The organism is Intrasporangium zincisolvens, from assembly GCF_034724055.1.
Lineage (GTDB): Bacteria > Actinomycetota > Actinomycetes > Actinomycetales > Dermatophilaceae > Monashia > Monashia zincisolvens.
The window spans coordinates 437,449-665,307 of record NZ_JAWIIL010000002.1 but is presented as its reverse complement, the minus strand read 5'-3'; the positions used below and the strand labels follow the sequence as shown (position 1 = coordinate 665,307).

Annotated in this window: 214 protein-coding genes and 2 tRNA genes (1 of these 216 only partly in view); 60 read left to right on the top strand and 156 right to left on the bottom strand. The window is 72.9% G+C overall.

Annotated elements, in window-relative coordinates; all coding sequences use genetic code 11:
- From RY076_RS07410 to rpsB, 3 genes are all read right to left on the bottom strand, one after another.
- Positions 1–462: the 5' portion of an antibiotic biosynthesis monooxygenase gene (locus RY076_RS07410; protein WP_323096958.1), read on the bottom strand. It extends 141 nt beyond the left edge of the window; 462 of the gene's 603 nt are visible here — the first part of the coding sequence; it begins with the start codon at positions 460–462; its stop codon lies off the left edge, out of view.
- A 109-nt stretch (positions 463–571) separates the two neighbouring features.
- Positions 572–1,402: a translation elongation factor Ts gene (gene tsf, locus RY076_RS07405; protein ID WP_323096957.1), complete on the bottom strand. Its 831-nt coding sequence runs from the start codon at positions 1,400–1,402 to the stop codon at positions 572–574.
- Between the two features lie 54 nt (positions 1,403–1,456).
- Entirely contained in the window at positions 1,457–2,356 is a 900-nt protein-coding gene (gene rpsB, locus RY076_RS07400; RefSeq protein ID WP_323096956.1) for a 30S ribosomal protein S2, read from the bottom strand.
- A 264-nt stretch (positions 2,357–2,620) separates the two neighbouring features.
- On the opposite strand from rpsB, the gene RY076_RS07395 reads away from it, so the two are divergent.
- From RY076_RS07395 to RY076_RS07385, 3 genes are all read left to right on the top strand, one after another.
- Entirely contained in the window at positions 2,621–4,567 is a 1,947-nt protein-coding gene (locus RY076_RS07395; protein WP_323096955.1) for a DUF6541 family protein, read from the top strand.
- A gap of 76 nt (positions 4,568–4,643) precedes the next feature.
- Positions 4,644–5,834: a pyridoxal phosphate-dependent aminotransferase gene (locus RY076_RS07390; protein WP_323096954.1), complete on the top strand. Its 1,191-nt coding sequence runs from the start codon at positions 4,644–4,646 to the stop codon at positions 5,832–5,834.
- Positions 5,835–6,024: 190 nt separating this feature from the next.
- Positions 6,025–6,567, top strand: coding sequence for a murein hydrolase activator EnvC family protein (locus RY076_RS07385; protein WP_323096953.1), 543 nt, complete (start codon positions 6,025–6,027; stop codon positions 6,565–6,567).
- 19 nt (positions 6,568–6,586) lie between these two features.
- Here RY076_RS07385 and RY076_RS07380 read toward each other — a convergent pair whose 3' ends face one another.
- From RY076_RS07380 to rplS, 9 genes are all read right to left on the bottom strand, one after another.
- Complete coding sequence (locus tag RY076_RS07380) at positions 6,587–7,486, bottom strand: tyrosine recombinase XerC (protein WP_323097198.1); 900 nt, start codon at positions 7,484–7,486, stop codon at positions 6,587–6,589.
- 317 nt (positions 7,487–7,803) lie between these two features.
- Positions 7,804–9,111: a DNA-processing protein DprA gene (gene dprA, locus RY076_RS07375; RefSeq protein WP_323096952.1), complete on the bottom strand. Its 1,308-nt coding sequence runs from the start codon at positions 9,109–9,111 to the stop codon at positions 7,804–7,806.
- Positions 9,108–10,667 carry a YifB family Mg chelatase-like AAA ATPase gene (locus tag RY076_RS07370; RefSeq protein WP_323096951.1) on the bottom strand — a complete coding sequence of 520 codons (1,560 nt, stop codon included), beginning with the start codon at positions 10,665–10,667 and terminating at the stop codon, positions 9,108–9,110. The genes dprA and RY076_RS07370 overlap by 4 nt, the downstream gene beginning before the upstream one ends.
- Positions 10,667–11,032, bottom strand: coding sequence for a YraN family protein (locus tag RY076_RS07365; RefSeq protein WP_323096950.1), 366 nt, complete (start codon positions 11,030–11,032; stop codon positions 10,667–10,669). The genes RY076_RS07370 and RY076_RS07365 overlap by 1 nt, the downstream gene beginning before the upstream one ends.
- Positions 11,033–11,168: 136 nt before the next feature.
- On the bottom strand, positions 11,169–11,489 hold the full coding sequence (locus RY076_RS07360; protein ID WP_076259797.1) for a DUF2469 domain-containing protein: 321 nt from the start codon (positions 11,487–11,489) through the stop codon (positions 11,169–11,171).
- A complete protein-coding gene (locus tag RY076_RS07355; protein ID WP_323096949.1) occupies positions 11,486–12,286 on the bottom strand; it encodes a ribonuclease HII in 801 nt (266 codons plus the stop codon). The genes RY076_RS07360 and RY076_RS07355 overlap by 4 nt, the downstream gene beginning before the upstream one ends.
- A gap of 76 nt (positions 12,287–12,362) precedes the next feature.
- Positions 12,363–13,238 (bottom strand): signal peptidase I, encoded by an 876-nt coding sequence (gene lepB / locus RY076_RS07350; protein ID WP_323096947.1) that lies wholly within the window; start codon positions 13,236–13,238, stop codon positions 12,363–12,365.
- Entirely contained in the window at positions 13,238–13,960 is a 723-nt protein-coding gene (lepB, locus tag RY076_RS07345) for a signal peptidase I (RefSeq protein ID WP_323096945.1), read from the bottom strand. The genes lepB (RY076_RS07350) and lepB (RY076_RS07345) overlap by 1 nt, the downstream gene beginning before the upstream one ends.
- A 58-nt stretch (positions 13,961–14,018) precedes the next feature.
- Entirely contained in the window at positions 14,019–14,393 is a 375-nt protein-coding gene (rplS, locus tag RY076_RS07340; protein WP_323096944.1) for a 50S ribosomal protein L19, read from the bottom strand.
- Between the two features lie 210 nt (positions 14,394–14,603).
- Here rplS and RY076_RS07335 point away from each other — a divergent pair, with 210 nt between their 5' ends.
- Entirely contained in the window at positions 14,604–15,362 is a 759-nt protein-coding gene (locus tag RY076_RS07335) for an ABC transporter permease (protein WP_323096943.1), read from the top strand.
- Positions 15,363–15,503: 141 nt separating this feature from the next.
- On the opposite strand, the gene trmD is transcribed toward RY076_RS07335, so the two are convergent.
- The 13 genes from trmD to ffh all read right to left on the bottom strand — a co-directional run bounded on the left by trmD (position 15,504) and on the right by ffh (position 26,615).
- On the bottom strand, positions 15,504–16,685 hold the full coding sequence (gene trmD / locus RY076_RS07330) for a tRNA (guanosine(37)-N1)-methyltransferase TrmD (protein ID WP_323097197.1): 1,182 nt from the start codon (positions 16,683–16,685) through the stop codon (positions 15,504–15,506).
- Between the two features lie 83 nt (positions 16,686–16,768).
- Positions 16,769–17,296 carry a ribosome maturation factor RimM gene (rimM, locus tag RY076_RS07325; RefSeq protein WP_323096942.1) on the bottom strand — a complete coding sequence of 176 codons (528 nt, stop codon included), beginning with the start codon at positions 17,294–17,296 and terminating at the stop codon, positions 16,769–16,771.
- Positions 17,297–17,421: 125 nt separating this feature from the next.
- Positions 17,422–17,664 carry an RNA-binding protein gene (locus tag RY076_RS07320; protein WP_076259953.1) on the bottom strand — a complete coding sequence of 81 codons (243 nt, stop codon included), beginning with the start codon at positions 17,662–17,664 and terminating at the stop codon, positions 17,422–17,424.
- A gap of 2 nt (positions 17,665–17,666) precedes the next feature.
- On the bottom strand, positions 17,667–18,095 hold the full coding sequence (rpsP, locus tag RY076_RS07315) for a 30S ribosomal protein S16 (RefSeq protein ID WP_323096941.1): 429 nt from the start codon (positions 18,093–18,095) through the stop codon (positions 17,667–17,669).
- A gap of 192 nt (positions 18,096–18,287) precedes the next feature.
- A complete protein-coding gene (locus RY076_RS07310; RefSeq protein ID WP_323096940.1) occupies positions 18,288–19,262 on the bottom strand; it encodes a GNAT family N-acetyltransferase in 975 nt (324 codons plus the stop codon).
- The gene (locus RY076_RS07305) at positions 19,252–20,340 is read right to left on the bottom strand and encodes an amidohydrolase family protein (RefSeq protein WP_323096939.1); all 1,089 of its coding nucleotides are present in this window, start codon (positions 20,338–20,340) and stop codon (positions 19,252–19,254) included. The genes RY076_RS07310 and RY076_RS07305 overlap by 11 nt, the downstream gene beginning before the upstream one ends.
- A 36-nt stretch (positions 20,341–20,376) precedes the next feature.
- Positions 20,377–21,201, bottom strand: coding sequence for an alpha/beta fold hydrolase (locus RY076_RS07300; RefSeq protein ID WP_323096938.1), 825 nt, complete (start codon positions 21,199–21,201; stop codon positions 20,377–20,379).
- 63 nt (positions 21,202–21,264) lie between these two features.
- Positions 21,265–22,239, bottom strand: a complete 975-nt coding sequence (locus RY076_RS07295; RefSeq protein ID WP_323096937.1) for a S1C family serine protease — start codon at positions 22,237–22,239, stop codon at positions 21,265–21,267.
- 174 nt (positions 22,240–22,413) lie between these two features.
- Complete coding sequence (locus tag RY076_RS07290; protein ID WP_323096936.1) at positions 22,414–22,836, bottom strand: DUF350 domain-containing protein; 423 nt, start codon at positions 22,834–22,836, stop codon at positions 22,414–22,416.
- Between the two features lie 55 nt (positions 22,837–22,891).
- The gene (locus RY076_RS07285) at positions 22,892–24,103 is read right to left on the bottom strand and encodes a glutathionylspermidine synthase family protein (RefSeq protein WP_323096935.1); all 1,212 of its coding nucleotides are present in this window, start codon (positions 24,101–24,103) and stop codon (positions 22,892–22,894) included.
- A 4-nt stretch (positions 24,104–24,107) separates the two neighbouring features.
- Entirely contained in the window at positions 24,108–24,470 is a 363-nt protein-coding gene (locus tag RY076_RS07280; protein WP_323096933.1) for a hypothetical protein, read from the bottom strand.
- Positions 24,471–24,635: 165 nt separating this feature from the next.
- Positions 24,636–24,836: a hypothetical protein gene (locus RY076_RS07275; RefSeq protein WP_323096932.1), complete on the bottom strand. Its 201-nt coding sequence runs from the start codon at positions 24,834–24,836 to the stop codon at positions 24,636–24,638.
- A gap of 168 nt (positions 24,837–25,004) precedes the next feature.
- Positions 25,005–26,615: a signal recognition particle protein gene (gene ffh / locus RY076_RS07270; RefSeq protein ID WP_323096931.1), complete on the bottom strand. Its 1,611-nt coding sequence runs from the start codon at positions 26,613–26,615 to the stop codon at positions 25,005–25,007.
- 54 nt (positions 26,616–26,669) lie between these two features.
- Between ffh and RY076_RS07265 the strand changes: the two genes are divergently transcribed.
- A complete protein-coding gene (locus RY076_RS07265) occupies positions 26,670–27,071 on the top strand; it encodes an NUDIX hydrolase (protein ID WP_323096930.1) in 402 nt (133 codons plus the stop codon).
- 70 nt (positions 27,072–27,141) lie between these two features.
- Here the strand turns inward: RY076_RS07265 and RY076_RS07260 are convergent, their stop codons facing one another.
- From RY076_RS07260 to smc, 6 genes are all read right to left on the bottom strand, one after another.
- Positions 27,142–29,505, bottom strand: a complete 2,364-nt coding sequence (locus RY076_RS07260; protein ID WP_323096929.1) for a [protein-PII] uridylyltransferase — start codon at positions 29,503–29,505, stop codon at positions 27,142–27,144.
- Between the two features lie 93 nt (positions 29,506–29,598).
- Positions 29,599–29,937 carry a P-II family nitrogen regulator gene (locus tag RY076_RS07255; protein ID WP_323096928.1) on the bottom strand — a complete coding sequence of 113 codons (339 nt, stop codon included), beginning with the start codon at positions 29,935–29,937 and terminating at the stop codon, positions 29,599–29,601.
- Positions 29,934–31,352, bottom strand: coding sequence for an ammonium transporter (locus RY076_RS07250; RefSeq protein WP_323096927.1), 1,419 nt, complete (start codon positions 31,350–31,352; stop codon positions 29,934–29,936). Before RY076_RS07250 ends, RY076_RS07255 begins: the two co-directional genes overlap by 4 nt.
- 172 nt (positions 31,353–31,524) lie before the next feature.
- Positions 31,525–32,736 carry a signal recognition particle-docking protein FtsY gene (gene ftsY / locus RY076_RS07245; RefSeq protein WP_323096926.1) on the bottom strand — a complete coding sequence of 404 codons (1,212 nt, stop codon included), beginning with the start codon at positions 32,734–32,736 and terminating at the stop codon, positions 31,525–31,527.
- A 76-nt stretch (positions 32,737–32,812) separates the two neighbouring features.
- Positions 32,813–33,013, bottom strand: a complete 201-nt coding sequence (locus tag RY076_RS07240) for a hypothetical protein (protein WP_323096925.1) — start codon at positions 33,011–33,013, stop codon at positions 32,813–32,815.
- 142 nt (positions 33,014–33,155) lie between these two features.
- The gene (gene smc / locus RY076_RS07235; RefSeq protein ID WP_323096924.1) at positions 33,156–36,737 is read right to left on the bottom strand and encodes a chromosome segregation protein SMC; all 3,582 of its coding nucleotides are present in this window, start codon (positions 36,735–36,737) and stop codon (positions 33,156–33,158) included.
- Between the two features lie 131 nt (positions 36,738–36,868).
- On the opposite strand from smc, the gene RY076_RS07230 reads away from it, so the two are divergent.
- The gene (locus RY076_RS07230) at positions 36,869–37,525 is read left to right on the top strand and encodes an MSMEG_1061 family FMN-dependent PPOX-type flavoprotein (RefSeq protein WP_323096923.1); all 657 of its coding nucleotides are present in this window, start codon (positions 36,869–36,871) and stop codon (positions 37,523–37,525) included.
- A 61-nt stretch (positions 37,526–37,586) separates the two neighbouring features.
- Here the strand turns inward: RY076_RS07230 and RY076_RS07225 are convergent, their stop codons facing one another.
- Together RY076_RS07225 and RY076_RS07220 are read right to left on the bottom strand one after the other, a co-directional pair.
- Entirely contained in the window at positions 37,587–37,907 is a 321-nt protein-coding gene (locus RY076_RS07225; protein ID WP_323096922.1) for a chorismate mutase, read from the bottom strand.
- Between the two features lie 18 nt (positions 37,908–37,925).
- Positions 37,926–38,216, bottom strand: a complete 291-nt coding sequence (locus tag RY076_RS07220) for an acylphosphatase (protein ID WP_323096921.1) — start codon at positions 38,214–38,216, stop codon at positions 37,926–37,928.
- Between the two features lie 197 nt (positions 38,217–38,413).
- Between RY076_RS07220 and RY076_RS07215 the strand changes: the two genes are divergently transcribed.
- Positions 38,414–40,465 carry an acyltransferase family protein gene (locus RY076_RS07215; protein ID WP_323096920.1) on the top strand — a complete coding sequence of 684 codons (2,052 nt, stop codon included), beginning with the start codon at positions 38,414–38,416 and terminating at the stop codon, positions 40,463–40,465.
- 15 nt (positions 40,466–40,480) lie between these two features.
- Here the strand turns inward: RY076_RS07215 and RY076_RS07210 are convergent, their stop codons facing one another.
- The 4 genes from RY076_RS07210 to RY076_RS07195 form a co-directional block, all read right to left on the bottom strand.
- Entirely contained in the window at positions 40,481–42,229 is a 1,749-nt protein-coding gene (locus tag RY076_RS07210; RefSeq protein ID WP_323096919.1) for a DUF5671 domain-containing protein, read from the bottom strand.
- 127 nt (positions 42,230–42,356) lie between these two features.
- On the bottom strand, positions 42,357–43,220 hold the full coding sequence (locus RY076_RS07205) for an MOSC domain-containing protein (RefSeq protein WP_323096918.1): 864 nt from the start codon (positions 43,218–43,220) through the stop codon (positions 42,357–42,359).
- Positions 43,217–45,175 (bottom strand): M3 family metallopeptidase, encoded by a 1,959-nt coding sequence (locus RY076_RS07200; RefSeq protein WP_323096917.1) that lies wholly within the window; start codon positions 45,173–45,175, stop codon positions 43,217–43,219. Before RY076_RS07200 ends, RY076_RS07205 begins: the two co-directional genes overlap by 4 nt.
- A 67-nt stretch (positions 45,176–45,242) precedes the next feature.
- A complete protein-coding gene (locus RY076_RS07195; protein ID WP_323096916.1) occupies positions 45,243–46,541 on the bottom strand; it encodes a hydroxyacid-oxoacid transhydrogenase in 1,299 nt (432 codons plus the stop codon).
- A 24-nt stretch (positions 46,542–46,565) separates the two neighbouring features.
- On the opposite strand from RY076_RS07195, the gene RY076_RS07190 reads away from it, so the two are divergent.
- The 3 genes from RY076_RS07190 to RY076_RS07180 all read left to right on the top strand — a co-directional run bounded on the left by RY076_RS07190 (position 46,566) and on the right by RY076_RS07180 (position 50,070).
- Positions 46,566–47,852 carry an NAD(P)/FAD-dependent oxidoreductase gene (locus tag RY076_RS07190; protein ID WP_323096913.1) on the top strand — a complete coding sequence of 429 codons (1,287 nt, stop codon included), beginning with the start codon at positions 46,566–46,568 and terminating at the stop codon, positions 47,850–47,852.
- A gap of 63 nt (positions 47,853–47,915) precedes the next feature.
- Positions 47,916–49,673, top strand: coding sequence for a sodium:solute symporter family protein (locus tag RY076_RS07185; protein WP_323096912.1), 1,758 nt, complete (start codon positions 47,916–47,918; stop codon positions 49,671–49,673).
- 22 nt (positions 49,674–49,695) lie between these two features.
- Entirely contained in the window at positions 49,696–50,070 is a 375-nt protein-coding gene (locus RY076_RS07180) for a hypothetical protein (protein ID WP_323096911.1), read from the top strand.
- A gap of 64 nt (positions 50,071–50,134) precedes the next feature.
- Here the strand turns inward: RY076_RS07180 and mutM are convergent, their stop codons facing one another.
- The 8 genes from mutM to RY076_RS07140 form a co-directional block, all read right to left on the bottom strand.
- Positions 50,135–50,995 carry a bifunctional DNA-formamidopyrimidine glycosylase/DNA-(apurinic or apyrimidinic site) lyase gene (gene mutM, locus RY076_RS07175; protein ID WP_323096910.1) on the bottom strand — a complete coding sequence of 287 codons (861 nt, stop codon included), beginning with the start codon at positions 50,993–50,995 and terminating at the stop codon, positions 50,135–50,137.
- A gap of 31 nt (positions 50,996–51,026) precedes the next feature.
- Positions 51,027–51,833 carry a ribonuclease III gene (gene rnc / locus RY076_RS07170; protein WP_323096908.1) on the bottom strand — a complete coding sequence of 269 codons (807 nt, stop codon included), beginning with the start codon at positions 51,831–51,833 and terminating at the stop codon, positions 51,027–51,029.
- Positions 51,834–51,852: 19 nt separating this feature from the next.
- Positions 51,853–52,047, bottom strand: a complete 195-nt coding sequence (rpmF, locus tag RY076_RS07165; protein ID WP_076259839.1) for a 50S ribosomal protein L32 — start codon at positions 52,045–52,047, stop codon at positions 51,853–51,855.
- A 1-nt stretch (position 52,048) separates the two neighbouring features.
- Positions 52,049–52,624 (bottom strand): YceD family protein, encoded by a 576-nt coding sequence (locus tag RY076_RS07160; RefSeq protein WP_323096907.1) that lies wholly within the window; start codon positions 52,622–52,624, stop codon positions 52,049–52,051.
- Between the two features lie 89 nt (positions 52,625–52,713).
- Positions 52,714–53,214 carry a pantetheine-phosphate adenylyltransferase gene (gene coaD / locus RY076_RS07155; RefSeq protein WP_323096906.1) on the bottom strand — a complete coding sequence of 167 codons (501 nt, stop codon included), beginning with the start codon at positions 53,212–53,214 and terminating at the stop codon, positions 52,714–52,716.
- A 101-nt stretch (positions 53,215–53,315) separates the two neighbouring features.
- Complete coding sequence (gene rsmD / locus RY076_RS07150) at positions 53,316–53,894, bottom strand: 16S rRNA (guanine(966)-N(2))-methyltransferase RsmD (RefSeq protein ID WP_323096905.1); 579 nt, start codon at positions 53,892–53,894, stop codon at positions 53,316–53,318.
- A gap of 1 nt (position 53,895) precedes the next feature.
- A complete protein-coding gene (locus tag RY076_RS07145) occupies positions 53,896–56,139 on the bottom strand; it encodes an ATP-dependent DNA helicase RecG (RefSeq protein ID WP_323096904.1) in 2,244 nt (747 codons plus the stop codon).
- A gap of 2 nt (positions 56,140–56,141) precedes the next feature.
- Entirely contained in the window at positions 56,142–57,875 is a 1,734-nt protein-coding gene (locus RY076_RS07140; protein WP_323096903.1) for a DAK2 domain-containing protein, read from the bottom strand.
- Between the two features lie 68 nt (positions 57,876–57,943).
- Here RY076_RS07140 and RY076_RS07135 point away from each other — a divergent pair, with 68 nt between their 5' ends.
- Together RY076_RS07135 and rpmB are read left to right on the top strand one after the other, a co-directional pair.
- Positions 57,944–58,750, top strand: a complete 807-nt coding sequence (locus RY076_RS07135; RefSeq protein ID WP_413785742.1) for a fructosamine kinase family protein — start codon at positions 57,944–57,946, stop codon at positions 58,748–58,750.
- Between the two features lie 175 nt (positions 58,751–58,925).
- The gene (rpmB, locus tag RY076_RS07130) at positions 58,926–59,114 is read left to right on the top strand and encodes a 50S ribosomal protein L28 (protein WP_076259851.1); all 189 of its coding nucleotides are present in this window, start codon (positions 58,926–58,928) and stop codon (positions 59,112–59,114) included.
- A gap of 92 nt (positions 59,115–59,206) precedes the next feature.
- Here rpmB and thiL read toward each other — a convergent pair whose 3' ends face one another.
- Positions 59,207–60,181 carry a thiamine-phosphate kinase gene (gene thiL / locus RY076_RS07125; protein ID WP_413785751.1) on the bottom strand — a complete coding sequence of 325 codons (975 nt, stop codon included), beginning with the start codon at positions 60,179–60,181 and terminating at the stop codon, positions 59,207–59,209.
- 299 nt (positions 60,182–60,480) lie between these two features.
- On the opposite strand from thiL, the gene RY076_RS07120 reads away from it, so the two are divergent.
- Positions 60,481–60,714, top strand: a complete 234-nt coding sequence (locus RY076_RS07120) for an Lrp/AsnC family transcriptional regulator (protein ID WP_323096899.1) — start codon at positions 60,481–60,483, stop codon at positions 60,712–60,714.
- Positions 60,715–60,771: 57 nt separating this feature from the next.
- Entirely contained in the window at positions 60,772–61,197 is a 426-nt protein-coding gene (locus RY076_RS07115; protein ID WP_323096898.1) for a DUF3515 family protein, read from the top strand.
- Positions 61,198–61,268: 71 nt separating this feature from the next.
- Here the strand turns inward: RY076_RS07115 and RY076_RS07110 are convergent, their stop codons facing one another.
- Positions 61,269–62,408, bottom strand: coding sequence for a D-alanine--D-alanine ligase family protein (locus RY076_RS07110; protein ID WP_323096897.1), 1,140 nt, complete (start codon positions 62,406–62,408; stop codon positions 61,269–61,271).
- 49 nt (positions 62,409–62,457) lie between these two features.
- On the opposite strand from RY076_RS07110, the gene RY076_RS07105 reads away from it, so the two are divergent.
- Positions 62,458–63,543, top strand: coding sequence for a trans-sulfuration enzyme family protein (locus RY076_RS07105; RefSeq protein WP_323096896.1), 1,086 nt, complete (start codon positions 62,458–62,460; stop codon positions 63,541–63,543).
- 43 nt (positions 63,544–63,586) lie between these two features.
- Here RY076_RS07105 and RY076_RS07100 read toward each other — a convergent pair whose 3' ends face one another.
- From RY076_RS07100 to RY076_RS07090, 3 genes are all read right to left on the bottom strand, one after another.
- The gene (locus RY076_RS07100; protein WP_323096895.1) at positions 63,587–64,153 is read right to left on the bottom strand and encodes a DinB family protein; all 567 of its coding nucleotides are present in this window, start codon (positions 64,151–64,153) and stop codon (positions 63,587–63,589) included.
- An 82-nt stretch (positions 64,154–64,235) separates the two neighbouring features.
- Positions 64,236–65,231 carry an NAD(P)H-dependent glycerol-3-phosphate dehydrogenase gene (locus RY076_RS07095; protein ID WP_323096894.1) on the bottom strand — a complete coding sequence of 332 codons (996 nt, stop codon included), beginning with the start codon at positions 65,229–65,231 and terminating at the stop codon, positions 64,236–64,238.
- The gene (locus RY076_RS07090) at positions 65,228–66,025 is read right to left on the bottom strand and encodes a lysophospholipid acyltransferase family protein (protein WP_323096893.1); all 798 of its coding nucleotides are present in this window, start codon (positions 66,023–66,025) and stop codon (positions 65,228–65,230) included. The genes RY076_RS07095 and RY076_RS07090 overlap by 4 nt, the downstream gene beginning before the upstream one ends.
- Positions 66,026–66,147: 122 nt before the next feature.
- Between RY076_RS07090 and cofC the strand changes: the two genes are divergently transcribed.
- A complete protein-coding gene (cofC, locus tag RY076_RS07085) occupies positions 66,148–67,062 on the top strand; it encodes a 2-phospho-L-lactate guanylyltransferase (protein ID WP_323096892.1) in 915 nt (304 codons plus the stop codon).
- Positions 67,063–67,165: 103 nt separating this feature from the next.
- Here the strand turns inward: cofC and RY076_RS07080 are convergent, their stop codons facing one another.
- From RY076_RS07080 to leuC, 3 genes are all read right to left on the bottom strand, one after another.
- Positions 67,166–68,506, bottom strand: a complete 1,341-nt coding sequence (locus RY076_RS07080) for an HU family DNA-binding protein (RefSeq protein ID WP_323096891.1) — start codon at positions 68,504–68,506, stop codon at positions 67,166–67,168.
- A 285-nt stretch (positions 68,507–68,791) separates the two neighbouring features.
- Complete coding sequence (gene leuD / locus RY076_RS07075; protein WP_323096890.1) at positions 68,792–69,385, bottom strand: 3-isopropylmalate dehydratase small subunit; 594 nt, start codon at positions 69,383–69,385, stop codon at positions 68,792–68,794.
- Between the two features lie 3 nt (positions 69,386–69,388).
- Positions 69,389–70,828: a 3-isopropylmalate dehydratase large subunit gene (leuC, locus tag RY076_RS07070; RefSeq protein ID WP_323096889.1), complete on the bottom strand. Its 1,440-nt coding sequence runs from the start codon at positions 70,826–70,828 to the stop codon at positions 69,389–69,391.
- 142 nt (positions 70,829–70,970) lie between these two features.
- On the opposite strand from leuC, the gene RY076_RS07065 reads away from it, so the two are divergent.
- The 3 genes from RY076_RS07065 (at position 70,971) to fgd (ending at position 73,937) form a co-directional block, all read left to right on the top strand.
- On the top strand, positions 70,971–71,723 hold the full coding sequence (locus tag RY076_RS07065) for an IclR family transcriptional regulator (RefSeq protein WP_323096888.1): 753 nt from the start codon (positions 70,971–70,973) through the stop codon (positions 71,721–71,723).
- A 157-nt stretch (positions 71,724–71,880) separates the two neighbouring features.
- Positions 71,881–72,858, top strand: coding sequence for a L,D-transpeptidase family protein (locus RY076_RS07060; RefSeq protein WP_323096887.1), 978 nt, complete (start codon positions 71,881–71,883; stop codon positions 72,856–72,858).
- A 71-nt stretch (positions 72,859–72,929) separates the two neighbouring features.
- Positions 72,930–73,937, top strand: coding sequence for a glucose-6-phosphate dehydrogenase (coenzyme-F420) (gene fgd, locus RY076_RS07055; protein ID WP_323096886.1), 1,008 nt, complete (start codon positions 72,930–72,932; stop codon positions 73,935–73,937).
- Positions 73,938–73,960: 23 nt separating this feature from the next.
- Here the strand turns inward: fgd and RY076_RS07050 are convergent, their stop codons facing one another.
- Complete coding sequence (locus RY076_RS07050; RefSeq protein WP_323096885.1) at positions 73,961–74,410, bottom strand: monooxygenase family protein; 450 nt, start codon at positions 74,408–74,410, stop codon at positions 73,961–73,963.
- Positions 74,411–74,467: 57 nt separating this feature from the next.
- Here RY076_RS07050 and RY076_RS07045 point away from each other — a divergent pair, with 57 nt between their 5' ends.
- Together RY076_RS07045 and RY076_RS07040 are read left to right on the top strand one after the other, a co-directional pair.
- Positions 74,468–74,782, top strand: a complete 315-nt coding sequence (locus RY076_RS07045; RefSeq protein ID WP_323096884.1) for a hypothetical protein — start codon at positions 74,468–74,470, stop codon at positions 74,780–74,782.
- Positions 74,783–74,819: 37 nt separating this feature from the next.
- Positions 74,820–77,072, top strand: a complete 2,253-nt coding sequence (locus RY076_RS07040) for a bifunctional lysylphosphatidylglycerol flippase/synthetase MprF (RefSeq protein ID WP_323096883.1) — start codon at positions 74,820–74,822, stop codon at positions 77,070–77,072.
- Positions 77,073–77,145: 73 nt separating this feature from the next.
- On the opposite strand, the gene RY076_RS07035 is transcribed toward RY076_RS07040, so the two are convergent.
- The 9 genes from RY076_RS07035 to RY076_RS06995 all read right to left on the bottom strand — a co-directional run bounded on the left by RY076_RS07035 (position 77,146) and on the right by RY076_RS06995 (position 84,725).
- Positions 77,146–77,218: transfer RNA gene (locus RY076_RS07035), tRNA-Glu, on the bottom strand.
- Positions 77,219–77,308: 90 nt separating this feature from the next.
- Positions 77,309–77,380 (bottom strand) — tRNA-Gln (locus RY076_RS07030).
- A 60-nt stretch (positions 77,381–77,440) separates the two neighbouring features.
- Entirely contained in the window at positions 77,441–78,211 is a 771-nt protein-coding gene (locus RY076_RS07025) for an HAD family hydrolase (protein ID WP_323096882.1), read from the bottom strand.
- A complete protein-coding gene (locus RY076_RS07020; protein WP_323096881.1) occupies positions 78,208–78,870 on the bottom strand; it encodes a GNAT family N-acetyltransferase in 663 nt (220 codons plus the stop codon). The genes RY076_RS07025 and RY076_RS07020 overlap by 4 nt, the downstream gene beginning before the upstream one ends.
- A gap of 7 nt (positions 78,871–78,877) precedes the next feature.
- Entirely contained in the window at positions 78,878–80,317 is a 1,440-nt protein-coding gene (gltX, locus tag RY076_RS07015; RefSeq protein WP_413785750.1) for a glutamate--tRNA ligase, read from the bottom strand.
- A gap of 303 nt (positions 80,318–80,620) precedes the next feature.
- Positions 80,621–80,803, bottom strand: a complete 183-nt coding sequence (locus RY076_RS07010) for a hypothetical protein (RefSeq protein ID WP_323096879.1) — start codon at positions 80,801–80,803, stop codon at positions 80,621–80,623.
- Between the two features lie 27 nt (positions 80,804–80,830).
- On the bottom strand, positions 80,831–81,610 hold the full coding sequence (locus tag RY076_RS07005; protein ID WP_323096878.1) for a fumarylacetoacetate hydrolase family protein: 780 nt from the start codon (positions 81,608–81,610) through the stop codon (positions 80,831–80,833).
- A 56-nt stretch (positions 81,611–81,666) separates the two neighbouring features.
- Positions 81,667–83,202 carry a phospholipase D family protein gene (locus RY076_RS07000; protein WP_323096877.1) on the bottom strand — a complete coding sequence of 512 codons (1,536 nt, stop codon included), beginning with the start codon at positions 83,200–83,202 and terminating at the stop codon, positions 81,667–81,669.
- Between the two features lie 41 nt (positions 83,203–83,243).
- A complete protein-coding gene (locus RY076_RS06995) occupies positions 83,244–84,725 on the bottom strand; it encodes a nitroreductase family protein (RefSeq protein ID WP_323096876.1) in 1,482 nt (493 codons plus the stop codon).
- 114 nt (positions 84,726–84,839) lie between these two features.
- On the opposite strand from RY076_RS06995, the gene RY076_RS06990 reads away from it, so the two are divergent.
- Complete coding sequence (locus RY076_RS06990; protein WP_323097196.1) at positions 84,840–85,709, top strand: 3-methyladenine DNA glycosylase; 870 nt, start codon at positions 84,840–84,842, stop codon at positions 85,707–85,709.
- Here the strand turns inward: RY076_RS06990 and RY076_RS06985 are convergent.
- The 3 genes from RY076_RS06985 to RY076_RS06975 all read right to left on the bottom strand — a co-directional run bounded on the left by RY076_RS06985 (position 85,649) and on the right by RY076_RS06975 (position 87,538).
- Positions 85,649–86,341, bottom strand: coding sequence for a DUF6518 family protein (locus RY076_RS06985; RefSeq protein WP_323096874.1), 693 nt, complete (start codon positions 86,339–86,341; stop codon positions 85,649–85,651). The two genes, RY076_RS06990 and RY076_RS06985, sit on opposite strands and share 61 nt — an antisense overlap.
- The gene (locus RY076_RS06980) at positions 86,338–86,766 is read right to left on the bottom strand and encodes a VOC family protein (protein WP_323096873.1); all 429 of its coding nucleotides are present in this window, start codon (positions 86,764–86,766) and stop codon (positions 86,338–86,340) included. Before RY076_RS06980 ends, RY076_RS06985 begins: the two co-directional genes overlap by 4 nt.
- Positions 86,767–86,983: 217 nt before the next feature.
- Positions 86,984–87,538 carry a TetR/AcrR family transcriptional regulator C-terminal domain-containing protein gene (locus RY076_RS06975; protein WP_323096872.1) on the bottom strand — a complete coding sequence of 185 codons (555 nt, stop codon included), beginning with the start codon at positions 87,536–87,538 and terminating at the stop codon, positions 86,984–86,986.
- 159 nt (positions 87,539–87,697) lie between these two features.
- Here RY076_RS06975 and bioB point away from each other — a divergent pair, with 159 nt between their 5' ends.
- Genes bioB through bioD form a run of 4 tightly spaced genes read left to right on the top strand, consistent with a single transcriptional unit; the run spans position 87,698 to position 92,115 of the window.
- Positions 87,698–88,783 carry a biotin synthase BioB gene (gene bioB, locus RY076_RS06970; protein WP_323096871.1) on the top strand — a complete coding sequence of 362 codons (1,086 nt, stop codon included), beginning with the start codon at positions 87,698–87,700 and terminating at the stop codon, positions 88,781–88,783.
- 28 nt (positions 88,784–88,811) lie between these two features.
- Positions 88,812–90,185, top strand: coding sequence for an adenosylmethionine--8-amino-7-oxononanoate transaminase (locus RY076_RS06965; protein ID WP_323097195.1), 1,374 nt, complete (start codon positions 88,812–88,814; stop codon positions 90,183–90,185).
- Entirely contained in the window at positions 90,182–91,420 is a 1,239-nt protein-coding gene (locus tag RY076_RS06960; protein ID WP_323096870.1) for an 8-amino-7-oxononanoate synthase, read from the top strand. The genes RY076_RS06965 and RY076_RS06960 overlap by 4 nt, the downstream gene beginning before the upstream one ends.
- Positions 91,417–92,115 carry a dethiobiotin synthase gene (gene bioD / locus RY076_RS06955; RefSeq protein WP_323096869.1) on the top strand — a complete coding sequence of 233 codons (699 nt, stop codon included), beginning with the start codon at positions 91,417–91,419 and terminating at the stop codon, positions 92,113–92,115. Before RY076_RS06960 ends, bioD begins: the two co-directional genes overlap by 4 nt.
- A 43-nt stretch (positions 92,116–92,158) precedes the next feature.
- Here bioD and cimA read toward each other — a convergent pair whose 3' ends face one another.
- The 12 genes from cimA to RY076_RS06895 all read right to left on the bottom strand — a co-directional run bounded on the left by cimA (position 92,159) and on the right by RY076_RS06895 (position 105,004).
- Positions 92,159–93,739, bottom strand: a complete 1,581-nt coding sequence (gene cimA / locus RY076_RS06950; protein WP_323096867.1) for a citramalate synthase — start codon at positions 93,737–93,739, stop codon at positions 92,159–92,161.
- 237 nt (positions 93,740–93,976) lie between these two features.
- The gene (locus RY076_RS06945; RefSeq protein WP_323096866.1) at positions 93,977–94,807 is read right to left on the bottom strand and encodes a gamma-glutamyl-gamma-aminobutyrate hydrolase family protein; all 831 of its coding nucleotides are present in this window, start codon (positions 94,805–94,807) and stop codon (positions 93,977–93,979) included.
- On the bottom strand, positions 94,800–95,546 hold the full coding sequence (locus tag RY076_RS06940; protein WP_323096865.1) for a gamma-glutamyl-gamma-aminobutyrate hydrolase family protein: 747 nt from the start codon (positions 95,544–95,546) through the stop codon (positions 94,800–94,802). Before RY076_RS06940 ends, RY076_RS06945 begins: the two co-directional genes overlap by 8 nt.
- 30 nt (positions 95,547–95,576) lie before the next feature.
- Positions 95,577–96,344 (bottom strand): 3-oxoacyl-ACP reductase, encoded by a 768-nt coding sequence (locus tag RY076_RS06935; RefSeq protein WP_323096864.1) that lies wholly within the window; start codon positions 96,342–96,344, stop codon positions 95,577–95,579.
- A 65-nt stretch (positions 96,345–96,409) separates the two neighbouring features.
- The gene (locus RY076_RS06930; protein ID WP_323096863.1) at positions 96,410–97,783 is read right to left on the bottom strand and encodes an aldehyde dehydrogenase family protein; all 1,374 of its coding nucleotides are present in this window, start codon (positions 97,781–97,783) and stop codon (positions 96,410–96,412) included.
- A gap of 31 nt (positions 97,784–97,814) precedes the next feature.
- A complete protein-coding gene (locus RY076_RS06925; protein WP_323096862.1) occupies positions 97,815–99,182 on the bottom strand; it encodes a glutamine synthetase family protein in 1,368 nt (455 codons plus the stop codon).
- A 10-nt stretch (positions 99,183–99,192) separates the two neighbouring features.
- The gene (locus RY076_RS06920; RefSeq protein ID WP_323096861.1) at positions 99,193–99,945 is read right to left on the bottom strand and encodes a FadR/GntR family transcriptional regulator; all 753 of its coding nucleotides are present in this window, start codon (positions 99,943–99,945) and stop codon (positions 99,193–99,195) included.
- A gap of 10 nt (positions 99,946–99,955) precedes the next feature.
- On the bottom strand, positions 99,956–101,560 hold the full coding sequence (locus tag RY076_RS06915) for an amino acid permease (RefSeq protein WP_323096860.1): 1,605 nt from the start codon (positions 101,558–101,560) through the stop codon (positions 99,956–99,958).
- A 100-nt stretch (positions 101,561–101,660) separates the two neighbouring features.
- Positions 101,661–102,506, bottom strand: a complete 846-nt coding sequence (locus RY076_RS06910) for an HAD-IIB family hydrolase (RefSeq protein WP_323097194.1) — start codon at positions 102,504–102,506, stop codon at positions 101,661–101,663.
- A gap of 22 nt (positions 102,507–102,528) precedes the next feature.
- Positions 102,529–103,626, bottom strand: coding sequence for a branched-chain amino acid aminotransferase (locus RY076_RS06905; protein ID WP_323096859.1), 1,098 nt, complete (start codon positions 103,624–103,626; stop codon positions 102,529–102,531).
- Between the two features lie 116 nt (positions 103,627–103,742).
- On the bottom strand, positions 103,743–104,807 hold the full coding sequence (locus RY076_RS06900; RefSeq protein WP_323096858.1) for a 3-isopropylmalate dehydrogenase: 1,065 nt from the start codon (positions 104,805–104,807) through the stop codon (positions 103,743–103,745).
- A 116-nt stretch (positions 104,808–104,923) separates the two neighbouring features.
- Positions 104,924–105,004, bottom strand: coding sequence for a 3-isopropylmalate dehydrogenase (locus tag RY076_RS06895; RefSeq protein WP_141821957.1), 81 nt, complete (start codon positions 105,002–105,004; stop codon positions 104,924–104,926).
- Positions 105,005–105,333: 329 nt separating this feature from the next.
- On the opposite strand from RY076_RS06895, the gene RY076_RS06890 reads away from it, so the two are divergent.
- Positions 105,334–106,650 (top strand): AI-2E family transporter, encoded by a 1,317-nt coding sequence (locus RY076_RS06890; protein WP_323096857.1) that lies wholly within the window; start codon positions 105,334–105,336, stop codon positions 106,648–106,650.
- A 38-nt stretch (positions 106,651–106,688) separates the two neighbouring features.
- Here the strand turns inward: RY076_RS06890 and RY076_RS06885 are convergent, their stop codons facing one another.
- From RY076_RS06885 to serA, 3 genes are all read right to left on the bottom strand, one after another.
- On the bottom strand, positions 106,689–107,489 hold the full coding sequence (locus RY076_RS06885; RefSeq protein WP_323096856.1) for an ABC transporter permease subunit: 801 nt from the start codon (positions 107,487–107,489) through the stop codon (positions 106,689–106,691).
- The gene (locus tag RY076_RS06880; protein WP_323096855.1) at positions 107,479–108,387 is read right to left on the bottom strand and encodes an ABC transporter ATP-binding protein; all 909 of its coding nucleotides are present in this window, start codon (positions 108,385–108,387) and stop codon (positions 107,479–107,481) included. The genes RY076_RS06885 and RY076_RS06880 overlap by 11 nt, the downstream gene beginning before the upstream one ends.
- A gap of 72 nt (positions 108,388–108,459) precedes the next feature.
- Positions 108,460–110,043 carry a phosphoglycerate dehydrogenase gene (gene serA / locus RY076_RS06875; RefSeq protein ID WP_323096854.1) on the bottom strand — a complete coding sequence of 528 codons (1,584 nt, stop codon included), beginning with the start codon at positions 110,041–110,043 and terminating at the stop codon, positions 108,460–108,462.
- A gap of 279 nt (positions 110,044–110,322) precedes the next feature.
- Here serA and RY076_RS06870 point away from each other — a divergent pair, with 279 nt between their 5' ends.
- Complete coding sequence (locus RY076_RS06870; RefSeq protein ID WP_323096853.1) at positions 110,323–111,087, top strand: SDR family oxidoreductase; 765 nt, start codon at positions 110,323–110,325, stop codon at positions 111,085–111,087.
- A gap of 82 nt (positions 111,088–111,169) precedes the next feature.
- Here the strand turns inward: RY076_RS06870 and ilvC are convergent, their stop codons facing one another.
- The 3 genes from ilvC to RY076_RS06855 are packed head-to-tail and all read right to left on the bottom strand — an operon-like array spanning position 111,170 to position 114,649.
- Positions 111,170–112,243, bottom strand: a complete 1,074-nt coding sequence (gene ilvC / locus RY076_RS06865) for a ketol-acid reductoisomerase (RefSeq protein WP_323097193.1) — start codon at positions 112,241–112,243, stop codon at positions 111,170–111,172.
- 1 nt (position 112,244) lies between these two features.
- A complete protein-coding gene (ilvN, locus tag RY076_RS06860) occupies positions 112,245–112,757 on the bottom strand; it encodes an acetolactate synthase small subunit (RefSeq protein WP_323096852.1) in 513 nt (170 codons plus the stop codon).
- Between the two features lie 8 nt (positions 112,758–112,765).
- Positions 112,766–114,649, bottom strand: a complete 1,884-nt coding sequence (locus RY076_RS06855) for an acetolactate synthase large subunit (RefSeq protein ID WP_323096851.1) — start codon at positions 114,647–114,649, stop codon at positions 112,766–112,768.
- Positions 114,650–115,022: 373 nt separating this feature from the next.
- Here RY076_RS06855 and RY076_RS06850 point away from each other — a divergent pair, with 373 nt between their 5' ends.
- The 3 genes from RY076_RS06850 to RY076_RS06840 are packed head-to-tail and all read left to right on the top strand — an operon-like array spanning position 115,023 to position 117,170.
- Positions 115,023–115,721, top strand: a complete 699-nt coding sequence (locus RY076_RS06850) for a GNAT family N-acetyltransferase (RefSeq protein WP_323096850.1) — start codon at positions 115,023–115,025, stop codon at positions 115,719–115,721.
- Entirely contained in the window at positions 115,718–116,725 is a 1,008-nt protein-coding gene (locus tag RY076_RS06845; protein WP_323096849.1) for a GNAT family N-acetyltransferase, read from the top strand. The genes RY076_RS06850 and RY076_RS06845 overlap by 4 nt, the downstream gene beginning before the upstream one ends.
- Before the next feature lie 13 nt (positions 116,726–116,738).
- Complete coding sequence (locus RY076_RS06840; protein WP_323096848.1) at positions 116,739–117,170, top strand: SRPBCC family protein; 432 nt, start codon at positions 116,739–116,741, stop codon at positions 117,168–117,170.
- A 14-nt stretch (positions 117,171–117,184) separates the two neighbouring features.
- On the opposite strand, the gene RY076_RS06835 is transcribed toward RY076_RS06840, so the two are convergent.
- On the bottom strand, positions 117,185–118,018 hold the full coding sequence (locus RY076_RS06835; RefSeq protein WP_323096846.1) for a phytanoyl-CoA dioxygenase family protein: 834 nt from the start codon (positions 118,016–118,018) through the stop codon (positions 117,185–117,187).
- A 141-nt stretch (positions 118,019–118,159) separates the two neighbouring features.
- Here RY076_RS06835 and RY076_RS06830 point away from each other — a divergent pair, with 141 nt between their 5' ends.
- Positions 118,160–118,960: a helix-turn-helix transcriptional regulator gene (locus RY076_RS06830; protein ID WP_323096845.1), complete on the top strand. Its 801-nt coding sequence runs from the start codon at positions 118,160–118,162 to the stop codon at positions 118,958–118,960.
- A 33-nt stretch (positions 118,961–118,993) separates the two neighbouring features.
- Here the strand turns inward: RY076_RS06830 and ilvD are convergent, their stop codons facing one another.
- The 4 genes from ilvD to RY076_RS06810 all read right to left on the bottom strand — a co-directional run bounded on the left by ilvD (position 118,994) and on the right by RY076_RS06810 (position 124,076).
- Positions 118,994–120,694, bottom strand: coding sequence for a dihydroxy-acid dehydratase (ilvD, locus tag RY076_RS06825; protein WP_323096844.1), 1,701 nt, complete (start codon positions 120,692–120,694; stop codon positions 118,994–118,996).
- Positions 120,695–120,779: 85 nt separating this feature from the next.
- On the bottom strand, positions 120,780–121,304 hold the full coding sequence (locus tag RY076_RS06820) for a SixA phosphatase family protein (protein ID WP_323096843.1): 525 nt from the start codon (positions 121,302–121,304) through the stop codon (positions 120,780–120,782).
- A gap of 43 nt (positions 121,305–121,347) precedes the next feature.
- The gene (locus RY076_RS06815) at positions 121,348–123,411 is read right to left on the bottom strand and encodes a YhgE/Pip domain-containing protein (protein ID WP_323096842.1); all 2,064 of its coding nucleotides are present in this window, start codon (positions 123,409–123,411) and stop codon (positions 121,348–121,350) included.
- A complete protein-coding gene (locus tag RY076_RS06810) occupies positions 123,408–124,076 on the bottom strand; it encodes a P-loop NTPase family protein (protein WP_323096841.1) in 669 nt (222 codons plus the stop codon). The genes RY076_RS06815 and RY076_RS06810 overlap by 4 nt, the downstream gene beginning before the upstream one ends.
- Positions 124,077–124,134: 58 nt before the next feature.
- Here RY076_RS06810 and RY076_RS06805 point away from each other — a divergent pair, with 58 nt between their 5' ends.
- Positions 124,135–124,749, top strand: coding sequence for a TetR/AcrR family transcriptional regulator (locus RY076_RS06805; protein WP_323096840.1), 615 nt, complete (start codon positions 124,135–124,137; stop codon positions 124,747–124,749).
- A gap of 4 nt (positions 124,750–124,753) precedes the next feature.
- Here the strand turns inward: RY076_RS06805 and RY076_RS06800 are convergent, their stop codons facing one another.
- The 3 genes from RY076_RS06800 to RY076_RS06790 all read right to left on the bottom strand — a co-directional run bounded on the left by RY076_RS06800 (position 124,754) and on the right by RY076_RS06790 (position 127,200).
- Positions 124,754–125,059 (bottom strand): MoaD/ThiS family protein, encoded by a 306-nt coding sequence (locus RY076_RS06800; protein WP_323096839.1) that lies wholly within the window; start codon positions 125,057–125,059, stop codon positions 124,754–124,756.
- Positions 125,060–125,076: 17 nt separating this feature from the next.
- Positions 125,077–126,159 carry a WD40/YVTN/BNR-like repeat-containing protein gene (locus RY076_RS06795; RefSeq protein ID WP_323096838.1) on the bottom strand — a complete coding sequence of 361 codons (1,083 nt, stop codon included), beginning with the start codon at positions 126,157–126,159 and terminating at the stop codon, positions 125,077–125,079.
- Positions 126,160–126,237: 78 nt separating this feature from the next.
- Positions 126,238–127,200: a 2-hydroxyacid dehydrogenase gene (locus RY076_RS06790; RefSeq protein WP_323096837.1), complete on the bottom strand. Its 963-nt coding sequence runs from the start codon at positions 127,198–127,200 to the stop codon at positions 126,238–126,240.
- Positions 127,201–127,249: 49 nt separating this feature from the next.
- On the opposite strand from RY076_RS06790, the gene RY076_RS06785 reads away from it, so the two are divergent.
- The 3 genes from RY076_RS06785 to RY076_RS06775 all read left to right on the top strand — a co-directional run bounded on the left by RY076_RS06785 (position 127,250) and on the right by RY076_RS06775 (position 130,014).
- The gene (locus RY076_RS06785; RefSeq protein WP_323096836.1) at positions 127,250–127,951 is read left to right on the top strand and encodes an MOSC domain-containing protein; all 702 of its coding nucleotides are present in this window, start codon (positions 127,250–127,252) and stop codon (positions 127,949–127,951) included.
- Between the two features lie 54 nt (positions 127,952–128,005).
- Complete coding sequence (locus tag RY076_RS06780) at positions 128,006–129,208, top strand: PQQ-dependent sugar dehydrogenase (RefSeq protein WP_323096835.1); 1,203 nt, start codon at positions 128,006–128,008, stop codon at positions 129,206–129,208.
- A gap of 77 nt (positions 129,209–129,285) precedes the next feature.
- Entirely contained in the window at positions 129,286–130,014 is a 729-nt protein-coding gene (locus RY076_RS06775; protein ID WP_323096834.1) for a DUF937 domain-containing protein, read from the top strand.
- A 76-nt stretch (positions 130,015–130,090) separates the two neighbouring features.
- Here RY076_RS06775 and gatB read toward each other — a convergent pair whose 3' ends face one another.
- From gatB to gatC, 3 genes are all read right to left on the bottom strand, one after another.
- A complete protein-coding gene (gatB, locus tag RY076_RS06770) occupies positions 130,091–131,641 on the bottom strand; it encodes an Asp-tRNA(Asn)/Glu-tRNA(Gln) amidotransferase subunit GatB (RefSeq protein ID WP_323096833.1) in 1,551 nt (516 codons plus the stop codon).
- A 2-nt stretch (positions 131,642–131,643) separates the two neighbouring features.
- On the bottom strand, positions 131,644–133,170 hold the full coding sequence (gene gatA, locus RY076_RS06765; RefSeq protein WP_323097192.1) for an Asp-tRNA(Asn)/Glu-tRNA(Gln) amidotransferase subunit GatA: 1,527 nt from the start codon (positions 133,168–133,170) through the stop codon (positions 131,644–131,646).
- Positions 133,171–133,276: 106 nt separating this feature from the next.
- The gene (gatC, locus tag RY076_RS06760; RefSeq protein WP_323096832.1) at positions 133,277–133,573 is read right to left on the bottom strand and encodes an Asp-tRNA(Asn)/Glu-tRNA(Gln) amidotransferase subunit GatC; all 297 of its coding nucleotides are present in this window, start codon (positions 133,571–133,573) and stop codon (positions 133,277–133,279) included.
- Positions 133,574–133,720: 147 nt separating this feature from the next.
- Between gatC and RY076_RS06755 the strand changes: the two genes are divergently transcribed.
- The 3 genes from RY076_RS06755 to RY076_RS06745 all read left to right on the top strand — a co-directional run bounded on the left by RY076_RS06755 (position 133,721) and on the right by RY076_RS06745 (position 136,408).
- Positions 133,721–134,425 (top strand): superantigen-like protein SSL4, encoded by a 705-nt coding sequence (locus tag RY076_RS06755; RefSeq protein ID WP_323096831.1) that lies wholly within the window; start codon positions 133,721–133,723, stop codon positions 134,423–134,425.
- Positions 134,426–134,495: 70 nt separating this feature from the next.
- Entirely contained in the window at positions 134,496–135,740 is a 1,245-nt protein-coding gene (locus tag RY076_RS06750) for a glycosyltransferase (RefSeq protein WP_323096830.1), read from the top strand.
- Positions 135,741–135,751: 11 nt separating this feature from the next.
- Positions 135,752–136,408, top strand: coding sequence for a TetR/AcrR family transcriptional regulator (locus tag RY076_RS06745; RefSeq protein ID WP_323096828.1), 657 nt, complete (start codon positions 135,752–135,754; stop codon positions 136,406–136,408).
- Between the two features lie 48 nt (positions 136,409–136,456).
- On the opposite strand, the gene RY076_RS06740 is transcribed toward RY076_RS06745, so the two are convergent.
- From RY076_RS06740 to ligA, 8 genes are all read right to left on the bottom strand, one after another.
- Complete coding sequence (locus RY076_RS06740) at positions 136,457–137,476, bottom strand: branched-chain amino acid ABC transporter permease (RefSeq protein ID WP_323096826.1); 1,020 nt, start codon at positions 137,474–137,476, stop codon at positions 136,457–136,459.
- A complete protein-coding gene (locus tag RY076_RS06735; protein ID WP_323096825.1) occupies positions 137,473–138,342 on the bottom strand; it encodes a branched-chain amino acid ABC transporter permease in 870 nt (289 codons plus the stop codon). The genes RY076_RS06740 and RY076_RS06735 overlap by 4 nt, the downstream gene beginning before the upstream one ends.
- A gap of 132 nt (positions 138,343–138,474) precedes the next feature.
- Complete coding sequence (locus RY076_RS06730; RefSeq protein ID WP_323096824.1) at positions 138,475–139,716, bottom strand: ABC transporter substrate-binding protein; 1,242 nt, start codon at positions 139,714–139,716, stop codon at positions 138,475–138,477.
- A 149-nt stretch (positions 139,717–139,865) separates the two neighbouring features.
- A complete protein-coding gene (locus RY076_RS06725) occupies positions 139,866–140,645 on the bottom strand; it encodes an ABC transporter ATP-binding protein (protein WP_323096823.1) in 780 nt (259 codons plus the stop codon).
- Positions 140,638–141,441: an ABC transporter ATP-binding protein gene (locus RY076_RS06720; RefSeq protein WP_323096822.1), complete on the bottom strand. Its 804-nt coding sequence runs from the start codon at positions 141,439–141,441 to the stop codon at positions 140,638–140,640. Before RY076_RS06720 ends, RY076_RS06725 begins: the two co-directional genes overlap by 8 nt.
- Before the next feature lie 222 nt (positions 141,442–141,663).
- On the bottom strand, positions 141,664–142,221 hold the full coding sequence (locus RY076_RS06715; RefSeq protein WP_323096821.1) for a YciI family protein: 558 nt from the start codon (positions 142,219–142,221) through the stop codon (positions 141,664–141,666).
- A gap of 34 nt (positions 142,222–142,255) precedes the next feature.
- Entirely contained in the window at positions 142,256–143,761 is a 1,506-nt protein-coding gene (locus RY076_RS06710) for an HNH endonuclease (protein ID WP_323096820.1), read from the bottom strand.
- A 186-nt stretch (positions 143,762–143,947) separates the two neighbouring features.
- Positions 143,948–146,155: an NAD-dependent DNA ligase LigA gene (ligA, locus tag RY076_RS06705; RefSeq protein ID WP_323096819.1), complete on the bottom strand. Its 2,208-nt coding sequence runs from the start codon at positions 146,153–146,155 to the stop codon at positions 143,948–143,950.
- Between the two features lie 191 nt (positions 146,156–146,346).
- On the opposite strand from ligA, the gene RY076_RS06700 reads away from it, so the two are divergent.
- Both RY076_RS06700 and RY076_RS06695 read left to right on the top strand, forming a co-directional pair.
- Positions 146,347–147,858 (top strand): long-chain-fatty-acid--CoA ligase, encoded by a 1,512-nt coding sequence (locus RY076_RS06700; protein ID WP_323096818.1) that lies wholly within the window; start codon positions 146,347–146,349, stop codon positions 147,856–147,858.
- Between the two features lie 268 nt (positions 147,859–148,126).
- Positions 148,127–149,359 (top strand): L,D-transpeptidase, encoded by a 1,233-nt coding sequence (locus tag RY076_RS06695; RefSeq protein WP_323096817.1) that lies wholly within the window; start codon positions 148,127–148,129, stop codon positions 149,357–149,359.
- A gap of 115 nt (positions 149,360–149,474) precedes the next feature.
- Here RY076_RS06695 and RY076_RS06690 read toward each other — a convergent pair whose 3' ends face one another.
- Positions 149,475–150,467: a uroporphyrinogen decarboxylase/cobalamine-independent methonine synthase family protein gene (locus RY076_RS06690; protein ID WP_323096816.1), complete on the bottom strand. Its 993-nt coding sequence runs from the start codon at positions 150,465–150,467 to the stop codon at positions 149,475–149,477.
- Positions 150,468–150,600: 133 nt separating this feature from the next.
- Between RY076_RS06690 and RY076_RS06685 the strand changes: the two genes are divergently transcribed.
- Positions 150,601–151,488, top strand: coding sequence for a GNAT family N-acetyltransferase (locus RY076_RS06685; protein ID WP_323097191.1), 888 nt, complete (start codon positions 150,601–150,603; stop codon positions 151,486–151,488).
- On the opposite strand, the gene RY076_RS06680 is transcribed toward RY076_RS06685, so the two are convergent.
- From RY076_RS06680 to RY076_RS06670, 3 genes are read right to left on the bottom strand one after another with little or no spacing between them, the layout of a single operon-like run.
- The gene (locus RY076_RS06680; RefSeq protein ID WP_323096815.1) at positions 151,485–152,408 is read right to left on the bottom strand and encodes a GNAT family N-acetyltransferase; all 924 of its coding nucleotides are present in this window, start codon (positions 152,406–152,408) and stop codon (positions 151,485–151,487) included. The two genes, RY076_RS06685 and RY076_RS06680, sit on opposite strands and share 4 nt — an antisense overlap.
- Positions 152,409–152,413: 5 nt before the next feature.
- Positions 152,414–153,547, bottom strand: a complete 1,134-nt coding sequence (mnmA, locus tag RY076_RS06675) for a tRNA 2-thiouridine(34) synthase MnmA (RefSeq protein ID WP_323096814.1) — start codon at positions 153,545–153,547, stop codon at positions 152,414–152,416.
- Positions 153,544–154,731, bottom strand: coding sequence for a cysteine desulfurase family protein (locus RY076_RS06670; RefSeq protein ID WP_323096813.1), 1,188 nt, complete (start codon positions 154,729–154,731; stop codon positions 153,544–153,546). Before RY076_RS06670 ends, mnmA begins: the two co-directional genes overlap by 4 nt.
- A gap of 160 nt (positions 154,732–154,891) precedes the next feature.
- Here RY076_RS06670 and RY076_RS06665 point away from each other — a divergent pair, with 160 nt between their 5' ends.
- Complete coding sequence (locus RY076_RS06665) at positions 154,892–156,421, top strand: S8 family serine peptidase (RefSeq protein ID WP_323096812.1); 1,530 nt, start codon at positions 154,892–154,894, stop codon at positions 156,419–156,421.
- 107 nt (positions 156,422–156,528) lie between these two features.
- Positions 156,529–157,020, top strand: coding sequence for a hypothetical protein (locus RY076_RS06660; RefSeq protein ID WP_323096811.1), 492 nt, complete (start codon positions 156,529–156,531; stop codon positions 157,018–157,020).
- Between the two features lie 67 nt (positions 157,021–157,087).
- Here the strand turns inward: RY076_RS06660 and RY076_RS06655 are convergent, their stop codons facing one another.
- The 5 genes from RY076_RS06655 to RY076_RS06635 form a co-directional block, all read right to left on the bottom strand.
- Positions 157,088–158,044: an electron transfer flavoprotein subunit alpha/FixB family protein gene (locus RY076_RS06655; RefSeq protein ID WP_323096810.1), complete on the bottom strand. Its 957-nt coding sequence runs from the start codon at positions 158,042–158,044 to the stop codon at positions 157,088–157,090.
- 32 nt (positions 158,045–158,076) lie between these two features.
- Positions 158,077–158,859, bottom strand: coding sequence for an electron transfer flavoprotein subunit beta/FixA family protein (locus tag RY076_RS06650; protein WP_323096809.1), 783 nt, complete (start codon positions 158,857–158,859; stop codon positions 158,077–158,079).
- 180 nt (positions 158,860–159,039) lie between these two features.
- Positions 159,040–159,363, bottom strand: coding sequence for a YqfO family protein (locus RY076_RS06645; RefSeq protein ID WP_323096808.1), 324 nt, complete (start codon positions 159,361–159,363; stop codon positions 159,040–159,042).
- A 36-nt stretch (positions 159,364–159,399) separates the two neighbouring features.
- A complete protein-coding gene (locus RY076_RS06640) occupies positions 159,400–160,179 on the bottom strand; it encodes an enoyl-CoA hydratase/isomerase family protein (protein WP_323096807.1) in 780 nt (259 codons plus the stop codon).
- Between the two features lie 4 nt (positions 160,180–160,183).
- On the bottom strand, positions 160,184–160,687 hold the full coding sequence (locus RY076_RS06635) for a YbjN domain-containing protein (RefSeq protein WP_323096806.1): 504 nt from the start codon (positions 160,685–160,687) through the stop codon (positions 160,184–160,186).
- 45 nt (positions 160,688–160,732) lie between these two features.
- Here RY076_RS06635 and RY076_RS06630 point away from each other — a divergent pair, with 45 nt between their 5' ends.
- Positions 160,733–161,509 (top strand): endonuclease/exonuclease/phosphatase family protein, encoded by a 777-nt coding sequence (locus tag RY076_RS06630; RefSeq protein ID WP_323096805.1) that lies wholly within the window; start codon positions 160,733–160,735, stop codon positions 161,507–161,509.
- A gap of 71 nt (positions 161,510–161,580) precedes the next feature.
- On the top strand, positions 161,581–163,725 hold the full coding sequence (gene glgX / locus RY076_RS06625) for a glycogen debranching protein GlgX (RefSeq protein WP_323096804.1): 2,145 nt from the start codon (positions 161,581–161,583) through the stop codon (positions 163,723–163,725).
- Between the two features lie 118 nt (positions 163,726–163,843).
- On the opposite strand, the gene glgP is transcribed toward glgX, so the two are convergent.
- On the bottom strand, positions 163,844–166,432 hold the full coding sequence (glgP, locus tag RY076_RS06620) for an alpha-glucan family phosphorylase (protein ID WP_323096803.1): 2,589 nt from the start codon (positions 166,430–166,432) through the stop codon (positions 163,844–163,846).
- Positions 166,433–166,597: 165 nt separating this feature from the next.
- Between glgP and RY076_RS06615 the strand changes: the two genes are divergently transcribed.
- From RY076_RS06615 to RY076_RS06590, 6 genes are read left to right on the top strand one after another with little or no spacing between them, the layout of a single operon-like run.
- Complete coding sequence (locus tag RY076_RS06615; RefSeq protein WP_413785741.1) at positions 166,598–168,895, top strand: alpha-1,4-glucan--maltose-1-phosphate maltosyltransferase; 2,298 nt, start codon at positions 166,598–166,600, stop codon at positions 168,893–168,895.
- Positions 168,896–168,899: 4 nt separating this feature from the next.
- Complete coding sequence (gene treS, locus RY076_RS06610) at positions 168,900–170,606, top strand: maltose alpha-D-glucosyltransferase (protein ID WP_323096802.1); 1,707 nt, start codon at positions 168,900–168,902, stop codon at positions 170,604–170,606.
- On the top strand, positions 170,606–172,033 hold the full coding sequence (locus RY076_RS06605) for a maltokinase N-terminal cap-like domain-containing protein (RefSeq protein WP_323096801.1): 1,428 nt from the start codon (positions 170,606–170,608) through the stop codon (positions 172,031–172,033). The genes treS and RY076_RS06605 overlap by 1 nt, the downstream gene beginning before the upstream one ends.
- Complete coding sequence (gene glgB, locus RY076_RS06600) at positions 172,030–174,360, top strand: 1,4-alpha-glucan branching protein GlgB (protein ID WP_323096800.1); 2,331 nt, start codon at positions 172,030–172,032, stop codon at positions 174,358–174,360. Before RY076_RS06605 ends, glgB begins: the two co-directional genes overlap by 4 nt.
- Positions 174,357–176,003 (top strand): phosphoglucomutase (alpha-D-glucose-1,6-bisphosphate-dependent), encoded by a 1,647-nt coding sequence (pgm, locus tag RY076_RS06595; RefSeq protein ID WP_323096798.1) that lies wholly within the window; start codon positions 174,357–174,359, stop codon positions 176,001–176,003. The genes glgB and pgm overlap by 4 nt, the downstream gene beginning before the upstream one ends.
- Positions 176,000–176,554, top strand: a complete 555-nt coding sequence (locus RY076_RS06590; RefSeq protein ID WP_323096797.1) for a hypothetical protein — start codon at positions 176,000–176,002, stop codon at positions 176,552–176,554. Before pgm ends, RY076_RS06590 begins: the two co-directional genes overlap by 4 nt.
- Positions 176,555–176,613: 59 nt before the next feature.
- On the opposite strand, the gene RY076_RS06585 is transcribed toward RY076_RS06590, so the two are convergent.
- The 10 genes from RY076_RS06585 to RY076_RS06540 form a co-directional block, all read right to left on the bottom strand.
- The gene (locus RY076_RS06585; protein ID WP_323096796.1) at positions 176,614–177,570 is read right to left on the bottom strand and encodes a tetratricopeptide repeat protein; all 957 of its coding nucleotides are present in this window, start codon (positions 177,568–177,570) and stop codon (positions 176,614–176,616) included.
- Between the two features lie 14 nt (positions 177,571–177,584).
- The gene (locus RY076_RS06580) at positions 177,585–178,577 is read right to left on the bottom strand and encodes a hypothetical protein (RefSeq protein WP_323096795.1); all 993 of its coding nucleotides are present in this window, start codon (positions 178,575–178,577) and stop codon (positions 177,585–177,587) included.
- Positions 178,578–178,811: 234 nt separating this feature from the next.
- On the bottom strand, positions 178,812–179,768 hold the full coding sequence (locus RY076_RS06575) for an ABC transporter ATP-binding protein (RefSeq protein ID WP_323096794.1): 957 nt from the start codon (positions 179,766–179,768) through the stop codon (positions 178,812–178,814).
- Positions 179,765–182,899, bottom strand: a complete 3,135-nt coding sequence (locus RY076_RS06570; protein ID WP_323096793.1) for a hypothetical protein — start codon at positions 182,897–182,899, stop codon at positions 179,765–179,767. Before RY076_RS06570 ends, RY076_RS06575 begins: the two co-directional genes overlap by 4 nt.
- Positions 182,896–183,603 (bottom strand): ABC transporter ATP-binding protein, encoded by a 708-nt coding sequence (locus RY076_RS06565; RefSeq protein WP_323096792.1) that lies wholly within the window; start codon positions 183,601–183,603, stop codon positions 182,896–182,898. The genes RY076_RS06570 and RY076_RS06565 overlap by 4 nt, the downstream gene beginning before the upstream one ends.
- A gap of 137 nt (positions 183,604–183,740) precedes the next feature.
- On the bottom strand, positions 183,741–184,334 hold the full coding sequence (locus tag RY076_RS06560; RefSeq protein ID WP_323096791.1) for a GNAT family N-acetyltransferase: 594 nt from the start codon (positions 184,332–184,334) through the stop codon (positions 183,741–183,743).
- Positions 184,276–184,587 (bottom strand): thiamine-binding protein, encoded by a 312-nt coding sequence (locus RY076_RS06555; RefSeq protein ID WP_323096790.1) that lies wholly within the window; start codon positions 184,585–184,587, stop codon positions 184,276–184,278. The genes RY076_RS06560 and RY076_RS06555 overlap by 59 nt, the downstream gene beginning before the upstream one ends.
- A 49-nt stretch (positions 184,588–184,636) precedes the next feature.
- The gene (locus RY076_RS06550; protein ID WP_323096789.1) at positions 184,637–185,644 is read right to left on the bottom strand and encodes a GNAT family N-acetyltransferase; all 1,008 of its coding nucleotides are present in this window, start codon (positions 185,642–185,644) and stop codon (positions 184,637–184,639) included.
- Between the two features lie 80 nt (positions 185,645–185,724).
- Positions 185,725–186,693, bottom strand: coding sequence for a methylmalonyl Co-A mutase-associated GTPase MeaB (gene meaB / locus RY076_RS06545; RefSeq protein ID WP_323096788.1), 969 nt, complete (start codon positions 186,691–186,693; stop codon positions 185,725–185,727).
- A 37-nt stretch (positions 186,694–186,730) separates the two neighbouring features.
- Positions 186,731–187,936: an acetyl-CoA C-acetyltransferase gene (locus tag RY076_RS06540; protein ID WP_323096787.1), complete on the bottom strand. Its 1,206-nt coding sequence runs from the start codon at positions 187,934–187,936 to the stop codon at positions 186,731–186,733.
- A gap of 148 nt (positions 187,937–188,084) precedes the next feature.
- On the opposite strand from RY076_RS06540, the gene mce reads away from it, so the two are divergent.
- Complete coding sequence (gene mce, locus RY076_RS06535) at positions 188,085–188,528, top strand: methylmalonyl-CoA epimerase (protein WP_323096786.1); 444 nt, start codon at positions 188,085–188,087, stop codon at positions 188,526–188,528.
- 14 nt (positions 188,529–188,542) lie between these two features.
- Here mce and RY076_RS06530 read toward each other — a convergent pair whose 3' ends face one another.
- Positions 188,543–189,778, bottom strand: a complete 1,236-nt coding sequence (locus tag RY076_RS06530) for a glycoside hydrolase family 15 protein (RefSeq protein WP_323096785.1) — start codon at positions 189,776–189,778, stop codon at positions 188,543–188,545.
- Positions 189,779–189,877: 99 nt separating this feature from the next.
- Here RY076_RS06530 and RY076_RS06525 point away from each other — a divergent pair, with 99 nt between their 5' ends.
- Positions 189,878–190,726: a polysaccharide deacetylase family protein gene (locus RY076_RS06525; protein ID WP_323096784.1), complete on the top strand. Its 849-nt coding sequence runs from the start codon at positions 189,878–189,880 to the stop codon at positions 190,724–190,726.
- Here RY076_RS06525 and RY076_RS06520 read toward each other — a convergent pair.
- Positions 190,621–191,307 carry a DUF998 domain-containing protein gene (locus RY076_RS06520; RefSeq protein ID WP_323096783.1) on the bottom strand — a complete coding sequence of 229 codons (687 nt, stop codon included), beginning with the start codon at positions 191,305–191,307 and terminating at the stop codon, positions 190,621–190,623. The genes RY076_RS06525 and RY076_RS06520 overlap by 106 nt on opposite strands.
- 308 nt (positions 191,308–191,615) lie before the next feature.
- Here RY076_RS06520 and ccrA point away from each other — a divergent pair, with 308 nt between their 5' ends.
- Positions 191,616–192,956, top strand: coding sequence for a crotonyl-CoA carboxylase/reductase (ccrA, locus tag RY076_RS06515; protein ID WP_323096782.1), 1,341 nt, complete (start codon positions 191,616–191,618; stop codon positions 192,954–192,956).
- A 104-nt stretch (positions 192,957–193,060) separates the two neighbouring features.
- The gene (locus RY076_RS06510; protein WP_323096781.1) at positions 193,061–193,618 is read left to right on the top strand and encodes a DinB family protein; all 558 of its coding nucleotides are present in this window, start codon (positions 193,061–193,063) and stop codon (positions 193,616–193,618) included.
- Between the two features lie 3 nt (positions 193,619–193,621).
- Here RY076_RS06510 and RY076_RS06505 read toward each other — a convergent pair whose 3' ends face one another.
- Together RY076_RS06505 and RY076_RS06500 are read right to left on the bottom strand one after the other, a co-directional pair.
- On the bottom strand, positions 193,622–193,930 hold the full coding sequence (locus RY076_RS06505; RefSeq protein WP_323096780.1) for a hypothetical protein: 309 nt from the start codon (positions 193,928–193,930) through the stop codon (positions 193,622–193,624).
- 16 nt (positions 193,931–193,946) lie between these two features.
- A complete protein-coding gene (locus RY076_RS06500) occupies positions 193,947–195,725 on the bottom strand; it encodes a 3-hydroxyacyl-CoA dehydrogenase family protein (protein ID WP_323096779.1) in 1,779 nt (592 codons plus the stop codon).
- Between the two features lie 144 nt (positions 195,726–195,869).
- On the opposite strand from RY076_RS06500, the gene nucS reads away from it, so the two are divergent.
- The gene (gene nucS, locus RY076_RS06495) at positions 195,870–196,565 is read left to right on the top strand and encodes an endonuclease NucS (RefSeq protein WP_323096778.1); all 696 of its coding nucleotides are present in this window, start codon (positions 195,870–195,872) and stop codon (positions 196,563–196,565) included.
- Between the two features lie 4 nt (positions 196,566–196,569).
- Here nucS and RY076_RS06490 read toward each other — a convergent pair whose 3' ends face one another.
- The 6 genes from RY076_RS06490 to murA all read right to left on the bottom strand — a co-directional run bounded on the left by RY076_RS06490 (position 196,570) and on the right by murA (position 202,145).
- Entirely contained in the window at positions 196,570–197,109 is a 540-nt protein-coding gene (locus RY076_RS06490) for a GrpB family protein (RefSeq protein WP_323096777.1), read from the bottom strand.
- 37 nt (positions 197,110–197,146) lie between these two features.
- Entirely contained in the window at positions 197,147–197,836 is a 690-nt protein-coding gene (locus tag RY076_RS06485; protein WP_323096776.1) for a DNA alkylation repair protein, read from the bottom strand.
- Positions 197,836–198,183, bottom strand: a complete 348-nt coding sequence (locus RY076_RS06480; protein WP_323096775.1) for a hypothetical protein — start codon at positions 198,181–198,183, stop codon at positions 197,836–197,838. Before RY076_RS06480 ends, RY076_RS06485 begins: the two co-directional genes overlap by 1 nt.
- 18 nt (positions 198,184–198,201) lie before the next feature.
- The gene (locus tag RY076_RS06475; RefSeq protein ID WP_323097189.1) at positions 198,202–200,220 is read right to left on the bottom strand and encodes a protein meaA; all 2,019 of its coding nucleotides are present in this window, start codon (positions 200,218–200,220) and stop codon (positions 198,202–198,204) included.
- A gap of 103 nt (positions 200,221–200,323) precedes the next feature.
- On the bottom strand, positions 200,324–200,680 hold the full coding sequence (locus RY076_RS06470; RefSeq protein ID WP_323096774.1) for an STAS domain-containing protein: 357 nt from the start codon (positions 200,678–200,680) through the stop codon (positions 200,324–200,326).
- 178 nt (positions 200,681–200,858) lie between these two features.
- The gene (murA, locus tag RY076_RS06465; RefSeq protein WP_323096773.1) at positions 200,859–202,145 is read right to left on the bottom strand and encodes a UDP-N-acetylglucosamine 1-carboxyvinyltransferase; all 1,287 of its coding nucleotides are present in this window, start codon (positions 202,143–202,145) and stop codon (positions 200,859–200,861) included.
- Positions 202,146–202,210: 65 nt separating this feature from the next.
- Between murA and RY076_RS06460 the strand changes: the two genes are divergently transcribed.
- The gene (locus tag RY076_RS06460; RefSeq protein WP_323096772.1) at positions 202,211–202,852 is read left to right on the top strand and encodes a cob(I)yrinic acid a,c-diamide adenosyltransferase; all 642 of its coding nucleotides are present in this window, start codon (positions 202,211–202,213) and stop codon (positions 202,850–202,852) included.
- A gap of 214 nt (positions 202,853–203,066) precedes the next feature.
- Here the strand turns inward: RY076_RS06460 and RY076_RS06455 are convergent, their stop codons facing one another.
- Complete coding sequence (locus RY076_RS06455) at positions 203,067–203,504, bottom strand: DUF2550 domain-containing protein (protein WP_323096771.1); 438 nt, start codon at positions 203,502–203,504, stop codon at positions 203,067–203,069.
- Between the two features lie 9 nt (positions 203,505–203,513).
- Positions 203,514–203,792, bottom strand: coding sequence for a F0F1 ATP synthase subunit epsilon (locus RY076_RS06450; RefSeq protein WP_323096770.1), 279 nt, complete (start codon positions 203,790–203,792; stop codon positions 203,514–203,516).
- Between the two features lie 118 nt (positions 203,793–203,910).
- Here RY076_RS06450 and RY076_RS06445 point away from each other — a divergent pair, with 118 nt between their 5' ends.
- Entirely contained in the window at positions 203,911–204,348 is a 438-nt protein-coding gene (locus tag RY076_RS06445) for a DUF6918 family protein (RefSeq protein ID WP_323096769.1), read from the top strand.
- A gap of 133 nt (positions 204,349–204,481) precedes the next feature.
- On the opposite strand, the gene RY076_RS06440 is transcribed toward RY076_RS06445, so the two are convergent.
- The 17 genes from RY076_RS06440 to rpmE all read right to left on the bottom strand — a co-directional run bounded on the left by RY076_RS06440 (position 204,482) and on the right by rpmE (position 221,438).
- The gene (locus RY076_RS06440) at positions 204,482–205,873 is read right to left on the bottom strand and encodes an NAD(P)/FAD-dependent oxidoreductase (RefSeq protein WP_323096768.1); all 1,392 of its coding nucleotides are present in this window, start codon (positions 205,871–205,873) and stop codon (positions 204,482–204,484) included.
- Positions 205,874–206,003: 130 nt separating this feature from the next.
- Positions 206,004–207,644, bottom strand: coding sequence for a hypothetical protein (locus RY076_RS06435; protein ID WP_323096767.1), 1,641 nt, complete (start codon positions 207,642–207,644; stop codon positions 206,004–206,006).
- Positions 207,645–207,743: 99 nt separating this feature from the next.
- A complete protein-coding gene (gene atpD / locus RY076_RS06430) occupies positions 207,744–209,204 on the bottom strand; it encodes a F0F1 ATP synthase subunit beta (RefSeq protein WP_323096766.1) in 1,461 nt (486 codons plus the stop codon).
- A 29-nt stretch (positions 209,205–209,233) separates the two neighbouring features.
- The gene (locus RY076_RS06425; protein ID WP_323096765.1) at positions 209,234–210,169 is read right to left on the bottom strand and encodes a F0F1 ATP synthase subunit gamma; all 936 of its coding nucleotides are present in this window, start codon (positions 210,167–210,169) and stop codon (positions 209,234–209,236) included.
- A gap of 101 nt (positions 210,170–210,270) precedes the next feature.
- Positions 210,271–211,902, bottom strand: a complete 1,632-nt coding sequence (gene atpA, locus RY076_RS06420; RefSeq protein WP_323096764.1) for a F0F1 ATP synthase subunit alpha — start codon at positions 211,900–211,902, stop codon at positions 210,271–210,273.
- 70 nt (positions 211,903–211,972) lie between these two features.
- Positions 211,973–212,785, bottom strand: coding sequence for a F0F1 ATP synthase subunit delta (locus tag RY076_RS06415; RefSeq protein ID WP_323096763.1), 813 nt, complete (start codon positions 212,783–212,785; stop codon positions 211,973–211,975).
- A complete protein-coding gene (locus RY076_RS06410; protein WP_323096762.1) occupies positions 212,785–213,363 on the bottom strand; it encodes a F0F1 ATP synthase subunit B in 579 nt (192 codons plus the stop codon). The genes RY076_RS06415 and RY076_RS06410 overlap by 1 nt, the downstream gene beginning before the upstream one ends.
- 56 nt (positions 213,364–213,419) lie before the next feature.
- Entirely contained in the window at positions 213,420–213,629 is a 210-nt protein-coding gene (gene atpE, locus RY076_RS06405) for an ATP synthase F0 subunit C (RefSeq protein ID WP_026863922.1), read from the bottom strand.
- A gap of 125 nt (positions 213,630–213,754) precedes the next feature.
- A complete protein-coding gene (gene atpB / locus RY076_RS06400; RefSeq protein ID WP_323096761.1) occupies positions 213,755–214,537 on the bottom strand; it encodes a F0F1 ATP synthase subunit A in 783 nt (260 codons plus the stop codon).
- A gap of 175 nt (positions 214,538–214,712) precedes the next feature.
- Positions 214,713–215,003, bottom strand: coding sequence for an AtpZ/AtpI family protein (locus tag RY076_RS06395; protein WP_323096760.1), 291 nt, complete (start codon positions 215,001–215,003; stop codon positions 214,713–214,715).
- Between the two features lie 14 nt (positions 215,004–215,017).
- Entirely contained in the window at positions 215,018–215,545 is a 528-nt protein-coding gene (locus RY076_RS06390; protein ID WP_323096759.1) for a hypothetical protein, read from the bottom strand.
- Between the two features lie 145 nt (positions 215,546–215,690).
- Positions 215,691–216,788, bottom strand: coding sequence for an MraY family glycosyltransferase (locus tag RY076_RS06385; RefSeq protein ID WP_323096758.1), 1,098 nt, complete (start codon positions 216,786–216,788; stop codon positions 215,691–215,693).
- 35 nt (positions 216,789–216,823) lie between these two features.
- Entirely contained in the window at positions 216,824–218,104 is a 1,281-nt protein-coding gene (locus RY076_RS06380) for a serine hydroxymethyltransferase (RefSeq protein WP_323096757.1), read from the bottom strand.
- Between the two features lie 84 nt (positions 218,105–218,188).
- Positions 218,189–219,040, bottom strand: coding sequence for an L-threonylcarbamoyladenylate synthase (locus tag RY076_RS06375; RefSeq protein WP_323096756.1), 852 nt, complete (start codon positions 219,038–219,040; stop codon positions 218,189–218,191).
- Between the two features lie 29 nt (positions 219,041–219,069).
- The gene (locus RY076_RS06370; protein ID WP_323096755.1) at positions 219,070–220,026 is read right to left on the bottom strand and encodes a N5-glutamine methyltransferase family protein; all 957 of its coding nucleotides are present in this window, start codon (positions 220,024–220,026) and stop codon (positions 219,070–219,072) included.
- On the bottom strand, positions 220,023–221,108 hold the full coding sequence (gene prfA, locus RY076_RS06365) for a peptide chain release factor 1 (protein ID WP_323096754.1): 1,086 nt from the start codon (positions 221,106–221,108) through the stop codon (positions 220,023–220,025). Before prfA ends, RY076_RS06370 begins: the two co-directional genes overlap by 4 nt.
- Positions 221,109–221,222: 114 nt before the next feature.
- Positions 221,223–221,438, bottom strand: a complete 216-nt coding sequence (gene rpmE, locus RY076_RS06360) for a 50S ribosomal protein L31 (RefSeq protein WP_323096753.1) — start codon at positions 221,436–221,438, stop codon at positions 221,223–221,225.
- A gap of 234 nt (positions 221,439–221,672) precedes the next feature.
- Between rpmE and RY076_RS06355 the strand changes: the two genes are divergently transcribed.
- On the top strand, positions 221,673–222,668 hold the full coding sequence (locus tag RY076_RS06355; RefSeq protein WP_323096751.1) for a hypothetical protein: 996 nt from the start codon (positions 221,673–221,675) through the stop codon (positions 222,666–222,668).
- A gap of 47 nt (positions 222,669–222,715) precedes the next feature.
- On the opposite strand, the gene RY076_RS06350 is transcribed toward RY076_RS06355, so the two are convergent.
- From RY076_RS06350 to RY076_RS06335, 4 genes are read right to left on the bottom strand one after another with little or no spacing between them, the layout of a single operon-like run.
- Positions 222,716–224,809 carry a sensor histidine kinase gene (locus tag RY076_RS06350; protein ID WP_323096750.1) on the bottom strand — a complete coding sequence of 698 codons (2,094 nt, stop codon included), beginning with the start codon at positions 224,807–224,809 and terminating at the stop codon, positions 222,716–222,718.
- Positions 224,806–226,248, bottom strand: coding sequence for a glycosyltransferase family 2 protein (locus tag RY076_RS06345; RefSeq protein ID WP_323096749.1), 1,443 nt, complete (start codon positions 226,246–226,248; stop codon positions 224,806–224,808). Before RY076_RS06345 ends, RY076_RS06350 begins: the two co-directional genes overlap by 4 nt.
- Positions 226,245–227,306: a HEAT repeat domain-containing protein gene (locus RY076_RS06340; protein ID WP_323096748.1), complete on the bottom strand. Its 1,062-nt coding sequence runs from the start codon at positions 227,304–227,306 to the stop codon at positions 226,245–226,247. The genes RY076_RS06345 and RY076_RS06340 overlap by 4 nt, the downstream gene beginning before the upstream one ends.
- A gap of 10 nt (positions 227,307–227,316) precedes the next feature.
- Positions 227,317–227,736 (bottom strand): response regulator transcription factor, encoded by a 420-nt coding sequence (locus RY076_RS06335; protein WP_323096747.1) that lies wholly within the window; start codon positions 227,734–227,736, stop codon positions 227,317–227,319.
- Positions 227,737–227,859 lie beyond the last annotated feature (123 nt).

The window sequence follows — 227,859 nt, the reverse complement described above, 5'->3', positions numbered from 1 at the left end:
GGTCAGCGCCAGGCTCGTCGGGAAGAACGCGATCCAGATGACGCTCGCCTGCTTCCACCGCGGCGGCGCCGCCGGGGCGCCCTGGCCCGCCTCGTGCACCGACGACGTCGCCGGCTCGTCGAACCAGCCCTCGATGCCCGTGCGGTACTCCGTGCGCCGGTGCTCGACGAGGTCGGCCGCCGAGCGCAGCCACCGCATGCGCTCGGGCGAGCGCTCCCACGTCTGCAGGTGCTCGCGCGAGTCGAACCGGTAGAGCATGTGCCAGTCCTCGGTGCCCGAGCGCACCCACCCCGCCCCGAGGAAGCCCTCGAACCGCTCGGCCATCGACGTGCCGGCGTGCACCCACGCCTGCATGAGCAGCTCATCCTCGGGCGCGACCCGGCGGGTGATCGACACGGTCAGCGGACCGTCGTCGGCGACTGCGGTGACGACGGGCGAGGCAGGGGTGGCGGCGCTGGTCATCGGGGCTCCTCCTCCGAGTGGGCGGGAAACGCGACGATGCCGGCCGCCCCGAGGGGCGACCGGCATCGGTCGTGGCACGTGGTGCTACGCGAGAGGCGTCAGCAGGACGTCACTGACCCACGCGGAAGCGGGCGAAGGACGTCGCGGTGGCGCCGGCCTCCTCGAGGACCTTGCCGACGGACTTCTTGGCGTCCTTGGCGAACGGCTGCTCGAGCAGGACGTTCTCCTTGAAGAAGCCGTTGACGCGACCCTCGATGATGCGGGGAAGGGCAGCCTCGGGCTTGCCCTCCTCGCGGGCCGTGGCCTCGGCGACGCGACGCTCGTTCTCGACCGTCTCGGCCGCGACCTCGTCACGCGTGAGCACCGTCGGGCTGAACGCCGCGACGTGCATCGCGACGTCGCGACCGACCTGGTCGTCGCCACCCTCGATCGCCACGAGGACACCGATCTGCGCGGGCAGGTCGGGGCTCGTCTTGTGGAGGTAGGCGGCGACGTTCGCACCCTCGACGCGGGCGACGCGCTTGATCTCGATCTTCTCGCCGATCGTCGCGTTCGCGTCGTCGAGCAGCTGCTGGACGGTGCGGCCGTCGGGCGTCGAGCTCGCGAGGAGCTCCTCGGCGCTGCCGGCCTTCGAGGCGATGGCCTGCTCGAGGACCTGGTCGGCCAGGGCGATGAACTTCTCGCCCTTCGCGACGAAGTCGGTCTCGCAGAGGACCTCGACGAGGGTGCCGACGCCGTCGGTCGCCTTCGCGGTGACGAGACCGTTGGAGGCCGTACGACCCTCACGCTTCGTCACACCCTTGAGGCCCTTGACGCGCAGGACCTCGACGGCCTTGGCGCGGTCGCCGTCGGCCTCGTCGAGCGCCTTCTTGACGTCCATCATTCCGGCGCCGGTCTGCTCGCGCAGGGCCTTGATGTCAGCGGCGGTGTAGTTCGCCATGCTCTGTATCGCTCTTTTCGTCAGTGGATTCGACTGGTACGCGGACCGGCAGGCTCAGGCCTGCTCGGCCGGAGCAGCCTCGGCGGCGGGGGCCTCGGCGGGCGCGTCGACCGCGATCTCGGCGGCGACCTCGGGGGACGGGGTCTCGACCGGAGCCTCGGCAGGAGCGTCGGTGGCCTCGGTGGCAGCGGCGTCGGCGTAGAGCTCGCGCTCCCACTCGGCCAGGGGCTCCTCGGCCTGGGCGTCGCCACCGGACTTGCCGGAGGAGCGCTGGACGAGACCGTCGGCGACGGCGTCGGCGACGACGCGCGTCAGCAGCGTGACGGAGCGGATCGCGTCGTCGTTGCCCGGGATCTTGTAGTCGACCTCGTCGGGGTCGCAGTTCGTGTCGAGGATCGCGATGACCGGCAGGCCGAGCTTGCGGGCCTCGTCGACGGCGAGGTGCTCCTTCTTCGTGTCGACGATCCACACGGCCGAGGGGACCTTGGCCATGGAGCGGATGCCGCCGAGGGTCTTCTCGAGCTTGTCCTTCTCGCGCTTGAGGACGAGGAGCTCCTTCTTCGTGCGGCCCGAACCGGCCACGTCGTCGAAGTTGATCTCCTCGAGCTCCTTGAGGCGCGTGAGGCGCTTGGAGACCGTCTGGAAGTTGGTGAGCATGCCACCGAGCCAACGGTGGTTGACGTACGGCATGCCGACGCGCGTCGCCTGCTCGGCGATGGGCTCCTGGGCCTGCTTCTTCGTACCGACGAAGAGGATGGTGCCGCCGTGGGCGACGGTCTCCTTGACGAAGTCGTACGCGTTGTTGATGTACGTCAGCGACTGCTGGAGGTCGATGATGTAGATGCCGTTGCGCTCGGTCATGATGAAGCGCTTCATCTTCGGGTTCCAGCGACGGGTCTGGTGCCCGAAGTGGACGCCGCTCTCGAGGAGCTGGCGCATGGTGACGACGGCCATGCCGTGTTCTCCCTTGTGTGTTTGTTGTCAGTTGTCCGGCGGCGTCGCGTCCGGCCGGGTCTCCCCGGCCCTGGCGGGCCACGCTCCTGGCGCCTTGACCCGTCCCGCCCGACGAGGTCGGGACTGCCGTGACGTGTCCCGGGCGCGGGGCCCGGTCGAAGACGCGCGAATTCGGTCGCGCGTGCACGCACACGTGACCGCCGTCAATCGTACGGCCTGACCCGGGTTGCGGGGAAATCGCGTCGACGGGCGAGAATGGCGGCCATGCAGTACTCGACGGGCTGGGACAGCTGGTTCCAGACGATCCCGGTCTTCGTCGTCCTCACCGCCGTCCTCGTCGTGCCCGGCTGGCTCGTCGTCCGTGCCCTCGGCACGCGTGGCATGGAGGCCCTCGCGGTGGCCCCTGCGGTGTCGGTCGGCATCGTCGCGACCGCCGCCACCGTGGCCCAGCGCGTCGGCCTGCGATGGGGTCTGGGGCTGCTGCTCGCCGTCACCGTGGCGTCCGCCGGCCTCGCCTGGCTCGTCGCCGTCGTGGCCCGACGCGTGCTGCACCGGGTGCGCCGCCCCGAGCCCGAGGTCGGGGCCGCCCGCCGCGTCCTCGGCCGGCCGAACCCCGATGCCGTCGTCGCCGTCCTCATCGGCGTCGCCGTGTCGCTCGCGACGATCCTGCCCGCGATCGGCCGCCCCGACGAGCTCGTCGACAGCCCCGACGCCGTCTACCACCTCGACCGCATCCGGCTCTTCCTCGAGACCGGCAACTTCTCCATCGCCAACCCGACGTTCTACCCCAACGGCTTCCACTCCTGGATCGCCACCGGGCTGCTGCCGTGGGGCGGGCAGCAGGTGCTGCCCGGCACCAACGTCGCGACGGTCGTGCTCGCCGCGATCGTGTGGCCGCTCGGCTGCGTCGCCCTCGTGCGCCACGCGCTCGGCACCTCGCGGCTGGTCACCTACGCGTCCGGCTTCGCCTCGGCCGCGTTCATCTCCTTCCCGACGATCCTGCTCGGCTGGGGCGTGCTCTGGCCCAACCTCATGGCCAACTCCCTGACGCCCGGCGCCCTCGCGCTCATGCTGCAGGCAGCCCGGTCCCGACGCGTCGGGCAGTGGCTCGGGTTCGCCGCGGCACTGCCCGGGCTGGCGCTCGTGCAGCCCAACGCGCTCGTGGCGCTCGTCGTCTTCGCGCTCGTCTGGTTCGTCACCGCGCGGCTGCGGGCCGGCTGGCTGGGGCACACGCCGTGGTGGAAGGTCGCCCGCGACCTCGCCGTCGTCGCGATCGTCGGCGTGGCCGGGCTCGTCGCGGCGCCGACGGTGTCGGCGCGCCTGGCCTCGACGCAGTCCTACGAGTGGACCGGGCAGGTGTCGGTGTGGACCGCCCTCGTCGAGGTCGTCGGCGGCCGGCTGCAGATCACCGTCGTGCTCTGGGGGCTGCTGCTGCTCATCGCGCTCGGCATCGGGTGGATCGTGCTGCGGGCCCGCGCCGCGATCCCCGTCGTGGCCATGTGGCTCGCGGCCGTGGCGCTCTACGTCATGGCGGCGTCGTCGACGGCGTCGTGGACCGCGCTCATCACCGGCTACTGGTACAACGACAAGGTCCGGCTCGCCTCGCTCGCTGCCGTGCCCGGGGTCGTGCTCGTCGCGGCGGCGGCCCCGGCACTGCGCGCCCTCCTGCTGCGTGTGCCGGCGGTGCGCGCGCGGCCGCTCGTGGCGTCGGTCGTCGCCCTGGCGCTGCTGCCGCTGCTCACCGTCGTGTGGAACGGCTCGACCCGCAGCTCGATGCTGACCGGGTTCTTCCTGCCCGGCGAGGCCCGACGCGTCATCCTCTCCTTCGAGGCCCAGGACTCCCTGCGCCAGCTCGCCGCCGACATCCCGGCCGGACAGGGCGTCGTCGGGCGGCCCGAGAACGGCACACCGCTGATGTACGCGCTCTTCGGCACGAACACCCTCTACCGCTCGCTGCCGATCCCGACGACGGGCGACGAGATCGTCATCGGCACCGGGTTCAACGACCTCGAGCACCGGCCCGACGTCTGCGCGGCCCTGGCGCGGCACGACATCCGCTGGGCCATCGGCTCGCCGCACGTCTACTGGCTCGACCGGCCCGAGCGCAGCTCCGGCCTGGAGGACCTCGACGCCAACCGGAGCGTCGCCAAGGTGCGCACGGTCGGCGACTACACGCTGTACCGCATCACCGGGTGCGGCCTCGGCTCCTGACGCGGGGTCGAGCGCGAGCGCCGCTCGCCGCCACGTCGGGCCGGAGCGCGCCGCCGGCGCTGGGTAGTGTCGCTCCATGGGCTCGCCGCTGATCTCCCGCATGACCCCGTTCGGCACGACGATCTTCGCGGAGATGTCGGCGCTCGCCACGCGCACCGGCGCCATCAACCTCGGCCAGGGCTTCCCCGACACCGACGGCCCGCGCGAGATGCTCGAGGCCGCCAAGGCGGCCATCGACGCCGGGCGCAACCAGTACCCGCCGGGCCCCGGCGTGCCCGAGCTGCTCGAGGCCGTCGCCGCGCACCAGGAGCGGTTCTACGGCCTGCACGTCGACCCGGCGTCGGAGGTGCTCGTCACCGCCGGGGCCACCGAGGCGATCGCGGCCGTCGTGCTGGCGCTGTGCGAGCCCGGCGACGAGGTCGTCACCTTCGAGCCGTACTACGACTCCTACGCGGCGACGATCGCGCTCGCCGGGGCGACGCGTCGCACGTCGGTGCTGCGCTTCCCCGACTTCGCCGTCGACGAGGCATCGCTGCGGGCGGCGTTCTCCTCACGCACCCGGCTCGTGCTGCTCAACACGCCGCACAACCCGACCGGCAAGGTCTTCACCCGCGCCGAGCTCGAGCTCATCGCCTCGCTCGCGCGCGAGCACGACGCGTGGGTCGTCACCGACGAGGTGTACGAGCACCTCGTCTTCGACGACGCCGAGCACGTGCCGGTGGCGACGCTTCCCGGCATGGCCGAGCGGACCATCACGATCAGCTCGGCCGGCAAGACCTTCTCGGCCACCGGCTGGAAGGTCGGCTGGCTGACCGGCCCGGCCGAGGCCGTCACGGCCGCGCGCACCGTCAAGCAGTTCCTCACCTTCGTCGCCTCGGGACCGTTCCAGCCGGCCGTCGCGGTCGCCCTCGGGCTGGGCGACGAGGTGTACGCCTCGCTGCGCGAGTCGCTGCAGGCCAAGCGCGACCTGCTCTGCTCGGCGCTCGTCGAGTCCGGCCTGCAGGTGGCCCGCCCGAGCGGGACGTACTTCGTCATCGCCGACGCGGCACCGCTCGGCGCCACCGACGGGCTCGAGTTCGCGCGGCGCCTGCCCGACCTCGCCGGCGTCGTCGGCGTGCCGGTGTCGGTCTTCCACGACGACCCCGACGCTGCCCGGACCCTGATCAGGTTCGCCTTCTGCAAGAAGGACGAGGTGCTGCGCGAGGCGAGCCGCCGCCTCGCCGCTGCGGGCCACCGCTCACCGGCGACTCCCTTCTCCCCCGCCTGACCGTCCCGTCGAGTGAGCACCGAACCCCACCAGCCCCACCGAGTCCCTCCCTCGAGTGAGCACCCAACCCCACGGCTGACGCCGCCGCGCCGTCGTGCGACTGTCCACATCCCGGCCTGGCCGGGGCTGCCCGTCCACAGCGTCGCCGGCACACGTACGGCCAAGACACCGGCGCACGCACGATGGGTCCATGGCCCTCGGATCCGGACTGACCGCGCTCGTCACGAGCGCGGTGCTCGGCGTCGGCGCCGCTGCCGGCACGTCGCTTGAACCCCCGGGTCCCCCTGCACTGCAGGGCCGTTCGTCCGCATCGGGCGTTCAGGCCTCATGGGCTTGGCCGCTCGACCCCGAGCCGCACGTCGAGCGCGGCTTCGACCCGCCCGACCAGCCCTGGGGCGCGGGACACCGCGGCGTCGACCTGGCGTCGGCCGTCGGGCAGCAGGTCCGCTCCCCCGAGTCCGGGACCGTGACGTGGGCCGGCGTGCTCGCCGGGCGCGGCGTCGTCGTCGTGACGCACCCGGGCGGGTTGCGCAGCACCTTCGAACCCGTCACGGCCACCGTGCCGGTCGGTGCGGCCGTCGCACGCGGTGGCCCGGTGGGCGCCGTGACCGCCCTGCCGGGACACTGCGCACCGGCCACGTGCCTGCACTGGGGCGTGCTGCGCGGGCGGCAGTACCTCGACCCGCTCGCGTTCGTCGGCCGGGCGCCGATCGTGCTGCTCCCGCTCGGCTGACGCGGCGGCAACAGACGAGTCAGGCTCGGGGGTGGGCCTGTTCGTAGCTGCGACGGAGGCGGTCGACCGACACGTGGGTGTAGATCTGCGTCGTGGCGAGGCTCGCGTGCCCGAGGATCTCCTGCACCATGCGCAGGTCGGCCCCACCCTCGAGCAGGTGGGTGGCCGCGCTGTGCCGCAGACCGTGCGGACCGAGGTCGGGGGCGTCGGGCAGGTGCGAGAGCAGCTCGTGGACGACGGTGCGCACCTGGCGGGCGTCGACACGGCGCCCGCGACGCCCGAGGAACAGAGCGGCGCCCGCGTGCTCCCCCACGAGCCGGGACCGCACCCCGAGCCAGGCCTCCACGGCACGGCCTGCGGGTGCCCCGAAGGGGACGATGCGCTCCTTGGCACCCTTGCCCATGACCCGCACCGTGCCCTGCCCGAGGTCGAGGTCGTCGATGTCGAGGGCCGCGAGCTCTCCGACCCGGATGCCGGTGGCGTAGAGCAGCTCGAGGACGGCGCGGTCGCGGACGTGGATCGGGTCGTCGTCGTCGGCCCGGGTGGCAGCGAGGGTGAGCAGCTCGCTGGCCTCACCCTGCTTGAGCACCCCGGGCAGCGGCGACGACCGCTTGGGCGCGACGAGCCGGACGGACGGGTCGGTCGGGATGCGGCCGGTGTGCTCGGCCCACCGCAGGAAGGTCCGGGCGGCGGCGGCCCGGCGCGCGATCGTGGCCCGGGCCGCGCCGGAGTCGGCCTGCTCCCCGAGCCAGCCTCGCAGGTCGCCGATGCGCAGGTCGGCGACGTCGGTGACCCCTCGGGCCGCCGCGAAGGTCAGCAGGTGCCGGACGTCGCCGAGGTAGGCGCGACGCGTGTGGACCGAGCGCCCTCGCTCGGCGCCGAGGTGCCGGGAGAAGGCGTGGAGCACCTCGCCGTGCAGCTCCTGGACCGATGGGCCGGGCTCGGGGGGCGCACTGTCCGTCGGCGTGGAGGGCACGACGAAGCCCGCGTCGCCCGACGCGTTCGCGATCGTCACACCCGTCACTCCCGCACCATGACGTATCCGCGCGCACACCGCAAGTGACTCGCGTTCCCCTTCCTGCGCGACGGGACCGGTGGTCGTGGGGCTGGTGGGGCGCAGTGCTCACTCGACGAAGGGAGGGAGCATGCGGACGGCGGTCGGGCGCCACGGGGCGAGCCGCGTGGGGCTGGTGGGGCGCAGTGCTCATTCGACGAAGGGAGGGAGCGGGCAGGGGCTCACTCGAGCGGCAGCGTCGGGGTGGTCGACGGCAGCAGTGGCGGGGTCGAGGAGCCGGCTGTGGAGGTAGGTCTGCGGCGCGGGCTCGGGGCCTTGCGCCACGTGCCGGAGTCGGCGATGACGAGCCGGGCCTGCTCGAGCCGGGCCAGGGCGGCCCGGACGACCAGGGGCGGGCGTGCAGCGTCACGGGCGATGACGTCGAGGGGCACCGGCCGCCGGAACGGCACGGCCTCGAGCACCGCGCGGTCCTCGGCCGGCAGCCGGTCGACGACGGTGTCGGCGGCGCGGGGCTCCTCGCACGCGTCGTCGCCGATGTCGCCCACGAGGTCGATGACCTCGTCGACGCTGGTGACGAGGACGGCCTTCTGGTCGCGGATCTCCTGGTGACAGCCGGCCGACATCATCGAGGTGACCGGCCCGGGAACCGCACCGACCGGCCGGGACAGCCCCGTCGCGTGGGTGACCGTGTTGCGTGACCCGGACCGGAGGTCGGCCTCGACGACGATCGTGCCTCGGGTGAGCGCGGCGATGAGCCGGTTGCGCGAGAGGAACCGCGCCTTCATCGGCGCCGCTCCCGGTGCCGCCTCGGACACGACGAGCCCCACCTCGGCGATCCGGCGGAGCAGGGTCGCGTTGGCCGCCGGATAGGGGCGGTCGACACCGCCCGCGACCACGGCCACGGTCGTGCCGTCGACGGCGAGCGCGCCGCGGTGGGCTGCCGCGTCGATGCCGAGGGCGGCTCCGGAGACGACGGTCCACTGCCGCCGCGCCAGGCCGGCCGCGAGGTCGGTGGTCACGTGCTCGCCGTACGTCGTGGCGGCTCGCGCCCCGACGACGGCGACCGACCTCCGCGTCGTGTCGACGAGGTCGAGCCGACCGACGACCCAGACGCACCACGGTGGGACGGGGAGGTCCTCGAGGGTGTCCGGCCACTCCGGGTCGCCGGGCACGAGGACGCGGGCACCGACCTTGGCGGCGACCTCGAGGTCGCGGTCGACGTGGAGGGCGCGCACCCGCGCAGCGAACCGGGCGAGGGTTCCGTGCCCACAGCGGATGCGGTCGATCGTCTCGAGCGGGCCGACCTCCTGCAGCAGCGCGGCCACTTCGACGTCGCGTGGCTCGACGACGCGCGAGAGCGCCGCTCGGGCCCGGCGGACGTCGTCGGCGACGCGAGGACTGTCCGCGGGCGACCCCGTACCGGATGGGCCCCGTACGAGCCGGAGACCGCCACCGACCGCTCCGACGTCGGACGCTCGCGCCGTCTCGTCGGCACCGGCTCCGTGCTCGGGGCCTGTGGTGGCGCTCATGCGGCCGCCACCGCCTGCCGCCGCAGCGACAGCGCCAGCTCGACCTCGTCGCCGCCGGGCCGTTGCAGGCCGGCGAGGTCGCCGACCGTCCACGCACAGCGCAGGGTGCGGTCGTAGCCGCGCAGGCTGACGCCGCCGGACTCGAGGGCCCGGTCGAGCCGGGCCGTGACCGACGACGGGAGGCGCCAGAGGCCCTCGCGCATCATCGACCCCGGGACATCGGCGTTGAGCGCACGCCCGGGCAGGTGCGGGGCCCAGCGCGCCTGCTGCACCGCCCGCGCCTCCGCGACCCGGGCCGCGACCGCGGCGCTGCGCTCCCCCGGCGGCTGCCCGACCATCGACAGCCCCGGCGGCTGGACGTGGACCTGCAGGTCGACGCGGTCGAGCAGCGGGCCGCTGATCTTGCCGAAGTACGCGCGTCGGGCCATCGGGGTGCACGTGCAGTCGAGGCCCTTTCCCCAGCCGTGGCCGCACGGGCACGGGTTGGCCGCGAGGACCAGCTGGAACCGCGACGGGAAGACGACGTGGTCGTGGGCCCGGGCGATGGCGACGACGCCGCGCTCGAGCGGGGTGCGCAGCGCCTGGAGCACGTGCTTGTCGAACTCGGGCGTCTCGTCGAGGAACAGGACGCCGTGGTGGGCCCGGGTGATCGCACCGGGCTGGATGCGCCCGCTGCCACCGCCGATCACCGCGGCCTGCGAGGCCCCGTGGTGCGGCGCCACGAATGGCGGACGCGTGATGAGCCGTGCCGCACCGGCGTCGCCGTCGTGGAACCCGCCGACGACCGAGTGGATGGCCGTGACCTCCATCGACTCGATGCCGTCGAGCGGGGGCAGGATGCCCGGGAGCCGCTCGGCCAGCATGGTCTTGCCGGCCCCCGGCGGGCCCGCCAGCAGCAGGTGGTGGCCGCCGGCCGCGGCGATCTCGAGGGCGAGCTTGGCCTCGGCCTGTCCGACGACGTCGCGGAGGTCCTTGACCTCCTCCTCGACGGCTGTGGGCGACTCCGGCACCACCACCTCCTCGGTGGGGCGCCCCTTCCGGAGGGCGTCATAGCGCCGGACGAGCTCGGTGACCTCGGCGGCCGGGTGGACGTGGATGCCGGCGACGAGCCGCGCCTCCGCCGCGTTCGCCACGGGTACGACGACGTGCCTGGCCCCGGACTGGGCGGCGGCGTGCACGAGCGGCAGCACTCCGGGGACCGGGCGCACCGTGCCGTCGAGGCCGACCTCGCCGATGTGCACGACCGAGCGCACGACCTCAGCCGGGATCTTGCCCATGGCGGCTGCAACCGCGACGAAGATCGCGAGGTCGAACGCGGTGCCGACCTTGCGTTCCCCGGCCGGCGAGAGGTTGATGATGACCCGCCGCTGGCTGACCGGCATCTCCTCGACGAGAGAGGCGGCGGCCTTGATGCGGTTGGCGGACTGCCCGATGGCGGAGTCGCCGAGACCGCTGATGGAGAAGCCGGGCAGCCCGGCGGCGACGTGAGCCTCGACCCGGACGAGGTAGCCGCGCACACCACGCAGCCCGACCGCTCGGGTGCGCCCGAGGCCCATCAGCACACTCCCTTCAGGTGCTGCAGGCGCGGCCGCGCGCCGGTCGCCCACAGGATCGACACCACGTCGATGCGCAGCGGCCCGCCCACCGGGTGCTCCGGATGGGCGTCGCGCCACAGGACCGCCAGCCGACGCAGCCGGCGCTGCTTGCGCCAGGTCACCGCCTCGAAGGGGGCGCCGTAGGCCTCGCTCGTGCGGGTCTTGACCTCGCACACGACGAGGCAGCCTGCGTCGGCCGCGACGATGTCGATCTCACCGCGGACGCAGCGCCAGTTGCGGTCGAGGATGGTCAGGCCGTGCTCGGCGAGGTAGCGCGCGGCGAGCCGCTCGCCGTACTCGCCGAGGACGCGGGTCGGGAGGTCCATGCCGACCAGCGTCGTCGGCGCGGCGCCCGCCGGCCACGGGCGGCCGGCGGCCTGTGGACGACCGGCCGCCGCGTCGGGGGGATGTGGACGGACCGCCGGCCGACGGAGACGCGGGCGTTGCCGACGCCGGGACGCGTCAGGAGAAGTCGCCGGACTCCGGGAGCTTGATGTCGGGCTTGGGCAGCTCTTCGATGTTGACGTCCTTGAACGTCACGACGCGCACGTTCTTGACGAACCGTGCGGGCCGGTAGATGTCCCAGACCCACGCGTCGGACATCGTCACGTCGAAGAACACCTCGCCGCCGTCGGTGCGCACCTTCACGTCGACGGAGTTGGCCAGGTAGAAGCGGCGCTCGGTCTCGACGACGTGCGTGAAGAGGCCGACGACGTCGCGGTACTCCTTGTAGAGCTGCAGCTCCATCTCGGTCTCGTACTTCTCGAGGTCTTCCGAGCTCACGTGATCGCCGTTCCTGTCTGCTCGTGCGCGGCCAGCCGCACCTGCTCCTCGTCGGCCACCAGCGGCGGCAGCGACGCGTCCGTCACCTCATTCAACACCCCGGGCCCCGCCTCGGGGCCGACCCCGGGCAGACGCCACGAGCGTCGGTGCAGCTCGCACGGCCCGAGGCGCGTCAGGGCGTCCATGTGCTCGGGGGCGGCGTAGCCCTTGTTCAGTCCCCAGCCGTACTCCGGGTGGGCCTGCGCGAACCCGACCATCATCGTGTCGCGCTCGACCTTGGCCAGCACGCTGGCGGCCGCGACCGAGGAACACTTCATGTCGGCCTTGATCATCGTCGTGACCGGCGGCGTCGACGGGCCGGCGGCGTCGCCGGCGAAGGCGAGCAGGCCCACCTCGCCGGGCGCGGTGAGCCAGTCGTGGTTGCCGTCGAGGATGACGAGGTCGGGCACGACGTCCAGCGCACCGAGCGCCCGGATGCCGGCGAGCCGCAGCGCGGCCATGATGCCGATGGCGTCGATCTCGTCGGCGGTCGCGTGCCCGACGGCGTGCGCGACGGCCCACCGCTGGATCCGCGGGACGAGCCCGTGGCGCGCCTTCTCGGTGAGCAGCTTGGAGTCCTTGACGCCGATGGGGGCCGAGCGGACCGTCTCGTCGATGACGACGACGCCGACGCTGACCGGGCCGGCGAGGGCGCCCCGGCCCACCTCGTCCATTCCGGCGAGCAGCCGGTGGCCCGACCGCTGCAGGGCGCGCTCGACGCGCAGCGAGGGCTTCTTCGAGGGTGCGGGGCGAGGCATCGGGGCGGGGATCTCAGGCGGTTCTCGGGAGGTATCTCTGGGTGCGCAGGGCGGCGACGGCAGGACGGCCGACGCGTCAGCCGGCCGGCGTCGTGGCCTTGGCCGTCGACTTCGTGGGGGCCGGGTTGGTCGTCGACTTCGGCGTCGGGGTGCCTGACGGGGCCGGCACCGACCCGAAGGTGCGCTCGGGCACGCCGAGCCACGTGACGTGGTCGATCGGCCACACGACGAACAGCGCGCGCCCGACGACCTTGTCGAGGGGCACCGACCCGGTCGTGCCGGTGCCGTCGTCGTGCCAGCGGCTGTCGGAGGAGTCGGAGCGGTGGTCGCCCATGACCCAGATCTTGCCGGCCGGCACGACGATGTCGAACGGCTTGCCCTGGCTCGGGGCGTCGCCCGGCTTGACGTACGGCTCGGTGATCTCGACGCCGTTGACCTTGATCTTGCCGGTGCCGCCGTCGGCCTGGACGTGGTCGCCGGGCAGGCCGATGACGCGCTTGATGAGGTGGTTCTCGGCGTCCTCGGGCAGCAGGCCGACGAAGACGAGGGCGTCGTGGAAGGGGCCACCGACGTTGCTGTGGGCGTTCTCGACGCCGGAGAGCCACGGCGAGGGCGTGCCCGGGTCCTCGAAGACGACGACGTCGCCACGCTTGAGGTCGAACGGGCCCGGGGTCAGCTTGCTGACGATGACGCGGTCGTCCTTGACGAGGGTGTTCTCCATCGACCCGGACGGGATGTAGAAGGCCTGGAAGAGCCAGGTCTTGACGACGAAGGACAGCGCCATCGCGAGGACGACGACGATGACGATCTCCTTGAGGCCGGCGAGCAGCGTGGCCCCGAAACCGCGACGCGGCTCGTCGTCGTAGTCGTCGTCGAGGTAGTCCTCGTCGTCGATGCCGTCAGCCGAGCGCCCGCGCGTCGGGTCCTCGGAGCGTCCGGTGTACTGCGACATCACTCACCATTTCGTGGGACGGAGGAGATCTGGCCCTGGTCGACCGGACCGAGCCGATCGAGCGGCCAGTATCGCACCCAGACCTTGCCGATGACGTCCTCCCCCGGGACCATGCCGCCACCGGGGTCGCCGAGGTGCGCGCGGGAGTCCGCGGAGGACCCCCGGTTGTCGCCCATGACCCAGAACCGGTCGGCCGGGACCCGGACGTCGAAGGGCACGAGGCTCGGTTTCTGGCCGGGCGCGACATACGGCTCGTCGACCGCGACGCCGTTGACCTCGAGGCGTCCGTCGGCCGCGCAGCAGCGCACGTGGTCGCCGGGCAGGCCGATGACGCGCTTGACGTAGTCGGTGGGCTGGCCCTTGCCGACGATGCTCTGCGCCGCCTCGACGAGGGTCTGGAGGAAGCCGCGCTCGGGCACGCGCAGGCCGAAAGCCTGGGAGGCGTCGAAGACGATGATGTCGCCGCGCTCGAGGTGCTCCGGCGCCGTGGTGCGCGAGACGAGGATGCGGTCGCCGACGAGGAGGGTGTCCTCCATCGACTCGCTCGGGATGCCGAAGGGCGTCACGAGGAAGGCCCGCACGACGACGACGGCGAGCAGCAGGACGGCCGGCCCGATCATCCAGCGGTGCCGGCGCAGGGCGCTGCGCGACCGGGCGACCCCCGGGTGAGCCGGGGACGCCGAAGGCGCGGCAGGTCCCTCTGCCGGTGGGGTGCCGGTCATGCCGGCACGCCCGGGTGGGGACCCACCGCGCCTCGGGTGGTCAACCTGACGCCGCGCGTCAGTTCTTGGCGTCGGCCTTGGCCGGGACGTTGTCGCGCTTCTCGCGGATCTTGGCGGCCTTGCCGCGCAGGCCACGCAGGTAGTAGAGCTTGGCGCGACGGACGTCACCGCGGGTCACGAGCTCGATCTTCTCGATGATCGGCGTGTGCAGCGGGAAGGTGCGCTCGACCCCGACACCGAAGGAGATCTTGCGGACCGTGAAGGTCTCGCCGACACCGCCGCCGTGGCGACGGATGCAGATGCCCTGGAACACCTGGATGCGCGAGCGCGTGCCCTCGACGACCTTGACGTGGACCTTCACGGTGTCGCCGGCGCGGAACTCCGGGACGTCGGTGCGCATCGAGGCGGCGTTGAGCTCGTCGAACGTGTGCATGATGGGTTCGCTTTCCTGGGTGCCACAGGCCACCCCTCGCAGGTCATGGTGCGCGCCGACCGGGCCGCGTGGGCCACCCGGCGGGACGGACCCGCGGTACTGGTGACCCGACTCCCCCTGTGGCAGGGGCCGTCGTGTGCCGGACGCAAGGAGCAAGTCTGCCAGAGCACGGCGCAGACCTGAAATCGGAGACGAGTCTACGGTGGCGGCGTGGACGTCTCCCCCGGCTGGCCCGTGGCCCTCGCGCTCGTCGTGCTGCTCGCCGTCACCGTCGTGGCCCAGCGCCTCGGCCGCATCCCGCTCGACCGGCAGGCCGTCGTGGCCGGGGCACGCGCTGTCGTGCAGCTCTCGCTCGTGGCGCTCGTCATCACGGCCGTCGTGGGATCGATCTGGCTCTCGCTGCTCGCCGTCGGCGTCATGTTCGCGACGGCGGTCGCGACGACGGCCAGGCGGGTCGGTGCGCCGGGGTCGTGGCCGTGGGCGGCGGTCGCGATGGCGTGCGGCGTCGTTCCCGTCGTGACGATCGTCGTGGCGTCGGGCACCGTGCCGTTCACCGGCATCGCCCTCATCCCCGTGGCCGGCATCGTCATCGGCAACACCATGACCGTGCACACGCTCGTCGGCCGGCGCACCTTCTCGGCGCTGCGCGAGGAGCACGGCCAGTACGAGGCGGCGCTGTCGGTCGGCCTGACGTCCGACCAGGCCATCGACGAGATCATCGCCCGACGCGTCCCGGAGGGGATCGTGCCGAGCCTCGACCAGGTGCGCACCTCGGGTCTGGTGACCCTGCCCGGGGCGTTCATCGGCGTCATGCTCGGCGGCGGCAGCGCCGTCCAGGCCGCGACGGCGCAGGTCGTCGTCCTCTTCGCCATCATGGCCACGCAGGCCATCACGGCCGGGGTCCAGGCTCGCTTCATCCGCGAGCGCCGGATCCTGCCCGACGACCTCCGGACCGCCCTCGTGTCGTGAGTCGACGCGTCACCCCACTCGACGCGTCACCCCAGTGGACGCGTCACCTGCCGGACGCGTCACCTGCCGGACGCGTCACCTGCCGGACGCGTCACCTGCCGGACGCGTCACCTGCCGGACGCGTCACCCCGGGCCGACGCGTCAGCGCCGGCGGCGCTTGCGCAGGCGCACGGCGCCCGGCACGTCGGGCTGCGCCGAGGCGTCGACGCGGTAGCCGACCCGGCGGTACAGCCGCAGGTTCTCGGTGCTGTGCGCGCCGGTGTCGAGGGCGAACGACCGGACGTCGTCGGGGGCCGTCGACTCGGCGTGCTCGAGGAGGCGTCGGCCCAGCCCCTGGCCCCGGAGGTCCGGGACGACGCAGAGGCGGCCGACGTACCAGTCGTCGCCGTGCCGCGACGTGCGCACCGAGCCGACGAGCCGGCCGCCCTTGACGGCGACCCACGTGGCGTGGACGTCGAGCGCGGACCGGGCGTCCTCGAGCGTCTCGGTGAGCGCGGGGATCGCCAGCGTGTCGTTGACGAGCGCCTCCTCCACCCAGCAGGCGCGGGTCAGCACGTACAGCTCGGGCACGTCGGCAGGCGTCGCGAGCCGGAGCTCGACCTCCCCCGCACCGTGCGAGGCGTGGAGCAGGTCGGGGCGCCGGGCCGCCGTGCGCTCGAGGCGCTGGCCGTGGCGCCAGTCGGCGATGGCGGCGTGGTTGCCGGACAGGAGCACGTCGGGCACGACCCGGCCCTTCCACTCCCGGGGCTTGGTGTAGATCGGGTACTCGAGCAGGCCGTCCTCGTGCGACTCCTCGACGAGCGACTCGGCGTTGCCGATGACGCCGGGCACGAGGCGTCCGACCGCCTCGACCATGGCGAGCACGGCGACCTCGCCACCGTTGAGGACGTAGTCGCCGAGGCTGACGACCGACACCTCGAGGCCGAGCTCCTCGCGGGCGTACTCGTAGACGCGCTCGTCGATGCCCTCGTACCGGCCGCACGCGAAGGCGAGCCACGGCTCCTGCGCCAGCTCGCGCGCCAGCGCCTGGCTGAACGGGGTGCCACCGGGACCGGGCACGACGAGGCGCGGGCGCCGGGCCTCGCCGGCGGGCCCTGACGCGACGACGGCCTCGAGGGCCTCGGACCACGGCTGCGGCTTCATGACCATGCCGGCGCCGCCGCCGTACGGGGTGTCGTCGACGGTGCGGTGCCGGTCGTGGGTGTGCTCGCGCAGGTCGTGGACCCGGACGTCGAGCAGTCCGTCGGCGCGCGCCTTGCCGATGAGCGAGAGGTCGAGCGCGGCGAGGTACTCGGGGAAGATCGAGACGACGTCGACGCGCAGGGCGGGTCCGCTTCCCGACGCGTCGGGGGCGTCGGACGCGTCGGCGGTGCCCGACTCGTCGGTGGAGCCGGACGCGTCGGTGGTCACTCGCCCGCCTCGCGGTAGAGGTCGAAGAGGCCGGGAGGCGGGTCGACGACGACGTGGTCGGCGGCGACCGTCGGCACGATGCGGCGCACGAACGGCACCCACGCGGTGAAACCCTCGTCGAGGGCGAGGACGAGGCGGTCCTGGGCTGCACCGATCTCCAGGCCGCTCACGGTGCCGAGGCGGGCGCCGGTGGTGTCGCGCACCTCGAGACCGACGAGGTCCTCCTCGTAGTAGGCGTCCTCCTCGACCTGCGGCTGCGACTCGGGCAGGACGAGGCGCGTGCCGCGCAGGCCCTCGGCGCCGGTGCGGTCCGGGATCTCCTCGAAGCCGATCAGCCAGATGCCGCGGTGCACCCGGGTGCTCGCGACGGTCAGCTCCCGCGGGACGCCGGAGCCCGGGTCGGCCTCGGTCCCGACGACGGTGCCGACGGCGAACCGGGTCTCCGGGTCGTCCGTGTGCAGCTGCACCGTGACCTCTCCCCGCAGGCCGTGGGGTTTGCCGATGCGCGCGAGGACGACGTTCATGCGGAGAATCCTCTCAGGTCGTGAGGGTGGGCCGGACGCACCGAGGGGCGCCCCGGGAGATCCCGGGACGCCCCTCGGCGTCGGATGGTGCAGTGGTGCGGCGTGAGCCTGCGGTGTCGGCAGGTTCAGCGGACGCGGTCGGTGTCGACGATGTCGACCCGGACGTTCGCGCCGCCCGCGAGGGCGCTGACCACGGTGCGCAGGGCGCTGGCCGTGCGGCCGGAGCGGCCGATGACGCGGCCGAGGTCGTCGGGGTGGACCCGGACCTCGAGCAGCTCGCCGCGGCGCAGCTCCTTGCGACGCACGACGACGTCCTCGTCGTGGTCGACGATGCCCTTGACGAGGTGCTCGAGCGCCTCCTCGAGCACGGTCACTCGCTCTTCTCGGCCTCGGCGGCCTCGGGAGCGGCCTCGGCGGCCGGAGCGTCGGCCTTCTTGGCGGCCTTCTTCTTCGCCGTCGTGGCGCCGGACGTGCCCGCGTCGGAGCCCTTGCCGGCAGCGGCGATGGCGGCCTCGTAGAGGTCCTTCTTCGACGGCTTGGCCTCGGCGACGCGGACCTTGCCCTCGTCGACGACCTTGATGAGGGCGGCGACGGCCTCGGTCGGCTGGGCGCCCTGGCCGAGCCAGTACTTGGCGCGGTCCATGTCGATCTCGATGACCGAGGGCTCCTCGGTGGGGTGGTACTTGCCGATCTCCTCGATCGCACGGCCGTCGCGCTTGGTGCGCGAGTCCATGACGACGACGCGGTAGAACGGCGCACGGATCTTGCCCATGCGCTTCAGACGGATCTTGACAGCCACGGTGGCGGTCTCCTCAATCAGGTCGTGAGCACGGCGAGACCGCCGCAGGATCGGGCGGGGAGCCATGGCTCGGGTGTAGGCGTCCGGTCCAGCCGGGCTGCGGCCGGACGGGTACAGCCGTCCATTCTGCCAGACCGCGCACCGTGCTCCGAACCACGCCGGTGCCGCGCACGGACAGTCCCCCCGCGTCGCTCATGCGAAGGCGGCCCGCACGGCCAGCGCGTGGCGCACGACCTCGCGGCGCGACACGTCGACGGCGGCGTCGAGGATCGGCACGGCCGAGGGGTCGAACCCGCTGCGCGCCAGGCCCATCCGCACCTCGGGGGCGCTGGCACGGCACTCGACGACGCCTCCGACCGGCGAGGTGCGCAGCAGCTCGAAGAGGACGGCGGTCGCGTGGCTGTCCTGCGCGCCCGGGGACCCCGGCTCGACGAGGGCCGACGCCGACAGCAACGGCACACCGAGCTCGGCCGCGAGCGCCGGGGCGAGGCCGGGCCCGGCCGGGCCCGCGTACCCGCCGCCACCGAGGACGACGCAGGCGAGGCGGCGCAGCCCGTGGACGCGGTACGGCACGGCCGGCCAGTCCGAGGACAGCACCGTGTAGCGGTCGTGGTCGCGCCAGGCGCGGCGCCCGTCGATGCCGGGCAGGTGCAGGAAGTCGCGGGAGAAGCCCTCGTGGACGAAGCCGAGCGAGCGCACGAGGCCGGCCGAGCGGGTGTTGGCCGGCTGGATGTTGGCCTCGAGCCGGTGCAGCCCCATGCCGTGCGGCTCGTCGGCGAAGGCGAGGTCGACGGCGAGCTCGAGGCCCTCGGAGAAGAGGCCGCGCCCGACGTACGGGTCGTAGGCGTCGTACCCGACGGTGGCGCTGCGGAAGGCACCGCCGACGACGTTGGCGACGTTGACGCGTCCGACGAGCCCGTGGTCGCCCTCGGGGTCGCGCGCGAGCACGAGGAACGTGCGGTAGGTGTGCGACTGGTTGTGCAGGACGATCGGGAAGTTCGTCGGGTCGGGCATCGCGAAGTCGGACAGGCGCCGCATCGAGCGGGTCACGGCCTCGGCGTAGGCCGCGGTGTCGGACTCGCGCGGCGGGCGCACCTCGACGCGGTCGCCCACGGCGGTCAGCGGTGGGTCGGCCGGCGCGGGTTCGCGGGGCTCCTCAGCGGACAACGCGCCCCCTGAGGACGATGCCGGTCGGGTCGGCGAGCACGGCGAGGTCCTCTCGCGGGTCGCCGGGCACGACGAGCAGGTCGGCGTCGGCGCCCTCCTCGAGCCCCGGCTGCCCGAGCCAGGCGCGAGCCGACCACGTGCCGGCGGCGAGCGCCTCGAGGCGGGTCAGGCCGGCCCGGGTCAGCTCCACCATCTCCTGCACGGCGAGTCCGTGCGGCAGGCTGCCCCCGGCGTCGGTGCCGACGTAGATCGGGATGCCGGCCTCGTGCGCGGCCCCGACGGTCGCGTGCCGGCGGGCGTGCAGGTCGAGCATGTGCCGGTGGTAGCCCGGGAACTTCGCCTTGGCGGGCTCGGCGATGGCCGGGAAGGTCGCGATGTTGACGAGGGTCGGCACGATGGCGATGCCCCGGGCGGCGAACGCCTCGATGGTGTCGTCCTGCAGCCCGGTCGCGTGCTCGACGCAGTCGATGCCCGCGTCGGCGAGGTCGCGCAGGGACTGCTCGCCGAAGCAGTGGGCCGTGACGCGCACGCCCTCCTCGTGGGCCGCGGCGACGGCGGCCTTCGCGGCCTCGCGCGACCAGCTGGGCGAGAGGTCACCGACGTCGCGGTCGATCCAGTCGCCGACGAGCTTGACCCAGCCGTCGCCGCGGTGCGCCTCGAGACGCACGTACCGGGTCAGCTCCTCCTCCTCGACCTCGTGGGCGAAGTTGCGGATGTACCGGCGGGTGCGGGCGATGTGCCGCCCGGCCCGGATGATCTTCGGCAGGTCCTCGCGCTCGTCCACCCAGCGGGTGTCGCCGGGCTGGCCGGCGTCGCGGATGAGCAGGGTGCCGGCGTCGCGGTCGGTGATCGCCTGCTGCTCGGCGACCTCCCGGGGCACCTCGCCGTGCGGCCCGAGCCCGACGTGGCAGTGGGCGTCGACGATGCCGGGCACGACCCAGCCCTCGAGCGTCTGCACCTCGGCGGTCGACGCGGGCGCCGTGAAGGTGAGGCGTCCGTCGACGACCCAGACCTCGTCGACCGTCTCCTCCGGTCCGACGAGCACGCGACCGCGGACGTGGAGCACCGGCGCTGTCATGGCTCCGACCCTAGCCGCGGACGCGACCGGCGGCGCTCAGCGGGCGGGCCCCCGGAGCGTCGCGAGGACCTCGGCCCAGTGCGGCACGAGCGTGCCGAGATGGCCTGCTCCCTCGCGGACGACGAGCCTCGACGTCGGCAGGTGCTCGTGGAGCCAGCGGCCGTGCGCCAGCGGGACGGCGCGGTCGCGGTCGCCGTACCAGAGGTGGACCGGGGCGCGGACGGCCGCGAGGTCGAGGTCCCAGCCGGGGCCGACGGCGAGCGCGTCGCGCGCGGCACCGCGGTAGGCGGGGACACCCGGTCGCCCCGTCGGCGTCCACGGCTCGAGCAGCTCGGGCGCGACGAACGTGCCGAGGCGGTGTCCGTGGCCGTCACCGACGAGGTGGTCCTGACGCGTGACGGCGTCCTCGACGCGTCCGGCGCGCACGTGCTCGGCGACCTCCGCGTCGACCGAGGCCCGCTCGAGCTCGGCCAGGGGCCCGACGCCGGCCACGACCCCGACGGCGACGACGCGGTCCGGGGCCACGGCGGCGACCGCGAGCGCGTACGGCCCGCCGCCCGAGACCCCGAGCACGGCGATGTCCTCGAGCCCCAGGAGGTCGGCCACCTCGACCGTGTCACGCGCCACCGACGTCAGCGTCGTGGCGGTGTCGGTGGTTCCGCCGTAGCCGGGGCGGGACGCGGCGACGAGCCGGACGCCGACGCGTCGGGCGGCGCCGTCGCCGAGCGCGGCCTGCAGGCGACCGCCGGGGGTGCCGTGGCAGTGGAGGACGGGCCGCCCGCTCGGGTCGCCGCCCTCCCACGTGTCGACGCGGCGGCCGTCGGCGAGGACGAGGCGGCGCAGTCCGTGCGTCGTGACCACGTCACGAGCGTAGGCGCGCTCCCCCGCCGCCGGACAGGCCTGAACCCGAGGGGGCCGGAACGGTCAGCCGCGCAGCAGCCGGGGCACCGCGAAGACGTCGACGAGGGCCGAGCCGCGCAGCACGGTGATCTCCATGGACCGGTCGATGGCTTCGTCGAGCAGGATCCGCTGGAGGGACTGCGCGTCGACGAGCGGCCTCCCATCGGCCGCGACGACGACGTCGCCGCGCATGAGACCGGCCTGCTCGGCCGGGCTGCCGGGCACGACCTCGGCGATGCGCAGCGCCGTGCGGCGCCCCAGCCGTGCGGCGACCACGTCGGACACCGGGACCGGTGCGGTCACGAGGCCGAGGTAGCCCCGCCGCACGTGGCCGTCGTCGACGAGCGCCTCGACGATCCGGCGGGTCGTCGCGTTGACGGGCACGGCCAGGCCCAGCCCGACCCCCGCGACGGCCGTGTTGATGCCGACGACCCGCGCCCGGGAGTCGGCGAGCGCCCCGCCGGAGTTGCCCGGGTTGAGGGCGGCGTCGGTCTGGATGACGTCCTCGACGAAGCGGGAGGTCGACCCGGACCGCGTCGGCAGCGACCGGCCCAGGGCGCTCACGACGCCGGCCGTGACGCTCCCCTCGAGGCCGAGCGGGTTGCCGATCGCCACGACGACGTGACCGACCTCGAGCCGGTCGGCATCGCCGAAGGCGGGCGGGCTCGGGAGCGTCGCCTCGGCGCGCACGACGGCGAGGTCGGACAGCGGGTCGGTGCCCACGAGGTGCACGGTGACCGACGTGCCGTCGGTGAAGTGGGCCGTGCCGCGGTCGACGCCGTCGACGACGTGAGCGTTGGTCAGCAGCAGGCCGTCCTCGGTGAGCACGACCGCCGACCCACCGCCGTCCGCCGTCCCGCCGCGCACCCGCCGGACGACCCGCAGGCTCGCGACCACCGGGGCCAGACGGCGGGCGACGGAGCTGACGGTGCGGGAGTACGCGTCGAGCAGGTCGTCATCGGCAGGCTCGGGGGCCGCCGGCATCTCGAAGATCCCCATCTCTGTCCCCTCGTCCCGGCGCGGGCGCCGCGCGGGTGGTCTCACCCGTGCAGCGAACGGCAGCCGCCCGGCATTCCGGCCGGGTGGCCCGGTTCGCCATGGGCGAACGGCCTCGGCCGGCAGGACGAGTCGCGACGTCGAGACGGAGGGGTGACGCGGCGTCGGCGGCGTCCGTCAGGCGATGGACGCGACGACGACGAGAGAGGCAGCCAGCTGCACCGAAGCCGCGACGACCGACGCCGGGTGGAACTCCCGCTCGCACACCAGCGCAGCCATGTCGCCCGGGGTCACGGCGTCGAGGAGCCTGAAGGCGGCCGCCTGCAGGAGCACGCCGAGCAGCCCGAACACGACCGTCCAGCCGAGCGCCACGCCGAACGAGGACGACCCGTTGGTCCAGATCGCCGTGAACACGACGGCCCCGAGGCCGAGGAAGCCCGACGCCAGCACGATCGCCGCGTTGACCGAGCGCTCCCTCCAGATGTGCGAGCCGAGGTGGCCGGGCGTCAGCAGGTCGAGGGCGGCGTAGCCGACGCCGAGGACGGCGAGGCCCGCGACGGCGTAGACGAGCGCGAAGCCGACGTGGGTCAGCAGGTCCATGGGTCTCCTTGGGATGACGGGGTTCTCGTGGATGGCGACGGGTGGTGTCGACGCGTCACAGCTCGGCCACCCAGGCGGCGACCTGGTCGGGCGTCGAGCGGGGCGAGGTCATGAGATGGGGCACGAACCGGGCGTGCGTGTTGGTGACGAGGTTCGTCGACTCGCGGATGCCGAGGCCGGCCGGCTTGCCGTCGACGACCCACGTGCCGAACACGGGGTGGTTACCGTCGAGGTCCGGCAGCGCCACGTACTGCTGGAACACCCGCTGCTGGCCGACCGTGTGCGAGGCCGGGGAGCGCTCGGTCCCGTCCGGCGACACGACCTCGACGCCGTCGCCCTCCCACCCGAAGAGCGGCTTGGACGCGTAGGCAGCCATCCCGTGGGGGTGGTCGAAGAAGGCGGGCAGCAGGTTCGGGTGGTCCGGGAACATCTCCCACAGCACCGGCAGCAGCGCCTTGGAGCCGGCGAGCAGCTTCCACGGCGGCTCGACCCACTGGGTGCGCGAGGCCCCGGAGAGCAGGTAGCGCCCGAACGGCGCCGCGAGCAGCCACTCCGTCGGGTACATCTTGAAGCAGTGCGTGATCGGCACGTTCCGCTCGTCGACGAACCGGCCCGCGCCGTGGTCCCAGCCCACCTGCTCCATCGTCGTGCCGAGCGCGACGAGGCCCGCCTCCTGCGCCGTGTCGCGCAGGTAGGCGACCGTGGCCCAGTCCTCGGTCGGCTCGTCCTGCCCGACGGCGAAGTGCAGGGTGTCGATGCCGGTGCGCGCCCGCATCCGGCGCCAGCCCTCGACGAGGCGGTCGTGCACGAGGTTCCACTGGTCGCGCTCCGGGTGCAGGTCCTCGAGCCAGAACCACTGCGACACCGCGCACTCGACGAGGCCGGCCGGGGTGTCGGCGTTGTGCTCGAGCAGCTTCGGCGGGCCGTCGCCGTCCCAGGCGAGGTCGAAGCGTCCGTAGATCGACGTGGCGTCGGGGTCGGCGAGCGAGGCAGCCAGCCAGGCCGCCGACCCGTCGGGCAGCCCGTGCCGGGCGACGACACCGGGGTCCTGCACCATCCGGCGAACCGCCTGCAGCGCCATCCGGTGCAGCTCGGCCGTGGCCCGCTCGAGCACGTCGACGTCGACCTCGGTCAGCTCGTAGCAGGCCGACTCGTCCCAGTACGGCACGGCGGTGCCGTCCTCGCCGCGGTCGACGGCGTAGCTCAGGCCCTGGCCCTCGACGGTGCGCTGCCAGTCGGGGCGCCGGTCGGACAGGAGGCGTCGCACGCGTTCAGCCGCCCACGGAGAAGCCGTGCCCCGAGAACCCGCCTCGGGTCACGACGCCGCCCTCGGACCGGAACCCGCTCCCCCACGACTTCGACGAGGGCGGCGCGGTGAACGATCCCCCGGCCACGCGAGCGCCGATCGCCGGCGCGGCGATGCCGCGGGGCACGAAGTACCACCCGTGGCCGCCGTGGAAACCCGCCGAGTGGTGGTCGTCGCACCGGTCGTCGGCGACCCGGGTCTGCGTCGCCTCGTCGACGCAGACGCCGGCGTAGTCCTGGTCGTCGTCCTTCACCGCGCCGTAGATGCCGAGCGAGGCGAGCGCCACCGCCCCCACCGTGACGGCAGCGGACTTGCGGGTCATGGGCATGGGCGGACGCGTCTCCTCGGCTGCGCAAAGCCGCGACCCTCGCCGCGACGCGCCTACGACGTCGGGAACGCGCCGCCGGATCCCTCCGGGTCCGTCCCATCTGCGGCGGCCGGCCCGGCCCCTGCTCGGCCGGTCGGCTCGGTGTCCGATACCAGGGTCCTGGCGTCAGCCTGGTTTCCACCAGGCCGAGAACCGCCAGGTCAACCTGGAACCGACGACGACACCGGCGCCGAAGGCGACGGCGCCGACGACGACCGGCAGGACCGAGCGCTGCGTCTTCTGCTTCTGCCGGACCAGCGGCTGAGGCGACGGTGCGTCGTCGACCGCTGGTGCGGTAACCGGTTTCGACGGAGTGGTCGTGGTCATCGAGGGCCACCTACTTCGGGTACGCGTTGCTCCTCTGTCCCGACCCATCGTCCCCCCGGGCACGGGCGCGCGTATCCACTCCGGAGGATGAACCGGAGCTCACATCTGGTCCTCCGTCGGCGTGACGCGGCCGCCGCGGTGACGTCGAACCCGTGCCCCCGGGAAGCGTCAGCTCTTGCCGAGGAACTTCTCGAAGCCCTTGGGCAGGCTCGACGGGTCGAGGTCGGCGAGCGGGTCGGCCGAGCCGTCGGCGCCACCGAAGGAGCTGCCTGCCGGCTGCCGCGGCGCGTTCGCGCGCTCGACGGCGGCCCGCTCCTCCGCGGCCCGCTTGGCCGGGTTGCCGCTCTTGCTCTTCTTGCGCTGCGGCTGCTGCTGCCGGCCGCGCTTGCCCTTGCCGGGGATGCCCGGCATGCCGGGCAGGCCGCCGCCACCGCCGCGCGCCATCGACTTCATCATCTTCTGGGCCTGGCTGAAGCGCTCCAGCAGCTGGTTGACCTCGGTGACCGTGACGCCCGAGCCCTTGGCGATGCGGGCGCGGCGCGAGCCGTTGATCTGCTTGGGGTGGGTGCGCTCGAACGGGGTCATCGAGCGGACCATGGCCTCGACGCGGTCGAACTCGCGGTCGTCGAAGGCGTCGAGCTGGTCACGCATGCCCTGCATGCCCGGCATCATCTTGAGCATCGACTTGAGCGAGCCCATGCGCTTGATGGCGTTCATCTGCTCGAGGAAGTCCTCGAACGTGAAGTCTTCTTCAGCGAGGAACTTGCGGGCCATCTCGTCGGCCTGGCGCTTGTCGAACGCCTTCTCGGCCTGCTCGATGAGCGTCAGCACGTCACCCATGTCGAGGATGCGGCTGGCCATCCGGTCGGGGTGGAACACCTCGATGTCGGTGACCTTCTCGCCGACCGAGGCGAACATGATCGGTTCGCCGGTGATCTCGGCGACCGACAGCGCGGCGCCACCACGCGCGTCGCCGTCGAGCTTGGACAGCACGACGCCGGTGAAGGCGACACCCTCGTGGAAGGCCTGGGCGGTCTCGACCGCAGCCTGGCCGATCATGGCATCGATGACGAAGAGGACCTCGTCGGGCTGCACGGCGTCGCGGATGTCGGACGCCTGCTGCATGAGGTCGGCGTCGACGGCGAGGCGGCCGGCGGTGTCGACGATGACGACGTCGTACTGCTTGGCGCGCGCGTGCTCGATGCCCATCCGCGACACCGCGACCGGGTCGCCGAAGGAGCGGGTGCCCTCGCCGGAGTCGAGGACGGCGTCGTGGCCCCCCATGTTGCCGCGCTCGGGCGCGAAGACCGGGAGGCCGGCACGCTCGCCGACGACCTCGAGCTGGGTGACGGCGTTGGGTCGCTGGAGGTCGGCCGCGACGAGGACGGGCGTGTGGCCCTGCTCCTTGAGGCGGTGGCCGAGCTTGCCCGCGAACGTCGTCTTGCCCGAGCCCTGCAGACCCGCGAGGAGGATCACGGTCGGCGGCTGCTTGGCCAGCTGGAGCTGGCGCGTCTGGCCGCCGAGGATGCCGACGAGCTCCTCGTTGACGATCTTGACGACCTGCTGGGCCGGGTTGAGCGCCTGGCTGACCTCGGCACCGAGCGCCCGCTCGCGCACGCGCGAGGTGAAGCGCTTGACGACGGGCAGGGCCACGTCGGCGTCGAGCAGGGCGAGCCGGATGTCACGGATCGTCGCGTTGACGTCGGACTCCGAGAGCCTGCCCTTGCCGCGCAGGTTCTTGAAGGTGGCGGTCAGCCGGTCAGACAGGGATGCGAACACCCGGCAACTCTAGCCGCCGCGGCGTCGTGCTCAGACCGCCGCTACCGTGGCCGGGTGGCCGACCTCATCGACAAGATCGCGTGGATCCACCTCGAGGAGCGGCGCCTGCTCGTGGCCCGCAACGCCGGGCGGGAGCGGTTCTACCTGCCCGGAGGCAAGCGCGAGGCCGGCGAGAGCGACCTCGAGACCCTGGTGCGCGAGCTCGACGAGGAGCTGACGATCACCGTCGATGCGGCCACGGCCGCGCACGTCGGCACGTTCGAGGCCCTCGCCGACGCCCGGACGGACGGGCTGCTCGTGCGGCTCACCTGCTACACGGCGGCGCACACGGGCACGCTCGCCCCGTCGCGCGAGATCGACGAGCTCGCCTGGATCACCTCCGCCGACGGCGACCGCGTGTCGGCCGTCGACCGGCTCGTCCTGATCCACCTGCGCCAGGCCGACCTCCTCGACTGACGCCTCCACCCGGGCTGGTTCGAGGTCATGGGCGACTGAGTCCGGTCGCCGATCACCCCCGAACGGCCGGTCAGTCGGCGTCGCAGGTGTCGATGATCATCGCGACGGCCTGGGCCGCCCGTGCCGGAGCGAGCTGGCCGCCGCCGAACTCCGTGACGTAGAACGTGTCGAGCGTCTGCCCGGCGTAGGTCGCGATGTGGGCCGAGCGCACCGACAGCGACGCCCGGGCCAGCGTGATCCCGATGTCCTGGAGCAGCCCGGGCCGGTCGGTGGCCCGCACCTCGATGACGGTCGCGGCCGCGGACGCGCTGCTGATGACCATGGCGCGCGTCGAGTCGACCGAGCCAGACCCGGGGCTGCGTACGCCCGCCGAGCGACGACGCTGCAGCTTGCCGAGCGGCGCCCGGTCCCCGGCCGCCACCCGCGTCAGGTCGCGGGCGATGACCTCGGGCAGGGGCGTCTCGCTGCTCGGCGAGTCGACCCACCACTCGTTGACCGCCAGGCCCTCGAGGGTGCGCACGATGGCCGAGCGCACGACGAACCCGTGCGCGGCGAGCAGGCCGGCGGTGTCGGCGAAGAGGCCGGCACGGTCGCGGTCGACGATGTCGATGCGGTGCGCGCCGCCCAACGAGGTCACGGTGACGTACGGCTCCCCCGAGGCGACGCGTCCCTGCGCCTCCGCCGAGAGCGGCACGCTCTCCATCGGTTCCACGACGACGGGCCCCTCTCCATCCGTGCGGGCGCTGAGGGCCGACCGGCAGGCGTCGTGCAGGCGCGTGACGAGCCCGGCCCGCCAGTCGCTCCACGCCTTGGGACCGGCCGCCGACGCGTCCGCCTCGGTGAGGGCGCGCAGCAGGTCGAGTGTCGTCAGCGAGCCGTCGACGGCGTCGGACAGGGCCGTGATGGTGGCCGGGTCCTCCGGGTCGCGCCGGGTCGCGAGGTCGACGAGGGTCAGGTGCTCGCGGACGAGCCGCACGACGGTCGCGCGGTCGGCGTCGGAGACGCCCATCCGGCGCAGGACGATGTCGGCGATCTGCGCCCCGGTGACCGAGTGGTCCTGGGCGCCCGGCACCTTGCCGATGTCGTGGAGCACCGCGGCGAGCATGAGCAGGTCGGGGCGGGCGACGTCGCGGACCATGCCGCTCGCGGCGACGACGGTCTCGATGAGGTGGCGGTCGACGGTGTGCCGGTGCACGGCGTTGCGCTGCGGCCGGCTGCGCACGATGCCCCACTCGGGGATCCACCGCTCGATGACGCCGGACAGGTCGAGGCCCTCCCACACGGTGACGAGCCCGGGCCCGGCCGCGAGGAGGTCGGCGAAGAGGTTACGGGCGACCTCGGGCCACGGCTCCGGCATCGGGGGCGCCTGTGCCGAAAGGTTCTTCAGCGTGGTCGGCGAGAGCGGGATGCCGCCACGGGCCGCGACGACGGCCGCGCGCAGCGGGATGATCGGGTCGGACGCCAGGTCGGCCGACGGCCCGAGCACGGCCTCGCCGTCGTGCCGGTAGAGCCCGTAGCCGAGCGGTGCGAGCTGCGGCCGCCGAGGCCCGACGCGCAGGGTGCGGGCCCGCTGCGACTGCATGGCCCGGCGCACGGTGCCGTCGACGGCGTAGGCGATGGTCCGTGCAGACGTCGAGAGGTCGGTGAGCAGGTCGTCGGCGTCGGTGTAGCCGAGCAGCGCCGCGCACGCGTCCTGGTCGTCGCGGGTCAGCCGGTCGCGGCCGCGGCCGGTGACGACGTGGATGGCGTCACGCACGTCGAGGAGGCGCTCGTAGGCCTCGTCGACCTCGCCGTGCGGGCGGTCGGTGAGCCACGCCGCGGTCAGGGCCCGCAGCACCGACATGTCGCGCAGGCCGCCGTGGGCCTCCTTGAGGTCGGGCTCGATGAGGTGGGCGAGGTCGCCCTGCCGGGCGTGCCGCTGGATCACCGAGTCCTGCATCTCGCCGAGGCGGGTGCGGGCGTTGGCCCGCCAGTCGTGGGCGACCGTCGAGCGGGCCGCGTTGACGACGTCGGCATCCCCCGCGACGTGCGTCAGGTCGAGCAGGCCGACCGCGGCGGAAAGGTCCTCGGACGCCACGGCTCGGCAGTCGGCGACGGTGCGGACGCTGTGGTCGAGCTTCACGCCGGCGTCCCAGATCGGGTACCAGAGCTTGTCGGCGAAGGCGCCGACCTCCTTGCCCGACAGGCCCCGCGGGTGGTGCACGAGGACGAGGTCGTAGTCGCTGAGCGGGCCGCCGTCGCCCCGGGCCAGCGAGCCGACCGCGGCCAGGGCGACGCCGGCGTGCCGTCGCCCTGCACAGGCCTCGCGCCAGAGCTCCTGGAGCCAGCCGAAGCCGAACTCCGCGAGCGCCCGGCGCCGGGTGGGGCCGGCGCCGGGCGTCGCGAAGGTCCGGGTGCCGGCGAGGTCCAGACGTCGGGTGGTCACATCCGTCATGTCAGGTTCTCGCCGTCCCCTTGTGGTGCGCGTGTGCGTGTGTGCGTTCGTTGCGTTCGTTGCGTTGGGTGGTGCTGGAGGGTGGTGCGACGCTCAGAGCGCGTCGACGCCACGCTCCCCGGTGCGGACCCGGACGACCTCGTCGACGGGGACGGCCCAGATCTTGCCGTCACCGATGCGACCGGTCTGGGCCGCCTTGAGGATGACGTCGAGGACGTCGGAGGCGTCCACGTCGTCGACGAGCACTTCGAGGCGGACCTTCGGCACGAAGTCGACGGTGTACTCGGCGCCGCGGTAGACCTCGCTGTGACCGCGCTGGCGGCCGTAGCCGCTCGCCTCGCTGATCGTCATGCCGGCGACGCCGAAGGCCTCCAGGGCCTCCTTCACCTCGTCGAGCTGGTGGGGCTTGATGATGGCGGTGATGAGCTTCATGCGTTGGCTCCTTCGACCTGCGAAGCGGTGGCGACTGGACGGGCGGCGGCGGATCGGCCGGTGGAGGCCGGGAACCCGCCGAGCTCGTAGCCGGTCTCGGCGTGGACGACCTGGTCGATGCCCTCGGACTCCGCGTCCTCGGAGACCCGCCAGCCGAGCGTGACCTTGAGGGCCCAGCCGATGGCGAAGGTGAGGACGAGGGACCACACGACCGAGATCAGGGCGATGATGACCTGCAGCGCAGTCTGCTGCCAACCGCCGCCGAGGAACAGGCCCGTTCCGGTGGCGAGCAGGCCCGCACCGATGGTGCCCCAGAGGCCGGCGACGAGGTGGACGCCGACGACGTCGAGCGAGTCGTCGTAGCCCAGCTTGTACTTGAGCCCGACGGCGACGGCGGACAGGCCACCGGCGACGACGCCGAGGATGATCGAGGTGACCGGCGTCAGTGCGCCACAGGCCGGGGTGATGGCCACGAGGCCGGCGACGACGCCCGACGCCGCACCGAGCGAGGTGGCGTGGCCGTCGCGCAGCTTCTCCACGATGAGCCAGCCCGCGGCAGCGGCGCACGTCGCGACCGTCGTGTTGAGCCAGACCTTCGAGGCGACGCCGTCGGCGGCGAGCTCGGAGCCGGCGTTGAAGCCGAACCAGCCGAACCACAGCAGGCCGGCGCCGATCATGACGAGCGGCAGGTTGTGCGGGCGCATGGCGACCTTGCCGAAGCCGAGACGCTTGCCGGCGAGGATCGCGAGGGCCAGGCCCGCCGCACCGGCGTTGATGTGCACGACCGTCCCACCGGCGAAGTCGATCGGGATGACCGAGGCGATGCCGTCGGTGACGCCGAACAGCTTGGCCGACAGGCCGTTCGCAGCGCTGGAGAGGAACCCGCCGCCCCAGACCATGTGGGCGAGCGGGAAGTAGACGATCGTCACCCAGACGACGGAGAAGACCATCCACGTGCCGAACTTGACGCGGTCGGCGATGGCGCCGCTGATGAGGGCGACGGTGATGACCGCGAAGGTCAGCTGGAAGCCGACGTACACGTACTCCGGGATCCAGACGCCGACCCCGAACGGGTCGATGAGTCGGGCCGCACCACTGGCGTCGGTCAGGGCGCCGAGGCCGAAGAGGTGGAACGGGTTGGCGAAGATGCCTCCGATGTCGCTGCTGGCGTCCTGCAGGTTGCCGAACGACATCGAGTAGCCCCAGAGCACGTAGACGATGCCGACGGCGGCCAGGGCCCCGAAGCTCATCATCATCATGTTGAGGACGGACTTCGACCGGGTCATGCCGCCGTAGAAGAAGGCGAGAGCCGGCGTCATGAGCAGGACCATCGAGGAGGCGACGAGCATGAACGCGGTCGCGGCCTCGTTGATCTGTGGAGCTTCTGCCGCGAGGGGCATCAGTGCTGGTGTCATGCGCCGAGTCTGGGGACGGGCGGTTTCACCGGGACGCGCGTCGTGTTACGGGCATGTCAACAACGCCAACGCTGTGTGAACCGGTGGTTGCAGCGAGCGGGCCCGTCCACATGGTGGACGGGCCCGCTCGCGTGCTGGTCGTGCTGGTCGTCCAGGTCGTGCTGGTCGGACCTCAGGCGAGGATCGCGTCGACGAACGCCTCGGGGTCGAACGGGGCGAGGTCGTCGGGCCCCTCCCCCAGGCCGACGAGCTTGACCGGCACCCCGAGCTGGCGCTGCACCGCGACGACGATGCCGCCCTTGGCCGTGCCGTCGAGCTTGGTCAGGACGATGCCGGTGACGGCGACCGCCTCGGAGAAGACCTTGGCCTGCTGGAGGCCGTTCTGGCCGGTCGTCGCGTCGAGGACGAGGAGCACCTCGTCGATCTCGCTCTGCTTCTCGATGACGCGCTTGACCTTGCCGAGCTCGTTCATGAGGTCGACCTTGTTGTGGAGGCGCCCGGCCGTGTCGATGATGACGACGTCGGCCTCCTCCTCGATGCCGGCCTTGACGGCGTCGAAGGCGACGGCGGCCGGGTCAGCGCCGTCGCGGTCGGAGCGCACGGTCGGCACGCCGACGCGGGCGCCCCACGTCTCGAGCTGGTCGGCGGCCGCGGCGCGAAAGGTGTCGGCAGCACCGAGGAGCACCTCGCGGTCCTCGGCGACGAGGACGCGGGCGAGCTTGCCGACGGTCGTCGTCTTGCCGGCGCCGTTGACGCCGACGACGAGCACGACGGCGGGCCGGTCCCCGACGCGGCTGCTGGCGATGCGCCGGTCCATGTCGGGCTGGACGAGGGCGAGGAGGTCCTCGCGGAGCCAGCCGCGGACGGTGGCCTCGTCGGCCTTGCCCTCGACCTTGACCTTGGTGCGCAGGGAGTCGACGAGCTCGGTGGACGCCTCGACGCCGAGGTCGGAGGCGATGAGGGTGTCCTCGACCTCCTCCCAGGCCTCCTCGTCGAGCGAGCCGCGCGAGAGCAGCGCGAGCAGGCCCTGCCCGAGGGCGGAGTTGGAGCGGGCGAGCCGCGCACGCAGCCGCTGGAGGCGGCCGCGGGCCGACTCGGGCCGCTCGATGGCCGGCGCCGGCGCGACCTCGGGCTCGACCGTCTCGACCGTCTCGACCTCGGCCGGAGCCGGCGACGTCTGCACCGGTGGAGCCGTGGTCTCGCTCGGAGCGGGGGGCCGGCGGTCGAGGTCCTCCGTGGGCAGCCCGGGTGCCGGCGGGGCCTCGCGCTCGAGCGTCGTGTCGCGGCCGCGACCGCGCGTCAGCGTGACGCCATAGACGATGCCACCGACGAGCACGAGCGCGCCGATGATGACGTAGATCCAGACTGTGTCCACGAGAGCCATCCAACCACGGGCCGGAGGGGCCTCCGGAAGCCGCGGGACGCGTCCGGGAGGGTCGGGGGCGCCTGTGCGGAAGGGGTCAGTGCGTGCGGGCGCGCGTGCCGCGCGGGCCCCGCGAGGTGGCGAGGGCCGAGGCCCGACGACGCGCGTCGCGGGCCACCCCCTCGCCCTTGGCGGTGAGCAGGTCCCGGCCGCCACGGTGCGCGGGCACCGCGACGACGCCGACGACCGCGACACCGAGGACGGTGACGACGAGCATCGAGATGACGAGGACGACCATGTGACAAGAGTGACGCATGTGACGGGTGTTAAGCAAATAGACGCAAATGGCGCGTCACGACGTGTCGCGGCGCGCATCGGCGCACTCCACCCGGGAGACGGCCAGCCGGGCTGGCCGGTCGGGCCGGCCGGGTGGCGACGCGTCAGGCGGACTGCTGGTCGGCGACGTCGCGCAGCCGCTGGCTCACGACCGTCGTGACACCGTCGCCGCGCATGCTGACGCCGTAGAGGGCGTCGGCGATCTCCATCGTCTTCTTCTGGTGCGTGATGACGATGAGCTGGGAGCTGTCGCGCAGCTCCTCGAACAGCGTGATGAGGCGCCCCAGGTTGGCGTCGTCGAGGGCGGCCTCGACCTCGTCCATGATGTAGAAGGGCGAGGGGCGCGCCTTGAAGATCGACACGAGCAGCGCCACGGCCACGAGCGAGCGCTCGCCGCCGGAGAGCAGCGAGAGCCGCTTGATCTTCTTGCCCGGCGGGCGGGCCTCGACCTCGAGACCGGTCGTCAGCATGTTCGACGGGTCGGTGAGGACGAGCCTCCCCTCACCGCCCGGGAAGAGCCGCTGGAAGACGCGCTCGAACTGCACCGCGGTGTCCTCGAACGCCTCGGCGAAGACCCGCTCGACGCGCTCGTCGACCTCCTTGACGATGTCGAGCAGGTCGCGCTTGCTGCTCTTGAGGTCCTCGAGCTGCTCGGTGAGGAACTTGTGCCGCTCCTCCAGCGCCGAGAACTCCTCGAGGGCGAGTGGGTTGATGCGCCCGAGGGCGTTCAGCTTGCGCTCGGCCTGGCGCAGGCGCTTCTCCTGGACCTCGCGCACGAACGGCACCGGCTCGGGCTGCGGGGCGTCGGGGTCGGCGTCCGGGTCGGGCACGAACGGCACCGGCTGGTGCGGGCCGTACTCGTCGACGAGGGAGTCGGGAGCGATGCCGAGCTCCTCGACGGCGCGCGTCTCGAGCTGCTCGATGCGCAGGCGCTGCTGGGCGCGGGCCACCTCGTCGCGGTGGACGGAGTCGGTGAGCTCGCGCAGCTCGGCCTGCAGGGTCGCGATGTCCTTGCGGACGACGGCGAGCTCGGCATCGCGCTCGGTGCGCTCGGCCTCGCCGGCGGCGCGGGCCCGGCCGGCCTCCTCGGCCGACTCGGCGAGCAGGCCGTGGGCCCACTGCGCGGCGACCCGGACGGCGTCGGCGACGGCGGCCTCGCGGCGGCGGCGCTCCTGGCGGGCGGCGAGCCGCTCGCGCGCCTCCTCCTCGTGGCGGGCGCTGCGCTCGAGGGCGTCGGCACGGTCCTTGAGGGCGCGGGCGCGCTCCTCTCGGGTGCGCAGGGCGAGCCGCAGCTCGGTCTCGGTGGCGCGGGCCTCGCGGGCCAGCTCCTCGAACTGGTCGCGCTCCTCGGTGGAGGGCTCGTCGACGAACTCGCCCTCACCGCTGGCGGTCTCGAGCCGCTCGAGCAGCTCGGCGTGCTCGGCCTGGTCGGCCTCGAGGGCTGCGGTGGCGTCGGCGATGGCTCGCTCGGTGCGCTCGACCTCGGCGCGCGCGGCGCGCACCGACTGGCCGAGCGAGCCGAGCTTCTCGCCGACGGCCGCCATCCGGGCGTCGCTCTCGTTGAGCCGCTCGAGGGCCTCGTCGACGGCCTCGGACAGCTCGGCGCGCGTCGCCTCGAGGCCGGCGAGGCGGAAGCGGGACTCCTCGGCCTCACGAGTGGCGCTCGAGACCTTGGCGCGGGCCTCGTCGAGGGTGGCCTGCAGCTCGATGAGGCTCGGGGCGGCGTGGCTGCCACCGCGCACCCAGCCGGGGCCGTAAACGTCGCCCTCGCCCGTGACGGCCGTGACGCCGGGGTGGCGGCGCACGAGTGCCGACGCGGCGTCGGCGTCGTCGACAAGGGCGATGCGCTCGAGCACCTGTTCGAGGGCGGGGCGCAGGGTGTCGGGGCAGCTGACGACGTCGCGGGCCCAGCGGGCGCCGTCGCCGAGCGACGGCCAGGCGGCGGCGTCGACGGGGGCGGCGGACTCGGCGACGAGCAGGCTCGCGCGCCCGCCGTCGTCGTCGCGCAGCGAGCGCAGGGCGGCCCGGGCGCCGTCGAGGGAGCCGACGGCGAGCGCCTCGGCGGCCGACCCGAGGGCGGCTGCGACGGCGTTCTCGAGGCCGGGCTCGACGGTGAGCAGGGAGGCGACGGAGCCGACGATGTCGTGGGCGTCGTCGGCGGCGGCGAGGAGCGCTGCGGCGCCGTCCTTGCGGCTCAGGCTCATCTCGAGGGCCTCGACGCGCGCCGACGCCGCGGTGCGCGCCCGGTCGGCCTCGGTCTCGACCTTCTTCCACCGGACGACCTCGGCCTCGACGGCCTCGAGCCGCTCGGCGGCCTCCTCGTAGGCGGTGTCGAGACCCTGCTCGCCCTCCTCCTCCTGGGCCACGCCGGCCTCGAGGCGGTTGAACTCGCGCTCGGCCTCGGCGGCCCGGGCGGCAGCCTGCTCGATGGTGTGGCGCAGCCGGCCGACCTCGGCCTCGCGAGCCTCGATGCGGGAGGCCTTGGCGCCGACCTGGCCGCCGAGCTTGGCCAGACCCTCGCGCCGGTCGGCCGCGGCGCGGGAGGCGCGCGCCAGCCGGGAGGTCTCCTCGGCGTGGCGGCGCTCGGCGTCGTTGCGCGTGAGGACGGCCTCCTCGAGGGCGTTGCCGGCCTCCTCGATCTCGGCGAGGAGCATCTCCTCCTGCTCGCGGACCGTGGCGGCCTGGGCGCGCAGCTCGTCGGGGTCGCGGGTCGGGCCGGCGTCGTCACCGGCGTCGTCCTCGGACAGCAGGCGCACGCGCTCGGCGGCGAGCGAGCGCGTCGAGGCCATCCGCTCGACGAGCCGCCCGAGCGAGACGTACTCGTCCTGCGCGCGGCTGAGGCGCGGGCGGGCGGCCTCGGCCTCGGCCTCGAGGGCTGAGAGGCGCGTGGCGAGGTCGGCCATCGCCTCCTCGACCTCGGTGCGTCGGGCGATGAGCGCCGACTCGTCGGCGACCTCCTGCTCGAGCGTGGACTTCAGCTGCACGAGGTCGTCGGCGAGCAGGCGCAGCCGCGCGTCGCGGGCGTCGGTCTGGATGACCGCGGCACGGCGCGCGGTCTCGGCCTGGCGGCCGAGCGGGCCGAGTTGGCGCCGGATCTCGCTCGTGAGGTCCTGGACGCGGGTGAGGTTGAGCTCCATCGTCTCGAGCTTGCGCAGCGCGCGCTCCTTGCGCTTGCGGTGCTTGAGGACGCCGGCGGCCTCCTCGATGAAGCCGCGGCGCTCCTCGGGCGTGGCCCGCAGGACGGTGTCGAGCTGGCCCTGGCCGACGATGACGTGCATCTCGCGGCCGATGCCGCTGTCGGAGAGCAGCTCCTGCACGTCGAGCAGGCGGCAGGGCGTGCCGTTGATGGAGTAGTCCGAGCCGCCGTTGCGGAACATCGTCCGCGCGATGGTGACCTCGGTGTAGTCGATGGGCAGCGCGCCGTCGGAGTTGTCGATCGTCAGGGCGACCTCGGCGCGGCCGAGCGGCGCCCGGCCGGCGGTGCCGGCGAAGATGACGTCCTCCATCTTGCCGCCGCGCAGCGACTTGGCGCCCTGCTCGCCCATGACCCAGGCGAGGGCGTCGACGACGTTGCTCTTGCCCGACCCGTTGGGGCCGACGATGCAGGTGATCCCGGGCTCGAGCCGCATGTGGGTCGCCGAGGCGAAGGACTTGAAGCCCTTCAGGGTGAGGCTCTTGACATACACGAAAGAGTCGTTCCTTTGTGGTCCAACCGGCGGCGATCCCGGTCAGAGTACTAGCAGCGGGGCCCGACCCCGGGGAGGCGAGCCGTCGGTGGTCCGGAGGGCCCCTCGTGCCCGCCCCGTAGCGTGGCCTCGTGAGCGCCCACCACGAGCCCGACGCCCCCGCCGACCCGCACGCCGTGACCTCCCTCGAGCGGCTCCTCGAGGTGTACCCGGTCGAGGCGGCCGCGAACTCGATCGCCAAGGAGTCGGCCGTCCTGCTGCCGAGCCACCGGGAGGTCGTCGCGGCCTCACCGTTCGTCGTCGTGGCGACCGTCGGGCAGGGCGGCCTCGACCAGTCGCCCCGGGGTGATGCCCCGGGCTTCGTGCGGGTCCGTGACGAGCGAACGCTCGTCATCCCCGACCGCCGCGGCAACCACCGCCTCGACACGCTGCGCAACGTCGTCGCCGACCCGCGGGTCGGGCTGATCTTCCTCGTGCCCGGCATCGGCGAGGAGCTGCGGGTGCGCGGCACCGCGGTCGTCTCGACCGACCCGCACGAGCTGGCGCTGCACGCCGTGCGGGGCGTGCTCCCGGCGTCGGTGCTCGTCGTCACGGTCGAGCGCGTCTACTTCCAGTGCGCCCGCGCCATCAAGCGCAGCCGCCTGTGGGACCCGGCCTCCCACGCCGAGCGCAGCGCCGTGCCCACGGCCGGCCGGATGACGCGTGAGGCCGGCGGGTTCGGCTCCGACGCCGAGGGGCTCGCCTACGACGAGGCGCTCGACGCGCGTCAGGAGGCGACGCTCTACTGACCCGACGCGTGTCCCGCCCCGACGCGGCTGGTGTGACGGACTGGGGGACGCGCCGGGCGCGTCACTCGTCGCCGTTGGCGATGCGCTCGTGGTGGTGGATGACCTCGGCGATGATGAAACCGAGGAACTTCTCGGCGAAGACCGGGTCGAGGCCGGCCTCGTCGGCGAGCACGCGCAGGCGGGCGATCTGGCGCTCCTCGCGGGCCGGGTCGGCCGGCGGCAGGTGGCGCTCGGCCTTGAGGACGCCGACCTGCTGGGTGCACTTGAAGCGCTCGGCGAGCAGGTGGATGAGCGCGGCGTCGATGTTGTCGATGCTGCTGCGCAGGCGCACGAGCTCGGTGGGGGTCGCGTCGTCGGCGTTCGGGGACGGCTGCTCGCTCACCCCGTCAGCCTAGGTCGGTCACCGTTCGACGAACCCGTCGGTCCCGTCCTTCGGGACGGCCTCCTGTCGGACGACCGACTCGACGCGCCCGGGCCGGCGCGTCGTCGTGGGCTCCTCGCGCAGCAGCTCCTCGAGGCGGTCCACGGCGCCCTCCGGACCCTGGGCGACCACCTCCACGCGACCGTCGGCGGTGTTGCGGGCGTGCCCCACGAGACCGAGCTCGAGCGCCCGGGCACGGGTCCACCACCGGAAGCCCACACCTTGGACCCGACCCCGGACGAACATCCTCGCGCGCACCGTTCCCGCCATGGCGCCACCGTACGACCCCGGTACGACCACCCGTACGGCTCGTACGACCCGTGCGCCCGCCGGTGTCCGGGCCTCCCCGCGACGGGGTATGAGGGCGGGTTGCCCGCGTGGCGCCGCAACGACATCCCCACGCGTCCCTATGCTCACTCCAGGCACGAGCGATGACTCCACTCACCGCGGCCCCACGAGGAGGCGACGTGGCGACGTCGACGATGGACAGGGCGAGGGACCGGTCGGTCGACCGGCCTGCTGTCGACGACGCGTCGGCGCAGGTCCCGAGGACTGCGGAACGATCCACCCACGGCTCCCCGCGCTCGGGGCGCATCGAGGGCCTCGACGGCCTGCGCGCCCTCGCCATCGCCGGCGTCCTCGTCTACCACCTCGACCCGGCGTGGTTGCCGGGCGGCTTCCTCGGCGTCGACGTCTTCTTCGTCGTGTCCGGTTTCCTCATCACGACGCTCCTCGTGCGCGAGCACGGGCGCACCGGGCGCATCGCCTTCGGGCAGTTCTGGCTCCGGCGGGCCCGGCGGCTGCTGCCGGCCCTCGTCCTGTGCGTCGTCACGAGCGTGCTCATCGCGCGGCTCGTCAGCCAGGACCTCCTCGTGCACGTCGGCCGACAGATCGCCGGCGCCCTGACCTTCTCGACGAACTGGGTCGAGATCACGGCGGGCTCGAGCTACTTCGACCAGACCGCGCCGCAGCTGTTCATGAACTTCTGGTCGCTCGCCGTCGAGGAGCAGTTCTACCTGCTGTGGCCCGCCCTGACCCTCGGCCTGCTCGCTCTCGGCTCCGCGCGCATCCGTGTCGGGGCCGCCGTGGCGGTCGGCGGCGCGTCGGCCCTGCTCATGGCCGCGCTCTTCTCCCCCGACGCCGACCCGACCCGCGTGTACTACGGCACCGACACCCACGTCATGGGCCTGATGGCCGGCGCCGCCCTGGCGTTCGCGTGGTCGAGCCCGTCCCTGGCGCTGCGTGTCGCGCCCTCGCGCTGGGGCCGCCACGGGGTGTGGGCGGTGCCGGCCGCCGGCGCCGTGCTCGTCGGCGCGATGCTGCTGCTCGACGAGCAGTCGCCGTGGACCTTCCGCGGCGGGATCGTCGTCGCCTCCCTCGCCACGGCGGTCCTCGTCATGGGAGTCCTCGACCGTCGGTCCACCGGGCCCGACGCCTTCCAGCGGGTCGTGCGCCACCCGCTCGCCACGTGGGTCGGGGCCCGGTCCTACTCGATCTACCTCTGGCACTGGCCGGTCATCCTCCTCGTCGGCCTCGACAACCCGTCCGCCCCGGGCACGACGTGGCACGGCCTGACGCGGCTCTGGTGCGTCCTCGTGACCCTCGCGCTCGCCGACCTCACGTTCCGCTTCGTCGAGACCCCGTTCCGCACCCTCGGCTTCCGCGGCGTGGCCAGGCGCATGGGTGGCCTGCTCACCGATCTCACCACCCGCGGCCGGCGCATCGTCGCCGGCGTCGCGGCAGTCCTCGTCGTCGGCACGACGGTCGTGGTCGTCACGGCACCCGACATGACCGAGACCGCGCGGATGCTCGCCGCCAACGAGGCCGCGGCCGACGCGTCCGCCCCGGCGCCACGCGCGTCGGGCACCGGCACACCGGCGGCGGCCCGTCCGGTCGCCTCGGCCAGCGCGGCACCGTCCCGTCCCGCCGCGTCGGGCACGGCGGGTGCGTCCGGCGGGTCCGGCAACGCTGCGCCGGCGCGCACCGCGACCTTCACGATGCCGAGCGGCCCCGAGATCGACGCCTACGGCGACTCGATCATGGTCGGCAGCCTGCAGGCCCTGCGCTACTACTTCCCCGGCATCCGCATCGACGCCAAGTCCAACCGACGCTGGTCCGACGGCCTCGCCGAGGTCAAGGCGCGGGGCGCTGCCAACCGCCGCGCTGTCGTCCTGGCCTTCGGCACCAACGCCGGCGTCGACGCCGACCGCGTCGAGGACGTCCTCTCGGTGCTCGGTCCGAACCGGATGGTCGTCCTCGTCAACGTCATGGGCCCCTTCTCGCGCATCGACGGCGACAACGCGGCGCTCGCGCTCGTCGCGAGTCGGCACCCGACCGTCGTCGTGGCCGACTGGGCCGACGCCGTGCGCGCGCACCCCGACCAGGTGCAGTCCGACCGGGTGCACCCGACGCTCACCGGCGCGCACCTGTTCTCCAAGACGGTGCGCCAGGCCCTCGCCGAACTCTCCGAGCGCAGCACGGGCAAGCCCGTCGTGCTCAAGGAGCTCCCGATCCCCTGACCCCGCCGCCGCCCCTCACCGGGGCGTCACTGGGATCGTGTGCAACCCGTCGGCGTCCGCCAGGACGATGACGGCGGGGTCGGAGAGCTCGGCGAGCGTCGCGGTCAGCTCGTCGACGGGCCACGGCGGCCCCGACGCGTCGGTGCGGGCGAGCAGGCTCACCGTCCCGCCCGTGCGCTGGTGGACGGCCTCGGCGACCGTCGCGTCGGCGGGCCCGACCAGCAGCACGTACCGAGGACCGTGCCACTGCTCGACCCGGGCCTCGCGGTCGGCGAGGTAGACCCTCCAGTGGTAGCCGGCCACGAGCCCGGCCGTCACGAGGACACCGAGCTCGTAGCGGACGGCGAGCAGCGTGTCGGCGTCGACGCCGGCACCGAAGGCGTCCTGGAGCACGGTGATGGCAGCCCCGAGGAGCACACCGAGCCCGACCAGGCCGACGATGCCGAAGAGGAGCAGCACGTAGGCCCGGCGCACGCGGGACCGACGCTCGGCCTGCGGCTCGCGGGCCGTGACCCGCTGCACCAGCCACCAGCGCCACCACCACAGCGGGGCGCCGACGAGCAGGAAGGTGGCCGCCGCGATGACGGTGTTGACGGGGCTCTCGCCGGGCCCGAGGGCCGCCGAGCCCGCCAGCGCCTCGATGGCCGAGACCACCAGCTGCACGACTCCGGCGGCGGCCGCGAACAGCCCGACGGCGGCCAGCAGGTAGTCGTGGGCACGGTCCACCTCGGTGCGGGGACCCTCGGCGGAGGGTCCGAGCACGGTGCGGTGGTGCGCCCACACGAGGGTCCCGGCGAGGACGGCGCCGAGGGCGAACGGGACATCGCCGAAGAACTCGTGGGGCGAGGCGCCGGCGGGATCGCCGAGCAGCCAGACCCCCACCCGGTCCACGGCGACGCTCGCCCCGACGACGGCGGTCAGCAGCCCGCCGGCCACACCGACGAGCAACACGTGCGCGTGCCACAGGGTGCCGCGCACGAACCGGCGCAGGGGCAGCAGCCAGCACACCACCCAGGGCACCAGCCCGGTCAGCAGCGTCACGACGCCGGTGCGCGCCAGCGTCGCCGTGTCGCCGTCGGCGAGGTCCCACAGGTGCAGCAGCACCCCGAGCCCGGCCCCGACGAGCACGACGGCCCCCGCAGCGGTCAGCACGAGACCGACGACGGCTCCGGCGAACCCGGCCGGCGTCAGCCGCTCCGACCCGTCCGATCCGTCGTGGAACTCGACGGTGGCGACGCGTCGCTCCACCTCGCGGTGCAGCAGCCAGAGGGGCGCCCAGACGAGCAGCTCCCCCACCCGGGGTGCCGGGGCCTCGACGAGGCCGAAAACCCAGGCCAGGCTCGTCTGCAGCGCGGTGAGCAGCATGACGAGCGACAGGACCGAGCCGGCCGTCAGGTAGAGCGACCAGCCGCGCGACCGAGCCTCCTCGGGGTCGGCCCGGAGCCGGGCCCGGGTCCAGAGCACGAGCCCGACGAGGAGCGGGACCCCGATGACGGTGAAGGCCACCTGCTGGGCCAGCAGCTCGGGCCCCTCGTACGGCCAGGTGAGACCCAACGCGCGGTCGATCAGCCCGGAGACCCCCGTGCCGGCGACGTAGAGGGCGACGAAGAGCAGCAGGTAGGTGAAGAAGCGGCGGATCGCGGCGCCGTCCGTGGCCCGCACCCCGGGCGACGCCCTGCCGCCGGCCGGGCCCTTCCTCAGGCCACGGGTCACGGCCGCGACGACGACTGCGACGACGACTGCGATGAGCAGGTAACCGACCATGTCAGCCTCCTCGGCGACACCGGATCGCCCCGCCGACCCAGGGGACGACCACAGGTCCCCACGGCACCAGTCTCCCGCCGGGCACCCTTGCGGGTGAACAGGTTCGCGGTGTGATGCCTGACGCTTGTCAGCCGGTGACGACCTCGTCGCCGACGCGCAGGACCGCGCCGGCGGCCACGGGCAGCACGGGCGTCAGCCGGATGCCGAACCACGTGGCGCCCTCCCACCGGCGGTGCCGCGCCAGGGTCCGGATCGGCTCCTTCGACGTGGTGAGGATGGTGCGGTCGATGGTCGTCATGACGCAGCGGTCACACACCATCGTCGCCCGGAACGGCACGTCTCCGATCGTCACGTGGCGCCATGAGTCCTCGGCGAAAGGCTCCTCGCCGTCGACCACGACGTTGGGCCGGAACCGGTCGTGGCCCAACGGCTCCCGAGGCTCCTCGCCCCGCTCGAGCGCCGTCTCGAGGAGCCAGTCGTTGAGCCGGGCGAGCGACGCGTCGGTCGTGACGTGCAGGGGCGCGGCGTCGGACAGCGAGTTGCGGTCCCCCGCCTCGCCGCCGAGGTCGGCGCGCACGGGCCGCGCCGTGTGCTCGTCCTGCCACACGAGGCGCAGCGGACGCCCGACGCGTTCGGTGAGCCATGCGTCGACCGCCTCGCCGGCGGGGAGGGCCGAGGACTGGCCGGAGAAGCCGACCGGCACCGGCTCGGCGCCCACCGGCCTGGGCACGTCGATCGCGGCCCCTGACGCGTCGAGGAGGCGGACGTCGCCGCCGGGCAGAGGCTCGGCGCGCAGACCGAGCAGCGAATGCTCCTCGCGGGCCGTGACCTTCGTGCCGTCGGGGTCGACGACGGCCCAGCGCCGGTCGCCGCCGATGCCCCGCTCGTCGAGGGCGGCCTCGGTCGGCGAGACGCCGGCCAGCGACTTGACCGGGTGGACGTGGAGCGCGACGACCCGGAGCCCGTCGGGGGCCGGCCCGGGAACGCTCACTCGGCGAGCCAGGCCGCGTAGGCGTCGAACGTGTACGGCCGGCCGAGGAAGTCCTCGACGAGGTCGGCGGCGTCGCGGCGGCCGCCCTGGGCGAGGACCTTGTCGCGGTAGGCGCCCGCCACCTCGGGGTCGAAGAGGTCGTCCTTGTCGAAGGCGGAGAACATGTCCTTGGCGATGACGAGCGACCACATGTACGTGTAGTACGCCGAGCTGTAGCCGTCGAGGTGGCCGAAGGCGCAGTGCATGTGGGTGCCCTCGAGGTAGGGGAACACCGAGTAGCGGCCCATGAGCTCGCGCATCCGCGCGGTGAGGTCGTCGGTCTCGCGCGTGTGGAAGTCGTAGGACAGCGCGGCGTAGAACATCTGCGTGCGGGCCTGGTAGCCCTTGCCGAAGTCGTCGGCGCGGCGCATCGCGTCGACGAGGTCAGCGGGGATCGTCTCCCCCTCGGCGTTGCGGGCGAAGGTGGCGAGCACCGATGCGTCCCAGGCCCATTCCTCGAGCATCTGGCTGGGCGCCTCCACGAAGTCCCACTCGGTGGCGACACCCGAGAACCGCACCCAGCGCTGGCGCCCGGCGACGACGTGGTGCACGAGGTGGCCGAACTCGTGGAAGAGCGTGACGACCTCGTCGTGCTCCATGAGCCCGCGGTTGAAGTTGCACACGAGCACGCCCTCGGCCAGCTGGGTGTCGGTGACGCCGCGGACGAGGTCGAACTGGGCGGCGTGCTTGTACTTGCCGTCGCGTGGGTGCAGGTCGAGGTGGATGCGCCCGATGCGCTGCCCACCGGAGGAGACGTCATAGGTGGCGACATCGGCGTGCCACGTGCCGACCTCCTCCGCAGGCACCGGCGTCCACTCGAGGCCGAAGAGCCGGCCCGTCACGTCGAGCAGGCCCTGGCGCACCTGCTCGAACGGGAAGTAGGTGCGCACCTTCTGGGCGTCGACGGCCAGCTGCTCCTTGCGGACGAGCTCGGCGTAGTAGAACACGTCGGCGCCGTCGATGTCGGTGGCGTCGGGGACGTCCTGCCGCATCCGCTCGAGAAGCACACCCTTGTCGCGCTCGGCGCTGTCGGCGGACAGCTCGGTGATGCGGTCGACGAACTCGCCGATGGCAGAGCCCTTCCCGATCATCTTGACCTCGGCGTCGTAGTCGGCCCACGAGTCGTAGCCGAGGAGCGACGCGTGCTCGCGTCGAACGGCGAAGAGGTCCTGCAGCACGCGGTCGTTGGCCGGCCAGCCGATCGTCAGGAACTCCGACGTGATGGCGCGGCGCGCCCCTGCGTCGCGGGCGAACGTGCGGAACGGGACGACGTCGGGGTAGTCGGTGGTGACGGTGACGAGGCCGTCGGCGCCGGCCGGGTGCGCGTCGACCCAGTCCTGTGGCATGCCCTCGAGCCGGTCGGGAGCCACGGTGATGCTGCGGACGTCCTCGCGGATGTTCTTGCTGAAGTCCTGGCTCAGCAGGATCGCCCGCTCGCTCAGCGCCCGCAGCCGGACGCGCGCCGCCTCGTCGCGGTCGACGCCGGAGCGGCGGAAGTCGCGCAGGGTGCGCTCGAGGACGCGCGCGGCGTCGGGGTCGAGGTCCGCGCCGTCGATGCCGGCCAGCACGGCGTACAGGTCGGTGTCGAGGCCGAGGTCGGTGTCGAGTTTCTGCACCTCCTGGGCGACGCCCTCCGCGCGCTCGCGCACCGACGCGTCCGGGTGCACCTCGGCGAACAGCGAGCCCACCGACGCGGCGTTGGACAGCGCCACCTGGGCCTCGTTCCACACGCGGAGCACCTCGAGGGGCTCAGCACGAGGGTCGGCCTTGAGGCCGTCCACGAGCTCACGAACCAGCGCCAGCTGCTGCTCGCCGCGGGTGGCCACCCACTCGAGCCAGTCGCCGGTGCCCGGCATCGGCAGGGGCGTGGGGGTGCTGGGCTGCTGCGCCTCGGGCGCCGGGGTCGCTGTCGTCACGTACCGCACCCTATGCCGGTGCCCCGCCGCTGCGTCGACTGCTTTCCGCGCTCCTGCGTGAAGGGCGTCAGTGGGCGTCGGACAGGTGAAGCGACCGGCCGATGATGCCGGCGAGGTCGTCCTCGGTCACGGGCCGCGGGCTCGTGGCGAGCAGCCGCTGCTGCTTCATCGCCCCCTCGACGAGCGCGCCGACGTCGCCCTCACCGTAGCCGACGCCGGAGAGCCCGTCGGGCAGGCCGATGTCGCGCATGAGCCGCCGCAGCACGCCCGGGAGCACGTCCGCGGGCTCGCCGGCCGTGGTGTCGACCCCCGGCTCGAGCAGGCGCGCCGCCTCGAGGTGCCGGCCGGGGTCGGCCTCGAAGGTCCAGCGGAAGGCCTCGGGCGCGGTCAGCGCCACCGCGGTGCCGTGCGGCACGAGGGGCTCGCCCGGCGGGTAGCCGGCCGGGTGGTGGTCGCGGACGCGTCCGGCGACGGGATAGGCGTTGGCGTGCGGCACGTGCACACCGGCGTTGCCGAAGCCGAGCCCGGCGAAGGTCGCCGCGAGGGCCATCTCGCCGCGGGCCGCCTCGTCGTCGCCGTCGTGCACGGCGGCACGGAACGAGCCGGCCAGCAACGACATCGCGCGCTGGGCCCAGAGGTCGGAGATCGGGTTGGCGCCGCAGTAGGGCACTCGCTCCCCCGGCGTCTTGTGCTCGAACGAGGTGTAGGGGCGCGCCGTCCAGCTCTCGAGGGCGTGGCAGAGGATGTCCATGCCGGCGCTCGCCGTCACCCCGGCCGGCTGGGTCATGGTGAGGCGCGAGTCGACGACGGCGAGCACGGGCCGGAGCCGCACGTGGCTGATCCCGGTCTTGACGTGCAACGAGAGCACGTCGAGCACGCAGATGGTCGTGCTCTCGGCGCCGGTGCCGGTCGTCGTAGGGACGGCCACCAGAGGCGCCAGCGGGCGCGACGGCGCCCGGCCGGCCCCGATGGGCGCGTTGACGTAGTCCATGAGGTCGCCACCGTCGGTGAGCAGCAGGTCGACCGCCTTGGCGGTGTCGATGGCCGAACCGCCACCCACCGCGACGTAGGCGTCGAACGGGCCGTCGGCGCGGGCCCGATCGGCGGCCGCGACCAGGGCGGCGTCGGTGGGCTCGACGTGCGCCGAGTCGTGGACGACCGCCTCGAGGCCGGCCGCGCGGATCCCCTCGGCGACCCGGTCCGGGGCGCCGGTGGCGAGGACCCGGGGGTCGGTGACGACGAGCACGCGTCGGGCCCCGAGAGCCGCGACGTCGTGCCCGATCTCGTCGGCGGCGCCCGGGCCGAACTTCAGCGCGGGCGCGCCGTAGGTGAAGACGGTCTCCGGGGTGCTCGGCGTCCACGTCATGCCTCTCACCCTAGGGTGGGTGGCATGGCTGGCGACCGCACGATCCTCGTCGTCGGCGCCGGGCAGGCGGGCATCTCGCTCGTCACGGCGCTGCGCGAGCTCGGCGACGACTCGCCCGTCGTCCTCGTCGGCGACGAGCCCGAACCGCCGTACGAGCGCCCGCCGCTGTCGAAGACCTACCTGCGCGGCGAGCACGACCGCGACACCCTCGTCTTCCGCCCACCGGCCTGGTTCGCCGAGCAGGGCGTCGAGCTTCTGACCGGCCGACGCGTCGTCGACCTCTCACGCCACCGCGAGGGCGAGCCCGGCGGCACGGCCACGACGGACGACGGCCGCGAGATCGCTTGGCACCGCTTGGCGCTCACCACCGGGGCCACCAACCGCACGCTGCCCGTCGAGGGTGCCGACCTCGACCGCGTCCTGTCACTGCGCACGCTCGCCGACGCGGACGCGCTGGCCCCGGCGGTGCGGGCGGCCCGCTCGGTGGTCGTCGTCGGCGGCGGCTTCATCGGCCTCGAGGTGGCCGCGAGCGCGCGCGCCCTGGGCTGCGACGTCACCGTCGTCGAGGTCGCCGATCGGCTGATGGCCCGGGCCGTCACCGCCGAGCTGTCCGCCTTCTATCTCGAGGCGCACGCCCGGCGCGGCACCCGGATCCACCTCGGATCCCGCGCCACCCGGATCCACGGGACGTCGGGGCGCGCCGAGGCGGTGGTCCTCGACGACGGCACCGAGCTCGAGGCCGACCTCGTCGTCGTCGGCACCGGCGTCGAGCCCCGGACCGACCTCGCCCGCCGGCTCGGGCTCGAGGTCGAGCCGCGCGGCATCGTCGTCGACCGGTTCGCCCGGGCGTCCGACGGGCTCACCGTCGCGGCGGGCGACTGCACCGTGGGCCCGAACCCGTTCTCCCGCGGGCTCGTCGGGCCCACACGTCTCGAGAGCGTGCCGCACGCCACCGACCAGGCGCGGGCAGCCGCGGCCACGCTGGCCGGGCGCCCGGACCCCTACGACGACGTGCCGTGGTTCTGGAGCGACCAGGCCGACCTGCGCCTGCAGATCGCGGGCCTGCCGCACGGCGCAGACACCACGGTGATGCGCGGCGACCTTGCGGCAGAGTCGTTCTCGCTGCTCAGCTACCGCGACGGCCTGCTCGTCGCGATCGAGGCCGTCAACGCGAGCGCGGACTACCTCGCCGTGAAACGAGCGCTCGAAAAGGGTATGACCATCCCGGCCGATGCGGCGGCCGACGCCACCGCTCCCCTCAAGCGCGCCCTCAGCCCCGCTCCCGGCCCTGCCAACCACGAGGCGTCCTGACGCGCGCTGCGAGCCCACCTGCCCTAGCGTCGGGAACCGTCGCCCAACGAAGGGACCGAACGCATGCACTCACTCGCGGGGCTGTCGACCGCCGACACCCTCATCAGCGCCACTCCCGTCGACTACGTCATCATCGCGCTGTACTTCGTCTTCGTCCTCGGCATCGGCCTCATGGCGAGACGAGCGGTGTCCGACTCCATCGACTTCTTCCTGTCCGGACGCTCCCTGCCGGCCTGGGTCACGGGCCTGGCCTTCATCTCGGCCAACCTCGGCGCCGTCGAGATCATGGGCATGTCGGCCAACGGCGCCGAGCTCGGCATCTCGACCGTCCACTACTTCTGGGTCGGCGCCATCCCGGCGATGGTGTTCCTCGGCGTCGTCATGATGCCCTTCTACTACGGCTCCAAGGTGCGCTCGGTCCCCGAGTTCATGTTCCGGCGCTTCGGCACCGGCGCCCACCTCGTCAACGCCCTGAGCTTCGCGGTGGCCCAGCTGCTCATCGCCGGCGTCAACCTCTACCTGCTCGGGTCGATCGTCCACGCCCTGCTCGGCTGGCCCCTCTGGGTGGCGCTCCTCGTCGCGGCCGCGATCGTCCTGTCGTACATCACGCTCGGTGGCCTGTCGGCGGCGATCTACAACGAGGTGCTCCAGTTCTTCGTCATCCTGGCGGCCCTGCTGCCCCTGACGCTCATCGGCCTGCACCGCGTCGGCGGCTGGCAGGGACTGCAGGACAAGGTCACCGAGTTCGCGACCAAGGCGCCGGCCTCGGCCGGCGTGCCGTCGGCCGAGCAGCAGCTGCACTCCTGGCCCGGTGAGGCCCTGTCCGGCTTCAGCTCGCCGTTCTGGTCCGTCGTCGGCATCGTCTTCGGCCTCGGCTTCGTGCTGTCGTTCGGCTACTGGACGACGAACTTCGTCGAGGTCCAGCGCGCCATGGCGTCCGACTCGCTCTCCTCCGCCCGCAAGGCGCCGATCATCGGTGCCTTCCCCAAGATGTTCGTGCCGTTCATCGTCATCATCCCCGGCATGATCGCGGCCGTGCTCGTGCCCGAGATCCAGCAGCTGAAGAACGGCGGGGCCCCGCCCGGCGGCGCGACGGGCGAGGGCGTGAAGTACAACGACTCCCTGCTGCTGCTCATGCGCGACGTCCTGCCCAACGGGCTGCTCGGCATCGCCATCGCCGGCCTGCTCGCGGCGTTCATGGCCGGCATGGCCGCCAACATCTCCGCGTTCAACACCGTCTTCAGCTACGACCTGTGGCAGCGCTACATCCGCAAGGACCACGCCGACGACTACTACCTGCGCATCGGCCGGCTCGCGACGGTCGGCGCGACGATCATCGCCATCGGCACCGCCGTCGTGGCCAGCTCGTTCAGCAACGTCATGGACTACCTCCAGACGCTCTTCGGGTTCTTCAACGCGCCGCTGTTCGCGACGTTCATCCTCGGCATGTTCTGGAAGCGCATGACGGCCACGGCCGGCTGGGCGGGGCTCGTCAGCGGCACGCTGTCGGCCGTGGCCATCGCGTTCCTGTCCGAGGACGCGTTCGGGGCGGCGAGCCTCGGGGTGCTCCCCTTGTCGGGCCAGGGCGCCGCGTTCGTGGCCGCCTCCGCGGCCTTCGTCGTCGACATCCTCGTCAGCGTGGTCGTCAGCCTCGGCACCGAGCCGAAACCGGCGAGCGAGCTGCGCGGTCTCGTCTACTCCGAGACGCCGCGCGAGGACCTCGTCGACCCCGAGGAGCACCGCTACCCGTGGTACCGGCGCACGATCCCGCTCGCCATCACCGCGCTGGTCCTCGTGACCATCCTCAACGTGGCCTTCTGAGAGGAGTGCTCCAGTGACCGACATGACCGACAACACTGGCAGGACCGACAACACTGGCAGGACCGACGGCACCGACCGGCACGACGGCGACGGCCGGCAGGGCGACGGCCGCCCGGCGCGTCACACGGCGGGCGCCTTCGACATCCGCAACTTCATCGGCGGCCTCATCGGCCTCTACGGGATCATCCTCGTGGTCATGGGTCTGTTCGGCGAGCAGTCCCTCGACAAGACCGGCGGCGTCAACGCCAACCTCTGGGCGGGCCTCATCATGCTCGTCGGAGCCGCAGCGTTCATGGTGTGGGCACGGCTGCGGCCGATCGTCGTGCCAGAGCACGTCGACGCCTACGACGACGACCCGACGCGTCCCGCGCCGAAGCGTCGCGCAGGCGGTCACTGACCCGACGCGAACGGCCCGGTCCCCGTGGGGGCCGGGCCGTTCGCGCGTCCGGAGGCGGACCGCGTCAGCCGGTGGCGCGGTGCCGGGGCCGCGGCTGGCAGACCGGGCAGGAGAAGGACGAGCGGTTCATGAACTGCTCGCGGCGCATCAGGGCGCCGCACCGGTCGCACGGGGTGCCCTCGCGGCCGTAGGCGTGCAGGGATCGGTCGAAGTAGCCGCTCGCGCCGTTGACGTTGACATAGAGCGCGTCGAAGCTCGTGCCGCCATGGCCCAGCGCCTCGGACATGACCTCCCGGGCGTGGTCGAGGATGCGCGACAGGGTCGGCTTGGTCAGCGCGGAGCACAGCCGCTCACCGTGCACCTTCGCGCGCCACAGCGCCTCGTCGGCGTAGATGTTGCCGATGCCCGAGACGAGGGTCTGGTCGAGGAGCGCCCGCTTGACCGCGCTCTCGCGCTGCTTCATCCGGCGCACGACGGCGGCCTGGTCGTAGGAGGGCTCGAACGGGTCCGGCGCGATGTGGGCGACGACCTCGGGGATGCCGCCCGGCCCGAGGGGCGAGAGCTGCAGGCCCCCGAAGGTGCGCTGGTCGACGAACCGCAGCTGCGGGTCGCCGTCGGCGAAGTCGAACCGCGCGTGGCAGTGCTTCTCGAGCGGCGCGTTGGCCGGCTCGACGAGCATCTGCCCGCTCATCCCGAGGTGCACGATGAGCGCGTCCTCGCCGTCGAGGGCGAGCCACAGGTACTTGCCGCGGCGCGAGGCCGCGGTGACGGTGACGTCGTGCAGCCGGGCCGCGAGGTCCTCGGGGCCGGCGTCGTGCCGTCGCGCGACGCGGACCCCGGTGATCCGGGCCCGCGTGACGTGACGGCCGACGACGTGGCCCTCGAGGCCGCGGCGGACGACCTCGACCTCGGGAAGCTCGGGCATCGCAGCAGGTGATTCGGAAGCTCGACGCGCGTCAGCCGAGGGCGCGCGTCGTGCGTGGCCCGTCGGCCGGGTCGGTGGAGGCCGCGGCCGCGTCGGAGCGACGGTCGTCGAGCGCGTGCCAGGCCTGCTTGGCGGCCTTCTGCTCGGCTTCCTTCTTGGAGCGGCCACGCCCCTCGCCGAGGACCTCGTCACCGACGACGACCTGGGCGTGGAACTCCTTCTCGTGGTCCGGCCCCTGCTCGCCGACCCGGTACTCGGGCGTGCCGAGCGTGGCACCGGCGGCCATCTCCTGCAGGCTCGTCTTCCAGTCGAGGCCGGCGCCCAGGGTGGACGCCTCCTCGATGAGGGCGTCGAAGTGGTGGTGCACGAAGGTGCCCGCCCGCTCGATGCCGACGCTGAGGAAGACGGTGCCGATGAGGGCCTCGAGGGTGTCGGCGAGGATCGAGGCCTTGTCGCGCCCGCCGGTCGCCTCCTCGCCCTTGCCGAGCATGACGTAGCCGCCGAGGTCGAAGGTGCGTGCGACCTCGGCCAGGGCCCGCATGTTCACCACGGCCGCGCGCAGCTTGGCCAGCTGGCCCTCGGCGAGGTCGGGGTGCTCGCGGTAGAGCGACTCGGTGACGACGAGTCCGAGGACGGAGTCGCCGAGGAACTCGAGTCGCTCGTTGTTGGGCAGGCCACCGTTCTCGTACGCGTACGAGCGGTGGGTCAGGGCACGCAGGAGCAACGGCTCGTCGACTCCCTGACCGACCACCTCGTCGAGGTGGGCGAGCAGGGCGTCGACGGGCCGCTGCGGCTCCTGCGTCACCGCCGGAACACCCCCGGCGTCGATGTCGCTCACGGGGCCGCTCACGGGCGGGTCAGGCCTGGTGCTCGGTGCGCTCGGCGGCGGCGTAGTGACGACCCTTGTAGGTGCCGCACGACGGGCAGGCGATGTGCGGCTGGGCCGCGGCGCCGCACGACGGGCACGTGGTCAGGGTGGTCGGCGTAGCCTTCCAGTTCGCGCGACGCGAACGGGTGTTGGAGCGCGACATCTTCCGCTTCGGGACAGCCACGTCAGTTCCTCTTCTCTTGCGGGTCGTCTCCCAGCAGTCCGCCGAGAGCCGACCACCTCGGGTCGATCACTTCATGGTGGTGGTCCGGGTCGTCCGCGAGCTTGGCCCCACATTCGGAGCACAGGCCCGGGCAGTCCTCCCGGCACACCGGCTGGAACGGCAGCGTCGGAACGACCGCGTCCCGGAGCACGGGCTCGAGGTCGATGAGGTCATCGACGAGCACGTGCACCTCGTCCTCGTCCGAGTCGGCACCCACCTCGTGGTGGTGCGCCGCCCGGTCGGCGTAGGCGAACAGCTCCTGGAACGTCCCGTCGACCTCGAGGTCGACAGGATCCAGGCACCGCACGCAGGCGCCGGTCGCCGTGCCGCTGACCGAACCCGTGACGAGGACGCCCTCCACGACCGACTCGAGCCGCACCTCGATCTCGACCGGGGAACCGGCCTTGATCGCGATGACGTCGGTGCCGAGGTCGTCGGGGAACGTCACCGTGCGCGAGAGCTCATGCATCGTCCCTGGTCGCCGGTTCAGGTCCCTGGTGTCGATCACCAGCATTGAACGGGGATGGGGGCGGCTCATGTCTCCTGCGCACGGTCGTAGGTTCGGTCCGCGCCAGGACGGACGTGGACCGACCTCCAAGGCTACCGGAGCGGTCCCCGGCACCCAAATCAGGCGGTCTCGCCCCCGAGGCGGTCGCGCAGGGCCGCGAGGACGACGTCCGGCACGAGCCCGCTGACGTCGCCGCCGTAGCGCACGACCTCCTTGATGAGCGAGCTGCTCACGTGCTGCAGCGTCGGGTCGGAGGCCAGGAAGAGCGTCTCGACACCGGTGAGGTGGTGGTTCATGTGCGCCATGGGCAGCTCGTAGGCGAAGTCGGTGCCGCCGCGCAGTCCCTTGACCATGGCCTCGGCCCCGACCTCTCGGCAGACGTCGACGACGAGCGTGCCGGCCCAGTCGCCGATGCGAACGTTCGGCAGGTGCCCCACCGACGCCTCGAGCAGGCGGGTGCGCTCGGCGACGGAGAAGGTGCCCTCCTTGGCGGGGTTGTGCAGGATCGCGACGACGACCTCGTCGAAGAGGCGGCTCGCGCGCGTGACGACGTCGACGTGCCCGTTCGTCACGGGGTCGTAGGAACCGGGGCACACACAGCGACGCGTCTCGGTGCTCACGCGGCCAACCTACCGGCCGGTCGTGGCGCAGGACGGCGAGTGGGCGGGGCGACACGGTCTCGCGCTCCGCTTCGCGCTCAGGGTCGCGCTCGGGGTCGCGCTCAGGCGGCCCCGCCCGTCGGCGGCTCCGCGAACCACACGGTCGTCTCGCCGTAGCGCTTCTCCCCCGACAGCTCGAGCCCCTCGGGCCACGTGGGCTGCGGCGTGCGGCTCGAGCGCTCGACGACGACGAAGGCGTCCTCGGCGAGCCACTCGTGCTCGACGAGCGCGCGCAGGACGGCCGCGAGCGTCGGCTCGTCGACGTCGTAGGGCGGGTCGAGCAGGACGAGGTCCATCCGCACGTCGGCCGGCGGTCCGGCCGCCAGGGCCTTCTCGACGGTGGTCGCCAGCAGCCGCACGCCCGGCACCCCGACGAGCTCGATGTTGGCCCGGATGACCTTGCTCGCGGCGGCGTTCGACTCGACGAGCAGGACGATGCTCGCCCCGCGGCTGGCGGCCTCGAGGCCGAGAGCCCCGGACCCGGCGTAGAGGTCGAGCACGTGGGTGCCCTCGAGCAGGCCGCGGTGCTCGAGCCTGCTGAAGAGGGCCTCGCGGACCCGGTCGGACGTCGGCCGCGTGCCCGAGCCGGGCGGGGTGCGCAGGCGTCGGCCGCCGGCCGTCCCGCTGATGACGCGCGTCATGTCAGCCTCTCTCCAGCCAGGCGGCCTGCTCGTCGTCGAGGCGCATGGCGACCGCGGCCGCGAGGGCGGGGTGCTCGCGCAGCTGCGGGTCGGCGTCGACGATCGCGAAGGCGTCCTCGCGCGCGTCGGCGATGATCTGCTCGTCCTCGGCCCGGCCGAGGCGCAGGTGGCGGATCGAGCTGCCACGGCCGCTCTGGCGGGCACCGAGCACGTCGCCCTCACGGCGCAGCTGGAGGTCGACGCGGGCCAGCTCGAAGCCGTCGGTCGTGGCGGCCACCTGCTCGAGCCGCTCCAGCGCCCGCTCGCCGGGGTCGTTCGTCATGAGCAGGCACAGGCCGGGCACCGAGCCACGGCCGACCCGGCCGCGCAGCTGGTGCAGCTGGGAGATGCCGAAGCGGTCGGCGTCGACGACGACCATGACCGAGGCGTTCGGCACGTCGACACCCACCTCGATGAGGGTGGTGGCCACGAGCACGTCGATGTCGCCGGCGGCGAAGGCGCGCATCGTGGCGTCCTTGGTGTCGGCGTCGAGGCGGCCGTGGAGCAGGCCGAGGCGCAGGCCGGCGAGCGCTGGCATCGAGCCGAGGTCGTCGAGCATCTCGTGGACGCCGGTGAGCTCGCGCCGGGGCGCGTCGGCGTCCTCGCCCTCCCACTGGCCGTCCCAGTCCCCGGCGTCCTCGGAGTCGGCGCCCGATCCGGACTCCGCCCGCGCGCCCGCGTCCTCTCCCCCGATGCGTGGGCACACGACGTAGGCTTGATGACCCTTGGCGACCTCCTCGGCGACCCGCTGCCACGTGCGCTCGACCCACCCCGGCCGCTGGGCGTCGACGACGTGTGTCGCGATCGGCGAGCGGCCGCGGGGCAGCTCGCGCAGCGTCGAGGTCTCCATGTCGCCGAAGACGGTCATCGCGACGGTGCGCGGGATCGGCGTGGCCGTCATGACGAGCACGTGCGGCGGCCGGATGCCCTTCTCGCGCAGGGCGTCACGCTGCTCCACGCCGAACCGGTGCTGCTCGTCGACGACGACGAGGGCGAGGTCGGCGAACTGGACGTGCTTCTGGATGAGGGCGTGCGTGCCGACGACGATGCCGGCCTCACCCGACGCGGCGTCGAGGAGGGCCTTGCGCCGGGTCGCGGCGTTCTGGCTGCCGGTGAGCAGCGTGACGGTCGTGCCGTGCTCGGCCCCGCCGAGCATGCCGCCCTGGGCGAGGTCGCCGAGCATCGCGGTGATCGAGCGGTGGTGCTGGGCCGCGAGCACCTCCGTGGGGGCGAGCAGGGCGGCCTGACCGCCGGCGTCGATGGCGGCGAGCATGGCGCGCAGCGCGACGATCGTCTTGCCCGAGCCGACCTCGCCCTGGAGCAGCCGGTTCATCGGCCGCTCGGAGGCGAGCTCGGAGGCCAGCACCTCCCCGACCTCGAGCTGCCCGTGCGTCAGCTCGAACGGCAGACGTGCGTCGAAGGCCGCGAGCAGGCCGCCGGGCCGGGGCGGCCTGGGCGTCGCGAGCTCGGCCTCGGCGGCCTTGCGGCGCTGGGCGAGGATCGTCTGCAGGACGAACGCCTCGTCGTACTTGAGCCGGTCGAGCCCGCGCGAGGGCTTGTCGTCGAGCGAGGGCCGGTGCACGAGCTCGAGCGCGGCTGCCCGCTCGGGCAGACCCCGCGCCGCGCGCACGTCCGCGGGAACGGGCTCGCGGACGCGGTCGACGGAGTCGAGTGCCTGGTACACGAGGCGGCGCAGCTTGAGGGAGTTGAGCTTGCCCGTCGTCGAGTACACGGGGACGCGGTGCGTGCGGTACCACTCGACGGCCGCCTCGCCCTGCTCCTCGTCGTCGAAGAGCTCGTACTCGGGGTGGGTCAGCTGGAGCCGGCGGCCGTACGCGCCGATCGTGCCGACGAAGAAGCCGCGGACGCCCGGCCTGAGCTTGCCCTCGTGCCCGTACGCGCTGAAGAAGGTGACGTCGAGCTCGTTGCCCTGGTCGTCGCCGATGACGACGGTGAGCATCTTGCCGCGGCGGTTGCGCATGCTGCGCGTCGTCGCCGTGACGACCTCGGCGACGACGAGGACGTCCTCGCCGACGTGCAGCGAGGAGAGGTCGGTGAGCTGGCCGGGGCGCACGTACCGACGTGGCGCGAACTCGAAGAGGTCGGCGACGCTGAACAGCCCCTTGGTGCGGGCCAGCTGCTCGGCCTCCGGCTTCTTGAGCAGCTTGGTCAGGGGCGAGTCCTCGGTCAGGGTCAGGGCGGGCACGGTCACTCCACCCCGAGCAGGACGCTGTACACCGGCTGGCCCCCGTCGATGAGGGTGACCTCGATGCCGTGGTGGGCGCTGCGCGCCTCGGCGCTGACGGCGTCGAGCAGGCCGTCCGGGGCATCGGCACCCGCGACGACCGTGACGAGCTCGCCCCCGCTGCCCAGCAGGCGCCGCGCGACCTCCCGGGCCACGTCGAGCTCGTCGGACCCGACGATGACGATGTCGCCGTCGACGACGCCGAGCACGTCGCCGGGGCTGCACGGGCCGCCGCTCGTCAGGGCCGCGCGGTTGGCGAGGGTGACGGCACCGTGCCGCGTGGCGGATGCGGCAGCCTGCATCGCGAGGACGTTCTCGGTGGCCGCGGCGTCGGGCTCGAACACCGCGAGCGCGGCGATGCCCTGCACGGCGGTACGGACGTGGACGAGGTGGGCCTCGATGCCGTCGTCGGAGACGGCCCGGGCGGCGGCCGCGGCGGCGAGCAGGGTGTCGCCGTCGTTGGGCAGCACGACGACGCCGCCGGCGCCACGGGCGTGCTGGGCCCGGATGGCGTCGATGAGGCCACCGGTCGAGGCGCGGCGGCCGGGACCCGAGCGCACGACGACGGCGCCGGCGTCCTCGAAGAGCGTCTCGAGGCCGGCGCCGGCCGCGCAGGCGACGATCCCGGACGCCGACCCGGTGCGAGCCTCCGCCGCCCCGGCCTCGGTGCGGTCGGCGTGGCTCCCCGGCGCGTGGTCGTGGCCGGGGTGCACGTCGACGAGACGCGTGATGCGGAGCCGGTGCGGGCGGCCCGCCTCGATGCCGGCCTCGACGGCGGCACCGGCGTCGTGGACGTGGGCGTGGACGTTCCACTCGCCGTCGCCGCCGACGACGAGGACGGAGTCGCCGAGACCGAGGAGGCGCTCGCGCAGGGTGTCGACCGCGGTGTCGTCGGAGTCGGCCAGCAGGTACATGACCTCGTAGTCGGGCAGCTCCTCGGCGGGCCGGGCGTCCTCGGGCCCCGGACCGAGAACCGGGTGCGACCGGCCCGGGCGCAGCCGGTGGCGACGCTCGGACGCGTCGGGCGAGGGACGCCCGCGCTGGCCGGCGCAGACGCGCTCGAGGGCCTCGAGCAGCACGACCAGGCCCGCGCCCCCGGCGTCGACGACCCCGGCGCGCGCCAGCACCTCGAGCTGCTGCGGCGTGGCGGCGAGGGCCTCGCGCGCCGCCTCGAGGGCCCCGGTGGCCACGACGTGGACCGGCACGGGCGACGCGTGCTCCTCGGCGGCCTGCTCGGCGGCGTCGGCCATCGCGCGGGCGACGGTGAGGATCGTGCCCTCCTTGGGGTCGGTCACGGCCTGTTGGGCCCGCTCGGCCGCCCGGCGCAGTCCGGCGGCCAGGACCGTGCCGTCGATCTGCTCGGCCGGCTCGCAGCCCTCGGCCAGGCCCCGGGCCAGCTGGCTGAGGATGACCCCGGAGTTGCCGCGGGCGGTCCACAGCAGGTGGCGGGCGAAGGTCGTCAGGAGCGCACCGGCGGACTCGGGCTCGTCGCCCCCGAGGGTGCGCTCGACCGCGCCGTCGAAGGTGAGGTAGAGGTTGGTGCCGGTGTCGCCGTCGGGCACCGGGAACACGTTGAGGGCGTCGATCTCGGCGCGCTGCGCGGCATACAGCGAGCGGGTCAGCACGGCCCACCGTCGCACCGCGACGAGGTCGAGGAGCGTGAGCGCCCCGTCGGGCTGCGGCTCGGCGCCGGGCAAACGGTCCTCCTGCTCGTCTCGTGCTCGTGCGGGTGCTCGGCAGGCTAGCGGTTCGCCCCGACCGTCGCATGCACCCGGCCCGGCCCTGCGGCTACGTTGGCCCTGTGTCGAGCGCCTCCACCGCCGTCCACCGCAAGTCGTGGGCGGGCGCCCCCGCCGGCTTCTACGAGGTCGAGGCCGCCGGCCTGCGCTGGCTCGCCGATGCTGCCGGTGGGGTGCGCGTCGTGGAGGTCCGGGGCCTCGGGCCCGACCACATCGACCTCGCGCGCCTGCTCACGGCCGCGCCGTCCGCGGCGGCGGCCGAGTCGCTCGGGCGGGGCCTCGCCGCGACGCACGCCGCCGGGGCCCCGGCGTTCGGGGCCCCGCCTCCCGGCTGGACGGGCGAGGCCTGGATCGGCCGGCAGGTGCAGTCCAACGACCCGACCGCGTCGTGGGGCCTCTTCTACGCGGAGCAGCGGGTGCGCCCGTTCGTGCGCAACGCGGTGCGCGTCGGCCACCTCGACCCGGCCGGGGCGCGCGTCGTGGAGCGGCTCTGCGACCGGATCGCCGCGGGCGAGTTCGACGACGACCGGCCGCCGGCGCGCATCCACGGCGACCTGTGGTCGGGCAACGTCGTCTTCACGGTGGAGGGCCCGGTCGTCATCGACCCGGCCGCGCACGGCGGCCACGGCCTCACCGACCTCGCGATGCTCGCCCTCTTCGGCTGCCCGGGGCTGGACCGGGTCACGGCGGCCTACGCCGAGGCGGCCGGCCTGGACCGGGGCTGGCGCGAGCGCCTCGACCTGCACCAGCTGCACCCGCTCGCCACCCACGCGTCCTCCCACGGCCCGGCCTACGCGGCGCAGCTCGTCGACACCGCCCGCGCCCTCTCGTGAGCCGCTCCGCCCCGCACCGGGGGCGGCCCCGACGCCGTTTTGTCGTCCGCGCGTCTCGTCGGCTACTCTTGACCGGTTCCCCCGTCCATCGACCGGTGTGACGCACGCTCACGTGCGTCCACCGGGGACGGGCTGGAGACGCACTTTCTCATCATCGAGCTTTCAGGAGATACCCGTGGCTGCCAACTGCGACGTCTGCGGCAAGGGGCCGGGCTTCGGTCACAACATCTCGCACTCGCACCGCCGCACGAAGCGCCGCTGGAACCCGAACATCCAGCGCGTTCGTACGCTGGTCAACGGTGTGACGCCGAAGCGACTCAACGTGTGCACGTCCTGCCTCAAGGCGGGCAAGGTCGCGCGCTGAGCGCAAGACACCCCCAACGCTGAAGGCCGGCCCCCTCGGGAGCCGGCCTTTCGTGTACCCGGGGGGAGGCGGCGAAGGCCCGGCCGGGGCGGTCAGGCGGGGTCGCCGTGGAAGTGGTCCCAGCCGGTGTGGGTGACGACGCGTCCGCCGACGACGATGCCGGGCCGCTCCCCCGCGGCCGGCGACCGGACGGCACCGAGGCGCGTCCAGCCCTCCGGCAGGCGGTCCGGCGGGAACGTCGCGAGGAGCGAGTGCTCCTCGCCGCCGGCGAGCACGCAGTCGAGGGCGGCCTCGCGGCCCAGGGCCGGCTCGAGGGCTGCGACGAACGGCTCAAGGGCCATCGGCTCGAGGTCGACGACGACGCCACTGGCGCGCGCGACGCGACCACCGTCGCGCAGCAGGCCGTCCGACAGGTCGAGCATCGCGCTCGCCCCGGCGCGGGCTGCGAGCGGGCCGTCGGCGAGCGGTGGCTGAGGGCGGCGTTGCCGGTCCACGGCCTCCGGCAGGCGCTCCCCCGCACCGGCGGCGAGCAGGCGCAGCCCGGCGTCGGCGAGGCCGAGAGAGCCACGCACCGCAAGGACGTGGCCCGGCCGCGCTCCCGAGCGCAGGACGGGGTCGCCGTCGAGCGCCCCCAGCGCGGTGACCGACGCCATGACGACGCCGGCCGGGGCCGAGGACAGGTCGCCGCCGAGCACGTCGACGCCGGCCGCGCGGCACGCGTCGGCAATGCCCTGGGCGTGGTCCAGGACCCACGCCACGGCGACACCGGGGTCGGCGACGAGCGTCACGAGGACGCCCGTGGGGCGCCCGCCCATGGCCGCGACGTCGGCGAGGTTCTGCGCCACCACCTTGTGCCCGACGTCGGCGCCGGAGGACCACGCGTCGAGCCAGTCACGGCCGAGCACGACGGTGTCGGTGGTGGCGATGGTCCGCGGGCCGGTCCGCAGCACGGCGGCGTCGTCGCCGGGAGCGACGTCGAGGTCGGCACCGGCCGGGAAGAGCGGCAGGATCCGCGCCAGGAGCGCGTCCTCGTCGAGCGAGCGCAACGCCGTGCCGCCGGTGAGCATCGGGCCCCGGGCCGGCCGGTCCGCCGCCGGAGCTACGGCGCCGGCCGCCTCGTCCGGCTGACCGGACGGACGGGGCGCCTTCTCGCCCGGCATGCTCGCGTGCGGATCGGTCACCGCGGCCCCTCCTCGTCGTCCGGCACCCCGATGCCGTCTCAGCGCCGGGCAGGGGGCCGGCTTCCCCGGGACGTGAGGTCCCATGGCAAGGTAGCGTCAGGGCAGCGGCACCGTCACACCGAGGTGCCCTGCAGCCGCGTGCCGCGGCACCCCGCACAGATGCTCCCAACACAGTGAGGTGACACGTGGTCCAGGCCTACATCCTGATCCAGACCGAGGTCGGCAAGGCGGCCAGCGTCGCGGAACAGATCGCCGGCATCTCCGGGGTGACCCTCGCCGAGGACGTCACCGGCCCCTACGACGTCATCGCGCGCGTCGAGGCCCAGAACGTCGACGACCTCGGCCGGCTCGTCATCGCCAAGCTGCAGGACGTCCCGGGCATCACCCGGACGCTGACCTGCACCGTCGTCCACGTCTGAGGACCGGCCGACCTGAGCAGCCTGCTTCCGACGGCGGCGCCCCGCGGCGCCGCCGTCGTGCTGTCCCTCGCCGGGCTCGCCGCGCTCGCGCTCGGGGCGTGCAGCCGGTCCACCGAGGTGGGGCTCGCCCCCCAGGCCTCGGCGCCGGTGTGTCGCGACGCCACGTGGCCCGCGACCGTGAGCGGGCACGCGCGCGTCGACACCACCCCCGCCGACCCGTCCGTGGCGGCGTGGGGCGACCCCGCGCTGATCGCCCGCTGCGGGCTGCAGCCCCTGGCGCCCACCACCGACGAGTGCGTGACCGTCGACGGCGTCGACTGGGTCGTGCGCCGGCTCTCCGACGGCACGATGGCCACGACCTACGGCCGCGACCCCGCGGTCGAGGTGCTCGCCCCTGCCGCCTACGGCCCGGTGCCGCTGCTGCTGCCCGCCTTCGGCGAGCTGGCCCGCTCGCTGCCTGCCACCGGGCGCCACTGCAGCTGACAAGCCACTGCAGCTGATGCGTCACTGCATTGACGCGGTCCGTGCCCCGACGCCTCGGGGCACGGACCGCGTCAGCGCAGGCCGGTGCGCCGCTCGAGGGCGAGCGAGACGAGCTCGTCGATGAGGTCCGGGTAGGCCAGGCCCGACGCCGCCCACATCAGCGGGTACATCGACTTGGGCGTGAACCCCGGCATCGTGTTGATCTCGTTGATGACGACGTCGCCCGAGGGCGTGTAGAAGAAGTCGACGCGCGCCAGCCCCTCGCAGCCGGCGGCCTCGAAGGCGAGCAGCGACATCTCGCGGATCCGGTCGGCCACCTCGGCCGGCACGTCGGCCGGGCAGTCGAGGCGCACGTCGCCCTCGGCGAGGTACTTGGCCTCGAAGTCGTAGAACGCGTGGCCCGACACGACGACGGCCTCGCCGAGCTCGCTGGTCCTCGGGGCGTCGGTGCCGTGCCCGTCGAGCACGCCGCACTCGATCTCGCGACCCACGACCGCGGCCTCGATGACGACCTTCGGGTCGTGCTCGCGAGCGGCCTCGACCGCCGCGCGCAGGCCCGACGCGTCGTCGACCTTCGTGATGCCCATGCTCGAGCCGGCGCGGGCCGGCTTGACGAACACCGGCCAGCCGAGCGGCTCCACGCGCGAGAGCGCCGCCTCGGGGTCACGGTTCCACTCGCGGTCGGTGACGACGACGTACGGGCCGACCTTGAGGCCGGCGGCCTCGAAGACGACCTTCATCATCGCCTTGTCCATCATGACCGCCGAGGCCGTGACGCCGGAGCCGACGTAGCGCACGTCGGCGAGGTCGAGCAGGCCCTGGAGGGTGCCGTCCTCGCCGAACGGGCCGTGCAGGAGCGGGAAGACGACGTCGACGTCGCCTAGCGCGCGCGGCGGGAGGCCGGGCTCGAGGACGGTCAGCGAGCGGTCGCCGGTGCTGAGCGGCACGACGACCGACGCGCCGGCGCCGTCGACCTCGGGCGTCTGTCCGGGCAGCAGCCGCAGCGGCTCGGGGTCGTCGGCGACGAGCACCCAGTGCCCGTCGCGGGCGATGCCGACCGGCACGACCTCGTACTTGTCGCGGTCGATGGAGCGCAGGACGCTCGCTGCCGTCGAGCACGAGACGGCATGCTCGGAGGAACGGCCTCCGAAGACGATGGCGACGCGCGGGCGGCGGCTGTCCTGGGCGGGCTGGGGCTGGTCCGTGGTCATCAGACGAGACTCTATCGAAGGCGCCGGGCGCCCCTCGTACGCTGACGCCGTGGTCAGGGATGAGGATTCGAGCCAGCTGCACGTCGAGACGTTCCTCGTGGCGTCCGGTCGACCGGGACGCTCGCCCGGCGCGTCGGTGAACGTCCCCGTCGAGTTCACCTCCACCTATGCCGCGGAGGGCGACGTCAACTACGCCCGCGTCGGCAACCCGACGTGGGACGCGTTCGAGGAGGCGCTCGGGGGCCTGGAGGGTGGCCGGGCCCTCGTCCACGCGTCGGGCATGGGGGCCATCTCGGCCGCCCTGTCGCTGCTGCCTCCCGGGGGCACGGTGGTCGCGCCCGACACGACGTACAACGGCACCGGAGACCTGCTGGCGGCCCACGAGGAGGCGGGCGGCACGGTCGTGCGCGTCCACGCCACCGACACCGCAGGCTTTCTCGACGCCTTGGGGTCGGCCGACCTGCTGTGGCTCGAGTCGCCGACCAATCCGCTCATGGACGTCACGGAGCTCGACGTCGTCCTCGCGCGCTCCCGCGAGCTCGGCGTCACGAGCGTCGTCGACAACACCCTGCAGACGCCGCTGCTGTGCCGGCCGCTCAAGCTCGGCGCCGACGTCGTCGTCCACTCGGTGACGAAGTACCTGTCCGGCCACAGCGACGTCGTGCTGGGCGCGACGGTCACGGCTGACACCGACCGCGGCCGCGGCCTGGGCGAGCGGCTGCGCCGTCACCGCACCCTGCACGGCGCGATCGCCGGCCCGATGGAGGTCTATCTCGCGCTCCGCGGGCTGCGGACCCTCTCGGTGCGGTTCGAGCGCGCGTGCGCGAGCGCGGCGGAGCTGGCCGCGCGCCTCGCGGACCACCCGTGCGTCGAACGCGTCCGCTACGCCGGGACGGGCGCCATCCTGGCGATCGACGTCGCCGGCGACGCCGCCGCCGCCGAGCGGGTGTGCAGCGCCACGCGGGTGTGGCTGCACTCGACGAGCCTCGGTGGCGTCGAGTCGCAGGTCGAGCGCCGGCGCCGCCATCCCTCGGAGTCACGTGAGGTGCCGGTCAACCTGCTGCGCCTGTCGGTCGGCATCGAGCACGTCGAGGACCTCTGGGCCGACCTCGACCAGGCGCTGCACACCGTCTGAGCCGGAGGCCGGCCGGACCGTCCTCACAGAGCCCGGCCGGGGCTCACTGCCCGATCCGGCCGTCGATGCACTCGCGCAGCAGGTCGGCGTGGCCACAGTGCCGGGCGTACTCCTCGATCCGGTGCACCATCAGCTCGCGCACCGCGATCCGGTCGTTGCCGAGCCGCTCACCGAGGTCGGGGTGGGCCGCGAGGGCTGCGTCGGTGTCGGCCTGCTCGCGGGCCAGGTCCGCGTAGGCCGCGTCGACGACCGCCTGCTCGCCGACGGCACCGTCGAAGTCGCCGTCCGAGCTGCTCTCGGAGTCGGGGTACAGCTTGGTCAGCGGCCCGCTGATCCAGCTGCGCCAGTCGCGCTCGACCTCGGCGAGGTGGCGCACGAGGCCGAGCAACGACATCGACGACGGCGGCACCGACCGCCTCGCCAGCTGCACGGCGTCGAGCCCCTCGCACTTCATCAGGAGCGTGAGCCGGTAGTCCCTCAGGTAGTCCTGCAGGGTCGCGAGCTCACCATCCGGGCTCGCGCCGTCGGTGTTGCGCGGGTCGTCGTCGGGGTCGGTCCACATGTCGGGGTAGACGGTGGCGCTGGTCCATCGCGTGGGCTGCTCGCTCATCACGCCATGCTCGCCCGTACGACGCGTCGCGGCCACCGGGTTTCCGCGACGGAGAGCCGCGCAATCCGGGTCGGACCGTGGGTCAGCGCTTCTCGGCCTTGAGGTCGCGCGACATGAGACGCGGACCGACCTCGCTGGCCGAGTGCCCGTCGCGGATGACGGCGACGACCTGCTCGCAGATCGGCATGTCGACGTCGTGCTCGCGCGCGAGGGTCAGGATCGACTCGCACGACTTGACGCCCTCGGTCGTCGTGCGCATCTCGGCGGTGGCCTCGGCGACGCTCATGCCGCGGCCGAGGCGGACGCCGAAGGAGTGGTTGCGCGACAGCGGCGACATGCACGTGGCGATGAGGTCGCCGACGCCCGCCAGCCCCATGAAGGTCTGCGGGTGGGCCCCGAGCGCGAGCCCGAGGCGGGTGATCTCGGCCAGGCCGCGGGTGATGATCGTGGCCTTGGTGTTGTCGCCGAAACCGAGGCCCTCGGCCATCCCCGACGCCAGCGCGACGACGTTCTTCGTCGCGCCGCACACCTCGGCGCCGATGACGTCGGTGTCGGTGTAGGGGCGGAAGTACGGCGTGACGCACGCCGCCGCGACGAGCTCGGCGGTGTCCATGTCCGTGCAGGCGACGACCCCGGCCGCCGGCTGCTTCAGGGCGATCTCGGGAGCGAGGTTGGGGCCTGAGACCACGACGATGCGGTCCTCGCGGACGCCGGCATCGGCGATGACCTGGCTCATCCGCAGCGTCGTGCCGAGCTCGACGCCCTTCATGAGCGACACGACGGGGGCACCCGCCGGCAGGCCGGCGCCCCACTGGTCGAGGTTGCCCCGCAGGGTCTGCGACGGCACGGCCAGCACGACGACGTCGGCGCCCGCGAGCGCCTCCTGCGGGTCGGCGGTGGCCCGGACGGTGGGCGGCAGCTCGAGCTCCGGGAGGTACTCGGCATTGCGCCCGGCGTTGATGCTCTCGACGAGCTCGGGGCGTCGGGCCCACATCCGCACCTCGGAGCCGGCATCAGCGAGGATCACGGCGAACGCCGTGCCCCAGTTGCCGCTGCCCATGACGGCGACGCGGGTCACGAGCGGTCCTCCCGGTGGATCCGCGACTGCGTCGGGCGGCCGATGTCGTCGTGCTTGATCGGGTGGCCGATCTCGGGGACGCCGTGCTGGCGCGGGTCGAAGCGCTCGTGCGGCGACTTCTCGCCGCGGATCTCCTCGAGCAGCCCGGTGATGCGGTCCATGAGCCGGTCCGTGGCCTCGCGCAGGGTCTTGGTGTCGATGGGCCGGTCGTAGAGGTCGGAGAGGTCGACGGGCGGGCCGGCGATGACGTGCATCGTCTTGCGCGGGAACAGCGAGGGTCGGTGGCCGTAGGGCGAGAGGATCTCGTGGGCGCCCCACTGCGCCACCGGGATCAGCGGGCAGCGGGTCTCCAGCGCGACGCGGGCGGCGCCGGTCTTGCCGCGCATCGGCCACAGGTCGGGGTCGCGGGTGATGGTCCCCTCCGGGAAGATCCCGAGGGCCTTCCCGGCGCGCACGCCCTCGACGGCGGCGCGGTAGGCGTCGGTGGCGGCGGCCGAGTTGCGGTACACCGGGATCTGGCCGGAGCGACGCAGGATCATCCCGACGAAGGGGATGGAGAAGAGGCTGTCCTTGGCCAGGAAGAAGGTCGCGCGGCCGTTGTCGAAGAGGAAGTGCGCGAACGGCAGCGGGTCGGCGTAGGAGATGTGGTTCGGCGAGACGACGAAGCCGCCCTCCGTCGGGAGGTTCTCGACGCCGCGCCAGTCGCGCTTGGTGAGCAGCAGCAGCGGCCGGCGCAGGAGCAGCGCCGCGAACCGGTAGGCCCACGGCAGCCGCCTCGGTCGGGCACCCGTCACTTGGTCACGTCCTCATCGTCGTGCCCGCCCCTCGGCGTGGCTGGGTTCATCTTGTCATCACGCGGCTCATCACGTGGCGCGGTGTCGAGCGGCCCCGCGGCGAGTGGGACGATGGCGTCAGCATGACAACTCCCCCGGACGCCCCGACAGCCGCCCACGGCGGCGACCACGCCGACGGAACCGACGGGGCCGACGCGTCGGCCTGGCGGGTCGTTGTCCCGGTCAAGGACCCCCGGCACGGCAAGTCGCGGCTCGCCCGCACGGTCGGCGCCGACCGCGAGACCCTGAGCCGGGCCATCGCGGCCGACACCCTCGAGGCCGTCGTCGACGCGATCGGGGCCGGCTCGGTCGTCCTCGTCACCGCGGACCCGGCCCTGGGCACGACGTGGAGCACGCGCGGCGTCCACGTCGTCGACGACCCGGGCACCGGACTCAACGGCGCCGTCAGCGCAGGGATCGACGCGGCCCGCCGGGTCGGCGACACGACGTCCCTCGTGGGCGTCCTGCTCGGTGACCTGCCCGCCCTCGACGCGGCGTCACTGCGGGCCGCGCTCGCCGAGGCCGCCCACCACGCCGACGCGTTCGTCCCCGACGCCGACGGCACCGGGACGGTGCTGCGCACTGGCCGACGGTTCACGCCGAGGTTCGGCGAGGGCAGCGCGGCACGTCACGAGTCCGACGGAGCCGTGCGGCTCGAGCTCGACCTGCCCCGGTTGCGCACCGACGTCGACGACGCCGCAGGGCTGGCCGCCGCGCGTCGCCTCGGACCGGGATCCGCCACCCGTGCGGTGCTCGAGCACCGCGGATCTGCTTGGATCAGGAGCATGCAGGCCACGGTCCACCGCTACGACCCCGAGACGCGCACCGGAAGCCTCCTGCGCGACGACGGCGTCGAGCTGACGTTCGGCTCGCCCGCGTTCGAGGCGAGCGGCCTGCGGCTGCTGCGCATCGGCCAGCGCCTCACGGTCGACGTCGTGGACGACGTCGTCGTGGCCCTGAGGATCGTCGGCGTCGGCCCGGGCCAGCGCATCCGCTGAGCACGCCCCCGCGCACCCCCGGCACGCACGAGGGCCCGGCCGCGCGGCCGGGCCCTCGTCGCCGTACGCGGTCCCATCCGGTCGGGCCGGTGGGACCGACGCGTCAGCGGGCGCTCTTGCGCGCCGTCGTCTTCTTCGCGGCGGCCTTGGTGGTGGTCGTCGTCTTCTTCGCCGCGGTCCGGGCCGGGGCGGCCTTGGTCGCGGTCTTCTTCGCCGTGGTCTTCGTGGCGGCGGCGCGAGCCGGAGCGGCCTTGGTGGCCGTCGTCTTACGGGCCGTGGTCGCCGTCTTCGCCGCCGTCTTGGTCGCCGCCGTCCTGGCCGGGGCGGCCTTGGTCGCGGTCTTCTTCGCCGTGGTCTTCGTGGCGGCGGCGCGAGCCGGAGCGGCCTTGGTGGCCGTCGTCTTACGGGCCGTGGTCGCCGTCTTCGCCGCCGTCTTGGTCGCCGCCGTCCTGGCCGGGGCGGCCTTGGTCGCGGTCTTCTTCGCCGTGGTCTTCGTGGCGGCGGCGCGAGCCGGAGCGGCCTTGGTGGCCGTCGTCTTACGGGCCGTGGTCGCCGTCTTCGCCGCCGTCTTGGTCGCCGCCGTCCTGGCCGGGGCGGCCTTGGTCGCGGTCTTCTTCGCCGTGGTCTTCGTGGCGGCGGCGCGAGCCGGAGCGGCCTTGGTGGCCGTCGTCTTACGGGCCGTGGTCGCCGTCTTCGCCGCCGTCTTGGTCGCCGCCGTCCTGGCCGGGGCGGCCTTGGTCGCGGTCTTCTTCGCCGTGGTCTTCGTGGCGGCGGCGCGAGCCGGAGCGGCCTTGGTGGCCGTCGTCTTACGGGCCGTGGTCGCCGTCTTCGCCGCCGTCTTGGTCGCCGCCGTCCTGGCCGGGGCGGCCTTGGTCGCGGTCTTCTTCGCCGTGGTCTTCGTGGCGGCGGCGCGAGCCGGAGCGGCCTTGGTGGCCGTCGTCTTACGGGCCGTGGTCGCCGTCTTCGCCGCCGTCTTGGTCGCCGCCGCCTTGGCCGGGGCGGCCTTGGTCGCGGTCTTCCTCGCCGCCGTCTTCGTCGCTGCCGCCTTGGTGGTGGTGGCGGTGGCCTTCTTGGCGGTCGTCTTCTTCGCAGCCGCCTTCGTCGCCGGTGCCGCGGTCGCGGTGCCGGCCGTGGCGCGCGCGGCGGCGGACTCGGTGCGCGAGACCTTCTTGGCGCCGGAGACGATCTCCTTGAAGTTCGTGCCCGAGCGGAACTTGGGGACGCGCGTCCTCTTGATGCGCACGGTCTGACCCGTCTTGGGGTTGCGCCCGGTCCGGGCCGCGCGGTCGGCGCGCTCGAAGGTGCCGAAGCCGGTGATCCCGACCTTGTTGCCCTTGGCGACCTCGCGGATGACGACGTCGAGGAAGGCCTCGAGGGCGTCGGAGGCCATCTTCTTGCTGCCGAGCTTCTTCTCCAGCGCGTCGACCAGTTCTGCCTTGTTCACGTCTTTCCCTCCAGAGGACTGTCGGTGTCAGGCGACCCGACGTGGGCATCCGGAACTCGTCCGGCTACGACATGACGTTAGGCCCGTCGGGCAGGTTCGTCCATCACCCCGGGGCGTGCTTTTCGTTGTGTCGCAAGGACTTTGACGCCTCTGCGCCCCACCGGGGAAGCCCGGGATGCCCCATCCGGAGCGGCGCGCCAGATGGGGAAAGAAGAACGGATCCCACTGTGTCACAGTGGGATCCGCCTTCTGGAGCAGGATCTGGGCGCGTTTTCGGCCAGGACGTCAGACCGGGGTCGTCACCGGCTTGTGGCTCGGGCGACGCTTCTCGAATTCGGACACCTCGTCCTCGTGTCGGAGGGTCAGACCGATGTCGTCGAGCCCCTCGAGCAGCCGCCAGCGGGTGTAGTCGTCGATGTCGAAGGCCGCGACGATCTCGCCGGCGCGGACCGTGCGGGACACCAGGTCGACCTCGATCTCGGCACCCGGGTTGTTCTCCAGGTGCTTCCAGATGAGCTCGACGTCGTCCTGGGCGACGGCGGCGGTGAGCAGCCCCTGCTTGCCGCTGTTCCCGCGGAAGATGTCGGCGAAGCGGGAGGAGATGACGACGCGGAAGCCGTAGTTCATCAGCGCCCAGACGGCGTGCTCGCGGCTCGAACCGGTGCCGAAGTCCGGGCCGGCCACGAGCACCGAGCCGCCCGCGTACACCGGGCTGTTGAGCACGAAGGACTCGTCCTTGCGCCACGCCGCGAAGAGGCCGTCCTCGAACCCGGTGCGCGTGACGCGCTTGAGGTACTCGGCCGGGATGATCTGGTCGGTGTCGACGTTGCTGCGCCGCAGCGGCACCCCGACCCCGGTGTGGGTCTCGAACTTCTCCATGGCTCAGGCCTCCCCGGTGGTGCTGGATGCGACGGCGCGCTCGGCGGCGGAGCCGAGGTCGGCCGGGCTCGAGAGCGTGCCGCGCACGGCGGTGGCGGCCGCGACGAGCGGGCTGACGAGGTGGGTGCGACCACCCTTGCCCTGGCGTCCCTCGAAGTTGCGGTTGGACGTCGAGGCGCTGCGCTCCCCCGGCGACAGAGTGTCGGGGTTCATGCCGAGGCACATGGAGCAGCCGGGCAGGCGCCACTCGGCCCCGGCGTCGGTGAACACGGCGTCGAGCCCCTCGGACTCGGCCTGCAGGCGCACCTTGGCCGAGCCGGGCACGACGAGCATCCGGACGCCGTCGGCGACCCGACGGCCCTTGATGACGTCGGCGGCGGCCCGGAGGTCCTCGATGCGGCCGTTGGTGCACGAGCCGACGAAGACGGTGTCGACCTTGATGTCGCGCAAGGGCGTTCCGGCCTCGAGGCCCATGTACGTCAGGGCGTTGGCCGCGGCGAGGCGGTCGCTCTCGTCGGCGAAGGACTCCGGGTCGGGCACCGAGTCGCCGAGCGGGAGCCCCTGGCCCGGGTTGGTGCCCCACGTGACGAACGGCGTCAGGCTCGAGGCGTCGATGTCGACCTCGGCGTCGAAGACGGCATCGGCGTCGGTGCGCAGCGCAGTCCACTCGGCGACGGCGGCGTCCCAGTCGGCTCCCGTCGGGGCGTGCGGGCGACCCTGCAGGTAGTCGAAGGTCGTCTGGTCGGGGGCGATCATGCCCGCGCGGGCTCCGGCCTCGATCGACATGTTGCAGACGGTCATCCGGGCCTCCATCGACAGGGCCTCGATGGCCTCGCCGCGGTACTCGATGACGTAGCCCTGGCCACCGCCGGTGCCGATCTTGGCGATGACCGCCAGCACGATGTCCTTGGCGGTGACGCCGCCCGGCAGCGATCCGCCGACGTTGACCGCGAGGGTGCGGAACGGCTTGAGCGGCAGCGTCTGCGTGGCGAGCACGTGCTCGACCTCGGAGGTGCCGATGCCGAACGCAAGCGCCCCGAAGGCCCCGTGCGTCGAGGTGTGGCTGTCGCCGCAGACGACGGTCATGCCGGGCTGCGTCAGGCCCAGCTGCGGGCCGACGACGTGGACGATGCCCTGGTCGGCGTCGCCCATCGGGTAGAGGTGGACCCCGAACTCCTCGCAGTTGCGGCGCAGCGTCTCGACCTGGACCTTCGAGACGGGGTCGGTGATCGGGCCGGGCGTCGTCGGGACGTTGTGGTCCTCGGTCGCGAGGGTGAGGTCCGGGCGGCGCACCGGGCGGCCGGCGAGCCGGAGGCCGTCGAAGGCCTGCGGGCTCGTCACCTCGTGCAGCAGGTGCAGATCGATGTAGAGGAGGTCGGGCTCGCCCTCGGCGCGCCTGACGACGTGTGCGTCCCAGACCTTCTCGGCCAGTGTCCCTGCCATCTCATCCCTCCGGGCGGCGTTCGGCTTGCTCCAGCGCGTGCGCCACCGAGGACCGGCTCGCGACGTCGCTGTCCTGAAAGCCTCGCCCTTTTGTGCGCGTCATGGATTGACGTCTCAGTGCCTGAGACGTCAATATCAGTGCATGGACAACTCTTCTGGGGTCGGCGTCCTCGACAAGGCGGCCACGGTGCTGGGCGCCCTCGAGGCCGGTCCGGCCACGCTCGCACAGCTCGTCGGCGCCACCGGTCTGGCGCGCCCCACGGCGCACCGCCTGGCCGTCGCCCTCGAGCACCACCGGCTCGTCTCGCGCGACATGCAGGGCCGTTTCGTCCTCGGCCCGCGGCTCGGTGAGCTCGCGTCGGCGGCGGGCGAGGACCGACTGCTCGCGGCCGCCGGGCCCGTGCTCGGCGCCCTGCGCGACCACACGAACGAGAGCGCGCAGCTGTTCCGGCGCCAGGGCGACCAGCGCATCTGCGTCGCGGCCGCCGAACGGCCCGTCGGCCTGCGCGACTCGATCCCCGTCGGCGCGACGCTCTCGATGCTCGCCGGGTCGGCCGCCCAGGTGCTGCTCGCCTGGGAGGAGCCCGACCGGTTGCACCGCGGGCTGCAGGGTGCGGCGTTCACGGCCACGACGCTCTCGGCCGTGCGCCGACGCGGCTGGGCCCAGAGCGTCGCCGAGCGCGAGGCCGGCGTCGCGTCGGTCTCGGCACCGGTGCGCGGCCCGTCCGGACGGGTCGTCGCGGCCGTGTCGATCTCCGGGCCGATCGAGCGCCTCTCGCGCCAGCCCGGGCGGCTGCACGCTGCGACCGTCGTCGCCGGCGCCAACAAGCTGACCGAGGTGCTGCGCCGCCACCACGCGATGCAGCAGCAGCAACAGCAGCAGCACAACGCCTGACGCGTCAGGCCCGCCCGAGCGGACGTTTCGCAACGGATCGGTCACGATCCGGCGCGGGGCGTCCGCTCGGACAACCTCCGGCACGGTCCGCGCGTCACCCTCGTGCTACCACGGTGCGAGCAGGAGCTGGCACCGACCGTCCTGGTCAGGGGAACCCATGCCGGCTCTCACGTCGCCCGCCCGTCCGACGCGCCACCCGCACCCGTCCGCGCCCGGCCCGCGCGCCTCGCGGTCTCGGGGCGCGCTCGTAGCCGTCGCGTGCGCGCTCGTCGCCTCGCTCGCGGCCTGCTCCTCCGATGCCGGCGGCCAGCCGGCAGCGACCCACGTGGCCGGAGCCACCCCGACCACCACCGTGACGAGCACCGACACGTCGACGCCTGAGCCGACGACGCCCGAGCCGACGACGCCCGAGCCCACCGCTCCCCCGACGACCGCCCCACCGGTGCCGACGCCGTCGGCGACGCCGAGCGCGACGCCCACCCCCGCGCCCGTCGTCCTGCTGCGCCGCGGCGACTCCGGGGCCAAGGTCCGCTCGCTGCAGGCGCGGTTGAAGCAGATCGGCTGGTTCGACGGCGACGTGTCCGACCTCTACGGCAGCCGCACCGAGACCGCTGTCCAGGGCTTCCAGGCCAAGCGCGGAGTCGCCGCCACCGGCAGCCTCGACGAGCCGACGTGGGACAAGCTCGTGTCGATGACCCGGCGACCCACGGCCGACGAGCTGAACAACGTCAAGCCGAAGCCGAAGCCCGACACCGCCGCGGCCGACCTCGACCCGCGCTGCCTCACCGGACGCGTCATGTGCGTCAGCAAGACGACCCGCCACCTGACGTGGGTCATCGACGGCGTCCCCCAGTACGGCTTCGACGTGCGGTTCGGCAGCGACGAGCTGCCCACGCGCGAGGGCGTCTTCACGGTCTACAAGAAGAAGAAGGACGTCATCTCGAACCTCTACCACACGCCGATGCCGTACTCGATGTTCTTCTCCGGCGGCCAGGCGGTGCACTACTCCTCGAACTTCGCCCGGCTCGGCTACGCCGGCTCCTCGCACGGCTGCGTCAACGTGCGCGACTGGGACGGGATCGTCCGGCTCTACGGGGAGTCACGCATCGGCGACAAGGTCGTCATCCACTGGTGACCCGCCCCTGCGGGAGCCCGACGCCGCGGACGTAGGCTGACCGGACCGGTTCCCGAGTCGCAGGAGGCATCGTGCTCAAGGTTGGTTGGAAGGCGTCCGCGGAGCAGTTCGGTCCGCGCGAGCTCGTCACGCTCGCCGCCCAGGCCGAGCAGGTCGGGCTCGACTCGGCGTTCATCTCCGACCACTTCCAGCCGTGGCGCCACCACGAGGGCCACGCGCCGTTCGCGATGTCGTGGCTCGCCGCAGCCGGCGAGCGCACCGAGCGGATCACCCTCGGCACGTCGGTCATGACGCCGACCTTCCGCTACAACCCGGCCGTCGTCGCGCAGGCCTTCGGCACGCTCGGCGCGCTCAACCCGGGGCGCATCGTCCTCGGCATCGGCACCGGCGAGGCCCTCAACGAGGTCGCCGTCGGCGCGGCCGGCTCGCCGTGGCCCGAGTTCAAGGAGCGCTTCGCCCGGCTGCGCGAGTCCGTGCGGCTCATGCGCCGCCTCTGGACCGAGGAGCGCGTCGACTTCGAGGGCGACTACTACCGCACCCACGCCGCGACGATCTACGACCGCCCCGAGCAGCCCATCCCGGTCTACGTCGCCGCCGGCGGGCCGCTCGTGGCCCGGTACGCCGGACGCTCGGGCGACGGCTTCATCTGCACCTCCGGCAAGGGCCGCGAGCTCTACGAGGACCAGCTGATGCCGGCCGTCGACGAGGGCCTGGAGAAGTCCGGGCGCACCCGCAGCGACATCGACCGGATGATCGAGATCAAGCTGTCCTACGACCGCGACCCCGAGAAGGCGCTGCACAACGTCCGGTTCTGGGCGCCGCTGTCGCTGAGCGCCGAGCAGAAGCACGGCGTCGACGACCCGGTCGAGATGGAGCGCCTCGCCGACGAGCTGAGCGACGAGCAGATCGCCAAGCGGTGGATCGTCACGAGCGACCCCCAGGAGGCGGTCGACGCCGTGCGCCAGTACGTCGACTGGGGCTTCGACCACGTGGTCTTCCACGCGCCCGGCCACGACCAGGCCCGGTTCCTCGACCAGTTCGCCGCCGACGTCCTGCCCGGGCTGCGCGAGCTCGGCTGACCGGTCGCGTCCGCCGCGATCGGTCAGGCCGCCCGCTCTCCGGACCCGAGCCGCGCGTGCCGCCGGCGGCTGCGGTCCGCGGTCGCGCCGAACGCCTTGGCAAGGCCCATCGGCGGTGTCGCGACGTAGAAACTCTCGTGCCCGCCTGCGGGCACGGCGTACGTCTCGTGCCAGATGCCGACGGCCCCGGTGGCCCGGCGGCTGCGGCGGTAGAAGGCCGTCCACGCCGGGCGGTGCAGCCGGTCCGGGTCACTCGCGTAGGCGTGGACGTCCTCGACGCTGCGCCAGTACTGCACGACGGTGGGTCCGCCGCCGCCGACGAGGCTGCGGGCCTCGAGGAAGCCGAGGTCGGGCGCCTCCCCCTCGAGCGCGTCCGCGAGGTCGTCGACGCGCTCGACTCGCCCCCGGCGACGCGTCACGACCTGCTCGGCGTCGCCCAGGACGCGCTGCGGCCCACCGGCAGGCCGGCCCACTGCGCTGCGCCGGCCGAAGCGCCCTCCCCCGCGACCCGACGCGTCGCCGCCCTCGGGGTGCCCGACGAGGGCCTCTCCCCCGCGAGCCGCCAGCTGGCCACCGCCCTCGAGGCGGCCGACGCCGGTGGTTGGCCGGTCAGCGACGCCCAGCTCGTCACGTGGTTCGAGGCCATGACCACGGTGGCACGCACCGACGTGGCGCCCGAGCTCGCAGACATGGCTCCCGGCGACGCGATGCGGCACGTCGTCCTCGGCACGGTCCTGACCGACCCCGTGCTGCTCGCCCTGCGCCGGGTCGCCCAGGTCGCCGTCAGCGCGGAGCTGCTCGACGGGGTGGCCGAGAAGCCCGCGCCGCAGCGGCCGCAGGGCTAGAGTCCGAGGCGTCTGCCAGCGCACACGGGAGGGACGCGTGACGGTCGACGAGGCAGGGGGAAGCCGGGCCAGCAGTGCCTCGCGCGCGGCGCGCCCACGCGTGCTCGGGCTCGCGCGACGGGTCCCCTTCACGCTCACGGTCGTCGGGACCATGCTCGTCCTCGGCGCCGCGACCCAGACCCTGTGGTCACCCCTGCGTGACCGGCCGCTGCTCGACGTCGTGGCCTACGGCCTCCCGGCCCTCGAGGCAGGCCGCTGGTGGACGCCGGTCACCGGCGCATTCTTCGCACTCATCCCCGCCCAGTACCTGCCGGTCGCCGGAGGTGCGCTCGTGCTGCTCGGCTGGTCCGAGCTGCGGCTCGGCACGCGTCGGGTGGCGCTCGCGGCCGTGGCCTGCCACCTGGCCGGCGTCCTCGGCGCCTCGGTGGTGCTCCGGCCCCTGGCGAGCACGTCGTGGCCGTGGGCACAGGCGACGGCCGGCGTCCTCGACGTCGGGTTCAGCGCCGGCGCGCTGGGAGCCGTGGCCGCGGCGTCCGCCAGCCTGCGCCCGCCGTGGCGCGGGCGCCTGCGTGCCGTGCTGTCGCTCTACGCCGTGCTGTCGTTCCTCTACATCGGGCTGCTCTGGGACCTCGAGCACCTCCTCGCGATAGGCGCCGGCCTCCTGCTCGGGCCCTATCTCCTCGGGCGGACGCCGATGCGCCCGCACGTGCGGTTCACGCGGCACGAGTGGCGGGTCCTCGCCTTCACGCTCTTCCTCGTGGCGGCCGCGGTGCGGATCGTCCTCTACGTCGTGCCCTCCGACGGCCCGCTGGGTGCGAGCACCACCGACGCCGACGCCATGAGCGTCCTCGTCGGGGCCGGCGTGTCGGTGCTGCTCGCCGACGGGCTGCGGCACGGCTCGCGGCGGGTGTGGCAGCTGGCCGGCGCCCTGACTACGCTCGGCCTGCTCGCGGGGGTCGCGGTGCTCGTCGTCGAGGTCCTGGCGCCGGACCGGCTCGGACCGGGCGACGAGATCGTCTCGGCGGTCCCGCAGCTCGTCGTCGACGTGCTGCTGTGGTCGCTGCAGCTGGGGGTGCTCGTGGCCGGACGCTCGGCCTTCCGGGCGCGCACGCACCGACGCCAGCGGGCCGAGCTCGCCGCCCGGACGGCCGCGCCGGACGACCGCGACACGGCCATCGCCCTGCTCGAGCGGCACGGCGGCACGACGACCTCGTGGATGGGCACGTGGGAGGACAACGCCTGGTTCCTCCTGCCCGCCGCCGACCTTGATCAACCAGGTGACGCGTCCAGCACGTCCGGCACGTCCGGCACGTCTGGCGCAACCCCTGCGTCCGGCGCGTGGCCCCTCGGCTACGTCGCCCACCAGGTGCACCGCGGCGTCGCCGTGGCCCTCGGCGACCCGGTGGCCGCTGACGTCGCCGCGCGGGCCTGTGTCCTCGCGGCGTTCGTCGACGACCAGGAGGCCCGAGGCCGGCAGGTCTGCTTCTTCTCCGTCAGCGACGAGGTCCGCACGTGGGGCGCCGACCGTGGCTACCGGTCGCTCACGGTCGCCGAGGAGGCCCTCATCGAACTGCCGACGCTCCAGTTCACGGGCAAGCGCTGGCAGGACGTCCGCACCGCGCTCAACCGTGCCGCCAAGGAGGGCGTCACCTACCGCGAGGGCCACCTGGCCGACATGCCGCGCGGCGTCCTGAGCCAGGTGCGCGCGATCTCCGAGCTGTGGGTGGGCGACAAGGGGCTGCCCGAGATGGGCTTCACCCTCGGCGGCGTCGACGAGGCGCTCGACCCGCACGTGCGCGTCGGTCTGGCCGTCGACGCCGACCACACCGTCCACGGCGTCACGTCGTGGCTGCCGGTGCACGCCGGTGGCGGGGTGGTGCGCGGGTGGACCCTCGATGTCATGCGGCGCCTGCCCGACGGCTTCCGCCCGGTCACCGAGTTCCTCATCGCGAGCGCGTGCCTCTCCTTCCGCGAGGCGGGCGCCGAGGTCGTGTCGCTGTCCGGGGCCCCGCTGGCGCACGCCGGGGGTGCGGGCCCGGACGCGGACGCGGGGGTCGAGCCGCTCGACCGCCTCCTCGGCGCGCTCGGCGAGGCCCTGGAGCCGCTCTACGGTTTCCGGTCGCTGGAGAGCTTCAAGCAGAAGTTCTCGCCGCGAAGCGTGCCGCTGCACCTCGTCTTCCGCGACGAGGCGGCCCTGCCGCGGGTCGGCCTGGCCCTGACGTCGGCCTACCTGCCAGGCGCCTCGATGCGCGAGCTCGCCCTGGCGGGGGTGCGGGCGCGCCGCGAGTGAACCGGTGCCCGACATGCATGAAGACCCCGGTCCTGGAGGACCGGGGTCTTCTGCTGCTCCTGCGAGCATCACGTAGCCCCGACGGGATTCGAACCCGCGCTACCGCCTTGAGAGGGCGGCGTGCTAGGCCGCTACACAACGGGGCCGTGAGCGGTGCCGATCGACTCGGCACAGGAGAGAACCTTACCGGCTGGCGAGGATTTCTCCGAATCGGCTCTCCCGAGGGAGAACCAGAGCTGGGGTACCAGGACTCGAACCTAGAATGACGGAACCAGAAACCGTAGTGTTGCCAATTACACCATACCCCAAGGGGTTTCACTCCCGAGCGCGCCTTGCGGCCTTCTGCGGTGGTGAACCGAGTGGAAATGTTACCGGTCGACCACCGAACCCCCAAATCGGGTCGTGCGCAGCGCCTCGGCCACGACGTCCAGCCCGTCGACGACCACGACGTCCTCGTCGGTGCCCTGCCCCGCGCGGTCGAGCCACAGCGCCCGCAGACCGGCATCGCGCGCCCCGAGGACGTCCCACGCGATGCTGTCGCCGATGCACACGACGACGTCGGGGTCGACGCCGACGAGGCGGCAGGCCTCCCGGTACACGCGGGGGTCGGGCTTGCCGAAGCCCAGGGTGTCGGTCGTGACGACGACGTCGAACCGCGCCGCGAGGTCGAGCGCCTCGAGCTTGACCTGCGTCGGGGCCGAGGCGGAGTTCGTGAGCAGGGCCACGGGCAGTCCGGCGTCCTCGGCCGTGGCCAGCAGGTGCGGGACGTCCGGGAAGAGCCGCTGCGCGGCGCGGAAGGCGGGCGCGTACGCGTCCTCGAAGACCTCGTAGGCCTCGGCCGGCAGGTCGGCCCCGAACGCCGTGGCCACCTCGGCGAGGCGGCCGGAGCGCATCGCCTCGAAGGCGATCGCGCCCGACGCGTACCTCGGGAACCAGCGCTCCGGGTCGGCGTAGTACCGCTCAGCCATGGCGCGGTGGTCGCCGTCGCGGCCGGGCCACAGCGCGCCGAGCGCCTGCGTGCCGGCCACGACCATAGCCTCGCGGGTGTCGACGATGGTGTCGTCGACGTCGAGCAGCAAGGCCCGGGCGCCGTCGAGCACGAGGGCGAGGGCGTCGCCCGACGCGTCGGCGACGGTCACGAGGCACCCGCCCCCGGGAGCGGGCCGAAGAGCGGCAGGGCAGCCTCGACCCCTTCGATGCCGACGTCGGCCCCGTGCCCGCCGCGGAGCCAGGCCGCGCGCTCGAGGCGGACGTGCTGGAGCCGCTCCCCCGAGTGCTCGAGCACCGAGGTGTGGGTGTCGCGGTAGCCGAGGCGGTAGGAGACACCGAGCGAGGCCGCGTTGTCGACAACCGCCGAGGAGATCGCCGCCCGGGCGCCGAGACGGCCGAAAGCGAGCTCGAGGACGGCGGCACGCATCTGCCGGCCGTACCCGCGCCCGCGGGCCTCGTGCACGAGCCACGACGACGAGTCGACGGTGCGGTCGGCCCGGTAGTCGGGCCCCTCGAGCCACTGCCCGCCGATGATCCGCCCCGCCCGACGCACGACGAAGGGCAGCGCCCAGTCCTCGGGCGACCACATCCCGAGGGCACGCCAGTACCCCTGGACCACGACGGCCCGCCGGTTGGCGGGCACGTCGAGGCCGGCGTACGTGGTGGCGTGGGGGTTGAGCTCGAGGTCGGGCGGCAGGACGTCGCAGACCTCCGGCAGGTCGGCCTCGGTCATGACCCTGAGGTCGAGGTCGGCCATGGCCAGCCGGATGCCGTGCAGCGGCCAGACGCGGTCGAGCACCCCCTGCACCCCGCCCTCAGAGGGAGTCGCGCAGCGCCCGGAGGCGCCCCAGGGTCGAGGTCTTGCCGAGGATCTCCATCGACTCGAACAGCGGCGGCGAGATGCGCTGGCCGGACACCGCGGTGCGCAGCGGGCCGAAGGCGAAGCGCGGCTTGATGCCGAGGCCCTCGACGATCGCGGTGCGCAGGGCCTCCTCGATGGTCGCGGCGTTCCACGCGCTGCCGGTGCCGAGGACGCCGGGCCCGTGGTCGTCGATGTCGCCGAGGACGCGCAGGGCGGCGTCGAGCACGTCGCCCGCGTCGTCCTTGAGCTGGGCCCGGGCGTCGTCGTGGATCTCGAGCTGGTCGTCGGCGACGAAGAAGGGGCCGACGAGCGCCGGCGCCTCGGTGAGCAGCGCCATGCGGGTCTGGATCAGCTCGGCGACGGCCTTGAGGCGCGCGAGCTCGCCGAGCGACTGCGTCTCGCCGAGGATGCCGGCCTCGACGAGGTAGGGCAGCAGCCGGCTCGCGAACTCGCCGACCTCGAGCTGGCGGATGTAGACGCCGTTGAGCCACTCGAGCTTCTTGAGGTCGAAGATCGGCCCGATCGGGTTGACCTTGGCCCAGTCGAAGGTGCGGCTGAAGTCTCCGAAGGTGAAGACCTCGACGTCGTTGCCCTCGGCGTCCTGCTGCGGCGGGTAGGCCAGCAGCGCAAGGAAGTTCACGAGCGCCTCGGGCAGGTAGCCCTGCTCGCGGAACCACGTGAGGCGCGCGGCCGGGTTCTTGCGCTTGGAGATCTTCGACTTGTCGGTGTTGCGCAGCAGCGGCATGTGCGCGAACCGCGGCGCGTCGAGCCCGAGCCACCGGTAGAGCAGGACGTGCTTGGGCGTCGAGGAGATCCACTCCTCGCCGCGCACGACGTGCGTGATGCCCATCAGGTGGTCGTCGACGACGACGGCCATGTGGTAGGTCGGGAAGCCGTCGGCCTTGAGGATGACCTGGTCGTCGGGGCGGGGCGCCGACACCTTGCCGCGGATGACGTCGTCGAAGACGAGCGGCACGTCGTCGGGGATGAGCATGCGCACGACGGGCGTCTCGGTGAAGCCGGGCAGGGCGGCGCGCTCCTCGCGGGTCTTGCCGACGCAGAGACGGTCGTAGCCGGTGGGCTGCTTCGTCTTCTGCTGGATCTCGCGCATCTCGTCGAGGCGCTCCTTGGAGCACCAGCAGTAGTAGGCGTGCCCGTCCGCGATGAGGCGGTCGACGTACGGCCGGTAGGTGTCGAGCCGCTCGCTCTGGCGGTAGGGCTCGAAGGGGCCACCGATGTCGGGCCCCTCGTCCCAGTGCAGCCCGAGCCACGCGAGGGTGTCGTAGAGCTGGGCCTCGGAGTCCTCGCGGAAGCGGGCGCGGTCGGTGTCCTCGACGCGGAGCACGAACTGGCCGCCCTGCTGGCGGGTGAAGGCGAGGTTGAACAGCGACATGTACGCGGTGCCGACGTGCGGGTCACCGGTCGGCGAGGGCGCGACGCGGGTGCGGACCGGACCGGAGCCGTCGGAGGTCGACCGGCGCTCGGGCTGCTCGCTGCGGACCTCGACAGCGTCTGTGGCGTCGGTGGCGGTGGTGGTCGGCAGGCCCGTGCTGGTGCTGTTGTCGCTCATGGTGCGGCCCAGCCTAGTGGGCGCGCCGGCACGCCTTCGACGAGGCAGACACGGCGACGCCGCCTGCCCGGGAGTGGCCGGGCGGCGGCGTCGGTACGGCGAGTGCGTGACGGCAGGTCGGCGCCGTCAGCGCGCGGCGGCTCCGGGCGGGCCGTCGACGTCGTCGTGGCGGGCGTCGTAGGTGGCGTCCTCGTCGGGCCCCTGGTCGGGCTCGCCCGGGCCTGCGTGACGGCCGGTGTAGGGCTCCTTCTCGGCAGCGGGCGGCGCGTCGCTCGGGGACGTCTGCTGGGTCACGTCGTCGTTGCTCATGGCCCGACCCTAAGGTCGGGTCGGGGCTCAGCGCCTGACGAAGGTGTTCGTCAGCGAGCCGATGCCCTCGATCTCGACGGTGGTCTGCTGACCGGCCTCGACGAGGCCGACGCCGGCCGGGGTACCGGTGAGGATGACGTCGCCGGGCAGCAGGGTGAACGCGGCCGAGGCGTACTCGATGATGGCGGCGATGCCGTGGATCATGTCGGCCGTCGAGCCGTCCTGCTTCACCTCGCCGTCGAGCGTCGTGACGATCGACAGGTCGGCCGGGTCGAGCTCGGTCTCGACCCACGGGCCGAGCGGGCAGCTGGTGTCGAAGCCCTTGGCGCGCGCCCACTGGCCGTCGGTGCGCTGCCAGTCGCGGGCCGTGACGTCGTTGGCGACGGTGTAGCCGTAGATGCAGTCGGCGGCGTTCTCCGCCTTGACGCCCTTGGTGATCGTCTTGATGACGACGGCGAGCTCGCCCTCGTAGGAGATCTCGCTGCTCCCGGCCGGCAGGACCACCGGGTCGAACGGGCCGACGACGGCGGTGTTCGGTTTGAAGAACATCATCGGCTCGGCCGGCGCCTCGCCGCCCATCTCCTTGGCGTGGTCGGCGTAGTTCTTGCCGATGGCCACGATCTTCGAGCGCGGGATGACCGGGGCGAGCAAGCGCACGTCCTCGAGCATGACCGGGCCCTGGCCGCTCGGCTGGAGCCCGACGTACAGGGGGTCGCCGGCGAGCGGGGTGATGACCTCCTGCCCGGGGTCGCCCTGGACGATGCCGTATGCCGGGTCCTCCCCGGTCGTGTACCTCGCGATGCGCACGGGCACCACCCTAGCCACCGGGGAGGTGCTGCCCCGGGAGTGGCTCCGATGGCGCCTCAGAGGGTGCGCCGCAGCCGCAGGTCCAGCGGCCGGCCGTCGGGGTCGTAGACGAGCCGGTACAGCGGGTCGGCCCACAACCGGGTGAGGCGCGTCTGGTCCGGGCGGTCGAGCGGGCGCAGCCGGCCCGGGGGCCGGGGCGCCGACGCCGGGGCGCGGTGCCAGGCTGCGAGCGCCCGCGCACTGTCGGCGTAGGCCTCGAAGTGCTCCTCGAGCGCCGGCGGGTGCTCGGTGTCGAGGTGCTCGCGCGCCAGCTTCTGGCGCAGGTCCCTGGCGAACTCCTCGTGCACGACGGCCGCCGACAGCTCCGAGTCGTGGGTCCACGAGCGTCGGTTGAAGTTGTCCGAGCCGACCGTGACCCACGCGTCGTCGACGACGCAGACCTTCGCGTGGACGTAGACGGGTGTCCCCGCCGGGTTCTCGACGCCGTAGGCGGCGACACGTCCGGGCGCGACGGCCTCGAGCTGCCGGAGCAGGCGGGCCCGGCTCACGAGGTTCGGGGCGTGGCTCAGGGCGCCGTCCTGGTCGGGCTGGTGCGGCAGCACGGCGACGACGCGCAGAGCCGGTGCGCGTTGCAGGGCCGCCTCGAGCACCGCGCACACCTGCGGCGACCACAGGTACTGGTCCTCGAGGTAGATGAGGTGTCGGGCTCTCGCGAACGCCTTGGCGTAGGCGCGCGCGACGCTCCGCTCGCCGCGTGGTGCGAACGGGTAGCCGCCGAGGCGGTGGCCGTAGGTGCGCAGCAGCTGCACCGGGTGCGGGCCGGTGGGCGCCGGGTCGGGCAGCTGGGGCGGGAGCGGGCGTCGGGTCGGCCGGTCCCCGCGGACGGTGTCGACGGCCCACCGCACCGGGGAGCGACTCAGGGCCTGGGGGTCCTCCCACCGCTCCCGGAAGACCGTCTCGACGTCGCCCACGACGGGACCGGTGAGCGCCAGCTGGAGGTCGTGCCACGGGGGCCGGGGGCCGTAGACCTTCGCCATGGGCTGGGGCTGCGGGTCACCTGCGTGGGTGGCGTCGTCACGGCGGCTGTGGCACAGGTCGATGCCGCCGAGGAAGGCGATGTCGCGCTCGGGCCGGCCGGGGTGGCGCAGGACGACGAACTTCTGGTGGTGGGACCCACCGAGGCGCACCCGCATGTCGAGGTAGCACTCGCCGCCCGCGGCGTCGACCTCCTCGCCGAGGTGGCGGTTCTCCTCGGCGGAGAACGCGAGCCGGTCCCAGTGCGAGCGCCAGACGAGGCCGCGCACGTCGACGCCCCGGCGGCCCGCGTCGGCGAACAGGGTGCCCACCTCGCTGCCGGGTGCGCCGCCCAGCCGCTCGTCCGGGTCGCCGCGCCAGTCGACGAAGAGCAGCAGGTCCCCCGCCGCCATCCGTGAGACGTGCTCGGCGAGGGCCGCGAAGTACGCCGCCCCGTGGACGAGGGGCGTGACGTGGTTGCCCTCGGTCCAGGCACGCCCGCCGGGGTGGCGCCGGTCGAGGCGCGTCGCCGGGTTGCCCCGCTCGTCGGCGGTGAGGTACCAGTCGGCGGGGCCCACGGGACCGAGCGTAGGCCGACCCCGCTCGGGACCGGGGGCGATCACCGCGGCCAGACGATGGTGACGTCCGCGGGCGAACCGGGCAGGCCGCTCGGACGCGTCCGGTACTCGGGCACGCCGACGCACGTCCACAGCAGCCCCGCGACGTCGGCGCCGAGGAGGTGGGCGAGGTCGCTGTCGCGGAAGGTCATCCCGGATGCCGCGGCACCCAGCGCGTACGCCATGAGGTGCAGCCGGCCCTCGACGAGGCCGGCGAGCAGCTGGGCATCGCGGTAGCCGTGGTCGTCGAGCGTCGCCAGGTCCACGCCGCTCATGGCCACGAACGCCGCGTCGCCGGCCAGGCCCTGCTCGAGGGCCACCGAGAACAGCTCGTCGCGGACGGTGGCCTCGTCGAGCGGCCGCACCGCCTCGGCCACGTCGGGCCAGCGGTGGATGCCGGTGGGCACGCCGTCGACGGCGCCGACCCCGACCCAGTGCGGCACGTCGACCCCACGGGTCGCCGCCGCCATCGCGTCGACGAGCAGGACGCGCGGCACCGAGCGGTCGCGGTGCAGCCGGCGGATCGAGCCCTTGCTCGCGACGACCTCGTCGGTGCTCGGCCCTGGCTCGACCGACAGCACGGGCACGGCCGGCCCCCGCGCGTGGGCCTGGCCGAGGGCGTCGCGCTCCCCCGCCCGCTGGGCGGCTGTGACGAGAGGGAACTCGCGTCCGTCGGCGTCGTGGCGCCCCGGGAGCGGGTCACCCGTGGGGTGGATCGCAGGCCGGCCGTCGCCGAGGACGACGAGCGCGACGGGCCACTCGCGGATGCGGTCGGCGCCGACGAGTGCGGCGACCTCGGCGTCGGGGAAGGTGGTGACGAGGTTCGCCGGGACGCCCGCGGAGTCGGCGAGCGCGAGAGTCTGGGCGAGCATCGTGCCTGCGTCCCAGTACACGTGCCGGAAACCGCGCTCGCGGTACCGCCAGCCGGTGCGCCACGGGATCCCGGTGACGACGAGGGTCACGGACTCCCCCGACGGGGGTGGGCCGACGGTGACGAGCGCGTGGGCCTCCGGGTCGTACCAGTGCAGCCCCGGCGGCACGTCGGCGGCGACCTCACCGGCGTCGGCCCCCGCGGAGCGCGGCACGGCGACGTAGAGCTCGAGCGGGAACCGCGCGCCGGCCGACCCCGCGGCCCGGAAGAGCAGCGTGCCCGCGCCGGGACGCGTCGTGCGGCGGGTCACCCCGGCCGACAGGTACAGCAGACGGGCCAGTGCCGCCAGGTCGAGGCGGGCGGTCGCGACGTCGGCCGTGCCCGCGAGGACCGCGGTCGCCGGCACGCTGCTCGCGGGGAGCTCCTGGGGCAGCAGGGTGCGCGGCAGGTCGTCGCCGTAGTCCTTGTACCAGCGGGGCCGGTGCGCGAGGTCGTTCGGCACGAGGTCCTGCACGAGCCGGTCGTCGGGCGACACCTCGGTCCACTCGCGGTCGGGCGAGTAGGACGTGAGGCGGTGCAGCAGGTGGGTGGGCAGCTCGTCGGCGGGTGCCATGGGCCCATCCTGCTCCAGCACCGTGCCCGGCGCGCGGCCGTCGCCGGGCGCGGCGCGGCCCCGTGGGTGCTCGGGCGTGCGGGCCCCGACGCGTCGATCACCTACCCTCGACGCGTGCACGTCCTGACCGAGCCCGAGTGGCGCGAGCGGACCCGCGCCCACGAGGCCCGGGTCGACGCCGCGACCGCCGGGCACCGGGCGCGCCGCCGTGACGGGCGGCCCCACCCGGTCGAGGACTTCCTCTTCACGTACTACTCGTTCACGCCCTCCCAGCTGCGGCGCTGGCATCCCGGCCCCGGCGTGGCGCTGGACGGTCCTGCGCCGCAACGGGACTGGCGCTTCTACCGCGTCGACGCGTCCGGGCTTGTGACCGTCGACGTCGAGGCGTTCCTCGAGCGACGCGGCGACACGGCGCGGTTCGTCCGAGAGCTGCTCGTGCGAACGGCCGGACGACCGGGGCGGTTCGGCTGCTTCGGGCTGCACGAGTGGGCCATGGTGTACCGGCTCGAGCCCTCGGACGTGCGCCACTCCGCCTGGCCGCTGCGCCTCGGGGCCGAGGGCACCGACGCGGTCGTCGAGTCGCACCAGCTGGCGTGCTCGCACTTCGACGCGTACCGCTTCTTCACCCCCGACGCCGCGCCGCTCAACGCGCTGAGCCCGACGCGGGCGAGTCAGGTCGAGCTCGAGCAGCCCGGCTGCCTCCATGCCGGCATGGATCTGTACAAGTGGGCGCACAAGCTCGTGCCCGTCGTGCCGTCCGACCTCGTGGCCGACTGCTTCGAGCTGGCCCGCGACGTCCGCTCGCTCGACATGCGCGCCGCCCCCTACGACCTGCGCGAGCTCGGCTACGAGCCGGTGCGGATCGAGACGACCGAGGGCAAGGCGGCCTACGTCGCCGAGCAGCGCGTCTTCGCCGAACGCGGTCAACGCTTGCGGGAACGCCTGATCGCGAGCATCGAGGCCCTGTTCGGGCCACCGGCCTGACCCCGCTCCCCCCTTCTGGCCCGTGACCGGCCCGCGGTGATCGCCGCTCGTGCCAGCAGTACCAACGACGTCGCCGTGACAGACAGGGCGAGGCAGGTGAGCAGGCTCGGGCGCTCCCACAGGCCTGACAGCGGTCGTCGACCCAAGAGGGTCGGATAGACCGTCACCGCAGGCAGAGCCAGCAGCGCAAGCGCCCCGATCGCGCCGCCCCTGCGTGCCACGGCCCCTGCCAGGGCGAACACGGCCCCAGCCACGAGCCCCACCTGCGACCAGCCCCTGAGGTCGCCCCACCACCAGTCCCACTTGACACCGGCACTGACGGAGTAGACACCACGCAGCAGGTCCGTGCCGTAGTAGCCGACCATGCCGGCGAGCAGCCCGAGGGCGCCGAAGACGGGCGACCATCTCAGGTTCCTCAACGCGAAACCGATCCCGAAGGCGACGACACACCAGGACCACGGCTCCCCCGTGATGCGGCTCAGGTACTGCAACCAGGGCACTCGCGCGACATTCACCATCGAGCTCACGACGCCCCACGCGCCCCCGACCACCAGCGCGAGGGCCAGCTGCCTGGCGACGCGAACAGGGCCCAGTCCGCGATCGCACCGGGTCGAGCCGGTCGTGGCGGTCACGCGCTCGAGCCTGGCGCATCCTCTGCCTCGGGAGCTCCCTCGCCGTCGTCGACGTAGAGGCAGAACGGGTGGCCGGCCGGGTCGAGCAGCACCCGGACGTCCTCCTGTGGCTGGAACTGCGCGACCTCCGCGCCGACCCCGACGGCGTGGGCGACCGCCTCCTCGAGGTCGTCGACCTCGAGGTCGAGGTGCAGCATCATGAGCGGGCGGCCCGGCTCGCTCGGCCAGACCGGACGCACGTAGTTCGGCTCCTGCTGGAAGGCCAGGTTGTAGCCGTGGTCGGCCGACGGCGCGAGCGTCGCCCAGCCCGGGGTGTCCTTGAAGAGCGTCCACCCGAGCAGGCGCTGGTAGAAGTGCGCCAGCTCGGACGCGTCGGGGGCATCGAGCACGACGCCGAACCAGTGGGTGCGGGTACGCAGCGGCATCCACCGAGTCTGTACCGGATCCGGTGCGGATGGGCGTATCAGGGGCCGCCCGTCCGCCACTGAGGGGTGTCGGCGAAGGTCCAGGCGCGCGCGTCGACGACACGCTCCCGGCAGGGGGGCTGGTGCTGGACGGGGCCTGGACCGTCCAGCACGTGGGGTGCCCGGCCGCGTGGCCGGGCTCCGGCCGCCTCGCCGACGGCCGACCGGCCGACCGGCGTCAGGCCCGGCGCAGGCCGGCGAGGACGACCTCGAGGCCCACCTCGAAGGCCTTGGCCACGGCCGCGGCGTCGCGCGCCCGGAAGTCGGGGTCGAGGTCGAGGGCGATCCGCTGGTTGTGCTCCGTGGTCACCGAGCCGAGCACGTGGTGCAGCACGACCTCGGCGACGGCCTCGCGCTCGCGCGGTGGCACGCCGGCACGCCCGACGAGCCCCACGAGGTCCTCGACCGGACCCAGCGAGCCCGGGTCGACGGCGTGCGCGAGGGCCACGACGTCGGCGCCGTCGGGGACGTGCCGTACGGCCTCGCGCAGGGCGTGGGCGTGCGCGGCGAGCGCCTCCTCGGCCGGACGCTCCGGGTCGGGTTCGGGGATGGCGGCGAGCAGCCGGCCGGCGACCTCGACGAGCAGCTCCTGCTTGTTCGCGACGTGCCAGTAGAGCGCCCCCGGCTGCACGTCGAGCTCGCGGGCGAGGCGGCGCATCGTGAGGTCAGCCAGGCCGTAGCGGCGCAGGATGTCGACGGCCGTCGTCACGACCTGCTCCCTGCTCAGGGCCATGCCCGCCTCCCCTGTACGCCCGATGCCGCCGTCCGGCGGCGCGTGACCGGCCTCGCACCCCGACCGGTGCGGACCGCGTTGACACCCGAGCCTAGCCACTCGGCATACTGAACGCCGTTCAAGTTGAACACCGTTCAGTGCCGAGCGCAAGGAGCCCGCATGACCCGCCGTTTCGACGACCTCGCCGACGCCGTCCTGGCCGGCACCCCGGCCACCACCGAGGACGCGCTCGACGTGCTCCGGTCGACCGACGACGAGCTGCTCGACGTCGTCGCCGCGGCGGCTCGCCTGCGCCGCAAGCACTTCGGCGACACCGTCAAGGTCAACTACCTCGTCAACCTCAAGTCGGGCCTGTGCCCGGAGGACTGCCACTACTGCTCGCAGCGCCTCGGCTCGACGGCCGACATCCTGCGCTACACGTGGCTCAAGAACGACGAGGCGATCGAGCAGGCCCGGGCCGGCCTCCGCGGCGGCGCCAGCCGAGTCTGCATGGTGAGCAGCGGGCGCGGCCCGACGGACCGCGACGTCGACCGCGTCGCAGGCATGGTCGGTGCGCTCAAGGCCGAGCACCCCGACGTCGAGGTGTGCGCCTGCCTCGGCCTGCTCAAGGACGGCCAGGCCGAGCGCCTGCGCGCGGCCGGCGTCGACGCCTACAACCACAACATCAACACGGCCGAGTCGCACCACGACTCCATCGTCACGAGCCACACCTACGCCGACCGGGTCGAGACCGTCGGCCGGGCCCAGGCCGCGGGCCTGTCCGCGTGCTCGGGGCTCATCGCCGGGCTCGGCGAGTCCGACGAGCAGCTCGTCGAGGCGCTGCTCGCGCTGCGCGACCTCGGGTCCGAGTCGATCCCCGTCAACTTCCTCATGCCCTTCGACGGCACGCCGCTGGAGGGCACGTGGGAGCTGACGCCGGCGCGCTGTGTGCGCATCCTCGCCGCCGCCCGCTTCGTGTGCCCAGACCGGGAGGTGCGCGTCGCCGGCGGCCGTGAGATGCACCTGCGGTCGCTGCAGGGCCTCGCGCTCCACGTCGCCAACTCGATCTTCCTCGGCGACTACCTCACGTCGGAGGGCCAGGCCGCCGAGGCCGACCTCGAGCTGATCCGCGACAACGGCTTCGTCGTCCTCGGCGCCGAACCCGTTGCGGCAGAGTCCGGCTCGAGCGACGATCCTGCGGGCGCGTCCCACGACCCGGCCAAGCGTCGACGCGGCGCCGGCACGGCGGCACTCCCCAATGCCTGAGCCGGCCGACGTGCTGGCCCGCGGATTGATGGGCGTCGGGACAGGCGTCGGTACCGATGTCGGCACCGACGTCGGCACCGACGTCGGCACCGACGTCGTCGAGCGTGACCGCGGGCTCGTCTGGCACCCGTACGCGCCGCTCGACGGCACTCCCCCGTATGCCGTCACCGCCGCGCACGGCGTCCGGCTCGAGCTCACCGCCCCCGACGGCTCCCGTTTCGAGGCGATCGACGCGATGGCGTCCTGGTGGTGCGCCGTGCACGGCTACCGCCACCCGCACCTCGACGCGGCGGCGCACGCCCAGGTGGACCGGTTCAGCCACGTCATGTTCGGCGGCCTGACCCACGAGCCGGCCGTGACGCTGGCCGAGCGGCTCTCCGCCCTCGCGCCCGGGCCCATGGCGCACGTCTTCTTCGCCGACTCCGGCTCGGTGTCGGTCGAGGTGGCCCTCAAGCTCGCCCTGCAGTACCAGGCCGCCTCCGGCCGGCCGGGCCGCCAGCGGTTCCTCACCGTCCGTGGCGGGTACCACGGCGACACCTTCGCGGCGATGAGCGTCTGCGACCCCGTCGACGGCATGCATTCTGCCTTTCCGGGCGTCCTCGCCCGGCACGTCTTCGCCCCCCGGCCACCGGCGGCCTGTCGCGACGCCGCCACCGGCACGTGGGAGTCCGACGCCGCGGAGCAGGACGCCTGGGAGGCCCGGTTCCGAGCCCTGGCGAAGGAGCACGCCGACGAGCTCGCCGCCGTCGTGGTCGAACCGGTCCTGCAGGGCGCCGGCGGGATGCACGTCTACGACCCCCGCTGCCTCCGGGTCATGCGGGAGGTCGCGGACGAGCACGGGCTGCTGCTCGTCGCCGACGAGATCGCCACGGGCTTCGGCCGCACCGGTCGGCTCTTCGCCTCGGAGTGGGCCGGCATCGCCCCCGACGTCATCTGCGTGGGCAAGGCACTCACCGGCGGGTACCTCACTCTCGCAGCGGTCCTCATGACCGAGGCTGTCGGCTCGACCGTCACGCGCTCGCAGTTCCGGGCCCTGCTGCACGGCCCGACCTTCATGGCCAACCCCCTCGCCTGCGCCGTGGCCGCCGCGTCGCTCGACCTCGTCGAGGCCTCGTGGCGACACGACGTGCCGCGCATCGAGCGCCGCCTGGCCGACGGCCTCGCGCCGGCGCGCGATCTCGCCGCGGTCCGCGACGTGCGCACCCTGGGCGCGGTGGGCGTCGTCCAGCTCGACCGGCCGGTCGACGTGCCGGCCGTCACCCGCGCGGCCCTCGAACGCGGCGTCTGGGTGCGTCCCTTCCGCGACCTCGTGTACACGATGCCGCCCTACGTCAGCACCGACGCCGACGTCGACTCCATCACCCGCGCCGTCGTCGGGGCTGTCGCGCAGGTGCACGGGTGAGCGCCTGGGACGCGTGGCTGCGCGAGCGGGCGCAGCTGCGCGAGGACCGTGGCACGGTTCGTTTCGACCCGGTGCTGCGGCTCGGCGGCCGGCACCCCGGCGCGCACGAGCTGCTCGACCTCGCCTCCAACGACTACCTGGGCCTGTCGCAGGACGACCGGGTCGTCGCCGCCGCCCACGAGGCCCTCGACCGGTACGGCACCTCGGCGACGGCCAGCCGTCTCGTGACCGGGACCCTGCCCGTGCACCGTGAGCTCGAGGCCGCTCTGTGCCGGCTCACCGGCCAGCGCAGCGCCCTCGCCTTCTCCACCGGCTACGCCGCGAACCTCGGCGTGCTGACGGCGCTGTCCGGACGCGGGGCCGAGATCCTCCTCGACGCCCACGCCCACGCGTCGCTGCACGACGCCGCCCGGATGGCGCGGGTGCCGTACGCGACCTTCGCGCACAGTGACCCCGCCGACCTCGACGCCCGGCTGCGCGAGCGTGCGGGGCAGCGGGTCGTCGTCGCCGTCGAGTCGGTGTACTCGGTGCTCGGTGACGCCGCCCCGCTGCGCGAGCTGCACGCCGTCTGCCGACACCACGACGCGCTCCTCGTCGTCGACGAGGCCCACGGCGTCGGCGTCACGGGCGGGGGTCGTGGGCTCGTCGCGGCGCTGGGCCTGGCCGACGCCCAGCACCTCGTCGTCACGGTCACCCTGTCCAAGGCGCTCGGCTCGCAGGGCGGCGCGGTCCTCGGCCCGGTCGCCTTGCGCGAGCACCTCGTCAACACCGCGCGACCGTTCATCTTCGACACGGGTCTCGCGCCGGCCGCCGCCGGTGCCGCCCTGGCGGCGGTCGGGATCATCGAGGCAGACCCCGGCCTGTCCGCCCGCGTGCGGGAGAACGCGCGCGTCATCGCCGCCCGGTGCGGCATCGAGCCGGCCGCCGGCGCCGTGCAGTCGCTGCCGATGCCCTCCCCCGACGCCGCCGTGGCCGCCGCCCTCGACCTGCGGACCCAGGGCATCCTCGTCGGCTGCTTCCGACCGCCGAGCGTGCCGGACGGCGTCTCCCGGCTGCGCATCACGGCCCGCGCAGACCTGCCCGCCGACACCCTCGCTGAGGCGGCCGACCTCATAGCCGTCGTCGCGGCCGCGCACGCGGCACCCGGCGACGCGGCCCCCGACGCCGTCCGCGCCGTTCCCAGCGCGGGCGACGACACGCGTCCGGCGCTCGCCGGGCCGGGCGAGGCGTCATGATGCTGCCCCGGGTCCTCGTCGTCACGGGCACCGACACCGACGTCGGCAAGACCGTCGCGACCGCGGCGGTCGCAGCCGTGCTCGCCGGCGCCGGCCGACGCGTCGCCGTCTACAAGCCGACGCAGACAGGCGTAGGCCCCGGCGAGCCGGGCGACGTCGCCGAGGTGGCCCGCCTGTCCGGGGTGTCCGGCAGCGAGGGCGTCCGCCTGCGCGCACCGATGGCGCCCCGGCCGGCGGCCGCGCTCGAGGCCGCGACGCTGCCGACGCTCGCCGACCACGTCGATGCCGTCCGACGCCTCGCCGACGACCACGAGCACGTGCTCGTCGAGGGTGCCGGCGGCCTGCTCGTCGAGCTGACCGAGGCCGCGGAGACGCTCGCCGACCTCACCCGGGCCCTGCCCGACGCCGGGGTCGTGCTCGTCGTGCGGGCTGCTCTGGGCACCCTCAACCACACGATGCTGACCCGGGAAGCCCTCGCACACAGGCAGATCCGTCAGCTCGGCATCGTCGTCGGCGCGTGGCCGGACGAGCCGGGTCCGATCGAGACGACGAACCTCGACGTCTTCGCGGGCCTGCCGGAGGGGCTGCTCGGTATCGTCCCCGCGGGCGCACCCGCCTCGGGCGCCGACGCCTTCCTGCCGGCCGCCCCAGGGTGGTTGCCCGGGCTCGTGGCTCGCCTCGGCCCGGACGACTGACGCGGAGAGGTGACGCGGACGACCGACTCGGACGACCGACGCGTCAGCGGCGCGGGACGCCCTGCCGGATGAGTCCGCGGACGATGCCGTCGGTCAGGGCCCGCCACGACGCGGCGAGGATCGAGCCCGCGACGCCGATGGTGTCCCACGACGTCTCGCCGTCGGAGGTCTCGATGAGCACGCGCGTCACCGCGTCGGTGCCGTGCGAGGCGTCGAGGATGCGGACCTTGAAGTCGATGAGCTCGAGCTTCTCGATCTCGGGGTAGGCGCGCGAGAGCGCGTCACGCAGCGCGTGGTCGAGCGCGTTGACCGGGCCGTTGCCCTCGCCGGTGGCGATGAGGCGCGAACCGTCGGCGCGCAGCTTGACCGTCGCCTCGGAGGACGCGTCGCCGGTGCCCGAGGAGTCGGTGATGACGCGCCACGACTCCACCTCGAAGTAGTGGGTGCAGCCCGGCTGGAGGGCCTCGCGGATCATCAGCTCGACGGTGGCGTCGGCGGCGTCGAAGGTCCAACCGCGCAGCTCGAGGTCCTTGACCTCGGCGAGGACGCTCGCGACGACGTCGGGCCGGTCGGAGAGGTCGAGGCCGGCCTCGCGCGCCTTGAGCTCGATGCTCGCCCGGCCGGCCATGTCGGACACGAGCGTCCGCATCCCGTTGCCGACGAGCTCGGGCTCCATGTGCTGGTAGAGGTCGGGGTCGACCTTGAGGGCACTGGCGTGCAGGCCCGCCTTGTGCGCGAAGGCGCTCGCGCCGACGTAGGGCTGACGGCTGTACGCCGGCACGTTCGTCACCTCGCTGATCGCGTGGGCGATGTGCATGGCGCGGCGGAACGACTCCGGCGCCATGGCGGGCAGGCCCAGCTTGAACTGGAGGTTGGCGGCGACGGTGACGAGGTCGGCGTTGCCGGTGCGCTCGCCGTAGCCGTTGACGGTGCCCTGCACGTGGGTCGCCCCGGCGCGCACCGCGGCGACGGAGTTGGCCGCGGCACAGCCGGTGTCGTTGTGGCAGTGGGCCCCGATGCGCGCGCCCGTCGAGGCGATGACGTCGGCGACGACCTCCTCCACCTGGTGCGGCAGCATGCCGCCGTTGGTGTCGCAGAGCACGACGACCTCGGCGCCGGCCTCGTGTGCGGTGCGCACGACGGACAGCGCGTAGTCGTGGTCGAGGTGCCAGCCGTCGAAGAAGTGCTCGCAGTCGACGAAGACGCGCCGGCCCTGGCCCACCAGGTGCGACACGGTGTCGCGGACCATCGCGAGGTTCTCCTCGAGCGTCGTCCTCAGGGCGCGCTCGACGTGGCCGGTGTGCGACTTGGCGACGAGGCACACGACCGACGCGCCCGAGTCGACGAGGGCCTGCACGAGGGGGTCCTGCGCCGCGGCGCCCCCCGCCCGTCGGGTGGCCCCGAAGGCGGCGAGCGTCGCGTGGCGCAGGTGCAGCTCGCCCTTGGCGCGCTCGAAGAACTCGGTGTCCTTCGGGTTGGCACCCGGCCAGCCGCCCTCGATGAAGTCGACCCCGAGGTCGTCGAGCAGGGCGGCGATGGCCAGCTTGTCCGACACCGACAGGTTGAGACCCTCCTGCTGGGCGCCGTCGCGCAGGGTGGTGTCGTAGACGTGCAGCGCTTCCATGACCTTCATTGTCCTCGATCTCGGGGATGGCTCCGCGTGGGTCGTCCTCGCTGCTCTCATCGGGCCGGTGGGCCGGGTGCCGCCTGCGCCGGGTGTGGCGTGGGCCGCGTCTCCGTCACGGTGGTTCGGGAAACAAAAAGACCCCCCGGGGTGCGGGAGGTCTGCGCGACGAGGGTCTCTCGTCGCGCTAGTCGATAATGAGCGTGCTGGTCTGCACGAGGTGCGGCTTCACGCTCGTCAATGTAGGGCCGCCGAAACGTCCCCGAAACACCCGGTCCGGATGCTGGGACCGGCGTCTCGCGATCGGGCCGCCGCCACGAGGGCGGCGAAGAGCCGGTCGTCGGGCACGGTCTCCGGGTGCGACTGGACGCCGACGGCGAAGGCGCTCCTCTCGCCGGCAAGCTCGATGAGCTCGCAGACGCCGTCGGTCGACCACGCCGACGCCACGAACGGGCCGAGCTCGCCGACGCCCTGGTGGTGGTGGCACCGCGCAGCGAAGGAGGCACCGAGGAGCGCGTGGGCGCGCGTGCCGTGGACCGTGGCGACGTCGTGCCGGTGCAGGCCGTCGGGCGACGCGCCACCGCGGTGGTCGTCGTGGCCGAGCCGGTCCGGCAGGTGCTGCTCGACCGTGCCGCCGGCCGCCACGGCGAGCACCTGCATGCCGCGGCAGACGCCGAGGACCGGCAGCCCGGCCTCGAGCGCCGCCCGGGCCAGGGCGAGCTCGGTGACGTCGCGGGCCTCGTCGACCGGGCCGATGTCGGGGTGGTCGGGCTCGCCGAACCAGCGGCCGGCGACGTCGCCACCGCCGGTGAGCACGAGGGCGTCGACCGACGCCACCACGCGTCGGGCCGTGGCCGCGTCGAGGTCCTCCCGGGCAGGGACCAGCAGTGCCACGGCGCCGACGCGTCCGAGCGCGTCGACGTAGCGGCTGCCCGCGAGCCGCACCGAGGACGGCTCGCGCTCCCCCGGGCGCACGACGTGCTCCTCGTGGGCGGACACCGCGACGACCGGGAGCGAGGGAGCGTCGCCCCCGGCCGTCGCGGAGACGAAGGGCGCGCGCTCAGCCACGCGCCGACCTGCTCTCGGCGCGGACCCGGGCCGCAGCCACGAAGGCCTCGAACAGCCGCGGGTCCTCGCCCTCCTCGGGGTGCCACTGGACCGCGAGGCGGAAGGAGCCCGACGGGTCCTCCATCGCCTCGAGGGTGCCGTCGTCGGCCCAGGCCGACGCGACGTAGCCCGGGTGGCTGAGGACCGACTGGTGGTGGTAGCTCGGCACGTCGACCGACGCCCCGAGCACGTCCGCGACGCGGGTGCCGGCCACGGTGTGCACCGGGTGGCGTCCGTACGTCGCGGGGCCCGGCGAGTGGTCGTCGTGGCCGACGCGCTCGGGCGTGTGCTGCTCGAGCCGCCCGCCCGCGGCCACCGCCATGACCTGCATGCCGCGGCAGATGCCGAGGAGCGGCACGTCGAGCTCGCCCGTGGCGCGCGCCAGGGCCACCTCGGTGGCGTCGCGGTCGGGGCGCGAGGCCTGCACGGTCGGGTGGCGTTCCGCGTCGTACAGCTCGGGCGCGACGTCGGCGCCACCCGCGATGACGAGACCGTCGAGCCGCCCGAGGACCTCGCGCACGAGCTCGTCAGAGCCGTCCAGGCGAGGCGGGACGAGGAGGGCGATCCCGCCGGCCTCCTCGACCTTCCGCACGTAGCTGTGCGGCACGAGCGCCGAGGGCACATCGGCCCAGTCCCCGCGCGTCGCCGGCTCGACGTAGGCGGTGATGCCGATGATCGGGCGGACCGGACTGTCGGACAAGACTCCTCCTTGCTGCCACTGCACCTGAGGTCAGAGCGGGGTGACGTACGCGCCGGAGATGCCGCCGTCGACGAGGAATGTCGAGGCCGTGATGAAGCTGGACTCGTCGGAGGCGAGGAAGAGCACGGCGTTGGCCATCTCCTCCGGCTCGCCGAACCGGCCCATCGGCACGTGGACGAGCCGCCGCGCAGCCCGCTCCTCGTCCGTGGCGAACAGCTCCTGCAGCAGCGGCGTGTTGACCGGCCCGGGGCACAGGGCGTTGACGCGCACGCCCTCTCGGGCGAACTGCACACCGAGCTCGCGGCTCATCGACAGCACGCCCCCCTTGCTCGCGCTGTACGAGATCTGGCTCGTCGCAGCACCCATGACCGCCACGAACGAGGCCGTGTTGATGATCGAGCCCTTCTTCTGCTCGAGCATGTAGGGCAGAGCGGCCTTGCAGCACAGGTAGACCGAGGTGAGGTTGACCTCCTGCACCCTGCGCCAGGCATCGAGGTCGGTGTCGAGGATGGAGTCGTCCTCGGGCGGGGAGATGCCGGCGTTGTTGAAGGCGATGTCGACGGATCCGTACGTGTCCTTCGCCGTGCGGAAGAGCGTGTCGACGTCCTCCTTGCTCACGACGTCGGTGCGCACGAACGTGCCGCCCACCTCCTGCGCGACGCGCGGCCCGTTGACCTCGTCGAGGTCGCCGATCACGACCTTCGCACCCTCCTCGGCGAACCGTCGCACCGTGGCCAGGCCGATGCCGGAGCACCCGCCCGTGATGACCGCGACCTTGCCGTCGAGCCTGCCTGCCATGAGTCCTCTTTCCTTGCCGTCCGGTGGTTCTCGTCGTGAGTTCAGTCGTGCGTAGGGTCGTGTCGTCAGTCGGTCGAGATGAAGACGTTCTTGACCTCGGTGAAGGGCTCGAGCGCGTCGGGGCCGAGCTCGCGGCCGATGCCGCTCTGCTTGAACCCGCCGAACGGCGTCCAGTAACGCACGCTGCTGTGGGAGTTCACCGAGAGGTTGCCCGCCTCGACGCCGCGCGCCACCCGCAGGGCGCGTCCGACGTCGCGCGTCCAGATCGACCCGGAGAGGCCGTAGGCGGTGTCGTTGGCCTTGGCCACCGCATCGGCCTCGTCGTCGAAGGGCATGACCGCCACGACCGGGCCGAACACCTCCTCCTGCCAGACACGGTCGCCGGTGGTCCGGGGCAGCACGACCGTGGGCGCGTACCAGTACCCGGCCCCGCCCGGGGCCTCGCCGCGGAAGGCCACCTCGACGCCCTCGGACGCGTCTTCGACGTACGAGCGGACGCGGGCGTGCTGGTCGGCACTGATGAGCGGACCCATCTCCGAGGCGTCGACGCTCGGGTCGGTGACGACCACCGCGCGCACGGCCGTCTCGAAGTGCTCCATGAAACGGTCGAAGACGCTGCGCTGCACGAGGATCCGGCTGCGGGCGCAGCAGTCCTGGCCAGCATTGTCGAAGACGCCGTAGGGCGCACGAGCCGCGGCGAGCTCGAGGTCGGCGTCGTCGAACACGACGTTCGCGCTCTTGCCGCCGAGCTCGAGGGTGACCCGCTTGAGCTGGTCGGCCGCGCCACGCATGATCCGCTGGCCCACCTCCGTGGAGCCGGTGAAGCAGACCTTGCGTACCTCGGGGTGGGTGACGAACCGCTCCCCCACGACCGAGCCCTTCCCCGGCACGACGGTGAAGACGCCCTCGGGCAGGCCTGCCTCGAGGGCGAGCTCGCCGAGGCGCATCGCCGTGAGCGGCGTCAGCTCGGCGGGCTTGAGCACGACGGTGTTGCCGGCCGCGAGCGCCGGCGCGAACCCCCAGCCGGCGATCGGCATCGGGAAGTTCCACGGCACGATGATCCCGACGACCCCGAGAGGCTCGCGGAAGGTCACGTCCACGCCGCCCGCGACGGGGATCTGCTGGCCGAGGTTCCGCTCCGGTGCGCCGGCATAGTAGGCGAGGACGTCACGGACGTTGCCGGCCTCCCAGCGGGCGTTGCCGATCGTGTGGCCGGCGTTCTCGACCTCGAGCCGCGCCAGCTCCTCCTGGTGCTCGCCGACGAGGTCGGAGAAGCGGCGCAACAGCCGCGCCCGGTCGCCGGGCGCCACGTCGCGCCAGGCCGGGAAGGCCGCGGCGGCGCGCGCGATCGCGGCGTCGGCGTCCTCGAGGGAGGCGAGCTCGACGGAGCGCACCACCTGCTCGGTGGCGGGGTTGATGACGTCGTGCGTCTGGGTCATGCGTTCTCGTCCTCGCGGTCGGGTGGATGGGTCAGAGGCGCTCGAAGCCGCGGCGGCGCTCCCAGTCGGTGACCGCGGCGTTGAAGGCGGTGATCTCGACGTCGGCCGCGTTGACGTAGTGCGCGACGACGTCGTCGCCGAACACCGTGCGGGCGAGCTCCGAGCGTTCGAGCAGGTCGCGCGCCTCCTGCAGCGACGAGGGCACGCGCGGCTTGTCGGAGGTGTAGGCGTTGCCCTCGAAGGTGTCTTCCAGGACGAGCTCCTGCTCGATGCCGTGGAGGCCGCCGGCGAGCATGGCGGCGACCCCGAGGTAGGGGTTCATGTCGCCGCCCGGCAGGCGGTTCTCGACGCGCATCCCGGCCCCGTGGCCGACGACGCGCAGCGAGCAGGTGCGGTTGTCGTGGCCCCACGCGACCGCGGTCGGGGCGAAGCTGCCGGGCTGGAACCGCTTGTAGGAGTTGATGTTCGGGGCGTAGAAGTAGGTGAAGTCGCGCATCGTCGCCAGGACCCCGGCGATGAAGTGGTCGAACACCGCGCTCTGCCCGTGCGCACGATCCTTGTCGGCGAAGACGATCTCGCCGTCCGTGCCCCGCAGCGACAGGTGCACGTGGCACGAGCTGCCTTCACGCTCGTCGTACTTGGCCATGAAGGTCAGCGACTGGCCGCGCCGGGCCGCGATCTCCTTGGCCGCGTTGCGGTAGATGACGTGGTTGTCGCACGTGCGCACGACCTCGTCGTAGAGGAAGGCGATCTCGTGCTGGCCGAGGTTGCACTCGCCCTTGGCCCCCTCGACGGTGGCGCCGGCCGCGTACATCTCGTTGCGGATCTCGCGCAGCAGCGGCTCGACGCGGTCGCCGCCGAGGATCGAGTAGTCGACGTTGTAGCGGTTGGCCGGCGTCATGCCGCGGTAGCCGCGGTCCCAGGCCGCGTCGAAGGAGTCCTCGAAGATGATGAACTCCAGCTCGGTGCCGCAGAACGCCCGGAAGCCCATCCCGGCCGCCTTGTCGACCTGCGCCTTGAGCACCTGCCGGGGCGACTGGCGCACCGGGCCGCTGCCGTCGAGCCAGCTGAGGTCGCACTGGATCGTCGCCGAGTGCGGCGCCCCCGGCGTGCGGCGCAGCGTCGTCAGGTCGAGGTCGAACATCATGTCGCCGTAGCCGCGCTCCCACGAGGAGATGGCGTAGCCGTCGACGGTGTTCATGTCGACGTCGACGGCGAGCAGGTAGTTGCACCCCTCGGTGCCGTCCTCGAGCACGTGGTCGAGGAAGTAGTGCCCGTGGAGGCGCTTGCCGGTGAGCCGGCCCTGCATGTCGGTGAAGGCGACGACGACGGTGTCGACCGCGCCCGCCTCGATGTCGGAGCGGAGCTGGTCGAGGGTGAGCGTCGGGGCTGCTGCCATGTGGGCTGTCCTATCCGATGAGGCCGCGAAGAAGGGCGGAGGTGGCGTCGCAGTGCTCCTCCATGACGGCGCGGGCGCGTTCCGGGTCGCCGTGGAGGATCGCGGCGACCACGTCGTGGTGCTGGGCGTTGGAGTGCTCGATGTTGCGGGTCAGGACGGGGATCGAGGTCAGCATGTCGTGCAGAGCGGCCTGGGCGCGCGTCACGGCGTCGACGAGCATCGGCGAGCCGGACAGCGTCGCGATCGCCAGGTGCAGGCGCGAGTCGGCGACCCGGTGGGCCGCGGCGTCGGGAGCCTCGTCGACGTCGCGGAGGCTGTCGACCAGCCACGCGCGCTGGTCGCCGGCCAGCGGCTGCGAGGCCGCCAGCCACGCGGCGCCCGGCTCGACGACGCGCCGGAAGGTCAGCGCGTCGAGCAGGGCGGCGCCGCTCCGGGCGGGGGCGTCCTTCGGCTCCCAGGACGCCGCACGGACCGAGCCGTCGTAGGTGACCCAGGTGCCCCCGCCCCGACCGCGGCGCGTCGTGACGAGGCCCGACTCCCGCAGCGCCGCGATGGCGTCGCGCAGGGTGTTGCGGCTGATGCCGAGGCGCTCGGCCAGCTCGCGCTCCGGCGGCAGCTGCTCCCCGTCGGGGAAGACGCCGAGGCGGATCGCCCGGGCCAGCTGCTCGACCGCGTGCTCGAAGGCGTTGCCGGACGCGGGCCGCAGCACCGCGTCCGGCAGGCTCGTCGGCGCGACCTCATGGGATCCCCTGTGCTCGCTCATGCCGGTCCGTTCAGTCCAGCAGGAGCTCGTCGGCGGGCTTGGTGTCGTGGCCCGCCGGGACGTCACGCATGAAGTGGCGTCGGCCGGCGACGACCCACGAACCCAGTGCGAAGAGCCCGACGGCGAGCACCGTGATCGGCGCGAAGTTGAAGGTCGGGTCGCCGAACGTGCCCGGGGCGTACTGGGGCAGCAGGAAGAGCACGACGATGAAGCCGACCCAGACCACCGCGATCCAGCCGATCGGCGCACTCCACCGGCCGAGGTTCCACCGGCCCTGCCGGAACTCGGGGTCCAGCCGTCGCAGGAGGATCGGCGTCGCGTAGGCGATGTAGAGGCCGATGACGGCGACGGAGGTCACCGCGAAGAACGCCACCTGGTTCCACAGCGCCGGGATCGTCAGGACGAACGACAGGCCGGCGCAGAGCCAGATCGAGTTGGTCGGGGTGCCGGTTCGGGGGTTGATCCTCGCCCACAGCCGCGACCCGGGCAGCGCGTTGTCGCGCGAGAAGGCGTAGGACATGCGCGAGTTGGCCGTGACCGAGGCCATCCCGCAGAAGAACTGCGCGACGCCGCAGATGACCACGAGCGCCAGGCCGCCTCGCTCGCCGAGGGCGTCGAGGAAGATCTGCGCGGGCGGCAGTCCGTTGGCGTCGGCCGCCTTGCGCGCGGTGTCGTAGTCCTGGATCGCCGCGGTCACCGACACGAGGAGCACCGAGCCGGCGATGATCGACACCCAGACACTGCGGACGATGCCCTTGGGCGCCTCCACCGAGGCATTGCGCGTCTCCTCGGCGACGTGCGCCGACGCGTCGTAGCCGGTCAGCGTGTACTGGGCCATGAGCAGACCGACGAGGAAGGCGTAGATCGGCAGGCCGAAGAGGCCGCCCGTGCCCGCGAAGCCGGTGTTGTTGACGTAGTGCGTGAACGTCCAACCCAGCGACTGGTGCTGGATGGGCGCGACCCAGAGGGCCACGACGATGACGGCGACGCCGACGACGTGCCACCAGGCGCTGACCGAGGACAGCAGCTTGACGAGGTTGACGCCGAAGGTGTTGAGCAGGGCGTGCAGCAGCAGGATCACCGCGAAGATGACGAAGACCTGCGGCAGCTCGAGCGCGTCGCCGGTCGCGAGGGTCCACACGGCCGACCACGTCAGGGCGGCCCCGTAGTCGATCGACGCGGTGACGGCGACCTCGCCGAGGAAGTTGAACCAGCCGACGAACCAGGCCCACTCGCGCTTGTTGCGTCGGGCGAGGCGCCCGGCCCACCAGTAGAGGCCGCCCGCGGTCGGGTAGACCGAGCAGATCTCGGCCATCGCGAGCGCGACGCAGAGCACGAAGGCTCCGCAGATCAGCCAGCCCGTGTTGATGGCGAGGGGGCCGCCCGCATCCATGGCGAGGTAGTAGGTCGTGATGCAGCCGGCGAGGATCGAGATGATCGAGAACGACACGGCGAAGTTCGAGAACCCCGACATGCCACGGTGCAGCTCCTGCTTGTAGCCGAGCGACGCGAGCATGCCCTCGTCGTCGTGCTCGTCGGGGAGCTGGACCTGCTGGACCTGCTGGACCGGCGGGTCGAGTGGCGGGTCGGCGGGAGGGGACGGAGGAACGCTCATGCACTACCTCGCAAACATCAGGCGGCAGACCTTTGCCCACCGCGTCATGTGATGCGTGGCATCAAATACCCGCACGGCTCACGCCGTCAATGGTTCTGGATCAAACCTTTAGAGCCAGGACAGCCTCGAGGACCTGAGCGACGCCGTCCTCGTCGTTGGCCGGGCACTCCCGGTCGGCCGCGCGCCGCACCTGCTCGTGCCCGTTGGCCACGGCCCAGCCGACGCCGGCCCACTCGAGCATCGGCAGGTCGTTGGGCATGTCGCCGAAGGCCCACACGTCGGCGGCGTCGATGTCCAGACGGCCGGCCCAGCGCGCGAGCCCGGCGGCCTTGGTGACACCGGGAGCGTTGATCTCGGCGAGGCCGTGGGCCCCGGAGAAGTGCAGGTGCCCGCGGTCGCCGACGACCTCCTCGACGACGGCGAGGAACTCCTCGACCGGCAGGTCGGGGGCGAGCGCGAGCAGCTTGCCGACCGGCTCGGCGGCCACGTCGCGCCAGGACCCGTGCACCGCCCGGTCGGCGCCGCGGTCGCGGTGCGGGTCCGGGTAGTCGTCGGCGACGAACGGGCCGGTGGCCCGCTCGGCCGCGAACGACACCGAGGGCACGGCGCGACGCAGGTCGGCCACGACGTCGTCGACGACCTCGCCCTCGAAGCAGTGCGTCTCGAGCACCCGGCGCGTCGCGACCTCGTAGACGAACGCCCCGTTGCCGCAGATCGCGGTACCCCGCGGGCCGACGACGTGCTCGAGGTCGTGCAGCCAGCGCGGCGGCCTCGCCGTGACGAGGACGGTCTCGATGCCGGCGTCCGTGGCGGCCGCCCAGGCCGTGGCCGTGCGCCCGGACAGCGAGCCGTCGGTGCGCAGCAGCGTGCCGTCGAGATCGGACGCGACGAGACGCGGCGGCCGGGCGCCCGCGAGGTCCGGCCCCGACCGGGGCCGGCCCGTCATGGAGCCCACGGGCGCAGCCTCGTCAGACGAGACGCGTCAGCCAGCCGTGGGTGTCCTCGGTGCGGCCGTACTGGATGTCGAGGAGCTTGCTGCGGATGGCCTCGGCGTAGCGGTCCTCGTGGCCCTCGCGGCGGTGGTCGACCGACCCGCCCTCCCAGCGCAGCTCGCCGACCGGGGTGATGACGGCGGCCGTGCCGCACGCGAAGATCTCGACGATCTCTCCGCTGGCGGCGCCCTCCTTCCACTCCTCGATCGGGATGCGGCGCTCCTCGGGCGACAGGTCGAGCTCCTTGGCGATCTCGAGGATCGAGCTGCGGGTGACGCCCTCGAGGATCGTGCCGGTGAGCTCGGGGGTGATGATGCGCCCGTCCTTGGTGACGAGGAACAGGTTCATCCCGCCGAGCTCCTCGATGTAGGTGTGCGTCGAGGAGTCGAGGAACACTGCCTGGTCGCAGCCGTGCTCGATGCCCTCCAGCTGGCCGGCGAGCGAGCTCGCGTAGTTGCCGCCGCACTTGGCGGCGCCGGTGCCACCCTCCCCCGCACGCGCGTAGTCGGTGGAGATCCACAGCGTCACCGGCTTGAGGCCGCCGGAGAAGTAGGAGCCGGCGGGCGAGGCGATGACCGAGTAGGTCACCCGCTGGGCCGGGCGGACGCCGAGGAAGGCCTCGGAGGCGAACATGAAGGGGCGCAGGTAGAGGCTCTTCTCCCCCGCGTCGCCGGCCGGCACCCACTCCTGGTCGACCGCGACGAGCTGGCGCAGCGACTCGATGAAGTCGGCCTCGGGCAGCACCGGCAGCGCGAGGCGGCGGGCCGAGCGGGCGAACCGGGCCGCGTTGGCCTCCGGGCGGAACGTCCAGATCGAGCCGTCCGCGTGGCGGTAGGCCTTCATGCCCTCGAAGATCTCCTGCGCGTAGTGCAGGACGGCGGCGGCCGGGTCGAGCTGGAAGGGGCCGTAGGGCTGGATGCGGGCGTTGTCCCAACCACCCTCGGCGCTCCAGTCGACGACGGCCATGTGGTCGGTGAAGACCTTGCCGAAGCCGGGGTTCTGGAGGATCTCCGCGACGCGCTCGGGCGACGTCACGTCGTCGCGGCGCGTGACCTCGAAGGACAGCTGGGACATCTCGAACCTCCAGGGGAGCCAATCAGCAGTGATCTCTTGCAGGCTATCGCCCACATGGTGAGACGACGAAGCCGGGCCGGTCGTGCTCGTCGCACCGGCCCGGCTCGTCAGGGATGTCAGAGGCGGGCCGCCACGGCGTCGCCGACGGCGGTGGTGGAGCGTACGGTGTCGCCGCGCTGCGCGAGGTCCTCGGCGACGGCGGCCTCGATGCGGGCGGCGTCGGCGTCGAGGCCGAGGTGCGCGAGGAGCATGCCGGCCGACAGGATCGCGGCGGTCGGGTCCGCCTTGCCCTGCCCCGCGATGTCGGGGGCCGAGCCGTGCACCGGCTCGAACATGCTCGGGGTGGTGCGGGCCGGGTTGATGTTGCCCGACGCCGCGAGGCCGATGCCCCCGGCGATCGCGGCGGCGATGTCGGTGAGGATGTCGCCGAAGAGGTTGTCGGTGACGATGACGTCGAAGCGGCCCGGGTCGGTGGCCATGAAGATCGTGGCGGCGTCGACGTGCTGGTAGGCGGTCTGCACGTCGGGGAACTCCGCGCCGACCTCCTCGACGGTGCGCCGCCACAGGTGCCCGGCGTACGTGAGGACGTTGTGCTTGTGCACGAGCGTCAGGTGCTTGCGCGGGCGGGCCTGGGCCCGGGCGAACGCGTCGCGGACGACCCGCTCGACGCCGTAGCGGGTGTTGACGCTGACCTCGGTCGCTATCTCGGCGGGCGTGCCGACGCGCAGCGCGCCGCCGTTGCCGGTGTAGGGGCCCTCGGTGCCCTCGCGGACGACGACGAAGTCGATGCCGTCGGGCGCGACGCGGGCGACGTCGAGCGGGCTGGAGACACCCGGGTAGAGCTTGGCGGGGCGCAGGTTGACGTAGTGGTCGAGGGCGAAGCGCAGTGGCAGCAGGACACCGCGCTCGAGGACGCCGCTAGGGACGGTCGGGTCGCCGATGGCGCCGAGGAGGATGGCGTCGTGGCCGCGCAGCTCCTCGAGGACCGAGTCGGGCAGCGTCTCGCCGGTGGAGTGCCAGCGGCGCGCACCGAGGTCGTAGTCGGTCGTCGCGAACTTCGGACCGCTGGAGCCGGTGGCGGCGTCGAGCACCTTGAGCGCCTCGCCGACGACCTCGGGACCGATGCCGTCACCGCCGATCACGGCGATCGAGTAGGCGTCCTTGACCTGCGTCTCTCCCATGCGTCCAGCGTAGGACGCGTCTTGTGATGTGGAACGCGCGTCTCATCAAATGAACGCGACGAAGGCCCCCGCCCAATGTGGGCGGGGGCCTTCGTCGTCGTGGTCGGCGGTGGACCTCAGTCCTCCGTGTGGCCCTGGTCGCGCAGGTCCATCGACTCCTGCAGCGCCTGTCGGGCGGCCATGGCGTCATCGCTCATGGGGATCACTTCCTTCGTGCCAGTTGTCCGTGTGGTCTCAGGTGCTCGAGCCCGGGTGGGCGAGCCGTCAGCGATGGGTGCGCGGGATCTCCGCGGCGAGGTCGCTGACTACTGGGACTCGCCGCGGCTGGCAATAAGGAGTACGAGCTGCCGCGTCATGGGTTCGACGGTACGCGCGGCTACCGAGGGGTAAAGGGGGTTTCCAGCAAATGAGACGCGGCGTCCGGGATGTGTACAGGAGATCCTCCGGCGTGTGACGCACGCGACGCGAGGACGGCCCGCGCTCCGGCCTCCCGCGTTCGACGCGATCGCCGCCGTACGCTCGGCAGGTGAGCGCTGACCACGAGCCGGGGCACGAGTCGGGACACGAGCGCGGCCACGAGCGCGGACACGAGCGCGGGCACGACACGAAGCACGAGACGCCGTCCGCGGAGCACGAGACTCTGCCCGCGGGTCACTCCGTCCACGTGGCCCACGCGGTGCACCCGGAACAGCGTTTCGAGGATCGGGCCCGCTGGGTCGCGGTGACGCCGTCCAACGCCCGACGCATCGTGGCCACGGCGCTGGCCGCCCTGGTGCTGCTGTGGGTCGGGGTCACCGTCTTCCAGTCGATGAGCTCGTTCCTGTTCCTGCTCCTGCTGGCCTGGCTGCTGTCGATCGCGATGGAGCCGATCGTCCTGTGGCTCAGCCGTCGTGGCGTCAAGCGCGGCCTCGCCACCGGCCTGACGATGCTGGCCATGGTGCTCGTCTTCGTCGGCCTCGCCGAGCTCTTCGGTGCGGTCTTCGCCTCGCAGCTCTCCCAGCTCGGCACCCGCCTGCCGGAGGCCGCGGCGGCCGCGCTCGACTGGGTCAACGCGACCTTCCACACGACCTTCGATCTCTCCCAGCTGCAGCAGGCGCTGTCGCTGACGCCCGACAAGCTCGGCGAGCTCGCCGGCAAGTACGGCGGTGGCATCCTCGGGGTCTTCGGGTCGGTGCTGACGTTCGCCTTCGACCTGCTGACGATCCTCGTCTTCGCCTACTACCTCTCGGCCGACAGCCCCCGGCTGCGCCAGACCATCGGGTCCTGGCTGCCCCAGCGCTTCCAGCGCGTCTTCGTCACGGTGTGGACGATCTCGGTCGAGAAGACCGGCGGCTACGTCGTGTCCAAGCTCCTCCTCGCCACGCTCTCTTCGGTCTTCCACGCGTCGTTCTTCTGGTTCGTCGACGTGCCCTTCTGGCTGCCGCTCGGCATCTTCGCCGGCATCGTCGGCCAGTTCATCCCGACCATCGGCACCTACATCGGGGTGGCGCTGCCGGCCCTGTTCACCCTCCTCGCCAACCCGCTGAGCGCACTGTGGATCGTCATCTTCGCGACCGTGTACCAGCAGATCGAGAACTACGTCTTCACGCCGCGGATCAGCCAGCGCACCATGGACGTCCACCCGGCCGTGGCCCTCGGGGCCGTCATCGCCGGAGCCGCGATCTGGGGCCCGATCGGTGCGCTCATCGGCATCCCCATCGCGGCCGTGGCCCTCGCCATCCTCGACACGTTCAGCAAGCGCCACGAGCTGCTGCCCGAGCTCGCCGACCTCGGTGACGAGGGCGAGGAGCCCACCCCGCGCAACGACCGCGCCCCGGCGCCGAGTCGGACTGACGCGGACTGACGCGGGCTGACGCGGACTGAACCGACCCGCAGATCCGCTCAGGTCCGCACGTCGCGGCGGTCGAAAGCCCACGCCGCCACACCGACGAGCACGAGGACCGTGGCGACGGACACGAGCACGGCAGGCACCGAGACGCCCGTGCCGAGCGGGTCGTGACCCGAGTACTGGTAGAACGGCGACCACGACCGCACCGGTCGCAGCCAGTCGACCATGCCGCCGAGACCGTTGACGAGGTAGGCGACGACGGCGACGGCGACGGGCACTCCGCGGCTCAGCCCGCTGCGGCCGGTCGCTGCACCGACGGCGAGCGACAGCGAGCCGAAGACGAGCCCGAGCAGGGCCAGGTGCAGCATCGCCGCCGCCACCCGGTCCACGGGGAGGGTGAGGTCGACGAGGCGGCCCTCGACGACGAGCGCGAGCCCGAGCAGCACGGCCAGGCCGGTGGTGCCGAGGACCATCGCGGCGGTCTTGTCGACCACGATGCGCCACCGCGGCACCGGCGTCGCGAGGAGCAGGTCGAGCGTGTGCCGGTCCTCCTCCCCCGCAACGGCGCCCGACCCTGCGAGCACCCCGTAGAGGATGACGAGGATCGGGCCCATGAAGGACATCAGCTCGATCTGGATGTAGCCCACCGGCGTCGAGAGGTCGGCACCCGCCATGGCGAAGAGGTTGCGCAGCGCTTCGGGCATCTGGTCCAGGAAGCTGCTCATCGACGGCTGGCCGCGCAGGCTCGGCCAGATCGCCACGTACATGGCGACGAGGAGCACGACGCTGACGCACCAGGCGAGGTAGGAGCGCCGCTGGTCGCGCAGGGTCTTGAGCAGGACGTCACGCAGCATCGTCGCCACCCCCCGCGTAGAAGGCCATGAACGTCTCCTCGAGCTCGGCCTCGGTGCAGGAGAAGTCGACGACGTCGTGCCGGGCGACCTCCTTGAGGAGCGCGTCGAGGGCGGACTGCGGTGCGTCGCAGCGCAGCACGCCGTCCTCGGTACGGACGTCTCGCAGCCCCGGGACGGCGTCGAACGTCATGGCGGGGACGTGGCCGCCGAACTGGGCTTCGACGTGGTGGAGCGACCGCGCACGCAGCTCGTCGAGGCGTTCGACGGCGATGACCCGCCCACGGCTGAGGACGCCGATCCGCGATGCCACGCGCTGCACCTCGCTCAGCACGTGCGAGCTGAGCAGCACCGTGCCACCGCCGGCGACGTGCTCGGCGAGGAGGGCGTGGAACTCGCGCTGCACGAGGGGATCGAGCCCGCTCGACGGCTCGTCGAGGACGAGCAGCTCGGGCTCGATCATGAGCGCGAGCACGAGGGCGAGCTTCTGGCGGTTGCCGCGCGACAGCTCCCGCGCCGGACGTGTCAGGTCGAGATCGAGCCGCTCCGCAAGCTTGGTCGCCGACGCGGGAGCGCCGAGTCCGCCCAGGTGCCCGACGAAGTCGACGTGGTCGCGTCCGGTCAGCCGGTCGTAGAGCGCGATGTCGCCCGGCACGTAGCCGACCCGGCGGTGGATCGCCTCCCGCCGCGTCCACGCGTCCATGCCGAGCACCTCGACCACGCCCGTGGTCGATCGGGTCAGGCCCATGAGCAGGCGCAGCGTCGTCGTCTTGCCCGCGCCGTTGGGGCCGAGGTAGCCGAAGAGGTCGCCCTGCTCGACGACGAGGTCGACGCCGCGCAGCGCCTCGGTCCTGCCGAACCGCTTCGTCACGGCCGCGCACCGGATCACCACCGTCCCCATGAGGGCATGGTCACGCGCGGCGTGCCGCCGGCCCAGTGCCGAAGGGCCCGGACCCTGCCGGCGGACCAGTTCTCAGTCCTGCAGGTCGATGGCGGTGAACGTCTTCGCGTCGACGACGTCTGACAGCTCGGCGGCGAGGGCCGCAGGCACAGCGGAGTCGACGTTGAGCACGCCGATGGCGCGGTCCTCCTGCCGCGAGACCTGCATGCCGCCGATGTTGACGGCGGCGTCGCCGAGGATGCGACCGACGTTGCCGATGACGCCTGGCCGGTCGGTGTACTCGAAGACAAGCATGTGGTCCGAGATCGGCACCTCGAGGTCGTGGCCGTTGACACCGACGAGCTTCTCGACCTTCTTCGGGCCGGTCAGCGTGCCCGACACCGACACGACCGTGCCGTCGGCGAGGGTGCCCCGCAATGTGGTGACGTTCCGGAAGTCGCCGGAGTCGGGGTCGGTGACGAGGCGCACGACGCAGCCGCGCTGCTCCGCGAAGACGGGGGCGTTGACGTAGGTCACTGGGTCCTCGACGACGTCGGTGAACAGGCCCTTGAGGGCGACGAGCTTCCACACGTTGACGTCGTGGGCCGTGATCTCGCCGCGGACCTCGACGTCCAGCTGCGCCGGGACGCTGCCGGCGATCGCCGTGTAGATGCGACCGAGCTTCTCCACCAGAGGGATTCCCGGGCGCACCTCCTCCGCGATGAAGCCGCTGCTGATGTTGACGGCATCGGGGACGAGCTCGCCGCCGAGGGCCAGGCGCACCGACCTGGCGACCGCGATGCCCGCCTTCTCCTGCGCCTCGTCGGTCGAGGCGCCCAGGTGCGGGGTCACGACGACGGACTCGTGAGCGAAGAGCGGGGAGTCGGTGGTCGGCTCCTTCGCGAAGACGTCGAGGCCGGCACCGGCGACCCGACCCTCGGCGAGGGCACGCGCGAGGGCGGCCTCGTCGACGATGCCGCCGCGGGCCGCGTTGACGATGCGCACCGTCGGCTTGACCTTCGACAGCGCCTCCTCGCCGATGAGCCCGAGCGTCTCGGGCGTCTTGGGCAGGTGGATCGTGATGAAGTCGGAGTGCTCGAGCAGCTCGTCGAGCCCGACGAGCTGGGCACCGAGCTGTCCCGCCTTGGCGGGCGACGCGTACGGGTCGTAGGCGAGGATCTTCATGCCGAAGCCCTTGAGGCGCTCGGCGACGAGGGCCCCGATACGGCCGAGCCCGACGACGCCGACCGTCTTCTCGAACAGCTCGACGCCGGTGTAGGCGCTGCGCTTCCAGGCGCCGCCCTTGAGGGCCGCGTTGGCCGGCGCGATGTTGCGGGCCGTCGCGAGCAGGAGGCCGACGGCCAGCTCGGCGGCCGAGGTGATGTTCGACGTCGGGGCGTTGACGACCATCACCCCGGCGCGCGTGGCGGTCTGCACGTCGACGTTGTCCAGGCCGACGCCGGCGCGGGCGATGACCTTGAGGCGCCGGCCGGCGGCGATGGCCTCGGCGTCCATCTTCGTCGCCGACCGGATGAGGACGGCGTCGACCTCGGCGAGGGCGGGCAGCAGCGCGTCGCGGTCGGACCCGTCGACCGAGCGGACCTCGAAGTCGGGCCCCAGCGCCTCGATCGTGGCGGGCGACAGGTCTTCGGCGATGAGGACGACGGGCTTGCTCACGAGGGACCCTCTCGGACGTGACGGGGCCGGGCGTCCCTGCAGGGACGCGGGCCGACGGGGCACCCCGGTGTGCCGCGAGCGAGTCTAGGGACTGCGTCCTGCGTTGGCACGGGTTGTAACCAGAATGTGAACCGCAGGGTGCGCGAGCGTGGATGTCCCACGGAGTGGATGCAGGTGCCCGGATCGCGGACACCACGGAAGACCTCTCCGCTGCCGCGGCGCCGGCCGCGGAGCATCGACGCGGCGGCGGCGCCCGATGCCGACGGCTAGCGTGGACGCATGAGGCTGGTCGTGACGGGAGGGGCCGGGGACCTCGGCTCGCGCGTCGTGCGCGAGCTCGCGGGCCGGGGCGTCGAGGTCGTGTCGGCGAGCCGTCGCACGGGCGTCGACCTCGCCACCGGGCTCGGGCTCGGGGCCGTCCTGGCCGACACCGACGCCGTCGTGCACTGCGCCGACGACACCAGCGCCGGCGACGCGGTCACCGTCTACGGCACCCGCCGGCTCGCCGACGCGACGGCTGCACGCGGCATCCACCTCGTGCACGTGTCGATCGTCGGGATCGACGACCACCCGCTCCCCTACTACCGGCGCAAGCTGCGCGCCGAGCAGGGCATCACGGCGGCGGGCGGACCATCCACCGTGCTGCGCGCGACCCAGTTCCACTCCCTCGCAGCGTTCTTCGCGCGCTCGCTGACGCGCGGCCCGTTGACGTTCACCATCGGCGACATGGCGTTCCAGCCGGTCGACACCGACGCCGTCGCCGCCCGGCTCGTCGAGCTGGGCGTCGGCGCTCGTCCGGACGCGCCGACCCGGGCCCGCGACCTCGCCGGACCGGACGTGCTGGACCTGCCCGAGCTGGCGACGCTCGTGCGCCGGCACCGGGGAGCATCGCCACCGCGTGTCGTGCACCTGCCACCCGTCGGGGGGACGATGCGTGCCTTCGCGGACCGCCGCAACGTGCCGCCGCCCGGCACCGCCGACGTCGCGGGACGGCCCTTCGCCGCGTGGCTGGCCGAGCAGCCCGCCGTGCTGACCGGGCGATGACCGGCCCGTAACCGGACGGCGACGGCCGGCCACCCCACGAACGGGTGGCCGGCCGTCACGTCCGGTCCGAGGTCGCGCCGCCTCAGCGGGCCGCGCTGCCCTCGACGTAGTCGGAGTCGGTCTGCTTGACCCACGCCATGAGCTTGCGCAGCTCACGGCCGGTGGCCTCGATCGGGTGCTGGGCACCCTTCTCGCGCAAGGTCTTGAACTCCGGCGCGCCGGCGTCCTGGTCGTCGATGAAACGCTTGGCGAAGGTGCCGTTCTGGATGTCGCCGAGGACGGCCTTCATGTTCTCCTTGACGTGCGGGTCGATGACGCGCGGGCCCGACACGTAGTCGCCGTACTCGGCCGTGTCGGAGACCGACCAGCGCTGCTTGGCGATGCCGCCCTCGATCATGAGGTCGACGATGAGCTTGAGCTCGTGCAGGCACTCGAAGTAGGCGACCTCGGGCTGGTAGCCGGCCTCGACGAGGGTCTCGAAGCCGTACATGACGAGCTGGCTCGCGCCACCGCAGAGCACGGCCTGCTCACCGAAGAGGTCGGTCTCGGTCTCCTCGGTGAACGTCGTCTTGATGCCGCCGGCGCGCAGGCCGCCGATCGCCTTGCCATAGGCCTTGGCGAGGTCCCAAGCCGTGCCGGACGCGTCCTGCTCGACCGCGAGGAGCACGGGCACTCCGCGGCCGTCGACGAACTCGCGGCGCACGATGTGGCCGGGGCCCTTCGGGGCGACCATGAGGACGTCGGCGTCGGCCTCGGGCTTGATGTAGCCGAAGCGGATGTTGAAGCCGTGGCCGAAGAGCAGCGCGGCGCCGTCCTTGAGGTTCGGCTTGATGTCGTTCGCGTAGACCGTCCGCTGCACCTGGTCGGGCGTCAGGATGACGACGAGGTCGGCCTCCTTGACGGCGTCGGCCACCGAGCTGACCGGCAGGCCCTCGGCCTCGGCCTTGGCCCGGCTCTTGCTGCCCTCGGCGAGGCCGACGCGGACGTCGACGCCGGAGTCGCGCAGGTTGAGCGCGTGGGCGTGGCCCTGGCTGCCGTAGCCGATGACGGCGACCTTCTTGCCCTGGATCACGGACAGGTCGGCGTCGTCGTCGTAGAACATCTCGGCCATGGTGGCCTTCTCCTTCTGCTGGGTGTGCTTGGTGGTCTGGTGGATCTCAGGCGCTGCGCAGGCTGCGGTCGGTGATCGAGCGGCCGCCGCGGCCGACGGCGACCATCCCGGACTGGACGAGCTCCTTGATGCCGAACGGCTCGAGGACGTCGAGCAGGGCGCGGAGCTTGTCGGAGTTGCCGGTCGCCTCGACGACGACGGCGTCGGTCGTGACGTCGACGACCTTGGCCTTGAACAGGTGGATCGTGTCGATGATCTGGCTGCGGGTGGCGGCGTCGGCGCGCACCTTGACGAGGATGATCTCGCGCTGGACGGAGGCGGTGGGGTCGAGCTCGACGACCTTGAGCACCTCGATGAGCTTGTTCAGCTGCTTGGTCACCTGCTCGAGGGCCGCGCCCTCGACCTCGACGACGACGGTCATCCGCGAGATCTCGGGGATCTCGGTCGGGCCGACGGCGAGGGAGTCGATGTTGAAGCCGCGCCGGGAGAACAGGGCCGCGACGCGCGTCAGGACGCCGGGCTTGTTCTCGACGAGTACGGACAGGGTGTGCTTGCTCATGCTCGCCCTCAGTCCTCTCGCTCCCAGACCGGCGCCTCGTGGCGTGCGGCCTGGATCATGTCGTTGCTGACGCCCGCCGGGACCATCGGCCACACCATCGCGTCGCGGTGGACGATGAAGTCGATGACGACGGGACGGTCATTGGTCTCGAGCGCCTGCTTGATGACGGCGTCGACCTCCTCGGGCGTCTCGGCACGCAGGCCGAGGCAGCCGTAGGCGTCGGCGAGCTTGACGAAGTCGGGCACGCGCTGCTCGAGCGGCTGGAGGTTGGTGTTGGAGTAGCGCGCGTCGTAGAAGAGCGTCTGCCACTGGCGCACCATGCCGAGGCTGCTGTTGTTGATGATCGCGACCTTGATCGGGATGTTGTTGATGACGCAGGTCGCGAGCTCCTGGTTGGTCATCTGGAAGCAGCCGTCGCCGTCGATGGCCCACACGGTCCGCTCCGGCTCGGCGACCTTGGCGCCCATGGCCGCCGGCACCGAGAAGCCCATGGTGCCGAGGCCGCCGGAGTTGATCCACGCGTTCGGGCGCTCGTACTGGACGAACTGCGCGGCCCACATCTGGTGCTGGCCGACGCCGGCGACGTACGTGGCCTCAGGCCCGGTCAGCGCGCCGATGCGTTCGATGACGTACTGCGGCGAGAGCGTGCCGTCCTCGCTGTCGGTCCAGCCCAGCGGGAAGGTCGACTTCCACCCGGCCACGCGCTCGCGCCAGTCGGCGTAGTCCCAGGCGCCCGAGCCCTCCTCGGCCGTCGCACGGTCGAGGGTGATCTGCTCGATGAGGTCGTCGATGACCTCGCCCACGTCGCCGACGATCGGCACGTCGGCGACGCGGTTCTTGCTGATCTCGGCCGGGTCGATGTCGGCGTGGACGACCTTCGCGTCGGGGGCGAAGGTCGAGAGCTGGCCGGTGACACGGTCGTCGAAGCGGGCGCCGAGGGCGATGATGAGGTCGGACTTCTGCAGACCGGTCACCGCCGCCACCGTGCCGTGCATGCCGGGCATGCCGAGGTTGAGCGGCTCACTGTCGGGCACGGTGCCGCGGGCCATGAGGGTGGTCGTGACCGGGATCCGGGTCAGCTCGACGAGGCGGCGCAGCTGCTCGCTCGCCTTGGCCCGCACGACGCCGCCGCCGACGTAGAAGATCGGCCGCTTGGCCTGGGCGATGAGGCGAGCGGCCTCGCGGATCTGCTTGCCGTGCGGCCGCAGGACGGGCCGGTAGCCGGGCAGGTCGATCGGCGGCGGCCACGTGAAGGTCGTCGTCGCCTGGAGGGCGTCCTTGCTGATGTCGACGAGCACTGGGCCGGGCCGGCCGGTCGAGGCGACGTGGAACGCCTCGGCGATCGCCTGCGGGATCTTGGCCGGGTCGGTGACGAGGTAGTTGTGCTTGGTGATCGGCATCGTGATGCCGCGGATGTCGGCCTCCTGGAAGGCGTCGGTGCCGATGGCGCCGCTCGCGACCTGGCCGGTGATGGCGACGATCGGCACGGAGTCCATGTGCGCGTCGGCGATCGGCGTCACGAGGTTGGTGGCGCCCGGCCCGGAGGTCGCCATGCAGACCCCGACCTTGCCGGTGGCGGCCGCGTACCCCTCTGCCGCGTGGCCGGCGCCCTGCTCGTGGCGCACGAGGATGTGGCGCACCTTGTCGGAGTCGAGCATCGGGTCGTACGCCGGGAGGATCGCCCCGCCGGGGATGCCGAAGACCGTGTCGGCGCCGATGGCCTCGAGGGAGAGTACGAGCGCCTGGGCGCCGGTGACCTCGCGAACCGGGGCGGCGGGTGCGACGGGCGCGCCGGGGTCGCTGGGCCGCGCCGGGGAGGACGGCGTCGGACGGTGACGGGCCATCGAGGCCACGTCGGCGGGCGAGGGCGCCTGCTTCGTCGTGTCGCTCACGATCTCTTCCTTGTCTCGAGCACTGCGTGGTGTTGCGGTCTCTGGTGCTGCTCGTGGCCCTGTCGGCGCCTCGTCCGTCCGGTCGTGAACCTGTCCCGGCCCACAAAAAAACCCCTCGGTCCCGTGGTGGGACGGAAGGGAGCGCGCTGACCGGTGCTGCTGGTCGGCGCGCTAGGGAAGTACGAGGAGTCGGGCCACGCGTCAACCGTCCTACGCGGCCCCAGCGGTGTCAATCGGCCGTACTGGCTGTCTCAGCATGTGGCACTGTGATCTCACCCATTGTCATGAGGGCTTGACGCGTGGGGGCGTCGGCGCCGGTGACCCGCAGAAAGTCGGTTGAGGAGCGCGCGGCGCGTCTGGACACTGACGACCCATGGACACCGTCGCCGACCTCCTGCCCGCTCTCGGCCTGCGCATCACCGCCGGACCGCTCGAGCTTCGGGGCCTCGGCGACGACGACCTCGCAGCCCTCGCCGACCTCGCGGCGCGCGGCGTGCACGACCCGGCCCGGATGCCGTTCTACGTGCCGTGGACCGAGGCCCCGCCGGAGGAGCTGCGCCGGGGCCTCGTGCAGTACCACTGGCGGTGCCGCGCCGACTTCGCGCCCGAGGCCTGGCGCCTCGAGCTCGGGGCGTGGCACGAGGGGGTGCTCGTCGGGACGCAGGGGTTCGCGACGCGCGACTACCTCGTGACGCGTACCGGGGAGACGGGCTCGTGGCTGGGCCTGCCCCACCAGGGGCGCGGCATCGGCACGGCGATGCGCCGGGCGATCTGCGCCTTCGCCCTCGACCACCTCGACGCCGAGGAGGTCACCTCGGGCGCCTTCACCGACAACCCCGCCTCGCTCGCCGTGAGCCGCAAGGTCGGCTACCGGCCCAACGGCACGCGCCGCCTGCGCCGCCGTGAGGGCGAGATCGCCCTCAACCAGTCCCTCGTCCTGACGCGCGAGCACCTCGTGCGCGGCGAGCACGCCGTCGTCGTCGAGGGCCTCGAGCCCTTCCGCCGCTCGATCGGCCTCGACACCCCTCACTCCCCCGGCGCCGCCGGGACGACCGCACCGGAGACGCCATGACCGCCCACACCGACGACCAGCCCACCGACATCAACGACCTCGGCCTCGAGCACCTCGACGGCGTCACGTGGCGCCCGCTGCACCCCGACGAGGCCCGCGCCGTCTTCGAGCTGATGCGCGATGCCGAGCTGGCCGACGTCGGCACGGTCGTCATCGAGGAGGCCGACATCGTCGGCGACTGGCAGCGCCCGAGCTTCGACATCGCCCGGCAGACCGTCGGCGTCCTCGACCGTGACCGCCTCGTCGCCTACGGCGAGGTCGACCGCGGCCGGTGGGGACACGCGCACGTCCACCCCGACGCCCGGGGCCGCGGTATCGGCACGGCCCTGGCCCTGTGGTGCCAGCGGGTCTCGCGGCGCGACGGCGCCGGCCTCGTCGGCCAGCCGGTGCCCGCGGGTTCGAGCGGCGAGCACCTGCTGCAGTCACTCGGTTACACGCCGCTGTGGACCTCGTGGGTGCTGGAGATGCCGGCGGGCAAGCAGATCGAGCCGCAGGCGGTCCCCGAGGGCTACTCCGTGCGGGCCGCCGAGGGCGATGCCGACCACCGCATCGCCCACGACGTCGTCGAGGACGCCTTCCTCGAGTGGTCGCAGCGCGACCGCGAGCCCTTCGACGACTGGGCAGCCGGGACCGTGCTGCGCCCGGGTTTCGAGCCCTGGCACCTGCGGCTCATGACCGACCCGTCGGGCGTCGTCGTCGGCGTCGCCCTCCTCATGGTCAACGACGACTTCGGCTACATCGACAAGCTCGCGGTGCGCCGCGACCAGCGCGGCAAGGGCCTGGCCCGAGCCCTGCTCGTCGACGCGTTCGGTGCGGCCCGCGACCACGGCGCGACCCGCTCGGAGCTGTCGACCGACTCGCGCACCGGCGCGCTGGGCCTCTACGAGAAGGTCGGCATGGAGGTGACCTCGACGTGGCGGCACTGGGCCATCGACACGAGCGACACCGGCGACGCGAGCGCGTCCGACGCCGCCCGAGACGTCGACACCGCCACGGCGGAGTGAGCAGGATGGGGACATGCACCAGGCGACCTCGATCGACGTCGACACCGACGCTGCGCACGTGTGGGCGGTCATCACGGATGTGGAGCGGTGGCCGGAGTGGACCGAATCCGTCACGTCACTGCACCTGCTCGACCCCGCCCCGCTGCGGGTCGGCTCGCGCGCGCTGATCGAGCAGCCGCGCCTCCCGCGCACCCAGTGGACCGTGACCTCGATCGACAAGGGCCGCGAGTTCGTCTGGGAGGCAACGGGACCCGGCGTGCACACTGTCGCCCGGCACGGTGTCGAGCCGCTCGCGGCCGGACGCAGCCGGGCCACCCTCTCGATCAGCCAGGAGGGCTGGCTCGGCTCCCTCGTCGGACGCGTGTACCGCGGGCTCACCGACCGCTACCTCGCGATGGAGGCGGCCGGCCTCAAGGCGCGCTCTGAGGGCGAGTCGACGTCGTAGCGTCGACGCCGCGGTCAGGCGTCGTCATCGACGCCGCCGAGCACCGGGTTCGACTCGGACGCGGCGAGATCGCTCGGCGCGAGGCCGGGCAGCCACGTCGCGAGGTCGTTGCCCTGGGCGCCGTTGGCCGGCTCGAGCACCGGCAGCCCGTCGGCGAACCAGATGACGGTCATGACCTCGCGCATGGCCTCGGAGCTGTTGCCGAAGGCCCGGTGCACGGTCCAGCCGGAGTGGAACGACGCGTCACCCGCCTGCATCGCCACGGGCTCGTCGACCGGTGTGCCGCGCTCGGCGAGCAGCCGGTCGAAGTGCTCCTCGGACGCGTCGGAGATGCCGATGTCGCTGAGCGGGCCGTCGACGTGGCTGCCGGTCGCGAAGGCGAGGCCGCCGTGGGCCGGTGTGATGTCGACGAGCGGCATCCACATCGTGAGGCAGCGCGACCCGTCGAGCGGCCAGTACATGGCGTCCTGGTGCCACGGCGTGTACCCGCCGCCGGGCTCCTTGAAGAGCGCCTGGTCGTGGTAGAGCCGGACCCGCGGCACCCCGAGCAGGCGCGCGGCGACGCCCGCGAAGCGCGCGGCAAGGACGAAGCGGGCGACGTCCGGGTCGTGCCGCCAGAGGTTCATCACCTGCAGGAACGCCATCCCGTAGCTGTCCCGCTCGGCGAGCGGTCGCGACTCGGTGCTGAGCCGCTCCACCGCTGCCGCCACCGGGACCCGGAACGCGGCCGCCTCGTCACGCGTCGCCACCTGGGTCAGCCGGACGAAGCCGTCAGCCTGGTAGGCAGCGACCTGATCGTCTGTGACGGGGTATGCCGTGGTGAGCTCCGGCAGCGTGTCGATGGGCATCGCGGGGCCGTCCTTCGTGGATCGTGAGCGACCGGAGTGGCCGTCGATCCACCAAGCCCACCAGACCCCGTGGCCGCCCGCACGGGACGTCGTGGTCGGAGGGGTACGTTCTGGTGCCATGCGCACCCACGCAGAGGAACCATGACGGCGGCCACCGGCCGGCTCGGCGAGGTGCTCGTGGCCGGACGCATCCTCGGTGGCGGCGGTCTGCCGGCGGGCACGACCCGCCGGCACCCGACGTGGGGGCTCACGTTCGTCACCGCCGGATCGGGCCGCTACCGCGACGCCGCCCACGACGAGCCCGTCGCCGCAGGCACGCTCATCCTCGTGCACCCCGGACACCCGCACTGGTACGGCGCGGACGCGCGCGGCTGGGACGAGCACTTCGTCGTGTTCGACGGGGTCGCCTACGAGCTCGCGGCACGGCGAGGCGCCCTCACCCCCGGCCGCCCGCTCGTCCACGACCTGCCGGTGCGGCGCTGGGCGGCACGCTTCGCCTCGTTCGAGCGCCCCCGGCCCGCGACGGTCGCGGCCCGAGACGCCCAGGCCGTCGACCTGCTCGCAGCGCTCCTCGACGCGCTGGCGGTCGACGAGCAGCGCCGCCGCCGTGGTCCCGGCGCCACGGACGCGTGGCTCGCACGGTCGGTCGAGCTGCTCGGGCACGACCTCGGGGAGCCCCTCGACCTGCACGACGTCGCCGCGGCGGTCGGCGAGCCGTACGAGACGTGGCGGCGGCGGTTCCGCGTCGAGACGGGCACGAGCCCGTACGCGCACCGGGCCGCGCGCCGGCTCGCGTCCGCCACGGAGCTGCTCGTGCACACCGGCCTCGGGGTGCGCGACATCGCCGCCGCGACCGGCTACACCGACGAGCGCCACCTCATCCGGCGCTTCCGCGCCGCGACGGGGCTCACGCCGAGGGCCTTCCGCGACGCGTCCCGCTGACGCAGCCCGGGCTGCGCCAGCGGGCGTGGACGCTCAGCCGCAGACGGCGCCGCCGCTCGCGCTGCCGACGAGCTTGCGGTACTTGGCGAGGACGCCGCGGGTGTACTTCGGCTCCGGGTGCGTGACGCCCTCCGCGCGGCGACGCGCCATCTCGTCCTCGTCGACGAGGACGTCGAGCGTGCCGCTCGCGACGTCGAGGCGGATCGTGTCGCCGTCGCGGACGAAGGCGATCGGCCCCTCGTCGACGGCCTCCGGGGCCACGTGCCCGACGCAGAGCCCGGTGGTGCCCCCGGAGAAGCGCCCGTCGGTGAGGAGCAGGACGTCCTTGCCGAGGCCGGCACCCTTGATCGCGCCGGTCACGGCGAGCATCTCGCGCATGCCGGGGCCGCCCTTGGGGCCCTCGTAGCGGATGACGACGACGTCGTTCTTCTGCAGCGAGCCGGCCTCGACGGCGTCCATCGCGGCGCGCTCGCCGTCGAAGACGCGGGCCGTGCCCTCGAAGACCGACTCGTCGAACCCGGCCGACTTCACGACTGCCCCCTCGGGCGCGAGCGAGCCGGTGAGGATGGTCAGGCCGCCCGTCTTGTGGATCGGCTGGGCCATCTCGCGGATGACCCGGCCGTCGATGTGCGGCGGGTTGATCTCCTCGAGGTTCTCGGCCATCGTCTTGCCGGTCACGGTGAGGCAGTCGCCGTCGAGCAGGCCGGCCTCGAGGAGGGTCTTCATGACGACGGGGATGCCGCCGATGTGGTCGATGTCCTTCATGACGAAGCTGCCGAACGGCTTGACGTCGGCCAGGTGCGGCACCTTGGCGCCGATGCGGCGGAAGTCCTCGATGGTGAGGTCGACGTCGGCCTCGTGGGCGATGGCGAGCAGGTGGAGCACGGCGTTGGTCGAGCCGCCGAAGGCCATGACGACGGCGATGGCGTTCTCGAAGGCCGGCTTGGTCATGATGTCGCGCGCCGTGATGCCGCGGCGGAGCAGCTCGACGACGGCCTCGCCCGACTTGCGGGCGTACATGTCGCGGCGGCGGTCGGTCGCGGGCGGGGCGGCCGAGCCGGGGATCGACATGCCGATCGCCTCGGCGACGGCGGCCATGGTGTTGGCGGTGTAGAAGCCGCCGCAGGCACCCTCACCCGGGCAGATGGCCCGCTCGATGGCGTCGACGTCCTCACGCGACATGAGGCCGGCGTTGCACGCGCCGACGGCCTCGAAGGCGTCGATGATCGTGACCTCCTTCTCGGTGCCGTCGGAGAGCTTGGCGACACCCGGGAGGATCGTGCCGGCGTAGAGGAACACCGAGGCCAGGTCGAGGCGCGCCGCGGCCATGAGCATGCCGGGCAGCGACTTGTCACAGCCGGCGAGCAGCACCGAGCCGTCGAGGCGCTCGGCGTTCATGACGGTCTCGACGGAGTCGGCGATGATCTCGCGCGACACGAGGCTGAAGTGCATGCCCTCGTGGCCCATCGAGATGCCGTCGGAGACGGAGATCGTGCCGAACTCGAGCGGGTAGCCGCCGCCCGCGTGGACGCCGTCCTTGACGGCCTTGGCAAGCCGGTCGAGCGACAGGTTGCACGGCGTGATCTCGTTCCACGAGCTCGCGACGCCGATCTGCGGCTTGGCGAAGTCGTCGTCGCCGAGGCCTACCGCCCGGAGCATCCCCCGCGCCGCGGTCTTCTCGAGACCGTCGGTGACGTCGCGGCTGCGGGGCTTGATGTCAGGCGTCTGCGTCATGCTCTGCAGCATAGGACGCTGTCCGCTCCGTGGACATGGCATCTCACGTCCCGGCCACGGCCGGGCCGTGGGAGCGTCGCGCGGGTCAGGCGCGGCTCACGTGGAAGCGCGCGAGCGAGCACGAACCCGCGTCGAGGTCGGCCCACTCCCCCTGGTAGCGCAGCACCGCCAGCCCGCTCGTGGCGAACCCGGCGGCGAGCGCGTCGTGCGCCTCGCGCGACCCGTCGCCCTCGGTGAGGATGCTCGTCAGGTGCGCGGTGGTCGGGTTGTGCCCGACGACGAGGACCGTGGCGGTGTCGCCTGCGTCCTCGCGGACCGTCTCGAGGGTCTGCTCGGGGCCGCCGACGTAGATGGTGCGCCGGTACTCGACGAACTCGGTGTGGGCGCCGCCGTGGCAGGCCTCCTCCCAGGTCTGCCGGGTACGCACGGCCGTCGAGCAGATGACGAGGTCGGGCACGAGCCCTTCGGTGCGCAGCCAGGCACCGGCCGCCTTGGCGTCGCGGCGCCCCCGGTCGGTGAGCTCGCGGTCGTGGTCCGGCTTCCCGAGCACCTGCTCGGCCTTGGAGTGACGCATGAGGACGAGGGTCTTCTCGCGGGCGGCGGTGCTCATGTCCCCGAGCATGCTCCGTTCCGTCGACCTTGTCAGCCCGGGGTCACAGCTCGAGGGCGGGCTTGATCCGCTTCGGGGTCCACATCCGAGAGCGCCGCGCTGCGACAGTCGAGAAGGCCAGCGCCCCGAGCAGGTACACGGCGAGGACCCCGACCGAGCCGGCCACCGGGCCGAGGTCGGCCCCGTAGAGCAGGCGGCGCAGGCCGTCGACGGCGTGGCTCATCGGCACGACGTGGTGCACGGCCTGAAGCGGCGCGGGGAGGGTCTGCCACGGGAAGGTGCCGCCGGCGCTGACGAGCTGGACGACCATGAAGACGAGGCCGAGGAACTTGCCGACCGCGCCGAACCGCGAGGCGAGCGCGTGCAGGATCGCGACGAACGTCATCGAGGTGAAGCAGAGGAAGAGGAACGCGAGCACCGGGTGGGCGATCCGGATGTCGACGCCGCGACCGACGACGAGCACGAGCGCCGCCACCTGGACGAGCCCGACGAGCGCGGGCGCGAGCCAGCCGCCGAGGGCGGTCCGGACGGAGCGCTGGCTCGTGGCGAGCGCGCGCGTCGACAGGGGTCGCACGAAGAGGAAGAGCACGTAGGCGCCGATCCACAGCGCGAGGCTCATGAAGAGGGGTGCGAGACCCGCGCCGTAGGAGCCGGCCGAGGACAGCGAGCCGTTGGACACCCCGACCGGGTTGCCGATGGTCTGCGCCATGGCCTTGCGCTGCGCGTCGCTGGGGTCGGGCACCGAGTCCCGGCCCTTGACGAGCCCGGCGTGCAGGTCGGTGGTGCCCTTCGCGATGGTGTCGAGGCCCGAGGCGAGCGAGGTGGCACCCGTGGACAGGGTGTCTCCGCCCGACGCGGCCTTCGCAGCCCCGCTGGACAGTCGGGCCGACCCGTCCTTCAGGGTGTCGAGCCCGTCGGCGAGCGTGCCGGCACCGTCGCGGACGCGCACCGCACCGGAGTGGGCCTTCGCGATGCCGTCGGCGAGGGCCGGGGTGGCGTTCGCGAGCGCCCGCGCGCCGGCGGCCACCTGGTCCGCGCCCTTCGACAGACGCGTCAGGTCGCCGGAGGTCGACTGGATCGTGGCGTCGGCGCGCCCGACGTAGCCGTCGATGGTGTCGAGGCGCGACTCGAGGAGAGACAGCTGGGCGTCGGTGAGCCCCTGGGCGCGCAGGGCCGCGATGAGGGAGGCCTGGTCGGCGGTGAAGCGCTTCCTCAGGTCGGTGGAGGCCGTCGCGGCCGTCGTGCCGTAGCCGGCCATCCTGCGGTTGCCCGCGGCCACCTGCTCGGCACCGTCGGCCAGCCGGTCGGTCTGGGCGGGCAGGCCGGCCGTGCGCGACTCGAGCGTGGCGAGGCCGCCGGCCAGCTGGGCGGCTCCGGTGTGGAGGGTGTCGGCCCCCGCGGCCGCCTGGCCGACGCCGGCGTCGAGGCGAGCCGCTCCGGAGGCGAGGTCGTGCAGCCCACCGGCGAGGCCCGTTGCGCCCGTGGCCAGCTCATGCGCACCCGAGTCGGCCTTGGCCGCGCCGGCGCGCAGCTTCTCGGAGCCGTCGACCGCCTTGACGAGCTGGTCGTGCACCTGGCTGAAGCCGAGCAGCAGCCGGCTCGCCGCCGTCTCGCTCACCTCGCTCGCGACGGAGGCGGTGACCTGCTTGATCACCTGGTTGCCGATCATCGAGGTCATGTAGTTGTTGGCGTCGTTCGTCTCGAGGACGACCGTGGCCTGGCGGGGCTTGAACTCGGCCGTCGAGGCGAGGTCCGAGGAGAAGGTCCTCGGCAGGATGACGGCGAAGGCGTACGTGCCGTCGTCGACGCCGCGCATCGCCTCGGCGTGCGACACCCGGTGCCAGTCGAAGGACTTGGAGTCCACGAGGTGGTCGGCCACCTGGCCACCGACCTGCAGCTTCTCCCCCGTGCTCAGGGTCGTGCCGGAGTCGTCGCTGACGACGGCGGCGGGCACCTGCGGGAAGGCGCCGTAGGGGTCGTGGTTGGCGTAGAGGTACAGGCCGCCGTAGAGCGTCGGCACGAGGACGAGGGCGGCGAGGGCGAGGCGGGCCAGCCGCGAGGAGGTGAGGCGGCGCAGCTCGGCGACCGCGAGGCGGACGGGGTTCATGCCGAGGGCTCCTTGGCGAGGGCGGGTTCGGTGGTGCGGGCAAGGGCCGCGGCCGTGGCGGCGGTCGTCAGCACGACGACGGCCAGGCCGGCCGCGGCGAGCCGGTGGCAGGTGTCGAGCCACCCGGCGTGGTCCCCGCCGTGCCGCTCGGGGCCTGCCAGGACGAGGACGCGCACGTGGGGGTGCAGGGCGCCGAGCTCGAGCAGCAGGGTGGTGCGGATGCCGGGCGGCAGCTGCTCCCAAGGACGGCCGGCCCGGTCGGCGAGGTCGCGTTCGGCGAGGAAGGCGGTGACGGCCGCGCGTGAGGCCGGGCGCTCGGCGAGAGCGAGCTCCTCCTCCACGACGGCCCGGACGGCGATGCCGTCCTCCGGCGCCGTGACGTCGGCGACGTCGACGAGGCGGGTGCGCAGCTGGAGGTCGGGCAGGCCGGCGGCGCCGCCGATGCTGACCCGGCCGCGGAGCAGCTCGACGCGGCCGCCGATGGCGAGCGCGAGGGCGACCTGCGGGATGCCGGGGTCGGTGGCCACGACGGTGACCTCGCCGGCGGGGGCCGTGAAGGAGACGTGCTCGACGAACGGCTCGTGCGTCCCCGCGACGCTGACGTCATCGACCACGACGGTGCGCAGGTCCGGTCCGCGGCCGGTGTCCTTCTCCAGTTCAATCACGATACGAGTATGCATCCAATACACACTCGTATCCAATTCAAGGCCGTATCCTGTGAGCATGACCACGACGTCCGAGCCCCCGATCAGCGCCCGACGGCAGGCCACCCGTGAGCGCGTCCTCGAGGCGGCGAGCGAGGTCTTCGCCGAGCGCGGGTTCCACGGCGCCACCGTCGAGGACATCTGCGAGCGCGCCGGGTTCACGCGCGGCGCCTTCTACTCGAACTTCTCCTCCAAGGACGACCTCGTCCTCGAGCTGACACGTCGGCACGCCGAGGACCTCGTCGACCGCATCCGCGCGGCGAGCAAGCGCGAGCACGCGAGCGCCGAGGAGGTGCTCCGCGACGTCCTCGCCGCCCTCGCCGACGACAGCCGCAGCAAGGAGCGCTGGGTGGTCCTCACGACGGAGTTCACGCTGCACGCCATCCGTGACGCCGCGGCGCGCCGGGCCTGGGCCGCCCAGCAGCGCCGGGTGCGCGACGAGCTCGCCGCCGTCGTCGACGAGGTGGTGGGCCGGCAGGGCCTGACCCTGCCGATGCCCACCGACGTGTTCGTCCGGGTCGCGATGGCGCTGACCCAGGGGTCGCTGACGCAGCGTCTCGTCGAGCCGCGCTCGCTCGCCGTGGGCGAGCTCGAGCGCACGGTGCTGCCGATCCTCCTCGGCGTCGGCGACTGACTCGTCAGCCGCCCGAGACGGCGTTGATGATGTGGACCCGGGCCCCGGCGGGTACCGGCGTCGCGACACCCTCCCCGCGCGTGGCGTCCTCACCGTTGACGAAGACCTTGACGTGACGGCGGATCAGGCCGCGCTCGTCGCGGACCTTGCCGTCGAGGATGCGGTGCTCGGCGAACGCGCGGTCCAGCAGCTCACTGACGCTCTGGCTGTCGCCGGGCGACTCGACCTCGATCTCGGCCACGCCCCCGACGAGGTCGCGGAGCATGCCGGGCAGAATGACGCGGACGGGGGAATGGACCGGGGCAATCATGCGGACACCGTTGCCCCTCAGCCGATCTGGGCTGCGCGCACGACGAGGACGTCGGGCAGCTGCGTCGCGATGCGCGAGAAGGACTCACCCTCGTCGACCGAGGCGAAGACGTCGCCGTTGCGGGTGCCGAGGTAGACCCCGACCGGATCGGCGGTGTCGAGGGAGGCGGCGTCGCGCAGGACGCACGTGAAGCTGTCCGAGGGCAGCCCCTGGGCCTGCATGCGCCAGTGCGCACCGCCGTCGTCGGAGCGCTGCACCTGCAGCTGGGCGCCGGGCGGGATGCGCTCGCCGTCGTCGGCGACCGGGATGTTCCACACGACGCCGGGGCGGCGCGGGTGGGCGAGGATCGTGAACCCGAAGTCGGTGGGCAGGCCCTCGGCGATGGACTCCCACGTGGCGCCGTTGTCGTCGGAGCGGTACACGCCCTTGTGGTTCTGGGCGTAGAGCTCGCCGTCGGCGCGGCCGCGGGCGACCTTGTGGACGCACTGGCCGAACTCGGGGTACTCGTCGTCGGGCATGAAGTACGCGCGGATGCCGGGGTTGGACGGCGCCCAGGTCTCGCCCGAGTCGGAGGAGCGGTAGACGCCGCCCGCACTCATCGCGACGAGGAGGTTCTCGGGGTGCCCCGCCTCGGGGATGATCGTGTGGACCGCTCCCCCGCCGAAGCCCGGCTCCCACTTCGGCCGGTGCGGGTGGTTCCAGAGCCCGCGCACCAGCTCGTAGTGCTCGCCGCGGTCGGCGCTGCGGAAGAGGGCGTGCGGCTCGACGCCGGCCCAGACGACGTCGTCGTCGTTGGGGTCGGGGGTCAGCTGCCAGACCCGCTCGAGCGCCGTGTCGGTGTCGATGGGGAACGCGAGGGCGCGCTCGGCGCTCTCGGTCCAGGTGCGTCCGGCGTCGGTGCTCACCTGGACGGTCGGTCCCCAGTGCCACGACTTGACGCCGGCGAGCACGCTCGTGCGACCGGCGCGGGTGTCGATCGCGACCGACGCGACCTCGCTCATGAGGAAGTGCGGACCCTCGAGGGTCCACTCCGCCCGGTCGGTGCTCCGGGCCACCCACAGCCCCTTGCGCGTGCCGATGGCGACGATGGTCTCTGTCATGTTCACAGTGTCCACTACCCCACCGACAGCGACAAGGTCTCGACGCGCCGGGCGGATCGCACTCGCTCGAGGGTGCCCTCAGCCGGCGCTCGGGCGCCCTTCGACGACGACGTTGTCGAGGGGCCGTCCGTCTCGCAGCGCCTCGACCTGACGCCGCACGAGGGCGACGGCGCGAGGGCGCATGGCGTCGGTCGCCCCGCCGACGTGCGGCGTGATGAGCACCCCGGGCGTCGTCCACAACGGGTGGTCGGCCGGCAGCGGCTCGGGATCGGTGACATCGAGCCCGGCGCGCAGCCGGCCCGATGCGCACTCGGCGACGAGCGCGCCGGTGTCGACGACCGGACCGCGCGCGACGTTGACGACGACGGCGCCGTCGGGAAGCAGCGCCAGGGCCTCGGCGTCGACGAGCCTCCGCGTGGCGTCGGTCAGGGGCACGATGACGACGACGACGTCGTGGTGCGGCAGCAGGTCGGGCAGCTCGTCGATGCCGTGGACCGCGTCGACGAGGTCGTCTCCGGCGCGGGCCCGGCTGGCGACGGCCGTGACCGACACCTCGAAGGGCAGGAGGCGACGCACGACGGCACGGCCGATGTGGCCGTAGCCGAGGACGAGGACGCGCCGGTCGGCGAGGGACCTGCGCAGCACGAGCGGCTTCCAGGTGCCCTGCGCCTGCGCGGCGGCGAACTCGGGCACCTCGCGGATCGAGGCGAGCGCGAGCGTCAGGGCCAGCTCGGCCGTGCTCGCGTCGTGCACGCCGGCCGCGTTGCACAGGGCCACCCCCGGCGGCACGTCATCGGCGAACTGCTCGTAGCCGGCGCTCTGCAGCTGGAGGGCCTCGAGCGCGTCGAGGCCCGGCGTGACGTCGGCCAGGCGGAGCTGCGTCATGTACGGCAGCACCGCGAGCCGGATCTCGGCCCCGCGCGGGTGGGGCTCCCGCATGTCCCAGACGACGAGGTCGACGCGGCCGTCGGCCGTGAGGTCGGCCAGCCGGTCGGCGTAGTCCTGCTCGGGGACGGACACGACGAGGCGCTCGGTGCTCATGCCGAGACGCTACCCAGCGCTCCTGACGCGTCGGACTAGGCTCCACCCCGTGGTCACTCCCGACGGCTCGCACATCACCGGTCCCGCCGACGCCACCGGCCGCGTCCTGTCGGTCAACGTCGGCCGACGCACGCCGCAGCCGTACACGAGCGCCGACGCCACGGCCATCGACAAGCGCGCCACCGCGTCGGTCGAGGTGCGCGACCCCGGACCGAAGCACGGCGGCCTCGGCAGCGGCGTCGTCGGCGACGAGATCGGCGACCCGCGCCACCACGGCGGCCGCCTCCAGGCCGTCTACGCCTACCCGCGCGAGGACCAGCTGTGGTGGGCCGAGCGCATCGGGCGCCCCGTCGCCGCAGGCGAGTTCGGCGAGAACCTCACCATCGAGGGCATCGACGCCACGCACGCCCTCGTCGGCGAGGTGTGGCGCGTCGGCACCGCGGTGCTGCGCGTCGAGGTGCCTCGCATCCCGTGCCGCACCTTCGCCGGGCACATGGACGAACGCGGCTGGGTCAAGCGCTTCACCGAGGCGGGCCGCACCGGCGCCTACCTGTCGGTGACGACACCCGGGCGCATCACCACCGGGGACGCCGTCGCCGTCGAGCGCCCCGACCACGACATCGACCTGCTGACACTGTTCCGGGCCTTCACCGGCGACCTCGACGCGACGCGTCGCGTCGTCGCGGCGAACGTCGTGGACGACGAGGTGCAGGCCGACCTCGTCGAGACGCTGCGCCGACGCGCGGGCTGACGCGCTCGCTCACCGGGGCCGCGCCACCGCGGTGGTCGCGGGTGAGAATGGCACATGTCGCCGATCACCCGAACGCCCGCTCGCGCCCGGCGCGCCCTCACCGGCCTGGCCGGCCTGACTGTGGCCGCCCTGCTCTGCGCTGGGTGCTCGACCGCACCCGAGGCCGGCAGCCCGAGCACCGTCCCCGGCGCCGACGCGTCGGCCCCGACCGGTCCCGAGCCCGCAGCCACCACCCCCGCCGCCACCGGTGCCGCGAGCCCGTCCACGCGCGTGACGCGCCCGCCGGACCAGCCCGCAGGCCCCGTCACGCTCCTCGGAGGCCTCGACATCGCCTGGTCCATCGCGGTCCTGCCCGACGGCACCGCACTCGTCTCCGAACGCAACACCGGGGTCGTGCACCACGTGCCACGCCCCGGTAGCGGCGGCGCGTCACAGGAGGTGGGCCGGCTGCCGATCGTCCGCAGCGGCGGGGAAGGCGGCCTGCTCGGTCTCGCGGTCGCGCGCGACTTCGCCGGCGACCCGGTCGTCTTCGCCTACTACTCCACCGAGAGCGACAACCGCGTGGCGGCCGTGCCGTGGCAGGGCGGGCGGCTCGGCGACCCGGAGGCCGTGCTCACCGGGATCCCGCGCGGCACCAACCACAACGGCGGCCGCATCGCCTTCGGTCCCGACGGCTTCCTCTACATCGGCACGGGTGACGCCGGCGACTCCTCGCTGTCGCAGAACCTCGGCTCGCTGGGCGGCAAGATCCTGCGCGTCACGCGCGAGGGCGACCCCGCGCCGGGCAACCCGTTCGGCGGCTCGCCGATCTGGTCCTACGGTCACCGCAACGTCCAGGGCCTGGCATGGGACTCTCGGGATCGGTTGTGGGCCAGCGAGTTCGGGGCCAACACGTGGGATGAGCTGAACCTCGTCGAGGCCGGCGGCAACTACGGCTGGCCACAGGTCGAGGGACGGGCCGACCGCGAGGAGCTCGTCGATCCGGTGGCCCAGTGGCCGACCTCCGAGATGTCACCGAGCGGGATCACGATCGGCCCAGACGGGGCCGTCTACCTCGCCGCCCTGCGCGGCCAGTCGGTCTGGCGCGTGCCGATCGGCGCCGACGGCAAGGCGGGGACCCCGACGCGTCACCTCGAGGGGACCTACGGACGCGTCCGCGACGTGCGGTTCGTCGACGGCCGCGTGTGGCTGACGACGAGCAACGGCGACGACGACCGGCTGGTGTCGTTGCCCCGCAGCGCCGTAGGGGCCGCCTGAGCCGGTCGCGCGGCTAGCCTGAGTCGAGGGGTGGCAGCGCAGCCGCTGCGCCCGTGAAGACGACGGAGAGGCACGGCATGTCTTCCTACGAGGAGATCCTCAGCCAGGTCCCGGTCGACGAGCTCGCCCAGCACTTCGGCGTCGAGCCCGGCGAGATCGAGCAGGCCGCCCAGAGCGCCCTGCCCGCGCTGCTCGGTGGGCTGCACGCCAACGCCGGCGACCCGGCCGGAGCCAGCTCGCTGCTCGGCGCGCTCGGCGACCACCAGGAGCAGGTCGGTGGACTCGACGACATCGACGAGGGCGACGGGCAGCGCATCGTCGGCAACATCTTCGGGGACAACACCGACCAGGTGGTGAGCCGGCTCGGCAGCGGGTCCGGCTCCTCCGGCGGGCTCGTGGGCAAGCTGCTGCCGATCCTCGCCCCGATCGTCCTGTCGTGGCTCGCGAACCGCATCGGGCAGGGCGGTCTCGGCGGCCTCGGTGGGGTGCTCGGCGGCGGCTCGTCGGGTGACGCGCCGGGGGCGTCCTCCGGCTCGGCGAGCGGTCCGGCCTCCTCCCCCGAGTCGGGGCCGCTCTTCCCGGGTGGGCAGGGCGCCGGCAGCGCACCCGTACAACCGCCCACGGGCACGACGGACGCGCCGGCCGGCGCCGACGCGTCGGGCGGGCCGGACGCGTCCGGCTCGAACCCGCTGCAAGACATCCTCGGGCAGGTGCTCGGCGGGGCGACGGGTGGCAGCAGCGGTTCCGGTGCAGGCGGGGTACTCGGTGGGATCCTCGGCGGCCTGCTCGGGGGTGGCCGGCGCTAGCCCGCTCGTCCCCACCGCGCGAAGAGGCCACGACCCGCGACGGGTCGTGGCCTCTTCGGGAGTCGTGCGGTGGGCGTCAGCCCTGGCCGAGCTTGGCCAGGATGAGGGCGCGGGCCTTGCCGGCGTCCGCCTGCCCCTTCATCTCCTTCATGACCTGCCCGATGAGGGCACCGGCGGCCTGCACCTTGCCGCCGCGGATCTTCTCGGCGACGTCGGCGTTGGCCGCGATGACGGTGTCGACGGCGGCCTCGAGGGCGCTGTCGTCCTGGACGAGCTCGAGCCCGCGGGCGTCGGCCACGGCGGTCGGGCTGCCTTCGCCGGCGAGCACGCCGTCGAGCACCTGGCGGGCCATCGAGTCGTTGAGCCGGCCCGAGGTGACGAGGCCGTCGAGCTCGGCGACGTGCGCCGGCGTCAGGCCGATCGACGCGGCGTAGGTGACGAGGTCCTGGGCCTCGGAGTTCGCGCGACGCGACGGCTCACCGAGCCACCACTTGCGCGCTGCCGCCGGGGTCGCGCCCGCGGCGACGGTCTCCTCGATGAGCTCGACGGCGCCGGCATTGAGCACGTCGCGCATCTCGAGATCGCTGTAGCCCCAGTCGGACTGGAGGCGCTTGCGGCGTGCGGCCGGGTTCTCCGGCAGGGTGCCGCGCAGCTGCTCGACCCACTCTGCCGCAGGAGCGACCGGAACGAGGTCGGGCTCGGGGAAGTAGCGGTAGTCCTCGGCGTCGGACTTCTCGCGACCCGACGTCGTGACGCCGGTGTCCTCGTGCCAGTGGCGGGTCTCCTGCAGGATCGAGCCGCCCCCGGAGAGGATCGCGGCGTGCCGCGAGATCTCGTAGCGCACGGCCCGCTCGACCGAGCGCAGCGAGTTGACGTTCTTCGTCTCGGTGCGCGTGCCGAGCGGCACCTCGGCCTGCTCGGCCGAGGTCGGCTCCCCGGCCTTGGGGCGCAGCGACACGTTGGCGTCGCAGCGCATCGAGCCCTGCTCCATCTTGACGTCGCTGACGTCGAGGGCGCGCAGCAGGTCGCGCAGCGCCGACACGTAGGCGCGCGCCACCTCCGGCGCCCGCTGCCCCGCACCGGTCATCGGCTTGGTGACGATCTCGATGAGCGGGATGCCGGCGCGGTTGTAGTCGACGAGGCTGTGCGTCGCGCCGTGGATGCGACCGGTGGAGCCGCCGACGTGCAGCGACTTGCCGGTGTCCTCCTCCATGTGGGCGCGCTCGATCTCGACGCGGTAGACCGTGCCGTCCTCGAGCTCGACGTCGAGGTGCCCGTTGTAGGCGATCGGCTCGTCGTACTGGGAGGTCTGGAAGTTCTTCGGCATGTCCGGGTAGAAGTAGTTCTTCCGGGCGAACCGGCACCAGGCCGCGATGTCGCAGTTGAGCGCGAGGCCGATGCGGATGGCCGACTCGACGGCCTTCTCGTTGACGACCGGCAGCGCGCCGGGCAGGCCGAGGCACACCGGGCACACCTGCGAGTTGGGCTCGGCGCCGAACTCGGTGGGGCACCCGCAGAACATCTTCGTGGCCGTGTGCAGCTCGACGTGCACCTCGAGGCCCATGACGGGGTCGAAGCGCTCGAGGGCCTCGTCGTAGTCGAGGACGGCGTCGGTGGTGGTCGTCATCGTCAGGCTCCCTTCACGGCGGAGGCGCCCAGCTCGGGGGCACGGTCGAGGATCGGGCCGCCCCAGCGCGAGACCAGCGCCGCCTCGAGGGCCGCCCCGACGCTGTAGAGGCGCTCGTCCTTCGTGGCGGGCGCCAGCACCTGGATGCCGACCGGCAGGCCGTCCTCGTCGGCGACGCCGGAGGGCAGCGACATGCCGGGCACGCCGGCGAGGTTGGCCGGGATCGTGGCGATGTCGTTGAGGTACATGGCCATCGGGTCCTCGAGCTTGTCGCCGAGGCGGAACGCCGTGGTCGGCGCGGTCGGGCTGACGAGGACGTCGACGGACTCGAACGCGCGGTTGAAGTCCTGCGCGATGAGGGCGCGGACCTTCTGCGCCGAGCCGTAGTACGCGTCGTAGTAGCCAGAGCTGAGGGCGTACGTGCCGAGGATGATGCGGCGCTTGACCTCCGGACCGAAGCCGGCGTCACGCGTCGCGGCCATGACCTGCTCGGCGCTCGGGTCGGGCACGCCGTCCGGGCCGACGCGCAGGCCGTAGCGCATGGCGTCGAACTTGGCGAGGTTGCTCGACGCCTCGCTCGGCAGGATGAGGTAGTACGCGGCGAGGGCGTACTCGAAGTTCGGGCAGCTGACCTCGACGACCTCGGCACCGAGCTCCTCGAGGAGGCGGACCGACTCGTCGAAGCGCGCGCGGACGCCGGGCTGGTACCCCTCGCCGCCGAGCTCCTTGACGACGCCGATGCGCATGCCGCTGACGTCCGCACGACGCGCGGCCTCGACGACCGGCGGCACGGGCGCGTCGATGGAGGTCGAGTCCATCGGGTCGTGCCCGCCCATGACGGCGTGCAGCAGGGCGGTGTCGAGGACGGTGCGCGCGCACGGGCCGGCCTGGTCGAGCGAGCTGGCGAGGGCCACGAGGCCGTAGCGCGAGACGCCGCCGTAGGTCGGCTTGGTGCCGACCGTGCCGGTGACTGCCGCCGGCTGGCGGATCGAGCCACCGGTGTCGGTGCCGGTGGCGAGCGGCGCCTGGAACGAGGCGATGACCGAGCTCGAGCCGCCGCCCGAGCCGCCGGGGATCCGGTCGAGGTCCCACGGGTTGCGCGAGGGCCCGTACGCCGAGTGCTCGGTCGAGGAGCCCATGGCGAACTCGTCCATGTTCGTCTTGCCGAGGATCGGCAGGCCGGCCGCGCGCAGCTTCGTCACGACGGTGGCGTCGTACGGCGGCACCCAGCCCTCGAGGATCTTGCTGCCGCACGTCGTCGGCAGACCCTTGGTCGTCATGACGTCCTTGACGGCGATCGGCACCCCGGCGAGGGCACCGAGGCTCTCCCCCGCGGCGCGGCGCGCGTCGACGGCGCGGGCCTGCTCGAGGGCGCCCTCGGCGTCGACGTGCAGGTAGGAGTGCACCTGCCCGTCGACGGCCGCGATGCGGTCGAGGTGGGCGCGTGTGACCTCCTCGGAGGAGATCGTCGAGGCCGCAAGGGCCTCGGCCAGCGCGGACGCGGTGGCGCGGGTCAGGTCGGATGGCAGGTCGGTCACGTCAGTGCCTTCGTCGTCGCTGCGGGTGGAGTGGTCGGGGGACGCGGGGCGCGGCGCCGCGCTTGGCGCGAGACGGGGCGTCCGGCGTCGGGGCTGGTCAGTCCTCGTCGAGGATGCGCGGTACCGAGAAGCGCTGGTGCTCGGACTCCGGCGCGCCGGAGAGGGCCTCCTGCGGCGTGAGGCTCGGACGCACGACGTCGGGACGCGTGACGTTCGTCAGCGGCATCGGGTGCGACATCGGGGCGACGCCGTCGGTCGGGGCCTGCTGCACCTTGGCCACGGACTCGAGGATCACCGAGAGCTCGCCGACCATCCGGTCGAGCTCGGCCTCGGACAGCTCGATCCGGGCGAGGCCGGCGAGGTGGGCTACGTCGTCGCGGGACAGGGAGGACATGCGGGCCAGTCTATGGGTCGGCCGTGGTGCGCCGGGCACGCGTCCCGGGCGCCCGTGACGGGGCCGACGGACCCGTGCCGCCCCGGCCGTGTCCTCGGGCCGGTGTGCCTCGTTGTCAGCAGGCACACCGGTACCCGAGGAGACCCGATGACGAGTCCGACCAGCACCTCCACCCCCGACGCGGCACCCGCGTCCGTCCCCCCGACCGCGGAGGCGTCGACCCCCACGACGACCGACGCGTCCACCCCAACGGCGCACGACACGTCCACCCCCACGTCGACCGACGCCTCCGCCCGCACGACGCCCGACGCGTCCGCCCGCACGACGCCCGACGCGTCCGCCGGCACGACGCCCGACGCGTCCACCGGCACGACGCCCGACGCGTCCACGACGCCCGCCACCGCCGAGGTCCCGTCAGCTGCGCCGCGCCCGACGCGGACGCGCGCGCACGTACGCCGGCTGCGCAACGAGCAGGGCGACGCGGCCCGCGAGGGTGGTGTCGGCTCGGCCCTGCGCACGGCTGCCGGTGCCGGCCGTCGCGGCTTCGACCACGCCCGGACCGGCCTCGCGAGGCTCGTGTGGACCGCCGCGCTCGTCGCTGCCGGCGTGCTCCTGCTCGGTGTCGCGCTCGTCGTCGCCGACGCGAACACCCGCAACGCCCTCGTCGAGTGGGTGCTCAAGGCCGCCGACGTGCTCGACCTCGGCGTCTTCGGCCGCGACACCGGCGTCAAGCAGTTCACCGGTGAGGGCGCCGTCGTGAAGAACGCCGTCGTCAACTGGGGTCTCGGCGCGGTCGCCTGGCTCGTCGTCGGCCGCGTCGTGCGCCGGCTGCTCACCCTCGGCGCGCACTGACTCGCGGTCCGCGGCGGGGGCCGTCCTGCGTTAGGCTTCATTTGCAAACACTGTTCGCAAAGGAGTCGCCATGAGGATCCTCTCGCTCGCTCCGGGCACCCGGGGCGACGTCGCCCCCGCCGCCGGCCTCGGCGAGGCGTTCACCATCGACGGGCACGAGGTGACCATCGTGGCCGGCGCCGAGCACGCCTCCCTCGTCACCGAGGTCGGCTGCGCCCACGTGCCGATCGATGCGTCGATGACTCCCCCGGGCGACGAGTCGGGCGTGCGCGCCTACCTCGACGTGCTGCGTCGCTATATGGACGCGGCGGCGACGTCGGCTCTCGCGGCCCTCGACCCCGACCGACCGTTCGACGTCGTGCTCACCAACGCCATCTCCCCCTACGGCCACGACATCGCCGAGCACCTCGGGGTGCCGTCCGCGGCCGCGCTGCTCCAGCCCGCCGAGCCGAGCGCCGCCTACCCGCCGATGATCGCCAGTGCCCGCGACCTCGGCCGGCTGGGCAACCGCCTGGCCGGCCGACTCGCCGAGCGGGTCCGGACGCCGTACGACCCCGCCTGCGCCCGGGTGCGATCGGAGCTGGGCCTCCCGCCCGAGAGCCGGGTTGCCGCGCAGCGTCGGCGCCGCCGAGAAGGGATGCCCGTGCACCACGGTATGAGCCCGGCGGTCCTCCCCCGCCCCGACGACTGGTCGGAGCGCCTCGCGCTCGACGGGTTCTGGTGGTACCCGACCCCCGCCGACTGGCAGCCTCCGGCCGACCTCGCGGCGTTCCTCGACGCCGGCCCCGCTCCGGTGGTGGTCACCCTCGGCAGCCTGCCGCCCGGCACCGCAACGGCAGCGCAGGTCGAGGCCGCCTTCCGGCCGGGACGGCACCGCGTCGTCCTGCTAGGCGACGCGCTGGCGGGCGTCGCCGAGCGCCTCACCGCCGGCCTCGGGACCGACCGCGTCGCCCACGCCGGCGACGTGCCCCACGAGTGGCTGCTGCCGCGGGCCGCAGCCGTCGTCCACCAGGCTGGTGCCGGCGTGACATCGGCGGCACTGCGGGCCGGCGTCGCGTCGGTGCCGGTGCCGATGCACACCGACCAGCCGTTCTGGGCACGCCGCCTGCGCGCCCTCTCCGCCGCCACCGACCCGGTGCCGATGAAGCGCCTGACCTCGGAGGCCCTCTCCGCGCGGGTCGACGAGGCCACCTCCTCCACCGCCCTGCGCGACGGGGCAGCACGCGTCGCCCGTGCCCTGGCCGACGAGGACGGCAGCGCGCCGCTTCGTCACTGGCTCCGCGAGCTCGACGGCGCCGCGCAGCGCCACCGATGAGAGCCGGTGTCGTGGACGACGACGTCATCTGGTTGCGTCCGGAGCAGTCGGCCGTGGGCCGCCCGGCGCGGCACACCCGGGCCGCCATCACCGACGCGGCCGTCCGCATCGGGGACGAGCACGGTCTCGCGGCCGTCACCATGCGCAGCGTGGCCTCGGCCCTGGGCACCGCCGCCGGCTCGCTCTACCGCCATGTCACCGGGCGTGACGAGCTCGTCGACCTCATGGTCGACCACGTCGCCGGAGAGTACGACCTGCAGCCGTCGACGGGCGCCTGGCTCGACGACCTCGCCCAGCTCGCGGAGCAGGGGCTCGCCATCCACCGCCGCCACCCGTGGCTCGGCGACATCGTCACGACCCCCGTCCCGGGGCCCCACGGGCTGGCCCTGACCGAGCGCTGGCTGGCCTCGCTCGCCGACCACCCCGCCCCGGACAGCGACAAGCTCGTCGCGTTCGCGGTGACCAACGCGCTCCTCGGCGCCTTCGCCCGAACGGGCTACGGGACGGACGCCGCCCGTGCGCGGACGCAGGCCGCCTACCTCGGCCGCGTCGCGGCCCGGGGTGGGTACCCGCGGCTGGCTGCCCTGCGCCCCGAGGGGCCGACCGACCCCGAGCAGGTGTTCCCCGAGGTCCTCAGACGCACCCTGCGTGGCCTGCTCGACAGCTGACGGGTCCAGACGCCGCCGGGCCTCCCTGGGAGGCCCGGCGGCGGGTGCTCAGTCCCGGTGGGCGCGGCGACGGTCGAGGACGTAGGTGCGCACGAGATTGCGCGCCGTGCCCCACACGCCGTGGCGGAAGAGCAGGACGATGACGACGAAGATCGTGCCGGTGATGAGGCCGATCCCCTCGAAGCCCGAGCTCGCGAGGTAGTCCTCGAGGACGACGACGATCGCAGCGCCGACGAGGCCGCCCCAGAGCGTGCCGATGCCGCCGAGGACCGTGATGAGCACGACCTTGCCCGACGTCGTCCACATCAGCTCCTGCAGCGAGGCGAACTGGTGGCTGATCGCGAAGACGCCGCCGGCGAGGCCAGCCAGGCCGGCCGAGATGACGAACGCCTTGATCTTGTAGACCTCGACGTCGTAGCCGAGGGCCCGCGCCCGGGCCGGGTTGTCGCGCACGGCCGTCAGGACGCGTCCGAACGGGGAGTTGACGACGCGCCAGGCCAGGAGCAGGCCGAGGACGATCATCGCCGCGCCGGCGTAGTAGAAGTAGAACGAGTCGGTCTCGACCGCCTCGATGCCGAAGAAGTTCTGCGGGATGCCCTGCAGGCCGTTCTCGCCGCCGGTCAGCGAGCGGGCCTGGTTGGCGATGAAGTAGAGCATCTGGGCGAAGGCCAGGGTCACCATCGCGAAGTAGATGCCGGTGCGGCGCACCGACAGGTAGCCGATCGGCCACGCGATGAGCATGGAGAACACCGCGCCCCCGAGGACGGCCACCGGGAACGGCACGCCCCAGTGGATGGCGATGAGGCCGGTGCAGTAGGCCGAGCCGCCCCAGAACGCGGCGTGCCCGAAGCTGAGCAGGCCGGTGAAGCCGAGGAGCAGGTCGACGCTGATCGCGAAGAGACCCCAGCAGAGGATGTCCATCGCGACGGGCGGGTAGATCCAGTACGGCAGCAGGACGAGGACGGCGAGGCCCGCGAGGAGCAGCACGTAGCGGATCGGGTTGCGGCGAGACAGGATCGAGGGCTGGGCGAGGTCGACGTCGACCTTGCCGGTCAGCTGCGTGCTCATGCAACCTCCTCCCGCCCGAAGAGCCCCGAGGGCCGGACGAGGACGACGACCGCCATGAGGACGAAGATGACGATCTGGGCGAACGCGGGGGCATAGGCGACGCCGTAGGCCTCGACGAGCCCCACGAGGAACCCGCCGACGACGGCGCCGAGGATCGAACCGAGGCCGCCGATGACGACGACGGCGAACAGGATGATGATGAAGTTGCTGCCCATCTCGGCGGTGATGGCGCGCGTCGGCGCCGCGAGGACGCCGGCGAGCCCCGCGAGGGCGATGCCGAAGCCGAACACCGGTGTGACGAAACGGCCGACGTTGATCCCGAGGGCACGCGTGCGCTCGGCGTCCTCCGTGGCGGCGCGCACGATCATGCCGATCCTGGTGCGCGTCAGCAGCAGGCCGACGGCCACGCACACGACGACGCTGAAGACGCAGGCGAAGATCGCGTAGACCGACAGGTTGACGCTGCCGATCGTCACCTGGCCGCCGAGCCCCGCGGGGATCTCGTAGGGCAGGCCCGAGACGCCGTACCGCTGCTTGACCGCCTCGACGAGGACCAGCGTCAGGCCGAACGTCAGCAGGAAGTTGTACAGCGGGTCGAGGGCGAGGAGCCAGCGCACGAGGAGCCGCTCCATGAGGACGCCGAAGAGGAACATCAGCACCGGGACGACGGCGAGCGCCACCCAGAACCCGACGTGCAGCTCGGCGAGGAGCACCGCGGAGATGACGGCGCCCAGCATGTAGCAGGCCCCGTGCGAGAAGTTGACGACGCCGAGGACGCCGAAGATCACCGCGAGACCCAGGGCCGACAGCGCGTAGAAGCCGCCGGCCGCGAGGCCCTGCAGGGTGTACTGGATGAATTCGCTCATGTCACAGACTCGTTCGCGTTCGTCACGCAGACCACTGGTGCCTGGGCCGTTCGGTGGACGGTGGGTGTGGCGTGGCGACCGGGGTGGCCGTCCGGCGCGCGGGTGCGCGCGCCGGACGGCGCAGGGACCCGGTCAGCCCATCTTGCAGTCAGGGTTGGCGGGGCCGTAGGCCTCGGCCGCGGGGATCGTCTTGACGATGTCCTCGTAGTCCCACTCCTCCGGCGCCGAGCTCTTGACCTTCGCCAGGTACATGTCGTGGATGACGGCGTGGTCGGCCTTGCGCACCTCGCCGTTGCGGAGGAACACGTCGTTGATCTTCTTGCCCTCGAGCTTGGAGACGACAGCGTCGGCGTCGTCGGTGCCGGCCTCCTGGACCGCCTCGAGGTAGTTCATCGCGGCCGAGTAGTTCGCGGCGTGGGCGAACGACGGACGCGTGTTCGTCTTCTCCTTGAAGCGGTCGGCCCACTTCTTGTTCTGGGCGTCGAAGTTCCAGTACCAGGCGTCGGTGAACTGAGTGCCGGCGAACTGGTCGACACCGAGCGAGTGGATGTCGGTGATGAACATGAGCCCGACGGCCAGCTGCACCTTGCCCTTGAGGGGGCTCTGGTTGAACTGCTTGACGAAGTTGATGAGGTCGCCGCCGGCATGCATCGAGCCGATGACCTTCGGGTTGCCCTCGCCGGCCTTGGTGATGAACGTTGCGAAGTTGTCGCTCGGGAACGGCGAGGCGATCGACTGCCCGACCGTGCCGCCGGCGGCCTGGATCTCCTTGGTGAAGGACTTGTTCATGTCCTGGCCGAAGGCGTAGTCGGGGTAGACGATGTTCCACGACGTGCCGCCGGCCTTGGTGATGGTGCCGGCCGTGCCGCGCGCGAGCGCCGCGGTGTTGTAGGCCCAGTGGAACGTGTACTTGTTGCACTGCGCACCGGTCAGGGCCGTCGTGCCGGCGCCGATGTTGATGTAGAGCTTCTTCTTGTTCTTGGCCTGCGTGGCGACGGCGAGGCCGGCCGCCGAGTTCGGCACGTCGAGGATGATGTCGGCCTTCTGGCGGTCGTACATCTCCTGCGCCTTGGAGTTGGCGACGTCGGCCTTGTTCTGGTGGTCGGCCGTGACGATCTCGATGTCCTTGGCGACGGCCTTGTCGCCGTACTTGGCCTTGTAGTCGTCGATGGCCAGCTGGATGGCGACCTTGGAGTTGGGGCCCGAGAGGTCCTTGTAGACGCCGGACTGGTCGTTGAGCAGACCGATGACGACCTTGTCGTCGGTCAGCTTGCTCGAGCCGCCCGACTGGGGGCCGCCCTGCCCGCACGCGGCGAGCGCGAGCGAGGCCGTGGCGGCCACGGCCAGCGATGCGTGGATCTTCCTGCTACGCATGTCCCCTCCTTGGGGTGACGTCGGATGTGTTCGTGTCGGATGTGTGTGGTGCCTGTGCGTGGTGGTGCGCGGGTGCGTCGGTGGAACCGGTGGTGGTGACGCGGGGTGACGCTGCCCTGGGCCGGCCCGTCCGGGTGCGGCCCGGTGGTTTACATCCCGAGGTGGGTGAGCAGCTCGCTCTCGCGGGAGCGGAACTCGTCGTTGTCGAGGTGCTCGACGACCTGCCCCTGGGCGAGCAGGTAGTGCCGGTCGGCGACGGTCGAGGCGAACTTGACGTTCTGCTCGACGAGGAGGACGCCGACGCCCTGGCCCTTGATCTCGCGGATGATCTCGCCTATGCGCTGGACGATGACGGGGGCGAGGCCCTCGCTCGGCTCGTCGAGCAGCAGCAGGCGCGACCCCATGCGCAGCACGCGGGCCATGGCGAGCATCTGCTGCTCGCCGCCCGACAGCCGCGTGCCGGGGAAGTCGCGCCGTTCGTGCAGGACGGGGAAGAACTCGTAGACCTTCTCCAGGGGCCAGGCGTCGGGGTGGACGACCGGCGGCAGGAGGAGGTTCTCGGCGACGGTGAGGCTCGCGTAGATGCCGCGGTCGTCGGGCACCCAACCGAGGCCGGCCCTGGCCCGCGCGTCGGCGGAGCGCTTGGTCACGTCGGCGCCGTCGAAGGTGACGGTGCCCTCGACGTGCCGGTGCAGCCCCATGACCGAGCGCAGCAGCGTCGTCTTGCCGGCGCCGTTGCGCCCGACGAGGGTGACGACCTCACCGGCACCGACGCCGACCGAGACCTCGCGCAGGACGCGCGCCTCGCCGTACCAGGCCGAGAGGCCGGCGACGTCGAGCACGTGCGCGGCGGCCTCGCGGGAGGCGTCGGTGCGGTCGGTGGTGGCGACGGACGCGGGGGCCGCGTCGGTCGTGACGGGCTCACTCATGGGACGCTCCGAGGTAGGCCGAGATGACGCGCTCGTCGGCGCGGACCTCGTCGTAGGGGCCCTCGGCGAGCACCTGGCCCGCCTGCAGCACCGTGACGCGGTCGGCCAGGGAGCCGACGACGTGCATGTTGTGGTCGACGAACACGACGGTGCGCCCGACCGCGAGGGTCTTGACCAGCGCGATGGTGCGGTCGACGTCCTCGATCCCCATGCCGGCGGTCGGCTCGTCGAGCAGGAGCAGCTTGGGGTCGAGGGCGAGGGCGATGGCGAGCTCGAGGGCGCGCTTCTGGCCGTAGGCGAGCGAGGAGGCTGGGGCGCCGGCACGGTCGGCGAGCCCGACCTGGTCGAGCAGGTCCATGGCGCGGTCGCCGAAGGTGGCCATCCGCTTGACCGAACGCCACCACTGCTTGCCCATGCCGGTCGGGCTGGCGAGCGCGAGCTCGAGGTGCTCGCGCAGCGTCATCTGCTCGAAGAGGCTCGTGATCTGGAAGGAGCGGGCGATGCCGAGCGGGGCGATCTGCTCCGGGGCCTTGCCGGTGACGTCCTGGCCGTCGAAGACGACGGTGCCGGACGTCGGGGTGAGGAAGCCGGTGAGCAGGTTGAACAGGGTCGTCTTGCCGGCGCCGTTCGGCCCGACGAGCGCGTGAACCGTGCCCTGTGCGACCGTCAGGTCGACGCCCGAGACCGCCGTGAACCCGCGGAACTCCTTGGTCAGGGCTCTGGTCTCGAGCAACGGGGTACCCGTCAAGACCTGCACCTCCTCGTGCGTCGCGCTGCGGTGAGCCGGTGTCGGCATGTCGCCGACGGGGGCGCCTCCCGGACTTCGGACCCGGCGTCGGGACCGGGGAGGCTGCGGGAAAGCCTAGGAGGGCCGAAGGGCGAAAGGACGGTGGGCACCCACACACCTCGCCCCGTTCTGTGGGTCGGGCACACATGCGACCGGGCGCACGCCAAGAGCGGCCGGGACCGGCTCGGCAGGAGTGGGTGAGTCAGCCCGTCCCCGGCGCACGCGGCCGCGTCACGACGAGCGCCCGCCGGCCCTCCATTCGTGGGCCTCGACAGCGACGAAGGTCGCGTCGTCCAGAAGCGAACGGGCCCGGTCCGCGTCGGGAGCCTCGAGCAGGACGGCTGCGCCCAGGACGGTGGAACCGTCGTCGGACAGCAGCGGTCCGCCGACGATGACCTCGCCACCGTTCGGCACCTCCGGCGCCGTGCGCGAGGGTTCGGTGAAGCCGAGGACGAGGTACCTCGGGGTGTCGGGCGCATCGTCCGGGCGCCCACCCGCAAACTCCCACATGGTCCGGCCCGATGCGTTGCGCCAGCGGCGCAGCAGCACGTCGCGATAGGCACCCGCCTGCCATCCGGGCTCCTCGAAGGCGAAGGCCCGCGCAGCAGCGACATCGGGCAGGTCGAGGACGTGCACGCTGCCGGTGAGCGTCCCGTCGGGCGCGAACGTCGGACCTCGGGCGATCATCGTCTCCGCGAACCGGTCCATGTACGACCAGTGCTGCTCCACCATCCGTTCCCGGAGCGGCGTCGAGCCGTGACGGTCACGGTGGTAGCAGAAGAACTCCATGCCCCCCACCCTTGCAGGGTGTGAGCGACTGGGGTCAGGCGGCGTCGAGCAGGAGGACCTCGACGTGACGCTCGAGGGCGCTGCAGAGGTCGCGCGCGTGTCCAGGGACGAGCGGGGGCGCCAGCGACTCGTACCTGTGCCCGGTCGGCGTCATGGTGACGACGCGGTGGGGTCCGGCGCGCTGACTAGCGGTCGGGTCGGCGATGGCTTTCCATCCCGGCAGCTGCTTGGTGTGGTTGCACCGGACGCAGAGGCCCTGACCGTTGCCGGCGCTCGTCGGACCGCCCGACGCGTGGTCCTCGACGTGGTCGACGTGGCGGATCGGGGCGTCGCACCACGGGGTACGACAGACCGCGCCGTCGCGGGCGACGAGGAAGCGGCGCAGGCCGCCGTCGAAGGTGCGGCGCATGGATTCCATGGCAACGAGCTCGGAGGCACTGGGGTCGGCGTAGAGCCGGCGTAGCCAGACACGCGACCGGGTCCCATCCGATCGGGCGTCGGGTCGGGCCGGGTCGGCGTCGCCGACGAGCAGGCGGCGCGCCCACGCGGCCGGGACCGGGCCGTATCCCGGCAGCTGCCCCGGCACGTCGTCGCCCCAGAACAGGGCGCGGTCGGTCATGACGAGGTGCACCTCGACGGCGACGTCCTCGGCGCGTTCCTGCCCGGTGACCCGGACCACGAGCTCGTCGGCCATGACCTGCCCCTTGGTCCGGTCGTCACCGGCCGCACGGTCCGAGTCGGCGGCGACAGTCAGCGCGGCATGGGTGGCGACGGCCTGGGCCACGGGGAGCAGCGCCGTCACGTACGCCATGGTGTCGGGGGCAGGGCGGATCGTGACCCGTCGATCAGCCTGCGCCTGTGTGCTTCTCGCGAGCACCGAGGCCGGCTCGACCACGTAGGCAGCGGCCCGGACACGACGTACGAGCTCACGGTTGCCCAGCGAGCCGAGCTCGTCGCCGAGCCGGCCCGCCACGGCGGCGTCGACGAACCGGCGCTGGTGCTCGTCGAGCCCTTCGGTCTCGCGGGCGACGATCGAGGCCCGCCACTCGCTGAGGTCGCCGCGCTCGAGCGCCGCGAACGTCTCCGGCATCTCCCGGAGCAGCCGCAGCGCCAGACGGACGTGGTGGCTGCCGCGCACCGGCGACTCACGTCGCGCGAGGGCGACCTGGCCTGCCACGCTCCGGAGCGACTCGCTGCGCACGCTGCGCCGCGCCCGACGCGGGGCGTCAACACCGCCCTCGGCAGCGGCCTCCGCGACCGAGGCCAGGCGCGCCTCGTCGCGCGCTGCGCGCCATCCCTCGAAATCGCCTGCCGCGGAGCACTCCCGGGCCCGCTCGCGCCACTGGTGCGCCACCTCGGCCTGGGACTCGACGAAGGCCACCGTGACACGCGACTGCGCGGCCGCCACCGCAGCCTTGACGCGCTCGAGGGCCGCGAGCTGGTCGACCCGGTCGGCGTCGCTGCCCTCGCCGTCGACGGCACGCAACGCGTCGACGAGGGACGCGAGTCCCTCCGCCGTGCGCAGCACATCATCGAACATGTGTTCGATTCTACCTGGGTGACCCTCCCGGGACAAGAGTTGTACACAGGCGAATTCGCTTGACCTGCAAGGTTGCCGGTTCGTTCGGAACGCGTCGGCGACCCTGATGCACGGTAGCCCCGGCGAGCTGGCCCGCGGCTGACGCCGCGGGTGGTACGACCGTGTCGAAGTGGACGTTCGGGTGCGTCAGTCGGGCGAGCCGGTCTCGAGGAGGCGGCGGAAGCCGTCCTCGTCGAGGATCGTCAGCCCGAGCTCCTCGGCCTTCGCGGCCTTGGTGCCGGCGTTGGCCCCGATGACGACGAAGTCGGTCTTCTTCGAGACCGAGCCGGACGCCTTGCCGCCGCGGCTGATGATCGCCTCCTTCGTCTCGTCGCGCGAGAAGCCGTCGAGCGAGCCCGTGACCACGACGGTCTTGCCCTCGAGCGTGCGCTCGACCGACGCGTCGACCTCGTCCTGCATCCGCACGCCGGCGACGGCCCACCGGTCGACGATGTCGCGGTGCCAGTCGACCCCGAACCAGTCGATGACGGCGTCGGCGATGACGCCGCCGACGCCCTCCACCTCGGCGAGCTCTTCACGCGAGGCCGCGCGGACGGCGTCCATCGACCGGAAGTGGGAGGCGAGCGCCCGGGCCGCCGTGGGCCCGACGTGCCGGATCGACAGGGCGACGAGCACCCGCCACAGCGGCTGCGACTTGGCCTTCTCGAGCTCGACGAAGAGGACCTCGGTGTTGGCCCGCGGCTTCGACGGTGTCTTCGCGGTCGGCTTGGTGAAGAAGTAGAGCTCCTGCTGCCACGGCCCCGGCACGCCCTTGACCTTGCGGCGGCGCCACACCGTGACCTCGCTCAGGTCCTCGGGCCTCAGGTCGAACAGGCCCGCTTCCCCCGGCAGTACGGGCTCCGAGCGCGGCACGCCGTCGGCGTCGGCCTCCTCGGGCCGGTCGAACTCGGGGTCGGTCAGGGCGATCGAGGCCTCCCACCCGAGCGCCTCGATGTCGAGACCGCCGCGCGAGGCCAGACCGAAGACCCGCTCGCGCAGCTGGCTCGGGCACGCCCGGGAGTTGGGGCAGCGGATGTCCTTGTCGCCCTCCTTCTCGGGCGCGAGCGGGGTGCCGCACGACGGGCACTCCGTCGGCATGACGAACGCCCGCTCGGAACCGTCGCGCAGCTCGACGACCGGCCCGACGATCTCGGGGATGACGTCGCCGGCCTTGCGCAGCACGATGGTGTCGCCGATGAGGACGCCCTTGCGCTCGACCTCGTAGGCGTTGTGCAGCGTCGCCTGCTCGACGGTCGAGCCGGCGACGACGACGGGCTGCATGACGCCGTACGGCGTGACCCGCCCGGTGCGCCCGACGTTGACCCGGATGTCGAGGAGCCTGGTGTTGACCTCCTCGGGCGGGTACTTGAAGGCGATGGCCCAGCGGGGCGCCCGCGAGGTCGCCCCGAGCTGGCGCTGCAGCGGGACCTCGTCGACCTTGACGACGATGCCGTCGATCTCGTGGGAGCGGTCGTGCCGGTGCTCGCCGTGGTAGGCGACGAACTCCTGCACCGCCGCGATGTCGTCGAGCACGCGCACCTCGTCGGAGGTCGGCAGGCCCCAGCCGCGCAGGCGGTCGTAGGCCTCGCTCTGCCGCTCGATGTCGAAGCCCCGACGCGCCCCGATGCCGTGCACGAGCATCCGCAGCGGACGCGTCGCGGTGACCTTCGGGTCCTTCTGGCGCAGCGAGCCGGCGGCCGCGTTGCGCGGGTTGGCGAACGGCGCCTTGCCCGCCTCGACGAGGCCCGCGTTGAGGTCGGCGAAACCCGCCGACGGGAAGAAGACCTCACCGCGGATCTCGACGAGCTCGGGCACGTCGTCGCCGGCGAGGCGCTCGGGGATGCCCTCGATGGTGCGCACGTTGTTGGTGACGTCCTCGCCGGTGCGGCCGTCGCCGCGGGTCAGGGCCCGCACGAGGCGGCCCTTCTCGTAGAGCAGGTTGATCGCCAGGCCGTCGATCTTCAGCTCGGTCAGGAAGTGGGCGCCGCTGCCGACCTCGCGCTCGACCCGCTCGGCCCACGTCTGCAGCTCCTCGAACGAGAACGCGTTGTCGAGGCTGAGCATCCGCTCGACGTGGTCGACGGTCTCGAAGCCGGTCGCGAACGACGCGCCGCCGACGTTCTGCGTCGGGCTCTCGGGCGTGCGCAGCGACGGGTGCTGCTCCTCGATCGCGTTGAGCTGCCGGATGATCGCGTCGTACTCGCCGTCGCTGATCGTCGGCGCATCCTTGACGTGGTAGGCGAACTGGGCCGCGGAGGCCTGCTCGGCGAGCTCGGCCCACTCCTGGTGGACCGCGGTGGGGACGTCGTCGGTGACCGGCGTCGCGCCGGCGGCCTTTCCGGTGGTCTCGCTCACCCGCCCATCCTGCCAGCCGGGTCGGACACCGCCGCGGCCACGGCGCGCCGCGGATCGTCCGCACCGCGCCGGCATCGGAGCCCGTGCGCCCGGCCGCCACGAGAGACCGCCCACAGCCGTCCGCGAACCCCTGTTCACGGACGGACCGACGGGTAACAATGGCCGCAAGCCAGCGCTGCAAAGGAGCACCGATGACCAACCTCGCCGCCAACCTCGTCGCGACCGCCGGGCGCGTCCCCGACAAGGTCGGGATCAAGCTCGACCAGCTCGAGGTGACGTGGGGTGCCCTGCACCGCGCCGCTGCGGCCGTCGCCGGGCAGCTGCGCGCGGCTGGCCTCGAGCCCGGCGACCGCGTGTCGCTCATCCTGCCCAACGTGCCGGCCTACCCCGTCGTCTTCTACGGCACGCTCCTCGCGGGCGGCATCGTCGTGCCGATGAACCCGCTGCTCAAGTCGGGCGAGATCCAGTACTTCTACGAGGACAGCGGCGCGCGGTTCAGCTTCGTCTGGCCCGACTTCGCCGACGAGGCCGGCAAGGCCGCCGCCGAGACCGGCACCCGCCTCGTCGTCTGCGGCCCCATGGGCCCGGCCGACGGGCAGTTCGACGCGTCGGAGTCGGCCGGCGAGCCCGTGCTCGAGGCGGTCGAGCGGGCCGACGACGACACGGCCGTGATCCTCTACACGAGCGGCACGACCGGCAAGCCCAAGGGAGCCGAGCTCACCCACTTCAACCTGCACCGCAACGCCGAGCGCTCTGCCGCCGACATCATGCAGATCACCGAGGACGACGTCATCATGGGCTGCCTGCCCCTGTTCCACGTCTTCGGCCTCACGTGCGGGCTCAACACCTCGGTCCAGCAAGGCTGCACGCTCACCCTCATCCCCCGCTTCGACCCGGCCAAGGCCATCGAGGTGCTCGGCCGCGACCGCGTGACGATCTTCCAGGGCGTCCCGACGATGTACGCCGCGATCCTCAACCACTCCGACGCCGACCGGGCCGACACGAGCAGCCTGCGCACCTGCGCGTCCGGCGGCTCGGCCATGCCCGAGGCCGTCATGAAGGCGTTCGAGGAGAAGTTCCACTGCCAGATCCTCGAGGGCTACGGCCTGTCCGAGACCTCACCGGTGGCGTCGTTCAACATGCCCGACAAGCCGACGAAGCCCGGCACCATCGGCCGTGCGATCCCCGGTTGCGAGATCAAGCTCGTCGACATCGAGGGCAACGACACCCCGGCCGGCGAGATCGGCGAGATCGCGATCCGCGGCGAGAACATCATGAAGGGCTACTGGAACCGGCCTGAGGCCACGAAGGAGGCCATCCCGGACGGCTGGTTCCGCTCGGGCGACCTCGCGACCGTCGACGACGAGGGCTACTTCACGATCGTCGACCGCAAGAAGGACATGATCATCCGCGGCGGTCTCAACGTGTACCCGCGGGAGGTCGAGGAGGTGCTCTACACGCACCCGGACGTCCTCGAGGCGGCCGTCGTCGGCGTGCCGGACGACCTCATGGGCGAGGAGGTCGGCGCGGCCGTCGTGCTCCGGCCGGGGGCGACGGCGACGCTCGAGGACGTCCAGGGCTACGTCAAGGAGCGCATCGCCGCCTACAAGTACCCGCGTCGGCTCTGGCTGCTGCCCGAGCTGCCCAAGGGCCCCACCGGCAAGATCCTGCGACGCGAGGTGCGCCCGCAGGCCGACGCCTGACCCCCGTCGCAGGCACCTCGAAGCGTCTCCGGAGGCGTCTGTCGGCCTGCTCCGCTACCGTGTCCGGGCGGTCTCGCGGGGGCCGGCTGAGGCCTACCTGCGGGTACTGCACCGGGCGTCGCACCATCGCGACACGCGGGGCGGCTGGACTCGCCGTACGTTTTGGAGTATTGCCCGGTTTCGGCGACACTGATGACGGGTCACTACCGACGTGCCGTCCCCGTTCCGCCCCGGGGACTCCGGCACCGTCTCGAGGGGTACAGCACGCGTGAAGTCGAACATCCGTTCCGTCGTCGTTTCGGGCCTGGCCGCCATCACCCTGCTCGGTGTGGCCGCCTGCAGCTCGGCCGGCACCGCGGACACCGCGAACCCGGGAGGGTCCGGCACCTCGGCCCCCGGGCAGACGAGCAGCGCCGCCCCCAGCCCGACCACCGAGCCGGTCGCGTTCACGACGACGCCCGCCGACGAGGCCACTGACGTCGCCGTCGACACCCGCGTCAAGGCCTCGGCCCAGAAGGGCACGCTGACCAAGGCGTCGCTGTCGTACACGAGCAAGAAGGGCAACCGGATCGCCGTCGACGGCACCCTCGAGGGCGGCACGTGGACCGCTGGTGACCTGCTCGAGCCCGGCGTCAAGTACACGCTGACCCTCGAGGGCAAGGACGCCGACGGCAAGTCGTCCGAGACGACGCGCACCTTCCGCACTGCCAACCTGACGCTCGACGACCAGATCTACGTCGCCGTCTCCCCCCGCGACGGCGGCACGGTCGGCATCGGCATGCCCGTCGTCGTCCGCTTCGACCTGCCGGTCAAGGACAAGGCCGAGTTCGAGAAGCACATGAAGGTCACGGCCCAGCCGGCGCAGGCCGGATCCTGGTACTGGCTCAGCTCGACCGAGGCGCACTGGCGTCCGAAGACGTACTGGAAGGCGGGCACCAAGGTGCACGTCGAGGCCGACCTCAACGGCGTCCCGGCCGGCAACGGCCGCTTCGGCCAGATGTCGCGCACGTCCGACTTCACGATCGGTCGCGCCCTCGTGGCCAAGGTCAACCTCAAGACCGACCAGATGGACGTCTACATCAACGGCAAGTGGACCAAGCGGATCCCGATCACCGGCGGCCGCCCCGGCTTCACGACCCGCTCGGGGGTCAAGGTCATCATGGACAAGCAGACGAACATCACCATGAAGGCCGAGACCATCGGCCTGAAGAAGAACGACCCGAACTACTACGCCGACACCCCGGTCAAGTACGCGATGCGGGTGACGAACTCCGGTGAGTTCCTCCACTCCGCCCCGTGGTCGGTCGCCGACCAGGGCCACCGCAACGTCAGCCACGGCTGCACCGGCATGAGCGACGCCAACGGCAAGTGGATGTACGACCACACGATCATCGGCGACGTCGTCGAGACCACGGGCACCAACCGCGGCATGACGATGGGCAACGGCTACGCCGACTGGAACCTCAGCCCGAGCGCGTGGGCCCAGGGTTCGGCCCTCTGAGGCGCCACTGACCCGAGCACGACTCGAGGCCGGTCACCCCGCACGGGGTGGCCGGCCTCCGTCGTTCGCCGTGCAGTCGCTGGCGTGTGCGCGACGCGTCAGCCCGATCGACGCGTCAGCCCTCGGCCCGCTCGGCGAGCTCACGGGACGCGTCGACGGCGGTGCGCTGGACGCGTCGGGCGAGGTCCGGGGCGGCGGCGGCGAGACCGCAGGCCGGGGTGACGACGACGTCCGCGAGGTCGGCGACCGGCAGCCCTACGCGGCGCCACGCGGTCTCGACGTGGTCGGCCACGTCGGCGGCACGCAGCCGCGAACCGTCGGTGGGCACGGACCCGGCGTGCAGCCTCACCCCGTCCTCGACGGCGACGGCGACGCCCTCCCAGCCGCGGGGGCGCAACAGGCTGGTGTCGAGGGAGATCGCCGCGGCGCCGGCAGCCCGCAGCAGCGGCAGGGGCGGGTCGATCGCGCAGCAGTGCACGACCGTGCGACCGTCGGCGACCTCGGCAGCGGCGTCGAGGACCGTGCGCAGGCCGCCGGCCGCGACCTGCGGGTCGAGCGAGGGAAGCCGCCCGAAGCCCGAGGCGGTCGGCAGGCGGCCCGCCAGGACGGTGGGCAGCGACGGCTCGTCGACCTGCACGACGACCTCGGCACCCGGCACGAGCCGTCGCACCGCACCGACGTGCTGGCGGATCCCCTCGGCGAGCGACTCGACGAGGTCGCGGCAGGCGCCCTCGTCGACGACGGCCCGCTCCCCCCGCGGCAGCCAGAGCGAGGCAGCGAGGGTCCATGGGCCGACGACCTGCAGCTTGAGCGGGCCGGTGTGGCCGTCGAAGGCCTCGGCGAGCTCGTCGAGGTCCTCGCGCAGCAGCGTGGCGGTGCGCCCGGCGTCGCGTCCGGGGCGGTCGACGAGGCGCCACCCGACGGGCTGGAGGTCGACCGGCAGCTCGACGAGCAGCCCGGCGGTGCGCCCGACCATGTCGGCGCCCGGGCCGCGGGCCGGCAGCTCGGGCAGGTAGGGCAGCTGGCCCTCGAGCAGCTCACCGACCTGGGCGAGCGCGTCGCGCACGGAGGTGCCGGGCCAGGAGCCGATGCCGGAAGCGAGGGTCACCGCGCCAGCCTAGGTGGATGCTCCGCACGGTTCCGCGCGGGTCAGGCCCGACGAGGGCCGGCGAAGGGCACGCGCGCACCTCGGACGGTTGGCACGCCGGACCGCTCCCGGCGCGCGCTAGCGTGGCGCGGTGATGCGACGCGACTTCTCCGGCCCCGGCGACCTGCGCGCCATGCAGGACCTGTGCTCGCGCACGTGGACGCCGACGAGCCGGTTCCACCCCGGGCAGCTGGCGTGGAGCCGCTACTACCGGCCCGTCGACCCGTTCGCCCTCGACGCGACCGAGGCCGTGTCGGTGTGGGCCGACGACGGCCACGCGGTCGGGTTCGGCTGGGCCGAGGCGCCCGACTGGCTCGAGCTGCAGGTGGACCCGACCCACCCCGAGGTGGCCGTCGAGGTGCTCGAGTGGTTCGAGGAGTGGAGCGACGCCGACGAGCAGTCGGTCATGGCCGTCGAGGGCGACGCCGCCGTCGGGTCCGCGCTCGCCGACGCGGGCTTCCGGCCCCGGGAGCAGGAGCCGTTCTTCACCCACCACGTCCTTGATCTAGACGCGCTCCGCCCCGTCCCGGTCGTGCCCGGGTACACCTTCCGGCCGGTCCGGGCCGACGAGGTGGCCGAGCGCGCCGCCGTCCACGTCGGCGCGTGGTCCGACCTCGGCCCCTCGCAGGTCGACGCGTCGTCCTACGCCCAGCTCATGGCGGCGTGGCCCTACCGGGGCGACCTCGACCTCGTCGCCCTCGACGCGTCGGGCGCGATGGTGGCCTCCGCGCTCGTCTGGCTCGACCCCGCGTCCGGCGTCGGGCTCGTCGAGCCGGTCGGTGCCCTGCCCGACCACCGCGGTCGTGGCCTGGCCGGCGCGGTGACGCTCGCGGCCCTGCACGCCCTGCGCGACGCCGGAGGCCGCCTCGCGCAGGTGACCCCGCGCGGCGACGACGCCTACCCCGGCCCTCAGCGGATCTACCGCGGTCTCGGCTTCGAGCCGACGGCGCGCGTGCTGACGTGGAGCCGCTCCGCGGTCTAGAGCGAGACCGTCATCTCGTGTTGGTCGAGGTCCACGGCGAGTCCGGCCCGGCCGAACGCCGCCGCGAGCGGTGACGTCGCCGGCTCGTTGACGACCCGGCACGCGCTCCCCGGGTGGCGCGCGGCGAGAGCCGACACGGCTGCGTCAGCCGCGTCGTCATCGAGGGCGGCACCGGTCAGGACGGACAGGTCGGGCCGGCCCGCGGTCGACGCGGCCGCGGCAGCCGGTCGCGGCCGCAGGAGCACGACGGCCGTCGGCGCGGACTCGGGACCGGCGAGCGCGAGCACGTCGCCGGGTCGAGGTGTCAGGTGGGCGGCCTCGCGGCCCCACGGCTGCGCCGAGCCGCCGCCGAGGCGCTGGAGCGCCCCGAGCGCGCGCGTCCACCCGGCGGCTTCGAGCAGCTCCACCTTGCCGGGCTCGCGGTTCCGGTCCGCCGGCGGGGCGAGCGGGCCACCGAGGACGAGCAGGCGGCGGGCGATGCGGAAGCCGACGCGTTCGTAGGTCCGCCGCGCCGCGACGTTCGGCGTCAGCACCTCGAGCCGCACGTGTGAGACACCGCTGCCGCGGGCGACGTCGAGCAGGGCCTCGGCGAGGTGTACGGCCAGCCCCCGGCCCCGGTGGGACGGCGCGAGACCGAAGCCACCGACCCAGGCCCGCTCCCCCGCGTCCCCCGCATCGGTGGCCTGAGTCGTGTCCGTCGCGGGGCGTACCCCGAGCAGGGCGAGGCCGACCGGCTGGTCGCCGTCGAGGGCCACGAGCGAGCGCTCGAGGTCGACCGACCCGGCTGCGACGTGGTCGGCCAGGGCCGGCGCGTCACGGCTGACGTCGACGAGGTAGCCGTCGTAGGCGCGGTTCCACGCCTCGACGAGGACATCGAGGCCGACGTGTGCCGCCGGGCAGGTCGCGAGCGGCGGCCTCACGCCCGTCACGCCACGGGGTCGCGCTCGAGGCGGGAGGCGGCGATCGTCGCCGACCCGACGACGCGGGTGCCGTCGTAGAGCACGACCGACTGCCCGGGTGCGACGCCGCGGATCCGCTCGTCGAGACGCACCTCGACCCGGTCGCCGTCGGCCCACGCCGTCGACGCGTACTCCTCAGCGTGCGCCCGCACCTGGGCCCCGACGCGCACGACCCCCTCCGGTGCCGGCCCGCACCAGCGCGCGTGCTGCCCGGTCATCGCGTTGACGCCGAGCAGGTCGGCCGTGCCGACGACCACCTGGTTGGTCTCGGGGCGCACCTCGACGACGTAGCGCGGCTGCCCGTCGGCTGCGGGGCGCCCCAGGGCGAGGCCGCGCCGCTGTCCGACCGTGTAGGCGAAGGCGCCCCGGTGCTCACCGACGACGGTGCCGTCGGCGTCGACGATCTCGCCGGGGGCCTCTCCGAGCTCACGCGTGAGCCAGCCGCGGGTGTCGCCGTCGGCGATGAAGCAGATGTCGTGGCTGTCGGGCTTGTTCGCGACGTAGAAGCCGCGCTCGGCGGCTTCGGCCCGGATCTGCGGCTTCGTCGTGTCGCCGAGCGGGAAGAACGAGCGGGCGAGCTGGTCGGCGTCGAGGACGCCGAGCACGTAGCTCTGGTCCTTGGCGGCGTCGACGGCCCGGTGCAGCTCGCGTCGCACCCCACCCGAGACACCCGACGCGCCCGCACCGCCCGACGCGTCGGGCACCTCGACCACGCGCGCGTAGTGCCCGGTGGCGCCGGCGTCGAACCCCAGCGCGAGTGCCTGGTCGAGCAGGGCGGCGAACTTGATCCGCTCGTTGCAGCGCAGGCACGGGTTGGGGGTGCGGCCGGCCGCGTACTCGGCGCGGAAGTCCTCGACGACGTCGCGCTTGAACCGCTCCGCCATGTCCCACACGTAGAACGGGATGCCGAGCACGTCGGCCACGCGTCGGGCGTCACCCGCGTCCTCGATGGTGCAGCAGCCGCGCGCCGACTCGCGCAGGGTCGCGGCGCTCTGGCTCAGCGCGAGGTGGACGCCGACGACCTCGTGCCCGGCGTCGAGCATGCGGGCGGCGGCGACCGCCGAGTCGACGCCGCCGCTCATCGCCGCGACGACCCTCACGAGGTGACCTCGCGCGCCCTCCGCGCCCGCTCGAGCGCCGCCGGCAGCGCGGCGACGAACGCCTCGACGTCGGCCTCGGTCGACGTGTGCCCGAGGGTGAGGCGCAGCGCGCCGCGCGCGTCGGACTCGCTGACGCCCATGGCGAGCAGCACGTGGCTCGGCTGCGGCACGCCGGCCTGGCAGGCCGAGCCCGTCGAGCAGGCGACGCCGGCGGCGTCGAGAAGGTAGAGGAGGGAGTCGCCGTCACAGCCGTCGACGAGCAGGTGGGCGTTGCCCGGCAGGCGACGCGTCGAGTCGCCGCGCTCCCAGAAGCCGGTCGGCCGGACGTCGGGAGCCGCCTGCATGGCCTGCTCGACGATGGCGTCGCGGAGGGCGACGAGCCGCGCGGCCTCGACGTCCATCGACTCGACCGCCGCGGTGAGCGCGGTGGCGAACCCCACGATCGCCGGGGCGTCGAGGGTGCCCGAGCGCACCTGGCGCTCCTGCCCGCCACCGTGGGTCAGCGGCACGAGGGTGGCGTCGCGCCGCACGACGAGGGCACCGACGCCGATCGGGCCACCGAGCTTGTGCGCCGTCACCGACATGAGATCGGCGCCGCTCGAGGCGAAGTCGACGGGCACGTGCCCCGCGGCCTGCACGGCGTCGGTGTGGAACGGGACGTCGAACTCGTGGGCCACCGCGGCGAGCGCCTGCACGTCCTGGATGGTGCCGACCTCGTTGTTGGCCCACATCACCGACACGAGGGCGACCGAGCCCGGGTCCTCCTCGATGGCGCGGCGCACCGTGGCGGGCTCGACGAAGCCCTCGGCCGTGCACTCGAGCCAGGTCACCTTGGCGCCCTCGTGCGCGACGAGGAAGTCGACGCAGTCGAGGACGGCGTGGTGCTCGGTGGCCCCGACGAGCAGGCGGACGCGTGCCGGGTCGGCGTCGCGCCGGGCCCAGAACGTGCCCTTGACCGCGAGGTTGTCCGACTCGGTGCCCCCGGAGGTGAAGACGACCTCGGAGGGGCGGGCCCCGAGCGCGCGGGCGATCTTCTCGCGCGACTCCTCGACGGCGCGGCGGGCCTCTCGACCGGTGCGGTGCAGCGAGGACGGGTTGCCGACGACCGCGAGCTGACGGGTCATCGCGTCGAGCGCCGCGGGCAGCATCGGCGTCGTCGCGGCATGGTCGAGGTACGCGGTCACCGCACGATTCTAGGCCGTGGCGCAGCGCCGTCCGGCCCGGGCGCCGGGGCGACGGAACCGTCCACCCCGTGGCTACCGACCGTAACCTCCACGGCCGGCGCGTCGTTGTCGGGTCACCCTGTCGCCAGCGTCGGCGGCAGCCACCGGCAGAGAGGGAACCATGTCCGGCACGACCAGAACCCGCCTCCGCACCGCCGTCGCCGTGGGCGTCGGCACCGTCGCGCTCGCCGCCTCGGGCCTGACCGGAGCCGTCTCGGCGGGCGCGGCCGCACCGTCCGACGGCCTGTCCTCGGCGCTCGGCGCCATCACCGGGGCGAGCAGCTCGAACAGCTCGACCGGCCTCGCGCCACTGTCACCCTGGCTCGCCCGGCACTGGTCGGCGCTGTCCGCGGTCAAGCCGACGACCGTCCTCGTCCACGGCACCGACGTCGCCGCCGCACGGCGTGCAGCGATCGCGTCGGGCCTCGTGGTCCGCGAGAGCTTCGACAAGATCGGCGTCGTCGTCGCGGCCGGCCTACCGGCCCAGATCGCCGCCGTGCGCGCCGTGCCCGGCGTCACCTACGTCGAGGGCAACGAGCCGATCACGATGTTCCTGTCCACGTCGAACACCGCGACGCGCGGCTCGGAGGCGCGCGCCACCCTGACCGGCGCCAACGGCAAGCCCCTCGACGGCTCCGGCGTCAGCGTCGCCGTCATCGACTCCGGCGTCGACCCGAGCCACCCGTTCCTGCGCAACCCCGACGGCAGCTCGGCCGTCGTCAAGAACCTCAAGATGGTCTGCGACCCGCTCGAGGTGCTCCCCTGCCAGCCCGTCGACGCCGGCAGCCTGAACACCGACCTGCTCTCGGTCGGCGGCCACGGCATGCACGTCAACGGCATCGTCGCCGGACGCGACGTCACGCTGTCCGACGGCACGAAGATGCACGGCGCGGCCCCGGGCGCCAGCCTCGTCAGCCTCAGCACCGGCGCGGTCCTGTTCATCGTCGGTGCCGACTCCGCCCTCAACTGGGTCCTGGAGAACCACGCCGCCCCGTGCGGTGCCGGCGTCGCCGCGAGCACGTGCCCGCCGATCAAGGTGACGAGCAACTCCTACGGCCCGTCCGGCGGCGGAGAGTTCGACCCGAACTCGGCCACGGTCAAGCTCCAGCGCGAGCTCGTCAAGGAGGGCGTCGTCAGCGTCTGGGCCAACGGCAACGACGGCGGCGACGGCTCGGCCAACCTGTCCAACCCGCCCGGCCAGGACCCGACGCCCGGCATCCTGTCCGTCGCCTCGTACAACGACCAGGACACCGGCACCCGCAACGGCACCGTGAGCGACTTCAGCTCGCGCGGCAAGCGCGGCCAGCTGTCGACCTACCCCGACATCTCGGCGCCCGGTGAGGGCATCACGTCCTCGTGCCGCATCTACCTGCCGATCTGCACCACCGGCGGCGACCCGCGCGACGGCGGCGACTACAACACCATCAGCGGCACCTCGATGGCCACGCCGCACATCTCCGGCATCGTCGCGCAGCTGTTCCAGGCCGACCCGGCGGCCACGCCTGCCCAGGTCGAGGCGGCGCTCGAGTCGTCGGCGTACAAGTACACGGACGGCGCCGCGTACGAGCCCGGCACGAACGGCACGACGTCCTACGACAAGGGCCACGGCCTCGTCGACGTCGTCGCGGCGGTGGCGGCCCTCACCCGGTGACCCCCGGCGCGTCCGGCCCCGTGGAGCCCACGTCCCCCGAGGGCTCCACGGGGCCGTCGCGCTCGAGATCCGGGGCGCCCACGGGTGCGCCGCCTATCATCGGCGGCATGGGCCGCAGGCACGAGGACACCGGGGGCAGCACCTTGCGCGCCCCGACGGCCCACCGCGCCGTCACCGCGCTCGCCTGCCCCGTCATCGCCTACTTCGTCGCGCGACTGCTCGTCCGCTTCGTGCCGGCCGTGCCCGAGGTGGCCGCGTACGTCGTGTGCCTCGCGCTCGGGCTCCTGCTCGCGGTGCGTGCCTGGCGGGCCCGGGTCGAGCTCGGCCCGGAGGCGCTGCGCGTGCACAACATGCTCTCCTCGACGACGGTCGAGCGCGGCGTCGTGCGGCGGGTGTCGAGTGCCGGACGCGTCGAGTTCCGGCGCGGCTCGGAGCGGCTGACCAGACTGCCGTGCGAGGCGCTCCAGGGGCCGTGGTGGTCCTTCGGCTCGGGCGGTCGCCGCTACGTCGCCAACCGTGAGCGGTTGTCGAGCTGGACGCGGACCACCTCCCGCGTGGCCCGCGACGACGACGGACCCACGGGCACGGCCGTCGCGTGAGACACGACGAGGGCTCCCGACCATCCGGTCGGGGGCCCTCGTCGTGGTGTCGCGAACCGGGGCGGGCTCAGCCCTTCGCGGTCTTGATCGCGTCGGTGGCCTGCGGCAGGACGGCGAAGAGGTCGCCGACCACGCCGAAGTCGACGAGCTCGAAGATCGGCGCCTCGTTGTCCTTGTTGACGGCGACGATCGTCTTGGACGTCTGCATGCCCGCGCGGTGCTGGATGGCACCGGAGATGCCGCACGCGACGTAGAGCTGCGGGCTGACCTGCTTGCCGGTCTGGCCGACCTGCGAGGTGTGCGGGTACCAGCCGGCGTCGACGGCGGCACGGCTCGCGCCCACCGCGGCTCCGAGCGAGTCGGCGAAGTCCTCGACCTTGGAGAAGTCGCCGCCGGTGCCACGGCCGCCGGAGACGACGATCGCCGCCTCGGTCAGCTCGGGACGGCCGGTGGCCTGCTTCGGCTTGGACTCGGTGATCCGGGCGCCCTTGGCGGCGTCGGACGGCGTGAAGTCGACGACCTCGTCGGCGGCGGCCGCGGGGGCCTCCTCCGGCGTGGCCGAGTTCGGCTTCACGGCGATGATCGGCGTGCCCTTGGTGACCTTCGCCTGGACCGTGTACGAGCCGGCGAAGACCGACTGCGTGGTGGCGACGCCGTCACCGGCGGCCTGCACGTCGACGGCGTCGGTGATGAGGCCGGACTCGGTCTTGATCGCGACGCGGGCCGCGATCTCCTTGCCCTCGGTGGAGGCCGGCACGAGGACGGCCGCGGGCGAGGTGGAGCCGACCAGCTGCGCGAGCAGCTCGGCCTGCGGCACGACGAGGTGGCTCGTGACGTCGTCGGACTCGACGCGGTACACCTTGGCCGCGCCGTACTTCGCGAGGGTCTCCTTCGCGGCGTCGAAACCGGCGCCGACGAAGACGGCCGAGGGCTCGCCGAGGCGACGCGCGATGGTGAGCAGCTCGGAGGTCGTCTTGCGGACCGTGCCGTCGACGTGGTCGACGAGAACGAGGACTTCAGCCATGGTTCGTGGTTTCCCTTCTCTGGCTGGTGGGGTCAGACGAACTTGCGCTCGGACAGGAACGCGGCGAGCTTGCTGCCGCCGTCACCCTCGTCGGTGACGATCTCGCCCTGCGTGCGCGGCGGGCGGGCCGCGAACGACTCGACCGCGGTCCACGCGGCGTCGAGACCGACCTGCGCGGCGTCGATGCCGAGGTCGGCCAGCGACCACGTCTCGACGGGCTTCTTCTTGGCGGCCATGATCCCCTTGAACGAGGGGTAGCGCGGCTCGTTGATCTGGTCGGTGACCGAGACCAGGGCCGGCAGCGTGGCGGTGATCGTCTGCGTCGAGGCGTCGCCGTCGCGGCGGATCGAGACCGTGTCGCCCTCGACCGTCAGCTCGGAGGCATACGTGACGGCCGGCAGCCCGAGGCGCTCGGCGAGCATCGTCGGGACGACACCCATCGTGCCGTCGGTCGAGGCCATGCCGGTGACGACGAGGTCGACGTCTCCCAGCTTCTTGACGGCTTCGGCGAGCACGAGCGAGGTGGCGGCGGCGTCGGAGCCGTGGATCGCGGCATCGTTGACATGCACGCCCTTGGCGGCGCCCATCTGCAGCGCCTTCTTGATGGCGTCCGCAGCGGCGTCGGGGCCGATCGTCACGACGGTGACCTCACCCTCGCCGGCCTCGACGATCTTGAGCGCCTCCTCGACGGCGTACTCATCGAGCTCGGAGAGCAGGCCGTCGACGTTGTCGCGGTCCGTCGTGTTGTCGGATGCGTTGAACGTGCGCTCGGCCTGGGCGTCCGGCACGTACTTGACACAGACGACGATGTTCATGGGTGAACGTCCTCTTCCGTAGCGGGGTGGGCGGTCTGGTGGGGCTGCCGGAGGTCGCTCCGGCACTGCCCGCCATCCTCTCACTGAGCAATCGCTTACTCAGCACGCCGGGGGCGTGACGCTCACCACCAGTGACGCCGGTCGCACCGGCGGCGGGCACGCGAAGGGGCTTGTCGGGCCTCAGACGGCGCCGGTCTCGAGGACGTGGAAGGCCGGTTCCTCGTAGGGGTGTGCAGCCCGCAGGGCCGCGACGACGGCGGCGCGCCGGTCGCGCGGGAAGGTCACCTCGACCCGGTGCTCGGGCAGCGTCTCGAGCTCGCCGACGGCGCCGATCGTGGGGTTCGCACCGGCGCCCGGTCGGAACCGGCCGGTGCCCTCGACGTACCAGGCGCACTCGGTGTAGTCGCCGATCGCGCCGGCGCCCGCGGCGAAGACCGCCGCGAGGACGTCCTCGGTCGACCCGACGGGCGAGTAGAACACGAGGACGTCCAGCGGCGGGGTCACGGGCGGGCCATCAGCGCGTCACCTGTCATCGGCGGCTCAGCGCCCCTCGAACTGCGCCTTGCCCGGCCCCTGCTCGACGAACGAGGTCATGCCGATCTCGCGGTCGCGGGTGCCGAAGAGCCCGGCGAAGAGCATCCGCTCGATCTCGAGGCCGGTCTCGAGGTCGACCTCGAGGCCGCGGTCGATGGCCTCCTTGGCCGCGCGGACCGCGTAGGTCGGCCCGCCGACGAAGGTGTCGGCCCACTCGCGGGCCGCGCTGTAGACGTCGGCGGCGGGCACGACGCGGTCGGCCAGGCCGATGGCGAGCGCCTCCTGCGCGTCGACGAACCGGCCGGAGAAGATGATCTCCTTGGCGCGCGAGGCGCCCACGAGGCGCGAGAGCCGCTGCGTGCCACCGGCACCCGGGATGATGCCGAGAAGGATCTCCGGCTGGCCGAGCTTCGCGTCGTCGGCCACGACCCGGAAGTCGCACGCGAGCGCGAGCTCGCAGCCACCGCCGAGCGCGTAGCCGGTGATCGCGGCGATGACCGGCTTGGGGATGCGCGCGACCGACGTGATCGAGCTCGACAGCGGGGCCGAGCGGTCGACCATGTCGGTGTACGACATGGTCTGCATCTCCTTGATGTCCGCCCCGGCGGCGAAGACGCGCTCGCCGCCGTAGACGATGACCGCCTTGACGTCGGCGCGGTCGGTGGCCTCGGCGGCCGCGGCCCGGATCTCCTCCTGGACCTGGACGTTGAGCGCGTTCATCTTGGGCCGGTCGAGGCGGATCGTGCCGATGCCGCCCTCGACCTCGAGCCGGACGAACTCGCCCATCGGATCAGGCCTCGCCCGGCGCGACGGCGTCCTGGGGCAGCCAGGACTGGAAGAAGAAGCCGACGCTCTGGAGGATGTGGTTGACCGAGAGCGGCACGAGGATGTCGAGGTCGGCGTTCGGCGTGATGACGTGCTCCGCCGAGACGACGAGGCTCTCCTGGACGAGCGAGAGCTTGACGATGTTGAGCTGCATCGTGAGGTCGTTGCAGCGGGCGAGACGCTCGTTGCGGTCGGGCGACACGGGCTCGGCGAGCTGCCACTGGCCGAAGAAGCGCACGACGGCGAGGTCACCCTCCGCGACGCGTGCGAACAGCGTCGTGCTCGTGCCCTCGTTGTCGACGATCGCGAACTCGATGTCGCCGTCGCCGTCGATGCTCGCCTCGATGCCGAGGCCCTTGAGGACCGCGATGACGCGGTCGCGCACGGGGGTGTCGGACGCCGGCGCACCGTTCGGGATGTCACCCGGGGAGCTCGGCATGAAGTTGGGCAGGGAGGTCGGGTCGGTCATGCGCACCACCGTAGACTGATCGCCCCGACCGACGCGAGGTGGCCCGTGCCCGAGCTGACCGTCGCCACCGTCAACACCTTCTCGAGCGCGCTGCTGACCCTCCCGGAGGGTCTCGGGCCCGTCGTCGCGGCCCGGCCCGACGTGCTCGCGCTGCAGGAGGTGCACCACCTCGAGGCCGCCGCCGTGGCGCGTGCGCTCGCCGCCGCCGGTCTCGTGCCGAGCGCCAGCCACCTGGCCGCCGGGCTCGTCCTCGCGCACGACCCCCGACGCGTGCGCCTCGTGGCTCCCCCGCTGCGGGCCACGCTCCAGCCGGCGGGGCCCCTGCTGCGGTGGTCGGACCACTGGCACGAGCGGGGCGCGCTGGCGGGGTCCTATGCCCTCCACGACGACGCCCTCCACGGTGACGGGCGCGTCGTCACCGTCGCGACGGCCCACCTCATCGTCTTCGCCCGCGCCATCGCCCGGGGCAACCAGGTGCGACGCCTGCACCGCGCCCTCGCCGACCCGCGCCTCGCCACCGGCCCCCTCGTCCTGGCCGGCGACATGAACCACTACCCCGGCCCGACCCGCCCGGACCGCGCCCTCGCCCGGGGCCTCGGGCTGCGCCACGTCGAGCTCGACGCACCGACGTGGCGGATCCGCGGGTCCAAGCACGAGTGGCTCGCGCGGGCGGGCGCCCGCCTGACCGGCTGGGACGTCGAGCGGTTCGACGCCGAGCTCGACGCCGTCCTCTACCGCGACCTCGAGCCCGTGCGGGCCGAGGTCGTCGACGTCGCGTCCGACCACGGCGCCGTCGTGTGCCGGTTCGCGCTGCCGGCGTGAGGCGTCGTGACCGGTGCGAGCGGCCGGAGGCAGCCCTCTCGCGCTCCCCCGGCTCCCCATACGCTGACCCCATGTGCCCCCCTCCACCCGCGACCCCGGACCTGCCGCCCGCACCGGGCGTGCACCTGTGCCCCGAGGGCGCGGTGTTCTCGGTCTACGCCGGGCACGCACGAGGCGCCGAGGTGTGCCTCTTCGACCGTGACGCCGACGGCGTCGAGACCGAGCGACGCGTGCCGCTGCGCCACCGGGCCCACGGCACGTGGTTCGACACCGTGCCCGGCGTCGGCGCAGGACAGCGCTACGCCTTCCGCGTCGATGGCGACTGGGACCCCGAGCAGTCGTTGCTGCACAACCCCGCCAAGCTCGTCCTCGACCCCTACGCCCGGGCCATCGAGGGCGAGGTCACGCTCGACCCGGCCCTCTTCGGCCACCGGGTGCGGGCCGACCTCACGGGCGACCTCGCCGTGCGCGACACCCGCGACTCGGCGTCGTTCATGCCGAGGTGCGTCGTCGTCGACGGCGAGTTCGACTGGGGCGACGACGAGTTCCCGCGCACGTCGCTGACCGAGTCGCTCGTGTACGAGGTGCACGTCAAGAACGCGACGGCGCTGCACCCCGGCGTGCCCGAGCCCCTGCGCGGCACGTACGCCGGGCTGGCGCACCCGGCCTTCGTCGAACACCTCACCTCCCTCGGCGTCACGGCCGTCGAGCTGCTGCCGGTCCACGCCTTCACCCACGAGCCCGAGCTGGTCCTGCGCGGGCTGGCCAACCACTGGGGCTACAACACCCTCGGCTTCTTCGCGCCGCACCCGGCGTACGCGTCGGTGAGCGATCCGCAGGGGGTCCTCGACGAGTTCAAGGCCATGGTGCGCGCGCTGCACGCCGCCGGCATCGAGGTGCTCCTCGACGTCGTCTACAACCACACGGCCGAGAAGTCGCGCGACGGCATGACGCTGTCGTGGCGGGGCCTGGACCAGCGCGCCTACTACCGGGTCGACAGTCGCGGCCGCGACATCGACGTCACCGGGTGCGGCAACACCCTCGACCTCACCCACCCGGTCGTGGCCCGGATGGTCCTGGACTCGCTGCGCTACTGGGTGCAGGAGTGCCACGTCGACGGCTTCCGCTTCGACCTCGCCGTCGCCCTCGGCCGCGGCAAGGACGACCACTTCGACCCCGACCACCCGTTCCTCGTCGCGCTGCGCACCGACCCGGTCCTGTCGCGCGCCAAGCTCGTCGCCGAGCCGTGGGACCTCGGCATCCACGGGTGGCGCACCGGCCAGTTCCCGCCGCCGTTCTCGGAGTGGAACGACCGCTACCGCGACACGGCGCGGACCTTCTGGCTGCGCGACCTCGCCGCGTCGGCGGACGGCGGTGTCGGCCACGGCGTCCGCGACCTCGCCACGCGCGTCGCCGGCTCGCAGGACCTCTTCGACAGCCACGACCGCGGCACCATCGCGTCGGTCAACTTCGTCACGGCCCATGACGGCTTCACGCTGCACGACCTCACGGCCTACGACACCAAGCACAACGGCGTCAACGGCCACAGCGGCAACGACGGCTCGAACGACAACCGCTCCTGGAACCACGGCGTCGAGGGCCGCACCGACGACCAGCGGGTCCTGGACGCGCGTCGCCGCACCGTGCGCAACCTCCTCGGCACGCTGCTGCTGTCGACCGGCGTCCCCATGCTCACGGCCGGCGACGAGCTCGGCCGCAGCCAGCGCGGCAACAACAACCCGTACTCGCAGGACAACGAGATCAGCTGGATGGCGTGGGACCTCGAGCCGTGGCAGGAGGACCTCCTCGCCACGACGCGTCACCTCGTGCGGCTGCGCCGCGAGCACCCGGTGCTGCGCCAGCGCTCGTTCTTCACGGGCCGGCCGGTGCACACCGACGGCTCGACCGACCTCGCGTGGTTCGCCGGCGACGGCGGGCCCATGGGGCACCGCTGGGACGGGCCCGCCGAGCAGGTGCTCCAGGCGCTCTACAACGGCCTCTGGCACGACCAGCAGTCGGTCCTCGTCGTGTTCAACGGCGCGGCGAGGGCGGCCGACGTGACGCTGCCGGACGCCTCCGGCACGAGCGCCTACGAGCTCGTGTGGGACAGCTCGGACGCACGCCCCTCCGGGCCCGGCGCGCCGGTGCCCGCGGGCACGACGCTGCCGATGGGGCCGGCCTCGATGCAGGTCTGGTGCGCCGTCGACGTCGACTGACCCGTCCGCTGAGTCATCGACCGACACCTCGCCCGACACATCGACCGACACCTCGCTGACACGCCGGAGAGCCCGGACCCGTGCAGGGTCCGGGCTCTCCGGTTCTCGGTGACGAGCGTCAGGCGGTGCGGGCCAGCCCGAGCTCGGCCGACGACGCGAGCGCCGGGTGCCGCGGCACGATCCGGACGCTGTAGCCGAACGACCCGGTGCGGCCGAGCGGCTGGCTGCCGGCGAACTGGGCGCGGCCGTTCTCGTAGCTCTCGACGAAGGCGAGCGGCGTCGTCTCGACGCCCCACAGCTCGTCGGCCTCGTTGACGTGGCCGTGGACGAGCTGCACCTCGACGTCCTCGGGGCGCAGGCCGGCGAGGTCGACGTAGGCCCGCAGGTCGAGCGTGTCGCCGACCTGCGGCGAGTCGGACAGGCCCGAGGGCTCGAGGTGCTCGACCTTGACGTTCGGCCAGGCCGCCCGGACCGACGCCTTGTAGGCCGCCAGCTCCTTGGCCCCGGCGAACTCCGGCCCGTTCAGCGCGTGCCCCGCGCCCGCGGCCGGGCTGTAGAGGCGCGTGACGTAGTCCTCGACCATGCGGCTGGCGAGGACCTTCGGCCCGAGCGTCTTGAGCGTGTGGGTCATCATCGAGATCCAGCCGTTGGGCAGGCCGTCGGTGCCACGGTCGTAGAACTTCGGCGCGACGTCGTGCTCGATGAGGTCGTAGAGCGCGGCCGCCTCGATGTCGTCACGGCGGTCGGCGTCCTCGACACCGTCGGCCGTCGGGATGGCCCAGCCGTTGCGGCCGTCGAACCACTCGTCCCACCACCCGTCGAGGATCGAGAGGTTGAGGCCGCCGTTGAGGGCCGCCTTCATGCCCGACGTGCCGCACGCCTCGAACGGGCGCAGCGGGTTGTTGAGCCAGACGTCGCAGCCCGGGTAGAGGTGCTGGGCCATGGCGATGTCGTAGTTCGGCAGGAAGACGATGCGGTGGCGCACCTCGGGGTCGTCGGCGAAGCGGACCATCTCCTGGATGAGGCGCTTGCCGGTCTCGTCGGCCGGGTGCGACTTGCCGGCGATGACGAGCTGCACCGGGCGCTCCGGGTGCAGCAGCAGGCGCTTGAGACGCTCGGGGTCGCGGAGCATCAGCGTCAGGCGCTTGTAGGTGGGGACGCGTCGGGCGAAGCCGATCGTCAGCACGTCGGGGTCGAGGATGCTGTCGGTCCAGCCGAGCTCGAGCTCGGTGGCGCCGCGCTTGAGCCAGGACGAGCGGACGCGGCGACGCGCGTCGGTGACGAGCTTCTCGCGCATCTCGCGCTTGGCCGACCAGACGGCGTCGGCGGGCACCTCGTCGATGCGGTCCCACGCGTTCTCGCCGGCGATGTCGGCGGTGCCGAGGTGCTTGAGGGCGACGTCGTAGACGGCACGGTCGACCCACGTCGGGGCGTGGACTCCGTTGGTGATGCTCGTGATCGGCACCTCGTCGTCGTCGAATCCCGGCCACAGGCCGTCGAACATCTCGCGGCTGACGACGCCGTGCAGCTGCGAGACGCCGTTGGCGCGCTGGGCCAGGCGCAGGCCCATGACGGCCATGTTGAAGATACCGGGCTGGCCGCCCTCGTAGTCCTCGGCGCCGAGGGCGAGGAGTCGCTCGACGGGCACGCCCGGGATGGCGTTGGGGCCGCCGAAGAAGAGGTTGATCTTCGCGGCGTCGAAGCGGTCGATGCCGGCGGGAACGGGCGTGTGCGTCGTGAAGACGGTGGCCGAGCGGACGGCCTCGAGGGCCTCGTCGAAGGTGAGGCCGTGGTCGCGGACGAGCTCGGTGATGCGCTCGACGCCGAGGAAGCCGGCGTGGCCCTCGTTGGTGTGGAACACCTCGGGGGCCGGGTCACCGGACAGGCGCGACCAGAGACGGAGGGCGCGGACGCCGCCGACGCCGAGGAGCAGCTCCTGCTCGAGGCGGGTGTCGCCGCCGCCGCCGTAGAGCGACTCGGTGACCCGGCGCGTCTGCTCGTCGTTGCCGGGAACGTCGGAGTCGAGCAGCAGCAGCGGCACGCGGCCGACCTGCGCCTTCCACACGTGGGCGTTGAGGACGCGGCCGGCGGGCAGGTCGACGGTGACGACGGCGGGGGTGCCGTCGTCCTCGCGCAGCAGCGACAGCGGCAGGCCGTCGGGGTCGAGGACGGGGTAGGACTCCACCTGCCAGCCGTCGCGGTCGAGGGCCTGCTTGAAGTAGCCGGTCTTGTAGAAGAGGCCGACGCCGACGATCGGCACGCCGAGGTCGGAGGCGGTCTTGAGGTGGTCGCCGGCGAGGATGCCGAGGCCGCCGGAGTACTGCGGCAACACCGCGGTGATGCCGAACTCGGGGCTGAAGTAGGCGATCGCGGCGGGCGCGGCCCGGCCGGCGGACTCCTGCTCGCGGCTCCAGCGCTGGTACCACCGCTCGTCGGTGAGGTAGGACTGCAGGTCGGCGTTGGCGGCGGCGACGCTGCCGACGAAGTCGTCGTCGGCAGCGAGCGAGGCGAGCTCGTCGGCGGACAGACGGGACAGGAGCTTGACGGGGTCCTCGTTCGCCTGGGCCCACTTGCGGGGGCTGATGCTCTCGAAGAGGTCACGCGTCGGCGGGTGCCAGGACCACCGGAGGTTGCTGGCAAGGACGCCGAGACCCTCGATCCGGGTGGGCAGGACGGTGCGGACGCTGAAGCGACGGATGGCCTTCACGAGGAGCCAGCATAAGGGTCCGACTGTCGTGTTCTTGCAACTCTTGCAGCCGGGTTTCATCCCTCGGACCCGAATGATCCTGATTCGTGCCCACCCCCCGAGACGGGCCGGCGACCCACCGCGCGCCCGTGTCGGGACGGGCGCAACTTCGATACGGTCGATCCCGTGACTGGCTCAGCGAAGAAGTCCCGTTCCAGCAAGCCCGCACGACCGCGCTCGCAGGTGTCACCCGCGAGCCGACCCGACCCGACACCGGTGACCACCGTGTCGCGCGGCGCCACCTCGGCCGCGCAGGCCCCGTCATCCCCGGCGTCCCCGGCCCCGCCGGCAGCCACCCCCGACGACTCGCACCCGGGTGCCGACGCCGCCTTCGTCGACGACACGTCGGCCGGCGCCTCGACGCTCGCACCCGAGCACCCTCTGAGCGAGGCGCCCACCGTCGCGGGCTACCCCGGCGACGCGCTGCCCATCGGGCGCATCCCCGTCAGCGACGTGCGACCCCTCGTCGACGGTGGCACCCGCCCGGCCAAGTCGGTCGTCGGCGAGGAGTTCGTCGTGCGCGCCAAGGTGTTCCGCGAGGGCCACGACGCCGTCAACGCCACCGCGGTGCTCACCGACCCCGACGGCCGCGACCACTACTTCGCGATGCACTGCGACAACCCGGGCGCCTCGGAGTGGTCGACGACCGTCGTCGCCGGCCGGGAGGGCTGGTGGACCTACCGCGTCGAGGGCTGGTCCGACCCCTACGCCACGTGGGTCCACGACGCCGGCATCAAGATCGCGGCCGGCGTCGACGAGGACCTCATGTGCGCCGAGGGCGTCAAGGTGCTCGAGCGCTTCGCCGAGGCGGTCCGAGGCCAGGGGGCGGACGCGTCGGAGATCGACAAGGGCGCCCTCGCCCTCGCCGACACGCGTCGCCCGGCCGCGCACCGTTTCGGGGCGGCCACCTCCCCGGAGATCACCGGCCTGGCCGCGATCATGCCGCTGCGCGAGCTCGTCTCCCCCTCGCCGTCCCACGCCCTGCACGTCGAGCGCGAGCTCGCCCTGTTCGGCGCCTGGTACGAGATCTTCCCCCGCTCGGAGGGCGCCCGCCGCGACGAGACGACCGGCGAGTGGGTGTCGGGCACGTTCCGCACCGCCGCCCAGCGGCTGCCCGCCATCGCCGACATGGGCTTCGACGTCGTGTACCTGACACCGATCCACCCCATCGGCACGGCGGCGCGCAAGGGGCGCAACAACAGCCTGACGACCGAGCCCGGCGACCCCGGATCCCCTTACGCCATCGGCTCGCCCGACGGTGGGCACGATTCCGTCCACCCCGACCTCGGCACGTTCGAGGACTTCGACGCGTTCGTCGCCGAGGCCCGACGCGTCGGCCTCGAGGTGGCGCTCGACATCGCGCTGCAGGCCTCGCCGGACCACCCGTGGGTGCAGACGCACCCGGAGCTGTTCACGACGCGCGCCGACGGCACCATCGCCTACGCCGAGAACCCGCCCAAGAAGTACCAGGACATCTTTCCCCTCAACTTCGACAACGACCCCGCCTCGGCCTATGCCGAGGTGCGCCGGGTCATCCAGGTGTGGCTCGACCACGGCGTGCGCATCTTCCGTGTCGACAACCCGCACACCAAGCCGGTTCGCTTCTGGCAGTGGCTGATCGCCGATGTCGCGGAGCAGTACCCCGAGACCATCTGGCTGTCGGAGGCGTTCACGAAGCCGGCGATGATGCACGAGCTGGCCAAGGCCGGCTTCCAGCAGAGCTACACCTACTACGCGTGGCGCAACGAGAAGTGGGAGCTCGAGGAGTACGGCCGCGAGCTGGCCTCCGACGACACCGGTGCCGCGTACATGCGCCCCGCGTTCTGGCCCACCACGCACGACATCCTCACGCCGTACATGCAGTACGGCGGGCCCACCGCGTGGAAGCTGCGCGCGGCCCTGGCGGCCACGCTCGTGCCGACGTACGGCATCTACGCCGGCTACGAGCTGATGGAGCACGTGGCGCGCCCCGGCGCCGAGGAGCAGATCGACAACGAGAAGTACGAGTACAAGGACCGCCAGTGGTTCCTCTACGAGCCCGGTGGCCCGCTCGAGCACCGCTCCCTCGCGGGGTACCTCAAGCGGCTCAACGAGATCCGCGGCTGGCACCCGGCGCTGCGGTGGTTGCGCAACCTGCACTTCCACTCGGCCGACGACGACAACGTCCTCGTCTTCAGCAAGACCCGCGTCGACCGCTCGACGGGACAGCGCGACACCGTCCTCGTCGTCGCCAACCTCGACCCGCACGCGACCCGTGAGACGTGGGTGCACCTCGACCTCGGCGCGATGGGTATGGCCTCGTGGTCGACCTTCGACGCGCACGACCACATCACCAACCAGACGTGGCAGTGGCGGCAGGACAACTGGGTCCGCCTCGGCCCCGACTCGGAACCCGTTCACATCATCACCGTGAGGAGCCACTGACCACATGCAGGGACTCAACCTCTCCCAGCCGGGGCTGAAGCACGACCCGCAGTGGTTTCGAAAAGCGGTGTTCTACGAGGTGCTCGTGCGCGCCTTCTCCGACAGCAAGGGCGTCGGGGCCGGCGACTTCACGGGGCTGATCCAGCGTCTCGACTACCTCCAGTGGCTCGGCGTCGACTGCCTGTGGCTGCCGCCCTTCTACGCCTCGCCGCTGCGCGACGGCGGCTACGACATCGCCGACTACAAGGCCGTGCTGCCCGAGTTCGGGACGCTGCCGGAGTTCACCGAGCTCGTGTCGCAGGCGCACGCCCGCGGCATCCGCATCGTCACCGACCTCGTCATGAACCACACGAGCGACCAGCACCCGTGGTTCCAGGCCAGCCGCGCCGAGCCCGACGGGCCGTACGGCGACTACTACGTGTGGTCCGACACCGATGAGGGCTACGACGACGCCCGCATCATCTTCGTCGACACCGAGGTGTCGAACTGGACCTTCGACCCCGTCCGGCGGCAGTTCTTCTGGCATCGGTTCTTCAGCCACCAGCCCGACCTCAACTTCGAGAACGAGGCCGTGCAGGAGGCGATGTTCGACGTCGTCCGGTTCTGGATGGACCTCGGCATCGACGGCTTCCGCCTAGACGCCGTGCCCTACCTCTTCGAGGAGGAGGGCACCAACTGCGAGAACCTGCCCAGGACCCACGAGTTCCTCGCCAGGCTGCGCACGATGGTCGACACCGAGTACCCGGGCCGCATCCTGCTCGCCGAGGCCAACCAGCCGCCGGCGGAGGTCGTCGACTACTTCGGCACCGACGAGGCACCCGAGTGCCAGATGTGCTTCCACTTCCCGGTCATGCCGCGGCTCTACTACTCGCTCCGCGAGGAGAAGGCCCAGCCGATCATCGACGTGCTCGCCGACACCCCGGCCATCCCGTCGGGGACGCAGTGGGGCACCTTCCTGCGCAACCACGACGAGCTGACGCTCGAGATGGTGACGCCCGAGGAGCGGGCCGCGATGTACGGCTGGTACGCGCCCGATCCGCGGATGCGGGCCAACGTCGGCATCCGGCGCCGCCTCGCTCCCCTGCTCGACAACAGCCGCCCCGAGATCGAGCTGATCCACGCGCTCGTGCTCTCGCTGCCGGGCTCGCCGTGCCTCTACTACGGCGACGAGATCGGGATGGGCGACAACATCTGGCTCACCGACCGCGACGCCGTGCGCACCCCGATGCAGTGGACCCCCGACCGCAACGCGGGCTTCTCGACCGTCGACCCCGGCAAGCTCTACCTGCCGGTCATCAGCAGCCTCGTGTACCACTACAACAACGTCAACGTGGAGGCGCAGATCGCGTCCTCGTCCTCGTTGCTGCACTGGGTGCGCGGGATGCTCCAGGTGCGCAGCCGGCACCCGGTCTTCGGCCTCGGCGACTTCACCGTCGTGCCGGCGGACAACGACCACATCCTGTCCTACACGCGCTCGATGGACGCCGACGGTGACCACGCCGCCGAGGCGGTGCTCTGCGTCAACAACCTGAGCAGCCGGCCGCAGGCCGCGACGATCCAGCTGCCCGAGCACTTCTCGGGCCGGGCGCTCGTCGACCTCTTCGGCGGCAGCGGGTTCCCGTGGGTGGCCGCCGACGGACGCGTGACCCTCACGCTCGGCTCCCGCGACTTCTTCTGGCTCCAGCTGCGCGGGCAGGAGGACAACCGCTGATGGCCGTCGTCCACAAGGGAGCCACGATCACCCCGACGAAGATCGAGATGGTCACCGCGTGGATGCCGCGCCAGCGCTGGTACCACGGCAAGGGCCACGTGCCGCAGCTGCGACGGGTCGGCGGGTTCCGGTTCGAGGACCCGGCCGGCGAGGTGGGCGTCGAGACGCTCCTGCTCGCCGACGAGGCCGTGGCCCCCGCCGTCGTCTACCAGGTGCCGCTGACCTACCGGGGCGCGCCGCTCGAGGGGGCCGAGCACGCGCTGCTCGGCACGATGGAGCACAGCGTGCTCGGCACCCGCTGGGTCTACGACGGCCCGCACGACCCGGTATACGTCTCCGAGCTGGTCCGCACGGTGCTCGAGTCGGACGTCTCCGACGACGCGCAGGCGTCGGTCGGCAGCAGCGCCCGCGCCACGGGCTCGGCCACGGGTCAGGCGGCCGGGAGCGTCACGTCGTCCGCGGTCCTCACCGGCGAGCAGTCGAACACCTCCGTCATCTGCCGGATGGGCGCCGAGGCCGGCGGCCCGGCCGAGCCGCTCATCGTCAAGGTCTTCCGCACCCTGCAGGACGGCGACAACCCCGACGTCGTGGTGCAGTCGGCCCTGACGCACGAGGGCTCGGACCGCGTACCCCTCGCGTACGGCAACCTCCACGGCGCGTGGGACGCGCCCGCAGGTGGCGGCGTCGAGCACGGCCACCTCGCCTTCGCGCAGGAGTTCATCCCCGGGGTCGAGGACGCCTGGCGGGTGGCGCTCGTGGCCGCTGCGGCGGGCACCGACTTCACGACCCGCGCCCGCGACCTCGGCGTCGTCACGGCGCAGATCCACATCGCGCTCGCCCACGCGCTCGGCACCACCGAGGTCACCCCGCAGGCCCGCGAGGCGCTCGTCGCCTCGATGCGCCAGCGCTGCGCGGCGGCGGTCACGCTCGTGCCCGACCTCGCCTCCCGCGTCGATGCGGTCGAGCGTGTGGCCGCCTCGGTGCGCGACGTGGAATGGCCTGCGCTGCAACGGATCCACGGCGACTACCACCTCGGTCAGGTGCTCGACGTGCCCGAGCGCGGCTGGGTCGCCCTCGACTTCGAGGGTGAGCCCCTGCGTCCACTGTCCGAGCGCGTCGCCCCCGACCTCACCCAGCGCGACGTCGCCGGCATGCTGCGCTCGTTCGACTACGCGGCCGGCTCGGTCGCGCTCGCCGACGCCGCCGTCGACGCCAGGGCGTGGGCGGCGGCGTGCCGCACCGCCTTCCTCGAGGGGTACGCGTCGGTCGCCGGCGAGCCGGGCCCCGACGCCAGCGCGCTCGTGCGCGCGCTCGAGCTCGACAAGGCGCTCTACGAGGTGGTCTACGAGGCCCGCAACCGGCCCACGTGGCTGCCGATCCCGCTCGGCGCCGTCGAGCGGCTCACCAGCGAGGAGGCCACCCCGTGACCACCGGCCCGACCGACCCCACCACCCACCGCACCCCCTCCCCCGCGCTCGACCACCGCGCCATCGACGCGTTCCTGCAGGGGCGCAACGGCCAGCCGCACGACCTGCTCGGCCACCACATGGGCCCGGGCGGCCTGACCATCACGGCGTTCCGGCCCTACGCGACCCGGGTGGCCGCGCGGCTCGACTCCGGAAACCGCGTCGAGCTGCAGCACGTGCGCGACGGCCTGTGGTCGATGACCTCCCCCGACTTCGGCACCACCCACGACTACCGCCTCCTCGTCGAGTACGGCGACGGGGTCGAGCACGAGCAGGACGACCCCTACCGCTTCGCCCCGACGCTCGGCGACGTCGACCGGCACCTCGTCGGCGAGGGCCGCCACGAGCAGCTGTGGAAGGTCCTCGGCTCGCACGTGCGCCACTACGCCGGCCCGCTCGGCGACGTCTGGGGCGTCTCGTTCGCGCTGTGGGCCCCGCGCGCCAAGGCGGTCCACGTCATCGGCGACTTCAACGGCTGGGACCGCCGCACCCACCCGATGCGGGCCCTCGGCGAGAGCGGCATCTGGGAGCTGTTCATCCCCGGAGCGCAGGAGGGCATGAACTACCAGTTCGCCGTGCGCGGCCCCGACGAGCTCGTCCGGCTCAAGAGCGACCCCATGGCCCGGATGACCGAGGTGGCCCCGAAGCAGGCAGCGATCGTCACCGAGACGCACTACAGCTGGGGCGACGGCGAGTGGATGGAGCAGCGGCGCACCCGCAACTCCCACGAGGGGCCGATGAGCATCTACGAGGTGCACCTCGGCTCGTGGCGCCAGGGAGAGGGCTACCGCGGCCTGGCCGAGCACCTCGTCAACTACGTGCGCGACCTCGGCTTCACCCACGTCGAGTTCCTGCCCGTCATGGAGCACCCGTACGTGCCGTCGTGGGGCTACCACGTCACCGGCTACTACGCGCCGAGCTCGCGCTGGGGCACCCCCGACGACTTCCGCCACCTCGTCGACGAGCTGCACAAGGCCGGCATCGGGGTCATCCTCGACTGGGTGCCGGGGCACTTCGCCACCGACGAGTGGGCCCTGGCCCGCTTCGACGGCCTGCCCCTCTACGAGCACCCCGACCCGCGCCGCGGCTGGCACCCCGAGTGGGGCTCGAACATCTTCGACTACGGCCGCCCCGAGGTGCGCAACTTCCTCGTCGCCAACGCCCTGTACTGGCTCGAGGAGTTCCATGCCGACGGCGTACGCGTCGACGGCGTCGCCTCGATGCTCTACCTCGACTACGCCCGCGACGCGGGCCAGTGGGAGCCGAACAAGGACGGCGGCCGCGAGAACCTCGAGGCCGTCGAGCTGCTCAAGGAGACGAACGCCACCGCCTACAAGCGCGAAGGCGGCATCGTCACCATCGCCGAGGAGTCGACGACGTGGCCGGGCGTCACGCGCCCGACGAACCACGGCGGCCTCGGGTTCGGCTTCAAGTGGAACATGGGCTGGATGAACGACTCGCTCAAGTACCTGGGGCAGGACCCGATCTACCGCAGGTACGAGCACGGCAAGCTGACGTTCTCGCTCATGTACGCCTTCGACGAGAACTTCGTCCTGCCGATCAGCCACGACGAGGTCGTCCACGGCAAGGGCTCGCTGCTGCGCAAGTCGCGCGGTCCGCGCGAGGAGCAGGTGGCGACGCTGCGTGCCTTCCTGGCCTACCTCTGGTGCCACCCGGGCAAGCAGCTGCTCTTCATGGGATGCGAGTTCGGCCAGGAGTCGGAGTGGTCGGAGGGCCGCAGCCTCGACTGGTGGCTGCTCGAGCAGCCCCTCCACTACCGGGTCCACAACCTCGTCAAGGACCTCAACGGCATCTACCGGCACCACCGGGCCCTGTGGGAGCTCGACAACGACCCGTCCGGGTTCGAGTGGCTCGAGGCCGACGACGCCGACCACAACACGTTCTCGTGGCTGCGGTTCGGTCGCGGCGACCGTGGTACCGACGCGCCCGCCATCGCGTGCGTCATGAACTTCAGCGGCGAGACGCAGCCGTACTACCGCCTCGGCCTGCCACGCGGCGGCCGGTGGGAGGTCGTCCTCGACACCGCCGGTTACCACCCCGACGCCCCGAGCAGCGCCGGCATGGTCATCGACGCCGCGGCCGAGCCGTGGAACAGCCAGCCCTTCTCGGCCGCGATCACCGTGCCCCGGTTCTCGACCGTCTGGCTCGTCCCGGTCGCGGAGCCCGCCGCGGCCCCGGTTGCCGGCGCCGGCGACGCGTCGGCACGGACCCTCCCGGCCGGCGGAACCGGCGCCGACCGTGTGACGACGAACGGAGACCCCTCATGAACCACCCGCGCGCGGGCCAGCCGGCCCGTCCCGAGGACCTCGTCGACGTCGACGCGCTCATCGCCGCGTACTACGACCGCCACCCCGACGTCGACGACCCCGACCAGCAGGTCGCGTTCGGCACGTCGGGCCACCGCGGCTCGAGCCTGCGCACGGCGTTCAACGAGGACCACATCCTCGCCACGACCCAGGCCATCGTCGACTACCGCGCCTCGCAGGGCTTCGACGGCCCGCTCTTCATCGGCCGTGACACCCACGGCCTGTCCGAGCCGGCCTGGCGCTCGGCCCTCGAGGTGCTCGTCGCCAACGGGGTGACGGTGCTCGTCGACGACCGCGACGGCTACACCCCGACGCCGGCGGTGTCGCACGCGATCCTCAGGGCCAACCGCGGAAAGGCCTCTGGTGCAAGCGGTCTGGCCGACGGCATCGTCGTCACGCCGTCGCACAACCCACCTGCCGACGGCGGCTTCAAGTACAACCCGCCGCACGGCGGACCCGCCGACACCGACGCCACGTCGGTCATCGCGACGCGCGCCAACGACCTCATCCGCGGCGGCCTGGCCGAGGTCAGCCGCGTGCCGTTCGAGAAGGCCCGCGGCGAGGCCGGCGCCTACGACTTCCTCGGCACGTACGTCGACGACCTCCCCTCGGTGCTCGACCTCGCGCGCATCCGCGAGGCCGGCGTACGCATCGGCGCCGACCCGCTCGGCGGCGCGTCGGTCGGCTACTGGGGCGAGATCGCCGAGCGGCACGGGCTCGACCTCACCGTCGTCAACCCGAGCGTCGACCCGCAGTGGGCGTTCATGACGCTCGACTGGGACGGCAAGATCCGGATGGACTGCAGCTCCCCCTCCGCGATGGCCTCCCTCATCGGCGCCAAGGACGACTACGACATCTCCACCGGCAACGACGCCGACGCCGACCGCCACGGCATCGTCACGCCCGACGCGGGCCTCATGAACCCCAACCACTACCTCGCCGTCGCGATCCGCTACCTCTACGGCGGCGCGCGTCCGGGCTGGGGCGAGGGCACCGCCATCGGCAAGACCCTCGTGTCGAGCTCGATGATCGACCGGGTCGCCACCGAGCTGGGCCGCACGCTGCTCGAGGTCCCCGTGGGCTTCAAGTGGTTCGTGCCCGGGCTGCTCGACGGCTCGGTCGGCTTCGGCGGTGAGGAGTCGGCGGGCGCGAGCTTCCTGCGCACGGACGGCTCCGTGTGGTCCACGGACAAGGACGGCATCCTGCTGGCCCTGCTCGCCTCGGAGATCCTCGCCGTGACCGGTCGGACGCCGAGCCAGCACTACGCCGAGCTGACCGAGCGCTTCGGCTCCCCCGCCTACGCCCGCATCGACGCGGCGGCGAACCGTGAGCAGAAGGCCAAGCTCGCGGCGCTCTCGCCCGACGACGTCAGCGCGGAGTCGCTTGCCGGAGAGGCGATCACGGGCAAGCTGACCTCCGCCCCGGGCAACGGCGCGAAGATCGGCGGGCTCAAGGTGACCACCGAGAGCGCGTGGTTCGCCGCGCGCCCGTCCGGCACCGAGGACGTCTACAAGATCTACGCCGAGTCGTTCAAGGGCCCCGAACACCTCGCGCAGGTCCAGGCGGAGGCCAAGGACGTCGTGTCGGCAGCGCTCGGCGGATGACCGACCCGATCCACCCGACCGACGCCTCCGGCCCGACCGACCACCCAGACCCGGCCGACGCGTCCGCCTCCCCCACGACGCCCGGACGCCTCGTCCTCGTGACGGGCGCGGACGCGTCGGGGCTCGGGCGGCTGGCCCGCGCGGTGGGCGAGCGCCTCGGCGGCGCGCTCGTCGTCGACGGTCAGGCGCTCGACGCCATGCTCGTCGGCGACGCGTCCGCGCCGCTCGTGCCACCCACCGGCGTCGCGCTCGTGCGCCGCCAGCTGCTGCGGTGGTCGGCGGGGCTGGCGCTCGCCGAGACCTACCTCATCGAGGGCCACGACGTCGTCGTCGCCGACCGGGTCGAGGGCGAGCGGCTCGAGGACTACCTCGACCTCGCCGCCCCGCAGCCGGTGCACCTCGTCGTCGTCGGCGCCGGCATCGACCCGTCCACCCCGGGCTGGGGCCTGTGGGTGACGACGCCGCCCGAGACCGGTGACGAGGACTCCCTCGCCGGCACCGCAGCCGAGGTCGTCGAGCGTCTCGCCGAGTCGGTCGTCGACACCGCCTGACGATCGAAAGAGCAGTCCGTCTCCTCGCGGGGACGAACTGCTCTTTCGATCGGGATTGGTCAGAAGAGGGCGCTCATGAGGGCCTTGCGGGCCCGCGCCACGCGCTCGTCGGACGTGCCGACCACCTCGAACAGCTCGACGAGGTGCTCGCGCGCCTGGTTGCGCTCGGCGTCGGCCGTGACACGCACCGTGTCGATGAGGCGCACGAAGGCGTCCTCCACGTGGCCACCGAGCACGTCGAGGTCGGCGACGAGGATCTGCGCGTCGACGTCGGTGGGCGCGGCAGCGGCGGCAGCCCGCGCCTGCTGGAGGTCGGCGCCCCGCGTGCGCTGGAGGAGACCGACCTGAGCCAGGCCGATCTTGGCGTCGGTGTCGGCGGGGCTCTGGGCGAGCGCCTCGCGGTAGGCGTCGGCCGCGGTGTCGAGGTCGTCGGCCTCGATGGCGTCGAACGCCTTCTGGTGCAGCGGCGGCAGCGGCGGCTCCTCCGGGGCGTCGTCCTGCGCCTCCTGGCCGTCCTGCCCGGCGTCGGCGCCCGGGACGGTGCCGGTGACGCCGTGCTGGGCGGCGAGCGCGAGCACCTGGTCGATGACGGCGACGACCTGCGCCTCGGGCTGGACGCCCTCGAAGAGCGGCACGGGCTGGCCCTGGACGAACGCGAAGCTCACCGGGACGGCCTGCACCTGGAAGGCCTGCAGGATGCCGGGGTTGGCGTCGACGTCGACGGTGGCGAGCTGGAAGCGGCCGGCGTAGCGCCGGGCCACCGTCTCCAGCGTCGCGACGAAGTCGGTCGACTCCTGCAGGCGCGGCGACCACAGGACCATGACGACGGGGTGGCTGGTGCTCGCCCCGACGAGGTCACGGATCGAGGCGTCAGTGCCCTCGACGACGACGCCGGCACCGTCCGTCGAGGTGGAGCCCGCGGCGGAGCCGGGGCCAGCCGGCTGGGCCGGACGCTTGAGCGACGAGAGGTCGACGGCACCGCGCAGTGCCGCTGCGGTGAATGGCTGCTGGCTCATGGATCAATCCTGCCTCACCGCCCCGTGCCGTCGACGAGCTGGTCCGCCGCGGCCACGACGCGGGCCTGGCCGGAGGCCGGGATGACGAAGGCGACGATCTCGTTGGAGGTGAGGTCTGCCTCGGTCGTGATCTGCTTGATGCCGGTCAGCAGGGTGAGGTCCTTGGCCGGCTTGAGCTTCATCGGCGTGCGCATCGCGATGGCGTCGTGGCGCACGAGCGAGGCGAAGACGATGGCGCCCTGACCGTCCTTGAGGCGCAGCCCGCCGATGATCCCCTTCGGCTCGTGCTTCTGGCTGAAGGAGCCCTGGTTGTTCAGGGCCTGCGACTGGGCCGTGGCGGACTGGCGCAGCTGCTCGGTCAGCGGGTCGTCGGCCAGGACCTTGGTGGCCACCGGCGAGGGGTACTGCACGGCGCCGGCGAAGGCCGAGACGACGTCCTCGGGCTTGGCGGCCAGGCCCTTGCCGTCGGCGAGCGCCGCCGAGCCGCTGTCGGCGTCGTCGAGCGCGTCGAGCTTGGCGTCGGGGAGCATCGGGGTGACGGCGGCAGCCTTGAAGGGACCGGCGGGGCTGTCGGCCACGAGGAGGACGAGCACCGCGGCGCCCGTCTTCTTCAGCGTCGTCTGGGCCAGGATCTGCACCGGCTTGTCGCCCTCGCGGGAGATGCCGAGCACCTTGGCGCCACTCGTGGACAGCTCGGCCTCGGCCTTCTCGGCGGCGGTCCGGCCGCCGAGGGTCTTCGCGTAGGCGTTGGCCGACTCGAGGGCCATGCCGGTGAAGGCCTTGGCACGGGCGGCGGCACCACCGGCGGAGGCGTCGAGCAGCGAGGACGCGACGGCCGACACGGTGCCGTTCGTCGTCGTGCCGGCGGCGTCCACGGCGACCGCGGGGGTCTCGGAGGCACCGGAGCCGTCGCTGCCGTCGTCGGCGTTTCCGGTGCACGCGGACAGCATCGCGACGGAGGCGAGGGCAGCGGCCAGGACGCGGCGACGGGTCGCGGGGCGGGGCATGGAGAGACCTTTCGGGACTCGGGAAGACCGGTTGACCCGGCGTGCACCAGCAGCGCCGAGGGGCAGCGCGGGGGACGTCGGGCGGCCGCCACGGGGCGCGGCCACCGTCAAGTTACGCACGAGTCGTCGCGATACCACAAATCGAGTCCGACGCCCGCCGAGGACATACTCGGACACTCGGGGCGACGCGGTCGGCCTCGTGCCGCACGACCCCGCCGACGCGTGTCAGACGGCTCACGTCGCGGCCGTGTCGGGGCTCTCCACGCCCTCGGCCTCGCCGGGCAGCGGCGCGTCCGCCGGCAGCAGCAGCCAGGCGCGGCCGTCGTGGTGCAGCCGCACGAGCGACCCGGGCGGGAACTCGTCGAGGGCGGCCCCGGCGAGCGGCAACGAGCCGTCGGCCGACACCACCGCGAACTCCTCCCCCTGCCGGCCCTCGGCCCCGACGCGCCCGTCCCGGATCGTCACGGTGCGCGGCAGCGCGGCCGCGACGTCGGGATCGTGGGTCACGACGACGACCGTCGAGCCGACGCGGCGGTTGACGTCGTGCAGGGCACGGAGCACCCGGTCGCGCGCGGCGTGGTCGAGCTGGCTCGTCGGCTCGTCGACGAGCAGCAGCCCGGGCTCGCAGGCGACGCCGACGGCGATGGCGACGAGCTGCGCCTGGCCGGGCGTCAGCGACGACACCTCCCGGTCGGCGAGGTCGCCGATGCCGAGCGGGCCGAGCACGTCCTCGACCGTCGGAAGGCTCCCGGCCAGGCGTCGCGCGGGCGCCTGGGCCACCTCGACGTTCTGCCGCGGCGTCAGGTAGGGCACGAGGTTGCGGGTGGCGCCCTGCAGGACGAGGCCGATCTGCCCGGCGCGCAGGTCGTCGAGGGCCGAGGGCGAGAGCGAGCGCAGGTCGTGGCCGCCGATGAGCGCCGTTCCGGCGCTGGGGGCCGTGAGACCGCCGAAGACGGTGACCAGCGTCGACTTGCCGGCGCCCGACGGGCCGAGCAGGCCGACCATCTCGCCGGCACCGACGTGCAGGTCGACGCCGGAGAGCGCCGCGACGTCGTGGCCCTCGGACCGGTAGATGACGACGAGACCGCGCGTGGTGACCGGCAGCCCGCGGCCGCCCGACCCGGCGGGGCCCTCGACTCCCGCGTCGGGGGCCGACGGGGTCCGGTCGAGCTCTTGGTCCACTGCGGTCACGGCTGCTCCCTCACACGCGAGACGACGGCGCGGCCGGCGAGCCACAGCCCCAGGACGAGCCCGACGGCGACGAGCCACACCATGGTCACGCCCGCCGAGAGGGCCATCGGCCCCACGGCCGGGCGGACGTCGGGCACGTACACCTCGGACGGGGTCGTGAAGAACGGCACGAGCCGCAGCGCGAGCCGCGCCCCGACGACGCCGCAGGCCGAGCCGACGACGACGGCCACGACGATGACGGCCACCTGCTCGGCGATGCCGACGCGTCGCAGCGTGCCGCCGCCGACGCCGGCCAGACGCAGGGCCGCGAGGTCGCGCGACCGCGACCGCCATGACGTCACGCCCACGAGGACGAGCACGAGCGCACCCATGAGCAGCGCGATGACGCCGACGACGAGGGCGAGGCGCAGCGACCAGGCCGACGCCGACCGGTCGAACGCGTCGAGCACCTCGGTCTGGTCGGTCCGCTCGCGCACCGAGACCCCGGAGCGGGCCAGGGCGGAGGTCACCTCGCCGACGCGGGACCGGTCTGCCACGAGCACGTCGAGGGACCCGCTCGCGTAGAGCCGGCTGGCGCGGGCTGCGAGGGCGTCGTAGTCGACGAGCGCCACGTTGGTGAAGCCGCCCGGCACGACGCGCACCCGCCCCTTCTCCGCGACGGTGACCGCGGTCCCGACGAACCCGCTGACCGAGGTGACCTCGGGTGTGGCGCCTCGGGTGGCGGGGGCGACGACGACGGGCAGGGCTGCCGGCGCGGTCGAGGCCGTGACGATCCCACCGGACGACGCGAACCGGATGCGCGCCACCGCCGGTTCGGCCCGCTGGGTGGTGACGTAGGAGAACCCGGGGCTCTCGGCCGAGAGCCGGTCCAGCGAGTAGGGGGTGCCGTAGGAGGACCAGGTCAGTCGGCCGAGCTCGACCGGGGGCGCGCCCGGAGCGGCGACCCGGGCGACGGTGACCTCGCCGGCGAGGAGACGCGTCTCGTCCGGCGCCCGGTCGATGCTGATCCCGACCAGGGTGCACGAGCGCGGAGCGCACGGCACGGCGGCCGTGAGCGTCGTGGTGCCCGACGGCCGGAAGGGCACGGCGCCGAGCGGCACCGACAACGACCCGCCGTCGGCGTCCTGCAGCTCGAGCCGCAGCGGGAGCCGGTCGGGCGCGGTCGGCTTCGGGTTGAGGCCGGTCAGCACACGCTGGATCTGCACGTCCGACACCTGCACGGCGACCCGGCGCCCGGCAAGCTCGGCCGAGCTGAGGTCGGATGCCAGGACCGACGACCAGTCGACGGCCGGCCCGGAGCCCGCGCCGATGGGCAGCGCGACCCGCGCCATCGCCCGCGGCACGACGGCCATCGTCGCGACGGCGTCGGAGCTGCCGGGCTGCAGGTGCGCCACGGGGGCCACCCACGTCGCGCCGGGGTCGAGGCGCTGCAGCAGCGCTCGCAGCTGGCGAGGATCCTTGGAGTCGGTCTGGAGCACGACCTGCGCGCCGGTCTCGAGCGCGGCGCGCTCGGCGCGGTTGCGCTGCCCGGCGAGGTAGGCGTCCGTCGCGAAGACGAGCAGCGCCGACGCGACCGTGACGATGGCGACGACGCGACGCACGCCCGGTCGGCGGGCCACCTGCAGCGCGGTGACGCCGGCGGCGACGTGACCGCGGCGCAGCGCCAGGTGCCCGAGACGGGCGGCGACCGGGACGAGGAGCATCGCGAGGAGCAGCCCGACGGCGAGCGCGAGCAGCGCCGGCGTCGCGAGCACGACCGGCCCCGACACCGACCCCGTCACGATGGTGACGACACCGGCGGCGGCGACGGTGACGACCACCGCGTCGACGAGCCCGACGGCGAGGGCACCCTGGCGCGGGGGCACCCGGCGCAGCAGCGAGGGGATCGGCTCGCGGAGCGGTCCGCGGGCCGCGACGAGGACGGTGAGGACGCCGACGAGCAGCGCCGCGACAGCGGCCACGACCGCCCCGAGCGGGACGTCGAGCGCCCCACCACCCGGCAGCCAGACCCGCGACACGAGCACGTCGAGGGCGCCGGCGACCACGACGCCGAGAGGCACGCCGACGGCGACGAGGCCGCCGAGCTCCGCGAGCAGCATCCGCCGGGCGCCACGGACGCCGTGGCCGCGCAGGCGCACGAGCGCGATCTCGGGACGGCGCTGCTCGACCGCCGCCGACGCGGCGAGGCCGAGCACGACGGCCGCGAGGAGGGCGAGCTGGCCCAGGAGCAGCGGCACGAGGACCGACGCCTGGACCTGGCCGCGCACGACGGTCCGGGCGAGGTCGTCGAGGGCCGTCGTGATGGACGGTCCGCCCGAATCGCCCTGAGGACGGGCCTTCTCCGCCGTGAGGGCGGCGGAGACAGCCGGCAGGTCGTCCACCCCGAGGGTCGGGCGGTCGAGGGCGCTCGTCACCGTCAGCGTCGAGCCCGACGTGTACTTGGCGAAGAACGCCGGGGCGACGACGGGCGCGTCGACCTGTGGGGTCGACCCGAGCCCGGCGACGACGCGGGTGCCCGCCCGCCCGGTGAGCCGCGTGCCGAACCAGTACGTGTCGTCGCGGACCTGCTCGTAGGTGCCGACGATCCGGGCGGCGTCGCGGGCCCGGGCGTCGGAGACCTGCCCTCCCGGCGAGGAGGCGAAGCCGACGCGGTCGCCGACCTTCCAGCCCTCGAACCGGGCCTCCGCGGCGGACACGAGCACGTCGGTCTCCGCCGTCGGGCAGCGTCCGCTCACCAGCGTCAGGCGCACGCAGCCGGCAGCCGGCGCGTAGGCGGTGACGAGGACGCCGCCTCCACCGCGCCGCGGCGACATCGACATCGTCACCTGACCCGAGACGATCGACGTCGGCGGCCGCAGGAAGGGGCGCACCTGCTCCGGGATCCGTGAGAGCACGCTCTGCGTCGACGGCACGAACGTGCCGTCGGTCACCTGCTCGAGGGCGATGCCGGTGGACATGACGCTGGCCCGGTCGAGGGCGTCGTGCAGGAGGGCGTGCTCGAGCGAACGGGCGTAGAGCGGCCCGAGGACCGCGCTCGCGGTGACGAGCGAGGACAGCAGCACGAGGGCCAGGGCCTGCCCGCGGCGGTGACGGGCCGCGGACCAGGCGACGGCGAGACGACCGGCGCTCATCGGACACTCACCACGTGGCCCTCGTCGAGGTGGACCTCGGCGGCGGCCTGCGTCGCGGCCTCGGGGTCGTGGGTCGCCATGAGGACGGTGCAGCCGGCGGCGGCGAGGTCGTGGAGCAGCTCGAGGACGCGCTCGCGGTTGGCGTGGTCGAGCTCGGAGGTCGGCTCGTCGGCGAGGAGCACCGCGGGGCGGGACGCGAGCGCCCGCGCGACGGCGACGCGCTGCTGCTGTCCGCCGCTCAGCTCCTCGATGAGGTGTCCGCCGGACTCCTCGAGGCCGACGGCGGTGAGCGCCTCGGACACCCGCTGTGCGGCCTCGCCCGGGCCCACGCCGGCGTCGAGCAGCGGCACGACGCAGTTCTCCCAGGCGGTCAGCACCGACGCCAGCCCGTTGCCCTGGGGTACGAGGCCGACGCCGAGCGCCAGCGTGGCGGCGCGCCCGCCGGACGGACGCACCGTGGCGTCGCCGACCCGGACCCTGCCCTCGACCGTCGCGCCGCTGAGCGCTCCGGCGACCGACCAGAGCAACGTCGACTTGCCGGCTCCGGAGGGCCCGGTCACCGCCGTGACGACCCCCGGCCGGGCCAGGAGGTCGACCCCCTCGAGCGCGCGGCGCTGCCCGAAGCGCACGCCGAGGCCCTCGATCGCGATCGGTGGGGACGGTCGGTACGCCTCGGCTCCGACTCCCCCTGCGACCAGACCCACGTCGGTCCCTGTCCCCACTGCCGTCCCCTTCCGGCTCGGTGTCCGCGGGCGAGTGTGCACCCGCGAGCAGGTTCGTGGCGCAAGGGAGCCCGGTGACGTCGGGATCGTGACCGCATCGTCACCAACGGGTCTCAGGGTCAGGTGCGGCGCACCATCCGGATCTCCGTGGTGCCGGTGGGCTCGTGCTCGCAGCGGCCGCCCTCGTCGGCGAAGCCCCGGCGCTCGTAGAAGGCGCGAGCCCGGGCGTTGTCCTCGACGACCCACAGCGACGCGTCGCGGTCCCCGACGAGGCGGTCGAGGAGGGCGTCGGCGACGCCGGTCCCCCGGGCGCGGGCGGCGAGGTTGACGGCGTAGAGCTCCCACGGCGTGGGAGCGTCGTCGTCGCGGCTCGCGCCGGCGCTCGCGAACCCGGCGATGCGCCCGGCGGGGTCGTGCACGACGAGGGTTCCGCCCTCGGCCGGCGGGGCGGCCGCGATGGTGCGCCAGCGATTGGCGCAGCTCTCGTCGCTGAGGCCGGCGAGGTAGTCGGCCGGCATGATGCCGGCGTAGGCCTCGCGCCAGACGGCCATGTGGACCCGGCCGAGCTCGTCGCAGTCGGCGGGCACGAGCGGCGCGAGGCGCCAGCCGTCCGGCAGCGCGCGTCCGGGAACGGCCCGCGCGGGGCCGGCGATGTCAGCCGTCCCGGCGCTCGAGGGCGGCCTCGAGCCGCTCGAGCTTGCCGTCGAGCTCACCGGTGAACCCGGGCCGGATGTCGGCCTTGAGCACGAGGCCGACCCGCGGCGAGACCTCGGCGATGGCGTCGCAGCATCGCTTGACGAGGGCCATGCACTCGTCCCACTCCCCCTCGACGGTCGTGAACATCGCGTCGGTGCGGTGCGGCAGCCCTGACTCGCGCACGAGGCGGATGGCCGAGGCGACGGCCTCGCTGACGGAACCGGTGTCGTCGGCGGCGACGGTGGGCGCGACGGAGAAGGCGATCAGCATGCGCCCACCGTAGGCCGCCGGGTCGTGGTGCTGCAGGCGGGGCCCGCGCTCAGAGGTCCTTGCGCATCGAGAGGGCCTCCTCGGTGATGCGGAAGCCGAGGTCGACGTTGATCCGCACCATCCACGGGTTCTGCTCGTCGTTCATCGTCTGCACCCGGGTGCGCTGCGGGAACGTCTCGGCGAGCAGGTCGAGGTTGGCCACCTTGACGGCCATGCCGAGCCGGTGCCCGCGGTGCTCGGGCAGCACGAGCGTGCCCCACTGGTGCACGACGTCGGGGTCCGACGGCGGGACGTTGAGGTCGGTGTACGCGGCGACGACGCCAGTGCCGCGGTGCAGGGCCACGGCCGTGAGCAGCGTGTTGCCGACGCGGGCGTGGTGGTCGAGCATCGTCTGGTAGTCCTCGACGGTCTGCGACTCCGGCTCGAAGTCGACGTCGCCGGTCGGGGCGTCGAGGATGAGCCGGTTCGAGGCGTCGCAGACGCCCTGGCGCAGCTCCTCCGGGACGCCTCCCGTGAAGACCTTCACCTCGTAGGCGTCGCCCATCGCCTCGGCGGCCCGCTCGCGCTCGCGCGTCATGAGGTCGTCGTCGATCGGCAGTGGCAGCGACCGGACGATCTCGGTGCTCGCGACCCGGTAGCCACGGCGCTCGGCGAAGCCCCGGTCGGGGTGGGACTCGCGGTCGCCCTCCGGCACGTAGACCTCGGCGAGGAGCATGGAGCGCCGACCGGCCCGGGCCTGCGACTCGCTCCAGTCGAGCAGCGCGCTGCCGTAGCCGCTGCGTCGGTGCTGGGGGTCGACGCGCAGCTCGGTCCAGCACTTGTCGAGGTTCTCGCGCTCGGGGAAGTACAGCTGGGACCAGCCGACCGGCGCCCCGTCGACGACGACCACGGCCGACTCCATGCGCTCACCCGGGAAGTCGAAGCGCAGCCAGGCGGCGAACTCCTCGGCCGTGCGCTGCATCGGGTGCACGCGCGACACGGCATCGACGCGGGTGGCGATGCCGTACAGCTCCTTGACCATGACGTCGTCGTCGCGGTCGAGCGGGATGATGTCCATGACTCGACGGTGACACCGCCGGGGCCGCCGCCACAACGGAATTACGGTCGACGCCGGTGTCCCGACGCGCGCGCCCGTCCTCAGTCGTCGAGGTGGGCGACGAGCCGGTCGGCGGCGGCGTACGGGTCGAGCCGCCCGGCCACGACCTCCTGGGCGAGCGAGGCGAGGTCGGCCCGGCCCCCGAGCTGGGCGAAGCGGGAGCGCAGCTGCGCCAGGGCGATGGCCTGCACCTCGTCGGCGGCGCGGCGCTCGCGGCGTCGGCCGAGCTCGCCGGACTCCTCGATGAAGGCACGCTGCTTGTCGAGCGCCTCCATGACCTCGTCGATGCCGATCGCTTGTGCCGCAACGGTCTTCACGACCGGAGGACGCCACAGCCCGGGCTCGGTGCGGTCGCCGAGGGAGATCATGTGCCGCAGGTCGCGCACCGTGGCGTCGGCGCCGTCGCGGTCGGCCTTGTTGACGACGAAGACGTCGCCGATCTCGAGGATGCCGGCCTTGGCCGCCTGGATGCCGTCGCCCATGCCGGGGGCCAACAGCACGACGGAGGTGTCGGCGAGGCCCGCGATCTCGACCTCCGACTGACCCACCCCGACCGTCTCGACGAGCACGACGTCGCAGCCCGCGGCGTCGAGCACCCGGATGGCCTGCGGCGTGGCCCACGAGAGGCCGCCGAGGTGACCGCGGGAGGCCATCGAGCGGATGTAGACCTCGGGGTCGAGGGCGTGGTCCTGCATCCGGACGCGGTCACCGAGCAGGGCACCGCCGGAGAACGGCGAGCTGGGGTCGACGGCGAGGACGCCGACACGCAGGCCGCGCTCGCGGAAGGCCCCGACGAGGGCCGTGGTCGAGGTCGACTTGCCGACGCCGGGCGAGCCGGTGATGCCGATGACCCACGCGTTGCCCGAGTGCGGCGCGAGAGCGGCCATCACCTCGCGCAGCGCCTCGTGCCGGTCCTCGACGAGCGAGATGAGGCGCGCGACGGCACGCGGCGACCCCGCCCGGGCCGACTCGACCAGGGCGGGGACGTCGACGGTGCGGCGTGGGCTCACTTGGGGCGCAGGCGAACTCGTCGGCGACGTGTGCGACTCAGGCCGTCTTCGGCACGCGGACGATGAGGGCGTCGCCCTGGCCGCCGCCGCCGCAGAGCGCGGCCGCGCCGACGCCACCGCCACGTCGCTTGAGCTCGAGCGCGAGGTGCAGGGCGATGCGAGCGCCGGACATGCCGATCGGGTGGCCGAGGGCGATCGCGCCGCCGTTGACGTTGACCTTCTCGACGTCGATGCCGAGCTCCTTGGCCGAGGCCAGGCCGACGGCCGCGAACGCCTCGTTGATCTCGACGAGGTCGAGGTCGGCGGGCGTGATGCCCTCCTTCTCGCAGGCGCGGGCGATGGCGCGGGCCGGCTGCTGCTGGAGCGTCGAGTCGGGGCCGGCGACGACGCCGTGGGCGCCGATCTCGGCGATCCACGTCAGGCCGAGCTCCTCCGCCTTGGCCCGGCTCATGACGACCACCGCGGCGGCGCCGTCGGAGATCTGCGAGGCCGAACCCGCCGTGATGGTGCCGTCCTTGCTGAAGGCCGGACGCAGGCCGGACAGCGAGGCGGCCGTCGTGTCGGCGCGGATGCCCTCGTCGCTCTTGAACTCGATCGGGTCGCCCTTGCGCTGCGGGATGCTCACCGCGACGACCTCGTCCTCGAAGAGGCCGTCCTTCCACGCCTTGGCGGCGAGCTGGTGGCTGCGCGCCGAGAACTCGTCCTGCTCCTCGCGGGTGAAGGCCTGCGAGCCGGTGTTGGCCTGCTCGGTGAGCAGGCCCATGGCCTGGTCGGTGAAGGCGTCCCAGAGGCCGTCGAAGGCCATGTGGTCGCGCATCGTCACGTCGCCGTACTTGTAGCCCTCGCGCGACTTCGTCATGAGGTGCGGCGCGTTGGTCATCGACTCCTGGCCGCCGGCGACGACGACGTCGAACTCGCCGGCGCGGATCAGCTGGTCGGCCATGGCGATGGCGTTGATGCCCGAGAGGCAGACCTTGTTGATCGTCAGGGCCGGCACGGTCATCGGGATGCCGGCGGCGTGGGCGGCCTGGCGGGCCGGGATCTGGCCGGCGCCGGCCTGCAGCACCTGGCCCATGATGACGTACTCGACCTGCTCGGGCGTCACGCCCGACTTCTCGAGGGCGCCCTTGATCGCGATGCCGCCGAGGTCGGCCCCGGAGAAGTCCTTGAGCGACCCGAGCAGGCGACCCATCGGGGTGCGGGCTCCGGCGACGATCACCGAGGTGGGGCGGTCAGAAGTCATGGGAAGTGCCTCTCCAACGTCATCGGGGGATGTCTGGCGGATGTCCCGGTCACTCTAGTCTCGGCTGCTGGACACCCCGAGCCGACCATGACCAAGCGCACACGCGCCCCGGCTTCTGCCCCGGCGCCGGCGGTCCTACGTTGGTCGCATGAGCACGCTGACCGGTCCCCTGTTCACGCACATCGACCACGTCGGCATCGCGGTGCCCGACCTCGACGCCGCCATCGCGTTCTACCGCGACGCCTACGGCATGGCGCTCCTCCACGAGGAGACGAACGAGGAGCAGGGCGTGCGCGAGGCGATGATGGGCGTCGGCGAGTCCGGCTCGTGCATCCAGCTGCTCGCGCCGCTGTCGCCCGAGTCGACCATCGCGAAGTTCCTCGACCGCAGCGGCCCCGGCATCCAGCAGCTCGCCTACCGCGTCGCCGACATCGACGCCGTGTGCGCGACGCTCCGCGAGCGCGGACTGCGCCTGCTCTACGACACCCCGAAGCGCGGCACGAGCGACAGCCGGGTCAACTTCATCCACCCCAAGGACGCCGGCGGCGTCCTCGTCGAGCTCGTCGAGCCCGCGGCGTCGCCCACCCACTGACCCGTCGGACCCGCTCAGCTCGCCGGCAGGTCGGCGCGGCGTGCCTCGAGCTCGTGCTCGGTGAGCACGACAAGCGCCGCGGTCCAGGCGAGCGGCGCCGGTCCGGCCGGACGCCCGTCGGGCAGCACCTTCTCCGGCAGGCTCCCCCACGTGGTGCAGTGGCCCTCGAGCCACCCCATCCAGCGCTCCGCCAGCTCGACGCGTCCCGACGCGGCAGCCGTGTAGCCGACGAGGGCGGTTTCCGGCGTCCACGACACCCCGTCGGACTTCCACGCGGCTCCGGGCGCCAGCCCGCCGGCCTCGCGGAGTGCGAGCACGGGGTAGCGCTCCCACGCGCGGACGGCCGCGGCGTCGTCGAGCGCCGTGAAGGGCGGCATGAGCACGGCGACCGCGGCATCGAGGCCGCCGGAGGAGCCGTGCCGCTCGTACGTGGGCCCGAACGTCGTCCGCACGAGGACGCGCAGGCGCCGGGCGGCAGCGGCGCATCGGCCGGAGGCGGCTGAGTTCCCTTCCGCCGCATAGCTCCTCGCCGCCGCCTCGAGCCCGGCCGCGAGCGGTGCGGCCGTACCCAGCGTCACGTCCCGTTCGGGGACCTCCCAGTAGTCCGGGGTCGCGTCGGGTAGGCGTTGGCCGTCGCGGGTCTGGCCGAGGGCGAACTGCACGGCACGGTCGCGCAGGGTGCGCAGCTCGGTCGGCAGCACGCGGGCCCCCGTGGCCACGCGCGTGGACTCGAGGCCCCACAGCACCCAGCCGGGGCCGTCGGTCTGGCGCGGCCGGTCGTCGGGCGGGCCGGAGCCGTCGAGGCGGTAGCGCGCCTCGAAGCCACCGTCGCGGCGCTGGACCCGGGCGAGGAAGCGCCACACCTGCCATGCGTCGTCCTCGTGCCCGGACACGGCGTACGCCGCGGCGACGAACGCGCTGTCGCGCGGCCACGCATAGGCCCAGGGGGCGTCGGGTCCGGCGGCGACGGCCCCGGAGTCGCGCGTCAGGCCGTGCAGGTCTGCCAGCGCCCCGAGCACGAGGCGTCGACGTCGCGGATCGAGCGGGGCCCGGCCCCTGGCCAGCCACACGTAGTCCTCCACGGGCCGCAGAAGGCGCCCGCCGACCTCGGCGGACACGAACGGGGCACCGTCGCGCCACTCGGCGCCGTTGCGCAGCGTCGGCAGAGGCTCCGGGACCACGATGCTCGGCACGACGAGCCCGAGCGCGAGCGCGGCTGCCGCCGTCAAGCCCGCGGCCGTCGTGGCCATCCGCCGCATCGCCACCCCATTCCGTAGCGCCGACAGTGTGGCAGAGCACGCGGGGCGGCACGCCGCGATCGCCCGCTCTCGCCGCCGTAGCATCCGGGCATGGACATCTCGCGGCGTCAGGCGCTCACGGGCGGGGCTGGTGTGGCCGTCGGCGCGATCGGCGCCGTCACGGCGCGGGCGGTGGGCGACCGTCTGGCCGAGAACACGCCGCTGCCCTTCTACGGCAGCCCGGCCAGCGGCCTTCGTCCCGACCGCAGCGCGCCCGCCGCAGCCTCGGGCACCGTCGTGTGGGGCGGGGACCCCACGGCCCGCCGCCTCGCCCTGACCTTCGACGACGGCCCCCACCCGGACTGGACGCCGAAGGTCCTCGCCGCCCTCGACGCGGCGCAGGCGACGGCGACGTTCTTCTGCCTCGGGCGCAACGTGCGCGAGCACGCGGCGATCCACCGCTCGAGTGTCGGCCGGCACGAGCTGGCCAACCACACCTGGGGCCACCCCGACCTCGCGCGGTTCGCCTACGACCGCTGCTGCGACGAGATCAGCCGCACGAGCGCAGAGATCGAGAAGGCGTGGGGCACCACGCCGACGCTCTTCCGGCCGCCGTACGGGCACGTCGGCGGAGCGGCGGTGCTCGCCGCCGCCGAGCTGGGCCTGACGACCGTTATGTGGTCGGCCCAGGCCCGCGAGGACGTCGTCGCGAGCCACCCCGACGGGATCGTCGAGGATCTCGCGTCGCTCGTGCACCCCGGCAGCATCGTGCTGGCCCACGACACCGGATCGAGCGACCGCCTGACGACCATCGAGCGCCTGCCTCGCATCATCGAGCGGTTGCGCTCGGACGGCTACGAGCTCGTCACCGTCTCCGAGCTGCTCGGCCCCGGCGCGACCCGGCCCACCCCAGCTGCATCGGCCGCCACGACGACCCCCACGACCGCGAGCCACGGGTAGGCGGGCCACAGGGCCACGCGCTCGAGGCCACCGACCCACGTCGGCGACCCGAGACGCACGGCGAAGGCAGCAGCGGCCACGAGCGTCAGGACCCCGACGACGACGCCGAGACCCACGACGGCGCGCGGGGCGCGGTGGCCACGGCGCAGCGCCTCGGCGGTGAGCAACACGGCGACCGGCTGCAGGACGAAGACCATGGTGGCGACGACCACGTGCCACCCGGGAGACCGGTCGACGGGCACGAGCCCGACCGCGGCCGACGCGGCCCCCGACACGACCCACGTCAGGACGGCAGCGCGCGCCCAGGGCCGGCCGCCGAGAACCGTTCCGAGCAGCACCGCGCCCGCGGCTCGCAGTAGCCCGAAGACGACGAATGCAACGTTCATGCCGACGTGCCACGGCGAGCAGACCTCGACGACGGAGCCGGAGTGGCCGCCCGCGCACGTCGACATCCCCAGGGCACTGATCGTGTCGTCGCGCAGCGAGTGGGGCGCGGAGGCGCCGGCAGCGACGAGCAGCTCGACGAGCAGGTACACCGGCTGGACCCGCCAGGCCCAGGAACCCATCGTCACGCCGCGCACCCGCCGACCGTACCCGGCCGTGGTTGCCGCGGCCGCTGTGCCGACAGACCGCCATGAAGGACTCGACGGACCCTGGACCACGAGTGGCCACCACATCGCGGCGGCATCGTGGCGGTCAGTCGGACCCCCGCCGCCACCGCCGCGCACCTCGTGATCCACGTCACCTGTGGTGGGCGTCTCAGATCGGACGCCGCCCTCTCGGCCCCTCACTACCGTCGAGTCACCTGCCGCCCCCGGCGAGCGGGCGCGTGCCACCCACGTTGATCAATGACGCTGACCAATGACGCTGCGACGTAAGGACCTTTGACATGCAGGCCATCCGCGACGCCATCCTCTCCGGCGACCGCACGCAGGAGACCTACGCGGCCCTCGAGATCCCGCAGACCTACCGCGGGGCCACCGTCCACAAGGACGAGGTCGACATGTTCGAGGGCATCGCGACCCGCGACAAGGACCCCCGCAAGTCCCTGCACATCGACGAGGTACCGGTCCCCGAGCTCGCGCCGGGCGAGGCCCTCGTCGCCGTCATGGCCAGCGCCATCAACTACAACACCGTGTGGACCTCGATCTTCGAGCCGGTCTCGACGTTCGGGTTCCTCGAGCGCTACGGGCGCACGTCCGAGTACGCCAAGCGCCACGACCTGCCCTACCACGTCGTCGGCTCCGACCTCGCCGGCGTCATCCTCCGCGTCGGGCCGGGCGTCACGAAGTGGAAGCCGGGCACCGAGGTCGTCGCCCACTGCCTCTCGGTCGAGCTCGAGGACGCCGAGGGCCACGACGACACGATGATGGACCCGCAGCAGCGCATCTGGGGCTTCGAGACGAACTTCGGCGGCCTCGCCGAGCTCGCGATCGTCAAGGCCAACCAGATGATGCCGAAGCCGAACCACCTGACGTGGGAGGAGGCCGCCTCCCCCGGCCTCGTCAACAGCACGGCCTACCGGCAGCTCATCTCCAAGCACGGCGCCGCGATGAAGCTCGGCGACCGCGTGCTCGTCTGGGGCGCGTCGGGCGGCCTCGGCTCCTACGCGACGCAGATGGCGCTCGCCGGCGGCGCGACGCCGATCTGTGTCGTCTCCTCCCCGGAGAAGGCGCAGATCTGCCGCGACATGGGCGCCGACCTCATCATCGACCGCAACGCCGAGGGCTACCGGTTCTGGAACGAGGACGGCACCGAGCAGAACCCCAAGGAGTGGCAGCGACTCGGCAAGAAGATCCGTGAGCTGACCGGCGGCTACGACGTCGACATCGTCTTCGAGCACCCGGGCCGCGAGACCTTCGGCGCCAGCGTCTACGTCGCGCGCAAGGGCGGCACCATCGTCACGTGCGCCTCGACGTCGGGCTACATGCACGAGTACGACAACCGCTACCTCTGGATGAACCTCAAGCGCATCGTGTCCTCGCACTTCGCCAACTACCGCGAGGCGTGGGAGGCCAACGAGCTGGTCAACCGCGGCCTCATCCACCCGACGCTGTCCAAGACGTACGCGCTCGAGGAGGTCGGCCAGGCGGCGCTCGACGTGCACCGAAACGCCCACCAGGGCAAGGTCGGCGTCCTGACCCTCGCCCCCGAGGCCGGCCTCGGCATCACCAACCCGGACAAGCGCGCCGGCTTCGAGGCCGCCATCAACCGCTTCCGCAACCAGTAGGGACGAACCCGTACCACCGGCCATGGCCGGCGCCCACGCAACCGGTGGGCGCCGGCCTCGTCGTACCCGCGGCGAGGACCCCGCCGCCGTGGCAGGGTCGGTCCATGACCGTCCCACCCGCACCGACCCCTCCACCGACGCCGCCCGGGTGGCCCCAGACGCTCCCCGCGACCTACACGCGGGAGGTCATCGACGAACCGGCCCGCACGCAGGTCGAGGCCTTCCTCGACGAGCACCGCGCGGCGCTCCGGGCCTGCCTCGACGGGCTGAGTGAGGAGGAGTCCCGACGCTCGCTCGTGCCGTCGGCGACGACGCTGCTCGGCCTCGTCAAGCACGCCACCTACGTGGAGAAGGTGTGGTTCGACCATGCGGTGAGCGGCCGCACGCGCGCCGAGATCGGCATCCCCGAGGACTCCCGCGAGTCGTTCGTCCTCACCGACGCCGACACCGTCGCGTCGGTGTCACAGGCCCACGCGGAGGCGTGCGAGGCCTCCCGCCGGGCCACGGCGTCGCTGGGCCTCGACGACCTCGTGCGCGGTCACCGCCTCGGACCGCTGCCGCTGCGCTGGGTCCACCTCCACGTCCTGCGCGAGCTGGCCCAGCACTGCGGGCACGCCGACATCCTGCGCGAGCAGGTGCTCGCCGCCAGGGCTCAGCGCTAGGGCTCAGCGGTAGGCGTTGCCGGACGGGCGGGCGTCCCGACGCTGCCAACAGCCCGTGTGCCAGTGGCGTCGGTCCTCGACCCCACCGACGCCGTCGGCCGGCCACGCGACGACGTGCGGAACGCCCGGCGGGATGTCCTGCTGGCAGCCGGGACACAGGTACGGACGCGCCGCCGAGGCCCCGCTCACCGAGCGGACCGTCCAGCGCCCGCCGGCGTAGGACTCCTCGCGCGTCGAACCGCCCTGGATCCGGGTCACGTCGAGCGGCACGTGCTCGCGCGCGTGCTTGCTGGGACGACGACGCGAGGGCATGGACCCAGCGTAGGTGTCAGGCGTAGGTTCGGAAGCCCCGACCCGTCTTGCGCCCGAGGTAGCCGGCGGTGACGAGGTGCTCGAGCAGCGGCGCGGGAGCGTAGCCGCGCTCGCGGAACTCGAGGTAGAGCTCGCGCTCGATGGCGAGCGACACGTCGAGCCCGACGACGTCGAGCAGCTCGAACGGACCCATCGGCAGGCCGCAGCCGGTCTTCATCGCGGTGTCGATGTCGTCGGCCGTCGAGTAGTTGGCCTCGAGCATCTTCACGGCGTCGTTGAGGTACGGGAACAGCAGCGCGTTGACGATGAAGCCGGCGCGGTCGCCGCACGTCACCGGGTGCTTGCCGATGGTGCGGCACAGCTGCTGGACCGTCGCCACGACGTCGTCGGCCGTCGACACGGTGTGCACGACCTCGACGAGCTTCATGACCTGCGCGGGGTTGAAGAAGTGCATCCCGATGACGTCCTGCGGACGCGTCGTCGCGGCCGCACACTCGACGACGGGCAGCGAGCTCGTCGTCGTGGCGAGGATCGCGCCGGGGCGGCAGATCTCGTCGAGGTTCTCGAACAGGGCGCGCTTGACGGTGAGGTCCTCGACGACGGCCTCGACGACGAGGTCGGCCCGCGCGAGGTCCTCGAGACGCGTCGAGCCGGTGATGCGACCCAGGGCGGCGTCGCGCTCGCCCTCGGTCAGCTTGCCGCGCTGGACGCCCTTCTCGAGGCTGCGCTCGATGGCCGCACGGACCGCGTCGACCTTGCCCTCCGACCGCGCGACGTAGGTGACGTCGAGGCCGGCCTTGGCGAAGACCTCGACCATGCCCGTGGCCATGGTGCCCGAGCCGACGACGCCCACGGCGTGCACCGGACGCGTCGGGGCGCCGGACGCCTCGGCGGGCGCCGGCGTCAGGGCGTCGTCGACGACCTGCGAGCTGCCGGCCTCGGCGTAGGTGTAGAAGCCGCGGCCGCTCTTGCGACCCCTGAGGCCGGCCGTGACCATCTGCTTGATGACCGGGCTCGGAGCGTGGAGGCGGTCGCGGCCCTGCTTGTACATCGTGTCGAGGATCTCGTACGCGGTGTCGAGGCCGATGAGGTCCATGAGGGCGAGCGGGCCCATCGGGTAGCCGCAGCCGAGCTTCATCGCGGCGTCGATGTCCTCACGCGTCGCGTAACGGCTCTCGAACATCGACACGGCGTGGTTGAGGTAGCCGAAGAGCAGCGCGTTGGCGATGAAGCCGGCCTTGTCGCCGACGATGACGGGCTTCTTGCCCAGGCGCTCGGCGAGGGCCTTGACGTCGGCGAAGATCTCGTCGCTCGTGATGACGGTCTTGATGACCTCGACGAACTGGAGCACCGGGGCCGGGTTGAAGAAGTGCATGCCCACGACGCGCTTGGGGTTGATCGTGGCCACGGCGATCTCGGTGACGGGCAGCGAGCTGGTGTTCGTGGCGAGGATCGCGTCGTCGGCGACGATGGTGTCGAGGCGGGAGAAGATCTCCTTCTTCAGCTCGAGCTTCTCGGGCACGGCCTCGACGACGAGCTGGCACTCCTTGAGGTCGGCCATGTCGGAGGTGAACTGCACCCGGGCGGTGAGAGCCGCCTGCTCGTCCTCGGACAGCTTGCCGCGGGAGACGGCGCGGTCGGTCGAGTGCTGCAGGACGCCGCGGCCCTTCTCGACCGCCTCGTCGGTGACCTCGACCGCAACGACGTCGATGCCGTTGCGGGCGAAGACCTCGACGATGCCGGCACCCATCGTGCCGAGTCCGATGACACCAACCTTGGTGAACTCACGAGCCATGGGTGGCAGTCTCGCAGAGGCATCGGCCCACCCACACCCGCGCCGGGGGGTGACGCTGCCCACGTGACAGCGCCCACCCTGATGCCATCCCGTGACGCCGCCCACGTGACGCAGGCCCGGGCTGCCCTGCTCTAGGGTGACCGGGTGCGCCTCGTCATTGCCCGCTGCAGCGTCGACTACGACGGCCGTCTGACCGCCCACCTGCCGCTCGCGACCCGTCTGCTCGTCGTCAAGGCCGACGGCTCGGTGCTCGTGCACAGCGACGGCGGCTCGTACAAGCCGCTCAACTGGATGTCGCCGCCGTGCACCATGGCCGAGGTCGAGCCCGACGAGACCCAGTCCGGGGAGGGCGTCGTCGCCGTGTGGCGGGTGCAGCACGCCAAGTCCGAGGACCGCCTCACGGTGCTCCTCCACGAGGTGCTCCACGACAGCGCCCACGAGCTCGGTGTCGACCCCGGTCTCGTCAAGGACGGCGTCGAGGCGCACCTGCAGAAGCTGCTGGCCGAGCACATCCACACCCTCGGCCACGGGTACTCGCTCGTGCGTCGCGAGTACATGACCGCGATCGGACCCGTCGACATCCTCGCCAAGGACGACGGCGGCGCGAGCGTCGCCGTCGAGATCAAGCGCCGCGGCGAGATCGACGGCGTCGAGCAGCTGACCCGCTACCTCGAGCTGATGAACCGCGACCCGCACCTCGCGCCGGTCACCGGCGTCTTCGCCGCCCAGCAGATCAAGCCGCAGGCCCGCACGCTCGCCGAGGACCGCGGCATCCGGTGCGTCGTCCTCGACTACGACGCCCTCAAGGGCATCGACGACGCCGAGTCCCGCCTCTTCTGAGTCCTCAGAGGGCCTCGACCGGCGTGAGCGCGCGTTCGGCCCGCGCCCGGTTGACGACGTCGAGCACGAACGTGGCCTTGCCGCGGGTGTAGCCCTCGCCCCAGGTGCCCGCCGCGACGAGCCCGGACTTCAGTGCGGCGTAGGCGTCACGGTCGGCCGGGTGGCGGCGCAGCCAGTCCGCGAAGAGGCGCACGTGGGCCGTCGCCCACTGGTCGGCGGTGAACAGGTGGCCGATCGCGGTGCGCACCGGCCCGTCGAGCAGGAACGTGGCCTGGTGGTCGCCGACGACGACCGGCTCGGTCCAGCCGGCAGCGCGCAGGTCGCGTCCGGCGCCACTCACGGAGAGCCCCCGCGGCACGCCGAGGGCGAGGTCGACGACCGGCTTGGCGACGAGCCCGGGCACGGAGGTCGAGCCGACGTGCTCGACCTGCCACCCGTCGCCGAGGTCGCGGTGGAGCCCTGCCGACAGCTCCGAGAACCGTCGCGACCACCCGGGGTCGGGCGCGACGATGCGCTCGGGTGGGTAGACGTCCGGCTGCGGCACGACCGCAGCCTAGGCGGGCCCCCGGACAGCAGCCCGGTCAGACGTAGCGCGAGCGCACGTCCGGAGGCAGCTTCTCGACCGCGAGGCGCACGGAGGGGCGCGGCATCGACGTGACGTGCTCGTCGAGGAAGGCCACCAGCCGGTCCTCGTCGCGAGCGCCCGCGTGCTTGAGGAAGATGCCGACCGGCTTGTGCACCAGCGGGTTCCGGTCATCGGCGAGCAGCTCGGCGATCTGGTAGCCGGCCTCGACGTCGGGGGTGTCGAGGAACCCGAGAGGGGCGGTCATCGCCGTACGCCGGCGCAGTGCGTCGGACGAACCGGCGAGGTCGCGCAGGATCTGCTTGTCGCGACCGACAAGCCAGAGCCCGACGACCCGTGGCGCGGCCCGGTCGACCATGTCCCACGTCGTGATCCGGTGGTGGTGGCCGAGGTAGGTGCGGGCCAGGGTGCCCCGCTCGTGCGCGCCGGTGCGGCGTCGGCGCGCCTTGAAGTCGAGGACGCAGAGGGCCGCGAGCCGCGGCTCGTAGGCCGGAAGCGCGAGCAGGCGCTCGACCTCCGGCAGCGGCAGGCTCGTGTGGCGCCGGGCGATCGCGAACAGCGTCCCCATCCGCACACCGATGGCCTCCTCGCCCTCGACGAGCCGCTTGCGGACCTTGGCGAGGTCCTCCTCGGTGCGCTCCTGCTCGAGCTCGGCGACGACGGCGTCAGCCGTGCCCGAGAGCGGCATCAGGTCAGGCCCTCGAGAGTCCCGCGCGACACCCCGTCGGCGTCGACGAGCAGCAGCACCGGCTGGGCGTCGGACCCGCCACGCACGACGACGACCGTCTCGCCACGGTGCTGGTCGACGATCTGCCCGAACCCCTCCGAGCCGTCGGAGAGGTCGCCGTGGCCGAGGTGCGAGGGCACCCCGAGGTCGTCGGCGAGGGACTCGACCGGGCCGGTGTCGGGCACGTCGTCGGCCGCGTAGACGGCTTGGACCTTCTCGAGGTGGATCGCCGAGGCGAGCCAGCCGACGTCGGCCAGACCGGGCGGGTTGACGACGACGATGCGCGCGGCGCACTGCAGGTCGCTCATGCCCTGACGCTACGCCAGTCAGGCCGGTGCGGTCTCGAGCGGCGCGAGACCACGTGCCTGCCGGATGACGCCGACCATCTCGCCCATGATCTCGTTGAGCCCGAAGTCCCTGGGCGTGAAGACCATCGCCACCCCGGCCTCGCGCAGCGCCGCGGCGTCGGACTCCGGGATGATCCCGCCGACGACGACGGGCACGTCGGCCGCGCCCGCCTCGCGCAGGCCGCGCAGCACCTCGGGCACGAGCTCCATGTGCGAGCCGGACAGGATCGAGAGCCCGACGAGGTGCACGTCCTCGGCCACGGCGGCCGCGACGATCTGCTCGGGCGTCAGGCGGATGCCCTGGTAGACGACCTCGAAACCGGCGTCGCGGGCCCGCACCGCCACCTGCTCGGCGCCGTTGCTGTGGCCGTCGAGGCCGGGCTTGCCGACGAGGACGCGCAGCTTCTCGCCGAGCTCCTCGCCGGTGCGCGCCACGAGCCCGCGGACGCGGGCCAGGTCGTCGCCCGGCTCCGAGCCGCCGACGCCCACCGACCCGGAGACGCCTGTGGGAGCGCGGTACTCGCCGAACTCCTCACGCAGCGCCCCGGCCCACTCCCCCGTCGTGACGCCCGCCCGGGCGCACTCGAGGGTGGCCGGCATGAGGTTGGTGCCCGTCGCCGCGTCGGCCCGCAGGCGCTCCAGCGCCGACGCCGCCCGGGCCTTGTCGGACGCGTCGGCGTCCCGTGTGTCGCGCCAGGCGCGCACCGCCTCGGCGGCGGCCTGCTCGACCGACGCGTCGACCGTCTGGATCGCCGTGCCGAGGTCGGCGGTGAGCGGGTTGGGCTCGGTGGTCTCGAACCGGTTGAGCCCGATGATGACCTCGTCCCCCGTCTCGATGCGACGGCGACGCTCGGCGTGCGAGGCGACGAGTGCCGACTTCATGTAGCCCGACTCGACGGCCGCGACGGCGCCACCCATGTCCTCGATGCGCGCCATCTCCGCCTTCGCCCCGGCGACGAGCTCTGCGACCTTCTGCTCGACGACGCCCGACCCGGCGAACAGGTCGTCGTACTCGAGCAGGTCGGACTCGAAGGCGAGCACCTGCTGCATCCGCAGGCTCCACTGCTGGTCCCAGGGCCGCGGCAGGCCGAGCGCCTCGTTCCACGCCGGCAGCTGGATCGCGCGGGCGCGGGCGTCCTTGCTCAGCGTCACGGCGAGCATCTCGAGGACGATCCGCTGCACGTTGTTCTCGGGCTGCACCTCGGTCAGACCGAGGCTGTTGACCTGCACGCCGTAGCGGAAGCGTCGGGCCTTGTCGTCGGTGACGCCGTAGCGCTCGCGGGTCAGCTCGTCCCACAGCTGGACGAAGGCCCGCATCTTGCACATCTCCTCGACGAACCGCACACCGGCGTTGACGAAGAAGGAGATTCGCGCGACGACCGCCGAGAACTCCTCTGCCGGAACCTGACCCGAGTCGCGCACCGCGTCGAGCACTGCGACCGCAGTGGACATCGCGAAGGCGATCTCCTGCACCGGCGTCGCCCCGGCCTCCTGCAGGTGGTAGCTGCAGATGTTGATGGGGTTCCACTTCGGGATCTCGCGCACGGTGTACGCGACGAGGTCGGTGATGAGCCGCAGTGAGGGCCCGGGCGGGAAGACGTACGTGCCCCGCGACAGGTACTCCTTGATGATGTCGTTCTGGGTCGTGCCGGCGAGCGCGTGGACCCACTGCGCGGCGTCCTCGTCCGACGCGTCGGCCTGGCGCTCGGCGGCCACCTGGTAGAGCGCGAGCAGCCACATCGCCGTGGCGTTGATCGTCATCGACGTGTTCATCTCGCGCAGCGGGATGCCGTCGAAGAGCGCGGCCATGTCGCCGATGTGGCTGACCGGCACGCCCACCTTGCCGACCTCGCCGCGGGCGAGCGGGTGGTCGGGGTCGTAGCCGGTCTGCGTCGGCAGGTCGAACGCGACGGACAGGCCCGTCTGGCCCTTGTCGAGGTTGCGCCGGTACAGGGCGTTGCTCGCGGCCGCGCTCGAGTGGCCGGCGTAGGTCCGCATGACCCACGGTCGGTCGCGCTGCGGCCGGGCCGGTGCGGGCGGGGCACTCTCCGTCGAGGACATGGCTCGACGGTAGCGGCGGGCCTTGGCGCCGGGGAGTCACTCAGGCGGTGAGAGGCGCCACAGTCGCGGCGGTCCGCGTCGCGAGGATGCGGTCGAGGCGGCAGCCCCGGACGAGGCGCGTCGTGCGGTCGGTGGGGTCGACGAGCAGCAGCCGACGTTCGGCGCGCGTGGCGCGGCGATGCAGGTGCACGAGGACCCCGAGCCCGGTGGCGTCACCGATCTCGGCGTCGGCCAGGTGGAGGCGGATGTCGCCGCGCCCCTGGGGAATGATCGCGTGGATCGCGTCGCGGATGTCCGGCACCGTGTGCATGTCGAGGCGACCCTCGATGATGACGTCGTGCCCATCCGGTCCGTCGACTACTCGGACCGGTCCCCTGCGGTGGGTTTTCAGCGCCATCGTGGACCCCTCTCAACGCGGCTGCCGTCACCATGATGACGCGCCGTGCACCGGAAACGTTGCCTTGAGGAGTCAAGATCCAGTCAAGAAAATACGTGCGGCGCGTGCAGATGGTGAGGAGTCTGAGTGCCTCCCGACGGACGAACCGGGGCAGTCCGGGCGAACCGTGCGGGCGCGCTCAGTCGAAGTCGGGGGCGTCGTCCGGCTCGCGGGTGACGTCGGCGCCGAGCGCCCGCAGCGCGACCTCGAACCGGGGGTAGCCGCGGTCGATGTGGTGGACGCCGCTGACGAGGGTGTCGCCCTCGGCGACGAGTCCGGCGATGACCAGCGCGGCGCCGGAACGGATGTCGCTGCTCTCGACCGGGGCGCCCGACAGCAGCGGCACGCCGTGGGTCATGACGTGGTGTCCGTCGATCTGGGCTTCCGCCCCGAGACGGGCCAGCTCCTGGACGGTGCGGAAACGGGCCTCGAAGAGGTTCTCGGTGACCATCGCCGAGCCGTCCGCGACGACGTTGTAGGCCAGCGCGAACGGCTGCAGGTCGGTCGGGAAGCCCGGGTAGGGCAGGGTCGCGACGTCGAACGAGCGCGGCCGGCCGTCGCGCACCGCGACGCGGAAGCCACGGTCCGTCGACTCGACGGTGCACCCGGCGTCGGCGAGCATCCCGAGCGGCACCCGGAGGTGGTCGGCCACTCCCCCGACGACCTCGACGTCGCCGCGGGTCGTCGCCGCGGCGAAGGCCCACGTGCCGGCGGCGATGCGGTCGGGCACGACCGCGTGCTCGGTCGGCGACAGTGCCTCGACGCCGTGCACGACGATCCGCGAGGTGCCCGCCCCCTCGATCCGCGCCCCCATCGAGGTGAGCATGGTCGCGATGTCGATGATCTCGGGCTCCTTGGCCACGTTGTCGATCGTCGTCGTGCCGCGGGCCAGGACCGAGGCCGTCAGGGCGTTCTCGGTGGCGCCGACGCTCGGGAAGTCGAGGCGGATCTCGGCGCCGCGCAGCCCGTCCGGGGCCTCGGCGACGAGGTAGCCGTGCGTCACGTGAACCCGGGCCCCCAGCGACTCCAGCGCCGCGGCGTGCAGGTCGAGGCCGCGCGAGCCGATGGCGTCACCACCCGGCACGGCGACGTCGGCCTGGCCGGTGCGGGCCACGAGCGGGCCGAGCACCGAGATCGAGGCACGCAGCGCCCGAACGAGCTCGTAGTCGGCGCGGTGGCCGATCGTGGCGGGGACGTCGAGGACGACGCGGTTCTCCTCGGGCAGGTAGTCGACGTCGACACCGAGGCGCCGGAGCAGCTCGGCCATGATCGTCACGTCGGCGATGGCCGGCACGTTCGTCAGCGTCGTACGGCCCTCGGCGAGCAGCGCCACGGCCATCAGCTTGAGGGCGCTGTTCTTGGCACCCACCACGGTGACGTCGCCGACCAGGCGGGCCCCACCGACGACACGGAATCGCTCTCTCACCCACCGAACCCTATCCGGGTCACCCGCCCACCCGGCCGGCCCCGCCCGGGTGAGAGAGTGACCCCATGGTCAACCTGACGCGGATCTACACCCGGACGGGCGACGACGGCACGACGAGCCTCGGCGACTTCTCACGGACGAGCAAGAACGACCCGCGCCTGCACGCGTACGCCGACTCCAACGAGGCCAACGCCGCCATCGGCATCGCTGTCGCCTGCGGTGAGCTGCCCGAGGAGGTCGTCGCGACGCTGCGCCGCGTCCAGAACGAGCTGTTCGACGTCGGGGCCGACCTCTCGACGCCGCTGCGCGCGTCCTACGAGTACCCGCCGCTGCGCGTCGAGCAGCCGTGGATCGACGATCTCGAGGCCGACTGCGACCACTACCTCGAACAGGTCGAGAAGCTGCGCTCCTTCATCCTGCCCGGCGGCACCGCCGGCTCGGCCCACCTGCACCTCGCGACGACCGTGACGCGTCGGGCCGAACGCTCGGCGTGGGCCGCCGTCGAGGCGCACGGCGTCGAGCCCGGCGGCGAGGGCGACGCGCGGGGGCTCGGCGGCGTCAACGTCCTCACCGCGAAGTACCTCAACCGGCTGTCCGACCTGCTCTTCATCCTGGCCCGCGTCGCCAACAAGCCCATCGGCGGCGACATCCTGTGGCAGCCCGGCGGCGGCCGCGTCGAGAAGCCCCAGCGGCGCGCCAAGGCCTGACCCCGACGGGCCGATCCGGCGCGCCAACTCCGCCGTGGCGGACTTCGCGTGGGATGTCGGCACGATCCGACGCGCCAACTCAGCCCTGGCGGACTTCGCGTGGGATGTCGGCACCATCCGACGCGCCAACTCAGCCCTGGCGGACTTCGCGTGGGATGTCGGCACGATCCGACGCGCCAACTCCGCCGTGGCGCGCGCCGTCGGTCGGTGCGCGTCAGGCGACGTTGACGTTGTAGCCGGGGGGTGCGGCTTCCTGCCAGGACCGCAACGCCGTGTAGGCGGGGCCTTGCAGGGCCAGCTCGAAGCCGGCGTCGCCGTCGGTGCACGGCACCATGCTGGCGTCGGGCAGCAGCGGGATCGACTCGGTGCCGGTCAGCAGCACCGGGGCCTCGATCTGCAGCCGCTGGCGCGCCCAGCGGCGCTTCGGGCGCACGGAGACGCCCCCGAGCGTGAACCACTCGAGGGCGTTGTCACCGAACCTGATGAGACCGAGGCGCCAGCGGGCCGTACCCGGCTGGCGCAGGCCGCAGAGCGTCAGCTGCAGGCCGCGCGCGATGTAGCGGCGGCGCAGGTAGGTCGTCGTGAGGATGACGACGGCCAGGGCGAGCAGCGTGCCGATCACGATCTCGGTGGAGACGAGAACTGACGGCACGCGCAGACCTCAGTGGTTGGTCTGGAGCGAGGACGCGTCGACGTGCTCGGCGACGATCGTGACGACGTCGGAGTCGACCGACAGGAAGCCGCCGTCGACCATGACCGTGCTGCGCTCACCCTCGAGGGAGTCGATCGAGACCTCGCCCTCGACGAGGATGCCGAGCAGCGGTGCGTGGCCGGGCAGGATGCCCAGCTCGCCCGAGATGGACCGGGCGCGTACGAACTTGGCCTCGCCCTCCCAGACCTTTCGGTCGGCGGCGACCATCTCAACCTTGAGCGAACTCACAATTCCTCCGGATCGTGGGGGTGTGCCTCGCAGTTTAGTGCCTCTGCAAGGATGCTCCGTACGCGAGGTGGCTCCCGCCGCCCGCACCGATTCCCCACCCTCCACAGGAGTCCGATCCATGAGCACTGCCGTGTCCGACGCCCTCCTCGACCCGACCCGCCGACCCGTCGCGGTCGACACCCTCACCGACGTCATCGACGCCGAGGTCGCCGACAAGTCCGGCTTCGGCGGCGCCGCGGTCAAGACGGGCTACGCCGCGGCCAAGAAGCTCGGCGGCAACTTCGTCACGAGCGCCACCGACCGCCTTCTGCCCCAGTTCGCCTCGGCTCTCGACCCGTTCTGGGCGACCAAGGGCGCCGCGCCATTCGGCGCACACCTGGCCGGCCAGTCCGACGCCGTCGCCGACGCGCTGCTGTCCGTCACCGACACCAAGGCCGCGAACACCTCGCACGGCGCTGCCGCGAAGGTCTACGGCACGCTGCGCGGCAAGGCCAAGGAGCACGTCGTGGCGGCGCTCCCCCGCCTCGGCGCGGCCGTGGAGCGCCTCGTCCCGTGACGACGCGAGCCTGAGGCGCGTCCGCCCACGACGTGACGACACCTCACCGGCGTTCGACGAGGCCCCGACCGCACAGCGGTCGGGGCCTCGTGGCGTCACAGGGTCGGCGCGGTCCAGGCCGGCGCGGTCGGGCTCAGGCCGACCGGTCCGCCGGCTCGGGCGGCCGGTCCTGGGCCAGGCGCGGGAGCTCGGGGTGGAACCGGTCGCCGAGGTCGTGGATGGCCTGCCGGGCGAACACCTGCTGCTCGGTCACGGTGCGCTCGGACCGGCCCCGGCCCAGGAAGCTGACGACCCAGTGCAGCAGGGTCGTGATCCGGTGCTTGAAGCCGATGATGTAGACGAGGTGGACGGCGAGCCACAGCAGCCAGGCGATGAACCCGCTGAACTGCGCCTTGCCGACGGACGCCACGGCGGAGAACCGCGAGATCGTGGCCATCGAGCCCTTGTCGAAGTACTCGAACGGGCCCTTGGGCGCCTTGCCGTCGAGGCGGCGGCGGATCTGGTCGGCCGCGTACCTGCCGCCCTGGATCGCGACCTGCGCGACGCCGGGGAGGTGGTCGAGCGCCATCATGTCGCCCACGACGAACACCTCGGGATGGCCGGGCAGCGTCAGGTCGGGCTGTACGGCGATCCGACCGGCTCGGTCGAGCGTGGCACCGCTCTGCTCGGCGAGCTGCTGGCCGAGCGGCGACGCGCTGACGCCGGCGGCCCAGACCTTGCACACCGACTCGATGCGCTCGCGCGTGCCGTCCTCGCGCTCGACCTCGATCCCCGTCGAGTCGACCCCGACGACCTTTGCGCCGAGGCGCACCTCGACGCCCATCGAGGTGAGGCGCTGCACGGCGCGGTCGCCGAGCTTCTCGCCGAAGGAGCCGAGGACGGCGGGTGCGGCGTCGAGGAGGATGACCCGCGCCCTCGTCGGGTCGATGCGGCGGAAGTCGCGGCGCAGGGTGCGGCGGGCCAGCTCGGCGATCTGCCCCGCCATCTCGACGCCGGTGGGCCCGGCACCGACGACGACGAAGGTCATGAGCCGCTCGATCTCGGCCGGCGTCGATGCGAGCTCGGCCAGCTCGAAGGAGCCGAAGATCCGACCGCGCAGCTCGAGGGCGTCGTCGATCGACTTCATGCCCGGTGCGTGCCGGGCGAACTCGTCGTTGCCGAACCAGGACTGGCCCGCGCCGGCGGCGACGACGAGCGAGTCGTAGGGGGTCACCGTCTCGCGGCCGACCGTCGAGTGGGTGACTGAGCGGTTCGCCAGGTCGATCGCCGTGACGTCACCGAGGAGCACCTGCGCGTTGTCCTGGCGGCGCAGCACCTCTCGCGTCGAGGGCGCGATCTCGCCCTCGGACAGGATGCCGGTGGCGACCTGGTAGAGCAACGGCTGGAACAGGTGGTGCGTCGTGCGGGCGACGAGCGTCACGTCGACGTCGGCCCGCTTGAGGCGCTGGGTGGCGAAGAGGCCGCCGAACCCGGAACCGATGACGACGACGCGGTGTCGCGGGGCCTGCGGGGTGGACGTGCTCACGAAGGGGTCCTTCCGTCTCGAGGTGGTGAACTCGTCGGCGGTGACGGTGTGTCCACTCCAGTCAACACCTCCCCTACCCGCGGCATGCCCGTCGCGTCGCCCCGGCGACCGCCGCGTCAGGTGGGTCTCGTCACGTCCGGCGCTCGAGCACGACGATCTCGGGGGTCTGCGTCACCACCCGGTAGTTGGCCTGAACCCACGAGCGCAGCGGGTCCGGCAGCCGGAGGTAGCGGCTGCGCCCGGAGCCCGGCCAGAAGGGCCGCGCCGACACGACGCACTGCGGGACGCGGCCGGTGCGCTGGTACCAGGCCAGGACGTGGCTGTTGGACCGGCCGAAGAAGTCGAGCCAGGTGATGGGGGTGGCGAACCGCACGTCACCGAGGAGGAACGCTGCCGGGTAGACATAGGCGAGGACGCCGTCGCCCGGCCGCGCACAGACGCCCAGCGCGCGCTCGTTGTCCGTGATCGTCGCGCGCCGCTCCGGCGTGGTGCGCAGACCGGCGTAGGCACCCTCGGTCACCGTGGCGGTGAGGCGACCGGGGCTGCCGTCACGAAAGCTGTTCAGCGTGTGCACGGTGGCCAGGCCCGCGACGAGGACCAGCGCCACCGCCGCCTTGAGGACCCGTCCACGCTCGCTCACCCAGGCGAGCGTCGCCACGGTGACGGCGAACAGGCCCGGCGCGAGGACGGCGCCGGTGGCCCCCCACAGGGGCGCGGAGGAGGTGAACCCGGCGATGAGCGGCAGGCCGACGACCGTCGGCAGGACGCCGAGCACCACGATCCTGGCCGTCATCCCCCGCCGGACGAGGGCCGACGCGACGGCGACGGGCAGCAGGACGAGGAGCAGGACGGTCGCGAGGGTGGAGCTGAGCCAGGAGTTGACCGCGAACGTCGCCCCGGACGAGCCCCGTCGGAGGGCCTCGACCGAGGCCGCAGCCACCGCAGCGACGACGAGAACGCCGCGCAGGCGTCGCAGCCCCGGCACGACGTAGGCCACCACGGCCGCGACGGCGAGCACCAGGGCTGTGATGGCCAGCGCATGGTTCACCTCGCCGCCGACGTAGGTCAGCCAGCGCAGGATCCGCGCCTCCCGGGAGGAGCGCGTCGCCTGGTAGTCCTCGGTGAAGGCCAGGGTCTCCCGGATGTTCGGCACGCCCCAGACGGCGAGCGCGACGACCGCGATGACGAGGCCGGTGACCGCGGCCCCCACCGCGATGCCGAGCAGCCCTCGACCGCGCGCGAGCAGGAGCAGCACGACCAGCAGAACTGCCGCCGCCGGGGCCGTGACGGGGTGGCTCATGGCCCCGAGCACGGCGGACGCCCCGGCCACGACGCCCCAGGGCAGGGACCTCCGACCGACGGCCGCCGCCCCCGCACAGACCGCGAGCAGGTAGGCCATCGACGGCGTCGTGTTGTACGAGACGACCTGCTGGTTGTACGCGGCCGGGATGAGGGCCACGCCGATGGCCGCCGCTGCGGTGCCGCGGCCGACGTGCGGCGCGACGGCCCGCCACGAGGCCACGCCGCAGCCGAGCCCGAGCAGGACGTAGAAGACCCGGGAGGCGAGCACGAGGCCGTCGATGCCGGCCACGTGGGTCCAGAGCCACACGAAGGGCACCGCCGGCCATGCGCCGAGGGCCTGGATGTTCAGCTCGTCACGAAAGGGCAGGTCGCCCTGCGCCTGCCGGAGCGCCAGCTCGACGGCGTGCGAGCTGTCCGAGAAGTCGACGCCGTAGCGCGCGCGCCAGATGGCGGCACCGGCCAGCACCACGGCGAAAGCGGCTGGCCCCCAACGACGAACGGGGAGGGCCCAGTGGGCACCTCCCCGTCCGCGGGTCGCATGAGACATGCGGTCAGACTGGCATACGAGTCAGAGATTCTTCTGAATCTCCGCCCACTGCCGCTCGACATCGTCGAGGCCACCACACATGAAGAAGGCCTGCTCGGCGACGTGGTCGTACTCGCCGTCGGCGATCTTCGTGAAGGCCTCGATCGTGTCGACCAGCGGGACCGTCGAACCCTCGATGCCGGTGAACTGCTTGGCGACGTAGGTGTTCTGGGACAGGAAGCGCTGGATGCGGCGAGCGCGGTTGACGAGGATCTTGTCCTCTTCGGAGAGCTCGTCGATACCGAGGATCGCGATGATGTCCTGGAGCTCCTTGTTGCGCTGCAGGATCGACTTGATGCGCACCGCCGTGTTGTAGTGCTCGGCCGTGATGTAGCGCGGGTCGAGGATGCGCGAGGTCGAGGTCAGCGGGTCGACGGCCGGGTAGATACCCATCGACGCGATGTCACGCGAGAGCTCGGTCGTGGCGTCGAGGTGCGCGAACGTCGTGGCAGGGGCCGGGTCGGTGTAGTCGTCGGCCGGCACGTAGATCGCCTGCATCGAGGTGATCGAGTGACCACGCGTCGAGGTGATGCGCTCCTGGAGCACACCCATCTCGTCGGCGAGGGTCGGCTGGTAGCCGACGGCGGACGGCATGCGGCCGAGGAGCGTGGAGACCTCCGAGCCGGCCTGCGTGAAGCGGAAGATGTTGTCGATGAAGAGGAGCACGTCCTGCTTCTGGACGTCGCGGAAGTACTCCGCCATCGTCAGCGCCGACAGGGCGACGCGCAGACGCGTGCCCGGCGGCTCGTCCATCTGGCCGAAGACGAGGGCGGTCTGCCCGAGGACGCCCGCCTCCTCCATCTCGACCATGAGGTCGTTGCCCTCACGGGTGCGCTCGCCGACACCGGCGAACACCGACACACCACCGTGGTCGCGGGCCACGCGGGCGATCATCTCCTGGATGAGCACCGTCTTGCCCACACCGGCACCACCGAAGAGGCCGATCTTGCCACCCTGGACGTACGGGGTCAGCAGGTCGATGACCTTGATGCCCGTCTCGAACATGGTCGTCTTGGACTCGAGCTGGTCGAAGGCCGGGGCCTTGCGGTGGATGCCCCAGCGCTCGGAGACCTCGAGCGTCTCGCCCTCGGCGAGGTTCATGCAGACACCGGTGGTGTTGAAGACCTTGCCGAGGGTCACGTCGCCGACGGGGACGGTGATCGGGCCGCCGGTGTCCTGCACCGCCGAGCCGCGGACGAGGCCGTCGGTCGGCTGCAGCGAGATGGCGCGGACCATGTTGTCGCCGATGTGCTGGGCGACCTCGAGGTTGAGGTCCTTCGTCTCGCCGCCGAGGGTGACCTCGGTGGTGAGCAGGTTGTACTGCTCGGGCATCGCGTCGACGGGGAACTCCACGTCGACGACGGGGCCGATGATGCGGGAGATGCGGCCGACGCCGCCCGCGGCCTCGGCAGCCACAGCGTTGTCACTGACGGTTGCAGTCATGGTTGTTGACTTCCTTACCTCTGGGCGGGTTACTTCTGGGCGTCCGCGAGGGCGTTCGCGCCGCCCACGATTTCGCTGATCTCTTGGGTGATGCCGGCCTGGCGGGCCTGGTTGGCCAGGCGCTGGTAGGTCTTGATGAGCTCCGTCGCGTTGTCCGTCGCCGACTTCATGGCGCGCTGGCGTGCCGCCAGCTCGGACGCGGCCGAGGACAGCAGCGCCGTGAAGATGCGGTTGCGCACGTACTTCGGCAGCAGCTGGTCCAGCACCTCGGACGCGCTCGGCTCGAAGGAGTACTCGGGCGGGATCTGCCCCTCCTCGTACCGGTTGACGCTGAGGTCGATGCCCTCCTCGCCCGCGTCGTCGGCCTCGACGACCTCGAGCGGGAGCAGGCGCAGCACGTGCGGCTCCTGGCGCACCATCGAGCGGAACCGGGTGAACACGACGTGGATCTCGTCGTGGCCGCCCTCCGCGTAGTCCTTGAGGAAGTCCGCGGTGATCCGGTCAGCGATCTCCTTGGCGTTCTCGAACGTCGGGGCGTCGGAGAAGCCGGTCCACTCGGCGGCGTACTCGCGCCGGCGGAACTTGTAGTAGCTGACCGCCTTGCGCCCGACGAGGTAGGAGGAGACCTCCTTGCCCTCGGCCTGCAGGTGGGCGACGAGCTCCGCGCTGCGCTTGATCGCGGCGACGGAGTAGGCACCGGCAAGGCCACGGTCGGCGGTGATGACGACGACACCGGCGCGCTTGGCGTCGGGGTTGTCGGTCGTCAGCGGGTGGTCCTCGTTGGTGTTGGTGGCCACGGCGGACACGGCGCGCGTGAGGGCGGTCGTGTACGGCATCGCCTCGGCCGCCTTCTGGCGGGCCTTGACGACGCGCGCGGCCGCGATCAGTTCCATCGCGTTGGTGATCTTCTTGATGGACTGGACGGACTTGATGCGCTGACGGTAGATCCGCATCTGCGCTCCCATGAGCTCCGCCTCTCTTGGTCTGGAAGGGTCGGTCGAGGAGTGTGGGGGTGGTGCTGCCCCGGGTGCCGCTCAGCGAGGCCGAGCGGCACCGGGGCCGCGACTCACTTGTTCTTGACGATCTTCGCCTGGGCGATCGCGTCGTCGTCGAGCTCCTCGGCCTCTTCGTGGCCGGCCTCGAGACCGTCACGACCCGTGCCGCGGAAGGTGAACTTGACCTCGTCGACGACCTTGCTCAGGGCCGTCTCGGTGTCGTCGTCGAGCTTCTGCGTCTCGCGGATCGTCTGGAGGATCTTGCCGTCGCGACGCAGCGTCTCGAGCAGCTCGGTCTCGAAGGCGCGGACGTCCTCGACGGCGACGTCGTCGAGACGCCCCGTCGTGCCGGCCCACACCGAGACGACCTGCTCCTCGACCGGGTACGGGTTGCTCTGCGGCTGCTTGAGCAGCTCGACGAGGCGCGCACCACGGGCGAGCTGGGCTCGCGAGGCGGGGTCGAGGTCGGAGGCGAACATCGCGAACGCCTCCATGGCGCGGAACTGCGCGAGATCGAGCTTGAGTCGACCGGCGACCGACTTCATCGCCTTGATCTGCGCGGCACCACCGACGCGGGACACCGAGACACCCACGTCGATCGCCGGACGCACGTTGGCGTTGAAGAGGTCGGCCTGCAGGTAGATCTGGCCGTCGGTGATCGAGATGACGTTGGTCGGGATGTACGCCGAGACGTCGCCGGCCTTCGTCTCGATGATCGGCAGGCCGGTCATCGAGCCGTGGCCGAGGTCGTCGGACAGCTTCGCGCAGCGCTCGAGGAGCCGCGAGTGCAGGTAGAAGACGTCACCCGGGTAGGCCTCGCGGCCCGGCGGGCGGCGCAGCAGCAGCGACACGGCGCGGTAGGCCTCGGCCTGCTTGGACAGGTCGTCGAAGACGATGAGGACGTGCTTGCCCTGGTACATCCAGTGCTGGCCGATGGCCGAACCGGTGTAGGGGGCGAGGTACTTGAAGCCGGCCGAGTCGGACGCGGGCGCCGCGATGATCGTCGTGTACTCGAGCGCGCCGGCCTCCTCGAGGGTGCCGCGGACCGACGCGATGGTCGAGCCCTTCTGGCCGATGCCGACGTAGATGCAGCGGACCTGCTGGTCCGGGTCGCCGGACTCCCAGTTGCGCTTCTGGTTGATGATCGTGTCGATCGCGACGGTCGTCTTGCCCGTCTGGCGGTCGCCGATGATCAGCTGGCGCTGGCCGCGGCCGATCGGCGTCATGGCGTCGATCGACTTGATGCCGGTCTGCAGCGGCTCGTGGACCGACTTGCGCTGGACGACCGTCGGGGCCTGCAGCTCGAGCGCGCGGCGCTCCTCCGACTTGATCTCACCGAGACCGTCGATGGGGTTGCCGAGCGGGTCGACGACGCGGCCGAGGAAGTCGTCACCGACGGGGACCGAGAGGACCTCGCCCGTGCGCTTGACCGACTGGCCCTCCTCGATGCCGGCGAAGTCACCGAGGACGACGACACCGATCTCGTGGACGTCGAGGTTGAGCGCGAGGCCCAGCGTGCCGTCCTCGAACTGGAGCAGCTCGTTCGTCATGCACGAGGGCAGGCCCTCGACGTGGGCGATGCCGTCGCCGGCGTCGCTGACGCGGCCGACCTCTTCGCGGGAGGCCGCGCCCGGCTCGTAGGACTGGACGAAGGAGTCCAGTGCGTCCCGGATCTCCTCCGGACGGATCGAAAGCTCCGTCATGTCAGATCTTCTCCTCGGTTTCGACCCGGGGTTGCGGGCCGGTGGGTGTTCACAGCAGGTGGTGGGGGCCTCAGGCGCCCATGGCGCGGCGTGCGCCGTCGAGCTTGCGGATGACGGTCCCGTCGATGACCTCGTCACCGATCTCGACCTTGACGCCGCCGAGGACCCGGGGGTCGACGACGGTGTTGACGTGGACCTTGCCGCCGTAGATCGCGGCGAGGCCGGCGGCGAGACGCTCACGCTCGCCGTCGGTGAGCGGGACCGCGGACGTCACCGTCGCGGTCTGCTGCTCTCGCCGGGCGGACGCGATCTCGAGGTAGGCCTCGACGGTGCGGTCGAAGCGTCGCCCTCGGGGCGACGCGACGGCCTGGCGGGCCAGTGCGAGGGTCTCGGGGGCGACCTTGCCCTCGAGGAGCTTCGCGACGAGGGCCCCACGCGGCTCGGCCGGCGCCGAGGCGTCGGTGAGCGCGGCGCGCAGGGCGGCGTCGGCAGCGACGATCCGCTCGAAGCGGAACAGCTCGTCCTCGACGCGGTCGGCGCGGTCGGCCGTCTCGGCCTCGGCGATGACCGCCTCGACGGCGTAGCCCTCGACGGTGTCGGACAGGTCGCGCTCGGTGCTCCACCGCTGCGCGGCGACGCCCTTGAGCACGACGAGCGCCTCGGCGCTCACCTTGCCGGCGAGGAGCCGCTCGACGAGGGCGGCCTTGTCGGCCCCCTCGCGCGACGGGTCGCCCACGGCGCGACGCAGGGTCGCGTTGCCGTCGAGCAGGCCGACGACCGCGAAGAGCTCCTCGGCCAACCGCGAGCGGTCGGCACCGGCAGCGAGCACGCCGGTGAACGCGTCGCGGCTGGCGGCCGCTGCTGCGCGTGAGGATCCCTGCATCAGCGGTCCCCGACCTTCTCGCGGACGACGTCGCCCGACTCGAGCTCGGCGAGGAAGCGCTCGACGATGCCCTTCTGGCGGGTCTCGTCCTCGAGCGACTCACCGACGATGCGGCTCGCGAGCTCGGTCGAGATGCGGCCCACGTCGCCACGCAGCGAGACGAGGGCCTGCTGGCGCTCGGCCTCGATCTGCTTGTGCGCCGTGTCCGCGATCCGCGAGGCCTCGCCGACGGCGTGCTCGCGCATCTCGGCGATGATCTGCGCGCCCTGTGCCTTGGCGTCCTCACGGATGCGGGCGGCCTCGGCGCGAGCCTCGACGAGCTGCGCCTGGTACTGCTCGAGCGCGGCCTGGGCCTGGGCCTGGGCCTCCTCGGCCTTGTTCATGCCGCCCTCGATGGCCGCGGTGCGCTCGGCATAGATCTGCTCGAGGCGCGGGACCACCGTGCGCTTCACGACGACGTACAGGGCCGCGAAGACCACGAGGCCGAAGAAGAACTCCAGCGGGTGCGGGATGATCGGTGCCGCGGTGGCCCAGAAGCCGCTCTCACCGCTCTCGGCGGTCATGGTCACTGCATGCATGCGGGTCTCCTAGAGAGAAACGAACGGTGCGTCGAAGGCTGGTCGCCCTGCGGGCGTCAGGCCTTGAAGACGAACGCGAGCGCGATACCGAAGATGGCGAGGGCCTCGGTGATGGCCATGCCGAGGAACGCGATCGGCTGGAGCATGCCGCGGGCCTCGGGCTGGCGGGCGACGCCGTTGATGTACGCGGCGAAGATGAGGCCGACACCGATACCGGGGCCGATGGCGGAGAGGCCGTAACCGAGGATGGCGATGTTGCCGGTCATGTTGGAATCCATTTCCTTCTGGTCGGTCCCGCTGGCGGTTACCAGCGGGGCTGGGTGAAGCGTGTGGTGGAACGGGTGGAGCAGGTGGAGCGGGTCGTGCTGGTTCGTGCTGAACCGGGCGGCCGTCAGTGCTCGTCGGCCAGGGCGCCGCCGATGTAGAGCGCGGCGAGGAGCGTGAAGACGTAGGCCTGCAGGAACTCCACGAGGAGCTCGAACAGGGTCATGACGACGGCGAAGATCCACGTGACGCCACCCGCGACGACGAGGATGCCGCCGTTGGTGAGCATGTACCAGCCGCCCGTGATGAACAGGACGATGAGGATGTGGCCGGCGAACATGTTGCCGAAGAGTCGCAGCGCGAGCGTGACCGGCCGGGTGAAGAGGTCGGTGATGAGCTCGAGGAAGAAGATCGGGACGATCATGCCCTTGGGAAGGCCGGCCGGGACAAGCGACTTCCAGTACCCGAAGAAGCCGTGCTTGCGCATGCCGACGACGTGGAAGACGACCCAGACGATGAGGGACAGCGCGATCGGGAAGCCGATGCGGGCCATCGTCGGGTAGCTGAACGGCGGGACGACGCCGAAGAAGTTGTTGACGAGGATGACGACGAACAGCGAGAAGAGCAGCGGGACGAACCTGAGGAACTCCTTGGACCCGATGAGGTCCTTGGCGATCCCGTTGCGCACGAGGCCGTAGACGGCCTCGGTGGCCATCTGGCCGCGGCTCGGGACGAGCGCCTTCTTGCGCGTCGAGGCGACGAGCCACCAGACGATGAGGATGGCGGACGCAGCCATGAGCAGCATCGGTCGGGTGACGGCCCACGGACCGTCGGTGCCCCACAGCGGCTGCCAGAACTCGCTGACTCCAGGGGCCTCGAAGTCCGTCGGTGCGGCGGCGACGATGCTCACGGATTACTCCTTCGTACGTTCTGGGCTGCTCGTGCGATGACGCCGGTCATCGGCACGGGGTCGGGGCCCGAAGCTGTGGTGGTGGGGTGCCAGGGCCTGGTGCTGCGCGTGCGGCAGGTGCTACTGGGCGGGCCGGGCGGCGTCGCGCCGGCTGGCGACACGGGGTCCGCCTGGCTCAATGCGTACCGTATCGGAACCAGATCAGGTAGAGCGACAGGGCCATCCCCCCGACGATCCCCACCCCGACCAGCCACGACGTGCCCAGCCAGTGGTCGGCGAGGGCACCGAGGCCGCCGTAGACGAGGGGTCCGGTCAGCAGGTAGGCGACCGACTTCCACGCCGAGTCGGACTCGCGCCGGTTGACGGCGTTGAGCCTCTCCCGCGCCTCCTCCTGCTCGGCGGCAGTCGGTGGAAGCGTCGGCTCCTCCGGCCCGGGGCCGGACGGCTGTGCTGACGGGGTGCTCATGGTGACCTCCCTGCTCACGACTCATCACGCGGCTCCCGCGGCGGCTCGGACGGGCTGTCGGCGGGGGCGGAGGACGAGGCGTCCGACGTTTCGCCCGACGGGGCGTCTGCGTCCGTGTCGGTCTCGGGGTCGAAGGCGAAGATGCGCAGCCGTTTGTACGCGCGCATCTCGAAGAAGAGCCACACGACGGCACACACCGTGACGGACACGCCGATGGCGTACCCGGAGGCCCACGTGACGTCGCGCAGGGCGAAGAGGGTGACGCCGAGGACCAGCACCTTGACGGTGTAGGTCGCCATGACTACGGCCATGACCGTGGTCGGTGCCAGGTGCGCGGTGTAGCGCATGGCGAGCAGCGTCAGGGTGAAGAAGAAGATGACGAGGGCCGCGCCGATCGCGGCCGACCAGGCGGCCTTCGGGCTGGAGAAGAGCCCGACGACGATGCAGACGGCGCCGGCGACGAGGGTCGGGGGCAGCGACCCGCGCAGGAGCTGCGCGAACGCATCGTTCTGTGATGCGGTGCGGGCCGGGGTGGTGCTCACGGGAAGACCTGCCTGGGTGCGTCTGGTCGGCGGGGACCGGGTGGGCTGCTGACGGTCGCTGGTGCTCGATTGTCTTGTGCGGAAAGGTGATCCGCGCCCTTCGGAGTGCCGTTCTCAGACTCTCCTCAGGTGCTTGTGAATGCTATCACAAGCGTTCGACGGGGCTCCACCGCGGGAGCCAGACGGTGAGCACGACACCGATCACGGCTGCCGCGCCGACGACGGCGAGCGGGCGCCAGCCGTCCCAGATGACGAACGACACCGACCCGAGAGCCACGATGGCGGCCCACAGGTAGAGGATGAGGACGGCCCGGCGGTGGCCGTGCCCGATCCGCAGCATTCGGTGGTGCAGGTGCTTGGCATCGGCGTCCCAGGGCTTCTGGCCGGCCAGCGTGCGCCGGACCACGGCGAGGACCATGTCGAGCAGCGGCAGCATGAGAACGGCCAGCGGCACGACGATCGGCAGGAACGCCGCGGTGACCTCGTTGCCGCTCACCTGGGACGGGTCGACGTTGCCCGTGAGGGTGATCGTCGCCGCCGACATGAGCAGGCCGAGCGTCAGCGCCCCGGAGTCACCCATGAAGAGGCGCGCCGGGTGGAAGTTGTGCGGCAGGAAGCCGGCGCACACCCCGACGAGCGCCGCCGAGATGAACGTCGCCGTCGAGAAGACGTTGGCCGGCACGAACGAGCGCGACACGATGTAGCTGTACATGAAGAACGCGAGCGCGGCGATCCCGACGACGCCCGCGGCGAGCCCGTCGAGTCCGTCGATGAAGTTGACGGCGTTGGTCCAGACCATGACGACGATGATGGTGAAGAGCACGAGCACCGGGGTCGGCAGGATCGTCGTGCCGAAGATCGGCAGCGACAGCAGCTGCACGCCGGTGTAGGCCATCAGCCCCGCCGCGAGGATCTGCCCGGCCAGCTTGGTGATCCAGTCGAGCTCGCGGATGTCGTCGAAGGCGCCGAGCAGGCAGACGACTCCACCGGCGAGGACGACCCCGATGATCTGCTTCGAGGAGAAGAGGGAGCCGAGGTACGGCAGCGCCCGCGCGACGAGCGCCGCCGCGACGAACCCGATGTAGATCGCCACTCCCCCGAGCCGCGGGATCGGCGTCGTGTGGACGTCGCGCGAGCGGACCGCCGTGAAGGCGCCCGTCGCGACCGCGAGGCTGCGCACGAAGGGTGTGGCGATGTACGTGACCGCTGCGGCCACGATGAGGACGAGGACGTACTCGTGCACCTACGTACCCTCGCTCGGGCGCCGACCGCGAACGGTCAGCGGGGGTAGGCCGGGAAGCGCGTGACGAGGTCGGTGACCTCGGCGCGGACCTCCTTGCTCACCGGGTGGTCGGGGTCGGCGTCGCCCTGGGTCACCGAGGTGTGGATGAGGCGCGCGATGGTCTCCATCTCCGGCAGCCCCATCCCCTGCGTCGTCACCGACGGCGTGCCGACGCGGATGCCGCTCGCGATGTTCGGCTTCTGCGGGTCGAAGGGGATCGCGTTCTTGTTCAGGACGATGCCGGCCGCGTCGGCCCGAGCCTCGGCGTCCTTGCCCGTGACGCCGATGCCCTGCAGGTCGAGCAGCGACAGGTGGGTGTCGGTACCCCCGGTGGTCGGGCGGATGCCGACGTCCTTGAGGCTCTGGGCCAGCTGCTTGCTGTTGGCGATGACGTCGGTGGCGTACTGCGCGTACTCCGGCGTCGCGCACTCCTTGAAGTTGACGGCCTTGGCCGCGATGGTGTGCATCTGCGGGCCGCCCTGCATCATCGGGAAGACGGCCTTGTCGAGCGCGGCGGCGTGCTCTTCCTTGCACACGAGCGCGCCCGAGCGCGGGCCGCGCAGCACCTTGTGCGTCGTGAAGGTGACGACGTCGGCGTAGGGCACCGGCGACGGGATCGCCTTGCCGGCGACGAGGCCGATGAAGTGCGCGGCGTCGACCCAGAGGATCGCGCCGACCTCGTCGGCGATGGCGCGGAAGCGCGCGAAGTCGATGAGGCGCGGGATGGCCGACCCACCGGCGCAGATGACCTTGGGACGGTGCTCCTTGGCGAGGCGCTCGACCTCGTCGTAGTCGATGTCCTCGGTGTCCTTGTCGACGCCGTAGGGCACCGCGTCGAACCACTTGCCGGAGAAGGACACCTTGGCACCATGCGTCAGGTGGCCGCCCATCGGCAGCGCCATCGCGAGGAGCGTCTCGCCCGGCTTCATGAACGCGCCGTAGACGGCCTGGTTGGCGCTCGCACCCGAGTGCGGCTGGACGTTGGCGTGGTCGGCGCCGAAGAGCGCCTTGGCCCGCTCGATGGCGATGGTCTCGGCCTTGTCGACCTCGGAGCAGCCGCCGTAGTAGCGGCGCCCCGGGTAGCCCTCGGCGTACTTGTTCGACAGCGTCGACCCGAGTGCGGTGAGGACCGCCGGGGAGCTGATGTTCTCGCTCGCGATGAGCTGCAGGCCGCTTCGGATGCGGTCGAGCTCGGACAGGAGCACGCCGGCGATGTCCGGGTCGAAGGACTGGAGGGCGCCGAAGTCGGAGCCGTAGAACGTCGTGTCGTCAGCCATGGGACATCTCCGGGAGGTGCGGGTTTCGGTGCAGGACGGGGTGCAGCGCGAGCGGTGCGCGTACGGATCTGGCGCGGACCAACTCTATGCCGTCGGGCCGTGGGCGTCGGTGGCCTGTCCGTCGGTGGTGCCGGTCCGGGTGGCGTCGGCGGCGGGTTCGGCCACGGGCTCGGCGAAGAGCACGTCGCGCGACGGGTCGAGGGGCCAGGACGCGTCGGCGTCGGTGGACGGGTCGGCGTCCGTGGACGCGTCCGTTTCGGTCGACGCGTCCGTGGGCTCGTCGGTGGGCTCGTCGGTGGGCTCGTCGGGCAGCAGCGCCGCGTCGATGTCCTCCTGCGCGATGGCGCCGAGACGCAGCGTGACCGGCGCCTCCCCCGTGCAGTCGATGATCGTCGAGGGGTCACCGCCGTCGGTCGGGCCGCCGTCGAGGTACACCGCGACGGACTCGCCGAGCATCGCCTGGGCCTCGTCGACCGACCGGGCCGCCGGGTCACCGGTCGTGTTGGCGCTCGTGACGGCCATCGGGCCGATGTCGCCGAGCAGGTCGAGGGTGATCTCGTGGTCGGGCACGCGCAGTGCGACGGTGCCGTTGGTCTCACCGAGGTCCCAGTGCAGGGAGGTCTGGGCCTTGAGCACGACGGTGAGCGGGCCCGGCCAGAACTTCTCCATGAGCCGGTTGGCGTAGTCGGGCACCTGCGTGGCCAGGCCCTGGGCGGTGCGCGCCGTCGGGATGAGCACCGGCGGGGGCATGTCGCGCCCGCGTCCCTTGGCGGCGAGCACCGACGCGACCGCGTTGGCGTCGAAGGCGTCACAGCCGATGCCGTAGACCGTGTCGGTCGGCAGGACGACGACCTCGCCGCGTCGGACGGCCGCCGCGGCGGCGGGGATGCCCTCGGCGCGGCCCTCGGGGTCGGTGCAGTCGTAGCGCTCGCTCACCCGGCAGAGCCTAGTCGCGGCTCGCGTCGTCAGGCGCGGCGGGCGGTGGTGACGCGGGGGCGCCCCGTGAGGTCGTCGTGGTCGGCCACCTCGACCCAGAGGCCGGTGCGGGCCAGCCGGGCCGGCAGCGAACGCCCTTGGGAGTCGGCGTGCTCGACGAGGAGCAGGCCGCCGGGGCGCAGCAGGTCGGCCGCCCGGCGCGCGACGGCGAGCGGGATCGCGAGACCGTCCTCGCTGCCGCCGTAGAGCGCGAGCTCCGGGTCGTGGTCGCGCACCTCGGGGTCGAGCGGCACCTGGCCGACCGGGATGTAGGGCGGGTTGACGGTGACGACGTCGGCGCGGCCCTCCCAGTCGGGCAGGCACGGGCCCGACGCGTCACCCTCGACGAGCTCGACATCGAGGCCGAGGCGGTCGCGGTTGGCCACCGACCAGGCGTGCGCCTCGGGCGACAGCTCGACCCCGCGCACCTCGACGCCGGGGCGCTCGTCCTTGACCGCGAGCGGGATGGCTCCCGAGCCCGAGCACAGGTCGGCGACCCGAACGACTCGTTCGGTGCCGGACGCGTCGCCGGGGCTCGAACGCGTCGGTGCACCGGAGCCTTCGGCACCGAACGACTCGCTCGGTGCGGGGAGGTCTGGGGCGGGGGGTCGCAGGAGCCGGTCGACCTCGGCGAGCGCGAGGTCGACGAGCACCTCGGTCTCGGGGCGCGGCACGAAGACGCCGGGCCCGACCGACAGCGTCAGGCGACGGAAGTGCGCCCGGCCGGTCAGGTGCTGCAGCGGCACGCGCGCGGCCCGCTCGTCGACGAGGCGGGTGTACGCGTCGGGCAGGGTCGTGCCGCCGAGGACCATCCGGCGGCGCACCTCCCCCGCCTCGAGCCCGAGCACGTGCGCGGCGAGCTCGACCGCGTCGGCGTCGGGCGAGGGCACCCCGGCCTCGGCGAGGTCACGCGCCGCGGCCCGGACGCCGGTGCGCAGGTCGGTCACGCGCCGGACCCCTCGGCGAGCGCCGCGAGCTTGGCGGCCTCGTCGGCGTCGAGGGCCGACTGCACGACCGGGTCGAGGTCGCCGTCGAGGACGGCGTCGAGGTTGTAGGCCTTGTAGCCGGTGCGGTGGTCGGAGATGCGGTTCTCCGGGAAGTTGTAGGTGCGGATGCGCTCGCTGCGGTCGACGGTGCGCACCTGCGAGCGCCGGGCGGCGGACGCCTCGGCGTCGGCGGCGTCCTGGGCGATCTGGTGCAGCCGGGACCGGAGGACGCGCATCGCCGCCTCCTTGTTCTGCAGCTGAGACTTCTCGTTCTGACAGGAGACGACGAGGCCGGTGGGCAGGTGGGTGATGCGCACGGCCGAGTCGGTGGTGTTGACGCTCTGCCCGCCGGGGCCGCTGCTGCGGTAGACGTCGATGCGCAGGTCGTTCGGGTCGATGGTCACCTCGACCTCCTCGGCCTCGGGCATGACGAGGACGCCGGCGGCGGAGGTGTGGATGCGGCCCTGGCTCTCGGTGACGGGCACGCGCTGGACGCGGTGCACGCCTCCTTCGTACTTGAGACGTGCCCACGGCGCCTCGCCGAGGCCGGGCGTCCCCTTGGCCCGGACCGAGACACGGACGTCCTTGTAGCCGCCGAGGTCGCTCTCGGTGGCGTCCTCGAGGGCCGTCTTCCAGCCACGCTGCTCGGCGTAGCGCAGGTACATGCGGAGCAGGTCGCCGGCGAAGAGGGCCGACTCGTCGCCGCCCTCCCCCGCCTTGACCTCGAGGATGACGTCGCGGTCGTCGTCGGGGTCGCGGGGTATGAGCATCCGGCGCAGGTGCTCCTCGGCCGTGGCGAGGCTCGCCTCGAGCGCCGGTACCTCCTCGGCGAAGCCGGCGTCCTCGGCGGCGAGCTCGCGGGCGGCCTCGAGGTCGTCATTGGCGGCCTGCCACGCGCGCGCTGCGGCGACGGTCGGGCCGAGCGCGGCGTAGCGCTTGTTCAGGGTCCTGACGAGGTCCTGGTCGCCGTGCACGGCCGGGTCGGCCAGGCGCGTCTCGAGGTCGGTGAACTCGTCGAGGACCGACCGCACGGAGTCGAGCACCGGCGTCTCCTGCCTGGTGGTGGGTGGGGCGGCCCCGCAGTCAGCGCCGCAGGGGCACAGAACGACGAACGCCGGCCCCGACGACCGAAGTCGTGGGGCCGGCGTGCGGGAGACCTACTTGGCGGCCTTCTTGCCGTAGCGGGCCTCGAACCGGGCCACGCGGCCACCGGTGTCGAGGATCTTCTGCTTGCCGGTGTAGAACGGGTGGCACTGCGAGCAGACGTCGGCCGAGATCTGGCCGGAGGTCGCGGTGCTGTGGGTCGTGAAGGTGTTGCCACAGGTGCAGGTGACCGTGGTCTCCACGTAGTCGGGGTGAAGGTCCTTCTTCACAATGATCTCCTCGAGGTGTAGTGGCCGGGTCGGTGTCGTCGCTAACCACCCTGGTGGGTCGCTCGGCCGTGAACCGGTCCGAAGGAAGAGTGTGCCAGAAAGGCGCACGTCCTCCCAAACGCGTCGGGGCCCCTCGGCATTCCCCCGCGCGCCCCCGTCCGGGGTGCAACGATCCGCGGGGGCCAGGTGTCTTCCCGGCACGAGCGGGGGGCACCGGACGGACAGGGGGCAGGCATGCACGGGGCACGTGCGCATGAATGGAGCCGGTGGCGCGAGGCATCGAGGCGCCGCGCCGCCGTCGCGGGGCTCGTCACGCTGCTCGCCGTCGGTGGCTGCACCGGTCGGCAGTGCTCGTTCGACGCGTGTCCGGACGTGCCCCCCGAGCGGGCCGGTCGCGTCACCGGCGTCGACGCGTCGGGCACCGTGCGCTGGAGCACGACGATCGCCGACCTCGTGTCGCGCTCGCCGACCGTGGGCAACGGCTACGTCGTCATCGAGGGGTGCCACGCGCCGCACGTCGTGCAGGTCGCGACCGGGGCCGTGTCGACCCCCGAGCACATGACAGAGGTCCTCGGGGTCGTCGCCGGGCAGGTCGTGGGGTTCCCGGACGACGACGCGATGCTCGTCGCCGAGCCGGTCGCCGGAGGGCCCGGCGGCTTCTCGTGGACGGAGTCCCCCGACGACCCCGGTGCGCGCAACGCCTACCGCTCCTCCGCCGTGCTCACGGACACCTCCGTGCTCGGCGTGCTGGGCCGGACGCTCGTCGTCTGGACCCCCGGCACGGGCGGATGGGAGCGCACCGAGGTCGCCCTCCCCGTCGGGGCGCAGAGGGGTGAGCGGCTCGTCGTCGCCGACCCTCACCACGTCGTCGTGCCGGGCGACGACGGGTCCCTGCTCGGCGTCGACCTCACGGCCCGACGCGTCACGTGGCGCACGTTGCCTCCCCGGCCGGACGACCCGGTCTACCAGCACGTGGAGCTCGACGGGACCGCCGTCACGGTCGTCACCGGCTACCGCACCACCGACGCGCCCGCCGTGACGGGCGGCGAGGGCATCGACTACGTCGGGTGGCGCGTCGATGCCCGCACCGGTCGCACCATCGGGCAGCCGACGCACTCCACACCACGCAAGGGATCGGGGGACGACATCGCGACCACGGTCCGCGACCCCACCTCCGGCTGGAGCGTGACCCAGCGCCTCGAGCGACAGCCGCGCGGCGGCTGCTTCTGAGCCGGGCCGACCATGCCTTGGCCGGGCGCCGCCCGCTCCGGGACGCGTCAGGCGTCGGCGAAGACCTCGACGTGGGCGGGCTGGGCGACCGGCAGGACGACCTGCATCGTCGTGCCCTCCCCCTCGACCGAGGCGATGACGAGCTCGCCACCGTGGCCCTCGACGATGGCCCGGACGATGGCCAGGCCCAGGCCGGTACCGGGGATCGCCGCCGCCGTGGCGTTGCCGGCCCGGAAGAACCGCTCGGACAGGCGGGCGAGGTCGGCCGCGGGGATGCCGATGCCGGTGTCGCGAACCGAGACGATCGTGGAGTCGCCGGAGCGCTCGGCCGACAGCACGACCTGGCCACCCTCTGGAGTGAACTTCACGGCGTTCGAGCCGAGGTTGATGAGGGCTCGCTCGAGCTGGCCGCGGTCGACGTGGACGACGAGGTCCTCGGGCACGTCGTGGCACACGAGCTCGACGCCGCCCGCGACCGCCACCGGCTCCATCGTCTCGGTGACGGTGCGCAGCAGGGCGGCGACGGCGACGTCCTCGGCGACCGACTGCAGGCCGCTCGCCTCGATCTTGTTGAGCACGAGGAGGTCCTCGATGAGGCCGCGCAGGCGGGTCGCGTTGCGCCCGATGATGTCGAGGGCGACGGACTGGCTCTGGCTGACGTCGCCGAAGTCGCCGTCGGTCAGCAGCTCGAGGTAGCCGCTGATCGAGGTGAGCGGGGTGCGCAGCTCGTGGCTGATCGTCGCCATGAAGTCGGTCTTCTGCCGGTCGAGCTCGGTGAGGCGGCGCACCTGCTCCTCCTGCATGAGGGTCAGGCGCAGGGCGATGATCGACTGGGCCGCGATGGCGGCGCACTGCTGCACGGCCTGGATCTCGTGGCGGTGCCAGCGGCGCGGGCCGTCGACCATCATGATCGCGATGATGCCGAGGCCGCGGCCGCCCGTGCCGACCGGCAGCATGAGCAGCGACCGGGCACCGGTGGCGCGGTGGAACGCCCGGGCCCGCTCGTCCTCGAAGGCCTGGTGCGCCAGGAGGTCGCCGAGGTCGAAGAAGCCGGCGTCGCGACGCAGCTCGTCGTTGACGGCCCCGATCTGCTGGGCCAGCGAGCGCGGCAGCGGGGGCAGGTCGGGGAGGTCGCCCGCGCACCACTGGAGCCGGTCCTCGATGCTCTGGCCGTCGTCGGCCAGCGTGTAGAGCAGGACGCGGTCGGCTCCCAGGCCGACACCGAGCCGGGCGCACACCCGCTGGAGCGCCTCGGGCACGTCGCTCGCGGCGCGCACCCGCCGCCCGACGTCGAGGACGAGCTCCTGCATCTCGAGGACGGCCGCCTGCTGGTCGACGAGGCGGGCGTTGGCCCGGGTGAGGTCGTTGAAGTCGCGGGCGAGCATCCGCACCTCGAGCGCGCCCTCCTCCTGGTTGGCCATGGCGATGACGTCGTCCTCGGCCTGACGGCGCACGACCTCGCGCAGCCGCGCGATGGGCCGCCCGACGGCGCGGTCCATGCCGAACCCGGCGGCCACGAGGAGCAGCACGACGACGATCGTGACGCCGATGAGGACGTCGGAGGCCAGGCTCGAGCCGTTGCGCGAGTCGATCCGGGCGTCGTTGCGGTCGCCGCGCACCTGGACCCCGAGGGCCGTGCTCGCGCCGAGGAACGTCGAGTAGGCGTCCTCGACGACGGTCTGGCCGTCCGGCGGCACCTCGGCCGCCGGCGACCGGTCGGCGAGGGCGCGGTCGACCGCGTCGAACCATCGGGTGGCCGCCTGCTGCTGGGCGGCGGCGAGGCGCTCGTACGTGGCACGGTCGGCGTCGGGCAGCTCGGGCTGGCGGATCGACTCGGCGAGGCGGTCGAGGTCGGCCTGCACAGTCGAGCGGTAGCCGCCGGCCGAGAGCGCCGGTGGGCGACCGACGGCGGCCAGCTGCCACGCGGCGTGCGCCTGGGCCATCGACTGGACGACGTCGTTGTTCGCGTCGTTGGCCGGCTCGAAGACGAGCGTCAGCGCCCGGACCGACCGGCTCTGCATCTGGATGGTCACGACCGACACGACGGCGCCGAGCGTCACGAGCACGACGATGATGCCGACGAAGATCCGGATCTGCGTGCCGACCGAGCTGCGCGTGAAGGGCCGCAGCCCGACGTTCACGCGGAACCCTCGTCGAAGCCCGTCCGCGTCATGACGCCCCACACGTGCTTCTTGCCCCGCAGGCTCGACCACCAGCCCTCGAGCCGCCACCAGACCGTCGCCTGGCGGTAGCCGATGTTCTCCAGCACCGACGCGGCGACCGTGACGCCGAGCGCCTGCCACCGGTCGTGCTTGTGGAAGGCCCACTCGTCGACGAGCATCGCCGCGAGCGTCACGAGCACGGCATAGCCGTAGGCGAGGACGAGGAAGAGGATGGCGAAGGGGATGTTGACGACCCCGAGGAACAGGGCCAGCGGCACGATGATGATGCCGAAGAACTCCAGCAGGGGCGCGAACAGCTCGAAGAGCCAGTAGTAGGGCAGCGCGACCCAGCCGACCCGGCCGTACTTGGGGCGGAAGAGCATCGAGCGGTAGGCCCACAGCGTCTCCCACAGACCGCGGTGCCAGCGGCGGCGCTGGTTGCGCAGCACCTTGGCCGTGACCGGGACCTCGGTCCACGACACCGGCTCGGGGACGAACTCGATGCGGTAGTCGCGGCCCTCGTCGAGCAGCCGCTTGTGGATGCGCATGACGAGCTCGAAGTCCTCGCCGATGCTGTTCGGGTCGAGTCCGCCGACCTCGACGACGACGTCGCGGCGGAAGAGCCCGAAGGCGCCGCTGATGAGGATGAGCGAGCCGAGGCGCGACCAGCCGGTGCGGCCGAGCAGGAACGCACGCAGGTACTCGACGAGCTGGATGCGCGGCAGCCACGTCGGCGGCATCTCGACGCGGACGATGCGCCCGGCGATGACCCGGCTGCCGTTGACGGGGCGGATGGCACCGCCGGTCGCGACCATGCGCGTCGGGTCGTCGGCGAAGGGGCGCGTGACGTGGAGCAGCCCGTCCGGCTCGAGGATGGAGTCGCCGTCGATCATCGCGACGAGCGGCTCAGTGGCGGCGTTGATCGCGACGTTGATGGCCTCGGACCGGCCGGAGTTCTCCTTGCGCACGACGACGAGTCGCGTGCGGCCGTCGCGCGGCACGTACACCCCGAGGATGCGGGCCCGGACCGGGACCTCGTGCGGCAGCTCGCGCGGCACCTCGACGAGGTCGAAGGCCTGCTCGAGCCGGACGAAGGTCTCGTCGGTGCTGCCGTCGTCGACGACGACCACCTCGTGCCGCGGGTAGCGCAGGGTGAGGAAGGACTTGACCGCCGTGACGATCCCGGCCTCCTCGTTGTACGCGGGGACGAGCAGCGAGACGCCGGGTGCGAGGCCCGCGCCCTGCCACTCGACGGCCGTGGCGCGGCGCCGCTCCTGGGCCCGGAACTCGAGGTAGGCCAGGACGATGAGGACGATGAGCGAGGTGTTGATGAGGAGGAAGTAGGCGAGGATCGGGATGGACGTGACGTCCATGACCCACACCACCGCCGAGCGCAGGCCCTCGAGGAAGCCGGTCATGCCGAGGCCCGCTGGAGGTCGGCGACGGTGCGGGCGGCCCGGACGGGCGCGGTGTCCTCGCGGCCGGCCAGCGCCGCGCGACCGTCGGCGCCGAGGCCGAGCAGGGCCGACGCGGCGATCTCGGCGAGGCGCGGGTCGGCGTCGTCGAGCAGCGTCGCGAGCACGGGGACGGCGCCACTCTCACCGAGCTCGCCGAGGGCCGCTGCGCACGCGCGGCGCAGGCTGAGCGGCTCGTCGGTGACGACGTGGCGAGCGAGCACCGAGACGTCCTCCTCGCGGCCGAGTCGGCCGATCGCCGTCGCGCACGTCTCGCGGACGGTGAGGTCGGGGTCGTCGGCGAGCAGGCGGCGCAGCGCCGGCAGGCCCCGGGTGAAGCTGCGGTCGCCCGTGACGTGCGCGGCGACCATGCGGGTGCGGGCGTGGCCGTCGTCGAAGGCGGTGGCCAGGACGTCGGAGATGCCGACGCCCATCGACTGGAGCGTCTCGGCCGACGTGCTCGCCGGGATGCCGCCCTGCTCGCCGCCCGTGGCGGTGAGGACCGCCCCGGCGGCCGACGCGTCGCCGATGAGCCCGAGCCCCCAGGCCGCGCTGTTGCGCACCTGGACCGTGCTGTCGCCGAGGGCCTCCACGAGCAACGGCACCGCGTCGGGACCGCCCGCAAGACCGAGCATCTGGGCCGCCTTGGCGCGGCGGACGAGCGAGCGGTGGCTCAGGTCGGCCTTGGCGCGGTCGACGGCGCCGTGCGCCGTCAGCACCCCGACGAGCTGCTCGGCCGGCAGGCCACGGATCTTCGTCAGCAGGTCGACGATCGCGGAGTCGAGGACGTCACGGGTGACGCCGGTGGCCCACGTCAGCTGCTCGGTGGCCGCGCCGTCGTCGTCCTCGCCCGAGGCGACCGTGATGAGCGGTCCGCGCAGCGGTGCCAGCAGCATCTCGTCGCGCTTCTGCCGGCCCTGGCGCCGCATCCTGACGGCGATGACGACGACGACGAGGACGAGGCAGGTGCCGAGGACCGCGATCGTGGCGCCGACGAGCAGCTGCGCACTGAAGGTCAGCACGGGTCTCTCCTCAGCGGGCCCGGGCGAGCATGCCGTTGACGCGGTGGAGCAGCTCGCGCGGGCTGAACGGCTTGATGACGTAGTCGTCGGCGCCGACGGCGAAGCCGGTGTCGACGTCGGAGTCGCGCGACTTCGCGCTGAGCAGCAGGACCGGGACGCCGGGGTGCTCGCTCTCGCGGATCTTGCGGAGCACGTCGATGCCCGACAGCCCCGGCATCATGACGTCGAGGACGACCAGCTGGGGCGGGTGGGCCTCGAAGGACTCCCACGCCGACGCGCCGTCCGGGACCGCCTCGACGGCGTAGCCCGCCTGGGCCAGCTTGAACTCGACGAGGTCTCGGATGTCGGCGTCGTCGTCGGCGACGAGGACGCGCACCGGCTGGTCCGGTTCGTCGCTGGCGGAGACGTGGTCGCCGGCAGGCGCGGTCATGGCACTCCATCACGGTGGGGCAGGTGGGTCACCCCAGTTTACGAACATTTCGGACAGTTCCGACTTGAAACGCCGAGAGACGGGACGGCGAAGGGGTGGGACCGCGTCGCGCGGTCCCACCCC

What these genes read in the sequence shown, in the direction of transcription:
- tsf (WP_323096957.1), bottom strand. Translation starts at nt 1,402, where the DNA reads ATGGCGAACTACACCGCCGCTGACATCAAGGCCCTGCGCGAGCAGACC.
- rpsB (WP_323096956.1), bottom strand. Translation starts at nt 2,356, where the DNA reads ATGGCCGTCGTCACCATGCGCCAGCTCCTCGAGAGCGGCGTCCACTTC.
- RY076_RS07395 (WP_323096955.1), top strand. Translation starts at nt 2,621, where the DNA reads ATGCAGTACTCGACGGGCTGGGACAGCTGGTTCCAGACGATCCCGGTC.
- RY076_RS07390 (WP_323096954.1), top strand. Translation starts at nt 4,644, where the DNA reads ATGGGCTCGCCGCTGATCTCCCGCATGACCCCGTTCGGCACGACGATC.
- RY076_RS07385 (WP_323096953.1), top strand. Translation starts at nt 6,025, where the DNA reads ATGGCCCTCGGATCCGGACTGACCGCGCTCGTCACGAGCGCGGTGCTC.
- dprA (WP_323096952.1), bottom strand. Translation starts at nt 9,111, where the DNA reads ATGAGCGCCACCACAGGCCCCGAGCACGGAGCCGGTGCCGACGAGACG.
- RY076_RS07370 (WP_323096951.1), bottom strand. Translation starts at nt 10,667, where the DNA reads ATGGGCCTCGGGCGCACCCGAGCGGTCGGGCTGCGTGGTGTGCGCGGC.
- RY076_RS07365 (WP_323096950.1), bottom strand. Translation starts at nt 11,032, where the DNA reads ATGGACCTCCCGACCCGCGTCCTCGGCGAGTACGGCGAGCGGCTCGCC.
- RY076_RS07355 (WP_323096949.1), bottom strand. Translation starts at nt 12,286, where the DNA reads ATGCCTCGCCCCGCACCCTCGAAGAAGCCCTCGCTGCGCGTCGAGCGC.
- lepB (WP_323096947.1), bottom strand. Translation starts at nt 13,238, where the DNA reads ATGTCGCAGTACACCGGACGCTCCGAGGACCCGACGCGCGGGCGCTCG.
- lepB (WP_323096945.1), bottom strand. Translation starts at nt 13,960, where the DNA reads ATGACCGGCACCCCACCGGCAGAGGGACCTGCCGCGCCTTCGGCGTCC.
- rplS (WP_323096944.1), bottom strand. Translation starts at nt 14,393, where the DNA reads ATGCACACGTTCGACGAGCTCAACGCCGCCTCGATGCGCACCGACGTC.
- rimM (WP_323096942.1), bottom strand. Translation starts at nt 17,296, where the DNA reads ATGAACGTCGTCCTCGCGCGCATCGGCAAACCCCACGGCCTGCGGGGA.
- RY076_RS07305 (WP_323096939.1), bottom strand. Translation starts at nt 20,340, where the DNA reads ATGACAGCGCCGGTGCTCCACGTCCGCGGTCGCGTGCTCGTCGGACCG.
- RY076_RS07295 (WP_323096937.1), bottom strand. Translation starts at nt 22,239, where the DNA reads ATGGGGATCTTCGAGATGCCGGCGGCCCCCGAGCCTGCCGATGACGAC.
- RY076_RS07290 (WP_323096936.1), bottom strand. Translation starts at nt 22,836, where the DNA reads ATGGACCTGCTGACCCACGTCGGCTTCGCGCTCGTCTACGCCGTCGCG.
- RY076_RS07280 (WP_323096933.1), bottom strand. Translation starts at nt 24,470, where the DNA reads ATGCCCATGACCCGCAAGTCCGCTGCCGTCACGGTGGGGGCGGTGGCG.
- RY076_RS07275 (WP_323096932.1), bottom strand. Translation starts at nt 24,836, where the DNA reads ATGACCACGACCACTCCGTCGAAACCGGTTACCGCACCAGCGGTCGAC.
- RY076_RS07260 (WP_323096929.1), bottom strand. Translation starts at nt 29,505, where the DNA reads ATGACGGATGTGACCACCCGACGTCTGGACCTCGCCGGCACCCGGACC.
- RY076_RS07255 (WP_323096928.1), bottom strand. Translation starts at nt 29,937, where the DNA reads ATGAAGCTCATCACCGCCATCATCAAGCCCCACCAGCTCGACGAGGTG.
- RY076_RS07250 (WP_323096927.1), bottom strand. Translation starts at nt 31,352, where the DNA reads ATGACACCAGCACTGATGCCCCTCGCGGCAGAAGCTCCACAGATCAAC.
- ftsY (WP_323096926.1), bottom strand. Translation starts at nt 32,736, where the DNA reads ATGGCTCTCGTGGACACAGTCTGGATCTACGTCATCATCGGCGCGCTC.
- RY076_RS07240 (WP_323096925.1), bottom strand. Translation starts at nt 33,013, where the DNA reads ATGGTCGTCCTCGTCATCTCGATGCTCGTCGTCACCGTCCTCGGTGTC.
- RY076_RS07220 (WP_323096921.1), bottom strand. Translation starts at nt 38,216, where the DNA reads ATGGCGGGAACGGTGCGCGCGAGGATGTTCGTCCGGGGTCGGGTCCAA.
- RY076_RS07210 (WP_323096919.1), bottom strand. Translation starts at nt 42,229, where the DNA reads ATGGTCGGTTACCTGCTCATCGCAGTCGTCGTCGCAGTCGTCGTCGCG.
- RY076_RS07195 (WP_323096916.1), bottom strand. Translation starts at nt 46,541, where the DNA reads ATGACGTGGACGCCGAGCACCCCGGAGACCGTCTTCACCTACGGCGCG.
- RY076_RS07190 (WP_323096913.1), top strand. Translation starts at nt 46,566, where the DNA reads ATGGCTGGCGACCGCACGATCCTCGTCGTCGGCGCCGGGCAGGCGGGC.
- RY076_RS07185 (WP_323096912.1), top strand. Translation starts at nt 47,916, where the DNA reads ATGCACTCACTCGCGGGGCTGTCGACCGCCGACACCCTCATCAGCGCC.
- RY076_RS07180 (WP_323096911.1), top strand. Translation starts at nt 49,696, where the DNA reads ATGACCGACAACACTGGCAGGACCGACAACACTGGCAGGACCGACGGC.
- mutM (WP_323096910.1), bottom strand. Translation starts at nt 50,995, where the DNA reads ATGCCCGAGCTTCCCGAGGTCGAGGTCGTCCGCCGCGGCCTCGAGGGC.
- RY076_RS07160 (WP_323096907.1), bottom strand. Translation starts at nt 52,624, where the DNA reads ATGAGCCGCCCCCATCCCCGTTCAATGCTGGTGATCGACACCAGGGAC.
- rsmD (WP_323096905.1), bottom strand. Translation starts at nt 53,894, where the DNA reads ATGACGCGCGTCATCAGCGGGACGGCCGGCGGCCGACGCCTGCGCACC.
- RY076_RS07135 (WP_413785742.1), top strand. Translation starts at nt 57,944, where the DNA reads ATGCACCCGGCCCGGCCCTGCGGCTACGTTGGCCCTGTGTCGAGCGCC.
- thiL (WP_413785751.1), bottom strand. Translation starts at nt 60,181, where the DNA reads ATGCTCACCGGCGGCACGGCGTTGCGCTCGCTCGACGAGGACGCGCTC.
- RY076_RS07110 (WP_323096897.1), bottom strand. Translation starts at nt 62,408, where the DNA reads ATGACCACGGACCAGCCCCAGCCCGCCCAGGACAGCCGCCGCCCGCGC.
- RY076_RS07100 (WP_323096895.1), bottom strand. Translation starts at nt 64,153, where the DNA reads ATGAGCGAGCAGCCCACGCGATGGACCAGCGCCACCGTCTACCCCGAC.
- cofC (WP_323096892.1), top strand. Translation starts at nt 66,148, where the DNA reads ATGACAACTCCCCCGGACGCCCCGACAGCCGCCCACGGCGGCGACCAC.
- leuD (WP_323096890.1), bottom strand. Translation starts at nt 69,385, where the DNA reads ATGGAGAAGTTCGAGACCCACACCGGGGTCGGGGTGCCGCTGCGGCGC.
- leuC (WP_323096889.1), bottom strand. Translation starts at nt 70,828, where the DNA reads ATGGCAGGGACACTGGCCGAGAAGGTCTGGGACGCACACGTCGTCAGG.
- RY076_RS07065 (WP_323096888.1), top strand. Translation starts at nt 70,971, where the DNA reads ATGGACAACTCTTCTGGGGTCGGCGTCCTCGACAAGGCGGCCACGGTG.
- RY076_RS07060 (WP_323096887.1), top strand. Translation starts at nt 71,881, where the DNA reads ATGCCGGCTCTCACGTCGCCCGCCCGTCCGACGCGCCACCCGCACCCG.
- gltX (WP_413785750.1), bottom strand. Translation starts at nt 80,317, where the DNA reads ATGTCGCTGTTCAACCTCGCCTTCACCCGCCAGCAGGGCGGCCAGTTC.
- RY076_RS07010 (WP_323096879.1), bottom strand. Translation starts at nt 80,803, where the DNA reads ATGAGCAACGACGACGTGACCCAGCAGACGTCCCCGAGCGACGCGCCG.
- RY076_RS06995 (WP_323096876.1), bottom strand. Translation starts at nt 84,725, where the DNA reads ATGGCACCCGCCGACGAGCTGCCCACCCACCTGCTGCACCGCCTCACG.
- RY076_RS06980 (WP_323096873.1), bottom strand. Translation starts at nt 86,766, where the DNA reads ATGCCGCTGCGTACCCGCACCCACTGGTTCGGCGTCGTGCTCGATGCC.
- RY076_RS06975 (WP_323096872.1), bottom strand. Translation starts at nt 87,538, where the DNA reads ATGGCCCTGAGCAGGGAGCAGGTCGTGACGACGGCCGTCGACATCCTG.
- bioB (WP_323096871.1), top strand. Translation starts at nt 87,698, where the DNA reads ATGACCCGCCGTTTCGACGACCTCGCCGACGCCGTCCTGGCCGGCACC.
- RY076_RS06965 (WP_323097195.1), top strand. Translation starts at nt 88,812, where the DNA reads ATGGGCGTCGGGACAGGCGTCGGTACCGATGTCGGCACCGACGTCGGC.
- bioD (WP_323096869.1), top strand. Translation starts at nt 91,417, where the DNA reads ATGATGCTGCCCCGGGTCCTCGTCGTCACGGGCACCGACACCGACGTC.
- cimA (WP_323096867.1), bottom strand. Translation starts at nt 93,739, where the DNA reads ATGGAAGCGCTGCACGTCTACGACACCACCCTGCGCGACGGCGCCCAG.
- RY076_RS06935 (WP_323096864.1), bottom strand. Translation starts at nt 96,344, where the DNA reads ATGGCAGGCAGGCTCGACGGCAAGGTCGCGGTCATCACGGGCGGGTGC.
- RY076_RS06930 (WP_323096863.1), bottom strand. Translation starts at nt 97,783, where the DNA reads ATGACCCAGACGCACGACGTCATCAACCCCGCCACCGAGCAGGTGGTG.
- RY076_RS06925 (WP_323096862.1), bottom strand. Translation starts at nt 99,182, where the DNA reads ATGGCAGCAGCCCCGACGCTCACCCTCGACCAGCTCCGCTCCGACATC.
- RY076_RS06920 (WP_323096861.1), bottom strand. Translation starts at nt 99,945, where the DNA reads ATGAGCGAGCACAGGGGATCCCATGAGGTCGCGCCGACGAGCCTGCCG.
- RY076_RS06915 (WP_323096860.1), bottom strand. Translation starts at nt 101,560, where the DNA reads ATGAGCGTTCCTCCGTCCCCTCCCGCCGACCCGCCACTCGACCCGCCG.
- RY076_RS06910 (WP_323097194.1), bottom strand. Translation starts at nt 102,506, where the DNA reads ATGACGGGCCGGCCCCGGTCGGGGCCGGACCTCGCGGGCGCCCGGCCG.
- RY076_RS06905 (WP_323096859.1), bottom strand. Translation starts at nt 103,626, where the DNA reads ATGTCCCAGCTGTCCTTCGAGGTCACGCGCCGCGACGACGTGACGTCG.
- RY076_RS06900 (WP_323096858.1), bottom strand. Translation starts at nt 104,807, where the DNA reads ATGGGAGAGACGCAGGTCAAGGACGCCTACTCGATCGCCGTGATCGGC.
- RY076_RS06895 (WP_141821957.1), bottom strand. Translation starts at nt 105,004, where the DNA reads ATGAGCGATGACGCCATGGCCGCCCGACAGGCGCTGCAGGAGTCGATG.
- RY076_RS06885 (WP_323096856.1), bottom strand. Translation starts at nt 107,489, where the DNA reads ATGCTGCGTGACGTCCTGCTCAAGACCCTGCGCGACCAGCGGCGCTCC.
- RY076_RS06880 (WP_323096855.1), bottom strand. Translation starts at nt 108,387, where the DNA reads ATGGGGACGGTGGTGATCCGGTGCGCGGCCGTGACGAAGCGGTTCGGC.
- RY076_RS06870 (WP_323096853.1), top strand. Translation starts at nt 110,323, where the DNA reads ATGAGGCTGGTCGTGACGGGAGGGGCCGGGGACCTCGGCTCGCGCGTC.
- ilvN (WP_323096852.1), bottom strand. Translation starts at nt 112,757, where the DNA reads ATGAGCAAGCACACCCTGTCCGTACTCGTCGAGAACAAGCCCGGCGTC.
- RY076_RS06850 (WP_323096850.1), top strand. Translation starts at nt 115,023, where the DNA reads ATGGACACCGTCGCCGACCTCCTGCCCGCTCTCGGCCTGCGCATCACC.
- RY076_RS06845 (WP_323096849.1), top strand. Translation starts at nt 115,718, where the DNA reads ATGACCGCCCACACCGACGACCAGCCCACCGACATCAACGACCTCGGC.
- RY076_RS06840 (WP_323096848.1), top strand. Translation starts at nt 116,739, where the DNA reads ATGCACCAGGCGACCTCGATCGACGTCGACACCGACGCTGCGCACGTG.
- RY076_RS06835 (WP_323096846.1), bottom strand. Translation starts at nt 118,018, where the DNA reads ATGCCCATCGACACGCTGCCGGAGCTCACCACGGCATACCCCGTCACA.
- RY076_RS06830 (WP_323096845.1), top strand. Translation starts at nt 118,160, where the DNA reads ATGACGGCGGCCACCGGCCGGCTCGGCGAGGTGCTCGTGGCCGGACGC.
- ilvD (WP_323096844.1), bottom strand. Translation starts at nt 120,694, where the DNA reads ATGACGCAGACGCCTGACATCAAGCCCCGCAGCCGCGACGTCACCGAC.
- RY076_RS06820 (WP_323096843.1), bottom strand. Translation starts at nt 121,304, where the DNA reads ATGAGCACCGCCGCCCGCGAGAAGACCCTCGTCCTCATGCGTCACTCC.
- RY076_RS06815 (WP_323096842.1), bottom strand. Translation starts at nt 123,411, where the DNA reads ATGAACCCCGTCCGCCTCGCGGTCGCCGAGCTGCGCCGCCTCACCTCC.
- RY076_RS06805 (WP_323096840.1), top strand. Translation starts at nt 124,135, where the DNA reads ATGACCACGACGTCCGAGCCCCCGATCAGCGCCCGACGGCAGGCCACC.
- RY076_RS06800 (WP_323096839.1), bottom strand. Translation starts at nt 125,059, where the DNA reads ATGATTGCCCCGGTCCATTCCCCCGTCCGCGTCATTCTGCCCGGCATG.
- RY076_RS06795 (WP_323096838.1), bottom strand. Translation starts at nt 126,159, where the DNA reads ATGACAGAGACCATCGTCGCCATCGGCACGCGCAAGGGGCTGTGGGTG.
- RY076_RS06790 (WP_323096837.1), bottom strand. Translation starts at nt 127,200, where the DNA reads ATGAGCACCGAGCGCCTCGTCGTGTCCGTCCCCGAGCAGGACTACGCC.
- RY076_RS06780 (WP_323096835.1), top strand. Translation starts at nt 128,006, where the DNA reads ATGTCGCCGATCACCCGAACGCCCGCTCGCGCCCGGCGCGCCCTCACC.
- RY076_RS06775 (WP_323096834.1), top strand. Translation starts at nt 129,286, where the DNA reads ATGTCTTCCTACGAGGAGATCCTCAGCCAGGTCCCGGTCGACGAGCTC.
- gatB (WP_323096833.1), bottom strand. Translation starts at nt 131,641, where the DNA reads ATGACGACCACCACCGACGCCGTCCTCGACTACGACGAGGCCCTCGAG.
- gatC (WP_323096832.1), bottom strand. Translation starts at nt 133,573, where the DNA reads ATGTCCTCCCTGTCCCGCGACGACGTAGCCCACCTCGCCGGCCTCGCC.
- RY076_RS06755 (WP_323096831.1), top strand. Translation starts at nt 133,721, where the DNA reads ATGACGAGTCCGACCAGCACCTCCACCCCCGACGCGGCACCCGCGTCC.
- RY076_RS06750 (WP_323096830.1), top strand. Translation starts at nt 134,496, where the DNA reads ATGAGGATCCTCTCGCTCGCTCCGGGCACCCGGGGCGACGTCGCCCCC.
- RY076_RS06740 (WP_323096826.1), bottom strand. Translation starts at nt 137,476, where the DNA reads ATGAGCACGCAGCTGACCGGCAAGGTCGACGTCGACCTCGCCCAGCCC.
- RY076_RS06735 (WP_323096825.1), bottom strand. Translation starts at nt 138,342, where the DNA reads ATGAGCGAATTCATCCAGTACACCCTGCAGGGCCTCGCGGCCGGCGGC.
- RY076_RS06730 (WP_323096824.1), bottom strand. Translation starts at nt 139,716, where the DNA reads ATGCGTAGCAGGAAGATCCACGCATCGCTGGCCGTGGCCGCCACGGCC.
- RY076_RS06725 (WP_323096823.1), bottom strand. Translation starts at nt 140,645, where the DNA reads ATGAGTGAGCCCGTCACGACCGACGCGGCCCCCGCGTCCGTCGCCACC.
- RY076_RS06720 (WP_323096822.1), bottom strand. Translation starts at nt 141,441, where the DNA reads ATGCCGACACCGGCTCACCGCAGCGCGACGCACGAGGAGGTGCAGGTC.
- RY076_RS06715 (WP_323096821.1), bottom strand. Translation starts at nt 142,221, where the DNA reads ATGGAGTTCTTCTGCTACCACCGTGACCGTCACGGCTCGACGCCGCTC.
- RY076_RS06710 (WP_323096820.1), bottom strand. Translation starts at nt 143,761, where the DNA reads ATGTTCGATGATGTGCTGCGCACGGCGGAGGGACTCGCGTCCCTCGTC.
- RY076_RS06700 (WP_323096818.1), top strand. Translation starts at nt 146,347, where the DNA reads ATGACCAACCTCGCCGCCAACCTCGTCGCGACCGCCGGGCGCGTCCCC.
- RY076_RS06685 (WP_323097191.1), top strand. Translation starts at nt 150,601, where the DNA reads ATGCGACGCGACTTCTCCGGCCCCGGCGACCTGCGCGCCATGCAGGAC.
- RY076_RS06665 (WP_323096812.1), top strand. Translation starts at nt 154,892, where the DNA reads ATGTCCGGCACGACCAGAACCCGCCTCCGCACCGCCGTCGCCGTGGGC.
- RY076_RS06660 (WP_323096811.1), top strand. Translation starts at nt 156,529, where the DNA reads ATGGGCCGCAGGCACGAGGACACCGGGGGCAGCACCTTGCGCGCCCCG.
- RY076_RS06655 (WP_323096810.1), bottom strand. Translation starts at nt 158,044, where the DNA reads ATGGCTGAAGTCCTCGTTCTCGTCGACCACGTCGACGGCACGGTCCGC.
- RY076_RS06650 (WP_323096809.1), bottom strand. Translation starts at nt 158,859, where the DNA reads ATGAACATCGTCGTCTGTGTCAAGTACGTGCCGGACGCCCAGGCCGAG.
- RY076_RS06640 (WP_323096807.1), bottom strand. Translation starts at nt 160,179, where the DNA reads ATGGGCGAGTTCGTCCGGCTCGAGGTCGAGGGCGGCATCGGCACGATC.
- RY076_RS06635 (WP_323096806.1), bottom strand. Translation starts at nt 160,687, where the DNA reads ATGACCGACCCGACCTCCCTGCCCAACTTCATGCCGAGCTCCCCGGGT.
- glgX (WP_323096804.1), top strand. Translation starts at nt 161,581, where the DNA reads ATGTGCCCCCCTCCACCCGCGACCCCGGACCTGCCGCCCGCACCGGGC.
- treS (WP_323096802.1), top strand. Translation starts at nt 168,900, where the DNA reads ATGCAGGGACTCAACCTCTCCCAGCCGGGGCTGAAGCACGACCCGCAG.
- RY076_RS06605 (WP_323096801.1), top strand. Translation starts at nt 170,606, where the DNA reads ATGGCCGTCGTCCACAAGGGAGCCACGATCACCCCGACGAAGATCGAG.
- pgm (WP_323096798.1), top strand. Translation starts at nt 174,357, where the DNA reads ATGAACCACCCGCGCGCGGGCCAGCCGGCCCGTCCCGAGGACCTCGTC.
- RY076_RS06590 (WP_323096797.1), top strand. Translation starts at nt 176,000, where the DNA reads ATGACCGACCCGATCCACCCGACCGACGCCTCCGGCCCGACCGACCAC.
- RY076_RS06585 (WP_323096796.1), bottom strand. Translation starts at nt 177,570, where the DNA reads ATGAGCCAGCAGCCATTCACCGCAGCGGCACTGCGCGGTGCCGTCGAC.
- RY076_RS06580 (WP_323096795.1), bottom strand. Translation starts at nt 178,577, where the DNA reads ATGCCCCGCCCCGCGACCCGTCGCCGCGTCCTGGCCGCTGCCCTCGCC.
- RY076_RS06570 (WP_323096793.1), bottom strand. Translation starts at nt 182,899, where the DNA reads ATGAGCGCCGGTCGTCTCGCCGTCGCCTGGTCCGCGGCCCGTCACCGC.
- RY076_RS06555 (WP_323096790.1), bottom strand. Translation starts at nt 184,587, where the DNA reads ATGCTGATCGCCTTCTCCGTCGCGCCCACCGTCGCCGCCGACGACACC.
- RY076_RS06550 (WP_323096789.1), bottom strand. Translation starts at nt 185,644, where the DNA reads ATGGACATCATCCCGCTCGACCGCGACGACGACGTCATGGTCAAGGAG.
- RY076_RS06540 (WP_323096787.1), bottom strand. Translation starts at nt 187,936, where the DNA reads ATGACTTCTGACCGCCCCACCTCGGTGATCGTCGCCGGAGCCCGCACC.
- mce (WP_323096786.1), top strand. Translation starts at nt 188,085, where the DNA reads ATGAGCACGCTGACCGGTCCCCTGTTCACGCACATCGACCACGTCGGC.
- RY076_RS06530 (WP_323096785.1), bottom strand. Translation starts at nt 189,778, where the DNA reads ATGGCCACGACGGCCGCGGGCTTGACGGCGGCAGCCGCGCTCGCGCTC.
- RY076_RS06525 (WP_323096784.1), top strand. Translation starts at nt 189,878, where the DNA reads ATGGACATCTCGCGGCGTCAGGCGCTCACGGGCGGGGCTGGTGTGGCC.
- ccrA (WP_323096782.1), top strand. Translation starts at nt 191,616, where the DNA reads ATGCAGGCCATCCGCGACGCCATCCTCTCCGGCGACCGCACGCAGGAG.
- RY076_RS06510 (WP_323096781.1), top strand. Translation starts at nt 193,061, where the DNA reads ATGACCGTCCCACCCGCACCGACCCCTCCACCGACGCCGCCCGGGTGG.
- RY076_RS06505 (WP_323096780.1), bottom strand. Translation starts at nt 193,930, where the DNA reads ATGCCCTCGCGTCGTCGTCCCAGCAAGCACGCGCGCGAGCACGTGCCG.
- RY076_RS06500 (WP_323096779.1), bottom strand. Translation starts at nt 195,725, where the DNA reads ATGGCTCGTGAGTTCACCAAGGTTGGTGTCATCGGACTCGGCACGATG.
- RY076_RS06485 (WP_323096776.1), bottom strand. Translation starts at nt 197,836, where the DNA reads ATGCCGCTCTCGGGCACGGCTGACGCCGTCGTCGCCGAGCTCGAGCAG.
- RY076_RS06480 (WP_323096775.1), bottom strand. Translation starts at nt 198,183, where the DNA reads ATGAGCGACCTGCAGTGCGCCGCGCGCATCGTCGTCGTCAACCCGCCC.
- RY076_RS06475 (WP_323097189.1), bottom strand. Translation starts at nt 200,220, where the DNA reads ATGCGGACCTACGCCGGCCACTCGAGCGCGGCCGCGAGCAACGCCCTG.
- RY076_RS06470 (WP_323096774.1), bottom strand. Translation starts at nt 200,680, where the DNA reads ATGGCGCTGAAAACCCACCGCAGGGGACCGGTCCGAGTAGTCGACGGA.
- RY076_RS06460 (WP_323096772.1), top strand. Translation starts at nt 202,211, where the DNA reads ATGGTCAACCTGACGCGGATCTACACCCGGACGGGCGACGACGGCACG.
- RY076_RS06445 (WP_323096769.1), top strand. Translation starts at nt 203,911, where the DNA reads ATGAGCACTGCCGTGTCCGACGCCCTCCTCGACCCGACCCGCCGACCC.
- atpD (WP_323096766.1), bottom strand. Translation starts at nt 209,204, where the DNA reads ATGACTGCAACCGTCAGTGACAACGCTGTGGCTGCCGAGGCCGCGGGC.
- RY076_RS06425 (WP_323096765.1), bottom strand. Translation starts at nt 210,169, where the DNA reads ATGGGAGCGCAGATGCGGATCTACCGTCAGCGCATCAAGTCCGTCCAG.
- atpA (WP_323096764.1), bottom strand. Translation starts at nt 211,902, where the DNA reads ATGACGGAGCTTTCGATCCGTCCGGAGGAGATCCGGGACGCACTGGAC.
- RY076_RS06415 (WP_323096763.1), bottom strand. Translation starts at nt 212,785, where the DNA reads ATGCAGGGATCCTCACGCGCAGCAGCGGCCGCCAGCCGCGACGCGTTC.
- RY076_RS06410 (WP_323096762.1), bottom strand. Translation starts at nt 213,363, where the DNA reads ATGCATGCAGTGACCATGACCGCCGAGAGCGGTGAGAGCGGCTTCTGG.
- atpE (WP_026863922.1), bottom strand. Translation starts at nt 213,629, where the DNA reads ATGACCGGCAACATCGCCATCCTCGGTTACGGCCTCTCCGCCATCGGC.
- RY076_RS06395 (WP_323096760.1), bottom strand. Translation starts at nt 215,003, where the DNA reads ATGAGCACCCCGTCAGCACAGCCGTCCGGCCCCGGGCCGGAGGAGCCG.
- RY076_RS06380 (WP_323096757.1), bottom strand. Translation starts at nt 218,104, where the DNA reads ATGGCTGACGACACGACGTTCTACGGCTCCGACTTCGGCGCCCTCCAG.
- RY076_RS06355 (WP_323096751.1), top strand. Translation starts at nt 221,673, where the DNA reads ATGCACGGGGCACGTGCGCATGAATGGAGCCGGTGGCGCGAGGCATCG.
- RY076_RS06345 (WP_323096749.1), bottom strand. Translation starts at nt 226,248, where the DNA reads ATGACCGGCTTCCTCGAGGGCCTGCGCTCGGCGGTGGTGTGGGTCATG.
- RY076_RS06335 (WP_323096747.1), bottom strand. Translation starts at nt 227,736, where the DNA reads ATGACCGCGCCTGCCGGCGACCACGTCTCCGCCAGCGACGAACCGGAC.